Below are 230686 nucleotides of genomic sequence, written 5' to 3'. Positions count from 1 at the left end.
TCGCGCAGGGTGAGCAGTTGCTGCAGCCTGTCGGCATCCTCGGCCCAATCCTGCATGGCGGTGAGCAGGGGCTGCCACTGGCGGGCCACCGGCGCCAGCTCCTTGTGCTCCTCAAGCCAGGCGCCCCACTGCAGGTGCTGGGCCTTGAGCTGCTCCACCTGCTGGCGCTGCTGGCGCCAGCCCTGTTCCAGAGTGAGCTGCACCTCCCGCTCCTGCGACCCCTCCTGCTGGATCTTCTGCAGTTGCTGCTGCTTTTCCCGAATGCGGGTGTCGAGCTCCTGCGCCCGTTTGAGTTCAGGCTGCAGGGCGCCCCACTCGCGCTCGGCGGCGATCTTCTCCGCCAGCAGTTGCTGTTCGGTGAGGGCGCTCTGCTGAGTCTGCTCCTCCAGCTTGCCAAGTTCGGGACCAAGCTCGGCCAGCGCCTTCTCCTGCTGCTGCACCTCCAGGGTGAGGCGAGCCAGCTCGTCGTGATCGGCGCGGGCCACCTGGGCCTGCTCGGCGCGGGCGAACTCCTCCCGCTCGGGGGCGGCCGCAGCGTGGGCCACCTCCGCCGCGGCAAGGGCCGCCTCTCCCTCCTGACAGGCCTGCAACTGGGCGGCGATGCGGCCGTTGAGATCGCGCAAGTCCTGCATCAGCTGCTGTTGCTGCTGCTCGTGTTTGAGGCTGGTGGCAAGGCTTATCTGCTGGCTCACCCACTGCTCGCGGGTCGCCTCGTCCATCAACGCCACGTCACCGAGCCGCTGGCTGATGGCAGCCAGTTTCTGCTGCTCCTCCCGCGCCCGCTCATGGGTCTGGACCGAAATGGCGGAGTAGAGCTCGGTGCCGGTCATCCGTTCGAGCAGGGCCGAACGCTCGTCGGCGCTCGATTTGAGGAAGGCGGCAAACTCCCCCTGCGGCAGGATGACGGCGCGGCGAAACTGCTCCCAGGAGAGTCCTACCAGCTCGTCGATGCGATCCTGCAGCTCCCGCTTGCTGCCACTGAACACCTGGCCCGACGCCACGTCGGTCAGGCTGCGTTCCTGGGCCTGAAAGCGCCCCTCGGCACGGTTGCGGGCCCGGCGCACCGCCCAGCGGGCCAGCCAGATGCGGCCGTCGCAGCCGCGAAACTGCACCTCGGCAAAACCGCTGGCGTGACCGCGGCTGAGGATGCCGCGCACGTCGTTGGCCTTGAGCTTCTCCTCGTCATCCATGCGGCCCACTTCGGCGACGTTCTTGCGATTGGCGATAAAGCGCGGCATCTCGTCGTAGAGTACCAGACAGATGGCATCGAGCAGGGTACTCTTGCCCGCGCCGGTATTGCCGGTGATGGCAAACAGGCCGGCGGCCCCCAGGGCGCCACCGGCAAAATCGATGGTGAATTGACCGGTCAGGCTGGCCAGATTCTCCCCTGACAGCGACAAGATTTTCATTGGCTGGACTCCTTCACCTGCTCCAGGATCTCTTCAAACGACGCCACTAGCTCGGCCTCCGGCTCCCCGTCGAACTGACGCTGATAGCAGAGGCGAAACACCTCGGTGGGGGAAAGTTCATCGAGCCGGCGCTGGCCGGCACCATCCGCCAGCCCCTGGCCCGAGCCTTGATAACTGGTCGTGATGCGGGCAAGGCGCACCGGCTTGTCGCCGATGGCGGCCAGTACGCGCTCGCGGATGCGGGCCTCGGGTTTGGGCAGCAGCAGCCGCACCTCGAGGAAGGGCTGCGCCTGCTGCGGACAAGCGGGCAGCGCCAGCGCCTCGATGGCCTTGAGCGCCTCGTCGAGGCCGCTCTGGGGCAGGCGGATCATCTCCACCGCCCGGGGCACCGGGATCCGCTCAAGGCGGGCCAGCTTGCCCCCCTCAAACGTCACCTCCAGCACCTGATGGTTGTAATTCGCCTCGGCCAGCGAGAGCGGCAGCGGCGAGCCGCTGTAGTGCACCCCCTCGGCCGGGCTCTGGGCCAGGTGCAGGTGACCCAGCGCCGTGTAGTCGGCGGCGGCAAACAGTTCGGCAGGCAGGGCATGCTGGTTGCCGCCGAGCACTCGCCGCTCGGAGAGCTCAGAGAGCTGGCCCGCCGCCAGATAGGCGTGGCCCATGGCGATGAGGGCCTGATCCGGATGGCAGCGCGCCCGCCCCTCGCTCAGCACCGCTTCATAGACCTGGCGCACCCCTTCGATGAGTCTGTCCTGCCCCTCGCTGAGCCCTTCCGGGCGCAGATCGCTGCTGCGCAGAAACGGCACGGCGGCGCACCAGGCGGCCACCTCGCCGTTCTTGCCTCGCAGCGGCACCAGCAGGCGCTCGGTCTCGAGGTGCCCCTCGTCGTCCCGACTGATGCTGCCCACCAGATGCAGGTCGAAGGCGCGCAGCAGCTCGTGGGGGGCATCCAGCTTGGAGGGGGAGTCGTGGTTGCCGCCGATGAGCACCATCTCCAGTGCCGGGTGCTCGGCCCGCAGACGTGCCAGGAAGCGGTAGAGCTGCTGCCAGGCACTGGCGGGAGGGTTGGCGGTGTCGAACAGATCGCCCGCCACCAGCAGGGCGTCGATGTCGCGGGTCTTGATGGTGTCGGCCAGCCAGTCGAGGAAGGCGTCGTGTTCGAAGCGGCGGTCGTGGCCGTGAAGCTGATGACCGAGGTGCCAGTCGGCGGTGTGCAGGATCTTCATGGAAAACGGCTCGATAAGGAGAAGAGAGCGGGGGCGAGGGCGCCCCGGGATGGAGACAAGATGAGGATGGTGCCCCCCGTTTTCAACCGGGGCAGCCCCAGACGTCAGATTCAGACGGCTTGGTAATGCATCTGGTACTGAAGATGACCGGTGAGGGGATCGGGCACCTCCCCCCCGATTTCAAAGCCGTGGCGGCGGTAGAAACGCACCGCTGGCTCGTTCTCCACGAAGACTCGGGTATGCAGCTCGGCACATCTGGATCTGGCTTCCTGCAACAGGGCGTGCCCCACCCCCCGCCCCTGCCGGTCGGGGCGCACGAAGAGTGCAGCCAGGTAATCATCCACCAGCGCCATGAAGCCGAGCAGGTCCCCTCGCTCCTCGAACACCCAGATGCGGGCATGATCGAGGTAGCGGGTACGCAGCTCCTCCTGAGCCTGCCACCAGCAGGAGGCATCGACGAAATCGTGGGCCTGCAGGGAGGCCAGGAGCCAGATTTCGACGATCTCTTCCATGTCTTCCGGCCGACTCTGTCTCAACATGGTCGCCTCCTTGTCAGCAATGTGAACACTCGCAGTCTAGGGGAGTTGGGCCCGCTCCCAGGGGATCAAGGTGGGGCCCTGTGAGGTCGATCGCCCTTTATTTAGCGAGAATGATTGGCTGATCACAAAGCGCCTCTCTAGTACAATGCCCGCCGGACAATCTAGAGACCGAGGACGCCATGTGGTTTAAAAACCTGCAGATTTACCGCTTTACCCGCCCCTTCGACCTGACCGTTGAGCAGCTGGAAACCCAGCTGGAAGCCTGCGCCTTCACCCCGTGCGGCAGCCAGGACATCTCCCGGTTCGGGTGGGTCAAGCCCCTTGGCAAATTCGGCTCCACCCTGACCCACGCCGCCTCTGGCCACATCCTGCTGTGCGCTCGCAAGGAAGAGAAGATGCTGCCCGGCACCGTGGTCAAGGAGATGCTGGCGGAGAAGGTAGAGGCCATTGAATTCGAGCAGGGTCGCGCCCTCAAGAAGAAAGAGAAGGAGGCGCTGAAAGAGGAGATCATGCACACCCTGCTGCCCCGCGCCTTCAGCCGCACCAGCCAGACCTTCGCCTGGATAAACCCTGCCGACAACCTGATGGTGGTGGATGCAGGCTCCGCCAAGAAGGCGGACGATCTGCTGGCGCTCTTGCGCAAATCCATCGGCTCCCTGCCGGTAGTGCCGGTGGCCCTCAAGAACCCGCCCGAGATCACCATGACCGAGTGGCTCAACGAGGGCAACCTGCCCGCCGCCTTCACCCTGGAGGACGAAGCCGAGCTGCGCAGCGCCATGGAGCACGGCGGCATCATCCGCTGCAAGCAGCAGGATCTGATGAGCGAGGAGATCAAGAATCACCTGGCCAACGACAAGCTGGTGACCAAGCTGGCCCTCAACTGGGGCGAAACCCTGAGCTTCGTGCTGGGGGACGATCTCTCCATCAAGCGCCTCAAGTTCAGCGAAGAGCTGCGCGAGCAGAACGACGACGTCACCAGTGAAGATCCCGCCGCCCGCCTGGACGCCGACTTCGCCCTGGTCACCGCCGAGCTCTCCCAGTTCATCCCGGCCCTGTTTGCCGCCCTGGGCGGTGAAGAGCAGTCCATCTAAGCAAATTGGCTCAGCCTGATTGCAAAAAACCGCCTTCACGGCGGTTTTTTCATGTCTTCGGGCATTGTCGCCACGGGCTGGACGCCTCTGGAGTAGCGCCGCCGCCCTCCCGCCGCGCAATACCCTGACCCCATAGGTTACGGCAGCATGGCGCACTGCCCCGGCAGCATGACACCTCGCTAGAGTGCCCCCCTTTCCTGCAACAGTCGATGAAGTCGCTGCGCCAGGGTGCGGTAACCCTCGGCATTGAAATGCACCGCATCGGACTTCAGGGCCGGGTCTCGCAGCAACTCACCGATGCTGTCGTTGTCCAGCACCAGTCCGTACTGCTCTGCCAGCTCCTCGTAGAGGGGAGCACCATCGGCAAACAGGGATTTTCGGGGCGCCCCGACAAGCAGGATCTGGGCCCCGCTCCCCTGCACCGCCTCTATCATGGCAGCGAGATTGGCCTTGAGGGCCGCCTCCCCGCTGCCACGCAGGATGTCGTTGCCCCCCTCCAGCAGGATGACCAGAGCGGGTCTGTGCCGGGCCAGCAACCCGGGCAGGCGGGCCCTGCCGGCCTGGCTCAGCTCTCCGGACACCCCGCCATTGACCACGGGATGGCCGCTCAGGTTCGCCAGCACGCTGGGGTAGCTCTGGGACGGGCTCACCCCGCGCCCCTCGGTCAGACTGTCCCCGAACGCGAGCAGGGTCTCCCCCTGGGCCAGCGGTCTGAAGGTCGGCTCCCCGCAGGCCGTCAGCAACAGGCAGAGCAGCCCCGCCATGCAAGGTTTCGCCAGCGTCCCCCGGTGTGTCATGAGCGTCTCCTTGATAGTTTTGTAACCATATGAGTATTAAGACAAACTTTTAATCAAGCTCCAAGTGTGACACATTTCGGCAGGTGAACAAGAAACCGACAAGGAGCCTGTCATGTCCCTCAAACCCCTCGGCCTGCTGGTCGCCCTCGGCCTGCTTGGCGGCTGCGCCTCCCAGGACGGCTTTCACTATGTCCCTCCTCCCCAGACCCTGATCGCCCCGGAGGCGGCCAGCGGCTGGATTGACAAACCGGGCTGGCAGGGCCGTGACTTCATGGTGGCGGCAGCCAACCCGCTGGCGGTGGACGCGGGCTACCAGATCATCAAGGCGGGGGGCAGCGCCGTCGATGCAGCCATCGCCGTCCAACTGGTGCTGACTCTGGTGGAGCCCCAATCCTCGGGCATCGGTGGCGGCTCCCTCATGCTGGTGTGGGACGGCAAGCAGGTGGCGGCGGTGGATGGCCGGGAAACAGCCCCCGCCGCTGCCACCGATCAGCTCTTCATGAAGGAGGGCAAACCCATGGCCTTCTATGAGGGGGTGGTGGGCGGGCGCTCCGTCGGCGCCCCCGGCACGGTGCGTGCCCTGGCCCTGGCGCACGAGCGCTATGGCAAGCTGCCCTGGGCCACGCTGTTCGAACCCGCCATCACCCTCGCGGAACAAGGGTTCGTGATAAGCCCCCGCCTCGCCACCCTGCTGGCAAAAGATCCCTATCTGGCCGGGGATCCGGACGCCCGTGCCTACTTCTATCAGGCGGACGGTACTCCCAAGACGGCAGGTACCCGGCTCACCAACCCAGCCCTGGCCAGGGTGCTGCGTACCCTGGCAAGCGATGGCCCCGACGCCTTCTATCACGGCCCGCTGGCCGAGGCCATGGTGGCCAAGGTGCACGCCCACCCGACCAACCCCGGGGTGCTGAGCGCCGCCGATCTCGCCAGCTACCGGGCCAAGCTGCGGGACGGGCTCTGCTTTGACTATCGCCAGAGCGAGATCTGCGGCTTCCCGACCCCCTCCTCCGGCACCATCGCCCTTGGCCAGATTTTCGGCATGCTGGAGAGCCGGGACATGGCCGCCCTCAAACCGGTACAGGGGGAGCAGGGTCAACTGGCCGCCTCCAGCGAGGCCATTCACCTCTACAGCGAGGCGGCACGCCTCGCCTTCGCCGATCGCAACCAGTACGTGGCCGACGTCGTCGACGTGCCGGTGACAGGCCTGCTGGACAAGGGCTATCTGGCGCAGCGGGGACACCTTATCGGCAACCGCTCCATGGGCGTCGCCCAGCCCGGCAACCCGCCCCGGGCGCTGGCCAGGGGCCGGGACGCCACCCCGGAGCTGCCCTCCACCAGCCACATCTCCATCGTGGACAAGAGCGGCATGGCGGTGGCCATGACCAGCTCCATCGAGGATGGCTTCGGCTCGCGGCTGATGGTCAACGGCTACCTGCTGAACAACCAGCTCACCGACTTCTCCTTCACCTCGGTGGACGCCGCCGGCCTGCCGGTGGCAAACCGGGTGGAGCCCGGCAAGCGCCCCCGCTCCTCCATGTCGCCCCTGCTGGTGTTTGACAAGGCAAGCGGCGAGCTCGAGATGAGCCTGGGCTCCCCGGGAGGCTCGGCCATCATCAACTACGTGGGCAAGGCGCTGCTCGGCACCCAGGATTGGGGGCTCGACCTGCAGCAGGCCATCAACCTGCCCAATTTCGGCAGTCGCAACGGCCCCACCGAGCTGGAGCAGGGGCGCACGCCCGACGCCGTGGTTCAGGGGCTCAAGGCCAGAGGGCACGAGGTCCTGCTTAACGAGCAGACCTCCGGGCTGCAGGGCGTCCAGCGCCATGCCGGCGGCTGGCTGGGAGCCGCAGACCCCAGACGTGAGGGGGTCGCCAGGGGAGAGTGATGCCCCTTCAGCACCCTCGTTCACCATGGAGGAGGCCTGCCTCCTCCATGCCGTGTGCTCATAGGTGTTCTCCCTTGCCTCCCAATATCATCATCGATTGATTATTCCTGCCAATTTTTCTTTAACCGCACACTCTTTTCACCCAATCGCAATGCATTAAAGATGCTTTTCATCAAAATCAACGAAAAAACTGGAACAGTGTTGCTCATGGCATATAAATGCATTACTTTTCAATAGAAACGGCATCTGTTGCCCTCAAGATTTCCCCTTGATACGGCCAACTTCTGTCTCTTTCGCCCCCTGCTCATTGACAGCTGCCCTCTTCGCCTTCGGGTGATCTGGTAGCCCCTGACTGCCATTAGCGAGGTGACGACATGGACCACTCACTCCCCCTTATCACCACCCTGGTAGGCGGCCTCGTGCTAGCCTACCTCTTCGGCATGCTGGCAAGCCGCCTGCGCATCTCCCCCATGGTGGGCTACCTCGCGGCCGGCGTGGTATGCGGCCCCTTTACGCCGGGCTATGTCGCCGATCTGCGGCTCGCCCCCGAGCTGGCCGAAATCGGCGTCATCCTGCTGATGTTTGGTGTCGGCCTGCACTTTTCCGTGAAAGACCTGCTGTCGGTGAAACACATCGCCATCCCGGGAGCCATCGTCCAGATAACCCTTGCGACCCTGCTCGGCCTTGGCCTCTCCCAACTGCTCGACTGGACCGTGACCGCCGGCCTGGTGTTTGGCCTGGCCCTCTCCACCGCCAGTACCGTGGTGCTGCTGCGCGCCCTGGAGAGTCGCGGCCAGCTCGACACCAACGAGGGACGCATCGCCATCGGCTGGCTCATCGTGGAGGATCTGGTGATGGTGCTGGCCCTGGTACTGCTCCCCATCCTCGCCAACCTGCAGCAGGGGGGCGAGGCTCTAACCCCGGCCCAGGTGATGGCGGATATCGGCCTGACCCTGGCCAAGGTGGCTGCCTTCATCGCCCTGATGGTCATCGGCGGACGCCGCCTCATCCCCTGGCTGCTGGCCCGCACCGCCGCCACCGGCTCCCGCGAGCTGTTCACCCTGGCCGTCCTCTCCTGTTCCCTTGGCATCGCTTTTGGCGCCGTCAAGCTGTTTGGCGTCTCCTTTGCCCTCGGCGCCTTCTTCGCCGGCGTCGTGATGAACAGCTCCCATCTGAGCCACAAGGCGGCCAACGACACCCTGCCCCTGCAGGACGCCTTTGCCGTGCTCTTCTTCGTCTCCGTGGGCATGCTGTTCGACCCCGTCATCCTGCTGCGCGAGCCCTTGGCCGTGCTGGCCACCCTGTTCGTCATCGTGATCGGCAAATCCGTGGCCGCCTTCGCCATCGTGCGGCTCTTTGGCCACAGCCAGCGCACGGCGCTGACCATCTCCGCCAGCCTGGCCCAGGTGGGTGAGTTCTCCTTCATCCTGATGGGTCTCGGGGTCATGCTCGAACTGGTCCCCGGGGTCGCCCGGGATCTGGTGCTGGTCGGCGCCTGTTTCTCCATCGTGCTCAATCCACTGGTCTTCAACCAGGTAGAGCGTTGGCTGAGGCGCCATCCCGAGCCACGCACCGATGAGTCACCTCACCTCTGCCCCTTGCAGGGCCATGTGGTGGTAGTGGGCGCCGACGAGATAGGTCAGCACCTCATCTGGCAGTTGCATGAACAAGGCAGGGAGATGGTGGTGATCGACACCGATGAGCGACTGCTGGCCCCCTGGCGCGCCATGGGGATCACCTGTCTGGCGGGCCATCCCATCCAGCAGGATCTGCTGACGGCGGCGCTGCCCAACGCCAGCTGGCTGCTGATCACCCTGGATGACAGCCTGCTGGCCGGTGAGATAGCCATCAGGGCGCAGGAATACGGCGCCCTGATGCGCATCGCCGCCTGTGCCCACCAGCACGAGGAGGTGCATCATCTGCGCGTGCGCGGCGTGCATCAGGTAGTCAAGAGCGAGGAGGAGGCTGCGCGGCGACTCTGTCACCTCGCCATGGAGATGGCCTGAAGCTCATCGGAAGTCACGAGTCCCCACGACGGGGCCAGACAAGAAGCCCGGGCCTGCTGCCCGGGCTTTTTGCATGACGGGGCGATACGGCCGTCCCCTCACAGCAGATCGTGCTTGTCCAGCAGGCGATAGAGGGTGGCCCGGGAGATGTCGAGCGTGCGGGCCACCTCCTCGAGCTGATCGGGGAAGCGGGCCAGCGTCCGTTGCAAGGCCTGACGCTCCGCCGCTTCGCGCACCGCCTTGAGCGAGCCGTCGAGCAGCAGGCTGTCCATGTTGGTCAGCTCCATGTCATCGGCTTCGATGAAGGGGCCGCTGCACATGACCACCGCCCGCTGCACCCGGTTGCGCAGCTCCCTCACATTCCCCGGCCAGCCATAGGACTGCATGGCCTGGCGCGCCTTGCGGGTGAAGCTGAGCACCCGCCCGCCCCGCACTTCCGCCAGAATGTCATCGGCAAGGAGCTGGATGTCTTCCGCCCGCTCGCACAAGGCCGGGGTGCGCAGGCGCACCACGTTGAGCCGGTAGTAGAGATCCATGCGAAAGCCGCCGCTGGCCACCGCCTGCTCCACATCGATATTGGTGGCCGCGATGATCCGCACATCCACACGACGCGACAGGTGGCTGCCCACCGCCTCTATGCACTGCTCCTGCAAGAAGCGCAGCAGGGTTGCCTGATCCTCCAGCGGCAGCTCCCCTATCTCGTCGAGAAACAGGGTGCCGCCATCGGCGGCCTCTATCTTGCCTATCTTGTGGTGCTGTGCCCCGGTGAAGGCCCCCTTGACGTGGCCGAACAGCTCGGACTGGATGAGCTGATGGGGCATGGCCCCGCAATTGACCGCCACGAAGGGGCTCTCCTCCCCGAACGTGCTGTAGTGCAGCTCCCGGGCCACCAGCTCCTTGCCCGTACCGCTCGGTCCCGTCACCAGTACGGGCAGGCGGCAATGCTGCAACCGCACGATCTGGTCGCGCAACTGGCGGATGGGGGTGCTCTCCCCCTGGATGAAACGCAGCTGGGGTTGCAGTCGGGGGCGGTGTCGCCGGATGAGGCGCGCCATCCCCAGGGCATGTCCCAGGCTGTGGGAGAGCCTGTCTCTGTCCAGGGGAAAGGTGTGAAAATCATGAAAACAGGCTGCCAGCAAATTGCGAAGGGCTTCGCTGGCGAGACAGTCCCGCTGGATGAGGCCGATCCACAAGGCGCCGGAGTGCTGCGCTATCAGGTTGTAGAGGGCTTCGTGCTGCTGATGCTCGATCACCACCAGCACCAGGGGATAGTCCTTTTCCTGCAGTTTTTTCTCTGCCACCACCAGGGAGCTTGCCTGCTCCACCTGCCACTCGCCTTGTTCCAGCAGGCTTTCCAGTACGGCACATGAATTGATGAGCAACAATGCCGTTTCTGTCATAGGGACAACTCCTTGTTATCACCACTGCACGAGGGAGTCTGACGCTGACGACTTATCCAGATAACTCCCTTTATCATCAAATGGCGCCGTTTAATATGGCCAGACGATGATAACTATAAACCATCCCGCCTTTAGACTGATGGCACCACAATATTGAGACGGCAAAAATATCGGTGAGAAAAAATAAATCCTTTGATAAATAAGTGCTTACTTGGCGACATAATATGTCGCTCTCAACATTGAGACATAAAAACAATCATATCAAATAAAAAACAGTTAAAAATCAAAGCATTGCCAATTGGCATGGTCGTTGCTCTCTCCAATAAGCCCTCCTGGCAGATGGAGACAGAACATGAAGACATATATTGCATTGGCAACATTTCCTTTTCTGGCATTTGCCACCCCCTCATTGGCACAAAACCGGGTCGATCTCGGTGCTCAGGCATTGAGCAATATTCGTGGTTCCATGGGCGTCAATATGGTTGCCGGTAATAACAACCAGCAAGGCAATCTTGCCGCCATCGCCATTTCGGGTCCGGCCGTCATTCAATTTGGCCAGCTGAATCAATCCACCACCAATCTGAACGGCAGCCAGAGCGTCGCCATCCTGGGCTCGGCCCTGAGCCAGAACCGGGGACTGGTCGGCATCAATCAGGGGGCGGGTGAGGGCAACCAGCAACTGAACGCCTTCGCCCTGTCCCTCGATGACAGCGGCCTGGGTGTCGTGACCGACATCAATCTCAGCTCCAGTGTCGCGAAGACCCCAGGGGGAAAGCCCCCCGCCAACACCACTACCAGCATCTATCTGGATGACACCGCCCTCACGGGCAGCAAGGGGGTCATTCAGGTGAACCAGGTCACGGGACAGGGAAACCAGTCAGTCAACATGGTTTCCCTGCCCCTGGCTGGCGCAGTAACGGCATCCCCATGATGCCGCAGGGATAGGAAGCCAGGCCCGGGGGTATCAGCCGATGGGCATATCTTCCGCTGAAAGTTCAATGGAGAGACTCATTATGCGTGGACTTATTTATAGCTCATTAGCCGCCGCGGTCATCATGGCCATGTCGGGCACTGCATCCGCCGATTACCGCGGTGACAGAGATGAGACAGGGGCAACCTTGACCAAGAAGGTCAAGGCAGAAGTCGATGTGGAATACGAAGGCAGGGTCAATGTCGGCGGCTACATCAACGTCAACAAACTCGGCATGGCCGTCGTGGACAACCAGCAGTCCAGTTCCATGATAGGCACCGCCAATACAAGAACGGAGAACACGAGCAAGATCGACGGCTCGTTCAAGGGTGCATCCGGTAACATCGGCGCCAACGTCGCAGCCGGTGACTCCAACGTACAGGGCAACAGCGCTTCCCTGGCCGCCTATGACGAGGTCGATGCCGAGTTCATCATGGGTCGTGGTCAACAACAACACAGCGCCCCTGGCGGATCGTCGGATGCCGAGGTCTTCTCCACCCAGAGCGCCAGCAACAACTGGACGACCAATCACGGCCATCAGAACAAGGCCGGTGTGGGCGATGGGGCCTTCAAGGATGCCGCAGGCAACATCGGGGTCAACGTGACCTCGGGCTCGGGTAACGTCCAGGCCAACAACATGGCAGCCTCCGTGTCCACCGGCAACATGGCCGTGGCCACCGTGGCCAACAGCCAGAGCGTCTCCAAGAACATGACCGAAAACCAAAGCCTGAGCGCAACCAAGACGGTTGACAAGGCAGGTGTGTTCCTCGGTCTCAAGGCTTGGGGCGATTACGAGGGGGGCGGTACCGGTCATGATGTCAAGAAAGGACATGGCCACGACAATGACAACGACAGGTACGGCAACAACAACCCGAAAGATGATGGCAAGTTCGAGTTCAAGGAAGAGGGTGACATCAAGCTCAGTGGGTACGCCGTCGGGTATATTCCCGTGGTCAACACCTACACCAGCCGCGAAACCTTCAACCGGGCAACCATCGATGGCGGCGCCTTCAACGGTGCCGTGGGCAACATCGGGGTGAACGTCTCCTCGGGGACCAACAACCTGCAAGCGAACAATCTCTCGCTGGCCGCAGGGTTTGCCAAGTAAGTCGATGCGAGGGGGCCCTGTGCCCCCTTTTTCCCTGACACTGGAGGTCTGAATGCGCTGGCTGTTGCTGTTGCTGTGCTGTCCTGCCGTCTGGGCGGGCTCGGTGCCACTGGGGGAGCATCTCCCGGCGCTGGGGGATCTCAACAAACCGGTGCAGAGCATTCTGGAGCGTCGGTACGCCAACATCGAGCGCCAACATACGGATTTCAGCTGCGGGGCCGCCGCCGTCGCCACCATCTTGCGCTACGCCTACGGCCATGCAACCAATGAACGCTGGGTCATGGATGGCATGCTTGCCATGGCAGACCCGGAGCAGGTCAAGCATTACGGCTTCTCCATGCTCGACATGAAGCAGTACCTGCAAATGCTCGGCATGCGGGTCAGAGGGTATCGACTGGGCGATGAAAAACTGCGCCAGGTGAGGGTGCCCACCATCGTCCTGCTCAACATTCGCGGCTATCAGCACTTTGCCGTGCTGCGGGCCATCGATCGCCACGATCGCGTCTATCTGGCAGACCCGGCCCTCGGCAACCGGGTGATCACCTTCAAGGAGTTCAAGGAGAGCTGGAACGGCATCCTCCTCGCCGTCATCGGCGCGGGCTATCGTCCCGATGCCCCCCTTGCCAACCCCTCTCCCCCGCTCTCTGTCAGAGGCAAGGATGGGCTCTTCGCCCCGGTCAATGAAACATCCCTGCTGGAATTCGGTTTTCAGCACAAAGAGCTAATGTGAGGTCATCATGAATACCCGACCCGCCCTATGCCTCCTCTGCAGCCTGGGTGGCATCGCCTCTCCGCTGCTGGCAGCACCGGACCCGCTGGCCCATCTGTCAGACCACTTTGCGCCCGAACTGGCGGACGGGGAGCTGGCCCACCTGCGCGGCCGCTATGTCAGCAGCCATGGCATCAGCTACTTCGGCATCGAGTTCATCTCGTCACTGACCACGGCCCAGGCCCAGCAGACGGCGGCCATGAACCTGGCGCTGAGCATTGTGCAAAACAAACCCAAGCTGGATGTGCGCGTCAAGGATGAGGTCAAGCCCGCGGCCACGCCCGCCAAGGAGGCCCAGGTGCAGGGGGCCGGGCTGGTGCAGGTCGTTCAACTGGAGGGGAGCGGCAACAGCTCGGTCAACCAGGCCGGTATTGAACTGACCACCCCCACCATGACGGGACACCTGGTTCAGGCGGGCAGCTACGAGCACCAGGGCGATCTTGGTACCGCCACCTATCGGGTCTCGGGGAATTATGCCGGCTTGCAACTACACTCTTCCGACGGCCGGGTCCTGCTGGAGCAGAGCCTGCGCGGTACCGACTTCAGCCGGGGGCTGCTGCAGTTCAACAAGGTCAGGGGGGACGGTTTGCAGACGCTCAATCAGACCCGCATCTGGTTTTCGCGCTGAGAGCAGGTGAGTTCCCGGGACTGAACTATAAGAAAGGATGATAAACAACAAGGACGTATCCCGATGAAACAGTCTCGCATGCTGTTGATTGCCCTCGCCCCCTTCGCCTGCTGGGGGGCCACGGCCGAGGAGGAGGCCCTGCAACAACAGCTGGATCTCCTGCGCCAGCAACTGATCCAGCAAAACCAGGCCCTTCATCAGCTCCAGGCCCGCCTGGAGGCCGTCAAGGCCGCCGGTGCCACGACGGCAACCACCGGGGTCGGAGCCGGGGCCGCCGTCGCCTCCACCCAGCAGGATGCCTCAAGGCGCACGCCGGAAGTCGGCCGCAGTACCGAAGACCTGATGATCGAACAGCACAATGTGTTCGACCGCGCCCTGACCGTCGATGTGGGCCTCTCCTACCAGCACTACAACCGCAAGGATCTCGCCCTGCGCGGCTTCCTCGCCCTGGACGCCATCTTCCTTGGCGAAATCAACCTGGATCGGGTTCGCTCCGATCAGTGGACGGCGGATGTCATCACCCGCTACACCCTCAACGATCGCTGGCAACTGGAGCTGGCCCTCCCCTACATGTTCCGCAACACCAACTACCAGAGCACCGGCAAGGAGAACTCCAGCCGCGACTTCGAGGAGCAGAGCGTCAGCGATGGCGGTCTGGGGGATCTCAGCCTCGCCATCTACTACAGGGTCATGGCAGAGAGCGAGGATTGGCCGGATCTGGTGTGGAACTTCCGGGCCAAGGCGCCGACCGGCAAGGATCCTTACGGCATCGAGATCAACACCTCGGAATCGGGCAACCTGGTGACCCCCAAGGAGCTCGCCACCGGCAACGGGCTCTGGCAGCTCTCCACCGGCTTCTCCCTGGTCAAGACCATGGATCCCGCCATCCTGTTTGCCAGCCTCAACTATGGTCACAGCCTCAAGCAGGACTTTGACGATATCTCCTACCAGCCCGGCAACCAGCCCGGCAGCATCCAGCTGGGGGACTGGTATGAATATGGCCTGGGGGTCGCATTCGCCCTCAACGAACGCTTCAGCCTCTCCTTCAACATCAACCAGCGCGTCACCATGGAGTCCGAGCAAGGGTCCGAAGGCTTTGCCATGGAGAAGGTCACCGGCTCCGATGCCAACGCCGCCAGCTTTGGCATGGGGTCGACCTGGGCCATTACCGACAACCTCTCCATGGCGGTCAACTGGTCTGCCGGGCTCACCACGGACGCACCGGACTACACCATCGGGATCCGCTTCCCCTACCGCTTCTAGCCCCGTCAGGACCCCGGCAGGTTGACGGCAAAAAAACGAGGGAGGCATAACGCCTCCCTCTTCTTGTTGCCGCCAGCCTGCCTGGCGGGCCATCGGTGACATCACACCCCCAGGCGATCGCGCAGGGTGTACCAGGCGGCGCCGGCGGCGGTGAAGGGGATGCGCAGCAGGCGGCCACCCGGGAAGGGGTAGTGCGGCAGCCTGGCGAACGCATCGAAGCGCTCCGCCTGACCGCTCAGCACCTCGGAGAGCAGCTTGCCCGCCAGATGGGTACAGGTGACGCCGTGGCCGCTGTAGCCCTGCATGTAGTAGATGTTGTGACCGATGCGGCCAAACTGCGGCAGGCGCGACAGGGTGAGCAGGAAGTTGCCGGTCCAGGTGTACTCCACCTTGACGTCTTTGAGCTGGGGGAAGGTCTTGCGCATCTTGGGGATGATCAGCCGCTCGATGTCCGCCGGATCCCGCGCCCCGTAGACCACGCCGCCGCCATAGATGAGCCGGTGATCGCCGGAGGTGCGGTAGTAGTCGAGCAGGTAGTTGCAATCCTCCAGACAGTAGTTTTGCGGCAGCAGTGAGCGGGCCCGCTCCTCTCCCAGCACCTCGGTGGCGATCACCTGGGTGCCGCAAGGCATGCTCTTGCCGGCGAGCTCGGGCACCAGATTGCCGAGGTAGGCGTTGCCGGCCACCACGATAAAGCGTGCCTTCACCGCCCCTTTGGCGGTCTTGACCAACGCCGGCTGACCCGGAGTAATGCTGGTGACGGCGGACTGCTCGAAGATAAGCCCCCCCTGCATGCGGATGGCTTCCGCCTCCCCCAGCGCCAGATTGAGAGGGTGAATATGGCCGCCGCTCTTGTCCAGCAGGGCGCCGACGTAGCGATCGCTCGCGACCACCTCGCGCACTCCCTTGGCATCGAGCAGCTCCAGCTGGTCGTTGCCCCACTTCTCCCAGCGCGCCTTCTGCGCCTTGAGCTCGTGCAGCTGCTTCTCGGTCTCGGCGGCAAAGACCCCGCCCTCCTGCAGATCGCACTGGATGTTGTAGCGTTTGATCCGCTCGCGGATGATCTGGCCCCCCTCAAACAACATGGAGCCGAGCAGCCTGGCCTGATCCGGCGGGCAGTTCGCTTCGATGGTGTCGATGTCGCGGCTGTAGGAGTTGACGATCTGGCCGCCGTTGCGGCCGCTGGCGCCAAAGCCGACCCTGGCCGCCTCCAGCACCACCACCTTGTACCCCTTCTCCACCAGATGCAGCGCACTGGAGAGGCCGGTGTAGCCTGCGCCGATGACGCAGACGTCGCACTCCAGCTGCTCGGTGAGCGTGGGATAGGGCGCGTGTTTGTTGGCACTGGCTGCGTAGTAACTGTTTACATGTTCGGTCATGATCCCTGTTTCCTTACCGGTTCGTTTCCAACACAACGGGTTGTTCACATTAAAAGCTGGCCGGGGTGTGGGCGCTGACGATGCGGCAGACCTGCCCCGAAGGATTGCTGAAACTGTGGGGCTCGCCGGTGTCGATGACATAGCTGTCCCCGGCGCACAGTTCATAGGTCTGGCCAGCCAAGGTCAGCAGCACCGACCCTTCCAGCACGGTGCCCACCTCCTCCCCCTGATGCTTCACCACGCCGCCGGTGTCGGTGCCGGGGGCATAGGTCTCCAGCATGAAGCCGAGCTGGCGCCGATTGTTGCCGTTGTGCACCAGCTTCATGGAGACCCCCTGGCTGCCGAGCTCGATGAGCTGCTCCGCCTTGATCACCACGCTGGGCGTGCTCGCCACCTCCTCTTCGGCGAAGAAGCGCGACAACGGCAGCTCGTAGACGCTCAGCAGCTTTTGCAGGGAGGCCACCGAGGGGCTCACCTTGTTCTGCTCTATCATGCAGATGGCGCCGTGGGTCAGGCCGCTCAGTTCCGCCACCCGGCGCTGGGAGAGCCCGAGCTCCCTGCGGATCCGGGCGAGCCGCTCCCCCATGTTTCTCTCGTGCTCCGCCAGGGGGTTGTCCGTCATGGTCCGCCACCGGACCTCGCCACGGGATTGCTCCATCGCCCATCTCCTTCCATGGTCATTCGAATACCTGGGGCCAACTGGTCAATATAGTGAGTCAGGCACGTCAGCCCCGTTCACTATCCTGCACAACCCAGAGCGTTCATTATTTTGCACACTCTGCGCAATAAAAACCGCTACAATCGCGCTCACAGCCCCATTTCTAGCATGTGACGCCCCGTTCACTCAAATATATTTAACACTTGAAAAACATTTCGGCTCATTTTATGGTCGTTACGTGCTTATTATTCTATACGGCGGTGCCCACATAAACGCACCACCCAGACCCACTATCGAGGCCCCTTACTTATGTCAGCATCACAACCAGCTCTCTCCCTGATCAAATCCCTGGCCTATGTCGACGGCCGCTGGTGCGAGTCCCTGGGCGGGCGCCGGTTCGAGGTCCTGAACCCGGCCACCGGCCAGGTCATCACCCAGGTGCCCGACATGGACGGGGAGGATACCCGCCTCGCCATCGCGGCCGCCCACGCGGCGCAACCCGCCTGGGCGGCCCTCACCGCCAAGGAGCGCAGCAGCAAACTCTACGCCTGGTTCGAGCGCATCATGGCCAACCAGGAGGAACTCGCCCGCATCATGACCTGCGAGCAGGGCAAGCCGCTGGCGGAAGCCAAAGGAGAGGTGGCCTACGGCGCCAGCTTCATCCAGTGGTTCGCGGAAGAGGGCAAGCGTGCCTATGGCCGCACCATCCCCGGCTTCTCCGCCGATCGGCGCCTGGCCACCATCAAGCAGCCGGTGGGGGTCGTGGCCGCCATCACCCCCTGGAACTTCCCCATCGCCATGATCACCCGCAAGGCGGGTCCGGCGCTGGCCGCCGGTTGCACCATCGTCATCAAGCCCGCCGCCGAAACGCCACTCTGCGCCCTGGCGCTGGCGGTACTGGCGGAGCAGGCGGGCATTCCCGCCGGGGTCATCAACATCGTCACCTCCCATCAGGCGAGCGCGGTGGGCAACGAGCTGTGCAGCAACCCCGTGGTGCGCAAGCTCTCCTTCACCGGCTCCACCCGCATCGGCAAACTGCTGATGCGCCAGTGCGCCGACACCATGAAGCGCCTCTCCCTGGAGCTTGGCGGCAACGCCCCCTTCATCGTCTTTGACGACGCCGACCTCGACGCCGCCGTGGCCGGGGCCCTGGCGTCCAAATACCGCAACGCCGGCCAGACCTGCGTCTGCGCCAACCGCATCCTGGTGCAGGCCAGCGTCTATGACGCCTTCGCCGAGAAGCTCGCCGCCGCGGTCAAGGCCTTCAAGGTGGGAGACGGCATGGGCGAGGGCGTCCAGATCGGGCCCCTCATCAACCCGGCCGCCGCCAGCAAGGTGGCCGAGCTGGTGCAGCAATCGGTCGCCGCCGGTGCCCGGGTGCTGGTGGGGGGCGACGCCCACCCCGCCGGTCCCCTCTTCTATCACCCCACCATCCTGACCGGGGTCACCCGGGGCAACCCCATTCTGGACGAGGAGATCTTCGGGCCCGTCGCGCCTCTGGTGCGCTTCGAGACGGAAGCCGAGGCCATTGCGCTTGCCAACGACACCCCCTATGGCCTGGCCGCCTACTTCTATGGCCGCGACATCGCCCGGGTGTGGCGGGTGGCCGAGGGGCTCGAATACGGCATGGTGGGGATCAACGAGGGGATCATCTCCACCGAACTGGCCCCCTTTGGCGGGATCAAGGAGTCGGGGCTGGGCCGGGAAGGGGCAGCCGAAGGGCTGGAGGAGTACCTGGAGACCAAATACCTCTGCTTTGGCGGCATTCGCTGAGGGAAATAAAAGGGCAATCGCATCGTTAAAACAGATGCGTTATGACGCAGCCCATCGTTTTTACAGATAGAAAGAGAGGGGCGCCGGTCACGACCGAGCGCCTTGTGGGCCCTGAGGGCACGCCCGGGGCCCCCTTTTGCGAACAGGCCGCCCTGCCCGAGGGCAGTTGGCGGCACACATATGGCCAGATGGCACAGGAACAGCGGGGGCCCATGCCCCTCAGGGAGGAAAGATGAGTCATTCAAGCAACAACCAGCAGTGGCAGGCCCGCCGCGAAGCGGCCGTGGTCCAGGGGGTCGGCACCCTGCTGCCGGTCTTCATCGACCGGGCGCACAACGCCGAGCTGTGGGACGTGGAGGGCAACCGCTACATCGACTTTGCCTCCGGCATCGCCGTGCTCAACACCGGCCACAACCACCCCAAGGTGGTGGCGGCGGTGCGCGAGCAGCTCGAGAAGTTCAGCCACACCTGCTTCCAGGTCACCCCCTACTCCGGCTATATCGAGCTGGCGGAAAAATTGAATGCCCTGGTGCCCGGCCCCACCCCCAAGCGCACCCTCTTCCTCTCCACCGGCGCCGAGGCGGTGGAGAACGCCATCAAGATCGCCCGCGCCCACACCGGTCGTAGCGGCACCATCGCCTTCAAGGGGGGCTTCCACGGCCGCACCATGATGGGCATGGCCCTCACCGGCAAGGTGGTGCCCTACAAGACCGGCTTCGGCCCCTTCCCGGGGGAGGTCTATCACCTCCCCTTCCCCGCCGATTACCTGGGAGTGAGTGAAGACGATGCCCTGGCCGCGCTGGATCTCTGCTTCAGCGCCGACATCGAACCCACCCGGGTGGCCGCCATCATCATCGAGCCGGTGCAGGGGGAAGGGGGCTTCTACCCCGCCTCCGCCAGCTTCATGCAGCGCCTGCGCCAGGTGTGCGACCAGCACGGCATCCTGCTCATCTGCGACGAGATCCAGACCGGTTTCTGTCGCACCGGCAAGACCTTCGCCACCGAATACAGCGGTGTCGAACCCGACATCATGACGCTGGCCAAGAGCCTGGCCGGCGGCTTCCCGCTCTCTGCCGTGGTGGGCAAGAGCGAGGTGATGAACGCCGCCAAGCCCGGTGGCCTGGGGGGCACCTATGCGGGCTCCCCCATCGCCTGCGCCGCCGCCCTGGCAGTGCTGGAGGTGATCGAGGAGGAGCGCCTGAACCAGAAGGCCCTGGCCCAGGGGGAGCAGATCAAGGCACGCCTGCACCAGCTGGCGACACGGTTTGACTGCATCGGCAACATCCGTGGCCCCGGCGCCATGGTGGCCATGGAGCTGGTGAAGGAGGGGGATGCCGAAAGACCGGACCCGGATCTCACCAAGCGGCTGGTGGCCGAGGCGGGCAAGCGGGGGCTGGTGCTGCTGGCCTGCGGCGTGCGTGGCAACGTGATCCGTTTCCTCGCTCCCCTGACAGCCCCGGCAGCCATCGTCGACGAGGGGCTCGACCTGCTGGAGCAGGCCCTGTCCGCCTCCCTGGCCTGATCCGGAAGACCGCGTTCGCCCACGTGCAAAAAAATGCGTTTTTGCTCCCTTGATATGCTTGTCAAGGGGGCATCACGAATGCACAATGCGCCGCCGTATTCAAGGACCGTCCGCTCATCGGAGCCCGGTTCTTTTTTTGCGCCAAACAAATCCATAACGAGGCCGGAACAGACCGGAAATGATAACGAGGTGGCACGCCATCTCACGACACCCGCTTCTTAGTGAGGAACTCCATGGGGCATATCATCGCTTTCCTGCCGGCCCGCGCCGGTCTGCGCCATCCGTCCGCATCCCGGACTGGCGCCCCCACCGTGCAGGATGACCTCACCGTCAGCCTGATCCCGTCAGCCAGCCTGCGGGGGATCGCCTGATGCACCCGCACCCCGCCGGTCTGAAAAAAAGCCTGAAACTCTGGCACGTGGTCATCATGGGGCTGGCCTATCTCACCCCCATGGCGGTGTTCGACACCTTCGGCATCGTCACCGAGATCACCGAAGGCCATGTGCCGACCGCCTACCTGCTCGCCCTCATCGGCATGCTGTTCACCGCCATGAGCTACGGCCACCTGGTGCGCAAGTTCCCCTCGGCAGGCTCCGCCTACACCTATGCCCAGAAGGTGTTCCACCCCTATGTGGGTTTCATGGTGGGCTGGGTCTCCCTGCTCGACTACATGTTCATGCCCATGATCAACATGCTGCTGGCCAAGATCTACATGGAGGCCCTCTTCCCCGGCGTGGCCCCCTGGACCTACATCCTGGCCCTGGCCGCCGTCATGACCTTCCTGAACCTGCGGGGCATCAAGCTGGTGGCGAACTTCAACAGCCTGATCGTCATCATGCAGTTCAGCATCATCGCCGTCTTCATCGGCCTCATCGCCTGGGGCGTGAGCCACGGCGAGGGGCTCGGCACGGTGGCGAGCAGCCGCCCCTTCTTCTCCGAGCAGATGCACATCAATCCCCTGCTGACCGGCGCCTCCATCCTCTGCCTGTCGTTCCTCGGGTTTGACGCCATCACCACCCTGTCGGAGGAGACCCCGAACGCGGATCGGGTGATCCCCCGGGCCATCGTGCTCACCGCCCTCATCGGCGGCGTGCTCTTCATCTCCGTCTCCTACTTCCTGCAGCTCTTCTTCCCGGACATCTCCCGCTTCCAGCAGCCGGATGCGGTGCTGCCGGAGATCGCCCTCTATGTGGGCGGCAAGCTGTTCCAGGCGGTGGTGCTGGTCTGCACCACGGTGGCGGTGCTCGCCTCGGGGCTCGCCTCCCACGCCGGGGTATCGCGCCTGCTCTACGTGATGGGCCGGGATCGCGCCCTGCCGAGCCGCGTCTTCGGCTACATCCACCCCACCTGGCAGACCCCGGCTCTCAACGTGCTGCTGGTGGGCATGCTGGCCCTCTCGGCGGTGGTCTTCGATCTGGAGATGGCGCTGGCACTCATCAACTTCGGCGCCCTGGTGGCCTTCACCTTCGTCAACCTGGCGGTGATTGCCCACTTCTATCTCAGACTGGGTCACAACAAGACCCTGAAGGATCACCTGCTGTTCCTCGCCCTGCCCCTGTGCGGCGCCGCCTGCATCGGGGTGCTCTGGCTCAACCTGGAGCCCGCCTCCTTCGAGCTGGGGCTGATCTGGGCCGCCCTCGGCGCCATCTACCTGCTGCTGCGCCTCACCGTGTTCCGGGTCCGCCTCGGCCGCCCCGAGCAGGACGCCTCCTGAGCAAAACCGGCGCCCCCAGGGCGCCGGTTTCACATGGCGGCAAAGCAGGACCCCGTCTGATGACAAGGTTGTCATCGACTTTCCGGCAGCGGTGGCGAAGTGATCGCTCACGGGGGGAACAAATTCCCCGCTGGCGGCCTTTTTCGCTTGTCTCCTCCCCCCCCTGAGGGCACAATACGGCGCCCCTTGAGAGCCGATGTTTCAACAACATCGGTTCTTTGCTTTTCTGGGGCACACCACCATTCACCAAGAGGCCGGCCATGTGCCGGAATTGATACCCAGATTGCCAAGCAATCTCCTGACGTTGTGAGGAAAAACATGGGGCATTTCACTGCTTTCCTGCCGGTCCCCGCCGGCGTGCGCCACGCATCTGTGCCACAGATGGGCGCCCCCTGTGTCCAGCGACGCGTTTCCGCGTCCCTGATCCCGTCCCATCTCGCCCACGGGGCCTGTGCAGAGGAGAAAGCGTGATGGCCGGTGCCAAGCTGCTCAAGACCCTCACCCTGTTCCAGGTCGTGGTGATGGGTCTGGCTTACCTCACGCCCATGGCGGTATTCGATACCTTCGCCATCGTCGGTGACATCACGGATGGTCGCGTGGCCACCGCCTACCTGCTGGCGCTCGGCGGCATCCTGCTGACCGCGTTCAGCTACGGCCACCTGGTGCGCCGCTTCCCGTCCGCAGGCTCCGCCTACACCTATGCCCAGAAGGTGTTCCACCCCTATGTGGGCTTCATGGTGGGCTGGTCTTCCCTGCTGGACTACATGTTCATGCCGATGATCAACATCCTGCTGGCCAAGATCTACCTGACCGCCATGTTCCCCACCGTGGAGCCCTGGATCTTCATCTTCGGTCTGGTGACCGTGATGACCTTCCTGAACCTGCGCGGCATCAAGCTGGTGGCGAACCTCAACGGCTTCATCGTCTTCATCCAGATCGCCATCATCGTCACCTTCCTCGGCCTCATCGCCTGGGGCCTGAGTCACGGTGAAGGGGCCGGCACCCTGATGAGCAGCCGTCCGTTCCATGTGGAGTCTGCCAGCATGCTGCCGCTGTTCACCGGCGCCACCATCCTCTGCTTCTCGTTCCTGGGCTTCGACGGCCTGAGCTCCCTCTCCGAAGAGACCCCGAATGCCGGCAAGGTGATCCCCCGCGCCATCGTGCTGACGGCCCTCATCGGCGGCATCATCTTCGTCACCGTCTCCTACAGCCTGCAGCTCTTCTTCCCGGATCTGGCCCGCTTCAAGGAGCCGGACGCCGTGCTGCCGGAGATCGCCCTCTACGTAGGTGGCACCCTGTTCCAGAGCGTGGTGCTGGTGTGCACCACCGCGGCCGTGCTCGCTTCCGGCATGGCGGCCCACGCCGGCGTGTCGCGCATCCTCTACGTGATGGGTCGCGATCGCATGATCCCGGAGCGGGTGTTCGGCTATATCCACCCCACCTGGCGCACCCCGGCCATCAACGTGCTGCTGGTGGGGGCCCTGGCCCTCTCCGCGGTCTCCTTCGATCTGGACATGGCCCTGGCCCTGGTGAACTTCGGCGCCCTGGTGGCCTTCACCTTCGTCAACCTCTCGGTGATCGGCCAATTCTGGGTCCGCGAGAAGCGCAACAAGAGCCTCAAGGAGCACCTGCTGTTCCTGGTGCTGCCGCTGCTGGGGGCCGCCACCATCGGCGCCCTCTGGATCAACCTGGAGCAGAGCTCCCTGGAGCTTGGCCTCATCTGGGCGGGGATCGGGGTCACCTACCTCTTCCTGCGCCTCGCCGTGTTCCGCATCCCCTTCCGTCAGTACGAGGAAGCGGCCGACGGCCAGTAAGCCATCTCGATCGCAAGATGCAAAGAGGGGAGCCCACGGGCTCCCCTCTCTTGTTTGCACGACGCATCGCCTTCTGCCGGGTTTCCCCTCAGTAGGTGCCCGTCTTGCGCAGCACGGCGCGGCCCGCCGCCTTGGCGGGATCGTCCACCACGTTCTCGACTCGCTGCTGGGTGTTCTTCGCCTTGTTGTAGGTCTCGCCCACACCGGCAGCCTCGGCGGCCTTGCGCTTGGCGTAGTCACCGGGATTGTCCACCGCATTCTCGACCCGCTGCTGGGTGTTCTTGGCCTTGTAGTAGGCGTCATCCACGCCGGTGGCTTGGGCCGCCTTGCGCTTGGCATAGCCAGCGGGATCGTTGACCGCGTTGTCCACACGCTGTTTGGCGCTCTGCGCGGAGCAATGGCTGTTGACCCCGGTCGCGCTGTTGACGGCCGAGCCGATCGCCACGTCTTTGGAGCTGCAATCGGAGGGCAGCACGGCGGCATGAGAGGAGAGAGAGGCCATCGCCAGGGGCAGGAGAAGAAGGGACCAATGTTTCATGACAGACTCGCAATTACTGATTAAATGACGAGGCAGTCTACTCCCATTGACTGAGTGGCGGCACAGGATCCACCAGTGGATGGCACCCCGTCCGTCAGTTTCTAACGCATCCCTACATTCGACAGACCAATTCACTTAAAACAACAAAACAATCAGAATTAATCACTACACTCCCATCTGGCCCGCCAATCCCGAGCCCCCTGTCACCAAAGCATCATAAAAGTGTCACTTTGTCATATTTCTGTCATAGAGCACTGCTGTAATGCGCCCGTCCAATTCAACGCAGACGTCCCAAGAGGCACCATGCAAAGCAAACCGTCATCCCCGCAGACCCGCGCTACCGGCCCCCTGTTCAACTGGCTAGCGGTGATCACCTTTGTTTACCTGATCCTGGTCGCCGTCGGGGCCGTCTCACACGGCTTTAAAGGGTTCTCCGGCGGCGCCGAGGGCGCGGCCCAGATCTTCGCCTTCGCTAACAACCCCTTCGTCGCGCTGCTGCTCGGCATCCTGGCCACCGCCCTGGTGCAATCCTCCAGTACCGTCACCTCGGTGATCGTCGGCCTGGTGGCGGGCGGCCTGCCCATGAGCATGGCCATCCCCATGGTGATGGGGGCCAACCTCGGTACCACCATCACCAACACCATCGTCTCCTTGGGGCACATCCGGGACAGAGGCGAGTTTCGCCGCGCCTTCGCCGCCGCCACCGTGCACGACTTCTTCAACCTGCTGGCCGTCTTCATCTTCCTGCCCCTGGAATTGATGTTCGGTCTGCTGCAAAAGAGTGCCGAGTGGCTGTCCGGTCTGCTGCTGGGCTCCGCCGACATGTCCATGAAGGGGATGGATTTCATGAAGCCCCTCATCTCCCCCTCCCTGGATCTCATCGACAGCGCCGTCGCCTTCCTGCCGGGCAAGGGCCCCGCCATCGCCACCATCGTCATCGGCATTCTGCTCATCCTGTTCTGCGTCACCGCCCTCGGCAAGGTGCTGCAACGGGTCATGGTGGGTCGTGCCAAGGAGCTGCTGCACAAGGCCCTGGGCCGTGGTCCCCTGACCGGCATCGCCTCCGGCACCCTGGTGACCGTCATGGTACAGTCCTCCTCCACCACCACCAGCCTGATGATCCCGCTGGCGGGCGGCGGCGTGTTCAACACCCGTCAGCTCTACCCCTTCACCCTGGGGGCCAACATCGGCACCACCATCACGGCCCTGCTGGCGGCCACCGCCATCAGCGGCGCCGGCGCCCAGCTGGCCTTGACCATCGCCTTCGTGCATGTGCTGTTCAACGTCTTCGCCGTGGCGCTCATCTATGGCGTGCCCTTCCTGCGGGAATTGCCCATCAAGGCCGCCGAAACCCTGGCCCGGGTCGGCAGCGAGAACAAGCTGCTGGCGCTGGGTTACGTGGCCGGGCTTTTCTTCGCCCTGCCCGCCCTGATGATGGTGGCCGTCAAGTAAATCCGAACCGGGGGCATCATGCCCCCGGTGCCTTGCCCGTCCGGTCACATCCTCCGGCATCCCCCCTCGCCCTCCCTCCCCGGCTGGGATAAGATGCCCCTTCATTGCACTCTGATTTCAAGGAACAGGAAAACCCGATGAAATTCATTCTGATAGCCCTTCTTATCGCCGGCGCCGCCTACTACTTCTACTCCAGCAGCAACAACCGGAAGCTGGCGGAAGAGAACGTGCGCAAGGGGGCCGAGTTCCTCGCCAGCAACCAGGAAAAACCCCTGGTGACCACCACCGCCTCCGGCCTGCAGTACGAAGTGCTGACCCCGGGCACCGGCACCGTTCACCCCACCGCCACCAGCAAGGTAAAGGTGCACTACGAGGGCAAGCTGCTGGACGGCACTGTGTTCGACAGCTCCGTCGCCCGTGGCGAACCCATCGAGTTCGGCCTCAACCAGGTGATCAAGGGTTGGACCGAAGGGGTGCAACTGATGGTGGAAGGGGAGAAGACCCGCTTCTACATCCCCGCCAACCTGGCCTATGGCGATCGCGCCGCCGGCAAGATCCCGCCGGGCTCAGTCCTCATCTTCGACGTGGAGCTGCTGGGCATTCAATAAACCCGCACGGGGCCTGCGTTGAGCTTGGAGGTGGCGCTGCGGGGCATCCCGTCAGAGGCCACGTCCGATGGACCCTGATCACAACGCCGGCGCACTGCGCCGGCGTTGTCGTTTCTGCCCCGGTCTCCCTCGCCCTGATGCCAGACTATCAACCAAAAGTGAAGGGTGCTTATCCATAAAGCCTGATTGTTAACCCATCAATAGGGGCAGATAATGACCACATCGTCAGCGGCATGTCGCCCTGGCCTCGGGTTGTCGGTGCGCCGCGCATCGGCACAACGCATATGGAGTCTGTCATGTCTATCGCCCCTGTCTGGTTCATCTCCCACGGCGCCCCGGATCTGGTCCTGCGCGATCAGCCCGCGACCCGGTTCCTGAAGCAACTGCGCCTCGAGGGTGCCAGAGGGCTGGTGGTAATCTCGGCACACTGGTTCAGCCGAAGCGAGCTGCAGATCAACGTCGAGCCCAACCCGGCCCTGATGTACGACTTCTACGGCTTCCCCGAGCCCCTCTACCAGATCCGCTGGCCCGCGACGAGCCCGCAATGGTTGCAGGAAGCGGTGAGCGATCAGCTGCTGCTGGCCGGCCTGCCCGCCACCCCGGTGCGCCGCGAGCTGGATCACGGAGTCTGGTCCCCCCTCTCCCTGATGGATCCGGACAGTGAACTCCCCCTGGTGCAGATCGCCATCCCGGCCAGCTTCACCCCGGCCCAGCTGTGGCAACTGGGGGAGGCATTGCAGGGGCTGCGCGAGCAAGGGATCGGCATCCTCGCCTCCGGCGCCATCACCCACAACCTCCGTGCCCTCGGGCCGGACGGCTCGCCGGTTCCCCAGTGGGCCAGTCAGTTTGCCCGCTGGCTGGAGCAGACCATGGCAGAGGGAGACAGGGGGGCGCTGGAAGATTACCGGGCCCGGGCGCCGGGCGCGGTGGAATCCCATCCCCATGACGATCACCTGCGCCCCCTGTTTGTGGCGCTCGGCGCGGCGGGGGCCGACAGACCGCGAAAGCTGCACGAGAGCTGGGATTACGGCAGCCTCTACATGGGGGCCTACCAGTTCGGTTGAGGGCGGGGCGGCCAGGCCGCCCTGCTTGCCGTGCTGCCGCCGACGCGCGTGGCGAAATTGCGGACTCGTTATAGCCATTTTCCGGTAGAATGGCCGCCATTGGATGAGGCTTGGCAGGGATGGCTGTCGCGTCGGGTGGCTAGATGAACCTATATCGAACACTGATCCTGCTCTGTCTGCTCTGCCTTCAACCTGTGCAGGCCCTGACCCTGCACAGCCGCTACGATCCCGCCCCGCTGCCTCCCCGCTGGTCGGAGGCGGAGCTCGGATGGCTGCGCCAGCAGTCCCAACTGCGGGTCGGCATCCTGCAAGAGGACTACCGCCCCTTCACCATGATCGCTCGCCAGCGCGTCGAGGGGCTCAGTGCCGACTACATCGACCTGCTGGCCCGGATGCTGGACAAACCCGTTGCCCTGAGCGCCTTCCCCGACAAGGCGCACCTGCTCCGTGCCCTGGCACGGGGGGAGATACACCTCGCCAGCCTCGGCAATCTCACCCTGGCGGACAGTGACACCCGGGCGATCCGCCTGAGCACCCCCTATTTCAGCAGCCCCCTCGTCTTCTCCGTGCCCAGACGTTATCGGGGGGCACTGCTCACACCGGGACAGCGGGTGGCCGCCGTCGGGGATCAGATAGACAGGGCGCGCTTTGGCCGCTACTACCCCACTCTCACCCTGGTGACCTATCCCTCCAACATGGAGGCGTTCGATGCGGTCTTCTTCGGCCGCGACGACATCCTGCTGGGGGATGCCCACGCCACCCACTACCTCAACAGCGAGCGCTTCGACAACCTTCGCCAGCGGGGCGAGGCCCCGCCCGAGCTGGCGCCTGCCGAGTTCCGCTTTGCCGTCCCGGCCACCGAGCCCGCCCTGCTCAGCCTGGTCAACCGGGGGCTGGCGGCCATCGACGACCGGGCGCGCAACACCCTCTTCACCCAGTGGAACGGGCCCATCCGCGACATGAACGAGCGAAGCGCCGATCTCTATGATGCCGCCGAGCGGGCCTGGATGCGGCAAGCGCCCCCCATCAGGGTGTGGCTGATGGACAACCTCTACCCCTATGGCGCCCTGGATCATGACGGCCAGCTGGTCGGCATGACGGTGGACATGCTGGACAAGATCCGCACACGTACCGGCCTCACCTTCGAGTTCGTGCGGGCAGACTCCGAGCGCCAGTTGGCAAAAGCCATGCAGTCAGGCGCCATTGACCTCATCGGCGCCATCTCCCAGCAGGTGGCCGAACACTACGGGCTGCGCACCTCGGTGCCCTACGCCACCGACAACATCTATGTGATCCTCACCCGCCAGGAGGAACAAGGGATCGACACCATCCGGCGTCTGGCGGGCAAGACGGTGGCGATGACGCGCCATGTGCCCCTCGCACAGAGACTGGAGGGCAGCCGCATCACCCAGGTGGAGAGTGCAGCAGAAGCGATGGAGGTGCTCGCCCAGGGACGGGTGGATGCCGCCATCGTGCCCCTCTATTTTGCCCGCCATGCGCTGGACAATGATCCCCAGAGCCCCCTGCGCATCGCCGGCCCCGCCGATGACGAGCCGATCCGGATGGGGTTTGCCAGCCTGCCCGGACAGGGGATGCTGATGGGGATCCTCGACAAGACCATCCTCGCCATCCCCCCCAACGAGCTCGCCATGATGAGTTACGAGTGGCGCAACCGCAAACTGCCGGTGCCCGGCTTCATGGATCGCCACGCCCACATCGTCTACCTGGTGTTCGTGGGGCTCCTCACCCTGGCGCTGGTGCTGCTCTATCGCAACCGCATGTTCAAGCGGATGGCCAGCGCCGAGCAGGCTTCCCGCCAGCAACTGGAGGCCCATGTCAGGTTCATCCGGGCACTGGGGGAGAGCCTGCCCCACCCCATCGTCGTGCGGGACAAGAGCGGCAAGGTGCTGCTGTGCAACAGCAAATACCTCACCCAGCTCGGCGCCGAGCCAAAGGCCATCCTGGGTCAGCCCTTCGCCCAGGGGCTGTCAGGGGTGCTCGATGCAGACAACATCGCCGTGCTGGAGCAGGACTTTGCCAGGGTATTGCAGGAGGGGCAGCCCATCTTTGCGGATCGCCTCTTCCATCACAGGGGAACCCAGAGCGACATCTATCACTGGATGGTGCCCTATTTCGACGGGGAGGGGGCCATCAGCGGGGTGATCGACGGCTGGATAGACATCACGGACCGCAAGCGGCTGGAAGAGGCGCTGCGCGAGGCCAAACAGCAGGCCGACAGCGCCAGCCGCGCCAAGAGCGACTTCCTCGCCACCATGAGCCACGAGATCCGCACCCCCATGAACGCCATCCTCGGCATGCTGGAGCTGGCCACCGAGGATCCCGCTCTCAGCCGTCACAGCGGCGAGCTGCTGCGCATCGCCGCCGACTCCGCCAACGGCCTGCTGGCTCTGCTGGGGGACAGCCTGGATATCGCCTCCATAGAGGCAGGCCAGATGACCCTGACGCCCACCCCCTGCGATCTCGCGCCCCTGCTCTCGTCCGTCACCCGGGTCTTTGCGGGCATGGCCGAGCAGAAGGGACTGATCTATGAGGTCAAGCTGCCCGACACCCCCATGCCAAGGGTGCTGATCGATCCCCTTCGCCTGCGCCAGATCCTCTTCAATCTCATCGGCAACGCCATCAAGTTCACCGAGCAGGGCCGGGTCGCCATCACCGCCACCCTGACCGGGGGCGAGCAGCCTCCTGTGCTGCACCTCATCATCACCGACACCGGAGCCGGCATTCCCGCGGACAAGCTGCCCAGGCTCTTCACCCCCTTCTATCGCGCCCACGGCCAGGGCCAGTTCCCCGGCAGCGGGCTGGGCCTCAATATCGCCCGCATCCTGTGTCAGATGATGGGGGGGGAGATAGCCGTTCACAGTCAGGTCGGCGAAGGCACCCGCCTCGAGATAAGGCTGCCCCTCACGCTCGCCCAGCAACCCCCCGCCCCGATCACGGCAATCCCGGCGCCCCAGCCCCAGCCCCACCAGGCTCAACCCCTCCCCCATCGGCTGCATATCCTGGTGGTCGATGACAATCACGCCAACCAGATCCTGCTGCGCCAGCAGCTCAAGCATCTGGGACACGACGTCAGTGTACGCAGCAATGGCCTGGAGGCCCTGCGCGCCCTCGCCAGCCACCCCTTCGATCTGGTCATCACCGACTGCCAGATGCCGGTGATGGACGGCTTCGAGCTGACCCGCAACCTGCGTGCCCTTGGCCATGACCTGCCCGTCTGGGGCTTCACCGCCCATGCCCAGCCTCGCGAGCGGGAGCTTTGCCTCGCCGCCGGCATGAACGACTGTCTGTTCAAGCCCATCGGCCTCGCCCGTCTGCGCGCGGCGCTGGCCACCCTGGGGCCAGCGCCCTGAATACCGCCAGCCCTTCCTCCCGTCATGTCGCACGGGCGCGGCTGAGAGTGCGACTGAGAGTGCGACTGAGAGTGCGGCATAAAGGGTCGCCCACAGAAACAAGAGACAAGAGACAACGTGGACCAGCCATGGATACAAGGCCGGTGGCGGTTCGAGCCCGATATAAAAAACCGACACCAGGGTGTCGGTTTTTTATATCGGGAGGTGCGCCCTGCCTTCCTGTCACGCCAGTCTGGCGCCGGGTGAAGCGGGCGTCACGGGGAGGATCAGTAGAAGATCCGCTCCCCTCGCTCGCTCATCTTGAGCCAGACCGGCTTGGTGCTGGTCTTGTTCCAGATGCGGTGCAGGTAGCTGTAGAAACGGGCGCGATCCCGGCGAAACAGCATCACCGGGAAGGCGAGCAGACCCGCCATCAGGACGAAGATGCGGCGAAGGATTATCTGAGTCAGGGAGAAGGGATGAAACATGATGTAACGCCTCACTGGTAAGACCACTGAACAAAGATTACGCCAATCATTGTAGGATTACTACACCGACAGCGCCATTTTTTGATAAAAAATGGGGCTAAAAGCCTAAAAATGAAACCGGGTTACATTCTTTAACTAAAAAACAACAAAGGTGGCAAAACGCGGCCCCTGTTCCAGAGTTAACGAGGACTGGACCAGAACGGGGGAACACAGGATGAAACTTGCAGATGCGGCGCTGCTGGGGGCATTGGGCGTGCTCGCCTGGAGCCAGTGGCAGGAGTGGCGGCTCAATCGTGACGATGCCATCGACATCCCCTATCACGGGGTCCCCACCGCCAGCCTGTGGCAATGCGGTCTGCTGATAAAGGAGATGGCCGCACTGGCAGAACAGAGGGGCGAAGAGAGGTCCGGATCCAGGGGCGAGGCATTGGCCGAGATGGATCAGCATCTGCACAAGACGTGGCAACGGGAGGGTTGTTCACGGCTGACTGACATGCAATGAAGCATCATCCTGGGCCGCCATGGCGGATGGACAACGTCAGTGACGTGGAAAACAGGGAGAAGATGGAGGCACGTTCCGGAGTCGAACCGGACTAAACGGATTTGCAATCCGCTGCATAACCGCTTTGCTAACGCGCCATGCTGACAAGGCATTGCCTTGAGAGTGATGTCCATGGTTGGTGCCATGGAGCATTGGAGCGGGAAACGAGACTCGAACTCGCGACCCCGACCTTGGCAAGGTCGTGCTCTACCAACTGAGCTATTCCCGCATGACTGCTTGCGTGCCAGTTGCCTGACAACGAGGCGCATTATACGTACCCCGAGCCCGGGCACAACCCTTTTTTCTCACTTTGAGCCCTTTCCCGTGCTGTTTGCTCACCCTTTAGACGCCTTGGTCGAAAATCCCCCCGCTCCCTGTGACCCGACGAGCGAATTTAAGATAAAGCCATTGAAATAGTTAGCCTTTAGTCAGAAACTCATCGCGCTTAGTAACTGGATTCTCAATTGAAAATCATGCGATGAAATGGAACTTCAGGCCTCGGGGGCTCAGACCGCAGCTGATGCTGGCTTTTTTCATGTTGGGCCTGGTGCCCTTCCTGGTCGTCACCCTGTTTTTCCTCTACAGCCACGGCAAGGATCTCACCACCCAGACCTCCAACCATCTGGTCTCGGTGCGCAACATCAAGAAAAACCAGCTGCAAGACTACTTCGGCAACCTCAAGGAGCAGATCATCAACTTCTCCCAGCAGGACTTTGCCGGCAACAGTATCGGTCGCTTCTACGGTTTCACCGGTGCCTTCGAGAAGCTCGGCACCACGCCGCAGGAGGCCCGTGCCCGCGCCCAGGCCCGCTATGTGCCGGGCTCCTGGGACAAGCTGCAACAACCTGACAGTCAGGTGGAGATAGAGCCCTCCATCAGCGCCCTCATCCTGGCAGACGAGATGTATGGCCGCGTCCACCAGCGCTTCCATCGCGGCTACGCCGACATGGTGCGCAAATCCAACTACAGCGACATCTTCCTGGTCGACCTCAACGGTGACGTGGTCTACTCGGTCACCAAGCAGGCCAACTTCGCCACCAACCTGCTCTCGGGCCCCTACCAGTCCAGCGGTCTTGGCAACACCTTCGCCAAGATCAAGCGCCGCCTCGATGGCGGCCAGAAGCCCCAGCAGATCTTCGAGTTCACCGATTTTGGCCGCAACGAGCTGACCGGCCAGGTGGTCGCCTACCTCGCCGCTCCCGTGATGCAGTACGACTATGTGCGCGGCGTGGTCATCTTCGAGCTGCTGCCGGACAAGCTCAACCAGATCATGGCGGAGCGGGAGGGGCTCGGCGCAACCGGCGAGACCATTCTCATCGGCCCGGACAAGCGGATGCGCGCCAACGCCTGGCTCGCCCCCGAATTCAGCGTGGAGAACAGCTTCAGCCCCGACTTCCGACCGCTGCAGACCCCCCTCATCATCAAGGCCCTCTCCGGGGAGCAGGGGGTCGGCCCCTTCCTCTCCTACCACGATGACGAGGTGCTGGCCGCCTATACCCAGGTGAAGGTGTTCGATACCGAGTGGGCCTTCATCGCCGAGATCTCCACCAGCGAGGCCTATGCCCCCATCCGCCAGCTCGAGACCCTGGTGATCCTGCTGGGGGCTGGCTCACTGCTGCTGCTGATCCTCTTCTCCCGCTGGCTCTCCCACTCCATCACGGCGCCCCTGCGATCCCTCACCGCCGCCGCCGAACAGGTGGCTGACGGCGCCCTGGATCACCCCATCACCATCCCCCGCACCGACGACGACATCGACCGGCTGGCACAGGCGTTTCGCCACATGCAGCGCTCGGTGAAGGACAAGATCGAGCTCATCGAACGCCAGACCCAGGAGCTGCAACAGCAGGTCAAGCTGACCCACAAGCAGAACCTCAGCCTGCAACAGGCGGACAAGCTCAAAGACGAGCTCCTGGCCAACACCTCCCACGAGCTGCGCACCCCCATCCACGGCATCAAGGGGATGGCCGAGTCCATGCTCGCCAGCCAGCAGGACCTGACCGAAGGGCAGCAGAAACAGCTCGGCCTCATCATCAAGAGCGCCGACGGTCTGGCGCGCCTCGTGGACGACTTGCTCGACTACCACCAGATGCGCTACGGCCAGCTGGAGATCCACCCCCAGCCGGTCTCCTCCAAGGGGGTCATCCGGCTGGTGCTGGATCTCTGCCAGCACCTCGTGCAAGCCAAGCCCCTCACCCTGGTGGACAAGAGCCCCGCCGAGCTGCCCCCTGTGCTGGCGGACGAGCAGCGCCTCGAGCAGGTGCTCTACAACCTGGTGGGCAACGCCATCAAGTACACCCCCCAGGGCAAGGTGGTGCTGAGCGCTTTGGTGGAGGGCAACTTCCTGCGCATCAAGGTGACCGACACCGGCATCGGCATCGCCAGGGACCACCTGGAGCACATCTTCGAGCCCCTGGTGCAGATGAGCCCGGAAGTGAGCAAGCAGGGAGCGGGCCTCGGTCTCTCCATCACCCGCCAGCTGGTGCACCTGATGGGGGGGGAGCTGTTCGTGGAAAGCGAGCCGAGCGTCGGCTCCACCTTCGCCTTCACCCTGCCGCTGGCCAGCGGCAAGGCGGGCAGTCTGACCCTCGACAGCCGCCAGATAGAGCACCAGCTGGTACGCCAGCAGCCCGTCATCCTGCCGGACTGGGAGAGCGAGGATCTGCCCCCCCCGCCGCAAGATGCCCCCGTCATCCTGGTGGTGGATGACGAGCCCATCAATTTGCACATACTGCGCCACCTGCTGCAGCCCTGCGGTTATCGCATCCTGCCCAGCAGCGACGGCCACGACGCCCTGACCAAGCTGGCTCAGGAGCCGGTGGATCTCATCCTGCTTGATGTGATGATGCCCACCCTCTCGGGCTTCGACGTCTGCCGCCGTCTGCGCCAGCAGCACCCCAAGGAGAAGCTGCCGGTGCTGCTGCTCACCGCCCTCAACCAGCCCAAGGAGATTGAAGAGGGTTTCAACGCCGGGGCCAACGACTATCTGGTGAAACCCTTCTGCAAGGAGGAGCTGTTCGCCCGGGTGAGGGCCCTGCTGGAGGCCAGCGCCGGGCGCGCCTCCCTGGTGGAGAACCGCCTGCTCAAACAGGAGATAGAGCACCGTCTGCTGCTCCAGGAGCAACTGCACCAGGATCAGGAGCGGCTCCTCGCCCTGCTTGGCGAGGGAGCCGACCCCATGGTCTTCCTCGATGAGCAAGGAGGGGTGCTGTTTGCCTCCCGGGCCCTGGCGCGCCTGCTGGGTCAGGAGCCGGAAGCCATGGAGGGGCAGATGCTGGACGAGTGGCTGGCCGCCCCGCTGGCAAGCCAGTGGCCCGACATGACCGCGCAGCCGGAGCGGGAGCTGGACTTCCTAGTGGCGGGCCAGCGAGACACCCTCAACGCCCGCGCCCTGCCCATCAACCTGGGGGGGCAGCACGCCTATGCGCTGACCCTTGGCACCGAACCGCGCCAGGACGACAATCGCATGGCTGCACTGGAGAACGCCCTCAAGAGCCTCTCTCGCCAGGCCATCATCGAGGATGGCCAGTTGCTGGGGGAACTGAGCCGGCTGGGAGGGGAGTTCAGGTCGCTGGCCGACGATCTCATTCGCCAGCAGGATGACGAACCTCTGCGCCGCGCCCTGGTGGACACCATGCGTCTCACCCTGGAGACCTGGCAGCAGAGCACCGGCAAGGGCAAGATAGTGCTGGCGGAGAAGAGCAAGCTGTGGCGGGTCTACATGGACCGCTCCAGTCCCCAGACCCGCACCCTCGACAAGTACCTGAACCTCGACACCCTGCCCAAGGCACCGCGCTGGAAGACGGTGGTGGCCAGCGCCGAGTACGTGCTCAAGCACTGCGCCCTGAACGAGGTGCAGCACCAGAGTCTGCACCAGAGCACCCAGCGCCTTCGCCAGCTCGCCAGCCGCAAGGCATGAGTCTCCAACCCGCAGCCACGTTGCTCTGATGATGGCTGCGGGATAGAAAACCAAGCACCAATGGCCAGTCTGGACACATCGACTCGCAGGCTTTCTGCACCTCTCAGGGGGATCGCGATGGCTGAGCTCGCGGGGTCGGCCAGATGACCCTGCAGGTGCGGGCCCATGCCCCATCACCAGGTTGGTGATGACCCCGGGAGACCTGTCTGGGCCGGCAAGTGGCTAATCAGGTGAATGGACATTCGAGCGAATGAGGTGAGACTTCGCGACCCCGTGACCATCGGCCCCAAATCGGAAAAGACATTGGGAGATGGCTGAGCCGGGGGATGGACAGAGATGAGATAGAAATGACAAACCCGCGACGGACGCGGGCTTGAGGGGAATAAATGGCGGAGAGACAGGGATTCGAACCCTGGGTGGCATTGCTGCCACAATTGATTTCGAGTCAATCCCGTTCGGCCACTCCGGCATCTCTCCACGGGCACTCATATTGACCCAACCCTAGCCGGGAAATCAATGTAAATCTCGTTGCAGATCAGACGACTGGCGATAAAACCGCCATCCGGCGATCCCGCCCCTCCCAACGCCAGTGACTTTCACCCGGCAGCGCCTCCTCGCTCACTGTCTCCACCCTGTACCCGGTTCCGGGCGGGTGAATACGGCGAGCCTGATGGGCCAGTGACACCCTGTGACGCGCTCGCCACCGCCCTCCCGGCAGTCATGGTGCCGGACTGGTAATCCCCGCGGGATTCGTTGACAATCTCTGCTCATTTTTTGGAAGGGAACCCGTCCCTCGCCCCAGCCGATAGGAACAACCATGTTCAACACTCGTATCGTCTCACTGCTGCTGGCCGCCGCCAGCCTCTGGGCCGCACCTGTCTGGTCCAACACCTATCCCCTGCCGCCAGCGGACAGCCGTCTCATCGGCGCCCTGGAAGATTACATCGTACAGCCTGGCGATCATCTGGAACTGATCGGCAAGCATACCCGGACAGGCTTTCTGGCACTGCTCGAAGCCAATCCCGGCGTAGACCCCTATCTGCCCACCCCGGGCACCCGGCTCACTCTGCCGACCCAGATGCTGCTGCCCGACGTGCCGCGAGAAGGCATCGTCATCAACCTGCCTGAACTTCGCCTCTACTACTTCCCCAAGGGCAAGCAGGAGGTGATGGTGCTGCCCATCGGGATCGGTGACATCGGCCGCGAGACGCCGGAGATGACCACCACCGTCATTGCGAAAAATCCCAACCCGACCTGGGTGCCCGGCCCCATGGTCCGCAAGTCCTGGCTGGAGCAGAAGGGGATCGATCTGCCCGCCGTGGTCCCCCCCGGCCCCGACAATCCCCTCGGCAAGTTCGCCATGCGTCTTGGCTATGGCAACAAGGACTACCTCATCCACGGCACCAACAAGGATTTCGGGGTCGGTCTGCGAGTCAGCGCGGGTTGTATCCGGCTGCGCCCGGATGACATCGAAACCCTGTTTGGTCTTGTTCCCGTCGGCACCCCGGTCCGGGTCATCAACCAGCCGGTCAAGATGGCGGTGGAACCCGACGGTCGTCGCTGGCTGGAGGTACACTCCCCCGTCTCTCGCACCGAAGCGGAGATGGCACAAGGGGCGCCGCTGGTGCTCTCCCCCGAAGCCGAGCAGTTCATCGCTGCCCCCGACATCGACAGTGCCCGGGTGACCGCCCTGCTCGAGCGCAAGAGCGGGCTGCCCAAACCCGTGAGCGGCTGAAGGCCTGACCATCATGAACAGAATCAGTCATGTGGTTTGCCTGTTGCTTCTGCTGCCTGGCTCCGCGGCGATGGCGGACATCCTCTGGATGCACAACGGCGATCGAGTGAGCGGGACCATAGAGGAGATCACGGACGAGCAGATCCGCATCAAGCCCGCCTACAGTCAGGCCATGACGGTCCCGCGCCGCGCCATCAAACGATGGCGTCTGGACAAGCAGGAAAAACCCAAGCCGCTCACCAAGACGGGGATCCCCCTGCTGGACTCTCCTGACGAGGCCAATGCCTGGCTGCTGACAGGGAACGGGGATCTCAACATCAAGCTCAAGGAGAACACCAAGAAGACCAACAACGTCAATCTCAAGGTCTCCACCGAGTTTGCCAATCTGGACTGGCGTTACAGCCTGGATGGCGAGTACATCTACGAAACGGCGAACAACATCACCGACAGCCACGAATACAAGCTCAAACCCAAGCTCGACTTTTTCTTCGACGATCACTGGTTCCTGCGCTCTTCCGTCGACATCGATTACAACATGATCGATGCCGGCTATCTGGAGATTGACTATGCCTCCGGCCCCGGCTACCGCTTCTGGAATGACAGGCAACGCCGGCTGGAGCTCATTACCCAGCTCGGTCTGGAGCGGGCCTATTTCAGGCCGGAGGTGTGGAGCAATTCCGACCTGTTTGACGACAGGATCATCAATTACCCCTTCGTCAGCCTGGGTTGGGACTACCGGCAGCCCTGGACCCTCTGGGAAGAAAAATTCGAGCTGTTTGGCAAGGGCAGTTATGAAAAATTCGTCGATCAACCCTCCCCCTACCTGACCAGAAAACAGTCCGTCAGCGGCAGCCTGGGCCTCAGGTACTATTTCAACGATCACCTGCGCCTCTCCTGGTCAAGCGAACTGGATTGGGACGATGCCTGGCTCGACTACCATGGCCTGAACATGGATGTGAGCGAGAAGGAGTGGCGTCACCTCATCACCCTGGGGGCGAGTTTCTGACCCGCCAGAAACGACACAGGCCCACCGAAGTGGGCCTGTGTTCATGGACGCAAGACGAGCGCGTCAGAAATAGATCCGGGTGACCGACTCGATGACGCAGCCAGGGCGACGGATCCCCTCGATCTCTATCTTGATCTCCTTGAGGAGCTCGATGCCTCCCTTGATGGGCGTGACACGCGACAGCTTGGTACGTGCACGGATGTTGCTGTCCACCTTGATAGGATAAGGGAAGCGGACCTGTTCCAGGCCGAAATTCACCACCATGCGAGCGGTCGGGAACTCCGGCGTGCTCTCGTCCACCGAACCGGTCAACTGGGGCAGCAGGGCCAGAGTCAGGAAGCCGTGGGCAATGGTGGTCTTGAAGGGAGACTCGGCTGCCGCACGCTCGGGATCGGTGTGGATCCACTGATGATCGCCGGTCACGGTCGCGAACTGGTTGATCAACGCCTGGGTGACCTGCAACCACTCACCTACATGGGTCTCTTCACCGATGCGGGTCTGCAACTCGGCATAGAGTGCCGCCGCTTCGCCTTCGAGCTCCACCACGGGATCCTGCGCCAGGGCAGGCTGGCCATTCGCGACCTGGGTGACTCTGGCAGCCTCTTGCTGGCGGGCATCCTGTGACTCCCCCTGCAGATCCAGCACTCTTCCCAGCAAGGGGTGAAGGTGTGCCTTTTGCTGAAACTCACGCCAGTAGTCGCGGATCGCCGGAGAGAGCCAATCCTTGAGCTCAAAGGGGTGTTGCGCCAGAATTTCGCGCTTGTGCTTCAGAAAATCGACAACTTTCATTTACCGATCCCTATTCGATTCAAAGCCTGTAAAGAGGTCTAACCAGTCCTATTTTATGAAAGTTTCATCAGCAAGTACAAAAAAATCTCGGCGTACACCTGTACCAGGCGCGAAAGTGGTCACTAACATGCGAGCAAACACGGGCAGGAAAACGATTGAATGGAAGGCTGCAAACGAATCAACATCTGATCTGAAAAAGAGACAGGGCCCGTGTCGCCACTGATCCCCGTCCTCGATCATCTCCCCTGGGCTGTCCACCAGGTCTTGCGCTGCCCATCGTCCAGGAAACTCCAGGCGAGGATCCGGCTCACCTTGTTGCCTTGCGCCATGTCGAGCACGCAAACCTCCCGCGCCCCCACCCGAGCCAGCGCCTTTCGTGCGGCAGGCAGATTTTCCTTTTTCGACACCAGCGAGCTGAACCAGAGGCATTGGCTGGCAAACTCCTTGCTCTGCTCTATCATGGCCGCCAGAAACGCCGCCTCGCCCCCCTCGCACCAGAGCTCGGCCTTCTGACCGCCGAAATTGAGCACGGGCGCCCCGGCCACTGCCTGGCCCTTGCCCAGGTTGCGCAGCTTGCGCTCCGTCCCCTTGCTCGCTTCCGCCAGAGAAGCATGAAACGGCGGATTGCACAGAGTCAGGGCAAAATGCTCCTTCGGCCCCAGGATCCCGCGAAAGACATGCTTGGGGTTACCCTGATGACGGCATGTGATCTGGTTGCCCAACCCATTGCTGGTGGCCAGCAGGGTCGCCGCCTTCACCGACACAGGATCGATGTCTGAGCCCACGAAGCGCCAGCCATACTCCCGGGCGCCCAGCAAGGGATAGATGCAGTTGGCCCCGACACCGACATCCAGCACTCGAACCTGCTTGCCCGTCGGTACGCATCCCGCGCTCTCGGCCAGCAGATCCGCGGCTCGATGCAGGTAGTCTACCCGGCCCGGAATGGGCGGGCAGAGATAGCCGGGGGGCAGATCCCAATGCGCAATGCCATAGTGCAGTGCCAGCAATGCCCGGTTGAGCGTCTTGACGGCGGCCGGATCGGCAAAGTCCAGGGTTCGGGTGCCGTGCTCGTTGGTGAACACGAAAGGCGTCAACGCCGGGGTACGCTGGCAGAGCGCGTCGAAGTCGTAGGGTGCCTGATGGCGATTGCGCGGGTGCAATCCGGTTTTCTGCTGGGGTGTCATGCTGGACCTGCCGAGGATCAAGGGGGCCACACTATAGAGAGTCGACCAGGGAAAGTCTAAACGAGGGTCATAAAAAACCGGGCCCTGAGGGCCCGGTTCAAGTGAGGTTGGAAAAACAGTCCGTACTGCGAGCCGTTTGTCCAGCCTGACTCAGATGTCTATCCGGCGTGCCTGCCAGAATTTGCTGCGCCAGTAACTGCTGTCGAGCTTGGAGCGTGTCACCCCGGCGCGGGTGGAGGCATGAATGAATTCGCCATTGCCGACATAGATGCCCACGTGATTGAGGCGGCGGTTGATCTTGAAGAAGACCAGGTCTCCTTCGACCAGATCCTGTTTGGAAACCCGGGTGCCTTCATGGACCTGGGAGCGGGTATCGCGGGGTAATTCGATGCCGACGGCATTGCGGAACACTTCACGGGCGAAGGCGGAGCAATCGATGCCTCGCTGGCTGCTTCCTCCCATCCGGTAAGGAACGCCGCGCCACTCTTTGTATACGGTCAGGATTTCGTTGACGTCAGGGGTTGGTGAAACTTCGGGTTCAATCACGGGTTCCATCATGGAAACCTCGATCTTGCTCGCGACCTCGGGTTGGGGTGCCGATGCACAACCCACCATTCCGAGCGCGACCAGCAGTAGCATCAGGTGGCGCAATCCTTTATCCCCGCAAAAAGAGTGAAACTTGTTAAAATGCAGCCCGAAAGGGCAATTTATAAGGCAACAGCACCCGACTATATCCAAGAATTCTATCGAGGCAAGCGAAAATCCCAATCGACCTCACATTTTTGCAAGGAAATGCTCTGTTTAGCGCAATTTATGTGATCATGCCCAAACAATATACAATCTTGAAAGCATCGGTTTTGAGCGCATCAAACGGACTGTTATCGCTATTTCACCCCCATTTTTAAGTGAAATATTATGCTATCTGCGGATCTCTATTTGTTAAATACGGCAAGCGTTGATGCAGACCTGGTGATCAGGTTGGCATCCGAACTCGCCCCGGATGAACGCCGTCACTGGCACGAGATCCACCAGGCGGGTCGCCAGCATGAGTACCTGCTCGGCCGGGTGCTGCTGCGCCGCCTGCTGGCCGAGCGACTCCATTGCCGTGCCGATGCCCTGACTTTTGGCATCGGTGCGCATGGCAAACCGACACTGCTCAGTCATTGCTGGCAGTTCAACCTCAGCCACAGCGGAGAGTGGCTGGTGATCGCCCTCTGTGAGGAGGGCCCCCTCGGGGTGGACATCGAGATGGGCTTGCGTCACCGCCCCATACTGCCGCTGGCCAAACGCTTCTATGCGCCAAGCGAATACCAATGGTTGAACACCCAGCCCCGAGAGGAGCAACATTCGGCCTTCTATCGACTATGGTCTCGCAAAGAAGCTGTGCTCAAGGCGCATGGCGACGGCATTGCCGCCGGACTCGACAAGATCAGCTTCCTTCCGGAGCAGGCATGGCAGCTCAATAATCACCTCGACAATCGCCACTATGAAATCCGTGACTGGCCCACGGGCAGCGGATGGCTCAGCCTGGCTGCCCCGACCCGCCGGGTCGATGCCCATCTGCTGGACGCACGCTTGAATTCCACCCCGCTGGACCCCATGTTGATCCACACCATTTTTCGAGAGTCAGCCTCATGATCGTCGACATCACTCCCCAGAACTTCCACGCAGAATTGCTCGATGCGTCCATGAAAAAGCCGGTCGTCATCTATTTCCACGCGCCCCAGATGCCGGAGTGCCAGGCCATGACCCCGCAAGTGGAAGCGCTGGTCGGCCCGGCCAATGCGGCGGTGACCCTTGCCAAAGTCGACATGAACGACCCCCAGCTGCAACCTCTGGCCAGCCAGCTTGCCTTGCGCGCACTGCCAGCGCTGGTGCTGTTCCATCAGGGGCGCCCGGATGAACAGGCCATTCTGGAAGGGCCGCAGGATGAAGCCACATTGCGCCAATATTTCGCCGCCTTTGCCCCCAAAGAGGAGGAGTTACTGCTCGATCAGGCAAAGCAGGCGCTGGAGAACGGGCAAGCCAATGTGGCGCACACCCATCTTGGCCAGGCCCATCGCCTCGCCCCCGAGCGTCACGACATCACGCTCTGGCTGATACAGGCCGCGCTGGATCTCAATCTCCTCGACGAGGCGCAGAGCCTGCTTTCGACCATCCCCATGGTGGCACAGGATGATCATTACCAGACCCTAAGCTCCCGCCTCTCGCTGGCGCTGCAGGCCAGCGACAGTCCTGAGCTACGCGCCCTGGAGCTGCGCCACGCTGAACAGCCGGATGACCATGCCCTCGCCCAGGAGCTGGCGGTGCTTTACAGCCAAGTTGGTAGACAGGAGGAGGCATTGGCCCTGTTGTTCACCATCCTCAAACGTGATCTCGCCTTTGGCGATGCCAAGAAGATCTATCTCGATGTGCTGGCAACCATGGGTGCGCACCCTGCAGCGCAGAGTTATCGTCGCAAGCTCTACAGCCTGCTCTATTGAGCGACAGGAAAATCAGATGAGGGGATGCCGATTCGTCGGCATTGCCTTGTCAGGCGGATATTAGCGGGAAAAAAAGCGGGTATTTGACGAATTTCAGGCAAAAAAAATGGCGCATTGAAATGCGCCATTTTTTCGCATGGATTACTTCTTGTAGGAAGTAGCCATGTTGTCGATGCGCTGGTTAGCACGCATAGCTTCTTGCTTGGCTTCTGCAACATCAGCAGCGATCTTGGACTGATCAGCACGAACAGCGCTAACATCTTGAGCCAGTTGGTCAACTTTGTTAGACAGATTCTGAACGGAAGTTTCCAGTTCGCTGGTGTTTGCACAACCGCCCAGCAGAGCGGACAGACCAACAACACCTACCAACAACATTTTTTTCATTTTTAAAAGCTCCCTTTAACTCGCCAGACGTTTAGCAAGCGGCGTGATTATGGCACAAAAAAATCATAGTTTGGATAGGCCTCATCACAGATAAATGCGTTAAAACCCTCATTTTTTTTTAGTTGCACACTTTCCGTACAAACTTTAAGCAAAAATGAGTGTCCCTGGATGAGGTTCGCACAAAGCGTAACCAAAATTTGGGCTTATTACAATTTCGTATGAGGCTCAGGCTGAACGTTCTGACAGCAATTGACGATATTGCACCAGATCTTCGATGGTCAGGACCGGCATCCGGTGCTGGCGACCGAAGGCCACCAGGTCCGGCAACCTGGCCATGGAGCCATCTTCCTTGGTCAACTCGCACAATACTCCGTAAGGTTTGAGCCCGGCGAGCTGCATCAGATCGACGGTCGCTTCGGTGTGACCACGGCGGGTCAGTACCCCACCCGTACGGGCGCGCAGCGGGAAGACATGGCCGGGTCGATGCAAATCGGAGGGCCGGGCGCCGTCGGCGATGGCCGCGCGGATGGTGGTGATGCGATCGGCGGCGGAGACCCCGGTGGTCACCCCCTGCGCCGCTTCAATCGTCACGGTGAAGGCAGTCTGATAGTGGCTGGAGTTGGCCTCCACCATCATCGGCAGCTCGAGCTGGCGAACCCGCTCGTCGGTCAGACAGAGGCAGACGATGCCGGAGCACTCGCGGATCATCATGGCCATCTGCTCGTTGGTCATGGTTTCTGCGGCAAAGATGAGATCGCCTTCGTTCTCGCGATCTTCATCATCGGCCACCAGCACACCCTGACCGGCACGCAGGGCGGCCAGCGCGGCTTCGACGCGAGCAATGGGATCACCGAATTCACTGAGTAGAGACTGATTCATGGTAAGACTCCTAAAAAAGACAAGGACCAGAATCAGGGCATGGAAAGGCAGACAGAAGTAGCCATGCGGCGGCCAACCCGGCAGGGTCTGGCCAGCAATATCTGTCTTATCCTCTTTCATCCGGACTATGACCGTCGGCTCCGGCATCTCACCGGATCTGCTGACCCCGTCCCGGATGAATGCCGGGTCGGGCGCTCGCGGGCTCCCCGAGTCACATCGGGATACCGCCGGTGGGGAATTTCGCCCCGCCCTGAGAATAAGCGCAGACAGCCTAAAGAAAAAAGACGCAGGATGCCAGCCAAAAACCCATCAAAGACAAACCGGGAGCTGGCTGCACTGCAATTTTCGCGCGAGCACCACCCGATACACGGCGCGCTGTCCTTTCTGATTTCGTTTGTGGCATAGTGCCAGCAAAAACGCGCGCGCCCGCGCAGACCGGGTGCCAACATCACAAACGGAATCATGACAGAGATGGAAAAGAAAATACTGCTGACCGATTGCCCCGACGCCAAGGGTCTCATCGCCAAGATCACCAACATCTGCTACAAGCACCAGCTCAACATCAACAAGAACGACGAGTTCGTGGATCACGAAAACGGCCGCTTCTTCATGCGCACCGAGCTGGAAGGGCGCTTCAACGACGAGACCCTGCTGGCCGACCTCGACGATGCCCTGCCTGCCGGCGCCCAGCGTCGTCTCGTCAAGGCGGGCAAGAAGCGCATCGTCATCCTGGTGACCAAGGAGACTCACTGCCTCGGCGACATCCTGATGAAAAACTATGCCGGCGCCCTGGACATGGACATCGTCGCGGTCATCGGCAACTACGACACCCTCGCCGAGCTGACCGGCAAGTTCGACATCCCCTTCCACTGCGTGAGCCACGAGGATCTGAGCCGCACCGAGCATGAGGAGCAAGTGCGCACGCTCATCGATGGCTACCAGCCGGATTACGTCATCCTGGCCAAATACATGCGTGTGCTGACCCCAAGCTTCGTCGAAGCCTATCCGCGCAAGATCATCAATATCCACCACTCCTTCCTGCCTGCCTTCATCGGCGCCCGCCCCTATCGTCAGGCCTTCGACCGCGGGGTCAAGCTGATTGGTGCCACCGCCCACTTCGTCACCGACGATCTGGATGAAGGCCCCATCGTCGAGCAAGACGTGATCCACGTCGATCACACCTTCAGTGCCGATGACATGGCCAAGGCCGGACGCGACGTGGAGAAATCCGTGCTGAGCCGGGCGCTGGAACTGGTGCTGAACGAGCGGGTCTTCGTCTACGGCAACAAGACCGTCGTGTTCAAGTAAGCGGCTGCGCGCCCCCAGAAAAAAGGCTCCCGAGGGAGCCTTTTTCATTGCGCGGCACTCACGGGTGCAGCGGCAGACCATTGACGGTCACGACCCCTTTGTCGAGCTTGAGCTCGGCCTGAAGCTGTGACTCCTGCGCCTTCAGATATCCCATGGCAGTGAATTGCTCCAGCATGGGGGCCAACTGGGGAACGGCCTGGCCCAGCTTCTCCCCAAGGTGGGCATGAAGCAGACCGGAGAGTGCCTGCATCCCCTCCTCGCTGCCCATCAACTGTGCCAGGGTGGTGGGCGCCAGTTTGGCCTCCCCTTGCAGGCTGACAGGCTCACCGTTCAATCGCGCACTCAGATCCGCCAGTTCCAGCGTGGCCCCTCTCTGGAGCATCTTGTCCAGCGCTTCCTGGATGGCCGCTTCGTCCACCCGTTTGCTGCTGGCCTCTTGCAGCGTCTGATACCCCTCGAGATCCAGCCCCTTGAGGGAGAGATCCAGATTTCCCTGGGTCAGCGCGAGCCGGTCTTCCTCGCTCTCCATGTTGAGGGTCGCCACCTTCATCTGATAGCGAGTGGAGAGCGTCTGAAGATCGTCCCCCGCCAGCTCGGTGGCCGTGGTCAGCCCCTCCAGCGTGATCTTGACGTTCCCCGGCTGGGTCAGGGAGAAGGCCGTGAGGGTCGCATCGCTGCGGGGAGAGAGCCAGAGCCCGCTGATCTCGGCCATGTCGGCACTGCCCTTGAGATCCGCCAAGGCCAGATCTGTCTTGCTCTGGGCATCGTGGACCGTCATCCCCAACCAGTGGGCGGTGAGATGGCCATTGCCGTCGAGATCCCCGCGATAGTCGCCGTTCAAGGGCAGGAAGGTGAACTCGTTGAGCCCCTCCTTGACCTTGAAGTCGCTCACCCAGAAGCGGGAGCTGTTGCTCATGGTCCAGAGGCTGCTCGCCGATTCTGCCCCCAGTTGCCACTGCTGCATCCCCAGGGAGGTCAGAATGGGCGCCAGCGTGCCCTGTGCGGTATCAAGCTGGAGGTGACTCTTGATATAGAGCGGCAACAGGCGGCTGTTGAACGCGAACTGCATCTCGATGGGTTCGCTTCCCGCCAGTTGGGGATCAAAACTCGCCAGCGTCTGGGGCGGCACCACCACCTTGAGTACGCCGTCGCGGGTAAACAGATTCTCCGTCTCTGGGCTCCAGGTGACTTCGATCCCGCTCTCCTGCTGCGCCCTGGCGATCTGCTCGGCCAGGATCCGGTCGAACGTATTGCCCGTGTACCAGCAGGCGCCAAGCCCTCCCACCACCAACACGGCTCCGACGGCCAAGGCCACTTTTTTCTTCATCAGTTCTGTTTCTCCACAATGGTTCAATGGCGGGTGCATGGGCGCACTCTACGGGGAGGATGGGCATCAACACAAGCCAGACAACGGCTTGGGGTCCACGCTCTGGCTGTCACAGCAGGGGGCTGAACAGGTAGAAGATGTTCTCAAGCAATTTTTTGTACCAGGGGCGGGCACGCCACCTGGTCAGTGACATGGGGGTCGCCTCCAGCATGTAGCCCTGCACCAGCTGGTTCATCTCGGCGACAAACACCGGGTTGTCGATGAGCAGGGTGATCTCGAAATTGAGCCAGAGACTGCGCCGGTCGAGGTTGACCGTGCCCACCAGGGCGAAATCATCGTCCACCAGCACGCTCTTGGTGTGTAGCAGTCCGGCATCATAGCGGTATATCTCCACTCCTGCCGCCAGCAGATCCTCCATGAAGGAGTTGCTGGCGTGGTTGGCCATCAGGGAGTCGTTGCGCGCAGGCAGAACTAACTGCACCAGCACGCCGCGGGCCGCCGCCGAAGAGAGGGCCGCAGCCAGCGGATCGTCCGGCACGAAATAGGGGGTGGTCAGCACCAGATGGTGACGAGCCTGGTAGATGGCGAGCAGCAGGCTCTGCTGGATACAGTCACCACCGACGAAGGGGCCGGAGGGAATGAGCTGGGCCCGATAGTTGGTCTGTGGCCAGGCTTCCGGCTCATGTTGCAGACTGTCGAGCAGCCGCTCGCCGGTCTCCATCTCCCAGTCCCAAACGAAGGTGGACCACATCAACGGCACCACGGGGCCCTGCACCCGGATCATGATGTCGACCCACTGGCCGACCCCGGCATCCTGCTTGAAGAAACGGGGATCCACCATGTTCATGGAGCCGGTGTAACCAACCTTGTCATCGATCACCACCAGCTTGCGGTGCATGCGCAAGTCCTGGCGCTGAAACGGGATGCGCCAGGCGCCGACCGGCAACACTTCCACGACTTTAACGCCGGCGGCGCGCAAGGTTTTGGGCCAGGAGGAGCGGAAGAAGGTCTTGCTGCCGATGGAGTCGAGCAAGACACGACAATCCACGCCGCGTGCCGCCACCTCCATCAACGCCTCGCACACCTCGTCCACATCCCCGCCGGGGTGCCAGATGTAGAACTCCAGATAACAGGATTGGGAGGAGCCCCGGATGTCGCGCACTATCTCCTCTACGATGCTCTTGGGCTTGTGCAGCAGGGTCATCCGGTTGCCCGAGAGCATGGGCATGGCCAAGCGCCCCTGGATCAGATCGTGGAGCGGGCGTGCCTTGCTGCCCACCTCGCAGCAGTGCTGGGGGAAGAGGCGCGCGAGCTGGCGGATCCAGATGGCGTAAGGACGGTACATGGCCTGGGCCCGCTCCGCCCGCTTGCGACCGAGGCGTATCTCGCCAAACAGCACGTAGAAACCGACCCCGGCGAAGGGGATGGCATAGATGAGGGCCAACCAGGCGAGGGATACCCCGATGGGACGTCGCTTCATCACCACCCGCAGGGAGATCCCTGCCACGATCACGGTGTGAAACAACAGCAACAACCAGCCGAGAAAGCGGGAAAACAGCAACTGAATGTCGTATTCCAGACCGTCGAGCAAGGCGACTCCTTGGTGTATTGGACAGATGGCACGGGCAGACCCCACAGGGTCGGGATGGTATGCTATGGGGCACACCCATTCTATCAGGTCGTTAGCATGATCCTGCAATCTATGCTGCTGAGTCTGGCCATGCTAGGTCAAGGCTCATATGACATCAATGAGCAGCAGATAAATCAGTACCTGCAGTCCCAGGTGCAAGTGGACAAACAGCTGGAATTGCCCGGCATCATCAAGGCCCATGTGCAACTCGAGCAGAGCGATGTGCAGATTGGTCGCCAGAGCCCGGATACCGCCAGGGTGTTTGGCAAAGGCAAGTTGAAAATCGCGCTCCCGGATCAGACCGAGTACGACGCGCGCCTCAACATGACCTATGAGGCGAGGCCCCGCTACGACAAGGCCAGGAGTGCGCTCTTCCTCGACAACATGAAGCTCATCGATTACAAACTGGAGCCTGCCGCGGCGGAACAGAAGTTTGGTTTCATGCTGAGGATGCTGCTGCAGAGCATGGAGAAACGGCTGGAGACCCAGCCTGTCTACAAGCTGGATGACAAGGATCCCAATCAGGCCTGGCTCAAGGAAAATCTGCTGGGGCTGGAGCTGTCACCAGGCAAGATCCACCTGCTGACCAAACCCCAATAAGACGTCAGTTGAAAACAGGCGCCTTCGCCTGACGCACCAGCAGCTCGATCTGGTAACCCTGTTCGTGCTGCTGGTGATAGAGAGAGTGGAGGGGCCCGTCGAGTTCATGCAGGGGAAGGTGGTCAAATCCCGCCTTGAGGTAGAAGGGTTTCTCGAACGGCAGGGCGTGACAGATCACGGGCTTGTCGGAAAGATCGCGGCAGGCATGCTGCAGCAAGCGGGACCCTAGCCCCAGGGACTGGTAGTGAGGGAGCAGACGAAAGCCGCACAAGTGGTAATAATCCTGTTCATCGCGCAGGCGCACCGCCCCCACCAGCCAGTGCGCGTCACGGACCACAAAAATCCGTTCTGCCAAATCCGGCACATAGTGGGAAAACGTCGTCTCGTAATAGTCTCTGATGAGGGAAAGATCCGCATCACAGTACTCTTCGAATCTGAGCTCCATCGCTCGCCTGCTTGTCATGCCCATTTCGCTCTGGCCATACCGGCCCTCTCCTGCTCGCTCGCTGGCTCCACGAAGAGATCAGACCAGAGTGGAGCAACAGCAAGATAACACGCCTTTAACTTACAAAAAAGCCAATAACTCGATGGAAAAGACGAGGTTGCGATCATCCGCCCCTTGACGCCATGAGCCGCGCCCCTTGTCCTGAGTGAGCACTCAGGTGGGACGTCCCTCTGCCATCACATTTCCAGCCTCCCCTGTTCACGGGCACTTGTTCTGCGCCATCCCGAATGCTTTACTCAACGTGGCTAACGAGGCTTAAGGAGCAAGCCGTTGAAAGCATGGATATTGCTGGGCATGATGCCGCTGTTTTCCCACGCAGCCCCGGCTCAGATACCGCCGCCGGCAGAGGTGGTGATCCTGACCCCGGAGACGGCTGTCTCCTCCCCGGTTCCCACGCCGCGTACCGTGGCGCTCACCACGGCGCCGCTCCCCTCCCCTGAACCCGCCAAGCCTGCAAGCCGTCAGATCCAGGTCTACAAGTCGGTACAAAAGAACGGGGTCATACGCTATTCCGACATGATGCCGGAGCAGGGTCACTACGAACTGCTGCTGTTCAACGACTGCTATGCCTGCGATCCGGCGTCCAAGGTCAACTGGCACACGACAGGCCTCTTCCTCTATGACTACGCCAGCACCATACAGGCGGCAGCCAAGACTTATCAGGTCGAGCCTGCCCTCATCCGGGCGCTGATCCATGCCGAGTCCGCCTTCAATCCCCTGGCCGTCTCCCGCAAGGGCGCCATGGGACTGACCCAGCTGATGCCCGCCACGGCGCGCGAGCTCGGGGTCGGCAACGCCCTGCTGGCGGAGCAGAACATCTTTGGCGGGGTGAAATACCTGGCGGGTCTGCTCAAGCAGTATGACGGCAATGTGGCCCTGGCCACCGCCGCCTACAATGCAGGCGCCGGTGCGGTGCAAAAACACGGCGGCATACCGCCCTATGCCGAAACCCGGGCCTATGTGGAACGAGTCAAGCTGCTGCATCAGCGCTACAAAGAGATGCTGAACGCCAAAGGGTTGTAGGACCGGTACGGTACAAGCACGGCGGCATCCCTCATTGGCCGAAACCCGGGCCTATGTGGAACGGGTCAAGCTGCTGTATCAGCGCTACAAGGAGATGCTGAGCGCCAAGGGGCTGTAGGACCGGTACAGTACAAGCACGGCGGCATCCCTCATTGGCCGAAACCCGGGCCTATGTGGAACGGGTCAAGCTGCTGCATCAGCGCTACAAAGAGATGCTGAACGCCAAGGGACTGTGATCATGCCGTACCCTATCGTTGGCATGGCGCCCTGCCCGGTATTCCTTCAGGCATAAAAAAACACGCCCGGGGGCGTGTCGATACCACACGTTAACTAGCAACACATCACTCTTTCGTGGCGATCACACGATAGGCCAATGCACCCAGAATGGCACCGACAATGGGGGCAACCCAGAACAGCCAGAGCTGGCCCACGGCCCAGTCACCGACAAAAAGCGCCACGCCAGTGCTGCGCGCCGGGTTGACCGAGGTGTTGGTCACCGGGATGCTGATGAGGTGGATGAGGGTCAGGCACAGACCGATGGCGATGGGAGCAAACCCGGCCGGTGCACGGCTGTCGGTGGCGCCCATGATGACGAACAGGAAGAAACCGGTCATCACCACTTCACACACCAGTGCGGCCAGCAGGCTGTAACCGCCGGGGGAATGCTCGCCATAGCCGTTGGAAGCAAAGCCGGCGCTCACATCAAAACCCGCCTGTCCGCTGGCAATGACATAGAGCACGCCACCAGCCACGATCCCGCCAAGCACCTGGGCCACGATGTAGGGCAGCACGTTGGAGGCCGGGAAGCGACCACCAGCCCAGAGCCCGACTGTCACGGCCGGGTTCAGGTGGCAACCCGAGATATGACCGATGGCATAGGCCATGGTCAGCACAGTCAGGCCGAACGCCAGGGCGACGCCCAGCAGGCCGATCCCCACATTGGGGAAGGCGGCAGCCAGCACGGCGCTCCCGCAGCCCCCCAGCACCAGCCAGAAGGTTCCCATAAATTCAGCAGCAAAAGGTTTCACTCTTGTCTCTCCCATGATGACTAACACGCGAACCTGAAAGGCTCATACGGACACTGTTATTGAACAGGCGCCATATTATGGGAGTGTGGCGGAGCAAGACGAAACCGACCCGATTCATCGCGGATATGTGATTAATGTCACAAGTTATTGATAAAGTAGAAAGATATTCCCCCGCCCGGAGCACTTCTCCATGGGAGTCCCATCGAGGGACGCGACAGATTGTGACCCGACCAGCGATTTTGCCAGCAGCTCCCCGCGCTCCCCTGCCAACACCAGAAGCCTTCCCCCGGGGATCAGCGATAACGGCCGCGCACCGATCCGCTGGCCCGCCCGGCCATGCGAATGAGGCTCTGACGGGTGTGGAAGTGGCAGAGCGCCACCCCGAGGGCATCCGCCGCATCCGCCTGGGGGGTGGCAGAGAGCTTGAGCAGGTGAGTCACCATGTGCTGCACCTGCTCCTTGGCGGCGCCACCGGTGCCCACCACCGCCTGCTTGATCTGGGTGGCCGAGTACTCGCTCACCGGCAGCAGGGCATTGACCGCCGCGACGATGGCACTTCCCCTGGCCTGGCCGAGCTTCAGGGCCGAGTCCGCGTTGCGCGCCATGAAGACCCGCTCGATGGCGAACTCGTCCGGCTTGAACTGGGTAATGATCTCGCTCACTCCGTCATAGACCTGCTTCAGGCGAGACGGCAGCTCCCCCAGATCGGTGCGGATGCAGCCCGATCCCAGATATTCCGCCTTGCCCGCGACGATGCGAATGACCCCGTAGCCGGTGATGCGCGAACCGGGATCGATCCCCAGAATGATGCTCATGAACGGAATACCCCGCCCACTGCGGTCAGCCATCTCATCTTCGACACCTTCTTCATTGCGATCTCTTGCCCTGCAGCTCTTGATGGCCGCCAAGATAACAAACCCGCCTTCGCTTGGCTCGCTCGCTGGCACCTTTCCCGGCTGACTGCGCAAGGAGCCACCATCTCATACAGTGCTCTGCCGCTTCTCTGGCCAGTGATGCCTGTTGGTGTCACCCAGCCCCTTGCCTCCGGGTCATCCCTTTGCCAGGGCGACGAGGCGCTCCGCCAGTCGATGGCTTTTCAGGTAGCTCTCGACCAGCGCCCCGTCTGCCCGCCCGACGTCAATCTGCCCATACCAGTGCTCGAGCATGGCGACAAAGCCTCGGCTCGCCAGCACGGGCTGCCAGTCGCCCGGTGCCAGGGTCTGCACTGTGTTATCTCGCGCAAGCAGGCCACGGGTGCAGTTCTCGATATGCAACGAGAGGTTGTCGCCATAGGCATCGATGCGCTCCTCGGTCATGCCGGCGCTGCGATTCATGCTGCCGCTCACCGCCATCTGCCCGCTCTGCCAGGCGACGCTCACCCCGGCCAGCAGCTCGGGCTGCTCACTGCTGCGTCGCAGCACCGCATGCAGCTCCCCGTCCGGCTCGCCGCCATAACAGCAGAGACTGTCGAGCACATGGATACAGTCGTCGAACAGAAACTGGCGAGGCACCCCTGGCAGGGCGTGCCTGTGCTTTTGCCAATGGAGCTCGGTCAGCGGCTGGCCACGTGCGGCGGCCATGGCGGGCAGATAGCGACGGTTGAAGCCGACAAATAGCGGGCAGTCCCTGGCGATGGCGAGATTGGCGAGCGCCTCCACCTCTCCTGCGTTGTCACACAGCGGCTTGTCCACAAAGGTGGGAATGCCGGCACGCAGGCACAGCTCCGCCAGTTTGCCGTGCACGGCGGTGGCAGCGTGGATCATCACCGCATCAGGTCGGCTCGCCAGCAGCGCATCGACCTCGGTAAAACACTCGCCAATCCGGTACTGGCGCGCCAGTTTGCCGAGCACCGAGGGACTCCGGGTACAGAGCAGCGGGGTGACTCGCTCGTCACTGGCAAGCAGCGGCAGATAGGCCTTCCGGGCGATATCGCCAAGACCAATCAGGGCAATGCGCATGGGCACTCCTCTCAAGGGGATAATCAGATAACTGCCTGCACGATCTCAGGATTTCCCTCGCAGATCCAGCCTTGGCGCCATCTCGCTCCAGGTGCCTTCTGATGCAATGCGGCATCGCCCCGCGACACCCTGGCCACCTTCCTCCATCGAAGCGCCCCCCGGCGGCGCGGCGCTTGAGCGGTAAACCGCGATAGCAAAACAGGCAGGGCGACAACTGTCGCCCTGCCTGTTACACCCGCACACACCGCCGCACTCGGGCGATTGGCGCTCTTCTCACGTCGAGTTACTCTGCCGATCCGGCCTGCTCTTTGGCATCCCGCCACTTGCCAATCCTGGCGCCCAGCTCGGCGCAAAGCATGGCGCTGACCATGGCACCTATCATCCGGGTCATATCCGACATCTCTGTTGCAACCGGAAGCAGGGGCACGATCAGGTTAAAGGCGATGAGCCCCATCACCAGCCCGAGCCCGCTGCCTACCTTCTCTCTTCGGGATCGCGTTGTTATCGCCATCTGATTGCTCCTGACTTGAACGTTCCACGTGACTCGCCCTTGCCAACGTATCCAGCAAGATAACAAAGCCTTCCTTCATTTGGGACAGCCATCTTTGTGTAGCCATCTTTGTGTACGAATTGTTCCATTGGAGGAACCATTTAAGATCCATCTGTTTCACTGCTGCAAAAAATACTTGCTCAAGCAACACCCACGGTGTCGCAGCGTTGTGAAAAAGGGCCTGATAACAAAGGGCCGATAGCCCCTCTTCCCCAACCCGCCTTATCAGCGCCTTATCAGGAGACCGCCTTATTAGGCCTTATCAGGACAGCCATCTTTTGGAGAAAGCCTTCATCCAGCGCCCAGCACAACTCGTCATCCAGCATTTGCGATGGTATTTGTGGAACTCGGGGGGATTAAAGAGAATGTCTTGGCATCGATGACGCCAATTCATGGCGCCTTATCAGGACAGCCACCTTTTGGAGAAAGCCTTCATCCAGCGCCCAGCACAACTCGTCATCCAGCATTTGCGATGGCATTTGTGAAACTCGGGGGATTAAAGAGAATGTCTTGGCATCGATGACGCCAATTCAGATGCGATCACACAGGCGGGGTGCTGGCGCGATACCGGACGTTGCTATGACACAAGTATTCATCACTCAAAGGGATGGTTGATGACACCGTCGCTGGCCACAGTGCCAGGCAAACTGCTGACAACACCTTATCAGGACAGCCATCTTTTAGAGAAAGCCCTCATCCAGCGCCCAGCACAACTCGTCATCCAGCATGTGCGATGGCATTTGTGAAACTCGGGGGATTAAAAAGAATGTCTTGGCATCGATGACGCCAATTCAGATGCGATCACACCGGTGATGAGCTGGCGCTATACCGGACGTTGTTATGACACAAATATTCATCACTCAAAGGGATGGTTGATGACACCGTCGCTGGCCACAGTGCCAGGCAAACTGCTGACAATGCTCTTTGTCACCCACCACTCTGATACCCTGGCGCCGAAACAGCGTCACTTGCTTGAGCCAGCGCACCTCGTCTAACCCCAGCCGCGCCAGGATGGGGGCAAGACAAACTGGGATATGGCCCCGTTTGTCCACTCGGATGGCGCGACCTGTCCAGTCCACCAGCATCAGGTAATCCGCAAAGGTATATGGCAGGCTATCGGGTCGCGCGTCGTGCGCGAATGGCAACAGCAACGGCGGCAATGGGGCGGCGGACTGCTCGCCATCGAGACGCTGCTTGAGGCTGGTGTAATCGCTCTGTTCAGGCCGATCGGACAATCCCGCTCGTATAGGGTTCAGGTCAACGTAAGTCATGCAGGCCAGCAGGGCTGATTCGGTGAGCAAGGCCTGGCTCTTGAAGCGCCCTTCCCAGAAATGGCCCTTGCAACCATCTTCCCGATTGGCCTGCCGAGCCAGGTTTTCGTTGAGCAACCGCACAAACCAGCTGATGGAATGTAACCGCTCCCGCCACTGTCCTATCAGTTGTTGCACCACAGCGAGTTCGGGCTCAATCAGGGATTCCCCCTGATACCAGCGTCGTACCAGCAGCGGCCACTGGAATAGCGCCGCCCAACGCTCGGCCACCTCTCGCTCGCTCCAATTGGCAGCGGTATCCGGCTCGACCTTGAGCACCAGGTGATAGTGATTGCTCATCACCGCATAGGCACACACACCGATGGCAAACAGTCGCGACAATTGGCCCAACTTGTCCACTACCCACTGGCGCCGATGCTCGTAACTCTGGCCGGAGTGGGCATCTTCCCCGCACAGAAACGCCCGCCGCACACAGCGACTGACCACATGGTAGTAAGGCGTATCCTGCAAACTGATTTGACGTGAACGGGCAATGGTCATGGCTCACCCCCTGGGCAGTGACACCTCAAGCCAAGTACAGGGCTACGCCGCTATCAAAAAGGTGGGTGTCCCAGATTTAGTGACGTTACTCCCCATACAGAAAGGTGGGTGTCCTAGATTTTGTCCTAGATTTTGATATTCTGTTAAAATAATAGGGCAGACATCTCACAAAATATCACTTTGTATATATATGTAGTTGATAGGGGTTGGTTATGAGGGTAAATAAACTACATTTAGGGGCTAGAGTTTCATTATTCATAGTTTCTTATCTCCCTCTATTTTTTATAATGTGTTTCGTACAAATCTATAGCTATAGAGATTACCTAAATTGGAAAGGTATAAACACAGAATCAGTAATTATATTTCTAAAGTATTTTGGAGCAGTAAGTGTTTTGATCTCCTTTTCATTTCTCGGAATTATAGGGCTGGTAATTTTCTTAAAAAATGTGAAGCGGCGCTGTCAAACCAGTGGCAGAACAGTCCGAATTCTTGACATTGAGAATAAAAACAATGAATCAATAAGCTATTTGTTCACATACATAATACCATTTGTTTTCCAAGATTTATCTACACTATCCAATGTCATCCCAATAGCAATATTATTAACAGTAACTGCTTTAATATACATTAATTCAAGTATGATTCTTATAAACCCTACAATAAGTATCTGCTATACGCTATATCAAATATCTTATTTAGATTTAGAAAGTGAAAAGAAGCGTAGTGGAATGATTTTGACTAGATCAAAATACTTAGAAGAAGATGATCTTTTAGACATTGAAGATGTCGGACCTAAACTTTTTTACGCTGAGCCACAAAGGGAATAGAAATGTTAAAACTGGAAGAACTATTGGAATATGCCGAACAATTGAAAGATGATAAAAGAGCTAAAGTCTCTTTATATTTTGTAACAAGGCACCTCAAGGTTGGCATGAGTAAAGTCGCAAAAGTTACAGACAAATACGACTTTAAAGCCATCAAAGCCCCCATAGCCCCTGATATCTCTAGTTTCTTTAAAGTTACACTATCAAACCAGATTATATCTCATGCATCGAAAGATGATATCGAGATGAAAAAATACACTGTGATTGATGATGATATAGATAATAAAATCTATTCCTATGCAATGCACAATGCCCTCTCATTCTCGAAAGTCATAAATGAAGATATCAAGAGTGACAGACCAAAAGTGCTTACTTCTTTATCTGAAATCCAAGATGATTTGTGGGCCTACTGCATCAAATTACAAAAAGGTTCAGAGCTTACATATTCATTTAGAAAAATCAGCAAAGGAAAAGTGACAACAAATGAGCCTCAAAATGTAACTCAACGTATATTTGCTCTTTTTGATAAATCAGATAAAGAACTAAGAACATTTGATGGCAGTGCAGTCAATTTTGATGACAAAATAGACTGCATATACATAAATGAACAATTTTATGTATTTCATAAAAAGAGTTTTGAGTCTATTGTCGGTCTGGAGGCTGAATTTACAGAGGCTGCTCAGAAAACCTTAAATACAATCAAGGAATTTAACCTAGTCGAAGGACTAGACATAATAGAACAAGCGATTCTTCACAAGCCATCATTGAGGAAAACTCTCGCTCATATTGCAGAGAAGGGTAACCATACAACCCTTGATAAAAACGAAGTCCAGTCAATGAATGATGTCTTGAAAATGTTTCAAGATGAAGAATTTATCATTAATGGCGATGGCAAAATTGTCATCCAAAATGAAAAACAAGGTCGTGACTTCCTCAAACTTATGAATGATTATTATAAACAAGGGATGACCACAAAGAAATATTATGGGACAGATAGTGGCAATTTAATAAACCCCGTCAAAAAATAATTTTCGGGGTGATCAGGTTTGAATATTTTCATCTTATAAAAATAAATCTGTATAATGTTATCTAAATTTAAAAAAGGCGACCATCTGGTCGCCTTTATTATTTCTATCGCCTTCCAATCAGCAAACTCACCGAGCCGGTCGCTTGGCACCATTCCCTTTGGCCGCAGGCTTGCCACCCTGCGTAGCGGGTTTGGCGCCCGGCTTGGCTGAACCCGCGCGGGTCGGGGTTTTACCCTTATGGGCGGGTTTTCCGGCAGGTTTGCTTTTACCTGCATTCTGGCCAGCACTCTTGCCTTCGCCCTGTGCGGCCGGTTTGCCATTAGCCGCGCCTTTATGCAGCTGGGAACCCACCGGCTTGCCGCCTGTGCCATTGCCACGCTGATGCGTGATGGCGCTATGGCGAGTCAGGGCGGGCTTGAGGCCCTTGTTGCGGCTGCGCTCGGCCTTGGCTTCGCCACGGCCTTCCGGCGGCACCAGGCAGTCGGGGCCGTTGCCGATCAGGTGGCCCTTGCCCATCTCCAGCAGGGCTTCGCGGATCATCGGCCAGCCGGCCGGATCGTGATAGCGCAGCAGCGCCTTGTGCAGGCGACGACGGCGCTCCCCTTTCACCACGAACACGTCCCCGCCCTGGCGGCTCACCTTGTTGAGGGGGTTTTTCTCGGTGTAATACATGGTGGTGGCGTTGGCGAGCGGCGACGGGTAGAAGTTCTGCACCTGATCGAGCTTGAAGCGGTTTGCTTTAATCCAGAGCGCCATGTTCACCATGTCTTCATCCGTGGTGCCCGGGTGGGCGGATATGAAGTAGGGGATCAGGTACTGCTGCTTGCCCGCCTCTTTGGAGTACTTGTCAAACAGCTCCTTGAAGCTGTAGTAGCTGCCCATGCCCGGCTTCATCATCTTGGAGAGCGGGCCCTCCTCGGTGTGTTCCGGCGCGATCTTGAGGTAGCCGCCGACGTGGTACTTGGCCAGCTCCTTGATATAGCGCGGATCTTCCACCGCGATGTCGTAACGCACCCCGGAGGCGATCAGGATCTTCTTGATGCCCTTGAGGTCACGCGCCTTGCGATAGAGGTTGATGGTCGGGCTGTGGTCGGTATCCATGTGCGGGCAGATGGTCGGCCAGACGCAGGAGGCACGGCGACAGGTCTGCTCGGCCTTGGGGCTTTTGCAGCGGAGCTTATACATGTTGGCGGTGGGGCCGCCCAGATCCGAGATGACGCCGGTAAAGCCCGGCACCTTGTCGCGGATCTCTTCGATTTCTTTGAGGATCGACTCTTCCGAGCGGCTCTGGATGATGCGCCCCTCGTGCTCGGTGATGGAGCAGAAGGAGCAGCCACCGAAGCAGCCACGCATGATGTTGACCGAGGTCTTGATCATGTCGTAGGCCGGGATCTTCTCCTTGCCATAGGCCGGGTGCGGCACTCGCTGGTACGGCAGGCCGAACACCCCGTCCATCTCGTCGGTTTCGAGCGGGAAGGCGGGCGGGTTGACCCAGATGATGCGATCGCCGTGGGCCTGCGACAGCGCGCGGGCGCAGCCGGGGTTGGTCTCGTGGTGGAGGATGCGCGACGCATGGGCGTAGAGCACCTTGTCCTCCTTCACCCGCTCGAACGCCGGCAGCTTGACATAGGTCTTCTCCCACGGCTTTTGCTTGGGCGGCTGCACCAGGATGGGCTTGGCCTCCTGCTCCACCGGCGCGGTACCCTCGTCATCGCTGCATGGCGCCCCTTCCATATAGGGGTTGGGGATGGGATCGATGCGGCCAATCTGGTCGAGCTTGCTCGAATCCACCCCGCGCCAGCCCGGCAGTGGCTCCTTGCGGATCACGGCGGTGCCGCGAATGTCCTGCATGGTCTCGATGGTCTCGCCGCCTGCGATGCGGTGAGCCACTTCAACCAGGGGGCGCTCGGCGTTGCCGTAGATGAGGATGTCGGCCTTGGCGTCGATGAGGATGGAGCGACGGATGGTCTCGGACCAGTAGTCGTAGTGGGCGATACGGCGCAGGGATGCCTCGATGCCGCCGATGACCACCGGCACCTCTTTATAGGCCTCTTTGCAGCGCTGGGTGTAGACCAGGGTGGCGCGATCCGGCCGCTTGCCGCCCACATCCCCCGGGGTGTAGGCATCGTCGTGACGCAGCTTCTTGTCGGCGGTGTAGCGGTTGATCATGGAGTCCATGTTGCCCGCCGTCACCCCGTAGAAGAGGTTGGGCTTGCCCAGGCGCATGAAGTCATCTTTCGATGACCAGTCCGGCTGGGCGATGATGCCGACCCGAAAACCCTGGGATTCGAGCATGCGGCCGATCACCGCCATGCCGAAGCTTGGGTGATCCACGTAGGCGTCGCCTGTCACCAGCACGATGTCGCAGCTGTCCCAGCCGAGCTTGTCCATCTCCGCGCGGGACATGGGCAGGAAGGGCGCCGTGCCGTAGCACTCGGCCCAGTAACGGGGATAGGAGAAGAGGTTGGTAACCGGCTGCATTTTGACCACCTGGAACAATTCGGGTCGCGCATTATACCGGCAGAGCCAGGCGGGGGCGACGGCTTTTTGCCCCTACAGAACGCGAGGGGAAGGGGCGCCTTCGAGCGGGCGCGACAGCTCGGCGTGACAAGCTCAGATCTCATCAGCAAACAGGGCGCCCATTGGCGCCCTGCTTGCTGTTATCCGGGTCGGCACGCTATGCCGCCGGTTTGTCCCGCCCCTCGGGGGCCACCGCCCCCGGCACCGGGGAGGGACTGGCCGGGGTTGCCGTGGCCAGTACCTCGTCCACCAGTCGGTCCCGCGCCCCCGTCATCCCCGCGCGTCTGGCGATCAGGTGATAGATGGCGGGCACCACCAGCAGGGTCACCAGGGTCGCCAAGGACAAGCCGAAGAAGACCACGGTCCCCACGGCCATCCGGCTCTCGTACCCCGCCCCCATGGAGAGCATCAGGGGCACGGCGCCGATGATGGCGGTGAGCGAGGTCATCAAGATGGGGCGCAGGCGGCGCACCGACCCCTTGATGATCGCCTCCTCGAACCCTTCACCCCGCTGGCGCAGCTGGTTGATGAACTCCACGATGAGGATACCGTTCTTGGTCACCATGCCGATGAGCATGATCATGCCTATCTGGCTGTAGATGCTGAGCTCCTGCCCCGTGAGCCAGAGGCCGAGCAGGCCGCCGAAGATGCCGAGCGGCACCGTCATCATCACCACCGCCGGGGTCAGCAGGCTCTCGAACTGGGCCACCAGCACCAGATAGACCACCAGCAGGGCCAGGCCGAACACCAGTGCCATCTCCCCCTGGTTGTCGCGATAGTCCTTGGACTCGCCGGCATAATCCACCGACATGCCGGTGGGCAGGTGATCTGCGGCCCAGCCATCCAGGAAGTCGAGCGCCTCCCCCAGGGTGTGGCCGGGGGCCACGTCCGCGGTGAGGGTGACCGCCTTCTGGCGCTGGTAGTGGTTGAGGCGCTGGGGACTCGCCACCTGGGTGACGGTCGCCAGGGTGGAGAGGCTCACCATCTCGCCGCTCGCGGCTTTCAAATAGATGCGGCTGATGTCGGAGATGCCGTTGAACTGGGTCTGGTTGGCGCGCAGGTAGACATCATACTCTTCGCCCCTGTCCACATAGGTGGTCTGGCTGACGCCACCGAGCAGGGCCTGCAGGGAGCTTGCGATGGTGGAGACCGGAATGCCGAGCTGGGTGGCTCGCTCCCGCTCTATGGTCACCTGCAGCTCCGGGGTCTTCTCGGCATAGTCGAGATCCGGGCTCTGCATCAGCCCGCTCTGGGCCGCCGCCTCCTTGAGCGCCAGCCCCTGCTGGTTGAGCTCGCCGTAATCGGAGCCTTGCAGCACGAACTGCACCGCCGCGGTGGAGCCGCCTCTGAACCCCGGCTGGAAGGTGCGGATCATCACGTCGGGGATGCCGGCGAGGCGACCGCTCAGGGAGCGGCCAAACTCGGTGGCCGTTTCGTCCCGCACCGCCCAGTCACTGAGCTGGATGATGGCCATGCCGGTCTGATCGCCGCCGCGCCCGAAGGCCGGGGTGCTGAAGCTCATGGCCTGCACCACCCCCTTGCCGAGCAGCGGCAGGATGGCGGCCTCCACCTGCTGCATGTTGCGCTTCATCCGCTCGATGCTGGTGCCCTCCGCCCCTTTCACGAACACATAGAGCACGCCCCTGTCCTCGGTCGGGGTAAGGCTCGCGGGCAGCTTGCCAAAGAGGGCGCCAATGCCGCCAAGGCAGAGCAGCAACACCAGGGGCATCCAGACGGCGCGGCGCAGCACGGCCCCCAGCACGCGGCGATAACGCTCCTCCACCCAGCCAAGTCCCTTGTCCAGGGTGGCGGTCAGGGCGTTGGGCTTGTCCACGGCACGCATCAGCCAGGAGCCCATGGCCGGGGTCAGGGTGAGCGCCACCAGGGAGGAGAAGAGCACGGCCAAGGAGAGCAGGATGGCGAACTCGGTGAAGAGGCGCCCCACCATGCCGTCCATGAAGGCGATGGGCACGAACACCATCACCAGCACGGCGGTGGTGGCGATGACGGCAAAGCCCACCTCCCGGGTGCCGTGCCAGGCCGCCATCAAGGGGGACTCGCCCCGTTGCAGGTGGTGGTGGATGTTCTCCACCACCACGATGGCGTCATCCACCACCAGGCCGATGGCGAGGATGAGGGCCAGCAAGGTGATGAGATTGATGGAAAAGCCCAGATACCAGGCACCGATGAAGGCCGAAATCAGGGAGACGGGCACCGTGATGGCGGGGATGAGCGTGGTGCGCCCCTGCCCGAGGAAGAGATAGAGCACGGCGACTACCAGCAGAGCGCAGATGGCGAGTGTCTCGTATACCTCGTCGATGGCCTGCTTGATGAAGATGGTGGAGTCGTAGTCGACCTCAAGGGTGGCCCCCTCCGGCAGGAAGCGCTGCATCTCCACGAGCTTCTTCTCGATGCCCTGGGCCACCGCCAGGGGGTTGGCTGTGGATTGAGCGACGATGCCAATCCCCAGGCTCTCGCGGCCGTTGCGCTGATAGGCGCTGTCTTCGTTCTTGGCCCCCACCTCCACATCCGCAATGTCCGCCAGATAGATGCTCTGACCATTGGTGGCGGTTTTGACCGGCAGGGTGCGAAAATCTTCCGCACTGTGATAGAGCCGTGCGATCTGCACCGCCATGGTCATGGTGTTGTTGCGGATCTCGCCGCCCGGCAGCTCGATGTTCTCCCGCTTGAGGGCATCCTGCACGTCGGCCACCGTGATGCCGCGGGCCGCCATGTCGGCGGGGCGCAGCCGCACGTACATCACCTGGGTCAGGTCCCCGGAGAGAGACACCTCGCTCACTCCATCCACCAGGCTCAAGGGGTCCACCAGCATGCGATTGGCGTAATCCGTCATGGCGGTACGGTCCATCTGGGTGCTGCTGAAGTTGAGCCAGATGGCCACATCCCCGTTGCCGTTGTCCTTGGTCACCATGGGCTCGTCCGCCCCGTCTGGCAGCTTGGGTCTGGCCCGGGAGATGGCGTCACGCACGTCGGAGGTGCCCTCCAGCATGTTCCAGCCGAGCTTGAACTCCACCGTGATGGAGGAGCGCCCCTTGCGGGTCACCGAGTTGATGTTCTTGATGCCGCTGATGCCGGAGAGCTGATCCTCGATGGGCTTGGTGACCTGGCTCTCCATCACCTCGGGGGCCGCTCCCTCATAGGTGGTGGTGATGGAAACGGACGGGGTCTGCACATCCGGCATCTCCCGCACGGTGAGTTTGCTGAAGGCCACCAGGCCGAACACGGTGAGCAGGGCGCTGATGACCACCGCCACCAGGGGACGGCGTACTGAGATATCGGAGAGCCACATCAGCCTTTCACCTCGCCCAGATCACGTACCTGGGCGCCGTCTCGCAGATTGACCAGCCCCTCCACCGCGATGCGATCGCCGACGTTCAACCCCTTGAGCACCCAGACGGCCTCGCCATGGGTGTCGCCAAGCTCCACCGGCACCCGCTTCACCCGTCCGTCCGCCTCCAGGCGATAGACGAAGCGCTGCTCGCCGGCGTACTCCACCGACTGGGCGGGGATCAGGGTCATCTTCTGGGGTGGCAGAGAGAGATCCACGTTCATCAGCATGCCGGGACGCAGCTGGCCACCGGTGTTGGGCAGGATGACACGCGCCTTGATGTTCTGGGTGTCGCTGGAGATCCGGCTGTCGAGGGTCTCCAGCACGCCGGAAAAGGATTGATCCGGCCAGGCCGAGCTGGTTGCCGTCACCGCCATGCCGGGGCGCAGCAGGGAGAGGTAGCGCTCGGGCACCGCCAGATCGAGCCGCAGTTTTGCCAGCTCGTCCAGATGCAAGAGCACGTCGCCGCTGTTGACCAGGGCTCCTTCGCTGAGATCGATGAGGCTGACGGTGCCGTCGAAGGGGGCGGCCAGGGTGCGCAGGGAGAGCTCGTAACGGGCCGCATCGACCCGGGCCTGGGCCTGGGCAACAGTCGCCTCCTGCCCCTCCAGCTCCGAGGTGGTGACGGCGCCTCGCGCCACCAGCTTGCGCATGTCCCGCAGCTTGCGAGCCTCGTCGCGCACGCTGGCGCTCTGCTCGGCCAGCTCCGCCTGCTGCTTGCCCGCATCCAGGGCGATCAGGGTCTGCCCCTGTTTGACCTGCTGGCCGGAGCTCACCGCGATGGTGGCAATGCGGCCGGTCACCTCGGGACTGATGGCCACGGAGCGATTGGCCGCAAGCTTGCTCACCAGCTTGATGGAGGGCTCGGCCAGGCTCTGCCTGACGGTTTCGGCCCTGATATTGATCTCTCTTGGTGCAGGCTTGCTGGCGGGTTCAGCCTGCCGCAGATGCCAGGCGCCCGCCGCCAGCAATAGAAGAAGAGGGAAAAGCCACAGCCACACGCGCGTTTTCATCACAAGATCCATGCAGTCAAAGAGAGAGGAAGAAGAGATAGCTTCATCAAGGATGGCACCATGTTACCCCCTGACTATGCCGTGACTATGTATAAATGTGACAAAACGTAACAGTCCGGTGAGAAGATCATCAAAAACGCATCTTGTCGGCACGCGCGTCAGGGTTCTGCCTTACACTGATGCCGACTCTCGCCATCTTCCGGTACGCCCATGTCCATTCCCTCCCCCGCCTTTGCCAGATACCGATTGCAGTGGCTGCTGCTGGGCCTCGGCCTGCTGCTGTTGCTGCTCGCCCTGCAACATGCGTTTCGCCAGGTTACCGAGATCAACAAGCGTGACACCATCAACGCCGCGACCCAGCTCAGCAGCCAGCACCAGCGGATGGAGACCTTCCTTGAGGCCATGCGCGGCCAGGCGGAGGAGCGCCTGCGCAGCAATCCCCAGTCCGTGCTCTCTCGCCAGCTCTATCAGGCGCTGCAATCCGACGGGGAGCACGGCATCAACCTGGATCGCATCCCCGTCGATCTGCCCCCCGCCCTCATCGGCAACCTGACCGGGCAGGGCCCGCTGCCCCACGACGGCAGCGAGCGGCAAGCCAGAATACATCTCGCCCTCAGCCTCTCCCCCTTGCTCGCCACCGCCAGCAAGCTGCTGGACAGGGACGTGGCCTGGATCTACTTCACCGGTACGGACAATTTCATCTACCTCTATCCCTGGGTGCCATCCAGCCAGTTTCGCTTCGATCCCGTGATTTACAGCAAGGCCTACTGGCAGGAGGCGATGGCCAGGTATCCCCACCTGGAGCACGCCATGCTCTCGCGCCCCTACCAGGATTTTGCCGGACGAGGGCAGATGATCACCCTCTCCCAGCCCATTACCCAGGGAGGCCAGATCATTGGCCTGCTCAGCATCGACATCCAGACCGTCACGCTGGCGCAGACCCTGCACCGCCTCGCCCCCCGGATTGGTACCCTGTTCCTGCTCAACGCCCATCAGCAGATCCTCGCCAGCAGCCAGTCCGGAACCGCGCCGCCCCCGGTCAGGACGGCGCAGTCAGCGGAATATGAGTGGCAACAGGGCGCCTTGCAGCTCGTCTATCCCATCCCGGAGACACCGCTCTCCCTCATCCATCGCATCCCGCTGCTGCCTCTGCTGCAGACGCTGTTGTGGCAATCGGCAACGGCGCTCATCACCATTCTCTGTCTGGTGGTGGCGACCGTCTCCAGCCTGCGTGCCCAGCGCCTCAACCGGCGTCTCAACTACCTGTCGCGCCACGATGCCCTGACCGGCGCCTTCAACCGCCACTACTTCGATGCCTTCGAACACCGCCAGGCCCTGGCAGGCCGCCAACGCATCGGCGCCATCATGTTTGACTGCGATCACTTCAAACAGGTCAACGACCGTTTCGGCCACGGGGTGGGCGATCAGGTCCTCATCCGTCTGGTGCAGCTCTGCCAATCCTTGCTGACACGGGAGTGCCACCTGATCCGCTGGGGCGGCGAGGAGTTCCTGCTGCTCGTCGCCGATGAAGCGATCCCTCTGGCCCCCTTGGCCGAGCGGCTTCGCCTGTGCATAGCAGAGCATCCCTGGAGCGCGATTGCGGCCGAGCTGAAGGTGACCGTCAGCCTGGGCCACTGTCGCCAATCACCAGCCATCTCCTTGCAGGAGGTGATCCGCCGCGCCGATATCGCCCTCTATCAGGCCAAGGCCAACGGCCGCAATCGCAGCGAAGCGTGGCGGGATGACGGACAGGAGAAGCCGGAGTAAGCTGGACTCCCACTTCATGTCAGGAGACGCAACTGTGTCACGAAAACCCCGTCTGGGATTGGCCCTGGGTAGCGGTGCGGCCCGAGGATGGGCCCACATCGGCATCATCCGTGCCCTGGAGCGACTGGGCGTCAAGCCGGATCTGGTGGCTGGCTGCTCCATCGGCAGCTTTGTCGGCGCCGCCTATGCCGCAGGTGAACTGGACAAGCTGGAGAGCTGGGTGCGCGGCTTCAGCCGCCTGCAGGTGATGGGACTGCTCGATCCTGCCCTCTCCGGCGGCCTGTTTCGCGGTGACAAGGTGTTTGGCATCGCCGCCGGCCATCTGGGGGATCCCGCCATCGAAAGCCTGCCGCTGCCCTTTGCCTGCGTCGCCACCGAACTCGATACCGGTCGCGAGATCTGGTTGCAGGAAGGGCCGCTTCGCCAGTGTGTGCGCGCCTCCTGCGGTATGCCCGGCCTACTCACCCCGACCCGGGTGGAGGATCGCTGGCTGGTGGACGGGGCCGTGGTCAACCCGGTCCCCATCTCCCTGGCCCGCGCCATGGGAGCCGAGGTGGTGATCGCCGTCAACCTCAACACCGACATGCACCAGCCCTGGACCGACGAACCGGACGAGCCCGTGCAGGGGGGGCTGCTCAGCCAGTGGTTGAACCGGGGCGAGCGCGAACCCAGTACCCCCGGCATGTGGGGGGTGATGACGGGCTCCATCAACATCATGCAGGAGCGCATCACCCGTGCCCGGATGGCCGGGGATCCCCCCGAGATCCAGCTCTGCCCGCGCCTTGGCAACCTCTCCATCATGGATTTCCACCGCGCGAGCGACGCCATCAACGAGGGGGAAGCCTGTGTCGAGCGCAACCTGGAGCAGCTCAAGGAGGAGCTGTCACGACTCTGCCTGATATGAAGGCATATCGGGGTAAAAGACAAAAAGAGCGCCAATAGGCGCTTTTTTGTTTCGGGTTACGCGGCTCAGAACAGCCCCAGCCCCTTGAGCATCACTACCAGGATCAGCAGCGGCGACACATAGCGGATGATGAAAAACAGGGGGCTGAGGATGGGCAGCGCCAGCTTGCCTCCATTGGTCAGCGCCGTCGTCATCCGCTCGAATCCCCATACCCAGCCCACAAAGAGGCAGAGGAAGATGCCGCCAAGGGGCATCAGCACGTTGGAAGAGACGAAGTCGAACAGATCGAAGAAGGTTTTCCCGCCAACCTGCACATCCGCCAGCGTGCTGCTCGAGAGCGCACAGGTCGAGCCGACCGCCCCCAGCACCAGCAGGTTGATCAGGGTCGCCCTTGTGCGGCTCATGTGAAAGCGCTCGGAGAGCACCGAGACCGGCACCTCCAGGATGGAGAGCATGGCCCCGGTGGCTGCGATGGCGGAGAGCACGAAAAAGAGCACCATGAAGAGGTGTCCAAACGGGATGCTGGCAAACACCGCGGGTATGGTGATGAACAGCAGGGAGGGGCCTGCGCTCGGCTCGAAGCCAAAGGCAAACACCGCCGGGAAGATGGCGATCCCCGCCAGCATGGAGACGAAGAGATCCGCGCACATCACCCGTACCGTGGTGAGAGGGATGTGCTGATCGTCCCGAAAGTAGCTGCCATAGGTCATCATGCAGCCCATCCCGATGGAGAGCTTGAAGAACGCCAGCCCCATGGCCGTCAGCACGACGCCTGCGGTCACCTTGGAGAAATCCGGCGAGAACAGGAAATGCAGTCCTTCGCTCGCTCCGGGCAGAGTCAGGCTGCGCACGCCTATCACCAGCAGCAGGATGAAGAGCAGTGGCATCAACCGCTTGGTGACCGCTTCGATCCCCCTGGAGACCCCCATTAGCAAGATCCCCCCCATCAGGGCCAGCACCAGCCACTGCCAGAGCAGACTCTGCAAGGGATCCGTGATGAGTGAATTGAAGGCAGCACCCGTGACGGCGGGATCGGTGGAGAGGATCTCGCCGCTGGCCGCCTTGAAGATGTAGGCAAACACCCAGGCCGCCACCTCGGAGTAGAACGACATGATGAGGAAGGCCGCGCTCACCCCCATGGCGGCGATCAGCCACCAGGGTTGCCCCTTCGGAGCCAGCTTGATGAGCCCGCTGACCGCATCCGTCCTGGCCTCGCGCCCCAGCATGATCTCGGAGATCATCACCGGCAATCCCACCAGCAGGGTGGCGACGACATAGACCAGCAGAAAACCGGCGCCACCGTTCTCACCGGTCAGATAGGGAAACTTCCAGATATTGCCGAGCCCGACGGCAGACCCCAGGGTCGCGGCCAGCACGCCAAAGGTGCTGGTAAACCCATCTCTGGCTTTGGTAATGGATTGGCTCATCGTTGTCTCGCTGTGTGGATCACCGCCTGAATTAAAAGGGTCGGAGTGTTCCGTGGATTAATCCAGCCCGACAAGATGATTTAGTGAAAATCGCCGTTGACCGCACACAACCCATTATTTAATTAAATAATCATCCATTTTGACAAATAAAAAATGCCGCCTCGAGGGCGGCATTTTTATCAAGGTTGAACTGAATCAAGCCTTGGCAATATCGTCCGGACCGATCTGGCCGATTTCGGCGACTTTCTTGTCAGCCAGCAGCCAGAGGGTGAACTTGTGCAGATCGGGGTGGTGGGCCAGTGCAACCAGGAAGGCGCCTCCGACTTCACGGTAACCCAGTTCATAGTTCTTCAGGGTGGTTGGGGGGACGCCCAGCAGATCGGCAAACTTGGGACGGCTCAGGCCTACCGCTTCGCGGATCTGACGGATCTTCTTGCCAACAGTTACGATATTTGAATTCATGTGTTCCATACTCCGTTCGGCGGATTGACTCCACCTTTATTTTTCGCGACGACTCGTAGTCAAGTGTATCAGTTTTGAACGGACTCGTTATGGTCGAGCCTCTATCTATAATCAGCGTCTTTCGACGACAACCCTTCACAAACCTCGGGGATGGTAATCGCTGCGTCGCCTCAGGTAAACAGTCTCGAAAAGAAACCTTTCTTGTTGCCCGGCCATCCCTCGTATAATTCGCCGGTTATTTCCAAGAGAGTCATCAACATGGCATTTCCCGGCATCATTTCCCGTCTTCATTCCGACCCGGACTCCCTCCCCCGTCAGCTCGCCCAGGGTCTGCAGACCCGGGCCGAAGCGTTCTGGCTGCCCATGGCCATGCAGGGGGACGCCGCCACCGTGCTGGCGGCCCTCCCGGACAGCTGCAGCCTCTATCTTGAAGGCCAGGCGACGCTTCCCCTGCGCAGCCACGACGGCGTCGTGGCAGAAAACGGCACCCTGGCACTGGGTAATGGTCACACGATGACGCTGGCCAGGGAGAAAGGCGATGGCGGCATCGTGCCGGAAGAAAGCCTCGCCGAGATGGCCCAATGGCTGGAAGCAGGTCATCGGCACTTCATCTGCTCCACTGCCGTCCAGCCCGTGGCGCGGGCCATCCTCAACATCTGGCCTCTCGATCCCTACCTCGCCCGTCACTTCTTGCTCAGTTTCACACCCTTGCAGTGCGAAGCAACTGAGGCGGACTATCTTGCTGTCCTCTCGGTCAGGGCGGGTGACGCCACCCCGCGGCACGCTTGGGCTGAGGCTTATATGAAGCTTGAGAAGAAACTGCATCGCGCCTACTTGGATCACTAATAAATCCCAAGAAACAGCCAGTTATCCCTACGACACAATTTGCCCCATCCCTTATCTGTGAGCTTGATCATGTTTTGAAATGGGCATAAAGTGCGCCACGTCATCGGAATGACGTCGGCTGTTCGTGGCGGAGTATGCATTGTCGACAGTGCAACCCGCACACTTGTGCACCCAGATACGTGCCTCCTGGATGGATCTAGGATCCCTGTTCGCACCAACGTCGTTGGTCGACAGAGCCAGCAGCTTACATAAATTACAAAGTGCGAAGCACGTGAACAACGTGCCATCTCAACGAGGATTATTTTATGATGAAAATGGCTCCTTCCCTGATCGCCATCGCTATGGCCACCATGGGTGCAACTGCAGCTCACGCCGCTGACGACATCTACTTCGGCGCCGGTGTTGGTGCAACTCACTTCAACGGTCTGAACAAGATCGAAGGCGTGAACGTTGGCGAAGAAGATGCGGCTGCTGCCAATGCCTTCGTTGGTTACAACTTCAACGAATACTTCGGTTCCGAGCTGGGCTACCAGTACACCGGCCGTGGCAACACCGACGGCAACCGTTACGAGAGCCAGGGTGCCACCCTGTCCGGTATCGCTCGTCTGCCGCTGGGCAACGATTTCTCCCTGTTCGGTGAAGCTGGCGCCTACTGGGGCCACACCGACGGTCTGGGCACCAGCGATACCAAAGTATCCCCGCTGGCCGGTGCCGGTGTGACCTACAAGGTCAACGACGCGCTGGATCTGCAAGCTCGCTACCGCTACATGTGGGACGTGGCTGACCTGCACGCCGACAACGTACGCTACAAGTCCAACCAGAGCGTTGCGACCCTGGAAGCCGTTTACCACCCGTTCCGTACTTCCTACGTAGCGCCTGCTCCGGCCCCGGTTGTTGAAGAAGCACCGGCCCCGGCTCCGCAAATCGTTGAGAAGAACTTCGCCCTGAACTCCGACGTGCTGTTCGCCTTTGGCAAAGACAGCCTGAAGGCCGAAGGCGTGCAAGCCCTGAACGCTCTGTACCAGCAAATCGTTGAGTTCCAGCCGAAAGACGGCAACGCCGTTGTTGTTGGTTACACCGACCGTATCGGTTCCGACGCTTACAACCAGAAGCTGTCTGAAGCTCGTGCCCGCACCGTTGCCAACTTCCTGGTCAGCAAGGGTATGGCTGCCAGCAAGGTTGCCATCGAAGGTCGCGGCGAAGCCAACCCGGTCACCGGCACCAAGTGTGACGGCGTCAAGGCCAAGGCTCAGCTGATCTCCTGCCTGGCTCCGGACCGTCGCGTAGAAGTTCGTGTATCCGGCGTACAAGAAGTTCAAAAGTAATCTGACTTCGCTCAGGCAACGTAAAAAAGGGGATGCCACGGCATCCCCTTTTGCTGTCTCTCTCCTCCCCCCAGCGACACTCTCTGTCTCACCTTTCTCCCCTTTACCCCCGTATTGCGGCCCCGCGACACCGGTGTCGGCGCTGCATATCTGTGCAGAAACTTGATCACGCTGATTCAAAAGAATACAGTAGCAACGCTTGTAAGACATTGGATGAACTATTAAAAGTGCTCAGTGCCCGGTTAGTTGTCCATGGAGAAACAGCTTCATGAGAATCCAGGTTTCCATCCATTTTTTATTCAAGCCGTCCGTGATCCGCTCACGGTGTCGCACATGAAGTGTCATCTGCGACCGGTATAACAAAGAGTGCGCAGTACGCCCATAGCACGGCAACTCAACGAGGATAAAACGATGAAAATGAAAATGGCACCAACCCTGATTGCTCTGGCCATTGCAGCCATGGGAACCACCACCGCTCAGGCGGCCGACGACTGGTACACGGGTATGGGTGCAGGTTGGGCCTATGGCCACGACCTGGATACCTTCGGCCAGGATGCAGACAAGGACGCCACCGCGCTCTCCCTGTTCGGCGGTTACAACTTCACCGAGAACTTTGCCGCCGAGCTCGGCTATCTCTATGCCGGCAAAGCTGGCGTCGATGGCGTCGACTTCAAAACCCAGGGTGCCACCCTGTCCGGTATCGCACGCCTGCCCATGAATGACATCTTCTCCGTCTTCGCCGAAGGGGGTGCCTACTTCAACCACGTCAACGGCAACGGCCAGAGCGACAACGGCACCTCGCCGCTGGCGGGTCTGGGTCTGACTGCCAAGCTCTCCGACCTTATCGACCTGCAGGCCCGCTACCGCTACATGTGGGATCTGGGTGACGATCAGAAAACCTGGAAAACCGACATGAGCGTCGCCACCCTGGAACTGGTGATGCACCCGAACCGCACCACCTATGTGGCACCGGCCCCGGCACCGGCTCCCGAGCCGGTTCCCGAGCCCGTCATGGTCGACAAGAACTTCTCCCTGAGCTCGGACGTGCTGTTTGCCTTTGGCAAATCCACCCTGAAGCCGGAAGGGGCTGCTGCGCTCAACACCCTGTATCAGCAGATCGTCGACGTCCAGCCGAAAGATGGCAGCGCCGTGGTGGTGGGTTACACCGACCGCATCGGCTCCGATGCCTACAACCTGAAGCTGTCTGAAGCCCGTGCCCGCACCGTGGCCGACTTCCTGGTTGGCAAGGGTCTGCCGGCTGGCAAGGTATCCATCGAAGGTCGTGGTGAAGCCAACCCGGTCACCGGTACCCAGTGTGACGGCATCAAGGCCAAGGCTCAGCTGATCGCCTGCCTGGCACCGGATCGCCGCGTCGAAGTGCGCGTCACCGGCGTACAGGAAGTGCAGCAATAAGGGGACAACCACCTGTTGCAAAAAGGGGCCATTCCGGCCCCTTTTTTAATGCCCGGACGGCACCGCCAGCGCGGGCAGCCCACCTGCCTGTCTCACCGATTTTCCATACAGATGCGTCACTTAAATGGTTAATGCGCTCACATCGCCTATACATAATGTTGGCTATACATAGCAAAGGGCTGGGAGCCCTATAACACCCAACATCGACGAGGATACGCGATGAACATAAGACTGAAACCTGTGTGGATTGCATTGGCATTGGCGACGAGTGCCGCCCAGGCGGCACCTGTTCACGACTGGTATGTGGGGGCTGGGGGTGGCTGGGCCTTTGCCCATGACATCGATGATTTCAGCCAGGGTGTCGGCAAGGACGCGACCGCCATCAACGCCTTTGTCGGCTACAACTACAACGAGAATCTGGGGGCAGAGCTCGGTTACCTCTCCACCGGTGACTGGGATATCGCCGGCCAGGACTTCAACAGCAAGGGGGCCACCCTGTCGGTCATTGGCCGTTTGCCCCTGGGGGACATCTTCTCTGTCTTTGCCGAAGGGGGCGGTTATCTCTATCACGTCGACTCCGTCAACGGGGGGGATGACAATCTGGCTCCCCTGGCGGGTCTGGGCCTGACCGCCAGACTGAGCGACTGGTTAGACATCCAGACCCGCTACCGCTACATGGTGCGAGTCGGGGACGATCCTGACAACGACAAGGTGGGCAGCGGCACCAAACGCTGGGTCAGCGACATCAGTACCGCCACCATCGAGCTGGTGCTTCACCCCAATCGCACCGTCGCCGCAGTGCCGGTGGCCGCGCCTCTGGTCGTGGCACCGCCGCCCCCGGCTCCCGAGCCGGTGGATCAGACCTTCAACCTGAGTTCGGATGTGCTGTTTGCCTTTGGCAAGGCGGAGCTCAAACCGGAGGGGATGCAGGCACTCGACGCCCTCTACCAGCAGATCGTCGACGTCAAACCCAAGGATGGCAGCGCCGTGGTGATGGGCTACACCGACCGCATCGGCTCGGATGCCAACAACCAGGCACTGTCGGAGGCCCGTGCAAGCACGGTCGCCAACTTCCTGATTGGCAAGGGGCTGCCCGCCGACAAGGTGAGCATCCAGGGCAACGGCGAGAGCAACCCGGTCACCGGCACCCAGTGTGATGCCATCAAGGCCAGGGCCGCCCTCATCGACTGCCTGGCCCCGGATCGCCGGGTCGAAATCCGGGTCACCGGCGTCAGCAATCCTGCCGAGCCCGCCCCCGCCGAGCAACCGGCACAATAACCTCCTCTTCCTTCACAGCCGTGCACAAAAAAGGGATGCCGAGGCATCCCTTCTGCATGTCTGTCCCCTTGGGCTCAGAAGGAAGTACGACGATAGCGGCGGTACTCGGGGCGCCAGAAGTTCGCCTCGATGGCCTGATCGATCACATCATCGGGGGTCTGCACCGCCTTGCCCTGCAACATGGCGGTCTTGGCCACCATCTTGGCGATGTAGCGGGAGACCTGATGGATGTCCGCCAGATCCGGCAGCAAGGAGCCCTCTTCCCCCTTCACCAGGGGTGAACAATCCGCCAGGGCACGGCTGGCCGACATCAGCATGGCATCGGTCACCCGGTTGGCACCGGAGGCGATCACCCCAAGGCCGATCCCCGGGAAGATGAAGGAGTTGTTGCACTGGGCGATGACGTAGCGCTTGCCCTTGTACTCCACCGGTGCGAACGGGCTGCCGGTGGCGACCAGCACCTGGCCGTCGGTCCAGCGAATGAGATCCGCCGGGGTGGCTTCCACCCGGGAAGTGGGGTTGGAGAGCGGGAAGATGATGGGACGGGCACAGTGCTTGTGCATGGTCTTGACCACCTCTTCGGTAAACAGACCCGGCTGGCCGGAGACCCCGATCAGGATGTCCGGGCGACCGTGCTCCATCACCTCCAGCAGGGAGATGTTGTCCCCCACCGGCCACTCCTTGATCCGCTCGACCGGCTGGGAGAGCTTGCGCTGGAAGTCGAGCTGGTTGGGGATCTTGTCGGTGATGAGACCGAATCGGTCCACCATGAAGACCCGGCCCCGCGCCTCGGCATCGGTCAGCCCTTCGGCCTTCATCTGCGCCACGATCTGCTCGGCGATGCCGCACCCGGCACTGCCCGCCCCGAGGAAGGCGACCCGCTTCTCGGAGAGCTTGGCACCGGAGGCCTTGCAGGCGGCGATGAGGCTGCCCAGGGTCACCGCGGCGGTCCCCTGAATGTCATCGTTGAAGCAGCACAGCTCATCCTTGTAGCGGTTGAGCAGCGGGGTGGCATTGCCCTGGGCGAAATCCTCGAACTGCAGCAGGATGTCCGGCCAGCGGCGCTTGACCGCCTGGATGAAGGCATCGACGAACTCGTCGTACTCTTCGCCGGAGATGCGCGGATGGCGCCACCCCATGTAGAAGGGGTCGTTCAGCAACTGCTGGTTGTTGGTGCCCACATCCAGCACCACCGGCAGGCAGTAGGCCGGGGAGATGCCGCCACAGGCGGTGTAGAGGGAGAGCTTGCCGATGGGAATGCCCATGCCGCCGATGCCCTGATCCCCGAGGCCCAGGATGCGTTCGCCATCGGTGACCACGATCACCTTGACGTTCTGCTTGGTGGCGTTTTGCAGCATGTCATCGATCCTGTCCTTGTCCGGATAGGAGATGAAGAGGCCACGGGCACGACGATAGATGTTGGAGAACTCCTCGCACGCCTTGCCGACCGTCGGGGTGTAGATGACCGGCAGCATTTCGGTGAGGTGGTTGTTCAGCAGGCGGTAGAAGAGCGTTTCGTTGGTATCCTGGATGTTGCGCAAATAGATGTGCTTGTCCATGTCGTTGCCAAACGCCATGAACTGGCGATAGGCACGCTCTGCCTGCTCTTCGATGGTTTCGATGTTCTGGGGCAGCAGACCCTCCAGATTGAAGCTGCTGCGTTCTTCGCTGGTGAAGGCGCTGCCCTTGTTGAGCAACGGCGTCTCCAGCAGGGCTGGACCTGCGTAGGGAATGTAGAGGGGACGTTTCTGATTATTATCTTCAAACATGGATCTGTACCTTGACTGTGTGGCCCGTCGATCCTATGGGCTTGAGCCAACAATTTCAAAGGGTTTGCACCTCCCTTGCGAAAGGTTTGCGACCCAGTCGACGAAAGGCCCCCGGAGTCTGACCCGTCAGGCGGCGAAAACGGTTGGCAAAGTTGGCGCCGTCGCTGTATCCGACCCGGGCCGCCAGCTCGGCCAGCGGCCAGTTGGTGTAGAGCAGCAACTGGCGCGCCTTGTTCATGCGAAGCCCGGTGAGCCAGGCCATGGGGCCCATGCCGAACACCTGCTGGCAGAGCCGGTGCAGATGGGGCACCGAGCAGGCCATCTGGTCGGCCAGCTGGGCCACGCTCCAGGGCTCGTCCAGACGTGCCTCCACCCGCCGAAACAGCGCCTGAAGCCGCAGCTCCGGCGTGCCGCGCACCTCCCCCTGCAGGGTCCGCTCCAAGAGCGCCAGCAGCAGGCTCAGCAGCTGGGGCTGGAGTGGCGAACGTATTCCCTCCCCCTGCATCAGGCTGAGCAGATGGTAGAGCTGCTCCCCCTCCTCCCCCTGCCAGATGCGATGGCCAAGCCGGTGCAGATGCTGCCAGCGCGGCACGTCGTCCAGCAGGATCCAGCTGGTATGCCAGGCTTCCCCCACCAGCCTGAGGCCCCCCGGCACGGCGGCCGGGAGAAAGACCAGGGCTCCCGCCGGGATGGGCTGCTCCCCGCCATCGGTGAGCAGGGCGCCCCCCTCGTCATGGCTCACCATCAGGATGTGAAACTCCGGTCGGTTGCGGCGGATAAGGTAGTGCTCCCGTATCGTCGAGAGGCCGGTCAGGAAGACGCCCGCCTCCCCAAGCAGGGGCAGCCCTTCGCGTCCCAGCATCCGCTCTTCGCAGGCCGGGGCGATTTCCAGACACTCGCTGATAAATGGCATAGCACCTCAACAGGATAGTTTTGCACAAGAAAGCCGAGAGGGGCTCACAGTGAAGCCTCCCGATATCACCCCTATCATACCCACGACAAACCCTGATTTTTACCAACCCGGTTAACATAAATGAATTATTGGCAAGCGATTTTAAAACAAACCACCGATCGCGAGTTCATGACGCGACTGTGGCGACTGGCCCTGCCGGTTTCGCTGCAATCCATGATGTTCTCCCTGCTCGGCCTCATCGACATCATGATGGTGAGCCAGCTCGGCACCACGGCTGTGGCGGCGGTCGGCTTGGGCAACCGGGTCTTCTTCTTCAATCTGCTGGTGATAGCGGGGCTCTCGGGCGGGGTCTCAGTGTTGGCAGCACAATATTTCGGCCGTGGCGAGATGGCCGGGGTGCGACGCTCCCTGGCCCTGGCCCTGGTGGGCGCCCTGGCGGTGAGCCTGCCCTTTGCCCTCGTCTATGTGCTCTCACCGGGCAGCGTGCTCGGGTTTGCCAGCCAGGAGCCCGCGCTGCGCGCGCTGGCCGACGAGTTCCTGATGATCACCGGCGCCACCATCCTCTGCACCGCCGTGGTGGTGCCCCTGGAGTCGGCCCTGCGCTCGGTGGGCAATGCCGCGGCGCCGACCCGCATCGGCATCATCGCCATCATCGCCAACGTCATCCTCAACTATGCCCTCATCTTCGGCCATTTCGGCGCCGAGGCCATGGGAGTAGCCGGTTCCGCCTGGGGCACTACCCTTTCGCGCCTGCTGCAGACCGCGCTGCTGCTTGCCTATGTGTGGCGTGCCGAGCCCCGTCTCATCCCGCGCAAGCAAGACTGGCTCGCCGCCTTCAGGCGCAAGGAGGTGGTGCGCTTCACCCTGATCGCCCTGCCGCTGTTGCTGCACGACGGGCTCTGGGCCTTCGGCATGCTGCTCTACGGCTTCCTCTACGCGCACCTCGGCACCGACGCCCTGGCCATCATGACCACCCTCGGCACGCTGGAGAGCATCCTCATCTCCCTCTTCTTCGGGCTGGCGGTGGCCTGCTCCACCCTGCTCGGCCACCGGCTCGGGGCCGAGGAGTATGACGAGGCCTGGCAGCACTCCCAGCTCTTCCTGCTGCTGGCACCCGTCGGCGCCCTGCTGGTGGGGACCGCCGTCTGGCTGATGCAGGGCAGCCTGCTGCAATGGGTCGGCAACCTGCCGGGCGAGCTGATGACTGAGGCCGGCCAGGTGCTCGCCATCATGTGTCTGGGCATGCTGCTCAAGGTGTTCAACATGGTAGGAATCGTCGGGGTGCTGCGCTCGGGGGGGGACGTCAACTACAGCATCTTCATCGACATCGTCGGCATGTGGTGCATCGGCCTGCCGCTGGCCTGGGTGGCGGTCAGCCTGCTGGGCTGGCCCCTCTCCTGGGTGGTGGCCGTGGTCCTGCTGGAGGAGCTCTCCAAGGTGCTGCTGGTGCAGCGCCGCATTCGCCAGCGGCGCTGGCTGCGCAATCTGGTGCTGGGATAAGGGAAGAGCGCAAAGCGGGAAAATGCGGGGTCATATCAATGACAGAAAATCCCGCTTTGCAGTATGCTGACCCCCTCTTCAATCAGAGGCGGGGTGCGCCGGCCATGCCGACCCTTGTGCCCCTGCCCAGTAGTCGTTTAAGGAGACGAGCATGCAACCACAAAAAGAGCGGATCACCGAGACTGCCCTGCTGGAGATGGCCAACAAGATCATTCGTGAACACGAGGACTTCATCCACGGCATGCGCGCCGACTCGGTGGAGCAGAAGGGGGACATTCTGGTGTTCAAGGGGGAGTTCTTCCTGGCAGAGGACGGCACCCCGACCGGCAAGACCATGGCGGTGTTCAACATGTTCAAGCTGCTGGCCCAGCAGCTCTCCGGCAAATACACCCTGGCCTGACGCCTGCCCCGTCATCACCGGATGCCGCCCTCAGGCGGCATCCGTTTTTGTGCGCCCTGCATCGCCCGCGGGTTTCCCTGCCTCGGCCACCACGCAGTTGCGACCCGCCATCTTGGCCATGTAGAGGCACTCGTCCGCCCGGTTGAGCAGATCCTCCACCCCCTCGCCACGCTGGGCCAGGGTCAGACCGATGCTCACCGTCACCTCCAGCAGTTCGTCGGAGGTGGGGCTTTTCACCAACCTCGCCTCCACCGCGACCCGCAGCCGCTCCGCCACCCGCTTGGCCTGTGCCAGATCCGTGCAACCGGGCAAGAGGATGGCAAACTCCTCCCCGCCGTAACGCCCGAGCACCATGCCGGGCTCCAGCTGCTCCGACAGGGTGGCCGCCACCTCCTTGAGCACCGCATCTCCCGCCAGATGGCCGAAGGTGTCGTTGATGCGCTTGAAGCGGTCCAGATCCAGCAGCAGCACCGCGAAGGGAGCCTGTTTGCGGATCATGGCGGCCCTCGCCTTCTCGAGCTGCTTCATCAGCAGGCGGCGGTTCATCATGCCGGTCAGTTCGTCCGTGGTGGATTCCCGATAGAGTTGCAGCAGCATGTTGAGCTGGCCGCACTGCACCCAGGCGCTGGCGATGGCAAAGAGCCCCAGCAGCCAGACCTGATTGAGGGTCTGCACGCTCCAGAGAGGCTGGCCCACCAGCAACCAGTTGCCCGCCAGCATGGTGGCCAGAATGCCCCCCGCCAGTTGCAGGCTGAGGGAGAGGGGAATGGGGAAGATGGCGAACAGGCTGATGAGCAGATAGGGGAAGGCCATGTAGCCCGCCTGCATCTCCTGATCCGCGCCGAAGCTGTGCAGGCAGATGAGGGAGAAGAGCATCATCACCGCCATCAGGTAGCCCAGCGCCAGCTTCATGCGCTCGCGCTTGAAGTGGATGAGATAGGAGAGGGGGATGAGGGGCGAGAGGGCCAGCAGGCAGAAGATCCTGACCTGGAACAGCGCCTCGAACTGGATGGCTGGCAGGGTCAACCAGTCCACCAGAGCCCAGCTCGGGAGCCCCGCCATCAGCAGACAGGTGAGCAGCCGCAGCCGCACCGTCATGAAGCCCATCCGGGTCAGGGTAAAATCTTCGGAGTGGGCGCGGGCACTCCAGAACTCCGACAGCTTCAGCATCCAGAGTCTCCATCTTCGAACCGAGGGCTCATTCTACACCGTCCCCATCCTGATGCATCAGCCTCCCTCCCCTTTGTGAGGGATCGGTCTCACACAAACCGGCGGATCTTAATCGCCACAGGAAAACGTTTCAACCCATCAGGAAATAAACGAGTTTGCGCTCAATTAGCGCTGGAAAGCGCGATGCCAATCACTAAAATAGCGCCCAATTTTCTCCCCTCCCCCTACACATTCGAGGTATTTATGGAACAGGCTGCCGCCCCAAGCGCCATCCGAGAGGCCCATCCCCCCAGGCGAGCCCACAGCGAACTGGTCTACGGCATCGAGGATGTCCCACCCCTCCCCCAGACCCTGTTCGCCGCCCTGCAGCATATGCTCGCCATGTTTGTCGCCATCATCACCCCGCCCCTCATCATCGCCAATGCCCTCGGCCTCCCCGCCGACGACACCCGCTACATCGTCTCCATGTCCCTGGTCATGTCCGGCATCGCCTCCTTCATCCAGACCCGCCGTTTCGGCCCCCTCGGTTCCGGCCTGCTCTCGGTACAGGGCACCAGCTTCAACTTCCTCGGTCCCATCATCGCCTCCGGCCTCGCCCTCAAGCAGGCGGCCATGCCCACCGACGCTCTGCTGGGCACCCTGTTCGGCACCATGCTGGCAGCGGCCCTCACCATCGTCGTCATGAGCCGCTTCCTGCACCTGGTCAAACGGATCATCACCCCGCTGGTGACCGGCATCGTGGTATTGCTCATCGGCCTGACCCTCATCAAGGTAGGGCTCATTAGCATGGGGGGCGGCTACGGCGCCCTGGCGGACGGCAGCTTCGCCAGCCACACCAACCTCTTTCTCTCCCTGCTGGTGCTCGGCCTCATCGTGCTGATGCAGCGCAGTCGCAACCCCTGGCTGCGCCTCTCCGCCATCATGATCGCCATGCTGGCGGGCTATGCGGTGGCGCTGCTGCTGGGCAAGGTGGCTGCCCCCACCTTCGACGGCCCGCTGCTGATGGTGCCTGTTCCGCTGCACTACGGGCTCGGCTTTGACTGGCAGCTGTTCGTGCCGCTCGCCATCATCTTCGTGGTGACGGCGCTGGAAGCCATCGGCGACATGACCGCCACCTCCGACATCTCCGGCGAGCCGCTGGAAGGGCCGGTCTACATGGCGCGGATCAAGGGGGGCGTCCTGGCCGACGGCGCCAACTCCATGCTGGCGGCGGTCTTCTCCACCTTCCCCATGTCCACCTTCGCCCAGAACAACGGCGTCATCCAGCTGACCGGGGTGGCCAGCCGCCATGTCGGCCTCTTCATCGCCGCCATGCTGGCCCTGCTCGGCCTGTTCCCGGCGGTGGCGAGCCTGGTGCAACAAATACCTGAACCCGTGCTCGGCGGCGCCACCATCGTCATGTTCGGCACCATCGCCGCCGCCGGGGTGCGCATCATCTCCCGGGAGGAGCTGGACCGCCGCGCCCTGATGATCCTGGCGGTGTCGCTCGCCATGGGCCTCGGAGTGGCACAGGTGCCCGAGGTGCTGCAACACCTGCCGGAGCTGGCCAGGAGCGTGCTCTCCTACGGCGTCGCCACCGGCGGCCTCACCGCCATCCTGCTCAATCTGCTGCTGCCCAGGCGCGCCGCCGCACAGGCCTGACACTCCGCCATCCTTGCACCAAAGCCCCGCCACGCGGGGCTTTACCTTGTTTGCCCCCGCGCGTACTGTGCTTGGCAGCCTCTGCCAAAGGATGCCTTTCATGCCTTATACCCTGCTGCCCCCGCCGCTCGCCCACCAGACACCCGACCAGATCCTGGCCGAGGAGCAGCGCTGGCTGCGGGAGTGCGCCGGTGACGGCGAGCCCAGAGCCCTCCTCTGGCAGGGCCCCCAATGCCTCATCGTCACCCGCAAGGACACCCGTTTGCCCCGCTACCAGGCCGCCTGCGAGCAGCTTGCTGCCGAGGGCTGGCCGGTGTTCGTGCGCGACAGCGGCGGCACCGCCGTGCCCCACGGCGCCGGCATCCTCAACCTCTCCCTCATGCTGCCCCGCACCACCCAGGATCTGGCCCATTACTACCGGCTGCTGGGGGCGCCCCTGCTCGCCCTGCTGGAGGAGTACGGTCTTGCTGGCAGCTACGACTTCGTGCCCGGCTCGTTTTGCGACGGCCAGTACAACCTGGTGATCGGGGGGCGCAAGGTGACCGGCACCGCCCAACGCTGGCTGGCGCCGGGCCGGGATCACGACGGCGCCGTGCTGGCCCAGGCCATGCTGCTGGTGGCGGGGGATGTGGACGAGGGCACCCGGATGGCGAGCCGCTTCTACGAACTGGCCGGGGGAGAGCTGCGCTTTGCTCCGGGCACCTCCACCACCCTGGCCCACGCCATTGGCTGGCAGGGGGATGAGGCGGCCCTGGTGAGCCGGGTGAGCGAAGCGCTGGCGCAGCGGCTTACCGGAGATATTCCCTCCCCCTGACCCCCTGACCCCCTGGGGGCAACAAGCGCCGCCCTTCATTGCGTAAAATGCAAAAAAGCCACGATGAGCGTCGTGGCTTTTGCGTATTTCGCACAGATATTGTCAGAGGATCCGGGATCAAGCCCCGGGTTTTGCCATCCCAGCCCGGATCCCGGTTGACGCCATGGACAGGGGCCCGGCGACAGGGCACCCCGCAGGCCCGCTTCTCATCAGGCCGTCTGCGGCTCGGGCTCGGATTCCGTATCCCGGTCCCGACTGAAGTAGGCACGGGTCTCGGCAATCACCACGTGGCGCAGGCCGATGAGGCCGATGAGGTTGGGCACCGCCATCAGGCCGTTGACGATGTCGGCCAAGAGCCAGATCAGGTCCAGATGGAGGAAGGCACCGCTCGCCACCAGCACCAGATAGATGAGGCGGTAGGGTTTGATCGCCTTCACCCCGAACAGGTACTCGGTGCAGCGCTCGCCGTAGTAATTCCAGCCAAGGATGGTGGTAAAGGCGAAGAACAGGAGGCCGATGCTCACCAGATACTGGCCCACATGGGCATCCAGCCCCTGGGCAAAGGCCAGGCTGGTCATGGCCGCACCGCTCGCATCGCCGCTCCACACCCCGGTCACCACCAGCGTCAGGCCGGTCATGGTGCAGATGATGAGGGTGTCGATGAAGGTGCCGGTCATGGAGACCAGCCCCTGCTCCACGCAGGAATCGGTCTTGGCCGCCGCCGCCGCGATGGGGGCCGAGCCCAGCCCCGACTCGTTGGAGAAGACCCCGCGCGCCACCCCGGACTGGATCGCCAGCATGATGCCGGCGCCGACGAAGCCGCCGGTGGCCGCATGGCCGGTGAAGGCGCTCCCGATCACCAGGGCGATCGCCTCCGGCAGAGCACTGGCATTGTTCACCAGCACGCCCAGACAGGCGACGATGTAGAAGATGGCCATGAAAGGCACCACCTTGCTCGACACGCTGGAGATGGACTGGATGCCCCCCAGGGTCACCAGCGCCACGATCAGGGTCAGCACCACGGCGGTCACTTCACGGGGTACCGAGAAGGAGAGGCTCATGGCATCACTGATGGCATTGACCTGGGGGAAGGTACCGATGCCGAAGAAGGCGACGCCGATGCCGAACAGGGCAAACAGCTTGGCGAGCGGCCTGGAGCCGAGCCCCTTCTCCAGATAGTACATGGGGCCACCCGCCATCTGGCCGTTGGCGTCCTGCTGGCGATATTTCACCGCCAGCAGGCACTCGGCATACTTGGTGGCCATGCCGAACAGGGCGGCCATCCACATCCAGAACAGGGCGCCGGGGCCCCCCAGCTTGATGGCGGTGGCGACCCCGACGATGTTGCCGGTGCCGATGGTGGCGGAGAGGGCGGTGCACAGGGCGCCGAAGCTGGAGACATCCCCCTGCTTGCCCTGCCCCTGATCGCGGCCAAAGACCAGCTTGAGGGCCAGCGGCAAACGCACGATCTGAAGCAGACCCAATCGCCAGGTGAGATAGATACCGGTCCCGACCAGCAGGATCAGCAGGGGGGGACCCCAGATAAAGCTATCGATGGCGGCGAGCGCCGATTGAATTGATGACATGCATCCTCCTTAAAAAACAACGATTAAGGAGGAGAAGGATGATCTTCCCATAGGTGTCGCGATCGGCCAGAGGCGATCGGATGCGGGCCAAAACGTGTTCACACTCTTGCTGCGAGGCCGTGATCAAGGCTCATGCGCTGCTCGAAAGCCTCATGTATTTACATACACTCCGGTTCCTGCGCTGCTCTTTACCTTGCTGACGACCTCTCGTGACAGACCGTGAACAGTTTCAAGCTCAGGTACAACCATCCCATCCCCTCTGTCCTTTTGCCTGAGAGTTTCCGGCGCCAGATTGCGATGCAATCACGGTGCCTTGCTCCTTCGGCGCCCGATTCAACGGGTCTCTCCAGAGTATCGTCCAGTAGCAGTCCACACCGGTTGCCCGGTACCTGAAAGATTCACTTCTTCGGTGGATGGTTGCCCATCGCTCTCCTGCTACCTTCATCCGAACTAGTTTGGATCAGGAAGCGGGCATGGTAATCCAAAAAATGTGAGCTGTCTCGCACTCCCTGGCCCCGGCGCCCCCTTTTTACCTGGCCGCAACCCCCGGGTCTGATGTTATTAGTTCGTTAACTATCAACAGCTTATCAAGCTCCCTTAGGGGGTGCTCCCCATCACGGCCCTGATCGCTTCCCGTATCAAGAGCCTGTTTCGTCTCGACCAGAAAAACTTGCCGACATATCCAATCAAAATGCTTGCACACAAACTCAATAAGCCGATAATCCCGCGCATAACTAAGCACTTTGCAAGGGAGTTATGCAATGTGCCTGGTGGGTCCCTCCGGACCGCTCGCCTGAGCCGGCCGTCGCCGGTTCAATCGCATATGGCTTGGGCATATCACGCCCCCTAAGGACTATCAAAAGAGAATGAACGAGACCCTGGTCGCACAAGATTACCGTCAGTTGGTTGAACAATTCGGCTCCCCCCTGCTGCTGCTCGACAAGGCAGCCGTCCGCAAACAGTATCGGGCCCTGGCGGCCGCCCTGCCCGATGTGCGCTTGCATTATGCACTCAAGCCCCTGCCCCACGAGGCGGTGGTCTCTGTCTTGAAGGAAGAGGGGGCCTGTTTCGATCTGGCCACCAATGGCGAAGTGGATCTGGTGCGCAGCCAAGGGGTTCGCCCGGGACGCTGCATCCATACCCATCCCATCAAGCGTGACAGCGACATCCGTTATGCCCTGGAATTCGGCTGCACCGTGTTTGTCTATGACAACCCGCTGGAGCTGGAAAAGTTCCTGCCCTACAAGGATGAAGTGAAACTGCTGCTGCGGGTCAGCTTCCCGAACCCCGAGACCAAGGTCGATCTTTCCAAGAAGTTCGGCTGTACCCCGGAGCAGGCACTGCCGTTGCTGCAACTGGCCCAGGCCAAGGGGATCAAGGTGATGGGGCTGTCGTTCCACGTCGGCTCCCAGGTGCCCCACGCCCGTCGCCACGTGCAGGCCATCGACGCCTGCCGCGAGATCATGGAGCAGGCCTGGGAGCTCGGGCTCAAGCCCTGGGTACTGGACATCGGCGGCGGCTTCCCGGTGGACTATGACGGCGGCGAGTTCGACATCGACGGTTTCTGCGCCCCGATCCGCGAAGCCCTGGCCAAGCTGCCCGCCACGGTGCAGAAGATTGCCGAGCCGGGCCGCTTCATCAGCGCGCCGGCCATGACCTCGGTTTCCAGCGTGATGGGCAAGGCCCACCGCGGCGACAAGATCTGGTACTACCTGGATGACGGTCTCTACGGCAGCTACAACGGCCAGCTCTACGACCACGTTACCTACCCGGTGAGCACGCCCTATGCCCACGGCGAACTGCACAATGCGGTGCTCTCCGGCCCCACCTGCGACAGCGTGGACGTCATCCGCGACAGCATCATGCTGCCGGATCTCGAGATCGGCGAGCTGGTGGTGGGTCGGGTGATGGGGGCCTACACCTGGGCCTCCGCGTCCACCTTCAACTTCTTCCCCAAGGCGAGCATCCTGATCCTGGACAGCGCCCAGAAGCAGAAGCTGGTTGCCGTAGCCTGAGACCAGGCCCCGCGCACAAAAAAGAGGGGACGCCGCGGCGTCCCCTCTTTCATTTCATCACCAGACTAGATGAACTGGCTCGTCAGCAGCCAGCCGGTGTAGGCGACGAAGCAGGCGAGCAGCACGCCCCCCTCCAGCCGGTTGATGCGCCCCTGCCCCTTGCGGCCCAGACACATCACCAGCAGCAACAGGGTCAGCCCCATCATGATGCTCCAGTCGCGGGAAAGCACTTCGGGCGCCACCTCGAGCGGGTGGATGCCAGCGGCGATGCCCACCACGGCCAGGGTGTTGAACAGGTTGGAACCCAGCACGTTGCCAAGGGCCAGATCGTGCTCGTTCTTGCGGATAGCGATGAGGGACGATGCCAGCTCCGGCAGGGAGGTCCCCACCGCAACTATGGTCAGGCCAATCACCAGATCGCTGATGCCAAAGCCCTGGGCGATGGTCACCGCCCCCCACACCAGCAGACGGGAAGCCCCGATCAGCAGCACCAGACCAATGATGAGCCAGAGGATGGCGCTCTTGAGAGACATCCCCTCGGAGACGATGTCCTCCTCGGTATCTGTATCCAGCGCATCCCCCTTGCCGTTCATGCCGGCCCAGATGGACCAGCCCATCAGCACTGCGAACACGGCCCCCAGAATGGCGGCATCCATCCGGCCCAGATTGCCATCGATGAGCAGGGCGCCGGAGAGCAGGGTGATGCCGAGCAGGATGGGGATCTCCTTGCGCACCACCTGGGAGGCGACGGCGATGGGGCTGATCAGGGCGGTCAGACCCAGGATCAGGGCAATATTGGTGATGTTGGAGCCATAGGCATTGCCGAGCGCGAGCCCGGGATTGCCCTGGGAGGCCGCCAGCGCGGAGACCACCATCTCGGGGGCCGAGGTACCAAAACCGATGATCACCATGCCGATCAGCAGCGGCGGCATACCGGCGTAACGGGCGGTGGCGGCGGCGCCGTCCACGAACTTGTCGGCACTCCAGACCAGCAACGCCAGTCCGACAATCAGGGCAACAAAAGCCAGGGTCATATTGTTCTATCTCATCCACGGCAAACACGAGAGCCAGGCAAGTTGCCTGGCTCCATCCAAACGCGGCCTCAGTGTAACGGGGCCGCTTGCTATTTCAAGGTGTAATCAAACACCGATTAATCTTTCACAGCGCCGCCAGCAGGTTCTGGGCATCCGACACCTCGAACTTGCCTGGCGCCTCCACGAAGAGCCGCTCCACCACACCATCGTTGGCGATGAGGGCGAAACGCTGGGCCCGCACGCCGCCGAAGGCCCCGGTCTCCTTGGCCAGACCCAGTGCCCGGGTCCAGCTGCCGTCACCGTCCGCCATCATGGTGATGGCAGAGGCGTTCTGGGCCTCTTGCCACGCCTTCATCACGAAGGCGTCGTTGACCGACAGACAGCACAGTTCCACCCCCTTGGCCCTGAACTGATCGGCCAGGACCACGTAGCCCGGCAGGTGAGCGTTGGAGCAGGTGGGGGTGAAGGCGCCGGGCACCGCAAAGAGCACCACCCGCTTGTCGGCAAACAGGGCCTGGGTATCCTTCACCTGCTTGCCCTCGGCGGTGATAAAGGTAAATTCCCCTGCGGGCAGGGATTGACCGACCGTGATCATGATGACGCATCCTTCTGTGGTTCAAAGAGGCCCAGTCTACCCCATTCCACCAGAAGGCGAAGGGGTCCATCGAGCAGCAACCAAGCGATCGGGGAGCGAACGCCTGTCGCCCCTATTTCTGGCCTGATGGCAGGCGCCTTGCCTGCCAGGTGGCGATGGCGAGCAGGGAGTCAGGCGTGAACTCGCCCGCCCGATCGGCTATCTCGCCCAGGCTCATCCAGTGCACCTCACTCACCTCTTCGGCCTGCAGTTGCAGCGGCCCCTGATAGTGACAGCTGAACAAGCCGCCCCAGACCCGGTAGCGGCTGCCGCTCGCCTCCCCTTCGGCATAAAAGGTGCCGTAATCCTGCAGGGGCACGTCGCGGATCCCCAGCTCCTCGGCCAGCTCACGCCGGGCGGAAAGGGCCATGGCCTCCCCCGTGGTCACCACGCCACCGGCGCAGGCATCCAGCATGCCGGGGCAAAAATCCTTGCTCGGGGTGCGCCGCTGCACCAGGATGCGCTCAGCCTCATCCAGCACCAGGATGTAGCTGGCACGATGACGCAGGTTTTCCTGACGCACCCTGGCACGCTCAGCCACACCGATCACCCTGTCCTGCTCGTCTACTATGTCCACCCACTCCACGTGCGGCACCTTTGTCATGTCTGCAATGGCCGCAGTATATCGGGCCCCGGACCCGGACTCTCACTACTTTTTCAACGCCGGAGCTGCACGCCAGCCGATCACAAGACAGATTCATACAAATCTTTATCAAGTGTCACATCAGTGTCACGGTCCGTCGGCATAGTGTGCCCTGTCCAAACAACAGGGTCTCTTGCCATGAAGGTGTTCAAGCAGTGGTCTCCCCGTCGAATTGCTCGCTATATCAAGAGCTTCCATCATGGAAGTTTCATGGTTGAAGCACTGGGGCGGTTTGAGTTTCAAGGGGGGATCATCGATGTGAAGCCGTTGAGCTGTCATCAGGCGCTGAGCCTGGCCCGGCAGATCAACCTGGCCGTGCGCGATCTGCGCACCACCACCCTGTTGCCGGGCTGACATACTCCTTTCTGTCTGTCGTCGACTTCCATGTACACATTTGCCCGCCGCTCATTCGAGCGTGCGGGCTGTTTTTCTGAAGGTTGTGCCCTGCCTCAGTGCTGCAGGATCTGGGAGAGGAAGAGCTTGGTCCGATCGGACTGGGGGTTGTCAAAGAACTGATCCGGCACGTTCTCTTCGATGATTTGCCCCCGGTCCATGAAGATCACCCTGTCCGCCACCTGCTTGGCAAACCCCATCTCGTGGGTGACGCAGAGCATGGTCATCCCCTCGTGGGCCAGCTCCACCATCACATCCAGCACCTCCCGCACCATCTCGGGATCCAGCGCCGAGGTTGGCTCGTCAAACAGCATGACCTGGGGATTCATGCACAGACTGCGGGCGATGGCGACCCGCTGCTGCTGGCCACCGGAGAGCTGCCCCGGATACTTGAGCGCCTGTTCGGGGATCCGCACCCGGCGCAGGAAGTTCATGGCGATCTCCTCGGCCTCCTTGCGCGGCAACTGCTTGACCCAGATGGGCGCCAGGCAACAGTTCTCCAGCACGGTCAGATGGGGGAAGAGGTTGAAGTGCTGGAACACCATGCCCACCTCCCGGCGCACCGTCTCGATGTTCTTGAGATCCGAGGTCAGGGCCGTGCCCTTGACTAGGATGTCCCCGCTCTGGTGCTCTTCCAGCCGGTTGATGCAGCGGATCATGGTGGACTTGCCAGACCCCGATGGTCCGCAGATGACGATCTTCTCCCCTCTGCCCACCTGCAGGTTGATGTTGCGCAGCACGTGAAACTCACCGTACCACTTGTTGACCTCTTTCAGTTCGACAACTGCGTCCGTTTTCATATCAGAACGACTCCTAATGCTTGTGGCCCGTGTTGAGTTTGCGCTCCAGATAGATGGAGTAGCGGGACATGCCAAAACAGAACATCCAGAAGATCATGGCGATAAAGACATAAGCTTCGGTGGAATACCCCAGCCAGGCCGGATCCGCCAGGGCCACCTTGGAGATGGCCAGCAGATCGAACAGCCCGATGATCAGCACCAGGCTGGTGTCCTTGAACAGGGAAATAAAGGTGTTCACCAGGGAAGGAATGGTGATCTTGAGGGCCTGGGGCATGATGATGAGGCCCATCACCTTCCAGTAGGAGAGCCCCAGGGCATCCCCCGCCTCATATTGCCCCTTGGGGATCGCCTGCAGCCCCCCTCTCACCACCTCGGCCACATAGGCCGCCTGGAACAGGATGATGCCGATGAGCGCCCGCAGCAGCTTGTCGAGCTCCACCTCGGTACTCATGAACAGTGGCAGCATGACGGACGCCATGAAGAGCACAGTAATGAGCGGCACCGCCCGCCAGAACTCGATGTAGACGGTACAGAGGCTGGAGATGACCGGCATGTGGGAGCGGCGCCCCAGTGCCAGCAGGATGCCGAACGGCAGTGCGACCACTATGCCCACCACCGCCAGCACCAGGGTGAGCATCAGCCCGCCCCAGCGGTTCGTTTCCACCACCTCCAGCCCCGCTCCCCCATGGATGAGGAAGAAGGCGATGACAGGGAACACCAGCAGGGTGAAGAGCGCCAGCCACCCCTTGCGCGGGGTCTTTGGCCAGATGAGCAAGGCCAGCAGCGCCGCCAGACCGGCGAAGGTCAGGTTGATGCGCCAGTACTGATCGGCCGGGTAGAAGCCATAGAGATACTGCCCCAGCCGGCTCTCGATGAAGATCCAGCAGGCACCGCCCTGGACGCAAGCCTCGCGACTGCTCCCCTGCCAGGTGGCCGAGAACAGCGCCCAGTCCAGTGCAGACCAGATGATTGGCAGCAACAGATAGGCCAGCACCAAGGTCAGCAGGCCGTTCCACCAGTTGGGGAAGAGGTTCTGCCTGATCCAGGCGAGCGGCCCCCGACGGTGGTTGGGAGGCGGCAGCGCCTCCTGCAATTCATTCACGAACATGACAGCTCCCTAGCGCTCAACCAGCGTCATTCTGCGGTTGTAGATGTTCATCAGCACCGAGGTGGTGATACTGATGACGAGATAGACCCCCATGGTCATGGCGATGACCTCGATGGCCTGCCCTGTCTGGTTGAGAGTCGTCCCCATGAACACCGAGACCAGATCCGGATAGCCGATGGCGGTCGCCAGGGAGGAGTTCTTGGTGAGGTTCAGATACTGGCTGGTCAAGGGAGGAATGATGACCCGCATGGCCTGGGGAATGATCACCAGCCGCAGCGTCTTGGTGGGCGAGAGCCCGAGGGCGGAAGCCGCCTCAGTCTGACCCTTGCTGATGGCCAGGATGCCGGATCGCACTATCTCGGCGATGAAGGCCGCCGTATAGATGGTGAGCGCCAGCAAGAGGGCCGCGAGCTCCGGCAGCACCGTCAGCCCCCCCCGGAAGTTGAACCCTTGCAGCGCAGGCACGCTCCAGCTAAGCGGGCTGCCCGCCAGCAGGAAGGTGATCCCCGGGAGCAGCATGACCAGGGCGGCCACACAGCGCCAGAACGGGAAGATCCTGCCGGTCAGGGCCTGACGGCGGCGAGCCCAGCGGCCCAGCCCCCAGCTCAGCAGCACCGCCAGCACCAGTGCCCAGAGCACGTAGCCGAATCCCTCTTCGAACAGGGGCTTGGGCAGATAGAAGCCCCGCACGTTGAGGAAGGCGAGCCCGCCTATATCCACGCTCTGACGCGGGGAAGGCAGGGTACGCAGCACCGAGAAGTACCAGAAGAAGATCTGCAGCAGCAGCGGGATGTTGCGAAACGTCTCTATGTAGACGGCCGCTATCTTGGCCACCAGCCAGTTGCGCGACAGGCGCGCGACCCCGAGTACGAATCCGAGCAGGGTGGCAAACAGGATGCCGAGCACGGAGACCAGCAGGGTGTTGAGCAGGCCCACCACGAAGGTGCGACCGAAGGTATAGGTCTCGTCGTAGGGGATGAGGCTCTGCAAGATGCCGAAACCGGCCGTGTTGCCCAGAAAATCAAAGCCTGTGGTGATGCCACGGGTGGCCAGATTGGTCAGGGCATTGTTGACGATGTAGAACAGAAACCCGATAACCGCCGCGATGGCCAGGCACTGGAAGAGCAGCGCCCGCACCTTGGCGTCATACCACCAGCGGCCCTGTTCTTTCCTATGGTTTGATGCGTGTAACGCCATGAGGATGACTCCGACAAAGCCAGGGAAAACATGGGGGGCCAGGCCCCCCGGTGACTGTCGACTCAGCGGATGGGTGGCGCGTACATCAGACCGCCCTTGTTCCAGAGGGCATTGATGCCGCGATCAATCTTGAGGGGGGAGCCGGCACCGACGTTGCGATCGAAGGATTCACCGTAGTTGCCGACCTGTTTGACGATGTTGTAGGCCCATTTGTCATCCAGCCCCAGCACAGTCCCTTTGGGCTCTTCCAGCCCCAGCAGGCGACGGATGTCAGGGTTGGTGGACTTGAGCATCTCGTCCACGTTGGCAGAGGTGACTCCGGCCTCCTCGGCATTGAGCATGGCGTTGAGGCTCCAGCGCACCACCTTGAACCACTGATCGTCACCCTGACGCACAGCTGGGCCCAGCGGCTCCTTGGAGATGACCTCCGGCAGCACCACGGCTTCCTCTGGCTTGGTGAGCTTGATCTTGAGGGCATAGAGCTGGGACTGATCCGAGGTCAGCACGTCACAGCGGCCAGCTTCGAAGCCCTTGACGGTCTGATCCGAGGTATCGAACACCACTGGGGTGTACTTCATGCCGCCATTGGCGCGGAAATAGTCGGCCAGGTTGAGCTCGGTAGTGGTACCGGACTGGATACAGACGGCGGCACCGTCAAGCTCCTTGGCGCTCTTGACCCCGAGGGACTGCTTGACCAGGAACCCCTGCCCGTCGTAGTAGTTCACCCCGGCGAACGTGAGGCCCAGCGACCCATCCCGGGTCAGGGTCCAGGTGGTGTTGCGCGAGAGCAGATCCACCTCCCCGGACTGCAGGGCGGTAAAGCGCTCCTTGGCGGTGAGGGAGACATACTTGACCTTGCTGGCATCCCCCAGCACGGCGGCGGCCACGGCGCGGCACACGTCCACGTCGAGCCCGGTCCAGGTTCCCTTGGCATCCGGGTTGGAGAACCCGGGCAGGCCGTCACCGACCCCGCACTGCACGAATCCCTTCTTCTTGACGGCATCCAGCGTACCGTCCGCCCACGCATTGGCTGCCATCAGCGACAGCGCCATCACCATACCTGCCTTGTGTATCTGCTTCATGTCACTCTTCCCTGTGGTTTGATTCGAACAGGCATCAAAATCTAGCGAGATGCCATCGTTTCCCTGCTTTTTGGCAGCTTATCCAGCCGCAGAAAAACCTGTCAATCGGTGCAATCCGGCCCAACCATGGTGCAACAGAACAAAATATCTAAACGGGGGAATATGCACTCTCAGAATCAAAAGTAGACCCTTATTTGCCAAATAGCCTGCTGCTTAAAACCCTTCTTGGCATGAGGATTATTTTTCGAAAATAAATCGGCCGCACCGCATTGGGGCAGCCATTTCTGCTGACAACTGACTCATCAGATTCGGTTTTATACCAAAAGCACCAGAGTGAGGCAGCATGACCCCATATGGAAAAATGGCAATAACAGGCAGGGAAAAGCAAATAAACAGGAGCTAAAAGGCAGGGAAATGGCGACCTCATCTCCCGCAGGCTGGGCTTCATAAGACCAGGAGGTCATCCTCCCCGTGGACCATCCGCAATGTCGGTGATGACGCCGTTTTCTACGGTGACAAACTGCATGAATTCCCGCTTGCCGAAGTTGTAGGTCCAGCGCTCGGCATACTTGACCGTCACTCTCGCCCCGAAGCCGTTCTCCTCGAAGCGGGTGAGATCTTCCTTGAGCATCGGCTGGCCGCAGCGAACCAGCAGCTCTGCCGTGGTGTCTCCCTCGGTCAGCAAGGCGTTCTTGCAACGCAGGGTACCTGCCTGCACAGGCAAGGCCGCCACCAGCAACAACCACAGAACAGGTTTCATTTTGCACTCCATTTGAACAGCATGGCGCCCAGCGAGATGCACACCAGGGCGAACACCATGACCTGACCCAGAGGGCCTGCCACCTCCTGCCATCCCGCCCCTTCCAGCATCACGGCGCGGGCTGCTTCGATGATCTGGCTGAGGGGCAGCCTGGCCGCAAGCTGCTGCAGCCAGGCGGGCGCGCCTTCCAGCGAGAACCAGACACCGGATAAAAACATCATGGGCAAGCTGATGAGATTGAGCAAACCGCTCGCCAGCTCCTCGTTCTGCAGGCGAGCGGCGATGAGCAGGCCAAGGGAGGCCATGGCCGTTCCTCCCGCCAGAGCGATCACCAGCAGCAGCCACCCCGACCCGATGAGGGGCACATCCAGCAGCCAGTAGGCCGCGCAGAAGACCAGCAGGCTCACCACCAGGGTGATCAGCACCCGTGACAGCAACTGGGCGAAGAGAAACTCCAGCGCGCCGAGCGGCGTGGCTCGCAGCCGTTTCAGCACCCCGTTCTTGCGATAACACACGATGACAAACCCGACCCCGAACAGGCCGGAGAACATCAGGTTCATGCCGATCACCCCGGGCAGCAGCCAGTCGCCGTAGCGGATGGCGCGCCCGCTCAGGGACTCTCTTTGCAAGGGCTCCTGCACCGCCTGGCGCAGCAGATACTCGGCCATGGCCCCCTGAGGGGCGTCCGGGTTTATCCAGTAACGCCCCCCGGCGGGTGAGAGCAGCAGGTCCAGCTGATGGTGACGGACCTTGAGCTGGCCTCTCGACGCCTCGTCATAGGGGATGATCTTGAGCAGCGGCACGGCGCGCAGCGGGGCATAGGTTGCGGGCAGTTCCCCCACCACCCCGATCTGCACCAGCGGTTTGGGCGGGCCGGAGAAGATGAGGGAGAAGCCGATGACCAGCAGGAGCGGGAAAAGCAGGTTCCACACCAGGGCCGCGCGATCGCGTACGAACTCGAGGGTGCGGGCATAGAAGAGCGCCCCGATGCGCTTGAGGGATCCCTTCATCGTCCACTCCCGGGATTACATGTCGGCAAGGCGTACCACAGCCCGGAGGCCACGGTCAGACAGAACTCGGTCATCCCTCTCATGCGCCGCTCCGCAGGCTGTGGCCGGTCAGGTTCAGGAAGAGATCTTCCAGATTGGGGGAGCGCACCTGCATGCCGGTGAGCGGCACACCAAGATCCAGCAAGGCTGGCAACAGGGTCGCCACGTCGGGGCAACAGAGCTCCACCTGATCGCCGACCGGACGCAGGGGATAACCGAGCCCAGCCAGGGCCGGGTGACCCCCAAGACGCACCAGTACGCCGTCGAAGTGTTGAGCCAGCAGGGCAGCCGGCGTATCCAGACTGAGCAGGTGGCCGTGATCGACGATGGCAATCAGATCGCACAGCTGCTGCGCTTCGTCCATATAGTGGGTGGTGAGCACCACCGTCTTGCCCTGGGCCTTGATCGCCTCTATTCGCTGCCAGAAGTGGTGGCGCGCCTGGGGATCCAGTCCTGTAGTGGGCTCATCCAGAAACAGCAGTTCGGGATCCCCGAGCAGGGCCAGGGCCAGCAGCAGGCGCTGACGCTGGCCCCCCGAGAGCTTGCGACTGTCCCTGTCGATGAACTCGCCCAAGGCGCACAGATCGATGAGCAGCTCCCGTGGCAAGGGATTGGGGTAGAGGCTGGCGAACAGACGCAGGGTATCGCGCACCGTCAGGAAATCCTGTAGCGCCGTGTGCTGGAACTGGATGCCGATGCGGGAGCGATAATCCGGGCCGCGCGGGGCGCCGTGAAACAGGATCCGGCCGCTGTCCGGGGTGAGGATCCCCTCCAGCAGCTCGATGGTCGTGGTCTTGCCCGCCCCGTTAGGGCCGAGCAGGCCGAAACAACTGCCGGCGGGAATGGCAAAGCTGAGCCCGTCCACCGCCTTGACGCCGGGGAAGTGCTTGACGAGATCGACGACCTCGATGATGGCTGCCATGGCGTGTCTCCCTCACATGGCCGGAATGGACGACGCTCTGACTATATCCAAATCCCCGCCGAAGGCACATGGCCCGTTTGGGCGGCCCAAAAACAAACGGCGACCCCAGGGTCGCCGTTTGCATCACACCAGCCGGATCACAGGATGTCCAGCAGCTCCACTTCGAATACCAGAGCGGAGTACGGCGGGATGGAGCCGGCGCCACGGGCACCGTAGGCCAGATCCTGCGGAATGTAGAGCTTCCACTTGGAGCCAACCGGCATCATCTGCAGCGCTTCCACCCAACCGGCGATCACGCCGGTCACCGGGAACTCGGCCGGTTGGCCGCGCGCAACGGAGCTGTCGAACACGCCACCGTGGGTGAAGGTACCGTGGTAGTGCACGCGCACGGACTGACCGGCAACCGGCACGGCGCCATTGCCTTCGACCATGACTTCATATTGCAGACCGGAGTCGGTGGTCTTCACTTCGGCGCGCTTGGCGTTGTCGGCCAGGAAGGCTTCGCCTTCGGCGGCAGCGGCCTTGGCGGCTGCTTCCTGCTCTTCCTGCATGCGGGCGGTGATGACCTGGAAGGCATCGTTGATATCGTCACGGCTGACCGCGAACTCCAGGCCGTTCAGGGCATCTGCCAGACCTTGTTGCAGGGCCGGGATATCCAGACCGGCGAAGGCTTGCTGAGCCAGTTGGTCGCCCATGTTGCGGCCGATGCCGTAGCTGGCCTTCTGTTCGATAGAGTCGTATTGGGACATTGAGAGGTTGCTCCGGGTCCTGATGGTAAAAGAGACGGGATGATAACAGACTTTTTTGCACCGTGCTGCCAAGACGCCCCTCAATTGACCGCCGGTGGGAGACGCCTCACATCGGCCCCCTCATCCCCGCCCCTTCTCCCGCAAGGGGAGAAGGGAGCAAAACAGAGCACCATGCCGCCGCACGGCCTGTATCAGGCCCTGTCCAGCAACGCCCGCACCGCCGCCACCTTGGCGCCGTCGGTGATGTTGACCCGGCCATCGTCAGAGGTGCCCATGTTCACACCATGGGGCACCATGCCGCCGCGCCAGCCCATGCCGGACATGTGCACTTCATTGACGCCGGTGAATTCGATGATGGTGCGCACGTTGTCGGCGTTGACCCCGGCCCCCGGCATCAGGCTGGCCCGTCCCGCCAGCGCCTGGTGCATGGCCTGCAGGGTTTCGAGCCCCGCCAGCGCGGTCGGCGCATGGCCGGAGCTCAGAATGCGCTCGCAACCCGCTGCGACGATCGTCTCGAGATCCAGCCGCCAGTCGGAGGAGAGATCGATGGCCCGGTGGAAGGTGACGCCGAGCGGCCCCGCCGCCTCGACCAGTTGCCGGAGCTTGCCTTCGGGTACCCGTCCATCTTCATCCAGCAGACCGACCACCACCCCTTGCAGGCCGGCGGCACGAGCGGCCGCGATATCCAAGAGCATCATCTCGAACTCGCCGTCGTTGAAGCAAAAATCTCCGGCGCGTGGACGGATCATGGCGTACACCGGCACAGTGGCGTGGCGGGCAGCCAGCTGCATAAAGCCATAGGAGGGAGTGAGGCCACCCAGCCCCAGCGCAGAGCAGAGCTCGATGCGATCGGCGCCGGCCGCCTGGGCGGTGAACAGGGATTCGAGGTTGTCGATACAGATTTCAAGACGGGTCATGATGACTCCTTGTTCGGGGAGATCAGACCCTCTGTCCGATCTCACAGATTGAGCAGGGCTGCACCGCGCACACCGCCGGCTCCACCGAAGCGGGCCTCGCGGATCGCCGGCAGGGCGACACCGGGCAGCAGGTGGCCGGGCAGACGTTTGGGCAACTCCTCATAGAGGGCTGGCAGGGCGCTCAGGCCGCCCCCCAGCACCACCACATCGGGATCAATCACCGAGATGGCGGTGGCGAGGCCAGCGGCGATGATCTCGAGCCAGCAGTCGATGGTCGAGAGGGCCGCCGCCTCACGGGCATCGGCACGGGCGACGATCTGGTGGCCGCTCACCCGTTCCCCATGAACATGGTGGTATAGCCGCTCCAGGCCCGTACCCGACGCATAGGTTTCGAAACAGACCAGGCGCCCGCAGCCACAGCGAGGACGGGGCAAATCCGGGTATTTCATCAGGATGGTGGCGGGCAGCGGGTAGTGACCTATCTCCCCCGCCAGCCAGTTGCGCCCCTGGATGAGCTTGCCCGCCAGATAGACGGCGCCGCCGATGCCGGTACCTATGGTGACGCCGAGGGCGCTGCCAGCACCGTCTGCGGCCCCCTGATGCACTTCCGACCAGAGGAAACAGTTGGCGTCATTGTCGACCTTGACCGGTCGGCCCAGCAGCTCGGCCAGATCCGCCCCCAGATGGCGGCCATGGATGGCGGGCAGGTTGGCCGCCACTATGCTCCCGTCGAGGCGATTGAGGATCCCCGGAAACCCGATGCCGACGGCCCCTTTCACCCCGAAGCGCGCATCCGCCGCCTCGACCCGCTCGCGGATCAGCTGCTGCAACCCTTCGTAATCATTGCCGGGAGTGCTCATGCGCTCCTCGTGACAGAGATTCAAGGCGCCGTCATACACAGCGAACGCTATCTTGGTGCCGCCAATGTCAAATCCGTAGTACATGCCACACTCCCTTGCGGTGGACCCGGCCACCTCAGTCTGTCCAGATGGGGCACATTGTATTAATTCGCAAAAAAAATAAAGTGACCGAGGGCGAAAAACGGGAGCCAGCTCAAAGCAAACGGAACATTTGTCGCTGTTGGCAAGGTTGTCCGAGGCTCATCAGGGTGCGCTCCTGACCGTCGAACATGAAGCCGCGGCGCAGGTAGAATCCCTCGCCGATGTGATTGCCATCCAGCAGCCAGAGCCTGACGCACTCGCAACCGGCCCGGCGCATCTGCACCGCCACCGCCTGCCACAGCCGTTTGCCATGACCCTGACGCCAGTGATCGGGATGAAGGTAGAGCGCCCGGATCCGCGCCGTCATCAAGCCTTCCTCCAAAGAGGGCTGCCAGTAGAGCAGGCCGATGACCACGTCGTCCTGGCAGACCAGCATGGGAACGGGGCCGGGCTCGGCGAGCCGGTGTCGCCAGATCTGCAGGTGGTCGGTCACCGCCAGCTGGGCCAGCATGTCGGCCCCCAGCACCTCCCCGTAGGCTGCCAGCCAGCTCGCCCGCTGCATCACCGTCATGGCGGCGGCATCGGCGGGACGCGCCAGGCGCAGGCTTACGCCTTGCACTGGGGAACCAGCCCTGATGCTTTCGCCTGCTGGTACAGGGGCTGCACTTCGGCCTGCTGGGCCTGCAGGTTGGCGATCCGGCTCTGGTCGCTGGGGTGGGTGGAGAGCAGCTGGGGCGGTGCCTTGCCACCGGAGGCGGCGCTCATGTTCTGCCACAGGGTGACGGCTTCGGCCGGGTTGAACCCGGCGCGGGCCATCAGCTCGAGGCCGAGCCGGTCCGCCTCGCTCTCCTGGGTTCTGCCATAAGGCAGGGCTATCCCCACCTGGACCCCGAGGCCCAGGGCGGCCATGGTGGCAGCGCCCCCGAGGCTGTCGCTGCTGCCGATGGCGGCGTCAGCCACCGCCAGCCCGATACCGGTCAGCTGATCCCGGGAGAGACGCTCGTTGGAGTGCTGGGCCAGCACGTGGGTCAGCTCGTGACCGATGACGGTGGCGAGCTGGTCCTGATTCTTGGCGACTTTCAGCAGGCCGCTGTACACGCCTATCTTGCCGCCGGGCAGGGCGAAGGCGTTGATCTCCTTGGAGTCGAACACCACCACCTCCCAGCTGGTGATGCCATAGCTGGCAGGCACCTGGGCGGTCACCGCCTTGGCCACGCAGCCCACATAGGCATTCATCCTGGCATCCGTGCTCACCTTCTCCTGCTGCTTCATCTGGGTGAAGGAATCGGCCCCCAGCTGGTTCATCTGCTGGGGGGAGAAAAGCAGCATCTGGTTGCGACCGGTCGGTGACTGGGCGCAGCCGGCCAGCAGGGCGCTGCACAAGGCCGTCAGGGCCAGTCTGGAGAGGGAAGATGCGCGCATGAGAGGGTCCTTTGCCGTGAAGTTGCCCTATTCTCGGAAATGCCGCCGCCCGGCGCAAGCCGGGCGCTGCGCCCTGCGACCAAAAAGATCCTGGGGCGCACCAATGAAAACGAGCCCGCATGGGGCTCGTTTTTCTGCAAGGGCTCGTTCTGTTACATGATGCCCAGCTTCTTCAGGTCGGCCTGAACCACCTTGGCCGGGACCGGCACATAGCCGTCCTTGGCAACGATGGTCTGGCCCGCCTTGGAGAGCATCATCTTCACAAACTCCTGCTCCATCGGGGAGAGCGGCTTGTTCGGATGCTTGTTCACGTAGACGTACAGGAAGCGCGACAGCGGGTACTTGCCGGTGATGGCGTTGTCGGAGCTCGCCTCGATGAAGGTCTTGCCATCCTTGGAGAGCGGAACGGCGCGCACGCCGGAGGTGACGTAGCCGATACCGGAGTAGCCGATGCCGTTCAGGGAGGAGGAGACGGACTGTACCACGGAGGCGGAGCCCGGCTGCTCGTTCACGCCGCTCTTGAAGTCACCGTTGCACAGGGCGTGTTCCTTGAAGTAACCGTAGGTACCGGACACGGAGTTGCGACCGAACAGTTGCAGATCCTTGCCGGACCAGCTGCCGTCCAGACCCAGATCAGACCACTTGGTGGCCGCCTTGGCTTCGCCGCACTTGAGGGTGCTGGAGAAGATGGCGTCGATCTGCGACATGGTCAGCCCCTTGATGGGGTTGTCCTTGTTGACGAACACGGCCAGGGCATCGACGGCGACGCGGATGGCGGTCGGCTTGTAGCCGTAGCGCTTCTCGAATGCCTCCTCTTCACCGGCCTTCATGGCGCGGCTCATGGGGCCAAACTGGGCGACGCCCTCGGTCAGGGCAGTCGGTGCGGTGGAAGAACCGGCGGCCTGGATCTGCACGTTGACGTTGGGATACATGCGCTTAAATTCTTCGGCCCACAGGGTCATCATGTTGGCCAGGGTGTCCGAGCCGACAGAGGACAGGTTGCCCGAGATGCCGCTGGTCGGTGTGTATTCCGGCAGGTCTTTATCCACACCGGCAGCCAGAGCGCTGACAGAAAACAGGGTTGCTGCGGTGAATCCGATGACACCAGCCAGTTTGTTGAGTTTCATCCAATCTCTCCAAGTCCAAGGTTGCAGAAGGCAATCGTCAGGTTGACGTCTAAACGTGGTTGACACCCGATCGCAATGATCCGTGGGCCAGCACCACTCCTTCTCCAGTGTTACAGAAGGTCCGTTCTTTAAGACGGCGCCAGTATCTGGCCTGGCAGTGACAAATTTATGGAATTTATATGACACTTTGATGACATGGGCCGGGAATGGCCCGGATGAAAAAAGGGCTGCGATGCAGCCCTTCTCTCGTTGCTAACACATTGACACAAAATATTATTTCACCAGCACCATGCGGGCGGGAATGAGAAAGCTGAAGCGGCTGCCCGCACCGACCCGGCTCTCGATATCGAGATGGGCATCGTGATGACTCAGGGCGTGCTTGACGATGGCAAGGCCGAGCCCGGACCCTCCGGTGTGGCGCGAGCGGGCCTTGTCGACCCGATAAAACCGCTCGGTGAGCCGCGCCAGATGCTCGGGGGGGATCCCCTCCCCCTCATCCTGCACCGCAAACAGCGCCATGCTCCCCTGCTTGCGCCACTCCACGGTGATCTTGCGCCCCGCCGGGGTGTAGTGGATGGCGTTGTAGACCAGGTTGGAGACGGCGCTGCGCAGTTGATCCTGATCCCCGCGCACCAGCAGATTGGGCTGAACCATGAAGACGATCTCGTGGGCCCGCTCGCCGGAGAGCGCCCGCGCCTCCTGCTCCAGCAGCCCCAGCATGGCGGGCATGTCCACCAGATGGGAGAGATCCACGGTGGGCGCCGCCTCGATGCGCGACAGGGTGAGCAGCTGGTTAACCAGATTGTCCATGCGGATCGTCTGCTCCATCATCACCTTGTGCGCCTTGGCCCACATGGCGGGGGGCGGCGGCTCTTCGGTCATCTCCAGATACCCCTTGAGCACGGTGAGGGGGGTGCGCAACTCGTGGGAGACGTTGGAGACGAAGTGCTTGCGGGTCTTCTCCAGGCTGCGCAGCCGGGTCACGTCCCGCACCACCAGCATGGCCTGATCCTCGGCATAGGGCATGATGCGAAATTCGAGGAACTTCTCCTCGTTGATGGGGGAGTGCATCTCGAACGGCTCGTCATACTGCCCCTTGCCCAGATAGGCGACGAAGGCGGGGTGACGGATCAGGTTGCCGATGTGCTGGCCGGCATCCTCGGGCCAGCGAAAGCCGAGCAGTTGCTCCGCCAGCCGGTTGCACCAGAGGATGCTGCCGTCGGTACGAAACACCACGGCCGCATCGGGCAGCGCCTCCGCCCCTTCCCGAAAGCGGCGGATGAGGCCCGCCAGCTCCCGGCGCCGGGCCCGGTGACGCTGCTGCAACTTGTAGATGCCGTTGAAGATGTGCTCCCAACTGCCGCTGCCGTGGGGCGGCACCAGGCTGCGATCGTGCCACAGCCAGTCCGACAGCCGCTTCTGGAAGCGGTAGTGCCAGACCAGGTGCACCACAGTGGCCACCAGCAGGCAGAGAACGAGATGATCGATTAACCAACCTACCAAGACGAAGGGGCTGTAGAAGAACGCCATTCGCCACAACTGTCGCCGCCAGGCGTAAGGTTGCAACATTAAGATCTCCTAGAGACAGCAAAGAGCCGGGTCCAATGCCCGCCGGCAGGCGCTGGCGGCACTGGCCCTGACCTAGAGACGGGTCGAGAAGCGGTAGCCGGCCCCGCGCACCGTCTGGATCAATCTGTCGTGCCCCGTCTCTTCGATGGCCTTGCGCAGGCGGCGAATGTGTACGTCTACCGTCCTGTCCTCGACATACACGTTGGTACCCCAGACGTTGTTGAGCAACTGCTCGCGGCTGTAGACCCGCTCGGGGTGGGTCATGAAGAAGTGCAGCAGCTTGAATTCGGTCGGCCCCATGTCGAGGGCCTTCTCCTCGGCACTGACCCGGTGGGAAACGGGATCCAGCTTGAGCCCCTGCACCTCGATCACCTCGTCCACCGAGGTGGGAGAGACACGGCGCATCACGGCGTGCAGGCGGGCGGTGAGCTCCTTGGGGGAGAAGGGCTTGGTGATGTAGTCGTCGGCACCGGCCTCGAGCCCGCGCACCTTGTCCTCTTCCTCGCCCCGGGCGGTCAGCATCACCACCGGGATCTGGCGAGTCATCTCATCCTGCTTGAGCTGCTTGAGGAACTGGATACCGCTGCCGCCTGGCATCATCCAGTCCAGCACGATGAGTTCGGGGTAGGGTTCGCGCACCTTTGCCAGTCCATCGGCGTAATCTTCTGCTTCTACTGTTTCATATCCCTTCTGCTCAAGCACGAAGCAGAGCATTTCGCGGATCGGTGCCTCGTCCTCGACCACCAGAATTCGCTTAGCCATATCCCTTCTCTCTCCTCTGTGAAGATGGGTGCGCCAATTATTAGAACTTTCTGTGACACTTTTATGACTTTATGACGGGCGGGATGATAAACGTTTTCAGATTCAGTTGGCAGCAGCGAGTTGCAGCAGGTCCCAGCGATTGCCACTGATGTCCTCGAACACCACCACGGTGCCGTAGGGTTCGAGGCGCGGCTGTTCACAAAAATGAACGCCATAGGCCTGCATCCGCTCGTAATCGCCCCAGAAGTCGTCGGTCTCGAGGAACAGGAAGACCCGACCGCCCCCCTGGCGACCGATGGCGGCGCGCTGCTCCTCGTTGGCCGCGCGGGCCAGCAGCAGGGCGGAGCCGGGAGCCCCCTTGGGAGCGACCCGCACCCAGCGTTTGCCCGGTTTGCCCGGCTCGTCGAGGGGGGTGTCTTCCAGTAGCTCGAAGCCCATTCCCCGGGTGAAGAAGGCGATGGCCTCGTCGTAATCCGCCACCAGCAGCGTCAGGGCGCCAATGTGTTGTGCCATGGCATCTCTCCTCGGATAAATGATGGGGCGCATGATAGCCCCGCCCGGCCATGGGCTCCAGCGCCGGATCAGTCGGGCGCCACCTCCACCCGGTTGCGACCATTCTGCTTGGCCTGATAGAGCGCCTCGTCGGCCCGCTTGAGCGCCTGCTCCAGGCTATCCTTGCGCCGCTCGGCCACCCCGAAGGAGGCGGTGATCCCGAGCCCCAGCGGCCAGTGCCTGTACCCCTCCAGCGCCCCTCTCAGCCGCTCCGCCAGGGCGGCGGCCCGTCCCTCGTCGTAATGGAGGCAGACCAGCACGAACTCCTCCCCGCCCCAGCGCACCAGTCGGCACAGGCTGTCGCAATGGCGCAGCAGCTCGCTCACCATGTGCTTGAGCACCTCGTCCCCCACCGGGTGGCCGTGACCGTCGTTGACCCCCTTGAAGTGATCGATGTCGATATAGATGAAGGAGAGCGGCATCTCGCCGAGCTCCCCGAGCAGCTTTTCGCCGCCGAGCCGATTGAGGGCCCCGGTCAGGGGATCGTAACGGGCCTCCTCCTCGGTACGCCGGTTCTGCTCGCACAGGCTCGCACTCAGGGCTTCAGCCGCGAGGCGCGCCTCCCTGGCCTTGCGCAGCCGATCCCCGAACATCAGGTTCTGGACCAGGAAGAGCAGCACGCCGTAGACAAGCCACCCCAGCAGCAGATAGCGATAGAAGTCCCCCGGCTTGCACCAGCGGCCATAGAACTCCAGCCGCTCGAGCCGCAACCGGTACTCCCCCGGCAGCATCTTGTCATCGGAGGCGATCTCGATGGCATAGACATGGTGCAGATCCGGCCCCTGCTGGACCAGCGGAATGTCGTACTGCTGCACCCACCAGGAGCTGGGGGCAAAGACGTTCAGGGGTACATCCTGCTCACGGCCAAAATCCCTGGCGGTGAAGAGCACTTCGTTGAACTTGTGGGAACTCTCGTCTTCCCGCGTCGAGTAGACGGGATCGTAGTTGCGCAGATAAAGGCGCCAGGCCTGTACCCCCTGCCCTTCTACATCCAGCCTCACCCGCACCCCGGTGAAGCCGGAGAGATCCAGCCCCTGCTCGGGGTCGGTCAGGGTCAGAACCAGCTCGCAGAAAGGATAGGCATATTGGCTTCGCAGGGTGCACTGGATGGCGGGTCTGTCGCCCCCCTGACTCAGGGTGGCGACGGAGGAGCCCTTGTGGGCCCTGTCATCCTGGGCACGCACGGACAAACCGGCCTGGCTCAGGATGTCGAGCCGCCGCTCGGGTCCGAATTCGAATAACACCATGGCCAGCAGGCTCGCCGCCAGCAGGCACCAGAACAACAGCGTCGTCATGCGGGGATAGGAAGGGATCATCGGTATCACACCTGAAAAAGGGCTTTTACCCTACACCTTGAAGCGCCGGACCGCGCTGATCCAGATCCAAGGTTATTACACGCGCCGCACCGGGCGCAGACGAGTGCCGACTAGCCGGCACGGGCCCCATGGGGCGCAAGCGGCATCGGCCAGCAGCCGGAAGAGAGGCGGGGGGCCTCGTCGGTCGTAAGATGGATCATTGCGCACTCCCTGCGATGGAAACATAACGAAAAAACGTCCTTGCCACCGCAGTCTACACAAGCGCTGGACGGCGCGACACCCATTACCCCTCCTCCCGCAGCGCCCGATAGAGGGTGGTGCGACTGATGCCAAGACGGCGCGCCGCCTCGCTTACGTTGCCGCCGCACTCTGCCAGGGTCTGCTGCACCCGCTGCCGGCTCTGCTCGCGCAGGGTATTCCCTCCCAAAGGTGAGCTCGCTCCCCCCGCCACGGCGGGCAGATGCAGATGGGCAGGTTCAATCCAGCCCTGCCCCTCTGCCAGTACACAGGCCACCTCCAGCGCCTGTTTGAGCTGGCGCACGTTGCCGGGCAGTGGGTGGGCCAGCAACCGCTGCTCCGCCTCCCGGCTCAGTTGCAGTGCCGGGTCCATCTGGGCGAGCAGGTTCAGGATCAGCCCCTGACGCTCGGGCACCGACCAGGCCCGCAGGGGGGCCAGTTGCTGGCGCCAGCCACAGATGCGGTAGTAGAGATCTTCGCGAAAGGTGCCGGCCGCCACCATGGCCGCCAGATCCCGATGACTGGCGCTGACCAGCCAGAAATCCACCGCCTCGGGTCTGTGGCTGCCCACCGGGGTGACGACGCGCTCCTGCAACACCCGCAGCAGCCGGGTCTGGGCCTGGAGCGGCAGCTCGCCAATTTCATCCAGCATCAGGATGCCGCCGTGGGCGGCGCGCAGATAGCCCTGGCTGCCCTGGCTGCGGGCACCGCTGAAGGCCCCCCCCACGTAGCCGAACAGCTCGGCCTCCACCAGCTCCGCCGGCAGGGCGCCGCAGTTGACGCACACCAGAGGCCGCTCCCGACGGCTCGATCTGGCGTGCAGGGTGCGCACCAGGTGCTCCTTGCCGCTGCCGGTCTCCCCCTCGATGAGCAATGAGATGCCCCGCTCCAGCATCTTGAGCGGCACCTGCTGCGCCTGCGATCCCCCCTCCTCAACCGCGCTCGGCAGGGGGAGCCTGGCGGCGCGCTCCCCCGCCTCCGGCACCAGCCGCAGGCCGCGGCGCTCGCGCAGCAACTGCTGACCGTCGAAGGGGTGCTGGCCGAGCCAGAGCCGACCGGCCCGGTTGGCCCCGAGCAGCTCGCCCCCCTCCCCCAGCAGCAGGCGGGCAGACCAGAGGCTCTGGGGATCGAGATCCACCAGCCAGCCCGGCTGGCGGGCCAGCAGGGCGTTTTCCAGGGTCATGGCCAGGAGACGCACGGTGCCCAGCATGTCGCCGCCGTGGTGGGCCGCATCGGTGGAGATGTCGAGCACGCCGAGCAGTTGCCCGTCCGGCCCGAGCAGGGGACAGGCGCTGCAACTGAGAAAGCTGTGCTGGGCGAAGAAGTGCTGCGCCCCCAGCACCTGCACCTCGCTCTGCTCGGCCAGCGCGGTGCCGATGGCGTTGGTGCCCTTGCTCGCCTCCCCCCAGCGGGCGCCGCTGCGCAAAAAAATGCGATCCGCATGGCGGGCAAACCGGTCGTCTCCGCTCACCGCAAGGATGGCCCCCTCGCCGTCACACAGCAGCAGACGACAGGGTCTGCCCGCCAGCAACTGGCCAAAGAGCGGCAGCACGAAGCGCTGGAAGCAGGCGATGAGCGTCCTGTGCTGCTCCTGGCGAGCCGACAGCTCCCCCTGGGGCAGCAAGTCCAGCTCGGCGCTCTGCTGGCGGCTCAGCCCCTGATGCAGGCAGCGCTCCCAGGAGCGCTGGATTGGGCTGGCACCGGATTGAGGCAACTCGCTCATCACACCTCCTTCTACACACTCGCGAATAGGGCCGCCTTGGGGAAGCGCCTTCATCACGTCTCCTGTTCACAAACGGCACAGTGTCACACCCGATGTTCCGAAACGGCACAGTTCGGGGGCCGTCCAGGGGGGCACTGGTTAACCAAGATACCCCTTGGCACCCCGTTTGATAACGTTTTTGCAACCTTTTTGTGTAGAGCGCCGCCCGCTGGCACGCCCCTTGCGATGACAGGAAGCAACCGGACTGCCCGCCAGGCCGGTCAGGACCACACACACATAAGGATGATGAGATGATTTATACCGCTCCCGGTCAGGCAGGTGCCCTGGTCAGCTTCAAATCCCGTTATGACAACTTCATCGGTGGCGACTGGGTGGCGCCGCGCGCCGGCCGCTATTTCGAGAACATCTCGCCGGTGGATGGCCGGGTGTTCTGCGAGGTGGCCCGCTCCGACGCCGCCGACATCGAGCTCGCCCTGGACGCGGCCCACAAGGCGTTCGCCAGCTGGAGCAAGACCAGCGTCACCGAGCGCAGCAATCTGCTGCTGCGCATCGCCGATCGCATCGAACAGAACATTGAGCGGCTTGCCGTCGCCGAGACCTGGGAGAACGGCAAGGCGGTGCGCGAGACCCTGGCCGCCGACCTGCCCCTGGTGGTGGATCACTTCCGCTACTTCGCCGGCTGCATCCGCGCCCAGGAGGGCTCCGCCGCCGAGCTGGACCAGAACACCGTCAGCTACCACTTCAAGGAGCCCATCGGCGTGGTCGGCCAGATCATCCCGTGGAACTTCCCCCTGCTGATGGCCGCCTGGAAGCTGGCCCCGGTACTGGCGGCCGGCTGCTGCAGCGTGCTCAAGCCCGCCGAGCAGACCCCGGTCACCATCATGCTGATGATGGATCTCATCAAGGACATCCTGCCCCCCGGCGTGGTCAACGTGGTCAACGGCTTCGGCGCCGAGGCGGGCCAGGCGCTCGCCACCAGCAACCGGATCCAGAAGCTGGCGTTTACCGGCTCCACCGAGGTGGGCGCCCATATCCTGCGCTGCGCCGCCGACAAGCTGATCCCCTCCACCGTGGAGCTCGGTGGCAAGTCCCCCAACATCTACTTCGCCGACGTGATGCAGCATGAGAGCAGCTACATCGACAAGGCGGTGGAAGGGATGCTGATGACCTTCTTCAACCAGGGCGAGGTGTGTACCTGCCCATCCCGCGCCCTGGTGCAGGCCAGCATCTATGACGACTTCATGGACCGGGTGCTGGCCCGCGCCCGCACCATAGTGCAGGGCAACCCCCTCGACACCACGACCCAGGTGGGGGCCCAGGCGTCCCGCGAGCAGTTCGACAAGATCCTGAGCTACATGGAGATCGGCCGCGGCGAAGGGGCAAAAATGCTGCTGGGCGGCGGCCCGGCCAAGGTGAGCGGGCTGGAGGGGGGCTTCTACATCCAGCCCACCATCTTCTCGGGCCAGAACAAGATGCGGGTGTTCCAGGAGGAGATCTTCGGGCCGGCCCTCGGGGTCACCACCTTCAAGGACGAGGCGGATGCCCTGGCCATTGCCAACGACACCCAGTACGGGCTGGGGGCGGGCCTGTGGACCCGGGACAGCAATCTGGCCTGGCGCATGGGGCGCGGCATCCAGGCCGGCCGGGTCTGGGTCAACTGCTACCACGCCTACCCGGCCCACGCGGCCTTTGGCGGCTACAAGAAGTCGGGGATCGGTCGCGAGACCCACAAGATGATGCTGGACCACTACCAGAACACCAAGAACCTGCTGGTGAGCCACGACATCAACCCCCTCGGCTTCTTCTAAGCCCATCCCCTGATCCACAAGGGCGCCTGCGGGCGCCCTTTTTCATGCGGTTCAGGCCACGGGTTGGCCCAGTTGCTGGCGATAGCGCTGGGGGGCGCAGCCCTGTTCCCGCTGGAACATGGCGATGAAAGCCGAGGTGGAGGCGTAACCGAGGCGCCAGGCGATCTCCTGCACCGGCATCTCGCCCCGCAGCCAGTCCAGCGCCTTCACCAGCCGCAGCCGGGTGCGCCACTGGCCGAGGCTCATGCCAAGCTCCTTCTGGCAGCGCCGCGCCAGGGTGCGCTCCGTGGTGTGCAGCACCCTGGCCCACTCCACCAGCGTGCGGTTGTCCTCCGGCGCTGCCTGCAATGCCGCCAGCAAGGGGGCCAGCAGGCGATCCCGGCTCTGGGGCAGGTAGCTCGGCTGGCAACGGGTGCGGGCCAGCTTCTCGATGAAGAGCTCACCCTGACGGGCATCCCACTCATCCTCCATGTGGCCGACCCGGCGCTGGGTGAAATCCTCCAGCAGGGCTCGAAGCAAGGGGGTGAGCGCCAGCAGCTGGGGTTCCCGTGGCAGGCGCGGCGCCAGGGCGTGGCTCACGTAGATGGAGGTGTAATCCAGGGTCTGCTCGTTGAAGGCGGTGTGGGGCAGGTCCGCCGGCACCCAGATGAGGTAGTCCGGAGGCGCCACCAGCCGCTCTCCCCCCACCTCCACCACCATGACCCCCAGGCTGATGAGGCTGAGCTGACCCCAGGGGTGGGCGTGCTCGGCGCAGGCGTTGCCCCCCTGGATCTGGCTGTAGCGAAAGTAGAGGGGGTTGGGGTCGGCCAGCAGGCGATCCTGCTCGGCCAGGGTGAGGGTGCCCATGCAGATTGTCCCAAAGCGGTTATGACATGTCTTATTTACGCTACTTACCTCGTTCAAGACAAGGCTAGACTCTCCCCATCGTACCAAGGAGTGCCTATGCCTTTTCTCTTCCCCCTGCTCGCCATCCTGATCTGGGCCGCCAATACCGTGGTCTCCAAGGCCGCCGCCGGCGTGCTGGATCCCGCCGCCATCTCCTTCTATCGCTGGGTGATCGCCGCCCTCGCGCTCTCCCCCTTCTGCCTGCCGCAGCTCTGGCACCGCCGGGCCGACATCCGCCCCTGGCTCGGCAAGCTGCTGGTGCTCTCCCTGCTCGGCATGGTGCTCTACCAGTGCCTCGCCTACTACGCCGCCCACAGCACCTCGGCCACCAACATGGGGGTCATCGGCTCCCTGCTGCCCCTGCTCACCCTGCTCATCGGGGCCTGCTGCTTTGGCCAGAAGCCGGGCAAGCAGGCGCTGCTCGGCATGAGCCTCTCCCTGTTCGGGGTGCTCTGGCTGCTGGGTCAGGGCAACCCCCTGGCACTGCTGCACAGCGGCATCAACCCCGGCGACGGCATGATGCTGCTGGGGGCGGCCAGCTATGCCCTCTATGGCCTCTTGATCCGCCGCTGGCAACTGCCGTTCGGCCCCTGGCTCAACCTCTACCTGCAGATCCTGCTGGCGGTGCTGCTGCTCATCCCGGTGGCCCTCTCTGCCGACTCCCTGGCCATTCCCGCCCAGGGCTGGAGCATGGTGCTGTTCGCCGGCCTCGCCTCCTCCATCTTCGCCGCCTACTGCTGGATGCGCGGCCTCGCCACCCTGGGGGCGGAGCGCACCTCGGTCTTCATGAACCTGATGCCCCTGTGCACGGCCCTCATCGCCGTCATCACCCTGGGGGAGCCCATCCACGGCTATCACCTGCTGGGGGGCGGCCTCATCCTGACCGGGGTCATGCTCTCCCAGCTCAAGCCGAGGGTACGCCGTCCTCTGCCGGAAGGGGCATAAGCCATCGCCGTGGCAGCATAAAGAAGGGAGCCTCGGCTCCCTTTGTCATTTTCTCGCCCAGGTGGTGCCCTCAACGGAGCGAGCAGGCCAACCCGGGGCGGGCTGAGTGCGAGCCGCTCATGCGTTCACCCCCTTCATCCCCTCGGCGGTATAGCGCTCCCCCGCCACCGGCAGGGTCCGGATGGCCTGTCCCAGGGCCCCGAGCTCTGCTGGGGAGAGGCGCAGCGAGAGGGCGCCGAGGTTATCCTCAAGGTGGGTCAGGCGCCGGGTGCCGGGGATGGGCACTATCCCCTCCCATTGCGCCAGCAACCAGGCCAGGGCTATCTGCGCCGCCGTGCACCCCTTCTGCCGGGCCAGGGCCATGACCGCCTGCACCAGGGTGCGGTTGGTGGCGAGGTTTTCCCCCTGAAACCGCGGCAGACCGGCCCGAAAATCCCCCTCCTCGAACACCGCCTCCTGCTGGTAACGCCCGGTCAGAAACCCGCGCCCCAGGGGGGAGTAGGCCACCAGACCAATCCCCAGCTCCCGGCAGGCGGGCAGCACCGCCGCCTCCACCTCCCGCGTCCAGAGGGAGTATTCGGTCTGCACCACCGCCACCGGGTGCACGGCATGGGCGCGCCTCAGGGTGGCTTCGCTCACCTCGCACAGACCGATGCGGGCTATCTTGCCCTCCTGCACCAGTTGCGCCAGCCCGGCCATGGTCTCCTCGACGGGATGGGCCGGATCGAGGCGGTGCACATAGTAGAGATCGATCTGCTCGATGCCGAGGCGGCGCAGGGAACCCTCGCAGCTCTGGCGTGCATAGGGGGCGCTGTTGTCGAGGGTACGCCTGTACTCCCCGTGCTGGCGCACGATGCCAAACTTGGTGGCGACCTTCACCTGCCCCCGCCGGGTCGCGAGAAAACGCCCGATCAGCGCCTCGTTGTGGTGGGGGCCGTACATGTCGGCGGTGTCGAGCAGGTCGATGCCCCGCTCCACCGCCTCCGCCAGCACCCGCAAGGACGTCTCATCGTCCCGCGGCCCGTAGAATTCGCTCATCCCCATGCAGCCCAGCCCCAGGGCAGAGACCTGCAGATTGGCTCCCAGTGTTCGTCGTTGCATCGCATTTTCTCCCTGACAAGTTGCAGGGGAGTATGGTCTTCCGAAAATGAATGAGATATAGAGATAACTGGCAACCTATCTTCCGATTATGGAAATACTATGCACGATCCCCTGCTCTGGGACGACGCCCGCGTCTTCCTGGCCATCACCCGCAGCGGCACCCTGAGCGGTGCCGCCCACGCCCTGCGCATGGGGGTGGCCACCGTCTCCCGGCGCCTGGACAGGCTGGAGGCGGCCCTCGGCCTGCCCCTGTTCAGCCGCCACCAGCAGGGCTATCGCCTGACCGACGACGGGGAGGCCCTGCTTGAGCGAGCCGAGGCGCTGGAACATGCGGGACTGGCCTTTGGCGAGGCGGGGCAGTTGCAGGGCCAGGTGGCCGGCACAGTGCGTCTCGCCACCGCCGAGAATCTGGCCAATCCCCTTATCATCCCCTCCCTGCCGACGCTCTTTGCCCAGCACCCCGAGCTGAGGGTGGATCTGGTCACCGGGGTGCAGACGGTGAACCTGCACCGGCGCGATGCCGATCTCGCGGTGCGCATGGTCAAGCCCGATGCCGGCCACCTCACCCTGCGGCGCCTGGGCACCCTGGGCTTTGGCCTCTACGGGACCGGCGCCTACCTGGATGCCCGCAGCCCCGGGGTGGATGCCGCCAGCTTCGATCAGGATGACTTCATCGGCTGGAACGAAACCCAGAGCCACCTGCCCGCCGCCAGATGGATGACCCGCATGCTGCGCGGCCGCCCCTGTCGGGTGGAGACCGGCACCCTGGCGGCCCAGCTCGCCGCCGCCCAGGCCGGTCTGGGGCTCGCGGTACTGCCCCACTACCTCGCCCGCCAGACGGATCTGGTCTGCCTGCTGCCGGAGCTCGGGGTGGATCAGCCCATCTGGCTGGTGCTCCACAGCGATCTCGCCCACTCCCGGCGGGTGCGGGCCGTGGCGGATCACCTCATCGCCCTGTTCGAGCGCGCCCGCACCGCCCTGCACCCCTTCTCGGGCGACCCCAGATAGAGGGGCCGGGTCGCATCGGGGCGAAACAAAAGGGAGCTCAAAGGCTCCCTTTTATCTGCGCGGCCTGCGCAGCATGGTGTGCGCGGCCTCTTCGGCGTTGTGCCTGCGGCGGGGTCACGACTCCCGGCGCCAGTGGTAACGCCGCTCCGGGCGGCCACGCTGGCCGTAGTTGAGCTCCACGTCCAGCCGATCTTCTGACTCCAGAAACTCCAGGTAACGGCGGGCCGTAGTGCGACTCAGGGAGAGGCGCAGGGCCACGGTGTCGGTGGAGAAGGTGTTGTCCGGCTCCCCCGCCAGCAGGTCCAGCACCTGGCGCAGGGTGATGGCGTCGATCCCCTTGGGGGTTTCCCGCGCCTCCCGCCCCTGGTTGCGCGCCTTGCCCATCAGGCGGTCCAGATCGCTCTGGGCCAACTCCCCCGGCTCGCACAGGCGGCGATGGAGGACCAGGATCTCCTCCAGGCTCTGCTGGATGCGAAACAGCCGCAGCGGCTTGATGACGTAGTCCTGGACTCCCAGGTTGAGGGCCTGCTGTATGGTCTCCACGTCGCAGGAGGCGGTCACCATCATCACCATCACCTCCCGGTTGTGGCTGCGCAGCCGGCTCACCCACTCCAGGCCCGAGCCATCGGGCAGGGAGATGTCGACCATCAGCAAGCGGGGCTCGCTCCCCGCCATCAGGCGATCCGCCTCGGCCAGGGTGCCGGCCCGCCCCATCAGGGAGAACCCGGCCGTGGAGGAGACCAGCTCCCCCAACATGGCGCCTATCCGCTCGTCATCCTCGATAATCAGCGTGAAGATTGGCTTCATGACTTACACCAATTGGTTTTTATTCAAATAGATACCGAACAGGGTCGTCTGCTCGGCGGTGCGGCGCCATTCTATCACGCCCCCCCGCCTGGCCACCGTCTTCTTGACCAGGAAGAGGCCGACCCCGTGATCCCCGGTCTGGCGGCTGACACCGTAGTCGAACAGGTGATCCGCCAGCGCCTCGTCCACCCCCTCGCCACTGTCCTCCACCTCGATCACCAGCCGCCGCCCCAGATCATCGAGGGAGAGCAGCACCCTGGGCGCGGCGTGCTCGCGGTTCCCCCAGGCGGCGCGAATGCCGTTGTCCAGCAGGTTGCCGATGCAGGTGATGAGATCCGCCGACACCTCGGCCGGATACTCCCCGAGGGCCGACCCCGCATCCAGCACCAGCTCCACCCCCAGCTCCCGCGCCCGGCTGAACTTGCCGAGGATGAGCCCGGCCACCGGCTTGTTCTCGATGACCCGCAGCAGATCCTGCAACATGTTCTGGCAGGCTTCGTTCTCCTGCTGGATGAGGTCTACCGCCTGATCCACGTGGCCGAGTTGGAGCAGACCGGAGAGGCTGCTGAGCTTGTTGGCGAATTCATGGGTCTGGATGCGCAGCATCTCGCCGTACTGGCGCAGGTGGGTCACCTGCATGCCCAGGCTGCCGGTGCCGTCTGGCCGGCTGAAGATGAGCATGCGCCCCGGCTCGCGACCGCTGAGCTCCTGCCAGTGGCCGACGAAGTCATCCCCCTGCACGGTGAACCTGACCGCCCCCCCTTGCTGCAACGTGGGCACGAGGCCGGGGGCCAGCTCCGCCAGGGAGCGGCCCAGCAGGGCGTGGCGCCCGGTGCCGGGCAGTCGCAACTGGTAGAAGGCGGCGCTGTTGAGCATGGTGATCCTGTGCTGGTTGTCCAGGGCCACTATCCCCTCCGAGATCCCCTCCAGCACCAGATCCTGCTGGGCGAAGCGATTGGCGATGGTCTCCGGCTCCAGATCCAGCAGGGTGCGCCGCAGCAGGTGCTGCACCCAGAGCGCCAGCAGCAGGCCGCACCCCAGCACCGCCGCGATGGCGCCGACCAGCAGGGCGATCCGCTCCTGATAGGTGCCCTCCACGGTGCGCATCAGATAACCCACCGCCACCGCGCCGATGGCCTGGCCATCGGGCCCCACCACGGGCGCGAAGCAGCGGATGGCGGGGCCCAGGGTGCCCACGTCCCGGGAGCAGTAGCTCTCGCGCGACTGGAGTGCAGGCCAGATGTCCTCCCCCCGGAAGGTCTGGCCCACCAGCTCGGGCGAGGGGTGGCTCAGGCGCCTGGCATGTTCGTCGGTCACCACCATGTAGGCGGCATCGGTGCGGCTGCAGATCCCCTGCACATAATCCCGCAGCCCGGGATCGCTCCCCTTCTCCAGGGCCTGGACCACCCGGCTGTCCGCCGCCAGCACCCGGGCCAGATCGCTCCCCTTCTCCTTCAGGTTGTTCTCCAGCAGGTGGCGCATGAAGAGGGCGAGCAGACAGCCCAGGATCAGGATCAGCAGCAGTGACAAGCCAAGCGAGAGGGTGACTAGCTGGTGGCGCAGTTTCATCGTTCAACCTTGCAGCGGACGGGGAAGCCCAGGGTGAGGGTGTCCCCCGGCCGGGTCAATGGCCAGCCTGGCGCACCTCAAAGGTGGCCACTCTAACGCCTCCTCCGGCCGTTGTCGGTTAGCTGGCCCGCAAAGCCATATAAAAACTTAAACACCACGGCCCGGGCAAAAAACCTGAACGTGAGCTGTATCACACTATTTACTTAGCCTGCGAAATAAATATAATGCTTCGCAAGCTAAGTAATTGAGGTGCCCGTCATGAAAAAGGATCTGGAGATGTTGCGAGAACTCTCCCTCGCCGAGCAGCTGGGGCGATTGCACCGGCTCTGGCGCACCGTGGCCGATCTCGAGCTGGCACCTCTGGGGCTCACCCATCCCCGCTGGACCGCCCTGTGGAAACTCAGCCGCCTCGGCGGCCACCTCAGCCAGAAGACCCTGGCCGAGGCCCTGGAGATAGAGCTCCCCTCCCTGATGCGGACCCTGGGTCAGCTCGAGGAGCAGGGGCTGATCGAGCGCCATTGTTGCAGCCAGGACAAGCGGGCCCGCATCGTCACCCTGACCCCGGCGGGCAAGGCGCTGCTCGATCAGATCGAGGGCCGCATCATCGCCGTGCGCCGGGAACTGCTCACCGGCATCAGCCAGCAGGAGCTGGCCCAGTTTGAAGACATTGTGCACCGCATCTCCGCCAACGCCCTCGGCAAGATAGCCGCACAGCATGAAGAGAGAGAATAAGATGACACCGGATCAACAATTCAAGCGCTGGATAAAGTGGGCCATCGTCTGCTTCGTCCTGGTGTTTGGCTACTTTCTGCTGGCCGACATCAAGATGCCCCTGACCCCTCAGGCCATGGCCACCCGGGTCGTCACCCGGATGGCCCCCCAGGTCAGCGGCAAGGTGGTCGAAGTCGCCGTCGCCAACAACCAGCACGTCAAGCAGGGGGATCTGCTGTTCGCCCTCGACCCGGAGCCCTTCCAGCTCGCCGTGGATCAGGCCAGGCTCGCCCTGGATCAGGCCAGGCAGCAGAACCGCCAGCTGGACGCGACCCTGACCGCCTATGAGGCGGAGTACAGCTCGCTGCGCACCCAGGCCGACCAGAAACAGCGGGAAGCGGCGCGCATCGACGCCCTCTACCGCCGTCACATGGTCTCTGAACAGCAGAAAGATGACGCCGACAGCGCCGCCCGCACCGCCCGTGCCAACCTGCTCGGCAGCCAGGCCCGGGTAGAGCAGGCCCGCGTCAACCGCGGCTTGCCAGGGGAAGACAACCTGCTGCTGCGCCAGGCCCGCAACCGCCTCGCCCAGGCCGAGCTCAACCTCGCCTACAGCCGGGTTCATGCGAGCCAGGACGGCATCATCACCAACCTGCAGCTCAAGCCTGGCAGCGTGGCCAATGCAGGCTCCCCCCTGCTGGCCCTGGTCTCCGAGCAGGTGGACGTGATCGCCGATTTTCGCGAGAAGAGCCTGCGCCACGTCAGCGCCGGCAGTCAGGCCCTCGTCGCCTTCGACGGCGAGCCCGGTCGTCTCTATCCTGCCCGCGTCGCCAGCCTGGATGCCGGGGTCAGCGCCGGCCAGTTTGACGCCAACGGCCAGCTTGCGAACCCCGTCGAGTCCGATCGCTGGGTGCGCGATGCCCAGCGCCTGCGCCTGCACCTGACCCTGGAGCAACTGCCCGCCCACCTGCCGGCCGGGGCCCGCGCCACGGTGCAGTTGCTGCCGGACAACACCCTGACCGGGCTGCTGGCCCGCGGCCAGATCCGTCTGCTCAGCCTGCTGCACTACATCTATTGAGATGACGACCATGAACCTGTGGCACAGACCCCTCACCCCCAACGAACTGCGCCAGTGTCTGCGCATCGCCTTTGGCTGTACCCTGGGGTTTGTGCTGTGCAAGATCTTCGGCTGGAGCAACGGGGTCTTCTTCACCGTCACCCCGGTGCTGCTGCTCGGCCTGGTGCCGGTGATGAACGGTCACGCCGCCCGCCAGCTCATCGCCTCCGCCGCCATGTGCGGTCTGGAAGTGGGGCTGCTCGGCGGCCTGTTCGGCGGCCACCCGGGGCTCATGACCCCCCTGGTCTTTTTGCTCTTCCTCTACCGTTTCGCCGCCATGTCCCGGGGCAGCCTGTTCCTGTTCGGTGCCAACGGGGTGCTGAGCCTCAGCATCATGCTGCACTTTGCCAGCTACCCCGGGATTGATCTGAACGACCTCATCTTCAGCAACCTCTGGGCCAGCGTCCTGTCGGTGCTCATCGCCTATCTGATGACGGCCCTCATTCCGGACGTGGAGGAGCGACCCAGGCCGGCCCCCTCCCCCAAGGCGCCGCACCGGATGCGCCACGAAGCCCTGCTGGGGGCGTCCATCGCGACCCTCTCGTTCCTGGTGTTCCAGATCTTCGATCTGCGCGACTCCATGTCCGCCCAGGCCACCACCCTGCTGCTGCTCTTCCCCATGCACTGGAACGGCGCCCTGGACTATGCCCGCAAGCGGGCCATGGGCACCCTGCTGGGGGTGAGTTTCGGCATCCTGGGGCAGCTGGTGCTCTATGACTGGTCCGGCTTGCTGCTGCTGGTGACCCCGGTGCTCTGGCTCGGCGCCATGCTGTTCAGCTATGCCCATGTGAAGGAGGCGAGCGGCTCCGGAGTCGGTTTCGGTGCCCTCACCACCCTCGGCATCCTGTTCGGCCAGTACCTGACCCCGGGCAACGACCTGGTGTTCAGCGCCCTCTATCGGGTGAGCAGCATCCTCTTTGCCATCGTGGTCACCCTGCTCGCCTGCTACCTCATCCACCGGCTGCTCAATCGCTTCGAGGCGACACGGTTCGGCCACTGACCCTTTTCTGCAGCCATTGGACGGCTCCCTTTCGCCCCGCTTGCCTGCCGGGGCGTTTTTTTGCCTGCCCCACGGACCGGAGGGAGACGGACGCATCCCGACGCAGGGCTCCCGCCACGAGGTTGCAGTTGTGCCTCATCCTGTTAGGCTCAAGGCCATATGACACCGTTGTGAGGATCAAACATGAAACACGCCAAGCTCTTTCTACTGGGGGCGGGCGCCATCACCCTGCTCGGCGGCTGCGATCTGGGCAGCGGCAAGCTGGGAGTGACCGGCGGCGATCCCGTCACCTATCTGTGTGAACAGAACCAGAAAGTGCAGGTTCGCTACTTCTCCCTCTCGGACGAGAGCCTGAACTTCGTCAAGCTCTCCCTCCCCGATGGCAAGGATTACACCCTGCCCCAGGCGGTTTCCGCCTCCGGCGCCCGCTATACCGACGATCACGAGGTGGTCTGGTGGAACAAGGGCAAGGAGGGGTTCGTCGAGATGCGTGATGACGCCGGGGAGTGGCAGAGCCGCTACAACGACTGCAAGGAGCAGTGATCCGCGCCGTCATGGCACAGAGCCCACACGAAACACCCCGGCCTGGCCGGGGTGTTTGTCATTTCACTTCCACTTCGAATCGGGCCACAACCCGAGCCGGAATGGCTTGCTGATTCTGCTCCGATGGCCGGTAGCGCAGCTGCGCCAGCCCGGAGATGGCGATGAGATCCAGCACGCCGGGCGGCTGGGACTCCAGTACCTCTGGGCTGAACAACGTGCCATTGGAATCGATGAGGTAGCGAAGGGTCACATACCCCTTGACCGGCCTCTTCGCCGGCAGCCCCCCGACCGGGTTAAAACTGATGGCATCCCCCACCAGCACCCAGTATTCGGGCAGCGTTTCCCAGGTGACATCCACCGGAGGCTGATTCAGCTTGGCGGTGGGGCTGGCACAGCCCCCGAGCAGGGCCAGGGCGGCCCACAGCAACAACCCTTTCACTCGCACTCGACATTCCCTCTTCGTTGTATCGCTCGACTCCATGAGCGACGCGCCAGTGTCAGGCAAAGGGGCTCATTCGGGAAGTCCCCATCTGGCAGGCAAAAAAAAGCCAACCCCGGAGGGTTGGCCTTGTGATCTCTCACGGCTCAGGCACGCTTGTCGCTTACCACCAGCCAGAGGGCATGAACCATGCCGGGCAGACCGCCCAGCAGGGTCAGCACTATGTTGATGAGGAAATGGAGGCTGAAGCCTACCTGGATAAAGGCGCAGACCGGGGGGAGAAAGATGGCCAGCAGGATCTTGAGCAGATTGTTCATCGGGATTCCTCGTGTAAACAGCGCTTGGGGTTGGCCTAACCATAAACACCCAAGGCCTCAACTGCAAACCAGACAGGGGATCCGCTCTCCTCCTTTCCGCCAGGCGTTGAGGTCATGAACCATCTGGTTGCTGCTGCCGCGCCAGAGCAGACCGGGATCCGCCAGGGCCTTCTCGAACCTGCCATCCACCAGCACGTCCAGCAAGGCCACCAGCTCCCGCTGGGCCGGGCTGAGATCGGCCAGCAGATAGCCGGTCCAGCACCAGATGTCCTTGCCGGGGCACTCGGCCCGCACCCGCTTCACCAGCGCCAGCACATGCGGCACGTTGGCGGGGTGGAGCGGATCGCCGCCGGAGAGCGACAGTCCGCGCCGCTTGATGCGGCTGTCGTTGAGATCGTGAATGATGCGATCGCTCATCGCCTCATCGAACGGCTTGCCCCCATCGAGCCGCCAGGTGCTCTGGTTGTAGCAGCCGGGGCACTGGTGCTCGCAACCCGACACGAACAGGGTGGCGCGGGTGCCGGGGCCGTTGATCACATCGACCGGGTAGTACTGGTGGTAGTGCATTCGAGTTCTCTGGGTTAACGGCCAACCCCCTCCCAACCTCCCCCTTCGAAAGGGGGAGGAGCTTCTTTTTTGCCCCCTCCCCTGCCAAGGGGAGGGCTGGGGTGGGGTCTGCTCGCTTACATATGCTTGACGCGGCGCTTCACCTCTTCCTGCTTGCCCGCGTTGAAGGGGCGCGCATCCGGGCTGCCGAGATAGCCGCACACCCGGCGGGTCACCGACACCTTGGCCGGGTCGTGGTTGCCGCAACGCGGGCAGGTGAAGCCCTTGGAGGTGCACTCGAACTCGCCGGTGAAGCCGCAGTCGTAGCACTCGTCGATGGGGGTGTTGGTGCCGTAATAGGGCACCTTGTCATAGCTGTAGTCCCAAACGTTCTCCAGCGCCTCCAGGTTGTGCTGGATGTTGGGGTACTCGCCGTAGCAGATGAAGCCGCCGCTGGCGATGGGCGGATAGGGCGCCTCGAAGTCCAGCTTGTCGTAGGGGTTCACCTGCTTCTCCACGTCCAGGTGGAAGCTGTTGGTGTAGTAGCCCTTGTCGGTCACCCCGGCCACCACGCCAAACTCCTTGGCATCGATGCGGCAAAAACGGGTGCAGAGGTTCTCGCTCGGGGTGGAGTAGAGGCTGAAGCCGTAGCCGGTCTCCTCCTTCCACTCGTCGGTGGCCGCCTTGAGCCGCGCGATGATGGCGATGGCCTTCTGGCGCAGGGTCTCGCTGTCGAACAGGTGGACGCCGGTGCCATAGAGGGCGTTGATGGTCTCGTGTACCCCGATGTAACCCAGCGAAATGGAGGCGCGGCCATGTTTGAAGATCTCGCTGATGTTGTCATCGGCCTTGAGGCGCACCCCGCAGGCCCCCTCCATGTAGAGGATGGGAGCGACCCGGGCCTTGACCCCGTCCAGGCGCTTGATGCGGTACATGAGCGCTGTCTTGGCCACCCGCAGGGCGGCGTCCAGCTTGTCCCAGAAGTCCGCTTCATCGCGGGATTTCAGGGCAATGCGCGGCAGGTTGAGGCTCACGACCCCCAAGTTGTTGCGCCCCTCGTGGAGCAGCTCGCCATTCTCTTCGTAGGCACCGAGGAAGGAGCGGCACCCCATGGGGGTCTTGAAGGAGCCGGTCACCTTGACCACCTGGTCGTGGTTGAGGATGTCCGGGTACATCCGCTTGGAGGCGCACTCCAGCGCCAGCTGCTTGATGTCGTAGTTGGGATCCCCCTGCTTGTGGTTCAGGCCATCCTTGATGGCGAACACCAGTTTCGGGAAGACGGCGGTCTTCCTGTTCTTGCCAAGGCCGGCGATGCGGTTGCCAAGGATGGCACGCTGGATGAGGCGCGATTCCCAGCTGTCCCCCAGGCCAAAGCCGAAGGTGACGAACGGCGTCTGACCGTTGGCGGTGTGCAGGGTATTGACCTCGTATTCGAGGGACTGGAAGGCGTCGTGGCACTCCTTCTCGGTGCGGGCCATGGCATAGGCATCCACGTCCCTGATCCCCCACTCTTCGGCCACCTCCCGATGCTTGTGCCAGCTGATGGTCACATAGGGTGCCAGCACTTCGTCGATGCGGTTGATGGTGGTGCCGCCATAGATGTGGCTCGCCACCTGGGCGATGATCTGGGCGGTCACCGCGGTGGCGGTGCTGATGGATTTGGGAGTGTCTATCTCCGCGTTGCCCATCTTGAAGCCGTGGGTCAGCATCCCCTGCAGATCGATCAGCATGCAGTTGAACATGGGGAAGAAGGGGGAGTAGTCGAGATCGTGGAAGTGCAGGTCGCCGCTCTCGTGGGCCTGCACCACGTCACGGGGCAGCATGTGACTGATGGCGTAATGCTTGGCGACGATGCCCGCCAGCAGGTCACGCTGGGTCGGGATCACCTTGGAGTCCTTGTTGGCGTTCTCGTTGAGCAGGGCCGCGTTGGTCTGCTCCACCAGGCCGCGGATCTCCTGGGCCAGACGACCCCGGGCCTCGCGGGCCTGATCCCGGTCGTGACGGTATTCGATGTAGGCACGGGCGATGGCCTTGTCGTCGGAGGCCATCAGGTGGTTCTCGACCCGGTTCTGGATCTCGTGGATGTCTACCTCCCCTCGCCCCTCCAGCTCCTGGCTGACGGCGGCGGCAATGCGCTCTGCCAGCGCCGGACTGGCCTGATTGACCGCGGCCGCCGCCCGGCTGACCGCATCGCGGATCAGTTGGCCATTGAATGGTGCACGACATCCATCGCGTTTGATCACTACCGGTTTCATCGATTTTCCCCGTATTGAAAGACCTGGTGGCCACCCTCGGCTCACCCTCGTTGAGTCCCCTTCTCCACGCCCGTCCCCGGCGCAAACAAGGTCAGCCAAGGCTTGAAACACCTGGGCTGACACTGAGAGGGCGACCACTTATGCACAGCTTTGTAACACTATATATGGGTGTTTTTTTTATGCTTACCCCTATATGTGGGGTCTATTAGGCACCAAAGCGGTACCCTGTTTCTTGATCCAGAACAGGTTTTGGAAGGAGTGGGGCAGTTCACGACCAGCGCCAAAAGGCGCTCTTTTTGCTCACCCCAGACGGGATGCGGGCTCCCGCCCGGCAGGGGATAAAAAGAGAGGGGCACGCCTTCCGACAACAATTGACCGAGGCGCCAGAGAGCGGGAGAGCACATACTGGGGAACAGTCTGTCCCTTGCGGAAAACACACGTGACCAAGGTCTTGCTCCTGCTCTCCCTCCTCCCCCTCCCGCTGCTGGCCGCCGATATCCTGGTGATCAGCAGCTATCACCAGAGCAACCAGTGGGATCAGAGCTACAGTGCCGGCCTCGAGCAGCACCTCGAGCAGGCGCATCACCTCGGCTATCTCTATCTGGACACCAAGCGCCAGCCCGGCCAGACCCGTGACGAACTGCTCACCAAGGGAATGGCCGCCTACCGGGCCCACCAGCCGGCGCTGGTGATCCTGGGGGATGACAACGCCATCAACGCCCTCGCCCGACCCATCGCCGCCCGGGGAACGCCCGTGGTGTTTCTCGGGATGAACGAGAATCCGCGCCCCAAGGGGCTGGTCGGCCACCCCCTGATCACCGGCGTACTGGAACGCCCCCTGCTCAAACGCAGCATCAGCGAGATGAGTCAGTTGATGGGAGGGCTGGAGCGTGCCCTGGTACTGTTTGACGAAAGCGAGGTGTCCCGCACCGCCGTCGCCCACGAGTTCAAGGGGCGAGGCGAGCTGACGATCGGCCAGACCCGGGTCAGCAGCCGCCAGTTCACCGACTATGGACACTGGCAGGAGGCAGTGCTCGCCAGTCGGAAAAACGGCTATCAGGCGCTCTTCATCGGCCTCTACCACACTCTCACCGACGCTCAGGGCCAGCATGTAAGCGAGCAACAGGTGCTGGCATGGACCAGCGCCAACAGCCCGGTGCCACTGTTCTGCTTCTGGGCCTTTGCGGTGGGCAGGGGAGCCGCCATCGGCGGTCTGGTGCTCGACGGCCACAGCCAGGGAGAGAGAGCCGCCGAACTGGCCAATGCCATCCTCTCGGGCACGGCGCCCGGCGCCCTCTCCCCCCGCGCCGCATCCCGCGGGGAATATCTGTTCAGCAAGAGCGAACTGGCACGCTGGCACCTGACGGCTCCCGATGCCTGGCAGGACAAGGTGAGCTACGTCGAGTGAGCCCACCAACGACAAACCCGGCCAGTGGGCCGGGTTTGTCTGCTCAAACGTGCATCCTCAGGGCTGAATGGCCGCCTGCAACTCGGCTTCGGTCCAGATGGTGATCCCCAGCTCCTGGGCCTTGGCGAGCTTGGAGCCTGCCGCCTCCCCCGCCACCAGCACGTCGGTCTTGGCCGACACGGAGCCCGCCACCTTGGCCCCCAGCGCCTGCAGCGCCGCCTTGGCGTCGTTGCGGGACAAGGCGGTGAGGGTGCCGGTCAGCACGAAGGTCTTGCCGGCAAAGGGCTGATCGCTTATCTCTTTCTTCTCGATGGCCGGCCAGTGGATACCGGCGGCCAGCAGGGCGTCGAGCACCTCGATGTTGTGGGGCTGGCGCAGGAAGTAGTAGACGTGCTTGGCCACTATGTCTCCCACGTCAGACACTTCCAGCAACTGCTCCACCGAGGCGGCGCGCAGGGCATCCAGGGTGAGGAAGTGGTTGGCGAGGTTCAAGGCGGTCGCCTCCCCTACTTCGCGGATCCCCAGGGCAAACAGGAAGCGGGGCAGGGTGGTGCTGCGGGCGGCATCGATGGCGGCCACCAGGTTGAGGGCCGATTTTTGCCCCATCCGATCGAGCCCGGCCAGCTGGATGGCGTTGAGGCTGAACAGGTCCGCCGGGGTCTTCACCAGCCCCTTGTCCACCAGTTGCTCCACTATCTTGTCGCCAAGGCCATCCACATCCATGGCGCGACGCGCCGCGAAGTGCTTGATGGCGGCCGCCCGCTGGGCCTCGCAGAAGAGACCGCCGGAACAGCGGGCCACGGCCTCCCCTTCCAGCCGCTCCACCGCCGAGCCGCACACCGGGCACTCGGTCGGGAAGAGGATCGCGCGGGCATCCGCCGGGCGCTGCGCCTCCACCACAGCCACGACCTGGGGGATCACATCCCCGGCACGGCGCACGATCACGGTGTCGCCGATCATCACGCCAAGGCGCGCGATCTCGTCCGCATTGTGCAAGGTGGCGTTGGACACGGTGACGCCGCCGACAAACACCGGCTTGAGCTTGGCCACCGGGGTGATGGCACCGGTGCGGCCCACCTGGAACTCGACGTTCTCAAGCGCCGTCATCTCCTCTTCTGCCGGGAACTTGTGGGCAGTGGCCCAGCGCGGCGCGCGGGCAACGAAACCGAGCTCCCCTTGCAGGGCGATGTCATCCACCTTGTAGACCACGCCGTCGATCTCGTAGGGGAGATCCCCACGGCGCGCCAGAATGTCGTCGTGAAACGCCTGACAGCCGGCGGCACCCTCTTTGAGCTTCACCTCGGGGCTGAGCGGCAGACCCCAGGCCTTGAGCTGATTGAGGCGACCGAAGTGGGAATCCCCCAGCTCGTCGCCACCGACTCCCACGCCGTAGGCATAGAAGCTGAGGGGGCGGCTGGCGGTGATGCGTGAATCGAGCTGGCGCAGGCTGCCGGCAGCGGCGTTGCGCGGGTTGACGAACACCTTCTCCCCCGCCGCCAGCGCATCGCGGTTCATCGCCTCGAACCCCGCCTTGGGCATGAAGACCTCCCCACGCACCTCCAGCCGCGCCGGCCACCCCTGGCCGCGCAGGGTCAGGGGAATGGCCTTGATGGTGCGCACGTTCTCGGTGATCTCCTCCCCCGTGGTGCCGTCCCCGCGAGTGGCGGCCTGTACCAGCTGGCCATCCACGTAGAGCAGGCTCACCGCCAGACCGTCGAGCTTGGGCTCGCAACAGAAGGTGAAAGTCACCTCCCGCTTGAGGCGATCACCCATGCGTTGCTCGAACGCCTGCAACTCCTCGCTGCTGAAGACGTTGTCCAGACTCAGCATGGGGATCTCGTGGCGTACCTGCTTGAAGGCGGTCAGCGGCTGGCCCCCCACCCGCACGCTCGGCGAGGCCGAGGTTTTCAGCTCGGGATGCTCGGCCTCCAGCGCGATGAGCTCGCGCATCAGGCGATCGTATTCGGCGTCCGGCACCGTGGGGTTGTCCAGCACATAGTACTGATGGCCGTACTCGGTCAGCAGCTCACACAGTTGACGGTGGCGGGAGAGGATATCGCTCATGAAAAAGTCTCGAAGTGTGATGGAACATTCAGTCTGGGGCAGAAACAAAAATGCGGCACCGGGGTACCGCACTTTTCATTGTTCAAGCCCCATGGCGCATCAGTCGCGGCTGGCCTCGTAGGCCGCCAGCTCGTGACGGTAGCGGGCGATGTCGTCGTCGCTGAGGGGACTGCGCGAGGCGTCGGTCAGCATGGCATCGAGATCGCTCGCCAGCTGATCCGCGGCCTGCAACATGTGCTCGAAGGCGAAGGCGGCATTGCTGCGAAGGGGCAGTTGCATGAAGAGGGACACACCCGGGGTGCTGAACTGCTCCATGCGATAGGGGTTGAAGGTACCCGGCTTGACCATGTTGATCATGGAGAAGAGCACTTCACCCTTGCCGCCCAGATCTTCGTGACGGTGGAAGATGTCCATCTCGCCAAACTTGAAGCCCAGCGCCAGCAGGGAAGAGAGCAGGGTCGCACCTTGCAGATCGTGGCCGGGACGGGCCATCAGGTTGATGACATAGACATCCTGCCAGATCTTCTCGACCGGGGCCGGAGCGGGTTCTGGCTCGGCTGCGTGAACCGGCTCTTCATAGGCTGGCTCGTCATCGTAAGCGGGCTCTTCATAAGCCGGCTGGGCGTAGCGGGGAGCCTGCTGGGCAACCGGTGCCGGCTCGCGTGCACCGAAGGTCGGCGCCTGGGCATAGGCCGGCTCCACCAGCGGCTCTTCGTCCAGCGGCTGCATCATGGGCTCGCGCTGCGGACGGGAACGGTGTACCGGGGTACGGCGGATCACCTGTGCAGGTTTGCGCACCGGCGCGGCAGGGGCCTCTTCAACAGGGGCGGCAACCGGCTCGTCATAGTCCTCTTCTTCCTCATACACAGGCTGAGGGGGGACAGGGCGAGCGGCAGGCTTGCGCACCACGGGAGGCGGCAGATCGGCGTCGTCATCTTCATCATCGAAGGCGGGAACGGGGGCGACACGGCGGGGTTCGGGCTGACGGGCCTCGTCGCTGCGCAGTTTGGGCTCGGCACGACGGCCACCGCTCACCACACGCACCTGACCGATGCCATCGCTGTCGAAGGCGTCGTTGTCACGCTCACGGGACTTGGACTCCATCCGACCCAGGGGTTTCTCCTTGATCGGTGCCTGACGATTCTTTCTGTTGCTCCACAACCCGTGAATGAGCAATGCCGCGATGGCAATACCGCCCAGGGCAACCAAGATGTAACGCAATTCCTGCATTAGCTGCTTCTCTTTCTAGTTTTGCTCAGCCAAAGCGACGGCTTCACCGATATCGACCGACACTATGCGCGAAACCCCGGGCTCTTGCATCGTGACGCCAACCAGCTGCTCGGCCATCTCCATGGAGACCTTATTATGACTGATGTAAACGAACTGTACTGTGCTCGACATCTCTTTGACAAGAGAACAGAAGCGACCGACGTTCACTTCATCGAGCGGTGCATCCACCTCATCCAGCAGACAAAATGGTGCTGGATTGAGTCTGAAGATGGCAAAAACCAGCGCAAGGGCGGTTAGCGCCTTCTCCCCCCCGGAAAGCAGGGCAATGGTAGCATTCTTCTTGCCCGGAGGTCTTGCCATGATGCTCACTCCGGCCTCCAAAAGATCATCCGAGGTCAGCTCAAGCCAGGCACTGCCCCCCCCGAACACTTTTGGGAACAGGGATTTTAAATCTTCATTGACCTTATCGAAAGTGTCGCGGAAGCGTATTTGTGTTTCTTTATCAATTCTTTTAATGGCTTGGCTCAAGGTGTCGAGGGCCTGCTCCAGATCCTGGCACTGATTTTCCAGGTAGCTTGAACGGGTTTTCGCCTCCTCATACTCCTCCAGTGCCGCCAGGTTGATGGCGCCAAGCGCCTCCACCTGCGCCTCCAGCGTCTGGATCTCCTGGCGCAGCTTGCCGCGATCAGCGGCAATCAGCACAGCCTGATCGAGGTCCACCAGGCGAATGCCCAGCTCTTCGAACTGCTCGTGCAATCCCTGCCTGCGCGTCAGGTTGCGCTCGCGCTCGAGCCGCAAAGTCGCCAGCTTCTCCTGAATTTTCACCAGCTGCTTGTGATCTGCGCTTCTGGCCTGCTCCAGCTCGGTCAGCTGACGATCCAGCTCTGCGAGCCGTTGGTGACAGGCCAGTTGCTGCGCCTCAAGATTGCGCTGCTCGACCAGCAGGGGCGACAGATCCTGACTCGGAGCGGCCCCTGGCTCCTTGAGTTCCGCCAGCTCCAGGCCGAGACGGGCCAGCTCCTGCTCGCGCAGCGTGATGAGCTGGCGCTGGTTCTGCTGCTCCAGTTGCAACCGCTGGCAGGCCGCCTGCTGCTGCTCCCGGCGAAGGCGCGCCTCTTCCAGCGCCCGCTCCGCCCCGCTTACCTGCTCCTGGGCGAGCAGCAGCGCCTCGGCGAGTACCTCCCCCTGCTCCTGCAGCTCGCCAAGGGCCGCTTCATCCTGCTCAAGCCGCTCCCCGGCCGACGCCAGCCGCTGCGCCTCCTCAGCCTGCTCCTTATCGAGCCGGGCCAGCTCTTCCCCCAGCTGGCCCAGGCGCTGCAAGCGCTCCTGGCGCTGCCCCTCGCGCAGACTCCAGGCTTCGCGCAGTTGTTGCCACCGCTGCTCCTGCTCGCGCAGGGTGCGCTGAGCCAGCTCATGCGCTCCATGCTGCTGGGCCCGCGCTGCATCGGCGGCGACAAGCTGCTCGTCGAGTCTGTGCAGCGCCTCCCGGCCCGCGGCTAGCTCGGTGTGCAGCCGCTCACGCTCACCGAGCAGCGCCAGGGTACCGAGGGCCATGCCCTCCCCCAGATCCGCCCAGTTGGGGCCGAACCAGTCGCCGGCGGGAGTGAGCAGCGACTCACCGGCAGAGAGGCTGTGCAGGCGGGACAGCGCCTCCTCCCTGCTCTCTGCCAGCCAGATGGCATTGAGGAAAGCCGGAATGTACTCGCCCCCCAGTTGCGCCGCCAGGGTATCGGCCCTGGCTGGCTGGGCCGGGCCAATCCAGAGTCCAGGTTGCGCCAGGTTGCACTCGTCCGCCGGGATTGCGGTGAGCCAGCGGCCGAGCACCTTGTCCAGCCCCCGGGCCCACTCGGGGGGCACCTGCAACCGATCCGCCAGGGTCGCGCCCGCCATCTGCTCCCCCAGGATCTGATCCAGGGTGGCGAGGCGCGCCTCCAGCTCGCGCAGCAGGCCCTGCTGGCGACCCTGCTCTGCCTTGAGTGCTTCATGGCGGGCCACGCCGGCCTGCCACGCCGCATCGGCTTCCTCATGGCGGGCGCGGGAGAGCGAGAGTTCCGCCGCCAGGGCATCGAGGGCCGGTTGCAGGTTCTCCCCCTCCCCGCCAAGGGGCCCGGCCTGTTCGTCTTCCAGCTTGAGGCGGGCAAGCCGGGTCTTGGCCTGCAGCTCCTGCAGGCCGTTCACCTCGGCGCGGGTCTGGTTGAGCCGCCCCTGCAACTGGCCCAGCTGCTGCTGCCACTGCTGCTGACGCTGGCGCGCCTGCTCGAGCCGATCGCCCGCTGCCGCCCGCACGCTCTGCTGGTCGGTAAGCAACTGCTCACACTGCTCGAGGCGCGCCGACGCCACCTCCCCCTGCAACGTGCTGTCGCTCAGCTGTTCCAGTTGGCCGGCCAGCTGGGCCTTGAGGCCGTCGATACGCTCGCCGAGGGACTGCCGCCTCGCCTGCCAGTCGCGGCCCAGCTCGCTCTGGTGCAGTTGCTGCTGCTCGAGGCGGGCGATGGCTTGCCCGCCGAGGAAAATCTGCTGCTGGCGGCTCGCCTGCTCGGCCTGCGCCTCCTGGCGGGCCACCGACAGAGTGACGTGACGCCCCTCGTCGGCGGTGCGCTTGGCATCGAGTGCCGCCAGCGCCTGCTCGGTCTGGGCCAGTTCGGTCTTGGCTTCGCCAAGACGTGTCTCCAGCGCCCACAGTTCCGAGCCGATCAGCTCCGCACGAGCGGCACGTGATCGACTCTTGAGCTGCTTGTAGCGCTCGGCGGTCTCGGCCTGGGCCTTGAGATGCTCGAGGCGTGAGCCCAGTTCGCCGCGGATATCGCCAAGGCGCTCCAGGTTCTCCTGGGTATGGCGGATACGCTGCTCGGTCTCCCGGCGCCGCTCCTTGTAGCGGGAGACCCCGGCGGCCTCTTCCATGAACAGCTTGAGATCGGCGGGGCGGGACTCCACCAGCCGGCTGACGGTGCCCTGTTCGATGATGGCGTAACTGCGGGGCCCAAGGCCGGTGCCGAGGAAGAGGTCGGTCACATCCTTGCGGCGGCACTTCTGGCCGTTGATCTGGTAGTGGTTGGAGCCGTCGCGTAGCACTTCGCGGCGCACCGAGATCTCGGTAAAGCGGCCGAACTCGCCGGGTACCCGGTTGTGGGGATTGTCGAACACCAGCTCCACCGAGGCGCGGCCATGGGCGCTGCGGTTGATGGAGCCGTTGAAGATGACGTCGGTCATGTTCTCGCCGCGCAGATGGCGGGCGGAGCTCTCCCCCAGCACCCAGCGCACGGCGTCGATGACGTTGGATTTGCCGCAGCCGTTGGGGCCCACCACGGCGGTCATGTCGGCGTTGAGTTCGATGCGGGTCGGCTCGACAAACGACTTGAAACCGGCGAGTTTGATCAATTTCAGACGCATGGCGGCCTATGTGGGTAACGAAATAAAGAGGAGGCGGGCAGGCGACTTTACCAAATCAAAGGCTTGTTTGTAATATGCTGGCACTTTCCCCATTCACTGATGGAGCTCACATGAGCCAATCACCCCACATGGTCAAAGATTCGGTCAGCGGTGCAGACTACTTCCTGCGCGGCTTCTCGCTCATCCGCCAGCCCGGCATCCGCACCTTCGTGCTGATCCCCCTGCTGGTCAACTTCGTGCTCTTTGCCGGTGCCTTCTACGCCCTGTTGCTACAACTGGACGGCCTGTTCGCCTGGCTGCACCAGCAGATCCCGAGCTGGCTCTCCTGGCTTGATTACCTGCTCTGGCCCATCGCCCTCATCACCATACTGGTGGTCTTCTCCTTCATCTTCAGCTCGGTGGCCAACTGGATAGCCGCCCCTTTCAACGGCCTGCTGGCAGAGAAGGTGGAACAGATCCTCACCGGTGAAGCCATGAATGACACCGGCATGCTGGATGTGGTGAAAGATGTGCCCCGTACCTTCGGCCGCGAATGGACCAAGCTGAAATACTATCTGCCCAAGGCCATCGGCTGCCTGATCCTCTTCCTGATCCCGGTAGTGGGCCAGACCCTGGCACCCGTGCTCTGGTTCCTGCTCAGCGCCTGGATGATGGCGATCCAGTATGTCGATTATCCGTTCGACAACCACAAGATCGGCTTCATCACCATGCGCGACGCCCTCAAGCAACGTCGTGGCAAGTGCCTGAGCTTCGGCGCACTGGTGACCCTCTTCTCCGCCATCCCGGTGGTGAATCTCTTCGTGATGCCGGTGGCCATCTGTGGCGCCACCGCCATGTGGGTAGACCAATACCGCAGCGAGCAACTTGGACGCTGAACCGCGTCATCATGATCAAAAGAGGGGGCGAAAGCCCCCTTTTCATTACTTAATCTAATGCATAACCAAGATAGCTTGTCGCCCCAGCGCAGGGTTGTTAGGATGCGGGCCTTTCTCGCACCCTGGGATATCTCATGTTACATGCACTCTTCTTGCTCGGCCTGGTGGCCGAAGGGATGACTGGCGCGCTGGCAGCGGGTCGGCGACGGATGGATCTGTTTGGCGTCGTGATCATCGCCTCGGCGACGGCCATCGGTGGCGGTACCATTCGGGATGTGCTGCTGGGCCACTATCCCCTGCTCTGGGTCGAGCACCCCGAATACGTGCTGCTGGTGGCGGGCGCCGCCATGGCCGGGGTCATCTCGGCCCCGCTGATGCGCTACCTTGGCAAGCTGTTCCTGGCGCTCGATGCCCTGGGGCTCGTGGTCTTCTCCATCTTCGGGGCTGCCCGGGCGCTCGAGATGGGCCACGGGGCCGGCATCGCCTGCATCATGGCCGTGGTGACCGGCGTGTTCGGGGGGGTGCTGCGGGACTTGCTGTGCCAGCGTATCCCGCTGGTGTTCAAGCGCGAGCTCTATGCCGCCGTCTCGCTGATCACCGCCGCGCTCTACTGCTTTGCGCTGCACCATGGGCTGCCCAACGACTGGGCCGCTTTCGGTGCCATCGGCATCGGCTTCGTGCTGCGGCTCCTGGCGGTACGCTTCAAGTGGGGACTGCCCACCTTCAACTATCAGTATGCCACCCATTGAACACGCCAGTTCCTGGCCATATCGCACGGATAACGAGCAACAAAAAAGCGCCATACGGCGCTTTTTTGTTGGGCATCGGCAAGAGAGTAAAGGGTCAGTTGATCCCTTCCGAGCTGAAAAAGGTCGCCTTGTCGGCGATGAAACGCACCTTGATGTTCTTGCCTTCCCCTCCCCAGACACAGCTCGTGGTGCCGAGAGCATCGTCGCAACGCTCGGCCTTGCCGAGGATGGCACTCGCTTCGGCATAGCTCATCCCGACTTTCAGCTTGTCGTAGCTCTCGCGGTTGAGCTTGCCGCAACCAGTCAACAACAGGGCGATGAGCCCCCCGATCACAATCTGCTTCATCTTTCTCTCCTCTGGCTGGAGTCCAGAGCCTAGCAGCTTGGTCCCCCTCAATGCCAGCGGCAAAAAGACACAATCGGCACTCAAACTTTGAGGAAATCCCGACTCACCAGCTGCGAACGGGGCCTGTATCCAGGTGCACGAAGTTGTCGGAAGGGTAATAACCCACACCGCCCACCTTGAGGTTCAGGGCGGCCTTGCGCAGGTGTGCCAGCTGCACGCCGGGGATGCGCACGTCAACCGCCTGCCCCAGGGTGTGGTAGCTGTGCTTGGCGACGCCGCGACTCTTGCGCCGCTTCTGCTGATTGGTGGCCGGGGAGCGATAACCCGAGATGAGCTGGATTTCGCCGTGGCGTCCCAGCTTGTGTTGCAGCAGAAAGAGCTGATCGAACAGCTTTCTGTCGATGTTGAACACTTCGTTGCGACGGTAGTCACGGAAAATATGGTTGAGCTCCGCCAGCCCGTCGCTCAGATAGTGGCCATCTTCCCAATAACTGGCGCGTACCCGCTCGCCGGTATTGAGGTTGAAGAAACTCAGTTCCCGTCCCGAAGTGCTGCGGCTCGCCAGCGCAGGGAACGACAGCAGGCTGGTCCCCATCAGGCAACCCGCCCCCAGCAGCAGACGGCGTCGGCTTATCTCTTGTCCCAGCATCCGTTGTCCGTCCATCTCATGGTGAAGTCACACAGGTGAATGAATTTGATACAAGGGCCGAAACTACCTGCCAGAAAAAGCGCTGTCAAACCCCATTCACCCATGAAAAAGCCCGGCACGGGCCGGGCTTTTCACTCTGTGGCGAGGATCACAGCAAGCGGCTTTGATAGCTGACTCTGTCGAATCCGTAGATATCGTTGCGCAGTTGCTGACGTCCCTCTTCATCAATCCAGCTGCTCCAGTAGACGGTAAACACCGGGATAGGGTTGCTCAGGGGCAGCCACTTGGTCTGGGTCTCTTTCAGGATGCTGGCCACCTTGTCCGGCTGATAGCGGGAGTCCGCCAGCAGCAGCTCCGCCAGATCGTCGGCGTGTTCCACCCGGATGCAACCCGAGCTGAAGGCACGGGCCCCCTGCTCGAACAGCGCCTTGCGCGGGGTGGAGTGGAGATAGATGGCATCGTTGTTGGGCAGATAGAACTTGTAGCGACCCAGGGCATTGTGATCCCCCGGCTTTTGCCGCAACCGGTAAGGGAAACCGGAGGCCAGCGCATGGTGCCAGCCATCTTCGCTGAACTGCACCGGATTGCCCTCGCCGTCGATCACCTCGAACTGTTCGCGATCCAGGTAGGCAGGATCGCGCCCGAGCTTGGGCAGAATGTCCTTGCTCAGGATGGAGCGCGGCACGTGCCAGGCCGGGTTCAGCACGATGGAGCGGATCTCGCTGGCGAGGATGGGGGTGGCCCGCTGCTCCTTGCCGACGATGACCCGACTGGTGAAGACCTCGCTGCCAGACTCCACCACGCTCAGGCGGTAGTCCGGAATGTTGACCAGCACATAGCGACCGGCAAGGTGATCCACCAGATCACGGCGCCACAGGTTGCGTACCAGCAGGCTGGCGCGCACCTCGGGGCCGGTATTGAGCCAGCTGCGGGTCTGACGGCCGATGATGCCGTCGGCCGTCAGGCCGTGGCGGCGCTGGAACTCCTTGATGGCCTGTTCGGTCTCGGGATCGTAGAGGCTGTCCTGGTGAGTCGGGGCACTGTCCCCCAGTTCGTTCAGGATGGAGCGGATCTGGCCGAGCTCGGTCGAGCTCTCCCCGGCCCGCAGGGTCGGCATGGAGAGGGTGGGCCAGTGCTTGGCCATGGGCATGGCCAGCAGCTTGCGCACTTCTTCGCGCACGGCGTCGTATTCCGCCACCTGTGGCCTGAGTTGCCTGACCTGCTCCAGCAGATTGTCTCCCTGGGGGGCATGGGCCAGGGGGCGGTTCAGATCCAGCTTGAGGGTCTGCATCTGTTCGCGCGCGACCAGATCCATCCCTCGCCAGGCCTGCTGGAACCGGGCCAGCTTGCCAAAGGCCTCATCGTAGAGGGCACCGCGTCGATCCGCCGGGGTCTTTTGCAACTGCTGCCAGAGGCGGTAGAAATCCGGATGCAGCTGGGCCAGCACCGCTTCCTGCAACTGCTGTTCAAGCTCATGACGAGCCTGCTCGGCCACCTCGTTCTGATACCAGTCATGCTGAATGCTGGGACTGGCCACTACCGCCTGTTCCGTGCTGGCATGAACCATGCTGGCCGGCCAGCAGCCCAGCCAGATGAGATTCGCCAATGCCAACCAATACTTCTTACCCATGCTTCTTACCACGCTTGCCTCAAATCGGTTCATTTCGGCCTGTCAGGCGCGACGGTCAGGTCCCCATGATGCGTGAATGCTGGCGACTTTGCTAGCGGACGGAGGTGTAACGACGCCAGATGAGTTCCTGCTCCCCGCTGTCACCGACGGCCACTATCGCCTCGTTGAACCGCTCCACGAATTCCCCGGACAGGGTCTTCTTGCTCAACATGAAAAAGGTGGGCGTCTCATGGATCGCCATGGTGTGGGGGACGACCGCATCCGACAGCCCCTCTCTTTTCAGACCCCAGGGCGTGGCCAGACTATCCCCGAGAAAACCGTCTATCCGCCCAAGCAGCAGCTTGCGATAGTTTTGCACATCGTTGACCTCGCTCACCTGGTTGCGGTATCGCTGCAGAACCTTGGTGATTTCCGGGCCGTAATAGTAGTCCCTGGTCACACCGAGGCGATGCCCGTGGGCCAGCCAGCTCGCCAGATCCGACTCCTCACCGGTACCGGATTTGCGTACCCAGAGCGATGTCCGGCCCGGGTTGTAGGGGATGGAGAACCAGGCATAACGCGCCCTGTCATCAGCAAAGTACGCCTCCATCACGATATCCAGCCGACCCCGCTCAAGATCGTGCAACCCCCGCTTCCAGGGACGCTCCACATAGACCAGACGACAACCCAGCCGATTCGACACGGCATTGAGGTAGTCGACCGCAAATCCACGCAGTTCCCGACGTGCTCCCTCTTGCTGGTAATAGTGGTATGGGGGCCAGTCATCGAAACCGACGCGAAGGGGGGAGGAGCAGAACGATTGCGCCCACAACGGTTGGAGGGGCAGACAGCAGAGCACACACAGAGAGAAGAGTCTCATGGGTCATCCTTGACGACGGGACAGGCCATCTTAATTCTGCCCGGGTGAAATGGCGACAGATCCTGCCACAACAAAGCACAATATCAGCCGTTTGCCTGATGCGCCCCAGGTGGCGGCAGACAGGTTGGCGCCGAAAAAGCCACAATCAAGAAGAGGAAGCAAACGACCCCAAAGCCCCTTGGTAAGCAGGGTGATTGAGGGTTAATATGTGAGCAAATATATTTTTGTGATCCACTATGCTTTTTTTGCAATTGGATTAGCATATGCGCGAAATCTGCCTATCAATCTGTCGGGCGTCGAGTGAGTAATATGACCTACAAAAAGTTCGGTTTTCTGGCTGCCATCCTGGCACTGAGCGGTTTCTACCTTTATACCCTCTATCTGGCCGCTCACCCCAACGTGAGCCTGGCTTACAAGCTCTATTACCTGGAAGGCAAGACCCGTTTCTGGGAGCACAACTCCAGCATGACCTACCAGCCCGGCAACGAACTCAACCTGACCAAGCCAAGCCGCTTCCTCTCAAGCGAAGGCTGGGCCAAGAAGCCCAGCGAGCAAGGCACCGAGCTGAGCGGTCAGGGCGGTCTCTATTTCGTGCTGCCCAAGCAGCAGGCCCAGCCGGAGCAGCTCACCATCCAGGCCAGGATCAACAGCCCTCAGGCTGGCGCCCTGCTTAAGGTGGCGCTGGGTCATGATTTCACCACCACGGTCAAGCTGGCCAAGGCGGGCATCAACGAGATCCGCCTCAGCCTGCCGGGCGACTCCCTGACCGCCGATCCCAAGCGTCCCAACTTCCTGGCGCTCTCCGCCCCGACACCGCTCAACGTCCAGTCCGTGCGGCTGACCGTGGCTCAGTGAAGCGCAATGCCCCAAGTATCTGTTCCGTAAAATAATTCTTTCAATAAGGAAGTTCCCATGTCCCGTGCCGATTTTCGACTCTCTCTGGTCGTTCCCGTTTACAACGAGGAAGAGAGCATAGACGCCTTCATCAGCGCGATAGATACCGAACTGGCCCCGCTCAAAGACCAGCTTGAAATCGTGTTCGTCAACGATGGCAGCCGTGACCGCACCCGTGAGGTGGTCGAGCAGGCCATCGCCCGGGATCCCCGTGTGACCCTGGTCAACCTGGCCCGCAACTTCGGCAAGGAAGCGGCCATGACCGCCGGCCTGCACCAGGCCCAGGGCGACGCCATCGTCCCCATGGACGTGGACCTGCAGGATCCCCCCTCTCTCATTCTGGAGTTCGTCAAGCTGTGGCAGACCGGCGACTATGACACCGTCTACGGCATCCGTGTGGATCGCAGCGCCGACACCCCGATGAAACGCCTCACCGCCGGTGGCTTCTACCGCTTCTTCAACGCCCTCTCCACCAGCACCAAGCTGCCGGAGAACGCCGGTGACTTCCGCCTCATCGATCGCAAGGTGGTCGAGGCTATCAAGCAGTTGCCGGAGCGCAACCGCTTCATGAAGGGGCTGTTCGCCTGGGCCGGTTTTCGCGCCGTCGGCGTTCCCTACGAGCGCCCGGCCCGCCATGCCGGCGAAACCAAGTTCAACTACTGGAAGCTGTGGAACTTCGCCCTTGACGGCCTGATGAGCTTCTCCAGCTGGCCGCTGCGGGTGTGGAGCTACATCGGGGTCGGTGTCTCCTTCATCGCCTTCCTCTATATCCTCAAGATCATCACCCAGGTGCTCTTCTTCGGCATCGACGTACCCGGTTACGCCTCCCTGATGTCGGTCATGCTGTTCCTCGGCGGCATCCAGCTGCTGTCGCTGGGCATCATCGGCGAGTACATCGGCCGCATGTTCGTCGAGGTGAAACAGCGCCCCGTCTACCTCATCGAAGGGGTCTACGGCCAGTACGCCAAGCAGGATGAAGAGCAGAAGCAGGAAGTGCCCACCGCCAGCAAGAAGAGCGCTGGCAAGAAGGCCGCCGCGAAAGCCGCTGATGATCAGCAGGAGCAGGCGTCTCAATGATCTCCCGCGAGGAATTCTGGCGGCTGGTTCGCTTCGGTTTTGTCGGCGGGGGGGCCACCCTCGTCGATCTGGGTACCTCCATCGCCCTGTTTCATACCTGGCCGGCCATCTCCGAGCACCTGGTCACGACCCTGGCCTTTGCCGTGGCGTTCTGGTTCTCGTTCTTCGGCCATCGCTACATCACCTTCCAGAAACAGGGTGCCGCCAGCAAGTTCCTGCTGGTTGCCCTCTTCTCTCTGGCGGTGCGTAACCTCATCTTGAGCGGTTTGCTGTTTGCCGGTCTCTCCGGCCTGTTGCCGGTGGTGATCGCCACCCTGACCGTCACCGTGCTCACCTACGTTCTCTCCCGTATCTGGGTTTTTGCCTGATGAATGATATGACCAATACCGCCCCGTCAACCGGGGCTGCACTCCCCTATCGCCCGTCACTGCGCATCAGCGGCCGCGACTGGCTGATGATCGTCGCCGCCTTCGTGCTGAGCCGGGTGGCGCTCTATGGCATGGGCTATTTCGGCGTCCAGCTCTATGGCGCCACCGACATCGGGCCGCTGCAAGCCTACTGCCAGTTCGACTGCGTCTGGTTCCAGCGCATCATCGAGAATGGCTACGACCTCTATCCACGCTGGTTGAGCAAGGGCAATGCGGCGAACTGGGCCTTCATGCCCCTCTATCCCATGCTGGCCGGCGGTCTCTCCAGCCTGTTTGACATGGAGAGCCTCATCGGCCTGATGCTGGTGGCCAACATCGCCTTCTTCATTAGCTTGCCCCTGATGCTGCTGGTGCTGCGTCAGCTCAAGCTGGGGGACGACACCGCCCGCTTCGGGGTCTGGCTGCTGGCCTTCTCCCCCTTCTCCGCCTATTTCGTCTCCGGCTATACCGAGCCCATGTTCATGGCGCTGATGCTGGGAATGTTCCTGTTCGCCTACCGCGAACAGTGGCTCATGGTCGCCTTCCTCGGCATCTTCATCTCCGCCACCCGCAACCTGGGGGTGATGATGGTGTTCCCGGTGCTGATCCTGGCCCTGCAAGCCTACGGCTGGCGCGAGTTCTTCCGCTTCACCGAGCGGGCCTTCAAGGTGGTGTTCACCCTCTGGCTCATTCCCCTCGGCCTCTTCTCCTACATGGTCTATCTCTATCACCTCACCGGGGATGCCCTGGCCTTCAAGCACATCCAGGTGGCCTGGGGCCGCTATATGGACAGCCCCCTGGACTGGTGGCTGAGCGGCTTCGAGCTGGGGGGGCGCAAGGCCTATCTCTCCATCATGGTGATCTTCGGCTGGTGCCTGAATGGCTACCTGTTCAGCCAGAAACGCTGGGCCGAAGCGACCCTGATGTTCATCTGCTGCACCATCCCCCTGATGACCGGCCTCAACGCCATGCCCCGCTACATGTTCGGCCTCTATCCGACTCTGCTGGCCATCGTGCTGCTGGCCCATCGCTGGCCTGCCATCCGCCCTGCGGTGCTCTGCATCAGCGGCATGGTTGCCTCCTTCATCGCGGTGGCCTTCGTCAACTTCAAGTTCTTCACCGTGTGACGCCACCCCGAATGCCTACAAGCCGGTCAACTGACCGGCTTTTTTCATGGCCGCGACACCCGGTTCACACTTTTCCATTCTTGAAAACGTAACCATTTGAACTGACGTCACAAATCGGTATTTTACCGGTCCAAGCCTGCCCCAGCGCGCCCTAGAATGAGTGCCTCAACGGACCCTGCTCCTCACACTCTGCTCAAGGAATGGCTTATGCGTCTCTCTTCGCGCCCCGCTCTTCGCCTATCACCCCTGTGGCTGGCCGTGCTCGCCACACCGCTGTTCATCGGTCAGGCGATGGCCGCCCCCGAGGTCTATCTCCATGTGGATGGCAAACCGGTAGCCGAGGCGCTGACGCTGGACAAGGGCACCGTCACCCTGACCCACAGACTGGACAAGGGGAGCCACCAGATCCGCATCAGCGATGCGGGCAACAGCTGCGGCACCAGCTTCGGGCCAACCGAGGCCAAGCCCCTTCCCTTCGGCACCGCCCAGCCCATGGACAAGTGCAACAAGGGGACAGACTTCAATCTGAGGGTGATGCTGGCGGGGGACTACGAGTTCACCTTCAACCCCGATACCCCCAGCCTCAAGGTGTTGCGGGCAACCAAAAAGAGCGAGTTCAAACGCCAGCCCCCGGAAGAGCCCTGCATCAGCTGGGATGGCGGCCCGGTCACGACATCACTCAAGGGCGTCTGGCCCGACGGCACCCGGTTGCGGGATGCCTACTCGGGACAGGAAGCCGTGGTCAAGGGCGGCAAGATCACCCTGACACCGAGCAAGGAGAGCGGCGGCCTGCTGCTGCTCGAGCCGGTCAAGGCCGCCAAGCCTGCTCCCTTCAGCTGGGATCAGGCGAGCGTCTATTTTCTGCTGACCGACCGCTTCCACAACGGCGATCCCGCCAATGATCACAGCTTCGGTCGTCAGAAGGATGGTCAGGACGAAGTGGCCACCTGGCATGGCGGTGACTTCAAGGGGCTGACCGAGAAGCTCGACTACATCAAGCAACTCGGCATCAACGCCATCTGGATCACCCCCATGGTGGAACAGGTCCATGGCTTCATCGGCGGTGGCGAACAGGGGAACTTCCCCTTCTACGCCTACCACGGCTACTGGGCGCTCGACTTCACCAAAATCGACCCCAACTACGGCGACGAAGAGAGCCTGAAAACCCTAGTGGACGAGGCCCACAAGCGCGGCATGCGGATCATCCTCGACGTGGTGATGAACCACGCAGGCTACGCCACCCTCGCCGACTTGCAGGATCTGGGGCTCACCGATCTCACCCAGAACACCGGCAAGCTGCCGAGTCGCTGGAACGAATGGCGCCCGAGCGGCGGCCTCAACTGGCATGGCTACAACCAGTTCATCGACTACCAGTCATCCCACTGGGACAAGTGGTGGGGCCCTGACTGGGTGCGGGCCGGCCTGCCCGGCTACCCGCAACCCGGCACCGACGACGTCACCGGCTCGGTGGCGGGACTGCCGGACTTCCTGACCGAATCCACCAGATCGGTGGGGCTGCCACCGCTGCTCGCTGCCAAAAAAGACACCAGGGCCAAGGCCCTGCCCAACGCCACCGTGAGCGATTACCTCATTGCCTGGCACACCGACTGGGTGCGCCGCTTCGGCATCGACGGCTTCCGTGCCGACACCGTCAAGCACCTGGAGCCCGCGGTCTGGGCCAGGCTCAAGCAGGCGGGCACCGACGCGCTCAAGGAGTGGAAGGCCGCCAACCCTGGCAAGGCCCTCGATGACCTTCCCTTCTACATGGTGGGCGAGGTGTGGGATCACGGGGTCGCCAAGGACTTCTGGTACCAGCACGGCTTCGATTCCCTGATCAACTTCGACTACCAGCGTGAATTCGCCCTGCCCCAGGCCCAGTGCATGGCGGGGGCAGAGCCCACCTATGCGAGCTACGCCAGCCGCATCAACCAGGATCCCGAGTTCAACGTGCTGAGCTACATCAGCTCCCACGACACCAAGCTCTTCTTCGGCGACTACCAGGACGTGGCGCTGCAACGGCGGGTGGCCAACAGCTTCATGCTGCTGCCGGGGGGCATCCAGATCTACTATGGCGACGAGTCCGGCCGGGGGCTGGCCAAGGATGGCGGCGTGTTCGATCAGAGTGTGCGCTCGGACATGAACTGGCAGGAGCTGGCGAGTGGCGAGAAGGCGGAGCTGGTCAAGCACTGGCAACGGCTCGGCCAGTTCCGTGCCGCCCACCCTGCCATCGCGGCGGGCAGCCACAAGAAGATTTCCGATGCCCCCTACGGCTTCGTGCGGGAGAAAGGAGAAGACAAAGTGGTCGTGGTCTTCGCAGGTCGGCAGAAATAGCGACCTGGCCTGAATAAAAAGGGGAGCCGATGGCTCCCCTTTTTTGTCTTGCCGACGCCCGCATCAATCAGACTGGCGGGCCGCCTTTGGCCACTGCAACCTCGCCCTGAGCAGGGTTTCCTGCCACAGGGGCCAGGCCAGCAAGGCCTGCTGATAGGCGCCAGCCTGACCGGGCAGCGAAATGCCATAGCTTGCCAGTCGATAGGCCATCACCGCATAGAAGGCATCCAGAATGCTCGCCTCGTCGAAATAGAAGGGCCCCCGCGCCTGGGACCAGAGGGTCTGCAACCGGGCCAGCTCGTCGATGACCTCCACCGGCGGTTCACTCTGGGTGGGCGCCCCCAGGAAGAAGGGCAGCAGGGTGCGGATCTGGCGAAAACCGGCGTGCAGCTCGGCGCACAGGCTGCGGGCCAGTGCCCGTTCGGCCTTGTCCACCGGATAAAGGTGACGCTCCGGGCAGCACTCGTGGAGATATTCGGCGATGGCCAGAGAGTCGTGAATACGCAGCTCACCGTCGTCGAGCCAGGGCACCAGGCCGGCGGGGGCCGTGCGCTTGAGCCGTTGCAGCTCCTTGGCATCTTCCAGATCGAAGACCTGCTCCTGCCACTTGAGCCCGCTCATGGCCAGCACCAGCGCCGTTCTCATTGCCCAGGTGGAGCCCGTGCCCACCGTCAAAACCAGGGATCCCATCGATTGCCTCCTGCATGGGTTGTTTACTGGCCATCCCGCCGGCCCCGTGGCACGACATCCGATGACCACCTCACATTTGCGTACTGGCGGGTTTGACCCACTTGGGTAGCAGTGCTAGTTTGATTTTTCAAAACAATCGGTTAGCAACAATGTGAGCTATGGACAGCCAATTTACCATCGTCATCGCAGATGACCACCCCCTGTTTCGGGGCGCCCTCTATCAAGCGGTGCACATGGCCATCGACGACGCCAGATTGCTGGAGGCTGACTCCATCGACAGCCTTAGCCACCTGCTCGATGAACATCCCGACGTCGACCTGCTGCTGCTGGATCTCAAGATGCCGGGGGCCAACGGCTTCGAGGGGCTGGCCTATCTGCGCGGACATCACCCGGATCTCCCCATCGTCGTGGTCTCGGCCTCCGAGGATCCCGCCATCATCCAGCAGGTGCTGCGCCTGGGCGCGCTCGGCTTCATTCCCAAGTCCGTCCCCATGAAAGAGCTGGTCAGCGCCCTCAATACGGTGATCGGGGGGGACAACTGGGTGCCGGAAGGCATCTCCCTCCATCCCGAGCCCAGCGAAGGGCCCGATTTCGCCACCAAGCTGGCCAGCCTCACCCCCCAGCAATACAAGGTGCTCATCATGTTGCGGGATGGCAGCCTCAACAAACAGATCGCCTGGGAGCTCAACGTCTCCGAGGCGACCATCAAGGCCCATATCACCGCGATTTTCCGCAAACTCGGGGTCAAGAACCGCACCCAGGCGGTCATCGCCCTCCAGCAGATGGATATCAAGGACAGTTGAGCCCCTTGCCACCATCAGAGCCCATATCACTCCGCCTTCCGCAAACTTGGGGTCAAAAACCCCACCCAGGCGGTCATCGCCCTCCAGCAGATGGATATCAAGGACAGTTGAGCCCCTTGCCACCATCAGAGCCCATATCACTCCGCCTTCCGCAAACTCGGGGTCAAGCACCGCACCCAGGCAGTCATCGCCCTGCAGCAAATGGGCATCAAGGACGACTGAGCTCGTCCCCGGCTGGCTCGTAACAAGCCAGCCACAACCGCCTCCCAGAAGACTCTCTGGTCCCCCGCGGCAGCCGGAAACGGCCTCCCTGCACCATTTGCGGCTCGACAATTAGCACGGTCGTACTTTATGCTGCCAGCCCAGAGAGAGGAGAGCCGGATGAGCAAGGGACGTCTGACCCGCGACACCATTTTGCAGACTGCATTCGAGCAGGCGAGCCAGCAGGGGCTGGAGAGCCTCACCATAGGCTCCCTCGCAACGGCCTGCGAGATGTCAAAAAGCGGTCTGTTCGCCCACTTCCAGTCCCGCGACAACCTCCAAATCGCCGTGCTCACCCATTCCGCCGAGGTATTTCGGGAGCGGGTGATCCAACCGGTGCGCCAACAGGGGTACGCCACCCAGCAGGAGAAACTGCTCGCCCTGTTGCAGGCCTGGCTGGCTTGGAACCAGAGTTTTGCCGGCCGCTGCATGTTCCTCGATGCCTGGACCTCCGCCCAGGAGGGTGAGGTCCAGCAGGCAGCACGCGAGCTGGTCCGTTTCTGGCTCGACTACCTGGCACGCCAGGTAGTGCAGGGGCAGGCCAGAGGGGAGTGGCGCAGCGATCTCGACCCCTGGCGCGCCGTCTATCGGCTCTATGGCCTCTATCTCGGGGATCAGGTGTTCCATGCCCTGGGGCTCAGCGAGGATCCGGCCCGCCACTTCTGGCCGGAGGTCACCGCTCTGCTGGCCAGCTGGCGCTGACCCGACGGGCTCTTCTTTTTAAAAAGTCGCAAAAAAGCACGACCGTTCGCACACAAAAGACACAGGATGACCATGAGCAGCAAGATCTACTTCAACACACGCCGCTTCAGCCCGAGCAAGTTGCTGCTGGGCCTCGGCACCCGCCTGCATCACGTGCTCGCGCCCACCCACGCCAAGCGCACCGCCAGCAAGCTGCTGCTCACCCCGCAGCGGGCGACCCGGGACGTCGCAGCCCCAGCTGGCCTGGTCGAGCAGGCCATCCACACCAGTGAAGGGACCCTGATGAGCTACCGGCTCGGGCAGGGGCCGGTCTGGCTGTTGATGCACGGCTGGTCAGGCAGTGCCAGCCAGTTCTATCCGCTGATGAGCCACATCGCCGCCCAGGGCTATACGGCCCTCGCCTACGATCACCCCGCCCACGGCCGGAGCGAAGGGAACAGGGGTCACCTGCCCCGCTTCGTGCGCGCTTTCGACGAGATCCTCGAGCGGGTCGGCCCCGTCCAGGGCGTCATCACCCACAGCATGGGGGGCGCCGTCACCCTCAGCAGCCGTCACCCTGCCATGGATGCGCTGCCGCTGCTGCTCATCTCCCCGGTGCTCGACTACGTGCCCCAGCTCTACGGCATGGTGGCGCGCTCCGGCTACTCCATCCGGCTGTTCGATGCGGTGGTCAAGGAGATAGAACACGAATACCAGCACCCGCTCAGCACGGTTGACCCCCTTGGCCGGCTCGCCCGGCGCAGCGGCGCCGCCCTCATCGTGCACGATGAGGAAGACCGCTTCGCTCCCCATGGCGACTCCCTGCGCGCGGCCCAGGATGGCCGCACCCGGCTGGTGAGCACCCGGGGTCTCGGCCATGGCCGTATTCTGGCAAGCCCTCCAGCCTTCGCCGCCTTCGATCAACTGAGCCAGACCCCCTTGGCAAACTGAAAATGAAACGGGCCGCAAAAATTGAGCGTGCGGCCCATTTTTATCCGGTATACAACGTCTTATAGTTGAATTGCGCGGTGGCAACCCGCCCTGGCGATCACGATAAGGCGCACCCTCATGGCCAGACCCAATACTGCTCTTCTGCTGACTGGTGGTGGTGCCCGCGCCGCCTATCAGGTCGGCGTACTCAAGGCGGTGGCCGAACTCTACCCCCGCAACATCGGCATCCCCTTCCCCATTCTGTGCGGCACCTCGGCGGGGGCTCTCAACATCACGGCGCTGGCGTGCTACGCCTCCTGTTTCCATCTGGGGGTGCGCAAGCTGGAGTGGGTCTGGCGACGTTTCGAGACCCACCACATCTTCGACTTCCACCCTTGCCAACTGCTGTGGCGCACCCTCTATCAGGGCTCGGCCGGCCTCATCACCCCCCAGAGCAACCGCGCCTTTCACCTGTTTGACAACGCCCCCCTGCGCCGTCTGCTGGATCAGCTCATCGACTATCACCGCATCGATGACAACATCCTCTACGGCAGCCTGGAGGCCATCGCCATCACGGCCTCCGACTACGATGACGGCCTCTCCACCACCTTCTTCCAGGGGCGGGCCGAACATCAGCCCTGGGAGCGCGCCAGACGACGTGGCCTGCGTACCCTGCTCACCTCGGATCATCTGCTGGCCTCGTCGGCGCTGCCCTTCGTCTTTCCCGCCACCCCCATCGGCGATCGCGTCTACGGGGATGGATCCATCCACCAGCTGAGTCCGCTCAGCCCCGCCATCCACCTGGGAGCGGAGCGGATCCTGCTGGTGACCCTGGACTCCCCTCACAGGGAGAACCCGACTCCCCGCCAGGGGCACCTGACCAGCTCCAACATCGCGAGCCATCTGCTCAACACCGTCTTCTCCGACACCCTCAATTCGGATCTGGAGCGGCTCGGGCGCATCAACCAGACCCTTTCCCTCATTCCGGCACGGGAGCGCAGTCGGCTGAAACTGCGCCAGGTGGAGACCTGCGTGATCCGCCCCAGCCAGGATCTCGACCTCATCGCCCTCGAATACCTCCCACGGTTGCCGACCCAGCTGCGCCGTCTGCTGCGAGTGCTCGGGGTCAACGGCGAAGAGAGCAGCAGCCTGGCCAGCTTCCTGATGTTTGATCCCGGCTATTGCCAGCGGCTCATCAAGCTGGGATACCAGGACGCGCTGGATCACCGCCAGCGCATCGAGGCCTTCCTCGACCTGCCGGGCAGCGGGAAGCAGGAGCAGTTTCGCGAAGAGGCCTGAGGGGCCTTATCCCATGGGAAGGAGATCCTAGCGTCCCTCCAGCAGGCGCTGCTCGGCCTGTTCCATGGCCACGGCCGTGCCGAAAAGCACCAGGGTATCTCCCGCCGCCAGCACCAGCTCGCGCCTGGGATCCAGGCTGCGCTCCCCGCGATGAATCGCCTTGATGCGCACCTCTCCCAGGGCGAGATCCCGTACCCTGTGTCCCACCGCCCAGGCCTGGTCGTGCAGCAGCACGGGATGCAGCCGCTCGAGCAGTTGATCCGTCTCCAGATTGCCCGCACTCTTGCCGCCCCAGTAGAAACCGTGCAGAAAGCGATACTGGCTGCTGCGCTCGTGCTCCATGCGCCGGATCACCCGGCCGATGGGAATGTCGCAGTTGAGCAGCAGGTGGGAGACCAGCATCAGGGCTCCCTCCTGGGATTCGGGGATCACCTCGAAGGCGCCGGCCTTCTTGTAGTGTTCAAGGAAGCTGTCATCCCGGGTGCGTACCAGCACCTTGATCTCCCCCGCCAGCTCCCGGATCAGCGTCAGCATGGCATCGACCCGCTTGCGATCGTCGAAGGTGATGATCACCAGCCGCGCCCGCAGCAGACCGGCCGCCAGCAGGATGTCGCGCCGACTGGCATCGCCGAACGCCACCTGCTCCCCCGCCAGCTTGGCCTCGCTCACCCGCTCGGGATCGAGATCCAGGGCCAGGAAGGGGATCTCTTCGAGCTTGAGAAAGCGGGCACAGGTTTGGCCGGTACGTCCGAACCCGGCGATGATGACGTGCTGGTGTTTGCTCAGGCCCGACTGGGCCACCTCGGCGCGAGAGAGCAGGGCACTGTCGGTGAGGGAGTGGGCAAGTCCCAGCGCCCGCAACACCAGCCAGGGGGTGAGGGCGATGGAGATGACACCGATGCCGATCAGCAGAGAGACCAGCTGGTGATCCAGCAAGCCGTGATGACTCGCCAGCGCCAGCAGCACAAAACCGAACTCCCCGACCTGGCTCAACATGATGCCGGCGGCCATGGCGTCGCGCTTGCGCTCCCCCATCAGGCGGCCCGCCAGCAATATGAGCAGCGACTTGCACAGGATGAGCCCCGTCACACAGGCCAACACCTGCCACCAGGCGCCCGCCACCAGCGCCCAGTCCATGGTCATGCCGATGGTAATGAAGAAGAGTCCCATCAACACGTCGCGAAACGGCTTGATGTCCACTTCGAGCTGATGACGATAGTGGGACTCCCCCAGCATCATGCCCGCCAGAAAGGCACCTAGCGCCATGGAGAGCCCCATCCACTGGGTCAGGGAGGCCGCCAGCAATGCCACCAGCAGGGCACTCAGTACGAAGAGTTCATCTGAACGTGCGCGCGCCACCTCGAAAAACAGCATGGGCAGCAGCCACTTCCCCACCGCCAGCAGCACGGAGAGCGCAAACAACCCCTTGAGGGAGGCCCAGGCGACCTCCGCCAGCAGGGCGCTGCCCTGCACCTCGGGCTGGGCCAGGATGGGGATCATCACCAGCAGGGGCACCACGGCAAGATCCTGGAACAGCAGCACGCTCACCCCGAGCTGGGCTCGCCGGGTATGGAGCTGCTTGAGCTCGCCGAGCTGCTTGATCACCACGGCGGTGGAGGAGAGCGCCAGGGTGCCTGACACCACCAGCGCCTGGGCCAGGCTCAGCCCCCACCACCAGCCGAGCCCGAAAAACAGCAGTGAGGTGAGCAGCACCTGCAGGCTGCCGACCCCCAGCACCAGCTTGCGCATGGCGAGCAGACGCGGCAGGGAGAACTCGAGCCCGAGGGAGAACATCAGGAACACGATGCCAAGCTCCCCTATGGTCTGCATCATGGCCTGACCCGTGACGATGGCCACGCCATGGGGGCCGAGCAGCATGCCGGCAAACAGATAGGCAAGGATCACCGGCTGGCCGAGGCGCCGGAAAATGGCCACCAGCACAACGGCGAAGATCAGCAGGATCAACACATCGGTGTACACCCATCCCTCTCCTTCATCTGCCCGGCACTCTCTTCCCTGCAAGCACAGCGCCCGCTCCCCATATGGCACGCCACTCGCTCAGCGGCAGGGATTTCCCCTCCCGTTTCATCCCGTTAAGCCTAGCCAGCCCCCTTGTTTTTCATCGGACATATTTTAGGCACAGGGCTTGCAAGAGCCTGCGCAATGAATGGAGAGGTGTAAGGGCTGTAACGTGGAAAACACATCGTCATTGAACGGCTTCGGACATGGCATAGAGCAGTGGGTACAGCAGATGGAGCGGCTTGCGCCCTTGACCGGGCAGGACCGCTATCAGCAGATAGAGCAGTTGCTGGGGCAACGGGATCTTGACGCCCTGCTGGCAATCTTTGCCGAGCGGGTGGCAAACATTGTCCGGATCCACTCGCTCCAGTTCGACTGTGGCCAGCCCCACCCCCTCATCTCGCACCCGCCCCAGGCCAGGCTGACCCTGCATGCCTATCGCTTCGAGCTGCGGGGACGACACGAGCAGTTGCTCGGCCAGTTGCACTACGAGCTGGAGCACCCTCTGAGCGACGGCCAGAGGCGGTTGCTTGAGCAATATCATCAGCTGTTCAGCCTCCCCCTGCCCCTCTACTTGCGGCTGGATCGGCTGGAGCAGCAGGTGCGGCTCGACCACCTGACCGGGCTTGGCAATCGCGCCTACTTCGATGAGGCCATCGGCCGGGCGGTGGAGCAACACAGCCGGGAACCCCACGGCCTGGTGCTGGTGCTGCTGGATCTCGACAGATTCAAGCAGGTCAATGACACCTGGGGCCACCCGGTGGGCGACCTGGTGCTAAGCCGCTTCGCCCAGTTGCTGCAGGGGTGCATTCGCGGGACGGATCAGGCGTTTCGCCTCGGCGGGGACGAGTTTGCCCTGCTGCTGCAACCCGCGGACCCCGAGGCCTGGCGCCCGGTCTGGCTGCGGTTGCAACATGTGCTCCACAGCCACAAGGAGCTCAGCGCCTTCTCGGTGGGGTGCAGCCTGGGAGCCGCCAGCTGGCAGTCGGGCATGGATGTGCAGCGCCTCTACGAGACGGCCGATACTCATCTTTACGCCCGCAAGAAAGCCGGGGGCTCCGGCCTGCCCGAATAGGGCATCACCCTTCCCCTCCCGGCCCCCTGTCACTCTGCGATGTCAATCCGCATCCGGGGTGACGGGGGGCCGCCACTCCCACGCCACCCCCTTTTCTGGCGCCAGAAATCCGTCGCAGACAAAGAGCCCGGCCACCAGTGCCACCTGTTCACCGTAGTAGAGGATGGGAATGCGCCCCCGCTGCCAGGAGGGCACCCCGTACTCTTGCAGCAGCTTCTTGAGCCGCCGGCTGCCCACCCGCCCCACCGGTTTCAGCATGACGCCCGGGGCGACCTGAAAACGCACCGAGAGCGGCTCGTCCCCCCTCGGTGTCCGCAACCCTTCGCCATCCGTTCTCCAGAGCCTGAACTGCCCAAGCCCGTCCGGCAGAGTGAGCGTCTCTTCCATCCCGATGGGCAGCACCTCCTCGCGGGGGGCGAGATCCGGCGCCACCAGGTACAAGCGCCCCTGATAGCGGCGGCACGCCAACCCTTGCAGGCTCAGCCTGGGGTTGGCGTCATCGCGCGCCAGCGCCACCTCCTGCCACAGCAGGCCCAGCAGCTCGCGGGAGGGCATCTCTCCCCCCTGACGGCGGATCCAGTGGCGCAGCAGGTTGTTGCGCCGCACGGGGGAGAGGGAGAGGAGTCCGTCAATGCGCAGCCCTTCTCCCTCACCCACCGCCTGCCAGTCCGCCTCGGCCAGCTCGCTGATAAGCGCCTCCTGCTCGGCGCACAGGGCCATGGTGCGCGCCGTCGTCCGGGCCATGGCGGGCCAGCGGTCCTTGAGCAGGGGAATAATCTGCTGGCGCAGGAAGTTGCGGTCATAGCTCGGGTCCTCGTTGCTCTCATCCTCTACCCAGCCATAAGGAAGTGACTGCGCGGCTTGCGCCAGCTCGGCCCGGCTCATGTCGAGCAAGGGGCGCAACAGATGGCCTGCGGCAAAAGGCTGGCTCGCCACCATACCCGCCAGCCCGCGCAGACCGGCACCCCGCTTGAGCGCCAGCAGCAGGGTCTCCAGCTGATCGTCCTGATGGTGAGCGGTGAGCAGCCACTCCCCCTCCCCCAGGTGGGCGGCGAGTCGCTCATAACGCGCCGCCCGCGCCTGGGCCTCCAGGCTCTCCCCGTTGCCTCGACAGAGCTGCACCCGCTCCACGATGAGGGGCACCGCCAGTTGCCGGCACACCCCTTCGCAGTGAGCCACCCAGTGGTCGGCATGTGGGCTCAGGCCGTGATGAACGTGCAGGGCGTTCAGGGCGAGGCCGTGGGCGCGTGCAAAACGGGCCGCCAGCACCAGCAAGACGGTGGAGTCGAGCCCGCCGCTGAAAGCCACCAGCAGACCGCGGGAACCTTCCGGCGCGGGCAGGGTCTGACAAAAACGAGAATAAATACGAGAAATCATAGGCTTCCCCAATACGACCAGGCCGATCTTAGCAGAGTCGGGCTTATCAAGCGCTAACCCGGCTGCTAGAGTGAATCGCTCCCTGCGTGGGCAAGGAAGCCATATAACCCGAATTGGAATAAAACCATAATGAACAACAAGAAACACATCCTGGCCACCCTCGTCGGGCTGGCCCTGCTGGCCGGTTGCAGTCAGGCACCGAGCCAACCGGACAAACACTCCGGCCTTGCGCTGGCCAACATGGACACCAGCGTCAAGCCTGGTGACGACTTCTTCCGCTACGTGAACGGCCACTGGCTCGCCACGGCCAAGATCCCCGATGACAGGCCCGCCGACGGCGCCTTCTACCTGCTGCGGGACAAATCCCTGGCGGACGTGCGGGTGCTGGTGGAGGGGCTGGATGGCAAAGCCGCCGCCGGCACCCCGGCCCAGCAGATCCACGACCTCTACCAGAGCTATCTGGATCAGGATACCCGCAACGCCAAGGGCACCACGCCCCTGCTGCCGATGCTGAGCGAGATAGAGCAGATCAGCACACCGCAGGATCTCGCCCGGGCCTTCGCCCAGAGCGCCCGCACCGGTGGCGGCTCCCCCTTCGGTTTCTGGATTGACGCCGACGCCAAGGCCCCTGACAGCTATGCCGTCTACCTCTACCAGGCCGGCCTCGGCCTGCCGGATCGGGACTACTACCTCAAGCGCGACCCCAACAGCCAGGCGCTGCTGCACAAGTACGAGCAGCACATCGCCGCCATGCTGGCCCGCTTCGGTGAGACGGATGCCCAGGGCAAGGCGAAACGCATCCTGGCCCTCGAGACCAGGCTCGCCCAGATCCAGTGGGACAACGTGGCCCTGCGAGACAGAGAGAAGAACTACAACAAGGGCCCGGTGAGCGAGCTGGGGCGCCTCGCCCCCGCCATCGACTGGGACGCCTACCTGGCCCAGGCCGGCCTTGCGGGGCAGCAGAGCCTGGTCATCGGCCAGCCCACCTATCTCTCGGCTCTGAACGAGGTGATGCAGCAGACCCCGGTCGCTGACTGGCAGGCCTACCTCAAGTGGCAGCTCATCACCGATTACGCCCCCTACCTCGACAGCCAGACCGATGCCCAGAATTTTGCCTTCTTCGGCACCGCTCTTAGCGGCACGCCCAAGCAGCGCGCCCCCTGGGAGCGGGCCCTTGGGGTGCTGGACAACAATCTTGGGGAGGCGGTGGGCAAGCTCTATGTCGAGCGCTACTTCCCGCCAGCGGCCAAGGCCCGCATGGAGCAGCTGGTGGAGAACCTGCGCACCGCCTACGGCCAGAGCATCCAGGAGCTGGACTGGATGTCCCCGGCCACCAAGACCCAGGCCCTCGAGAAGCTCGCCAAGTTCAGACCCAAGATCGGCTACCCGGACAAGTGGAAGGACTACAGCGCCATCACCATTCGCCCCGACGATCTGGTGGGCAACCTGCAGCGGGCCCGCGCCTTCGAATACGCCGACAACCTGGCTCGCCTCGGCAAGCCGGTCGATCGGGACGAGTGGCACATGTCACCCCAGACGGTGAACGCCTACTACAACCCGAGCAACAACGAGATCGTCTTCCCGGCCGCCATTTTGCAGCCCCCCTTCTTCGACATGACGGCGGACGATGCGGTCAACTACGGCGCCATCGGCGGGGTGATCGGCCACGAGATGGGCCACGGTTTTGATGATCAGGGGGCCAAATCCGACGGTGACGGCGTGATGCGCGACTGGTGGACGCCGGCGGATCTCAAGGAGTTTCGCTTCCGCACCAGCCGGCTGGTGGCCCAGTACAACCGCTTCGAGCCCATCAAGGGCCAGTACGTCAACGGCCAGTTTACCCTGGGGGAGAACATCGGCGATCTCGGCGGCCTCACCATCGCCCACAAGGCCTACCTGCTCTCCCTGGATGGCAAGGAGGCCCCGGTGCTGGACGGTTTTACCGGCGAGCAACGCTTCTTCCTCGGCTGGGCCCAGGTGTGGAAGGGCATGTATCGCCCCGAGCTGATGCAGATGCTGCTCGCCTCGGATCCCCACTCGCCGCCGGAATACCGGGTCAACGGCGTGGTACCGAACATCCCCGCCTTCTACGAGGCGTTCAAGATCCAGCCCGGCGACAAGCTCTATCTGGACCCGGCCAAACGGGTCAAGATATGGTGATGACAACCCGGGCAGGGGGCGGCCGACCAGCGGCCCCCTGCCCGCTTCCGACGTGGCAGGGAAGCGTCCCCTGCCCGTCACAGACACACAAGCAGCAACAAGGGTCCTCTCCATGAAAGCCTTATTCCTTACTCTCGGCCTGCTCACCCTGCCCCTCGCCAGCCAGGCGGCGGACGGCTTCTTCAAACAGCTGACACTCCCCTCCGGCCAGGTGGTGACCGTCAGCGAAGGGCGCGGCGAGCCTGCCTCCACCGGCAGCTACGACGTGCGCCTCTACTCCGGTGCCAACCCGCAGTTTCCGCTGGATCAGTTCATCGACGGCAAGGTGCTGCCGCGCGATGGCAGTATCAAGGAGATCAAGTTGCTGGATCTCAACGGCGACAAGCAGCCTGAAGTCATCGTCGTGGTGGAGAGCGCCGGCAGCGGCAGCTACCTGAGCGCCGACGCCCTCACCATCAATCCCCAGGAGGGGCTGGAGAGCTTCAACCACGTGGAGGGGCTGGCCCCCAGTGACAATGTGATTGAGGCCCTCAAGACCCCCCGCGACTGACCCCCCACGCCCCGTATCACGGGGCGTTTTTTTACCCCGCGCCTCCCGATGCGGTGCCCACGGCCCCCCACAGGGCGGATGGACGACTGTTTTTTTCTGTGCCTATAATCGCCGCACCCTGCCATAACGAAACACAAGGAGGTAAAAAATGGTTATCCAAGCGTGTCCGATGTTCTCGGCTCGCCTGTTCGGCACATTCAAGTGCTCTTGCCTGCATACCATCGCGCTGCGATAGCGGGTTCGAGCAAAGCCGACTCCCTTCCATACCGAGACCTTTCTCGACTCTGCCGTTGTCGCCAGCGCTCCTGATGACAGGGATTTCCCATCCCGCGATTTAAGAGAGCAAGAGCATGACAACCCTGATGAGTACCCATTCCCTGCAGATGAGTGCGGGGCACCTTCCCTTATTTGACCATCTCGAACTCGGCATTCGCACAGGCGACCGGCTCGGCCTGATTGGCGCCAACGGCTGCGGCAAGAGCACATTGCTCGCGCTGCTGGCGGGCGAGCGCACGCCCCAGGCCGGCCGGGTCGTGCAGGCCGCCGCCTGCCGCTGCGAGTTCGTGGCCCAGCAACTGCCCGCCGGGCTTTCCACCCTCAGCACCCGCGCCGTGCTGCTGGATGCACTGGGCAACGACCCCGCCGCCGAATGGCAGGTGGACAAGCTGCTGGCCGAACTGCAGCTGGAGGCCCAGGCCACGTTGCCGGTCAGTGCACTGAGCGGTGGCCAGCACAGCCGGCTGCAGATAGGCCGCGCCCTGCTGCGCCAACCCAACCTGCTGCTGCTCGATGAGCCCAGCAACCACCTGGACTTGCCCGCCTTGCTCTGGCTCGAGCAGTTTCTGCTGGGCTGGCGCGGCGCCTTCGTGCTGGTTTCCCACGACGCTCGCCTGCTGGACCGCGTCACGGCTCAGACCCTGATCCTGCGAGACGGCCAGTTGCACCGCTTCGCCCTGCCCTGCAGCCAGGCCAGGGTGGCGCTGGCTGCCGAGGATGAGCAGGCCCGCCTGCGCCGGGCGGACGAGCAAAAGGAGATAGACCGCCTGAGCGCCAGCAGCAAGCGCCTCGCCATCTGGGGGCGGGAGCATGACAACGAGAAGCTGGTGCGCCAGGCCAAGTCCATGGAAAAACGCATCGCCCGCCTGCAGGAGGAGCAGAGCCAGGTGGCGGCGCTGGCCCCCTGGCGGCTCGAGCTGCGCGGAGTGAGCCTGCCCGCCGACACCCTGCTGCGATTGGAGGCCCTCGACGTATCGCCGGCACCGGCACTGCCGCCGCTGCTGCGTGCCGAGGGACTCTGGCTGCGGGCCGGGGACAGGGTCGCCCTGCTCGGTGCCAACGGCACCGGCAAGTCCTCCCTGCTGCGCCAGTGCTGGCGCGAACTGACAGACCTGAGTCCGCAGGCGGGCTGGTACTGCCACCCCGGCGCGAGCATCGCCTATTACGATCAGTCCCTGCAGCAGCTGGCTGACGACGCCACCCTGAGCGACGCGCTGTACCCCCTGGCCCCTCTGCCTGAGGTGACGCGGCGACAGGCGCTGATCCGGGCAGGCTTCCCCTATGCCCGCCACGGCCAGCAGGTGCACACCCTGAGCGGGGGCGAGCGGGCACGGTTGCTGTTCCTCGCCCTGTCCCTCGGCAGCCACCACATGCTCTGGCTCGACGAGCCCACCAATCACCTGGATCTGGCGGGCAAGGAGGAGCTGGCCGACGCCATTGTGGCCTTCCCCGGGGGCGTGCTGCTGGTCTCCCACGACCGGGAGCTGATCGAGCGCAGCTGCAACCGCTTCTGGCTGATAAAGGACGGGCGCATCCAGGAGGCTCACAGTGCCGCGCGGGCCTACGCCGAGCTGCTGGGCGATGCCCCCTTGCCGCAGGCGGGCAGCCCGGCTCGCTCAGGTGACCCGCAGACCGCGGCCGCCACGGGGGATGACGAAGAGGCGCTGCTGGCGCGCTGGTATGAGCTCGATGCCCTGCTCGCCGCCGATCTGGCCCGCAAGCCCAGGCACCAGACCCCGCGCCTGCAGCAGCAGTGGCGTGACGAGCTGGCGCGCCTTGCCGAGCGCCTCGGCTTTGCCTGACGCCAGCCCGGATCATCCATCTCTTGTTACGCAACACACGCGGCCAGCCACGGCTGGCCGCAAGGAGTCATTATGACATCAGCACCACCCCACATCAGGCTGGATCCCGTCACCGACACCGACCTGCCTCACATCTATCGCGGCCTCTCCGATCCCCGGGTCGTCGCCTACTACGGCGTCAGCTACGACAGCCTGGCGGCATGCCGGGCACAGATGGATTGGTATGCCGAGCTGACCCGCACCGGCCGTGGCGCCTGGCACCTCATTCGCGACCGTCACACGGGCGAACCGCTGGGGGCCATCGGCTACAACGATGCCGACCCGACTCACCGGTGTGCCGAGCTGGGCTACTGGCTCTATCCCGAACACTGGGGCAAGGGGGTGATGAGCGCGGCGCTGCAACTCTGGCTACCGCTCACTTACCGCACCACCGACCTGCACCGGCTTATGGCGGTGGTGGAGGAGCCCAACCACCCCTCCGCCCGCCTGCTGGAGCGGGCCGGTTTTCACTACGAGGGAACGGCGCGGGAGTGCGAGCGCAAGGGGGATGGCTTCATCTCCCTGCGCCACTACGCCATCTTGCGCAGCGACCTGCCCGCCAGCCTGTGACCCGCAACCAAAAGCCCCGCACTGCGGGGCTTTTTTCGGGAGTTACTTGATGGCGCAGACACCCTCATCGGACGCCGAGCGGCGGCGTCTGCGCCGCCACAGGGAGAAGCCGCCATACCCCAGGCTCAGCACGACGGCATAGAGCACCTGGGTGGCGAGGGCCAGCAGCACCAGGGTGCAGAGCAGCACGCTGAGGCCCGCCAGCCCCTTGCCGGTCCCCGACAACAAGCGCCAGCCGGCCGCCATGCAGAGCAGATAGACCAGCACGAAGTTGCCATTGGCGTAGCGGATCAGCGCATCGAGGGGCAGACGCAGCCAGAGGATCAAGGTGATGGAGACGAAACAGATGGCGAGCACCCAGGCAAGGGCATGCAGGGGAGCGCCCCGGGCCGAGAGGCGAGAGAGGGAGACCGGCAGTTTGCCCTCCCGCGCCATGCTCCAGATAAGGCGCGCAAAACCTTGCAGGTAGATGTTGATGCTGGCGAAGCAGGAGAGATAGCCCAGCACCGCCACCAGCCACTTGGCGGTGGGGCCGAACAACAGGGAGAGCAGGGCCGGAATGGCGGTGGCATTGGTCGCCTCGTCCCCGTAGAGGCCATATTTGAGCACCACCAGCGAGTGCACCCAGTAGATGAGCCCCGCCAGCAGCACGCCCCCCAGCAGGGCAAGGGGGTAGTCCCGCTCTGGCCGCTTGAACTCCTCCCCCATGTGGGCGAAAGCCTCGAGCCCCACGAAACACCAGAACATCACCGCCAGCGCCGAGCCCATGGCGGGCCACTCGCTCGCCGTTGGCAGAGGCTGGGCGGCATCGCGCCAGCTGAGATCCCCCTTGACCCAGATAAGCAGGGTGAGCCCCAGAATGGCCAGGGCGATCAGCAGTTGCAGGTTGCCGGAGGAGCGCGCTCCCCGCAGCCCCAGCAGAAAGACCCCGAGCAGGGTGAGCAGCTGGATGCCCCAGAGGGTCCACTCCCCCATGTCGAACAGGGCGTGCCAGAAACCGGCGGCGATGGTGAGGGCGGCAGGCAGGCCCACCGGCAGCACCGCCAGAAACAGGAAAGCGGAGAAGCGCTCGGCGCCGTTGCCAAAGGCGAGGCCAATCAAATGGGGGGCGCCACCCGCGTGGGGATAACGCCGCCCGAGGCGGGCGAAGGTAAAGGCGATGGGCAGCACCAGGGCAATCAGCAGCAACCAGGCCCAGAGCGACGCCCCTCCCGCCAGCGAGGCGGCGGTGGCCGGTACCACGAAGATCCCGGTACCGAGCAGGGAGGTGGCGAGCAGCCCCATCCCCTGCCAGAGCCCGAGATCCTTTTTCAACCCAGACATATCCTGTTGTCCCGTCTAGAAAAACATCCCGCCATGTTAGGCCGCCACCACCGCTTTGTTAAGCATTTGTGCCCATAAAAAAACCGCCCCGGGGGGCGGCTTTCTCACAGGGATGAACGCTGTCATCAGGCAATCAGCTTGTAGATGATACCGGACATGGCGATGAGGCCGATGAGGGTGACGAAGCCGTTGCTGAGGTTGCCGGCATATTTGCGCATGGCCGGTACCTTGGCGATGGCGTACATCGGCATCAGGAAGAGCAGCATGGCGATGATGGGGCCGCCCAGATCTTCAATCATGCCGAGGATGCTCGGGTTGATGGTGGCCACGGCCCAGGTGGTCAGGATCATGAAGACCGCGGTCACCTTGTTCAGCTGCTTGACGTCGACGTTCTTGCCCTTCTCGCGCAGGGACTTGGCCATCAGGCCGTTCATGCCCTCTTGCGCACCCAGGTAGTGACCCAGGAAGGACTTGCTGATGGCAACCATGGCGATGAGCGGTGCCACGGTGGCGATCACCGGGTTGTCGAAGTGGTTGGCCAGGTAGGAGAGGATGGAGATGTTCTGCTCCTTGGCCGCCGCCAGGTCAGCCGGGGAGAGGCTCAGCACGCAGCTGAACACGAAGAACATCACTGTCATCACCATCATGACGTGGGCGCCCAGCAGGATGTTGCTGCACTTCTTCTCGGCGTTGGCGCCGTAGCGGCCTTTGTTGTCCACCGCGAAGGAGGAGATGATCGGGGAGTGGTTGAAGGAGAACACCATCACCGGGATGGCCAGCCACAGGGTCTTGATGAAGTCGCCGTTGAAGGCCTCACCCAGCGCCGGGGCTTCGGTGATGATGGCACCGTTCCAGTGCGGGATCAGGTAGACCGCCAGGCCCATCAGGGTGACCACGAACGGGAAGACCAGCACGCTCATCGCCTTGACGATGACCTGGCCGCCCAGGCGAACGATCGCCATCAGACCCAGGATCAGCACCAGGGAGAGGATGGCACGGGGAGGTGCCGTCATGCCCAGCTGGTGCACCATCAGGCTCTCGACGGTGTTGGTAATGGCCACGGAGTACATCAGCAGGATGGGGTAGATGGCGAAGAAGTAGAGCAGGGTGATGAACTTGCCTGCGGTCTTGCCGAAGTGCTCTTCCACCACCTCGGTGATGTCGCCGTCACGGGTGGAGCCGGACAGCACGAAGCGGGTCAATCCACGGTGGGCGAAGAAGGTCAGCGGCAGGGCCAGGATCAGCATGGCGACCAGCGGCCACAGGCCACCGACACCGGCATTGATCGGCAGGAAGAGGACACCGGCGCCGATGGCGGTACCGTACAGACCCAGCATCCAGACCACGTCGGCCTTGTTGATGCCACGGGAGGAGGCTTTGCTCAAGCTGCCTTCAATTGCAATGTTCATGTCAGACATAGGGGTGTTCCTGTCATCAAGGAAAGTGGGATCTTAACTTGTCAGTGGGCCTGGGCCCGGTTCCTTTCCCTGGAACTCCAGCTATTCGTCCTGTTTGTTCCTCCGCCCCGGCCATCCGGCCGCCACTCCCTGTGGCAACCTGATTGCAACAAACACGGGCGGGGAGTCGTAATACAGAGGGGATCGTGCTCGCTCGTTAACAACGGGATAACGCTCACCTCATCCGATGAGATGACTCTAGTTAAAAGGCACTATTAATCACAGCGTTTTTTTGAATTAATCAACCAAAGTTTGATTGGAATCGCCTTTCCGTCGCTTCAGATCACACTTGAATCGCCATATTGCGATTTTTTTTTAACATATAAACTTTTTGGTGTGATCCACCTCACCTTGAGATGCGCAACAATTTTGTCACAACCCCCTCATTGCCCCCCGATTGTCTCCCGTCGCCCCATGGCGTACCCTTTGTGTCCGCCCCTTTTCTGCGTACCGACCATGACCCTCTCCCGCACCGATCTCGCCGAGCTGGCCGTGTTTGCCGCCGTCGCCCGTCACCGCAGTTTCAGCAAGGCCGCCCTCGAGCTCGGGGTCTCCGCCTCGGCCCTGAGTCATGCCCTCAAAGGGCTGGAGAGTCGCCTGGCCGTCAGGCTGCTCAATCGCAGCACCCGGGCCGTGGTGCCGACCGAGGCGGGCGAACGGCTGCTGGCCCAGGTACTGCCGACCCTGGGGCAACTGGAGGCGGCGCTGGCGGAGCTGACGCGCCACGCGGGCGAACCCGTGGGCAGGCTCAGGCTCTGTGCCCCCCGAGCCGCCATCCAGGAAGTGCTGGCCCCGGTGCTCATCGACTATCTGGTGCGCTACCCGCGCATGCAGGTGGAGGTGGAGGAGCTGGAGCTGATGCCCCGCCTCATCGAGGATGGCTACGACGCCGCCCTCTTCTACGGCGACCTGCTGCCCCAGGAGATGATCTCGGTTCCCCTGGGCCCGCAGCAGCGCTATCTGGTGGTGGGCTCCCCCGACTATCTGGCACGGCGTGGCACCCCTCGCCACCCCTCGGATCTGCGCCAGCACGACTGCATCGGTTATCGGCTCACGCCCCATCACCACTATCGCTGGGCCTTTGCCGCCGAGGGGGAGCTGCTGGAGATCGAAGTGACGGGCCCGCTCACCACCAGCACGCCTGCGCTCTACCTGGGGGCGGCCGAGGCGGGGCTCGGGCTCGCCTACTGCCATGAAGGGGAGGTGTTCGACGCCCTGGCATCGGGGCGGCTGGTGAGCGTGCTGGATGACTGGAGCCCCAGCTTTGCCGGGTTCAACCTCTTCTATCCGGGCCGGCACCAGCTGGGGCAAGGGCTGCGAGCCCTGATCGACATGCTGAAGGAGTATCACAGGATCCGCTGATTGATGAAATACATTCAGCAATTCATCAAATGAAAGCCTGATTATCAATTAATCCATAAGAAACTAGACTGTCTGCTCGATTCCGGCCCTTTTCCCGAGTACAGATATGTCCGCCTACTTCCGCCTGCGTCAACGGGCCATGGCCCGCCGTTTCTGGGGCTATGCCCTCCCCTCCGTCATGGCCATGCTGGTCTCCGGCGCCTACTACCTGGTGGACGGCATCTTCGTCGGCCACTACGTGGGGGCCGCCGGCCTTGCCGGTATCAACCTGGTCTATCCGGTCATCATGGTGCTCATCGGCCTCGCCGCCATGATCGCCATGGGGGCCGCCACCGCCATCTCCTTCCAGCAGGGCGCCAGGAACCTCGCTCTGGCCCGCCAGGCTCTGGTCAGCGCCCTCTGGCTGCTGCTGATCCTGGGCACGGTAGCGCCGCTGCTGCTGCACCACTGGCACACCGATATCCTGCAGGCCCTGGGAATGGCCCCCGGCACCGACACCTGGCAGCAGGCCAGCGACTACCTCACCTGGATTGGCGGTGGCACCCTGCTGCTCGCCAGCAACCTGGCGGTGCCCTACCTGCTTCGCAACGACGGCCGCCCTCGCCTCGCCATGGTACTGGTGAGCGGCGGCGCCCTCCTCAACATCCTGCTCAACTACATCATGGTGGGCCGGCTCGGGCTCGGCCTCACCGGCACGGCCCAGGCCACCCTCCTCTCGGAGGCCATGGTCAGCCTGCTCGGCCTGGGGTACTTCTTCACCCGCCACGCCCGGTTGCGGCTGACCTGGCGCCAGCTGGTGCCCCGCTTCCCGGCCATGCCCGGCCTGCTCTTCACCGGGCTGCCGAGCCTCATCGCCCAGTTCAATCTGGGGCTGCTGTTGCTGCTGCACAACAGCCAGCTCATGGTGCACGGCACGGTCAAGGATCTGGCGGGCTTCACCGTGGCGGGGTACACGGAGGCGGTCTTCATCGTCATCCTGCAGGGACTGGCGTTTGGCATCCAGCCCCTGGTGAGCCAGGCAGCCGGGGCCGGGCGCCATCGCGACCTCCAGTTCCTGATGGCGATGGGGCTCAAGATCACCCTGGTCTATGGCCTGGGGGTCTGGCTGATTGTCCAGCTGCTGCCGCAGCCGGTCGCCATGCTCTACACCGGGGATCAGGACGCAGAGCTGCTCGCCGCCGCCATCAGCAGCCTGACCCTCAACCTCGCTGCCCTGCCCCTGGAGGGGATCGTCATGTTCGGCATCGTGCTGTTGCAGGCCATGGCCCGCACCCGCCAGGCCCTCGTCATCTCCGTGGCCAAGACGGTGCTGCTGCTGCCCCTCATCTTCCTGCTGCCCCTCTGGTGGGGGCGCGACGGGGTCTTGATGGCCCAGCCCGCCACCGTGCTGCTGCTGACGCCCCCCCTGTGCTGGCAGCTGTGGCGGGAGTGGCGGGCCCTGAGCCCTGCCGGAGGGCGTGCTTCCGCCCCCATGCACCGGGCGTTGACCGCCCCCTGAGGCCCGCCCCGGCGTCCCCCCACAAACGTCGCCCATAAAAAAAGTCCCCGCATGCGGGGACTTTTTATTGGAAGCGGCAGATCAGCAGTAGCCGTAACCCAGCAGGCGCTGGTAGCGCAGCTCCAGCAGTTGCTCGCTGTCGAGGGGGCGCAGGGCATCCAGATCCTGCTTGATGCGCGCTTTCAGGAGCTTGGCCATCTTCTCCACGTCGCGGTGGGCACCGCCGAGGGGCTCCTCGACGATGTTGTCGATGAGCTTCAGCTCCTTCAGGCGCTGGGCGGTGATGCCCATGGCATCCGCCGCCACCGAGGCCTTCTCGGCGCTCTTCCAGAGGATGGAGGCGCACCCTTCCGGGGAGATGACGGAGTAGGTGGAGTACTGCAGCATGTTGACGCGATCGCCTACACCGATGGCGAGAGCGCCGCCGGAGCCGCCTTCACCGATCACGGTGCAGACCACCGGCACGGTCAGGCCGGCCATGACTTTCAGGTTGCGGGCGATGGCTTCGGACTGGCCACGCTCCTCGGCACCCACGCCGGGGTAGGCACCCGGGGTGTCGATGAAGGTGATGATCGGCATCTTGAAGCGCTCGGCCATCTCCATCAGGCGCAGGGCCTTGCGGTACCCTTCCGGACGCGGCATGCCGAAGTTGCGCTTGATCTTCTCCTTGGTCTCGCGACCCTTCTGGTGACCGATGATCATCACGGGCTCGCCGTCGAGACGGGCGATGCCGCCGACGATGGCCTTGTCATCGGCATAGGCGCGATCCCCGGCCAGCTCGTCGAAATCGGTGAAGATCTGCTCGATGTAGTCGAGGGTGTAGGGGCGCTGGGGATGACGTGCCATCTGGGATACCTGCCAGGCACCCAGATCGCCGAAGATCTTCTTGGTCAGCTCTTCGTTTTTCTTCTCCAGCCGGCGAATGTCTTCGCTGAGATCCACGGCACTGTTGTGCTCGCTCACATGGCGCAGTTCATCGATCTGTGCCTGCAACTCGGCGATCGGCTGTTCAAAATCCAGAAAAAGACTCATAGGGACAATAGATCCTCTAATCAAAAACCAATTCAACCCGCTCTCGTCCAAGCAGGACTCGCAAGTCATCTATCAGTTGATCGGTGGGCGTCACCCGCCACTCGGTACCGAGCGTCAATCGTACCCGGGAACCGGGGCGACGATAGTTTACCTGAACCGGACAGACTCCGGCACGGGCGGGCTCCAAAATCTCGCACAAACGCGGGAAAAAGCGCTCGTCAATGCGTTGTTCATCGAGGGAGATGCGGATTGCCCTGGCAAAACGCTCCCTCGCATCGTTGATATCCAGCAACTCGCGGGCCGACATTTTAAGGCCACCGGAGAAGTCATCAAAGCTGACCTGTCCAGAAACCACTAAAATACGGTCTTTTTGCATCAATTCTTCGTATTTTTCCAGCGCTTCACTGAAAAGGGTCACATCCAGACGGCCGGATCTGTCGTCCAGGGTGAAGATCCCCATCTTGTTGCCGCGCTTGGTCACCATGCTGCGCGCCGCGATCACCAACCCCGCCGCCGTGGTCACCGTATCCCGGGAGGTGGGATGCAGATCGCACAGTCGGCCCGAGGTGTAGCGCCGCAGCTCGCTGCTGTACTGGTTGATGGGGTGACCGGTGAGGTAGAGCCCGAGGGTCTCGCGTTCCCCTTCCAGCCACACCTTGTCGGGCCAGTGCGGCACGTTGGCGAACGCCTTCTTGACGTCGTCGATCTCTTCGGTGAGCACACCGAACATGTCGACCTGCCCCACCGCCTGGGCCTTGGCGTGCTGCTCGGCGGCGCGCATCGCCTCCTCCAGGGTCGCCATCAGGGCGGCGCGGTGGGGGCCGAGCCTGTCCATGGCGCCGGAGAGGATGAGCTTCTCCATCACCCGCTTGTTGAGCTTCTTGATGTCGACCCGGTTGCAGAAATCGAACAGGTCGCGGAACGGACCGTCCCGATCCCGCGCGTCCAGGATCGCCTCGATGGGCCCTTCCCCTACCCCCTTCACCGCGCCGATGCCGTAGACGATGTGGCCGTCCTCGTTGACGCTGAAGCGGTAGCGACCGGTGTTGACGTCCGGCGGGATCACGGTCAGCCCCATGCGCTGACACTCGTCCACCAGGGTCACTATCTTGTCGGTGTTGTCCATATCGGCGGTCATCACCGCCGCCATGAACTCCGCCGGGAAATGGGTCTTGAGCCAGAGGGTCTGGTAGGAGACCAGCGCATAGGCAGCGGAGTGGGACTTGTTGAAGCCGTAGCCCGCAAACTTCTCCACCAGATCGAAGATCTTCATCGCCAGTTCGCCGTCGACGCCGTTCTTGACCGCCCCCTCCTCGAAGCCCGCCCGCTGCTTGGCCATCTCTTCGGGTTTTTTCTTGCCCATGGCCCGACGCAGCATGTCCGCGCCACCCAGGGTATACCCCGCCAGGGTCTGGGCGATCTGCATCACCTGCTCCTGGTAGAGGATGATGCCGTAGGTGGGCTCGAGTATGGGTTTGAGGCTCTCGTGCTGCCACTTCTCGTCCGGGTAGGAGATGGCCTCCTTGCCGTGCTTGCGCTCGATGAAGTTGTCCACCATGCCCGATTGGAGCGGGCCCGGACGGAACAGGGCCACCAGCGCGATCATGTCTTCGAAGCAGTCGGGCTGCAGCCGCTTGATGAGGTCCTTCATGCCGCGGGATTCGAGCTGGAACACCGCCGTGGTCTCGAAGCGCTGCAAGAGGGCGAACGACTTCTTGTCATCGATGGGGATGGCGGCGATGTCCACCGGCGGCTTGCCCTCTTTGGCAAGACGGGGGTTTATCATGCCAAGGGCCCAATCGATGATGGTGAGCGTTCGCAGCCCCAGGAAGTCGAACTTCACCAGGCCCGCGTACTCCACGTCGTTCTTGTCGAACTGGGTGACCGGGTGATGCCCCTCGTCGTCGCAATAGAGCGGCGCGAAGTCGGTGATCTTGGTGGGCGCGATCACCACGCCACCGGCGTGCTTGCCGGCGTTGCGCACCACCCCTTCCAGGCGGCGCGCCATGTCGATAAGGTCCTTGACCTCTTCGTCCTGCTCGTAGAGCTCGGGCAGCTTGGGCTCGGCTTCGAACGCCTTGGCCAGGGTCATGCCGGGGTCGGGCGGGATCAGCTTGGAGATGCGATCGACAAAGCCGTAGGCGTGGCCCAGCACCCGGCCGACGTCCCTCACCACCGCCTTGGCTGCCATGCTGCCGAAGGTGATGATCTGGGATACCGCCTCCCGGCCATACATCTCGGAGACGTGATCGATCACCTCGTCGCGCCTGTCCATACAGAAGTCGACGTCGAAGTCGGGCATGGAGACCCGCTCGGGGTTCAGGAAACGTTCGAACAGCAGGTCAAATTCCAGCGGATCGAGATCGGTGATCTTGAGGGCGTAGGCCACCAGCGACCCCGCCCCCGAGCCCCGGCCCGGACCAACGGGGATGCCGTTGTCCTTGGACCACTGGATAAACTCCATCACGATGAGGAAGTAACCCGGGAAGCCCATCTGGTTGATCACTTTGAGCTCGATGTCGAGACGCTCGTCATACTCGGGACGACGCTCGGCCCGCACCGCCGGATCCGGGAACAGGAATTCGAGCCGCTCCTCCAGTCCTTCCTTCGACTTCATGACCAGGAAGTCCTCGGTGGTCATGTCGCCGGTGGGGAAATTGGGCAGGAAATACTCGCCAAGGCGCACCGTCACGTTACAGCGCTTGGCGATCTCCACCGTGTTTTCCAGGGCTTCCGGGATGTCGGCAAACAGCTCCGCCATCTCCTCCTGACTGCGCAGGTACTGCTGGGGGCTGTAGCGGCGCGGTCGGCGCTTGTCCATCAGGGTGTAGCCGTCGTGGATGGCGACCCGGATCTCGTGGGCATCGAAGTCATCGGCGGTGAGGAACACCACCTCGTTGGTGGCCACTACCGGCAGTTCGAACTCGGTGGCAATGGCCACCGCCATGTGCAGGTAAACCTCTTCATCGGGGCGGCCGGTACGCAGCAGCTCCAGGTAGTAGGCATCCGGGAAGTGGGTCTGGTAGAAGGCGAGGCAATGCTCCACCATCTGGCGGTTGCCCTTGAGCAGGAACTTGCCCACATCCCCCTCGCGCCCGCCGGAAAGGACGATCACCCCCTTGGCATGTTCGCCAAGCCAGGCCTTGTCGATGACGGGGCGCCCCTGCACATGACCGCGCTGATAGCCGCGGGAGATGAGCAGGGTGATGTTCTGGTAGCCGTCGTTGTCCATGGCGAGCAGGGTGAGGCGGAACTGCTCGTCCCCAAGCTCGTCGCTCTGCACCCAGAAATCCGCCCCGACCAGGGGCTTGATCCCCTTGCCGTGGGCAGAGCCGTAGAAGCGCACCAGGCCGCACATGTTCATCTGGTCCGTCAGGGCCAGGGCCGGCATGTTGTTGGCGGCGGCAGCGGAGACGATGGGACCGATCTTCTGCAGGCCGTCGACCATGGAGAAGTCGGAGTGCACCCTCAGGTGGATGAAACGGGGATCAGCCATGGTCACGCCCTCTCATTGCGCAAGCAGAAATCGTTCAGACAGATCGGCATCGGTTATTCGATCCCCAGGGCGCGGCGCACCGGCTTGAAGCTCTGACGGTATTCGGGCAGCGGGCCCCGTTCGGCCAGAATGGCGAGGTGCTCCGCCGTCGGGTAGCCCTTGTGGCGGGCGAAACCGTACTCGGGATGGCGGCTGTCCAGCTCGGTCATCTCGGCGTCCCGGGTCACCTTGGCGAGGATGGAGGCGGCGCTGATGGCGACCACCAGGCTGTCACCCTTGACCACGGCGCGGGCCTCCATCGGCAATCTGGGGCAACGGTTGCCGTCGATGAAGACCAGCTCGGGCGTCACCTTGAGCCCCGCCACGGCGCGCTGCATCGCCAGCATGGTGGCGTGCAGGATGTTGAGCTCGTCGATTTCCGCCGGGCTGGCGCGGCCGATGGCATAGGCCAGCGCCTTCTCTTTGATCTCGCCAAACAGGGCGAGCCGCTTCTTCTCGGAGAGCTTCTTGGAATCGGCGAGGCCAAGGATGGGATTGGCAGGATCCAGGATCACCGCGGCGGTGACCACGTCACCCACCAGGGGGCCGCGACCCACTTCGTCCACCCCGGCAATCAGCTTGTCTTCGGGAATATCGATCGTCATCTCATAGCCTTGAATCAAAACCGGCCCCGCAGGGCCAGTATCAGCACAACATCACGCCTGACACACAGGCAGAGCCCACTAGCGTTCCAGCAGCGCGGCAACCGCTTCCGCTGCCTGCACATCCGCATTGCAGCGGATCTTCTCGTGCAACCGGGTGAAGGTGGCGATGAGCTCGCTGTTGTCATGGTCCAGCAGCTTGCTCACCTCTTCCACCAGGTTGGCTGGGGTGCACTCGTGCTGGATGAGCTCGGGCACCAGCATCTTGTCCGCCAGCAGGTTCGGTAGGGAGACATAATCCGTCTTCACCAGCCACTGGGCCAGCAAGTAGCTGAAGGGTTTGAGCTTGTAACCGACCACCATGGGCTTTTTCACCAGCATGGCCTCGAGGGCCGCGGTGCCGGAGGCGAGCATCACCACGTCGGCGGCAATCATGGCCTCGCGGCCCTGGCCGTCCAGCAGCACCATGTCGAGCTCCGGGGCCACCTCGGCCTTGATGGCGAGGAACTGCTCGCGCCGTTTCTGGTTGACCAGAGGCACGATGAAACCGAGATCCGGGTTGTGCACCGTCAGGTGCTTGCACGCCTCGAGGAAGACCGGCGCCATGAAGCCCACTTCCGCCGTGCGGCTCCCCGGCAGCACCGCCAGCCAGCGACGGGCGGGATCGATGCCGAGGGCCTCGCGCACCGCCCCTTGATCCGGCACCAGCGGGATGTCGTCTGCCATGGTGTGGCCAACGAAGCGACAGGGGGCATCGAAACGGTCGTAGAAGGCTTTCTCGAACGGCAGGAAGGCGAGCACCATGTCGGTGGCGGCCTTGATCTTGTGAATGCGGCCCTGACGCCAGGCCCAGACGGAGGGGCTGACATAGTGGACCGTCTTGATACCGGCGCGGCGCAGTTTCAGCTCCACCCCGATATTGAAATCCGGTGCATCCACACCGACGAAGATGTCGGGGGGATTGGCGATGAAGTGGCGCAGCAGTTCGCGGCGCACCTGGAGGATGCGGGGCAGACGGCCCAGCACCTCGGTGATGCCCATGACGGAGAGCTCCTCCATCTCGAACAGCGCCTTCACGCCGAGAGCCTGCATCCGCGGCCCGGCGATCCCTTCGAACTGCGCATCCGGGTAGCGGGCTTGCAGTTCGCGCACCAGCCCTGCGGCCAGGATGTCGCCGGAGGTCTCTCCGGCGACGATGCCGATGCGAATGGGATCAGGCACGGATGATCCCGCGCTCGTTGTCCTTGAGGAAATCCACATAGAGCTGGATGGCCGGTTCGCTCTGGGCCATCTCGCTCAGCACGGGCAACACCTCTTCAATGGTCTTGCCGGAGCGGAAGATCTCCTTGTAGGCGCGCTTGACGGCAGAGATCGCCTCGGCGCTGAAGCCACGACGACGCAGGCCTTCGGAGTTGACCCCGAACGGCTTGGCGTAGTTGCCGGCGGCCATCACGTAGGGCGGCACGTCCTTGTTCAGGGCAGCGCAGCCGCCGACGAAGGCGTGGGAGCCGACGCGGCCGAACTGGTGAATGGCAGACAGACCGCCGAAGATCACGAAGTCACCGATGTGCACATGGCCCGCCAGGGTGGCGTTGTTGGCGAAGATGCAGTTGTCACCGATGATGCAGTCGTGGGCCACGTGAACGTTGACCATGAACAGGTTGCCGCTACCCACCTTGGTCAGGCTCTGGTCCTGGGTGGTACCGCGGTGCACGGTGCAGTTCTCGCGAAACACGTTGTTGTCGCCGATCTCGAGGAAGGTGCGCTCGCCGGCGTACTTCTTGTCCTGGCAATCCTCACCGATGGAGGTGTGCTGGAAGATCTTGTTGCCGCGACCGATCTTGGTCGGGCCCTTGATCACCACGTGGGAGCTCACCCAGGTGTTGTCACCGATTTCCACCTCGGCACCGATGACGGTGAAGGGGCCGATTTCAACCCCTTTGCCGATGACGGCAGACTCATGGACGATGGCGGTGTCGTGGATGATGGCAGTCTGATCGATCACGGTTATACCTCGCGCTTGGCGCACATCAGTTCGGCAGTACAGACCACTTCACCGTCGACGGTGGCGACACCGGTGAACTTGGCGATGCCGCGACGCTCCTTCAGGAACTCCACATCCAGCACCAGCTGATCGCCGGGGCCCACCGGGCGCTTGAAGCGGGCATTGTCGATGGAGGCAAAGTAGTAGAGCTCGTTGGGTGACGGCTTGCCCACCATGGTGAAGGCCAGGATACCGGTGGCCTGGGCCATGGCTTCCAGGATCAGCACGCCGGGGAAGACCGGCTTGGCCGGGAAGTGGCCCTGGAAGATCGGCTCGTTGAACGAGACGTTCTTGATGGCGCGCAGGGTCTTGCGCTCATCGCTGATCTCGTAGTTTTCCACCTTGTCCACCATCAGGAACGGATAACGGTGGGGCAGCAGATCCATGATTTCCTGGATGCCCAGGCTCTTCTTTTCAGTAGTCAAAACAGTACCCTATACCAATCGTGATTATTCTTGATCCAGCTTTTTCTCAAGCTTGCTCAACCGCTTGTGCATCTCTTCGATACGCATCACCCGGGCGGCGGTCTTGCGCCACTCTTTATTGGTTTGCAGGGGGATGCCGGAAGAGTAGATACCGGGCTCGGTGATGGGACGCATCACCATGGCCATGCCGGTGACGGTGGCCTGGTCGCAGATCTCCATGTGCCCGTTAAAGACGGAGGCACCACCAATGATACAGTATTTGCCGACCTTGAGACTACCGGCCATCACGGTGGAGCCCGCCACGGCAGTGCCGTAGCCGATCTCGACGTTGTGGGCGATCTGGCACTGGTTGTCGATGATGACGTTGTCAGCGATGCGGGTATCTTCCAGCGCACCGCGGTCGATGGTGGTGCAGGCACCGATCTCGACCCGGTTGCCGATGGTCACGCCACCGAGCTGGGGGATCTTGATCCACTCGCCGCGCTCGTTGGCATAACCGAAACCGTCTGCCCCAATCACGGTGCCGGCCTGTACCAGACAGTCCGTGCCCAGGGTCACGTTGTGATAGAGGGTAACGTTGGCCCACAACCGGGAGCGCGCTCCCAGTCGGGTATCCTTGCCAACGAAACAGCCCGGGCCGATGTGCACATCGTCACCCAGCACGACGCCGGATTCGATCACCGCATTGGCCCCGATGGCCACTCTCTCGCCCAGTTGCACGTCCGCCGCGATAACGGCGCTCGGATGGATATCCATGGCCGGCTGCGGGGTGGTGTCCAGCAGTTGGGCAACCCGTGCAAAGCCCACGTAGGGGTCCTTGAGCACCAGGGCGTTGGTGGGGCAAAACGGCAGGTCTGCCTCGGTAATGAGCACGGCAGTGGCCTTGCTCTGCTCCAGAAAATGCCGGTACTTCTTGTTGGACAGGAAGGCTATCTCCCCCTCCCCGGCTTTTTCCAGTGTCGCGACCTTGCGAATTTCCCGGGTCCCATCCCCATGGACCTCGGCCCCCAGTTGCTGGGCCAGCTGTGCGAGAGTGAATGCCATCAATTAGTTGCTCTTGCTAACCTGAGAAATAACCTGGCCGGAGATGTCCAGCTTGCTGGCTGCATACGGGGCGGCGTTGCGCTCCAGCACCAGATCGTAGCCATTGCTCTTGGCGATGGCGTCGATGGCAGCCTGCACCTTGGTCAGGATCTTGTTGCGCTCTTCGGACTGACGGCGACCGTTGTCCTGTTCAAACGCCTGACGCTTCTGGTTGAATTCCATTTGCAGCTTGGCCAGCTTCTCCTGGCTCTGCTTCTTCTGTTCGGCGCTCATGAAGGCTTCGTCCTTCTTGAACTTCTCGACCAGTGCCTGACCGTCGGACTCCAGCTTTTGCAGTTCACGCATGCGCGGCTCGAACTCGCCCTTCAGCTTCTTGGCAACGGCTTCACGCTGGGGCAGCTTTTGGAAGACTTCGCCCATGTCGACCACGGCAATCTTGGTCTCAGCGAAGGCAGAACCCATGCCGGCAGCCATCAGTGCAAAGCTCAAACCAGCTACTTTCAACGCTTTATTCACACTTACTCCTTGGTCCCTCGGTCGAGGGCTACCTGATTTACCTGATTGTGCAAGCGATCCACGAGATCGTCTTGTTACCTGGTGAGGCACGCAAACGCGCGACCCATCATGCTTCCCCCCGCCATGGCGGGGGGGCGTCCGCTCCCCTTAGAAGGTACGGCCGATGTTGAAGGAGAAGACTTCGGTGTCGTCCCCTTCGTATTTCTTGATTGGTCTTGCCAGCACGAACACCAGCGGGCCCATGGGAGAGAGCCACTGCAGCGACAGACCGGTCGACATCCGGATGTTGCTCGGGTCGGAGTAGTCCATCAGATAGTTGCAACCACTGAAGCAACGGTTCTGATACTGGCTGTAGTCGAAGTGGGTATCCCACACGGAACCGGCGTCGATGAAGAAGCTGGTCCGCAGCTGGGGCTGATAGGTCTCGGAGGCAAAGGGCGTCGGCACGATCATTTCCACCGAGGCCACCGCCAGGGCGTTGCCCCCGACCGAGCTGTCGGTGCCCTGGATCACGTCGTTGCCGCCCAGGTTGTAGTAGTAGAGCGCCTTCGGACCCACGGTGTTGCTCTTGAAGCCACGCAGGGTGTCGAAGCCACCGGCGTAGTAGTTCTCGAAGAACGGCAGGACGTGCTCGTAGTCGCCATTGCTGCCGTAGCCGTCGCCGTAGGAGGCGCGGGCCTTGGCCAGCATGACCCACTTGTGGTCGGCATCAAACGGGAAGTAGTGAGCATCTTCGGCGTTGAGCTTGAAGTACTGCAGATCCATGCCGGGCACCGTCACCTTGGCGTTCACCCGCTGGCGGTCACCGGAGGTCGGGAACTGACCCTTGTTGAGGGTGGAGCGGGTCCAGCCGGCGGTGACGTCCACGGTGTTGAACACCATGCGGTTGTCGCCATCCAGATTGCCGTTGTAGACCTTCCAGAACTCGTCCACCTGTACATAGGGGTTGGGCTGGGAGAGCTTGTTGTTCTCGTAGCCCAGGCTGAAGTCGAGACGGTTGTTCTCGTTGACCGGGAAGCCGCTGGAGAGACGGAAACCGACGGTGGTGTTCTCGTAGTCCACGATGTTGGCGTCGGCCGCACTGAACTTGTTGTAGTAGAGACGGCCGCCCAGGCTCACCCCGTCCACGGTGAAGTAGGGGTCGTTATAGCTCAGGTCGACGCTCTTGGAGTAGTCGTTGGTGCTGGCGTTGATGCCGATCTTCTTGCCGGTCCCCATGAAGTTGTCCTGCTGCAGACCCGCCTGCAGGCTCAGACCCGACTCGGTGCCATAGCCGATACCGGCGTTGATGGACCCCGCCGGCTGTTCCTTGACCTTGAAGTCCAGATCGACCTGGTCATCGCTGCCCGGCACCCGCTTGGTGTCCACTTCCGCGGTCTCGAAGAAGCCTAGGCGGTTGAGACGGGTCTTGGACTGCTCGACGTTGTCGGAGGAGAGCCAGGTGCCCTCCATCTGGCGCATCTCGCGACGCAGCACTTCGTCCTTGGTGGTGACGTTGCCGCTGAAGTTGATGTTGCGCACATAGACCCGGGGACCCGGCTCCACGTTGACGATGAGCTCCACTTCCTTGGTCTGGTCGTTGATCTGGGGGAAGGTGACCACTTTCGGATAGGCGTAGCCGTAACGGCCGAGGAACTTGGAGAGCACCTCTTCGGTATGGGTTACCTGGCTGGCGGAGTAGACGCTGCCCGCCTCGATGGGGATGAGGCCCTTCATTTCGCCGCCGCGGTCGATGAGGTCGCCCTTGAGCTGGATGCCGGAAACCTTGTACTGCTCCCCTTCCTTGACGTTGAGGGTGACATAGACCCCCTTCTTGTCCGGGGTCATGGAGACCTGGGTGGACTCCTGGGTGAAGCGGATGTAGCCGCGGTCCATGTAGTAGGAGCGCAGCACTTCGATGTCACCGGCCAGCTTCTGCTTCTGGTAGCGCTGATCGCCGGTGAAGTTCCACCAGGGCACGTCGTCCTTGAGGGAGAGCTGGGCCAGCAGCTTCTCTTCCGGGAAGACGTTGTTGCCAACGATGTTGATCTGCTGGATCTTGGCCGCTTCCCCTTCCACGAAGGTGAACTTGAGGTCGACCCGGTTGCGCGGCAGCGGGGTGACGATGGCCTTGACCTTGGCGGAGTACTTGCCCACGCCGTAGTAGAAATCTTCCAGCCCTTTCTCGAGGGAGCTCAGCACGGTGCGATCCAGCGGATCACCCACGCGGATCCCGGAGGATTCCAGGCTCTGGGTCAGTTGCTCTTCCTTGATGTCCTTGTTGCCGGAGAACTCGATGCTGGAGATGGTCGGGCGCTCCTTGACCACCACTTGCAGCACCTGACCGTCGCGATAGACCTTGACGTCCTCGAAGTTGCCGGAGGCATAGAGCTTCTTGATGGCGTTCGCCAGGGACACGGAGTCGACGGAATCACCGACCCGCACCGGCAGATTCAACAGGGCGGCACCCAGGGTCACCCGCTGCAGGCCCTCGACCTGAATGTCTTGCACCACAAAAGAGGCCGGGGCAGCCTGAGCCAGGAAGCTGGCCCCCAGCAGGCAACTCAACACCAATGCTTTTTTAACAGCCATTTTGTTCTTATGTGTCCTTGTTGATGCTCTGGCCTCAGAGGCGAGCGAAATCATTAAACAGCGCAATGCCCATCAGTAACATCAGAATGGCGGCGCCTATCCTGAACCCAACTTCCTGAATTTTTTCCGATACCGGCTTGCCGGTGATCGCCTCGATGAGGAAATAGACCAGATGGCCACCATCAAGCACCGGCAGGGGGAACAGGTTGATGATCCCCAGGTTGACGCTGATGAGCGCCAGGAATCCGAGGAAATAGACCAACCCGTAATCGGCGCTGCTGCCGGCCCCCTTGGCGATGGAGATGGGGCCGCTCAGGTTGTCCAAAGAGACGATGCCACCGATCAGCTTGCCTATCATGTCGAAGGTCAGGGTGATCAGGCTCCAGGTCTTCTGGACCCCATGCCACAGGGCTTGCAAAGGCCCATACTGTAACAGAGTTCGATACTCATCCGGTAATGGAACCAGTTGCGGCGACAAGCCCACAAAACCGACCAGTTGGCCCTTCACTTTCTTCCCGTCCGGGGTCAGGGTCAGGGTCATCTCGCTGCCCCCGCGCTCCACCGTCACCTGCAGCGGCTGCGCCGGTGACTGCTGGACACGCTCGACAAACTGGGCCCATTCGGTGATGGCTTCTCCATCGACCCCCTTGATGCGATCCCCTATCTGAAGGCCGGCCTTCTCGCTGGCGCTCGACGGCACCACGGCCTCCACCACGGGCAGCACCTTGCCACCGAGGGGCACTATCCCGAGGCTGCCAATGGGAGACTCCTTGTCGGGGTCGAATTTCCAGCCTGCCAGCTGCAGGGTCTTGTCCACTGCATAGCTGGTGTTGGCCGCCTTGAGCTTGAGCTGGACCGAGTCATCGCCAAGGTGGCTGATGAGGGCGTAGGTGACGCTCTCCCAGTCACCGGTCTCCTCGCCGCCGACGCCGACGATCTCCATGCCTGGCAGGATGCCGGCCTCTGCCACGATGGAGGCGGGACGCACCTCGCCCACCACGGGTTTGACGCTCGGCACCCCTATCATGAACATCAGCCAGAAGGCGAACAGGGCGAACACGAAGTTCGCCATGGGGCCGGCCGCGACGATGGCCATCCGGGCCCAGACGCTCTTGTGGTTGAAGGCCTGCGCCTCCTCCCCCGGCTTGAGTTCGTCGACCCGGCCATCCAGCATCTTGACGTAACCGCCAAGGGGGATCAGGGCCAGCACGTATTCGGTGCCATCCTTGCCAAGGCGACGCCAGATGGCCTTGCCAAAGCCGATGGAGAAGCGCTCCACCTTGACGCCGCAACGACGAGCCACCCAGAAGTGGCCAAATTCATGCACCGCCACCAGCAGCCCGAGGGCCACGATGAAGGCGCCGATATTCCACAGAAGCCCGCCCATCAGCCGCGTACCTCGCGGTCATGTCCAGTCCTGCGCTCGAGAGCATGGAGAGGGGCTGGCTGCCACCACAGTCCGTTCATACGGCAAGCTCCTTTATCAGTTGCTGGGCACGGGCTCGGGCCGTACCGTCCAGGGCGATGAGATCCGCCAGAGAGCCGGCAGCACTGCTGCCCAGCTCGGCCATGACGGATTCGTTGACTCTGGCAATATCCATAAATCCGATCCGCTCTGCAAGAAAAGCCGCGACGGCCTCCTCGTTGGCGGCATTGAGGGAGGTGGTCGCCCCCTGCCCTTGCTGGCACGCGCTCATGGCCAGTGCCAGACAGGGATAGCGCTCATAGTCGGGCCGGATAAAGCTGAACTCTCCGACACTGAAGAAATCCAAAGGTTCCACACCGGACTCGATCCGTTCCGGATAAGCCAGAGCGTGGGCAATGGGGGTGCACATGTCCGGGTTGCCGAGCTGGGCCAGTACGGAGCCATCCTTGTACTGCACCATGGAGTGAATGACGGACTGGGGGTGGATCACCACCTGGATCTGCTCGGGGGCCGCATTGAACAGCCAGCGCGCCTCGATGTACTCCAGCCCCTTGTTCATCATGGTGGCGGAGTCCACCGAGATCTTGGCCCCCATGGACCAGTTGGGATGGGCAATGGCTTGCGCCGGGGTGACATGGTGCAGTTTACCCACATCGGCATAGCGGAAAGGTCCGCCGGAGCCGGTCAGCAGGATCTTGCTGATCCCCGCCCCGGCCAGATCGCAGAAACCGGGCTGGCGCTGCACGTCGACCGGCAGGCACTGGAAGATGGCGTTGTGTTCGCTGTCGATGGGGAGCAGCTCGGCGCCGTGCTCGCGCACCGCCTCCATGAAGAAGGCGCCGGACATCACCAGCGCCTCCTTGTTGGCCAGCAGAATGCGCTTGCCGGCGCGCACGGCAGCCATGGTGGGTGCCAGACCCGCCGCACCGACAATGGCCGCCATCACGCTGTGGGCATCGGGGTGAGCAGCCACGTCGCACAGGGCTGCCTGACCGGACAACACCCGGGTGGTGCTGCCGTGAGCCTTGAGCCGACCCGCCAGATCACTGGCGGCGCCTTCGTCCACCATGACAGCGAACCGGGGGGAGAATTCGAGACAGTCGCGCAGCATGGCGTCCACGCTGCGGGCAGCGGTCAGCGCCAGCACCTGCCAGCGCCCGGGGTTGTGGCGCAGTACCTTGAGGGTGCTCTGACCGATGGAGCCTGACGCTCCCAGGATCACCAGGTTTTGCATCAAGACTCCTGATTGGGTAACAGACTGATGGAGCGGGACGCTCCCGGGATCATCAGTGCGCGAAACATCAAAACTCCGGACCGAGCAACAGGTAGCTGAGCAGGAAGACGGGCAGCGCCGCCGTCAGGCTGTCGATGCGATCGAGAATGCCCCCATGGCCCGGCAACAGGGTGCCGGAATCCTTGATGCCGGCTTCCCGCTTGAACATGCTCTCGGCCAGATCGCCGAGCACGGAGGCCAGCACCGCCAGCAGGGAACAGAGCAGCACGGTGCCCATCTTGGCAGGCACGAAGCCCATGAACCAGGTCACGCCGATGGCCAGCAGGCTGGCGGTAAACAGCCCACCCAGCATGCCTTCGATGGTTTTACCCGGGCTCACGGCCGGTGCCAGCTTGTGTTTGCCGAACGCCTTGCCGAAAAAATACGCGCCAGAATCTGCCGCCCAGACCAGCCCCATCACGAACAGCAGGATCCAGGCCCCCATCATGGGGTCGTGGTAGAAGTTGTAGCCGCGAATGGCCACCAGGGACCAGAAGAAGGGAACCAGGGTCACCAGACCGAACAGGGATTTGAGCCAGATGGATTCACGCCACAGCCTGGCGCTTTGCGGGTAGCGCAGCACCAGCAGCAGCCCCAGCAGCCACCAGCTGACGGCGGTCCAGAGCACGCCCATCACCAGCGGATGCAGTTGGGGGATCCAGAGTTGCTCCACGGGCACCCAGAACAGGCTGGCCCCCAGCAGCAGACAGAAAACCAGCGGCAACCACTGTTGCGGCTGGGCAGTGACGAAGGCACTCCACTCACGGCTGGCCAGCAGAAAGACCAGGGCGGCGAGCAGGGCAAAGAATTTCAACGGCAGAAAAAACAGTGCCCCCAACACCAGGGGTACTAACAGTAATGCGGTAATAATTCGTTGTTTTAGCAAAAGAAACCTCTCTCTTGGGAGCGGGGTTTAGCCGGTCTGTTGCGCGGCGATCAATTCCCGGATCTGTTCACCCGTACACCCGAAGCGACGCTCGCGAGCAACGAAGGAGGCAACTGCCCCACTGAACTCGGCCTCGTCAAAATCGGGCCACAGGACCGGGGTAAAATAGAGTTCGGCATAGGCGAGCTGCCAAAGGACAAAGTTGCTGATGCGATGATCCCCGCCGGTGCGGATCAACAGATCCACGGGGGGCAGATCAGCCATGCAGACATGACGACCCAATGCCGCCTCATCGACCGCCTCGGCATCCAGTTCACCCGCCGCCACGGCCCGTGCCAGGGTCCGGGCCGCCTGGGCGATGTCCCACTGACCGCCATAGTTGGCGGCGATATTGAGGGTCAATCCCTGATTGTTGGCGGTCAGGGCCTCGGCCTTGGCGATCTTGGCCTGCAGCCGCTCGCTGAAGCGGGCAGTGTCGCCAATCACCCGAAGGCGAATGCCGTTGCTGTGCAACTTGCTCACCTCGCGACCCAGCACCGTCATGAACAACTCCATCAGGGCGTTTACTTCCCCTTCCGGACGGCGCCAGTTCTCGCTGGAAAACGCAAACAGGGTCAGCGCCTCCATCTTGGCACGAGCGGCAAAGGCCACGGCCTCACGCACGGATTTCACGCCCGCCTTGTGCCCGGAAACCCGCATCTTGCCGCGGTTCTGGGCCCAGCGACCATTGCCATCCATGATGATGGCGACGTGACGGGGCAAGGACGAGCTGGCGCTATCGCCTAGCGCTGCCAAAAGCGACATTCATTTCTCCCACAAAGACAAAAGCGCCGTGCAGGGGCACTACACGGCGCTCGTAATATACCTGTCGGAGGCTTAGATTTCCATTAGCTCCTTTTCCTTCACAACCAGGGCGTCATCCACCAGCTTGATGAAGGTATCGGTCAGCTTCTGGATCTCTTCCTGGGCGCGACGGTCGTCGTCTTCGGAGATCTCTTTCTCTTTCAGCAGGGCTTTCAGATCGGCGTTGGCATCGCGACGGATGTTGCGAATGGCAACCCGGGCACCTTCGGCTTCGGCACGGACGATCTTGGTCAGATCACGGCGACGCTCTTCGGTCAGCGGCGGCAGCGGCACGCGCAGAGTCTGGCCGTTGCTGGACGGGTTCAGGCCCAGATCGGAGGTCAGGATGGCTTTTTCCACCGCCTGGATCATGGAGCGATCGAAGATGGAGATGGAGAGAGTACGGGCATCTTCTGCCACCACGTTGGCCAACTGCTTCAGAGGAGTGGCAGCACCGTAATACTCCACCTGGATGCCGTCGAGCAGGCTCGGGTGAGCACGGCCGGTACGGATCTTGGACATCTGGGTCTTCAGCGACTCTACGCTTTTGCCCATGCGGTCCTTGGCGTCGTTTTTAATCTCGTTGATCACAGTGGTTTTCCTTTTGGCGAACGAGCCGACAGGCGGCTCGTATCTATCTTGTTGACTGGCGTAATGGACAAGCGAGCCTGGGGCTCACACTTGCCTTACTTGCTGGCCTGGTGGATCAGGGTACCTTCCGGCTCACCCATGATCACGCGGCGCAGCGCGCCCGGTTTGTTCATGTTGAACACCCGGATCGGCAGATCGTGGTCGCGGGCCAGGGTAAAAGCAGCAAGATCCATCACTTTGAGTTCTTTTTCAAGAACTTCATCATAACTCAGTTCCTGATAGAGCACGGCATCCGGGTTCTTGACCGGGTCATCGGTGAACACGCCATCGACCTTGGTGGCTTTCAGCACGACGTCGGCTTCGATCTCGATACCGCGCAGGCAGGCTGCCGAGTCGGTGGTAAAGAAGGGGTTGCCGGTACCGGCAGAGAAGATCACCACCTTGCCGGCGCGCAGCTGGCTGATGGCTTCGGCCCAGCTGTAGGAGTCGCAGACCCCTTGCAGGGAGATGGCCGACATCAGGCGGGCATTCACATAAGCACGATGCAGGGCATCACGCATGGCCAGGCCGTTCATGACGGTCGCCAGCATGCCCATGTGGTCACCCACCACGCGATTCATGCCTGCCTTGGCAAGGCCGGCACCACGGAACAGGTTGCCGCCACCGATGACCAGACCGACCTGAACACCCAGCTCAACCAGCTCTTTGATCTCTTGGGCCATCCGTTCCAGCACCGCCGGATCAATGCCGAAACCCTCGGATCCTTGCAGGGCTTCACCACTCAACTTCAGAAGAACACGTCTGTATGCAGGCTTGGGATTGGTACTCATGTCACTGATTCCTGGTCATATAAAGACCGCGACATAAGTCGCGGTCTGGGGAAACGGAAAAACCGGTTCGATTAGGCCTTCTGAGCGGCCGCGATCTGGGCTGCTACTTCAGCAGCGAAGTCGGTCTCTTGCTTCTCGATGCCTTCGCCCACTTCGAAACGGGTGAAGGAAACAACGTCCGCGCCTTCTTTCTTCAGCAGCTCGGCAACGGTCATGGAAGGATCTTTCACGAACGGTTGACCAGTCAGGGAAACCTCACCGGTGAACTTCTTCATGCGGCCTTCAACCATCTTCTCGGCGATCTCTTTCGGCTTGCCGGAGTTGATGGCGATGTCGATCTGGATTTCGCGCTCTTTGGCAACGACTTCGGCAGACACGTCTTCCGGTTTGACGAATTGCGGGCTGTTGGCAGCAACGTGCATGGCCAGATCTTTGGCCAGCTCGTCGGTACCGCCAACCAGCTTGGTGATAACACCGATGCGGGAGCCGTGAACGTAGGTGCCCAGGTTGTCACCTTCAACCAGCATCACGCGACGCAGGTTCATGTTCTCACCGATCTTGGCGATCAGGTTGGTGATGGTCAGCTCGACGGACTCGCCGTTGCCGAAATCGGCGGCTTTCAGCGCGTCAACGTCAGCGATTTTCTGGGTAGCAGCGATCTCGACGATCTTCTGACCCATGGCCAGGAAACCGGCATCCTTGGAAACGAAGTCAGTCTCGCAGTTCAGCTCGATCATGACGGCAACGTTGCCTTCGGTACGGGCGAAGATCACACCTTCAGCGGCGATACGGCCAGCTTTCTTGGCGGCCTTGGCCTGACCGGATTTACGCATGTTCTCGATAGCCAGCTCGATATCACCGTTGGCTTCTTCCAGCGCTTTTTTGCAATCCATCATGCCAGCGGCGGTGCGCTCGCGCAGTTCTTTTACCAGGGCGGCAGAAATGTTTGCCATGTCCAGTATCCTCGGTCTTGAATTGACAAGAAACAGGGGCCACAAGGGCCCCTGCTAACCAATTACATCAGCTTGGTTAATAAGGGCTTTTCAGTCCTTATCAATTACTCAGCTTCAACGAAGCCATCTTGTTCGGCTTGAACAACGATGTCCTGCTCGCGGGCTTCCAGAACGGTGTCAGCAGCAGCGTTCAGGTACAGCTGTACGGCACGGATAGCGTCGTCGTTACCCGGGATGACATAGTCAACGCCGTCCGGGTTGGAGTTGGTATCAACGATGGAAACTACCGGGATACCCAGGTTGTTGGCTTCTTTGATAGCGATGTGCTCGTGGTCGGCATCGACAACGAACAGAACGTCAGGCAGGCCGCCCATGTTCTTGATACCACCCAGGCTCTTCTCCAGCTTTTCCATTTCGCGAGTACGCATCAGCGCCTCTTTCTTGGTCAGCTTGTCGAAGGTACCGTCTTCGCTCTGGGTTTCCAGATCTTTCAGGCGCTTGATGGACTGACGAACGGTTTTCCAGTTGGTCAGCATGCCGCCCAGCCAGCGGTGGTTAACATAGAACTGGTCGCAACGCTCAGCGGCTTCTTTGACGGCTTCAGACGCGGCACGCTTGGTACCTACGAACAGTACCTTGCCTTTCTTGGCAGCTACGGAGCTGATGAAGTTCATGGCATCGTCAAACATCGGAACGGTTTTTTCCAGGTTGATGATGTGAACTTTGCTGCGGGCGCCGAAGATGTAGGACTTCATTTTCGGGTTCCAGTAACGAGTCTGGTGACCGAAGTGAACGCCGGCTTGCAGCATGTCGCGCATAGAAACTTTAGCCATTTTATACCTCTGTATTGGGGTTAGGCCTCCACACATCCCATATAACCGACCCGTTAAGGCACCCCGGCATATGTGTCGATGTGTGTGTGTTGTTGAGTAAGGGTGATGGCATGAGGACACGAGTTCCCCATTCCGGCGCGCTTTATACCATAACTTTGGTCATGACACCACCAGCCCGGGTGCTAAAAATGGATCCCGGACCATGGTGCGACCGCCTGATGACGTTGCGATGACGATCACACTGGAAGTAAACGGGGGTTGGGGATAAAATTTCGCCCTGATTGCAAACGCATCTATTTTTCATTACCTGGTTGTTGGGCATCGGCAGGATGCGCAATCAGGCCCCAAGAGAGATCCCATGTCCATTAAAATCAAGACACCGGAAGAGATTGAGAAAATGCGTGTCGCCGGCCAGCTGGCCGCCGACGTGCTGGTCATGATCGCCCCCCACGTCAAGGCGGGCGTCACCACAGACGAACTGAATACCCTCTGCCACGACTACATCGTCGACGTGCAACAGGCCATCCCCGCGCCGCTCAATTACCACGGCTTCCCCAAGTCCATCTGTACTTCAGTGAACGATGTCATCTGCCATGGCATCCCGAACCACAAGAAACTGCGGGAAGGGGACATCATCAATCTGGATATCACCGTCATCAAGGATGGTTATCACGGCGATACCTCCGCCATGTTCATCGTGGGCCAGACCACCCCCCTGCGTCGCCAGCTCTGCAAGGTGGCCCAGGATAGCCTCTATGCCGCCATCAAGCGGGTGCGCCCGGGCATGTGCATCACCGAGATCGGCGCCGTCATCCAGCCCATCGTCGAGCAGGCAGGCTTCTCCGTGGTACGCGACTACTGCGGCCATGGCATCGGTGCCGAGTTCCACGAAGAGCCGCAGATCCTCCACTACCGCAACGGCGGCAAGCTGGAGCTGAAAGCGGGCATGTGCTTCACCATCGAGCCCATGGTCAACAGCAAGAAGTACCACTGCAAGGTCAATCCGAAGGATGGCTGGACCGTGACCACCAAGGACGGCGGCGACTCCGCCCAGTGGGAGCACACCCTGCTGGTGACCGAGGATGGCTGCGAGGTCCTGACCCTGCGTCCCGACGACACTATCGAGCGTTTTATCCGCCACGTTTGACATTCAACCCCGGCCGCGCGCCGGGGTTGCTCTTTACCCGGCCCGACCGAGAGTGTGACATGCCATGGATGCCAGCCTGCTTTCTCCCCATCTGCTCCCAGACGATCAGCTCACCCGTGACAACTGCAAGGAGTACCTGAGCCGCTTTCTCGCCTGGCTGCACGAGCGCTTCGACGCCGGTGACAACATCATCGAACTGGTCGCCACCCGCTCCGAATACATGGACGCGCTGCTGACCAGGCTCTGGCACAAGTTCGGCTTCGACAGGACCGAGCTCACCCTGATCGCGGTAGGCGGCTATGGCCGCGGCGAACTCCATCCCCACTCCGATATCGACCTGCTGATCCTCTACGAAGGAGATGAACTGGACGAGGTGCTGGGGCTTCGCATCGGCGAGTTCATCACCCTCTTGTGGGATCTCAAGCTGGAAGTGGGGCAGTCGGTGCGCAACGTGGCCGAGTGCATCGAGCAGGGCCGCAACGACATCACGGTTGCCACCAACCTCATCGAGGCCCGTTACATCACGGGTCGCCTGGCGGGATTCGAGCAGTTGCAGGCGGCCACCCAGCCCCAGCACTTCTGGCCGAGCGAAGCCTTCTTTCGTGCCAAACGCGAAGAGCAGGCCCTGCGCCACCAGCAGTTTCTCGGCACCGCCTACAAGCTGGAGCCGGATCTCAAGAACAATCCCGGGGGCCTTCGCGACATCCAGACCCTGGCCTGGGTCGCCCGCCGCCACTTCGGCGCCACCACACTGTTCGAGATGACCAGCCACGGTTTTCTCAACCGGGCCGAGTACCGGGAGCTGCTCGACTGTCAGAACTTCCTGTGGAAGGTGCGCTTCGCCCTGCACATGGCCATCAACAAGGGGGATAACCGTCTCTTGTTCGACCGCCAGCGCACCGTGGCCCAGATGCTGGGGTTCGAGGGGGAAGGTAACGGCCCGGTCGAGCAGATGATGAAGCGTTTCTACCAGACGGTGCGGCGGGTGGCCGAGCTCAACGAGATGCTGCTGCAACTCTTTGACGAGGCCATTCTCGGCAACACCGCCATGGACGTGCGCCGCATCAGCGACGAATTCCAGCTGCGCGGCCGCCTCATCGATGCGGTGGACTCCGAGCTGTTCGGCCGGGATCCTGCCGCCATCCTGCGACTCTTCTACCAGATAGCCCAGCACCCGGAGATTGCCGGCATCCACTCCGCCACCTTGCGCCAGTTGCGCGAGGCCAGACGCACCCTCAACTGCTGGCTGCAAGATCTACCCGAGTGCCGCCGTCTCTTCATGGCGCTCCTGCGCCACCCCAACGGCATCGGCCAGCCCCTTACTTTGATGCACAAGTACGGGATCCTCGCGGCCTACCTGCCCCAGTGGAACCTCATCGTCGGTCAGATGCAGTTCGACATGTTCCACGCCTACACGGTGGACGAGCACACCCATCGGCTGCTGCAGAACATCCATCGCTTCCCGAATCCGGCCAGCCGCCAGACTCACCCGCTCTGCCACGAGGTGTTCACCCAGTTGCGCAAGCCCGAGCTGCTCAGCATCGCCGCCCTCTTCCACGACATCGCCAAGGGCAGGCGCGGCGATCATTCCGAACTCGGGGCCGTGGATGCGCTGGAGTTCTGCCAGTTGCACGGGCTGGATCGCTATGAGAGCCGACTGGTCGCCTGGCTGGTGCGCCACCATCTGCTGATGTCGGTCACCGCCCAGCGCCGCGACATCTACGACCCGGATGTGGTCACCGACTTCGCCCAGAAGGTGCGGGATGAATTGCACCTCGACCTGCTCTATTGCCTGACCGTGGCCGACATCTGTGCCACCAACGACAGTCTGTGGAACGACTGGAAGGGCACCCTGCTGCGCGAACTCTACTTCGCCACCCAGAAGGCCCTGCGCCAGGGGTTGGAAAACCCGCCGGACATGCGCCTCAAGATCCGTGAAAATCAGCGCCAGGCCAGGCAGATCCTGACCCAGCGCGAGGTGCCACAGGAGGCGGTCACCGCCCTCTGGAACGACTTCAAGGCCGATTACTTCCTGCGCCACAGCCCGGAGCAGATCGCCTGGCACTGCCGCAAGATCATCGCCCACGGTGACAACCCGGCCCCCCTGGTGCTCATCGGCAAGCATCCCATACGGGGCGGTAGCGAGGTGTTCATCTATTGTCGCGATACCCCCAACCTCTTTGCCACCGTGGCCTCGGCACTGGATCAGAAGAACCTCAGCATCCACGACGCCCAGATCATGAATTCGCGCAACGACTATGTGCTCGATACCTTCATCGTGCTGGAGCCAAACGGCGAGCCCATCAGCCCCAATCGTACCGCCACCATCAAGAAGGCGCTGGAGAAAGCCCTTCAGGAGCCGGGCAAGCTGGTGCTGCGCAGCAAACCCCTGTCCAGACGCCACCGCCAGTTCAGCGTGCCGACCAGGGTGGTCTTCCTGCCTCACAAGGGGGAAAACCGCCACACCCTGCTGGAGCTGACAGCCCTGGACACTCCAGGCCTGCTGGCCCGTATCGGTGCCGTGTTCCAGCAGTGCGGCCTCTCCCTCCATGCCGCCAAGATCACCACCATCGGTGAGCGGGTGGAGGACTTCTTCAGCCTCACCACCCTGGCCGGAGAGCCGCTGAACCCGGAGGAGCAGCAAGCCCTCGAGGAGAGGCTGGTCAATCAGCTCAACCCCCAGGAACCGCTTGGCGAGAGTGCCTGACACACTCGGATGAAGCCTCGAAAGAGGCTTTTTGACGTATTGATTCCTCAATCAGAACAAATGGTTGGACCACTCAAGTACAATAAATCGCCCTGATTCTGAAGAAATCGGCGAGAGCCCTTAAAAACGATTGGAAAAGTGTGATACAACAAACAGAATTTTATAAAGGAAACCTGTCATGACCCAGTTGCAACAGACCATCGAAGCGGCCTTCGAGCGCCGCGACTCCATCACCCCCGGCTCCGTCGATGCCGCCACCAAGGCCGCCATTCTGGAAGCCATCGACCTGCTGGACTCCGGCAAAGCCCGGGTTGCCGAGAAGATTGCCGGCGAGTGGGTCGTCCACCAGTGGCTGAAGAAGGCCGTGCTGCTCTCCTTCCGCATCAACGACAACGGCATCATCAAGGGCGACGATGCCCAGTACTACGACAAGGTTCCCCTGAAGTTCTCCAACTACACCGAAGAGCAGTTCAAGGCTGCCGGTGTACGCGTCGTGCCGCCCGCGACCGCGCGCAAAGGCTCCTTCATCGCCCCGAACACAGTGCTGATGCCCTCCTACGTCAACATCGGCGCCTTCGTCGATGAAGGCACCATGGTCGACACCTGGGCCACCGTGGGCTCCTGCGCCCAGATCGGCAAGAACGTGCACCTCTCCGGCGGCGTCGGCATCGGCGGCGTACTGGAGCCACTGCAGGCCAACCCGACCATCATCGAAGACAACTGCTTCATCGGTGCCCGTTCCGAGGTGGTGGAAGGGGTGATCGTGGAAGAGGGCTCCGTCATCTCCATGGGGGTCTTCATCGGCCAATCCACCCGCATCTATGACCGTGAAACCGGCGAGATCCACTACGGCCGCGTCCCGGCCGGCTCGGTGGTCGTCTCCGGCTCCCTGCCCTCCAAGTGCGGCAAGTACAGCCTCTACGCCGCCGTCATCGTCAAGAAGGTGGATGCCAAGACCCGCGCCAAGGTCGGCATCAACGCCCTGCTGCGCTCCATCGACGAGTAATCCACGCCGATGTCATCAAGGGCACCTCTGGTGCCCTTTTTCATGCCCGCTCTCATGGGTGGGCGCCAACTCCCCCCTGCCCCACCATCGCTGCACATCCCCACGAGGTGATACCGCTTATGGCCGTGCTGACAAGGCGTTCACCCCTCCCCCTTTGCTCATTGATTAAAGAAGACCTTTTTGACACCAATTTGAATTTGGCGCGCCTGTCACAGGCAAGGCATCCGGACTCGGGTAAGATAGAGGGGTCAGGATCGTTTCAAACCAAGGAAGCCCGATGTACGAGAATCTCAAGAGCCTGGGGATCCAGGAACCCACCTCGGTGGACAGCTACACCCTGCGCCAGGAAGCCAACCACGACATCCTCAAGATCTATTTCAAGAAGCAGAAGGGTGAATTCTTCGCCAAGAGCGTCAAATTCAAATACCCCCGCCAGCGCAAGACCATGCTGGTCGACTCGGGGACCCATGAGTACAAAGATGTCACCGAGATCAACGCCAACCTCAAATACGTGGTGGATGAGCTGGACAATCTGACCCAGGGCGGCCAGCCTTCCGCCGATCCGGACATCAAGCAGAAAATACTGCGCGACTTGCGTCATCTGGAAAAAGTGGTGCAGAACAAGATCAGCGAGATAGAACGGGATCTCGAAAAGCTTTAAGCCGGTCTGATGCAGCAAAGGCGCCCAGGGGCGCCTTTTTCATTGGGTCACACCATGCTGGCGCCGTCAGGAAAGCCCCCGCACATGTCCCGCCACCAAACGCAACCCAGCAAAAAGGGAGGCTTGCGCCTCCCTTTTCGGAACTCGGATATTGGAGCGACAATCAGTTGCTCTTCATCCAGATGTCCATTTCAGTTTTCAGGTTGTCGGACTTGGTGCCGAAGATGGCTTGTACACCGGAACCCGCCACCACCACACCGGCGGCCCCCAGCTTCTTCAGACCAGCCTGGTCAACCTTGGCCACATCCTTCACACCGACACGCAGACGGGTGATGCAGGCGTCCAGAGAGGCGATGTTCTCTTTGCCACCGAAGGCGGAGACCAGTGCAGCAGACATCTCGTCCTTGCTTTGACCGGCAGAGGACTCTTGGGCAGCTTCGTCTTCACGACCCGGGGTTTTCAGGTTCATGGCACGGATGACCACGGTGAAGACCACGTAGTAGATGACCGCGTAGACCAGACCCAGACCCACCAGCAGCAGCATGTTGTCGGCACGCGGAGATTGCACCACGAAGTCGATGAAGCCGTTGGAGAAGGTGTGACCGTGAACGACACCCAGCATGTTGGTCAGCACGTATGCCAGACCGGCCAGCAGGGCGTGGATGGCGTACAGAACCGGGGCCACGAACAGGAAGGAGAATTCGATAGGCTCAGTGATACCGGTCAGGAAGGAGGTCAGGGCAGCAGAAGCCATGATACCTACGATCTTGGCGCGGTTTTCCGGCTTGGCGGAGTGCGCAATGGCGAATGCAGCAGCAGGCAGACCGAACATCTTGAACAGGTAGCCACCCGCCAGCTGACCGAAGCCGTTGCCGGCAGCACGGGAAGCGTCATCAGCAGTCAGGAAACAGGTCATGATGCCGTGTACGGTTTCACCGGCGGCGTTGACGCAAGTACCAGCCTGATAGAAGAACGGCACGTTCCAGATGTGGTGCAGACCGAACGGGATCAGGGAGCGCTCAACCACGCCGTAGATACCGAAGGCCAGGACCGGGTTCTGGTTGGCAGCCCAGTCGGAGAAGGCACCGATGGCACCACCAATCGGCGGCCAGATGAAGGAGAGCACGACACCCAGACCGATGGAAACAAAACCGGTGATGATGGGCACGGCACGCTTGCCAGCGAAGAAGCCAAGGTACTCTGGCAGCTGGATCTTGTAGAAGCGGTTGAACGCCCAGGCAGCCACGCCACCGGCGAGGATACCACCCAGCACACCGGTATCGATCTTCTCGACACCCATCACAGGCGCCATCACGGTCAGGGTAGCGGTCATGATGCCGTAGCCGACGATGGCGGACAGGCCGGACACACCGTCGTTATTGGTGAAGCCAAGGGCGACGCCCACGGCGAACAGCAGAGCCATCTGGCCGAATACGGAACCACCGGCCTGCTCCATCAGTTGGGAGACGATTTCCGGCAACCAGCTGAAGTGGGCAGCCCCCACCCCCAGCAGAATACCTGCAACGGGCAAGACCGATACGGGCAGCATCAGCGCCTTACCGACCTTTTGCAGATTAGAGAAAGCATTTTTTAACATGTGTGCGCTCCTGAATGGATTTTTTTCCGACAACGACTCAGGGCAGTTTATTGATGACGATGTGCTTCATCCGTCACTGCGCCAAATGCGTTTTCCGGGTTGCTTATTTTGACCAGCAGAATATAACCCAGCGGGGGTGGAAATGCCTCTGTCGGAAACAAGGGAATAATAAATTTGGAGGAGAGATCACAAGATAATAAATAAGCAGAGAGGGGACTATCTTGAATATTATTTCGTATTGTTATAGCTTCGCCGCAAAAAGAAATAAACCACTTCAAAATAAATCACAAAGAAACCAAATAATACCCAACGATACTCACTGTAACTGAATGTAACTTATTGCGGATTTATATTATCCAGTCTACCGATTAAAAAGGCCTCCAACAAGGGAGGCCTCCAATAAATATCGATTTTAATAAACCGAGATATTTAGTTCTTCTGTGAACGTTTCACTGCATCAATAAAGACCGATTTCGCCTTGGTTGAACCGGCACGCTCGGCTTCAATCACGAGTTGCATCGCCTTGTCGATGTCACCGGCCTTCACTGCTTTCTCGATCTGGGCGTTGTAGAAGCTCTCGGTCTCGCTCAGCATGGCGGGAGCCGGTTTGCTCGGCGCTGCGGCAACGGCTGCCGTGGTAGCCGTCGCAGCCACCGCAGTGGTAGCAGGCTTGGCCTGGCTCATCGCCACCTTGTCGGCGTATTCAGGCTTGAACACGGCTTCCAGGCCTTGTCCCTTGGCCATGTCCGTGACCTTGATCTGTACCAGACCCCAGGGCGAATGGGGGATCACGGGGTCCTTGATATCCGGCTCGACCGTGCCGTTGGCACGGGCAAAGGCCTTGGCGGGGTGCAAGATGGTGGTGCTGCCCGCCGTCTCGTTGGCCGGCGCATAGACCACCATATAGGTTTCAGTGGCGGGATTGCCCGGCATGCTGCGGTCCACAAACACACGCCCCTCAATCCTGTCGTTGTCGAGCAGGTGGGCTGGTTGATAGGCAAAGACCGACTCACCCAGCACGCGAGTCACCTTGAACTGGGCATCCAGCATGATCACCTTGGGAACCAGGACCGTCTTGCTGACCTGGGAGGCCAGGGTGATGGCCAGATTGCCGGTATTGGCCGGCAGACGATAAGCGGCAAAATAGCTCATGCCCTCGTCAAACTGATAACTGGGCTGCTTGCCGTCGATGGCCAGCAGCGTCTCGCCTTCCGGCAGGGAGACATAATTGAATTCGTTGAACCCTGTGCAACAACTGGTTGCCTGGGAGAGCGCCTGCTTGGCCTGATCGGCATTACTCAGAATGGAGGCGTGCTCCTGCACGGGCACCACCATGCTACCGGAACAACCGGCCAGCAGCGCGGTAACCATGGCCGCGATAGACATCTTTACCAGTTTCATTCTTCTTATCTCCATAACCCGGTTGCCACATCATGCGAAACAAAACTGCCCCCATAAGGGGGCAGTGACTAACTTAACTGAAGATATTGCTTACCACCAGGCTTCTGCTTGTACGCCAACCTGATAGGTGTCTTTGGAGGTGTTGCCTTCAAACACTTCCTTGTCTTCATCATTCGCCAGATAGGAAGCGAATACACGGATTTCCGGACGGGCCCAGAAGCTGGAGCCGGCAGACCAGGCCTGAGCCAGGGTCAGCTTGTAGCCAGCATCCTTGTCATCGGCAGCGCCATTGTTATAGCTGGTCTTGTCCTTGAAGTAACCGCCTTCGAAGATGGTCTTGTTGAAGTCATCCCACTTGTACATCGGGCGAACTACGACAGACATGGTTTCGGTCTTGTCGTTGGTATCCCACATCTCGTTGCCTACCCCGTATACCAGCTGGTGACCCATCTCCCAGGAGTTGCCCATCGGGATGACGCCCCAGTTGATGATACGGTAGCCATCGGCACCGGCTTTGGCTTCGGCACCGTACCAGGAGCCATCACCGTAGTAGGCCATGGTCTTGGAGTAGCCTTCGGTACCGTACTGCAGTACGGTCTTGTTGAAGCCACCGAAGATGCCTTGGGTCAGTTCGGCGGTCAGCATGACGCCGTTCTTCATGTTGTCGTTCTTCAGATCTTTCTGGGCGTCGGTCTCATTGACCAGGGCATACATGGCGCCCACTTCCAGAGAGCCGTCCTGCCACAGCGGGATGCCGGCATAACGCACGTCCAGGGTGTTGACGTTCAGATCTTCGTTCTTCTGGTAAACCGGATCACCGTTGCCATCTACACCGGTCTGGGTGTACTGACCGAAGACATCACCCGCGCTGCGGTCGTTGCGGACCCAGGCCAGGGAGAGCTTGCCAGGACCAGCCTGGATGCCTTCGATACCGGCACCGGCACCGGAGATGTTCCAGTAGTAGAAGTCAGAGATGTGGATGTCGTGACGTTGGTAGTAACGCTTACCGGCCCACAGAGTGGCTTCCGGCGCGAAGCCCAGCAGCCCCTTGGCTTGCACGTTGAACTGACGCAGGGCGAAGTCGGAGTCGCCGTTGCACTGCTTGGCATCGAAGTTACAGACGGTGCCAGTACCTTCCCAGTCGTTGGAGCCGTTGGACGCCATGGCGAACATGGAGTCTACGTAGAAAGTCTTGCCATCTTTGTTGAAGACTTCCTGACCCAGCTGGACTTCGCCGTAGGTATCATTTTCGTTACCCAGACGACCAACCTTGTTGACGTTGTATTTGACCATGTCCCCGTCACCGGAAACACCGACACCTGAACGGAAGTAGCCGTGGAAATCAACGGCGAAGGCGGCTTGGGAAGCCAGGGCTGCGGTTACTGCTGCAGCGATCGGGAGCCACTTTGCTTTCATTTTCATTTTCCTTATTCCCGCTGAGAGGAGTGTGATCCTGATATTCAAGTTCTTATCACCGGAAAAACGTTTTGGTGATAACCGAGGTCGATTATATGTACCCAAATTCCCTGCAAACATGAGCTGATTCACAAAACGATGACAAATCGCACGCCGCTAACAACCACAGCAACAACAGCTCATTAAACTTAAGCTTGTTGGCCAAAGTCTCCAGTGGCGAGCAAAAACAAGAAAACAAACACCAAAGAAAGCGCTTTCAAATATTAATTCGCGACGAGAGTTAAGTGATAAATCCGTGTCGCAGTAGCAAAAACATGACTGAAATCGCTTTCAATGCGGAACTTTTAATTTTTCAATTTGTCGTGGGTGATGATGAATATGGCCAACCGGTTATCATCATTGGCGAGAAAAATAACCGGACGAAAGAGAGGATATATTTGGAGGCTGAGGCGTGACGCCCCAAAAATAAAACACCCCCGTCAGCACACTCACGGAGGTGAATTTATTCTCGGAGAGAAGGGTCTGGCTACAGTCTATTTTCCCAGGTTTTCAACCAGGCAAGCGCTGCCACTTCAGGCTCATCTTCTACCGTCGCATCGATTTCCAGGCGCACAACCAGTGGCTCGGCAGCCAGCTCCTGCAACAGAGCATCCAGCGTTCGCCCCGCTCCGCAGAAGTGTTCATAGCTGCTGTCTCCCATGGCGATGAGGGCATAGCGCCATCCCTTCATATAAGGAGCACGATCGGCCAGGGCACTGGCAAAGGGCTGCAAATTGGGCGGTATATCCCCCTGCCCCGTGGTGGCGGTCACGATGAGCAGAAAGCGGGAGGCATCGATGTCGGTCAGCGCCGCGTCATCGAAGATCTGGCAAACATGGCCATTGGCTTGCAGGTGGTCACAGAGGGTCTCGGCCACCAGCATGGCAGAACCGTAGACGGTGCCGACCAGGATATCGATCTCGGCCATCAGCGACTCCTCAGGGACAGATATTGGACCCGGCAAGACCGGGATGGGTAGGAAGAGCCCCCCTGAACAGGCGGGGGGCACGCGATTGCGCAGGCGATATCTCGTTGAGCCATAAGTCATTCCTCTGACGTACCTGGGCTACAGCATGCCACAGCCCGGTCAGAGGTAACAGATGGAAAGAGGCTCAGGCGCCGTAGTCTTGCTCGCTGGCAGGCCAGCCCAGACGGGCGAACAGACCCAGCACCTCGGGGCCCAGGGGCGCCTGGATCCGCATCGGCACCTTGAGCACCGGATGCTCGAAGCTCAGACGGTGCGCGATCAACAGCAGGCGGTCGCACCCGTAGTGCTCGCGAAAGAAGCGGTTGTGCCGGCCATCCCCGTGGGTGGTATCACCAACGATGGGGTGGAACAGGTGATCCAGATGGCGGCGCAGCTGGTGCTTGCGCCCCGTCTTGGGAAAGAGGCGGACCAGGCTGTAGCGACTGGTGGGATGCTTCTTGGAGACGGCGAAGGGCAGCTCGACCTGATGCAGACGACGAAACGCGGTCACAGCCTCCTGGGCGGGGCGATCCGGGTCGCTGAAGGCATCGGCAATCTTGTCCAGCTGCTCCTTGAGCGGATAGTCGATGAGCCCCTCTTCGGGGGCCCATCCCCGCACCAGTGCCAGGTACTCCTTGTGGACCTGACGGGCAGCAAAGGCCTCGGTCAGGGTGCGGGCCACGGCAGGATCGAGAGCAAACAGCAGCACACCCGAAGTGGGCCTGTCCAGTCGGTGCACGGGGTAGACATGACGACCCCCGATCAGATCCCGGGTCATCTGCATGGCGAAACGGGTCTCGGCCTTGTCGAGCCAACTGCGGTGCACCAGGAGACCGGACGGTTTGTTCACCGCCACCAGCCAGTCATCCTGATAGAGCAGAGTCGGCTGCAAGGCATCCGCTGTCCGGGTCTGCTCGTCCATCATTGTTCGACCACTTTGCCGGAGAGCAGCAGATCGAAACGGGCGATCAGACGAAGCAGGGCCTCGACCTCCGCCAGCTCCTCTTTATAGACCTCACTCGCCATGGGATAGAGGGAGACGCTGGTCGGCAGCGGCGCCTGCAGCAGCACCAGCTGCTCCATGCGCGGGATCAGCACGAACTGCAGCCACTGATCGAAACTCAGGGTATCGACACAGAACGGCAGCTCGCTTGCCAGCGCCTCGCTCCCCGGATGGTCGGCTTGCCAGCGTTCCAGACGTTGCAACTCGGCAGTCAGCTCTCCCAGCAGACCGGCAACCAGCAGATATTGATTCATCTCGCTCACTTCCTCATCGCGGGCCCGGTCTGCGACGGGGCCCCACTCAATACGGCCATCAAAAAGGGGCGCTACTATACACCGACCCCGCAATGGCTGCCATGTTGCCGTCACCTTCATACCCTGCATCACCGCCTCTGGCTATCTGGTGCAGCCCCCTTATAATCGCCCGCATTATCTTCAAGCGGGATCTCTTCATGTCTTCCATCAACACCCTGACCGAGTTTCTGACCCAGGCCGATACCCAGTTTCAGCTGTTCGATCTGGGCCGCCAGGTGCGCCCGCTCCCCAGCGACCTCTTCGTGCGCATCGAGCAGCAGCAGGAGCCCTACCCCTGGCCGTTGCAGCAGCACGCCTGGCTCGGCGTGCACTTCTTCCAGCCCACCGAATCCAGGCACTACCTCTGGTTCCTCAAGTTCGCCCTCGATGAGCGCGGCCTGCTCATCTCCAGCGGCCCCAAGCATTTCATGGATCAGGTGGTAGAGACTCTGGGCTACAAGCTCACCGGTGAACTGGACGAAGAGAAGGCCCAGCGTCTGGCGGACAACCCCTACACCTTCCGTCCGGCCGAGGCCAAGATGGCCAGTGTGCACGCCAAGCTGGCCCGCCAGCTGGAACAAGCCCCTTCCGCTTACTACGAGGCCCTCTGCCACTATCTGGCGGCGCCGGGGGAAGAGGGGTGGCAGGCCCTGGGACTGCAAGGGTTTGCAGATCTCGCTGAGCGGCTGCAGGTTGAACGCAACCTGGCACTGGTCTGCAAGGCCTTGCCCATGCTGCCGCAGGCCCCTCTTTACGCCCTGTGCCAGAGCCTGGAGAACGCCCCCCTGCCTCCTGCCCTGCAAGGCGCATTGCTGGAGCGCATCGGCAAGGAGCAGGAGTGCGCCGAGCCTGACCCCGAAACCCTGGCCTATCTGTGCCGGGCACTGGCCTCCTGCCCGGGCAACGGACTGCGCACCAACAAGCTGCTGACCCTGCTGCAAACCCGGCCAAGTCCCTCCCTGCTCCTCGCCATCGCTGGCCGCCTCTGGCCCGATCTGAAACACCCCGAACTGCTCGGCCTGTTTCTGGAGCAGCTCGCCCTGCAACCCACCCAGTTCTTCAACCAGGTATTTGCCGAGCTCGTCACGCTACCGGCCTTGCGCAATGATATGCTGGCAAAACTGCGTGACCCCGAACGCAGCGAGGCCCTGGGTCTGGCCATCGGTCGCCTGTTCGCTGCCACCTAGGCCCGGCACGACGGCCCTGTTGCCTGGGGTGAACAGGGCCCCACACACATCACAGAAGGAACCCGCTGATGGGAGAAATGCTTGGGATCTTGCTGCTCGGCCTCGTTGGCTGGGCCTTCTGGCAACAGCGCCGCCAGGCGGAGCTGGCCTGGCAATACATGCGCCGCTACTGCCAGCACCATGACCTGCAACTGCTGTCGCTGGCGCGGACACACCGCGCCCTGGGGCACAAGCCCCTGCGCCTGCTCACCTACTACCAGTTCGAGTTCTCCAGCGACGGAGAGAGCCATTATCAGGGACAGCTCTGCATGCAGGGGCTGCATGTCGCCGGTGTCGAGCTGCCACCCCATCGTCTCCCCTCCTAGATTTGAGAGCACGGGGGCTGGCTATACTCTTCCACAGCCCCCTTCCAAGGAGTACCAACATGGAATTGCTCACCCATGACATGGCCGCCCTGTTTGCCCAGCTGGGGCTGGCCAGTGACGACATCAGCCAGCAGCGTTTTATCCGCGACCATCCCATCGATCGCCATACCCAGTTGCCCGACGCGCCGTTCTGGACTCCTTCCCAGGCAGGCTTTCTGCGCGATGCCCTCAGCCACGACGCCGACTGGGCGGAAGCCATCGACCAGCTGGATGTGATGCTGCGCCAGGGGACCTGATCCCCGCACTCCCGGCGGCCAGCGTTGGGTAGACGCGGAGCCGCCAATCCCCTCCCTCTCGCCACCCACGCCCTTCGCTCCGCTTTCCTGATGGACAGGCTTTGATTAAGCTCTGTGCCACTATCCACCCGCAGCAAGACGGCCGTGCAGGAGCCAAGATGTCAGCCCAAGAGATCATCCAGATAGCCAACGAACTCAGTGCCAGGGGGATCACCCCCTCTACCGCCATGGTCAAGGCCCGCCTCAGCCATCCCGTGCCCATGGCCGAGCTGCTCAAGGTGTTGAGCCAGTGGAAGCAACAACCCCAGCCCGCGGCGACAGCGCCCGCCCCCGCCAGTGCCCCCGAGGCGTCCCCCTTGGCCACGGAAAGCGTCACTCTTCAGCAACTGAGTGAACAGCTCGCCCGGCTGGAGCAGAAGGTCGATCGCCTCACCGCTCTGCTGCTCAACCAGAAGCCGGATTGACCCGTCGCCATGCATATCCTCGAACTCACCTTTGAGTGCTACCGCGATACGTCCCTCGGGGAGGCCGAACGGGCCATCGTCCACTACCTCGACATGCTGCGCTATCAGGGTCAGATCCTGGGGCGGGAGTTTCCCACCAGCATGCACGAAGGCTATTTCGTCAGCCGGGTGGTCTGCCCGGAGCAGGACAGCCTGCACCCTGACAACCAGAGCGAACTGGTCGCCCTTGCCGAGCAAGGTCTGCACCAGGCGGGCCTGCTCGCCCCCAAACTCCACCTGCAAGGGGCGGATCTGCTCTCGGATAGCACGGACCCGTGCGCAGAGCAGGGAGAGCGTCCCAGCTGGATGCTGCTCTACACCAGCTTCCTGCACAGTTGCTCTCCCCTGCGCTGTGGCGATCACTTCGCCCCCATCCCGCTCTATCGGCTGCCCGCCGTCGCCAACGGTGACCACAAGCAGATCATCAAGTGGCAGGAAGATTGGGAAGCCTGCGATCAGTTGCAGATGAACGGCTCCATCGCCGAACACGCCGCCCTGCACGAAATCGGCGAGGTGGGCAGCCGCCTTCATCGCCGGGGCAGCGATCTCGCCAGACGGCTGGAGGTCCTGAGCGGCATTCCCACCTATTACTATCTCTACCGGGTAGGTGGCCTGAGCGCTACCGAAGAGCGGGCTCGCCCCTGCCCTGGCTGTGGTGGCCCATGGGCGCTGGCCGCCCCCCTGCACGAGATCTTCGACTTCAGGTGCGAGCCTTGCAGGCTGGTCTCCAACCTCTCCTGGGACTTCAAGGAGTAGGTGCCCACCGCGCACAATGGCGCATTAAAAAGAGAGGGCCTTGCCAGGTGGCAAGGCCCTCTCTTTTGGGGCATCACTGGGGCAAGGTTTCCAGTCGCGCCAGAAAGGCCGGCAACGAGGGAGCCAGCGTCAGGCGCCGTCCGGTGTCCAGCCACTCCAGCCACACCTGGCCGCTCTCGTTATCGAGGGAGACCAGCGTCATCTCGTTGCGGGTCGTGGCAATGAAGAGTGAAGGGGATCGCTTCAACTTGCGCAGCATCAGCAGGTGGCCGATGAGGTTCTCCTTGAGCAGATCCAGATCGGCGTCGTTCCACGGCAGGATGAGTTCGATGCGCAGCCCCTTGAAAGAGCAGGGCAGAGGGCGGCTGAACCAGTGACCAAACAGGGCGATGGCGCTGGGATGCAGGGTCAGCTCCAGGGCGTTCGCCATGGCCGTGAAGTCGGCTGCCTGCTCCCGCTGGAACGGACGCCAGGCTACCCGACCCTCCCTGGGTTCATCCAGCTCGCAAGGAGAGCGCCAGTCGGCCTCCCAGTCGCACAGGGGCAGCCCCCGCCTTCCTTCGCCATCGCGCTGCCAGCGTAAAAAGAACTGCTCCAGGGCAGACAGGACTTGATCCGACATCGATATTCCCCACAATAGCGGCCTCTGATGGCCGCAAGTACCTGATCGAAAAATCGGGCCATTGCACCATCAAACCCCTTATCAGACAAGCGTGAGCAAACCAGCATGAGCAAACAAGAGAGATACGCCGGCGCCAGTGCGCTGCAAGGCCTGAGCCTGGGGCAGCAGTCCGCCTACATCAGCCAGTACACCCCGAGTCTGCTGCAGCCCGTGCCACGCAGCCTGAACCGCGACGATCTTGGCCTGAGAGGTGAACTGCCGTTCCAGGGGTGCGACGTCTGGACCCTGTATGAACTCTCCTGGCTCAATGCCAAAGGCAAGCCCGTGGTTGCCATCGGGGAGGTCTTTGTGCCGGCCACCAGCCCGAATCTCATCGAGTCCAAGTCGTTCAAGCTTTACCTGAACTCCTTCAACCAGACCCGCTGCGACTCCCTGGAGGCGGTGCAGGCGCTGCTGGTTCAGGACCTGAGTGGCTGCGCTGGTGCCCCGGTGAGCGTCACCCTCTTCACCCTCGACCAGGCCCCCCACCAGATAGCCCAGCTGCCCGGTGAGTGCATCGACAGCCTGGATATCGAGGTGGACGGCTACGAGTTTGACGAAACCCTGCTGCAAGGGGCCGCCGGTCGCGAGATCGTGGAGGAGACCCTGCACAGCCACCTGCTCAAGTCCAACTGCCTGGTGACCAGCCAGCCGGACTGGGGATCCGTGGTGATCCACTATCGCGGCCCGCGCCTCGACCGGGAGAAGCTGTTGCGCTACCTCATCTCGTTCCGCCAGCACAACGAGTTCCACGAGCAGTGCATCGAGCGCATCTTTACCGATCTCAAGCACTTCTGCGCCCCGGAACAACTGACCGTCCATGCCCGTTACACCCGCCGCGGCGGCCTGGACATCAACCCCTTCCGCAGCGACTGGGAGCCGGTTCCGGCGAACCTGCGCCTCATTCGCCAGTAATCACCGGCGCCGCCATCCTGCGGGCTGCGGCCCGCTGCGCATCACCTCAGTAAACTCTGGACGGGCGGGGGTGGGCTTGGATAACATGCCTGCACCTCCGTGCCGTTCTTAATCCAATGAATCAACTGTTTTTTCTGGCAATGATGATGTCCTCCCTGTCGGCTCCTGATCTGGATCTGGCCAAGGAGCAGTTGTCCATCGACCTGCAGCAGGCCCAGACCCTGGTGCTGACCGATCCCGCCAGATGTGCCCAGATTGCCACCTCCTTCCTCGAACGCACGGCCAACAATCCCAAGCAGATCATCAGCAACCGTCAGGAGTACGGCTATCGCGAGCCGATGCTGAACTACGGTACCGCCACCCAGACCACGGGCGCCTATCTGCTCAAGGGGGAGTGTCTGCAGCAGCTAGGGCAGTTCGCCCCGGCACAGGAGTCCTTTGAGCAGGGCATCGCCATGGCCGAGAAAGAGCAGCAGTTCGAGCTGCAGGCCCATGGGCTCTATCTGCTGGTTCGAAGCCGCAACCTGCAACAGCATACCCATGGCGCCGCGGCCCCCCTGCTCGACAAACTCGACAAACTGCTGGCCAATCCCGACCTCAAGGAGAGCCAGTTGCAGGTCTACAGCCGCTTGCTGCGCGTCAACGCCAGCATAGAGGAGCGGCAATTCGATCTCGCCAAACAGCAGCTGGCCGAGACCCGCAAATGGGCGGATCACGCCAAACAGCCTCTGGCCAGGGCCTGGACCAGCGCCGTGGGCGGGGATCTCTATCAGGCTCTGGGTCAGCCCCAGCTTGCACTGGGGGAGTACATCGAAGCACAACAGCAAGCCAAGCCCCTGCAGGATCCCCTCTTCCTCGGCCTGCTCTCGAACCAGATGGTCAGCCTCTATCAGGAAGAGCAGGAGCCACAAAAAGCGCTGCAATACGCCAGCGAGGCGGCCAACTATTTTCATGCTCTCGGCAATCCTTCCATGCTGAGCGACGCCCTGATCGTGCTCGCCCGCCTCAACCGCGATCAGGGCGAGATGAACATGGCGCTGGTCTATTTCTTCAATGCCCTCGACCTGCTGGATGAGAGCAGCAACCGTACCCGCATCGCCCATCTCAAGTTCGAGATAGGCAAGACCTACCTGCAGACCGGCAACCTCAACCTGGCGCGAAACTACCTGAACGCCGCACGCCAGTCCCATGAGCTGGGGGATGACAAGGAGTCGCTCATCGACACCCTGCTGTTGCTGGGAGAGCTGCACCTCAAGCAGCAGGAGGCGGGCATCGCCATCCTGCAGTTGGAGAACGCTCTCACCCTGGCCAACCGGATTGGGGACATCCGGCGCCAATTCGAGATCTTCCGCCTGCTCTCCGTCGCCTATGAGCAGAAGGGTTACCTCCAGCAGGCCCTGGAGAGCTACAAGAATTACCACCAGCGCAGCGAACTGGTTCGCCAGCAGCAGCTAGCGCTGGAGCAGGAGGCGGTGCGCGACAACTACGCCCAGGTGGAGCGAGTGCAACAGGTCAAGGAGCTGGAACAGCAACTCGACGCCAGCCAGCACCAGCAGGAGCGATACCTCTGGACCAGCGTCAGCACCGGGCTGCTGCTGGCACTCTTCATCTATCTGTTCTTCACCCTCTGGCTGAAACTGCGGGTCGCGCGCCTTCATGCCAAACAGCTGGGAGAAGCCCTGCTGGTAGAGCCGCGCAGCGGCCTGGCCAACTGGCAGCGACTGATGAGTCGCTGGCCGCGGGAGATGGCCAAGCGCCAGCAAAAATCCGAGCGCTGGTACCTGAGCGAACGCCCCACCAGCGAATTTGACGACAAGCTGCACTACCTGCTGTTCCGGGTTCCCTTCCTGATCAACAGCCTGGAGCAGCACGGCTATCAGGTCAGCCGCGAGATAGAGCAGGCCTTCGGCCGCTACGTCAACGAACTGACCCCGCAGGATGGCCGCATCTACGACCTGCGCGAAGGCCACCTGCTCTATGTGGTGCCCCAGCGCCACGTGGCCCAGTTGCATCAGCTGGCCCAGACCCTGCTCGACACCCTGGCAGCCTTCCCCTGCGAGCACCCGCTGGACAGGCGCATCAGCCTCGGCATCGTCAGTCATCCCTTCCTGCCCAAGGCGGCCATGGCCCTCGATCACCACGGCCTGTTCGATCTCTGCTACCTGGCCCTCTCGGGTGCCATTCAGCTCAGCGAAAAATGCCAGCAGAGCGTCTGGCTTGAGCTGGCTGCCATCGATTGCCAGCAGGCCGCATTTTTTAACGGAGATGTGTGGCAATGCTGCTTGATGGCAATTGACAAGGGACTGGTAAAAGTAAATTCTTCTCATGAAAAGCAATGGGTTAACTGGCTTGCGCTTTCACGGACGAAGGTTGCGGACAATCCGTGACAAAAAGGTACTCAACGGGGTCTTTGATTGGCTTTCTGTTGCTGGACGAAACAAAAACGATAATGACAACAGGGCGACCTGAAGAATGAATGATATGGCTGCCGTAACAGGACAACTGGCAAGACTCAGGGAATCCCTCCAGCAGAAACAGCAGGAGCTTGACGGCATGGCGAGCTTCTCCGATGCCGAACGCACCCGCAGTATCCAGTTCATCGGCAAGCTGATGCAAGCCTGTCGCGGCCACGATCGCGAGCTCGACAACCGGCTCGCCAAGCTCAAGCAGAAACTTGAAGGCAACCCTCCGCTCACCTCCATCGATGCCGATCTGATCGCCATCGAGAAGCTGTTGCAGCAGCACAGCCACACCATGGAAGAGTCCATCAGCCTGACCCGGGCAGCCATTGATCTCGGCAGCAAACAGCTCAAAACCATCAAAGGGTTTCCGGAAGATACCCGCCGCGCCCTCAAGGAGTTTCTCGCCAGCCCGGAGAGTTACGGCATCGGCGATCACCAGAAGAAGGTGATCCGGCTGCTGGAGTTCTACCAGCAGGCGATCAAGATCCAGCTGCTGCCGCGCAAGCCGCTGATCCCCCCTTCGGCGGAGATCCCCACCGAGCTCTCCAGCCCGGCCCCTACCGACTCCTTTGACGTCAAGGCACATGCCCAGATTTCAGACGAGTTGCAGCGTCTCATCACCGAGCTCGACTTTGCCGGCGCCGTGGGCGAGAGCCTCGCAGACATCCGCCGCCAGTTGCTCGGGGGCATCACCCCTGCCCTGCTGGCCGAAGTCTGCCTGCAGATCATCGAACTCATCATCGAGGGTACCCGGGAAGAGCGCAAAGCCTCCCAGGCGTTTCTCAGCACCCTGAACGAGAGTCTCTCCTCGGTCCATTACAGCTTTACCGAATCCCTGGATGAAGGGCGGGCGCTGCAAAATGCCGCCCATCTCAGCGGACAGGCGCTGGAGCGGGAACTCGCCGCCATCGATCGCGCCATGGCAGCCCATGACTCGCCACAAATACTCAGGGGCGCCATTTCTGGGCATCTGGACACCATCCGCCGGCTGCAGCAGGAGCGGGAGGAGATGGCCAACCGCGAGCGCCACCTGCTCACCCACCTCTCCAACATGGAAGCCAAGCTCAGGTTGATGAAGGACGAGACCGCCGAGTACAAGAAGCGGCTCACCATCCAGAAACACAAGCTCTTCCTCGACAGCCTGACCCAGGTACACAACCGGGCGGCCCTGGACGAGCGGCTCGAGCTCGAATACAAACGCTGGTTACGCTATGGCACCCCCCTGTGCCTGGCCATCATCGACATCGACCACTTCAAGCACATCAATGACAACTACGGCCACATGGCCGGCGACAAGGCATTGAAGGTGGTTGCCAAGGCCCTGCAGAACGCCTTGCGCGACACCGACTTCATCGCCCGCTTTGGCGGTGAGGAGTTCGTGGTCCTGCTGCCGAACATCAATCCGGACAAGTACCAGAAGCCGCTGGAGAACCTGCGTCAGACCATCAAGAGCATCCCGTTCCGCTTTCGCGATGCCAGGGTCGAGATCACCATCTCCATCGGTGCCACCCTGTTTCGGACCGGCGACCATACCACGGATGCGTTCGAGCGCGCCGACAAGGCGCTCTACAGTTCCAAGCACTCCGGCCGGGATCAGGTCAATCTCGCCTGAATCCGCTTTGAGGGGCGGCTAAAAAAGCGGCAAACGCACAGTCCCCCTATTCCCCTGCCCACCCCCTTGCCTCTACTATCGAACCCGAGGGATGCCAAAGCATCCCGTTTTCTCCCCAGGGAAAGCACAACGATAACAAGCGAGTGAAAGGGGAAATTATGATTACACACATCAATCCCGTGGGCAGCATGGACCTGCTGTCCCAGCTCGAGGTGGATCGCCTCAAGCAGACGGCCTCCAGCGATATCTATCAACTGTTTCGCAACTGCTCGCTGGCGGTCCTCAACTCCGGCAGCCATACCGACAGTTCCAAAGAGATACTGGAACGTTTCAAATCCTTCGATATTCACGTGATCCGGCGCGAGCGCGGGGTCAAGCTCGAGCTGTTCAACGCCCCCGAGCACGCCTTCGTCGACGGCGAGATCATCCGCGGCATCCAGGAGCACCTGTTCTCCGTGCTGCGGGACATTCTCTATGTGTCGACCCAGCTCGAGTCCAATCGTCTGGTCAACCTGACCAGCTCCACCCATATCTCCAACGTGGTGTTCGCCATCCTGCGCAACGCCAAGGCGATCCTGCCCGGCGCCGATCCCAACCTGGTGGTCTGCTGGGGCGGCCACTCCATCAACGAGGTGGAATACCAGTACACCCGGGCAGTGGGTAGCGAGCTGGGTCTGCGCGAGCTCAACATCTGTACCGGTTGCGGTCCGGGTGCCATGGAGGGCCCCATGAAGGGGGCCGCCGTCGGCCACGCCAAGCAGCGGGTGCGCAACGGCCGTTACATCGGTCTCACCGAGCCTTCCATCATCGCCGCCGAACCGCCGAACCCCATCGTCAACGAGCTGGTGATCCTGCCGGACATCGAGAAGCGGCTGGAAGCCTTCGTGCGTCTGGGTCACGGCATCATCATCTTCCCGGGCGGGGTCGGCACTGCCGAGGAGCTGCTCTACCTGCTCGGCATCATGATGCACCCGGCCAACGATCGCCAACCCATCCCCATCGTGCTGACCGGCCCGAAAGAGAGCGCCGACTACTTCCGCGCCATCGACGACTTCGTCAAGGCAACCCTGGGGGAAGCCGCCACCAGTCTCTACCGGATCATCATCGGCGATGCGCCCGAGGTGGCCCGCGTGATGAAGGAGGCGATGCCGAAGATCCGCGAATACCGCAAGTCGGTGGGAGATGCCTACTCCTTCAACTGGTCCCTGCGGATCGAGCCCGAGTTCCAGCTGCCGTTCGAGCCGGATCACGCCAGCATGGCCAGCCTGGATCTGCATCGCAACCAGCCGCCCCAGCTGCTGGCAGCCAACCTGCGCCGCGCCTTCTCCGGCATCGTCGCAGGCAACGTCAAGGAAGGGGGCATCAGGGCCATCGAGAAGAAGGGTCCCTTCAAGCTGCACGGCGACAAGGAGCTGATGCACCTGATGGACAGGTTGCTGGAAAGCTTCGTCAAGCAGCAGCGCATGAAGCTGCCGGGCAGCCAGTACGTTCCCTGCTACGAGATAGTCAAATAGTCGGGACATCACAATGCACCGCACCGGAGGGGCCCATGGGCCCCTCTTTCATTGACTGGTCTTCTACGGGGTTAGCAGGAGACGCCACCATTGTTACAATGGCCTCCCCCGACGCCCGGAGTGCCCCATGCCACACCTGCTCATCATCGATGCCCTCAACCTCATCCGCCGACTGCACGCGGTGCAGAGCCAGCAGGGACTGACCCCGGCCCAGGCCCTGCTCGCCACCCGTGCCAACCTCATCAACACCTGCAAGAAGCTCCTGGCGGCCAGCGAGCCGACCCACGCCATCGCGGTCTTTGACGGTGAGATCCACAGCTGGCGCAAGACGCTCTATCCCCCCTACAAGGAGGGCCGCACCCCCATGCCGGATGAGCTGAGAGAAGGGCTTGCCGACCTGCAGGACGCCTTCTGGGAGTGCGGTGTGGATGCCCTGCTCTCCCAGACCGACGAGGCGGACGATCTCATCGCCACCCTGGCAAGCGGCATTGCCCAGCACGGCGCCAGCGCCACCATCATCTCCACCGACAAGGGGTTCTGCCAGCTCATCTGCCCGCAGATCCGGGTGCGGGATTACTTCAACAAACGCTGGCTGGATGCCGCCTTCGTCCAGCAGCAGTACGGCGTTACACCGACCCAGCTTGTGGACTTCTGGGCCCTGACCGGTATCGGCGGCTCCAACATCAAGGGGGTGCCCGGCATCGGCCCCAAGACCGCCACCCAGTTGCTGCAGCAATACGGGGACCTGGCTGCCATGCTGGAGGCCTGTGAGCGGGAGGAGGCCACCAGACCCCTGCTCAAGCTGCGCCAGCACCGGGAAGAGGCCCTGCTGGCCCAACGCCTGGTCCGGCTGCAGCACGATATCCCGCTCGGATTCAACCTGCGGGAGATCCGCTACCCTCCCATCCCTGATGCCGGGGCGTGATCCCCAGCACACCATTTCCCAAGACAGGCCGTACCTGTTGACATAAATGGGTAAAATGTAAAGAAACATGGAGGATGTGGTGCAAAAATGGTATAAAGCCGACGAATCCTCCCCCTCTGTTCCCTAGAAGTGGATACGCCTCATGTCAAAAAGAAAGATTACCGTCATCCCGGGCGACGGCATCGGCCCCAGCATCATCGAATCCGCCATCCAGATCCTGACCCACGCGGGTTGTGACTTCGACTACGAATACGCAGACGCCGGTCTGGTAGCCCTGGAAAAACATGGCGAGCTGCTGCCCCAGGCCACCCTCGATCTGATCGAGAAGAACAAGGTCAGCCTGAAAGGCCCGCTCACCACTCCGGTCGGCGGCGGCTTTACCTCCATCAACGTCTCCCTGCGCAAGAAGTTCAATCTCTACGCCAACGTGCGCCCCGTCCTCTCCTTCAAGGGCACCAAGAGCCGTTACGACAACATCGACATCATCACGGTGCGCGAGAACACCGAAGGCATGTACTCCGGTGCCGGCCAGAAGCGCAGCGATGACAACCAGAGCGCCGAGGCGATGAGCATCATCACCCGGGAAGGGGCCGAGCGCATCGTCACCTTCGCCTTCGAGCTGGCGCGCCAGGAAGGACGCAAGAAGGTCACCATCATCCACAAGGCCAACATCCTCAAGTCCACCTCCGGCCTGTTCCTGGAAGTGGCCCGTCAGGTCGCGGCCCGCTACCCGGACATCCAGAACGAGGAGATGATCGTCGACGCCGCCTGCATGAACCTGGTGATGTACCCGGAGCGCTTCGATGTGATGGTCACCACCAACCTGTTCGGCGACATTCTCTCGGATCTCTGTGCCGGTCTGGTGGGGGGGCTGGGCATGGCGCCGGGCGCCAACATCGGTGAAGGGGCCGCCATCTTCGAAGCGGTACACGGCTCTGCGCCGGACATCGCCGGCAAGAACATCGCCAACCCCACCTCGGTGATCCTCGCCTCCATCCAGATGCTGGAATATCTCGGCATGCAGGACAAGGCGGAGCGCATTCGCGAGGCCGTGCGGGCGACCATCGAGTCCGGTGATCGGGTGACCCGTGACCTGGGGGGCACAGCGTCCACCAGCGAATTCACCCAGGCCATCATCGACCGTCTATAAATGGAATCCAACCATATGATTTTAAAAGGGAGCTTCGGCTCCCTTTGTTTTATGCCAACGCCTCCCTACCTCCCTCGCCAGATGAATACTATGTTGATATGAGGGATAAGGAGATCCACCATGCGTGCTACTTTCATCTTGCTGATTGTCAGCAGCAGTGCCCCGGCATTAGACAGGCCAGTCGACAATGCCTGGTTGACGCCGCCTCCCCAGCACGAGGCGCCAGCCAAGCAGACCTGGCAATCCACCCTGGATACCAACGATCTGCTCAAACAGCCCAAGCCGCTCTCTCTGGGGGTGGATATCACCACCGACAGCAACGGCAATCGGCAGGTCACCCCCTATCAGAAGCTGAACCTCACGGCAGAGAAGAGCGTCAGCCTCTCCTTCGAAAAGCAAAAGCCCAAGATCAAGTTCAACGCTGGCGGCATCAACACCTCGGTCAAGCTTCGCGGGGATGGCGTCAAGATGCAGTTCAACCCCAGTGACAAGACCATTCCCCTGCAAATTGAGCTGAAGATCACCGACGATGAGTCCATGATGCGTCTGGACTACCGATTCTGATGACCCAGACACAAAAAAACCGGACGTCGCCGTCCGGTTTTTTCATGCCCTGTTCCCGATGCTGCTTCAGGACTTGGGTGCCAGCTTGGAGACCCAGAACTTGTTGTAGACGTGCACCGTGATCTCTTCGCGATCGTGATAGAGCTGTTTGGCCTGAATGATGAAGCCGCCGTCGATCTCCGCCAGCAGTCCGCGCAGCACCTCGATGTTGTGCACCGCCTCGGCGTAGCGCTTCTTCATCGGCAGCTTGAGGTTGAACATGGCTTCCTGACAGTCGTTCTCCCTGAACCAGTCGGCCACCATGTGGGTCACTCGCGCCGGCTTGTCCACCATGTCGCACACCAGCCAGTAGGTATTCTTCTTGCTCGGCCGCCACACGAAACCATCGTCACGGATATGCTTCACCTGACCTGTGTCCATCAGGGATTGGGCCATCATGCCGTTGTCCACCGCCGTCACCATCATGCCGCGACGCACCAGCTGATAGGTCCAGCCACCCGGGCAGGCGCCAAGATCCACGGCCTTCAGGCCGGAGCACAGGCGCAAGTCCCACTCTTCCTTCGGCACGAAGACGTAGAACGCCTCTTCCAGCTTGAGGCTGGAGCGGCTCGGGGCATCGGCCGGGAAGCGCAGGCGCGGGATCCCCATGTGGAAGGCGGAGTTGTTGAAGGAGTAGGAGTACCCCAGCATCAGGTGGTCATTGGCCAGGAAGAAGGCGTGGAACACGGGACGGTTCGGGGTCTCCTTCTTGGTCAGGATCTCGTTGCTGCGCAGCGCCTGGCGAAGCGGCACGGTGAACTTGCGGCAGAAGGCGGAGAGCTCCTTCGCCTCGTTGGTGTCGGCCGTCTCCACCCGCAGATCCCCGCAGATGGCGTAGCCACTCGCCGCCTCCAGGATGGGAGAGACCCGATCGCTTATTTCCAGATCTTTCAGCTCGTGGGTCACCACCAGCATCTGGCGAATGAAGATGAGCTCGCGGAACGGCAGCTTGCGCGCCAGCAGATCGGCCTGCTCCTCGTCATACAACTCGAAGATCACATAGCCGCTGTCGTCCTTGACCCGGGCAAAGCCGTAGCACTGCATGTTGCCGGCACGCTCGGTGATCTCTGCCGCCGCCTCTTTCTCAAAACCCGGGCGGCAATAAAGCAGCAGATTATTCATTCTTTCCTCCAAGACGACAGCCGGCCCACATCAGAGCCGCCCATCCCAACATAAAACAGAGGCCACCGGCCGGGGTGATGAGCCCCAGCCCCTTGCTGCCAAGCAGCACCATGGCGTAAATACTGCCGGAGAATCCCAGGATCCCCAGCACAAAGACGGCGCCCGCGAAGGTGATCACCTTGCCGCGCACGCCGCACAACCCCAGCACCAGTAGGGCCAGGGCGTGGAAAAACTGGTATTGCACGGCGGTGTTGAACGCCGCCAGCAACGAAGGAGCGATGCCGGTCGCCGCCAGCCCGTGAGCGCCGTAGGCCCCGAGCATGGTGGCCGTCAGGCCGAAGAAGCCCGCCAGCACCAGCCAATGTCGTTGGATCTGCATCTTCTCTCCTTGCACGCTTCTTCTCTCGACCCGCTCGAGATGGTCAGGAGCGGCCCACCGCCGCGATAAAACCCTTGATCCGCTCCGCGGCCAGGCGCAGGTTCTCCTGCTCGCTCATGCCGCTCGCCTTTCTCGGTTTGAAACCATGATCCCCGTCGGTTAGCCAGTGGACCGATACGGCGGGTGAGAAGGGGAAATTGGCCAGCTCGGCGCGGGAACCGAAGGTATCGCGCTCCCCCTGCAGCAGCAGTGTGGGCGTCGTGATCTGCTTGAGCACCTCGCCCCGCCATGCGTCGGGCTTGGCCGGGGGGTGGAAAGGATACCCGAGAACGATCAATCCTGCAGCATCCATCTCGTCGCCCCCCTCGCAAAACAGCTCGGCCGCCATCCTCCCCCCCATGGACTTGCCCGCCAGAAACAGCCGGGGATGGGCAAACTGACGCACCATCTCGCGCCAGTGAGCCAGCAGCACGGGTTGTCTGTCCGGCGGCCTGCGCTTGCCGTCCTGAGCTCGTTTGGTCATATAGGGGAAGTTGAAGCGCACCACCTCGATATCCGGCCCCGCCAGCAGTCGCGACAACTCGGCCAAGAAGCTGTGCTCCATGCCCGCCCCCGCGCCGTGGGCCAGCAGAATGCGAACGGGGGCGTCACTCGCCCCCTCTCTTGTCAGGTCAGTCACCAGGTCAACTCCTCAGGCATCGGCAAGGCGGGCACGCCTGCGGGCCTCTTCCTGCTCCACCAGTTCCAGCATCCAGTCACGGAAGGCCACTATCTTGCCCTGATCGGACTGCTGCTCCTGACACACCAGATAGAAAGCGTTCTTGCTCACCAGCACCTGCTCGAACGGGCAGATGAGACGACCCGCCTCTATCTCCGGCTGGGCCAGCACGCTGTGGCCGAGCGCCACCCCCTGACCGTGGATCGCCGCCTGGATCACCATGGTGGAGTGGCTGAAGATGGGCCCCTGATTGACATTGGGGGCATCGATGTCGAGCTGGCGGAACCAGGCCTTCCAGTCGCGCCGGGAGGTGTCGTGCAGCAGGGTGTGACGGGTCAGATCGTCCGGGGTGCGCAGCGGCTTGGGGCCGGTCAGCAACAGGGGCGAGCAGACCGGGATCAGGTACTCGGTGTGCAGCTTGTCCGAACGAAGACCCGGCCAGTTGCCGCGGCCGTAGTAGATGGCCACGTCCACATCGTCGGTCAGCGACCCCTCGTCCATGTCCACCGCCTTGATCCGCACATCGATGTCCGGGTGGCGTTCGCTGAACTTGACCAGGCGGGGCACCAGCCACTGGATGGCGAAGCTCGGCTGCAGGGAGACGGTGAGCGCCCCCTTGGCGCTGCGGGCCAGCAGCTTGTCGGTCGCCTCGGAGATGGAGGCAAAGATGTCCTTGATATCGAGGAAGTAGCTCTGCCCCTCCTCGGTCAATAGCAGGGAGCGATTCTTGCGGCGAAACAGCTTGATGCCGAGATACTCCTCCAGCGCCTTGATCTGGTGGCTGATGGCTGCCTGGGTCACGAACAGCTCTTCTGCTGCGCGGGTAAAGCTCAAGTGACGAGCCGCGGCTTCAAACGCTTTCAGTGCATTGAGCGGAGGTAAACGACGAGACATGGAATCGGCCGACGATGAATTTTTCTAATGGGGCGCATTATAAATTGTCGGTTGCGGGTCGACCAGTGAATAAACATAATTCGCCACGCAATTCGTTGTCATATGGCTCACACCTTCTCTTCCATGTTGGTTTACATGTGGTTTTTGTGAGTGAGTCGACAGTGATTGTGGTGTTGTGTTTCTTCCTCTGCGGGAAGAAGGGCTAAATCAGGTCGATTTAACCCAGTCTGTCATCTGAATGTGTTTGGCGCCATCCGGTTGGATGGCGCCTTTTTTCTTATCCTCCCCTACACCCGGAACTGGCCCACCAGTTGCTGCTGCTTGTCCGCCAGTTGCGACAGCTCGCGCCCGTTGTCGGCGGAAGTCGCCGCTTCCGCCCGAATGGTATGGCTCACATCGCGAATGTTGCTGACGTTGCGATTGATCTCGTCCGCCACGCCGCTCTGCTCCTGCGCGGCCCTCGCGATCTGCTCATTCATCTGGTGGATGGTGCCGACAGCCTGGATGATCTGCTCCAGCACGCTGACCGACTGCTCCACCTTGGTGAGGGTCAGATCCGCCTGGTGATGACCGGTCAGGATCGCCTTCACCACCGCCTCCGTCCCCGACTGCAACTGGCCGATGAGGTTCTGGATCTCGACGATGGCGTTCTGGGTTCGGCCCGCCAGGTTGCGCACCTCGTCGGCGACCACCGCAAAACCGCGCCCCTGCTCACCGGCTCGGGCCGCCTCGATGGCCGCGTTCAAGGCCAGCAGGTTGGTCTGCTCGGCAATCCCCTGGATCACCACCAGGATGTCGTTGATGTTGTCGCTGTTGGCGGAGAGGTGCTCCACCACTGGTTTGGCATCGCTTATCACCGTCATCAGTCTGGACATGGCCTCCTGGGTCTGCGCCACCACGGACTTGCCCTCCTGGGCCGCCGTGTCGGCTTCATCGGCCGCCGCCACCGCCGCATTGGCATTGCCGGCGACCTGCAGGGCGGTAGCGCTCAACTCTTCAAACGCGGTCGCCACCAGATCCACCTCCTGATACTGGGACTGCATGCCGGCGCTGGTACGGGCTGCCCCTTGCGCCGCCAGGGCCGCACTGGCCCGGGTGCCCGCAACGGTGTCGATCACCTGGCTGATGGTGGATTGCAGCTTGTCCAGGAACTTGTTGAACCACTTGGCCAGCTCGCCTATCTCGTCATCCCTGCGCAGATCGATGCGCTGGGTGAGATCCCCCTCCCCGCTGGCGATGTCCTTGAGGCGTGCCACCACGGCGCGGATGGGCGCCACGATGCGCTGGGCCATCAGCCAGATGCAGAGCAGAGCGAGCGCCGAAATCCCGCCACCTATCGTGAGCTGGGTGGCCACGCTGCGCTGGGCCTGCTCCTCAAGCTCCCCTTGCAGTTGCAGGGCCGAGGCGAGCACCACGGCGCGGGGCAGCTCGATATAGATGCCCCACTTGCGATCCGTACCGCGCATGCTGACCGGCACGAAGGTCTGCAACAGTGCGCCATCCGGGCTCCAGCGCGTCACCACATCTCCCTTGGTCAGCCACCCCTTGAGATCCTGCGCAAGCCCTTGCTGCTCCAGCAGATTGCCAAGGGCGACCGGGAACCCTTCCACGCCGGCCACCCGCCCTTCACTGCTGAGCAGGAGCACCTTGCCCTGCCCCTTGTAGAGGGTCCGGCCCATCTCTTCCACCAGGCTCTGCAGGGTCCCCAGGGAGATGTCGACCCCCACCATGCCAAGCAGGGAGCCCTGGTCCAGCAACGGCACGGTCACCGAGGTCATCAACACCTGCTGGGTCCCCACCTCGTCCACATAGGGTTCGAGCAGACAGAGCGCCTTGCTGCGGATGCTGCAACTGTACCAGTCGTTCTCAAGGCCGCCGTGTCCGGAGGGCTTGTCGTTGGCCAGCATCGCCTCGTCCATCACCTCCAGACTGACCTTGCCGTCGACCCTAGCCCAATAGCTGGAAAAACGCCCCTTGTCGTTGGCGCCAAGCGCCGTCGACCCCTGATAGTTGTCATCCTCCCCGTCGAGCTGGTTGGGTTCGAATACCGCATAGACACCGAGCAGGTTCGCTGACGACTCCGCCGCATCCTGCAACTGTTGGTTGACGGCATTGCGCAGCGCCTCGGAGTGAACGAAGTTGTCGGCAGCGTTCTTGCGCTGGAACAGAATGCCCTCGGCAAGCAGGGTCGCCCTGAAGTAAGCCTCATCGAGGTAGCTGGTCACCCGGGCTGCCTGGGTCGCCCCCATGGCCTGCATCCAGTTTTCTGCCGCGTGCTGCCCCTCCAAGGTGGTGGAGGTTAGCACCTGCTCCTGCATGCGGGCCGCGTTGAAAAGAGAAGAAGCCACCAGCGCGACGGCACTGGCCAGCAGACAGCAACCGGCGATCAGGGTGATCCGTCCCTGAACAGAAAGAGAACTCATGCCACTATTTCCTAACGTCTACAGATGTGAACACTGTATCGGTTTTGGATACAAAAACTTAACTAAATCAGCAGAAATCCAGGCTTAATTGATTGATTTCACCCTCTCCGGGCAAACCAACGACCAGACCGAGCAGGCGAATGGGCTTTCCTTGAGCCCGTTGCAGTCCCTCGTGCAGCAGATCGTGGAAGCGGGCCGCCTGATAACTCCCCTTGCGATAAACGGTGGTCTGGTGAAAATCGGCAAACTTCAGCTTGATCCCCTGCCCCATCAGCATCTCCGCAGAGCAGGCCTTGGCAAAACGCTGCTCCAGCTCGGGAATGAGCCGGCTGAGCACCTGCCAGCAGGCGTCCTCGTCCAGCACATCGCTGGCGAGCGTCGTCTCTACGCCGATGCTCTTGCGCACCCGCCTGGCCTGCACCGGCTGATCGTCATGCCCCCAGATGCGGCCGGCCAGCATCTCCCCGAGCTTGCCGAAACGGGCGATCAGCTCCTCGTTGCCGAGCTGACGGGCATCTTCGCACGAATACATCCCGAGGGACTCCAGCCGCTCTGCCGTCTTGCGGCCGATGCCGGGCAACTTGCCAAGGGGGAGCTGACGCACGAACTCGTCCACCTCCTGGGGGCGGATGACGAACAGGCCATCAGGCTTGCGCTGCTCGGAGGCGAGCTTGGCCAGAAACTTGTTCGGCGCCACACCGGCCGAGGCAGTCAGCCCAAGCTCGGCGCTGATGGCGGCGCGGATCTCCGCCGCCATCAGGGTGGCGCTGCCACCGCAGCGGGGACTCTGGGTCACGTCGAGATAGGCTTCATCGAGGGAGAGCGGCTCCACCTGCTCGGTGTAGCGTAGGAAGATGGCGCGCAACTGGCGCGAAGTTTCTTTGTAGACGGCCATCCGCCCGGGGATCAGCACCAATGGCGGACAGAGCTTTCTGGCCAGGGCGCTCGGCATGGCGGAGCGCACTCCGAAGCGGCGCGCCACGTAGTTGCAGGTGGAGATGACCCCGCGTCGGTCGGCGGCGCCACCAATGGCGAGGGGCACCTCCCTGAGGGCCGGGTTGTCCCGCATCTCCACCGCGGCGAAGAAGCAGTCCATGTCGATGTGAATGATCTTGCGCATGGCCGTGTCTGTTGCTGTGTCGACCGCCTCCCGAACAGATCATAGGGATAGACCCTGGGCATCCGGCGAGGAGACATGTCGAACGCCAAAAATACTGTATGGATAACCAGTTGGACGTTCCATGCTACCCCACCCCTGTCATTTCTGCCAGTCTGCACGCGGGCGCGGCGGCATAGACTCTCAAGGCCACATCCACACGAGACTCAAGGAGGAGAAGCATGAGCATCATCCGGGCGGGGCTCTGCCTGCTGCTGTTGCCGCTAGCCACCATGGCCAAGGATCACCCGACAGCCGAATGCAGCTGGCTGTACAAGCGCATCGAGATACTGGAAACCGCCATCAGGCAGGGGGATGAACTGGGCACCAGGGAGGAGCTGGCAAAGCGAAAGAAAGAGTTCAAGGCAAAGGCATGCAGCCAATATGACTACTGACCCCATGCCACATAAAAAAACGAGCCGACCCAGGGGTCGGCTCGTTTCGTTGCAAGGCTGCCTTCAGAGCGATATCCACCGTTAGATGATGCGGTTGTCCACCAGCATCTTGCGACGGGCCTCTTCTTTGGCCATCTTCTTCTTGCGGTTGTCACAAGGCTCGGGGCAGTCGCACTCCTTCTCGATCCCGATGGAACCCAGGCCGCCACAGGAGCCGGAGATGGACTTGCGCTGGAAAATGTAGCCGATGGCCATGGCCACCACGACCATCAGAAACACCCCGAAGGTGATCAGAAAGATCTGCATGTAGTTACCCCTTACTTCTTGACCAGATATGGTTTGAAGGCATCCGAATAGGCCTCTTCGAACCCGTCATCCGTCTTGGTGATGGTGAAGATGGCCAGCCCCCGTTCCTTGGCATAGGCCAGGCTCTTCTCCGGCCCCATGACCATGAACACGGTCGCCAACCCGTCTGCAGTCATGCAGGAGGGGTGGATGACGGTCACCGACACCAGGCGGTGCTGGATGGGCTTGCCCGTCAGCGGATCCATGGTGTGGGAGAAGCGCTTGCCGTCCAGCTCGTAATAGTTGCGGTACTCGCCCGAGGTGGCCACCCCGTTGTCACCGGGCAGGATCACCTCCTGTACGGAACCGGCATTGACGGTCGGCTTCTCGATGGCGACACGCCAGGGATGCCCCTTGCCGTTGACGCCGTTGATGCGCAGCTCGCCGCCGATCTCCACCAGATAGTTGCGCGCCCCCTGGGACTCCAGGTACTCGGCCACCTTGTCCACGCCAAACCCCTTGGCAATGGCAGAGAGATCCACGTAGAGGTCCGGGATGTCCTTTTGCAGGGTATCGGCATCGGCAGAGGTTATCACATGCAGATTGCCAAGGCCCGTCTTCTGCCGGGTCTGGGCGATCAGCTCGTCGGACGGCACCTTGGTCGGTCTGGCATCCGGCCCAAAGCCCCACAGATTGACCAGAGGACCGACGGTGACGTCCAGCGCCCCGCGGCTCTCGCGGCCAATGTGAATGGCCTCGGTCACCACCCGCGCGGTATCGCGGGAAACCACCACAGGGGTATTGCTCTTGTGCTGGTTGAAGCGTGACAGCTCGGAATCCGGGCGATAGGTCGACATCTGATCGTTGACCCGCTCCAGCAAGACGTCGACCTCGGCTTGCAGCCTGGCGGCATCTTGAACGGCGCTATCTGCCACCTTGATGGAGTAGTAGGTACCCATGGTGCTGCCGGTGATGTGGATCTCCGGCTTGGATTGGACCGTTTCCTGACCGCACCCAGTCAAGAAAAAGGCTAGCCCGAAGGCTAGCCAGGTCTTTACAACGCTGTGCATGGATTAACCACCGAAGTCATCCAGCAGGATGTTCTCGTCTTCAACACCGAGGTTTTTCAGCATGTTGATGACGGCGGCGTTCATCACGGGAGGCCCGCACATGTAGAACTCGCAATCCTCAGGCGCCTCGTGGTTCTTGAGGTAGTTCTCGAACAACACGTTGTGGATGAAGCCGGTGTAGCCATCCCAGTTGTCTTCCGGTTGCGGATCGGACAGGGCGACGTGCCACTGGAAGTTGTCGTTCTCGGCCTGCAGCATGTCGAAGTCTTCGACATAGAACATCTCGCGCTTGGAACGGGCACCGTACCAGAAGCTCATCTTGCGCTTGGTCTTCAGACGGCGCAGCTGGTCGAAGATGTGGGAGCGCATCGGCGCCATACCCGCACCACCACCGACGAACACCATTTCGGCGTCGGTGTCCTTGGCGAAGAACTCGCCGAACGGACCGGAGATGGTCACCTTGTCACCGGCCTTCAGGCTGAAGATGTAGGAAGACATCTGGCCGGGAGGGGCAGTCCAGTTGCTGGGCGGCGGGGTTGCGATCCGCACGTTCAGCATGATGATGCCGAACTCTTCCGGATAGTTCGCCATGGAGTAGGCACGGATGATCGGCTCGTTGACCTTGGACTCCAGCTCGAAGATCTTGAAGCGATCCCAGTCGCCACGATACTCCTCGGGAATATCGAAGTTCTTGTACTGCACGTGGTGGGCAGGCGCTTCGATCTGGATATAACCACCGGCGCGGAACGGCACGCTCTCGCCATCGGGGATCTGCAGCTTGAGCTCCTTGATGAAGGTGGCCTTGTTGTCATTGGAGATGACGGTACAGTCCCACTTCTTCACGCCGAAGATCTCTTCCGGCAGCTCGATGTCCATGTCGGAACGGACGGTGACCTGACAGGCCAGACGCTCGCCATGACGGGCTTCGCCCTTGCTGATGTGATCCAGCTCGGTCGGCAGGATGTCGCCGCCGCCGGATTTCACACGCACCTTGCACTGACCACAGGAGCCACCGCCACCACAGGCGGAGGAGACGAAGATACCACTGCCGGCGAGCACGCCAAGCAGCTTGCCACCCGCCGGGCTGGTCACAGCCTTGGCCGGGTCGCCGTTGATGCTGATTGTCACGTCACCGGCGGTCACCAGCTTGGACTTGGCGAACAGAATGACTGCCACCAAGGCCAGCAGGATCACGGTGAACATGACCACACCCAGAATAATTTCCATCTATATTTCCTTTCCGATTACAGGGAAATACCAGAGAAGGACATGAAGCCCAGCGCCATCAGACCCGCGGTGATGAAGGTGATGCCAAGGCCACGCAGGCCTTCGGGAACATCGGAATATTTCATCTTCTCGCGGATCCCTGCCATCGCGACGATGGCCAGCATCCAGCCTGCACCCGAACCCACGCCATAGACCACGGACTCAACGAAGTTGTAGTCACGCTGCACCATGAAGGAGACACCACCGAAGATGGCGCAGTTCACGGTGATGAGCGGCAGGAAGATACCGAGGGCGTTGTAGAGGGCCGGGAAGTACTTGTCCAGCGCCATCTCCAGGATCTGCACCAGGGCCGCGATCACCCCGATGAAGGTGATGAAGCTCAGGAAACTCAGATCCAGACCGGATACCAGGGCACCGTCTTTGAGCACGTAGTTGTAGATCAGGTTGTTGGCCGGGACGGCAACGGTCTGAACCACGATAACGGCAATCCCCAGGCCCATGGCGGTCTTGACCTTCTTGGACACCGCCAGGAAGGTACACATCCCCAGGAAGAAGGAGAGCGCCAGGTTCTCGATGAAGATCGAGCGAATCAACAGACTGATATAGTGTTCCATACCTTAATCCTTCGCCTCCACCTGCTTGGGATCCTTGGTGCGCACGCCCCAGATGATCAGACCAATGATGAAGAACGCACTCGGCGGCAGCAGCAGCAGGCCGTTGGGCACATACCAGCCACCATTGTTCACCAGCGGCAGCAGCTCGATGCCGAACCAGGTGCCGGAACCCAGGATCTCGCGCACGGTGGCCACGGTCAGCAGCACGGCGCCATAACCCAGACCGTTGCCAATACCGTCCAGGAAGGAGGGCAGCGGGGCACTCTTCATGGCGTAGGCTTCGGCACGACCCATCACGATACAGTTGGTGATGATGAGGCCGACGAACACCGACAGCTGCTTGGAGATGTCGTAGGCATACGCCTTGAGCACCTGGTCAACCACGATAACCAGCGAGGCAATCACCGCCATCTGGGCGATGATCCGCACGCTGTTCGGGATCTGGTTGCGGATCAGAGAGATGAACAGGTTGGAGAAGGCGGTGACCGCGGTAACGGCCAGCGTCATCACGAACGCCGTCTTCATCTGGCTGGTAACGGCCAGCGCGGAACAGACACCCAGCACCTGCAGTGCGATGGGGTTGTTGCCGAGCACAGGCGTCAACAGCAACTTTTTCATTTCGCTCTTGTCAGCCATTGTTGATTTCTCCTGCACGTACCTTGGCCAGGAAGGGACCGAAGCCCTTGGGGCCCATCCAGAAGTCGAAGGTGTGCTGTACACCATTACCGGTCAGGGTTGCACCAGACAGGCCGTCGATTTCATGCTCGGAACCAGCCGGAGCATGGCCCTTGATCACCCGCAGCGCAGGCTGACCGTTCTGGTCGAACAGCTTCTTGCCGACGAACAGCTCGCGCCAGGCCGGGTTCTCGATCTCGCCACCCAGACCCGGGGTTTCACCATGGTCATAGTAGGTGATGCCCTTGATGGTCTGACCGTCGGCCGCGACCGCTACGAAGGCATACATGGTGGACCACAGACCCTGGCCGTAGATCGGCAGGATGATGTTGTCCACCTTGCCTTCGGCATCTTTCGCGAAGAACACGGGAACCAGCTTGGAGATTTGACGCAGGCCGGCCTTGTCGTCGGCCGGGGCCAGACGGATGCTCTTGGCCGGATCCTTGGCGGCAACCTTGGTGTCGAAGTTGTCGGCGTCGCCGTCAACGAACTCACCAGTGGTCAGATCCACCAGACGCGCTTCAATCTTGTCGCCATAGAGCTGGGCCAGGTCACGCTTGGCCACGGCGCTGATGTCGACGCCGGCGACGGACAGGATGTTGCTTTGCTTGTCCAGTGCCTTGTTTTCCAGCTGGGCCGGACGCAGACCCACGGCAGCCACGGAGACCACGATGGAGCAGACCAGACACAGACCGGTCACTACGGCGAGGGTGCCGGTAGTAGAGTCTTTATTAAACGCCACGTGCGATCCTCCGCTTGATGTTCGCCTGCGCCACGAAATGATCAAACAAGGGGGCAAACAGGTTGGCGAACAGAATGGCCAGCATCATGCCTTCCGGGAATGCAGGGTTCACTACCCGGATCAGCACCACCATCACGCCGATCAGGGCGCCATACCACCACTTGCCCTTGTTGGTGAAGGCAGCGGAGACGGGGTCGGTCGCCATGAAGGCCATGCCGAACGCGAAGCCACCCAACACCAGGTGCCAGTGCCACGGCATGCTGAACATGGGGTTGGTATCGGAACCGATGACGTTGAACAGCAGGGAGGTCGCGACCATGCCGACCATGACGCCGGCGATGATGCGCCAGGAGGCGATGCGCATGTAGACGATCATGGCTGCGCCGATGAGGATCATCAGGGTGGAAACTTCACCGATGGAACCGGGCAGGTTGCCAAGGAAGGCATCCATCCAGCTGATGGCTTCACCGGTGGCACCGTTGATCAGCGCCATCTGGCCGCCCTGGGCCCACTGGCTCAGTGCGGTTGCGCCGGAGAAGCCGTCAACGGCAACCCAGACCGCATCACCGGAGATTTGACCCGGGTAGGCGAAGAACAGGAAGGCACGACCCGCCAACGCCGGGTTCAGGAAGTTTTTGCCGGTGCCACCGAACACTTCCTTGGCCAGCACCACACCGAAGGTGATACCCAGGGCAGCTTGCCACAGGGGCAGCTCGGGCGGCACGATCAGGGCGAACAGGATGGAGGTCACGAAGAAGCCTTCGTTGATCTCGTGCTTGCGCACCATGGCGAACAACACTTCCCAGAAACCACCGACGATGAAGACGGTGATGTAGATCGGGAAGAAGTGCGCCGCACCGATCAGCATCTTGCTGCCGATGCCGGCGACGGCCGGATCCAGCGAGGCACCGAACAGGGTGGCCAGGGCGTATTGCCAGGAATCGGCACCGGCCGCGCTGCCCATGTGGGCGATGGCGGCGATGGACTGGTTGCCGACGTTGTACATGCCCCAGAACATGGCCGGGAACACGGCCAGCCACACCATGATCATCATGCGCTTCAGATCGATCGCATCACGGACGTGGGCGGCATTGCGGGTCACGGAACCCGGGGTATAAAACAGGGTGTACGCCGCTTCGAACAGGGCATAGTACTTGGCGTACTTGCCACCCGGCTCGAAGTGATGTTCCATATTTTCAAGAAGTTGCTTGAAACTCATCGCTTAACCTTCCAGTTCGATCTTGGTCAGGCACTCACGCAAGACGGGGCCGTACTCTGTCTTGCCGGGGCAGACGAAGGTACAGAGCGCCAAATCTTCCTCATCCAGCTCCAGGCAGCCGAGCGCCTGCGCGCTGTCGGTGTCACCGGAGATCAGATCCCGCAGCAGCAGGGTCGGCAGGATGTCGAGCGGCATCACACGCTCATAGTTGCCGATAGGCACCATGGAGCGATCACTACCGTTGGTGGTGGTAGTGAAGTTGATGAGTTTGCCCTTCATCAGGTGAGAGAGGGTGGTACGGGTGATGGAGAACTTGTTGGCACTGGGTTTGACCCAGCCCATGAACTCTTTCTCACGGCCTTCGCCCAGCACGCTCACCTGGTTGTGGAAGCGACCCAGATAGTCATGGACCCCTTCGGCCTTGGCACCGCTCAGCAGGGAACCGGAGATGATGCGGTTTTCGTCCGCACGCAGCTCGTTGTTGGTCAGCTGGCTGAGGCTGGCACCCAGACGGGTACGCAGCAGACGCGGCTTGATGACGTTCGGGCCAGCCAGGGAGATCACCTTGTCGGTGAAGATCTGGCCGGTGGTGAACAGCTTGCCGTAAGCGATCACGTCCTGATAGTTGATGTGCCACTGCACCTTGTTGGCACCGACCGGATCCAGGAAGTGGATGTGGGTGCCCGGCAGACCGGCGGGATGCGGACCGACGAACACGGCTTCCTTGACCTGGGCCAGGGAGGAGTGCGGCAGGCTGGCTTCGCCCTTGCAGACGTGGACGGTACCATCGGTCAGGCGGGTCAGCACGGCCAGACCGTCGAGGAAGGCCTGGGCCTGTTCCTTGATGATCAGCTCCGCACTGGCGGCCAGCGGGTTGGTGTCCATGGCGGTGACGAAGATGGCGCGCGGGGTGGAACCCACGGCCGGCACCTTGCTGAACGGGCGGGTACGCAGCGCGGTCCATTGGCCTGATGCGACCAGGATCTCCTGCACCTTGCTACGCTCGAGCTGTGCCAGCTCGGCGGAGGCAAAATGCTCAAAGGTCACCTGCTCGTCGGACCCATCGATGTCGATGACGACGGACTGGAGAACACGCTTGGCACCACGGTTGATCTCAGAAACCACACCGGTGGCAGGGGCCGTGAATTTAACGCCGGGATTCTTCTTATCTTCGAAGAGCTCCTGACCTTTAATGACGCGATCACCTACTTTGACAAACATAGTAGGACGCATCCCCACGAACTCTTCGCCGAGTGTAGCAACACGGGTGATGGCCGGGCCATCGTAGATTACTTGCTCCGGAGCACCCAGCACGGGGATGTCCAGTCCTCTTTTAATTGTAATCATACTCACTTGCACTACCGTTAAGGGAAGACAGGTTGGTTAGCGCCGAGAAATACATCACGACGAGTTGTTGAATGAGCCCGTCAACATCGCGGAAAGCTGTCGAAGAAATAAACAAATCAGCAACATACAGGATCATTCAAAAGCGCCTGAGTTTACCACCTTAGGCGAGTTAGCCGCCACGCCAAATGGGGAAAATCCCCGCCCTATCACAAAATTAACCTTCACTGAATATTTCGCGCACGTCCTTGCAAGCCGTGGTTTTAAAGGACTTTTCGCAAAACTAACCATATAGAGGTATTTTTCAGGCGTAAGGAAAAGGATTAGAAAAAATAATGCTACACCCCTCATCCCTGGCGGCACACCATTCGTGATAGCGCTGTTAATGGCCCGAGGAAGGCACCATCAGAAGGTCCAACGGCTCACGCAAAGGGGGATTTGCTGACGCAACCCGGCGTCTTTGGCGCCTGCTCCCTGGCCTGCCACTCGGATTCGGTATAGGTATGCAGCGCCAATGCATGAATGGCTCCCGCCAGCTCGTCGGCCAGCACCCCGTTCACCTGACGATGGCGACCCAGCAAACGCTGTCCCTCAAACGCCTGGCTCACCACGATTACCTTGAAGTGGCTTTCGGAGCCCGGTGCCACCCTGTGCATGTAGCTTTCATTGATCACTTCCAGGTGGCTCGGGGAGAGCGCGGCGGCCAGCTTGGCCTCTATCTGTTGTTGCATGCTCACGGTAAGGACTCCTCGTTGAATATCTGGCCATTGTAGCCAGGGTTGTGCGCCCGATGCATCAGGTACGAAGGATCCGCTCGCTCTCGCCGCACCGGACTGGTGAATTTCTCCGCCGCCGCTAGAATAGCGCCACTTTCACCGCTGCCGGGCAACACGGGGCAGACGGTCGCCATTCATCAATCACACGTTGGACTCTTGCCTATGCAAACCCTGCTCGACACGGCCCACTGCCGCCTGACCCTGTATCGTTACCCACGGCAGAGCCAGGACCCCCTGCAGGCCTGGGATGCGGCGGACGAGTATCTGATAAGCCACCTTGCCGAATCGCAGCAGGCACCTGACGGCCCCGTCATCATCATGAACGACGGCTTCGGCGCCCTGGCCGGCTACCTGCATGCCCACGCCCCCGTCTGCGTGACCGACTCCCACATCAGCGAGCGGGCCACCCTGGCCAATCTGGCGGAAAACGGGCTGGATCCCCACGCCATCACCCTGCAGGATGCCCTGGCCCCCCTGCCCGATGCCCCCGCCCTGGTGGTGATCAAGGTCTCCAAGTATCAGGCGCTGCTGGAGCAGCAACTGCTTGCCCTGCGCGGGGTCGTGACCCCTGCGACCCGCATCATTGCTGCCGGCAAGGCCAAGGACATCCACACCTCCACCCTCAAGCTGTTCGAGAAGTATCTGGGGGAGACCCGCACCTCGCTCGCCTGGAAGAAGGCACGCCTCATTCATTGCACCCCGGCCGCCGAGCGCCCGTCCCTGACCAGTCCCTTCCCGACCGTCTGGCCGCTGGAAGGCACCGACATGCTCATCCACAACCATGCCAACGTGTTCTCGCGCACGAGCCTGGATATCGGCGCCCGCTTCATGCTGGACAACCTGCCCATCCACAGTGCCCGCAGAGTGATCGATCTGGGATGTGGCAATGGCGTGCTCGGGCTCTCCCTGCTCGCGCGGGACAGCGAGGTGGAGGTGACCTTCATCGACGAATCCCGGATGGCGGTGGCGTCCGCACGGCTCAACGTCGAGCACAACCTGCCCGATGCCCTGCCCCGTGCCCACTTCATGGTCAACAACTGTCTCGATGACGTTCCCGTCGGGGCAGCGGACAGGATCCTCTGCAATCCCCCCTTCCATCAGTTGCAGGCGATCACCGATCACATCGCCTGGCAGATGTTCAGCGATGCCCACCGGGTGTTGCCTCGGGGGGGCGAACTCTGGATAGTAGGCAACCGTCATCTGGACTATCACAACAAACTCAAGCGCCTGTTTGGCAACGCACAAGTCGTTGCGTCGAACAGCAAATTCGTTATTTTGAAAGCCATCAAACGCTAAAGATAAAGCTAAAGGAAACCCATGATGAAAAAGTCACTCTTGCTGCTGGCCGCTCTGGTATTGGGCGGTTGTGCTACTCACTGGCCCGAGAGCGCCCTGCTCAACCCGCAAGTCATCCCCTCCAACCAGCAGTACTACTCCGGCAACCGCATCACCATGGAAGGGGTGGACAAACGTGAAGCCGCCTATGTTTTCTCCATCAAGAAAAAAGAGAAGGCCCCTGTGCTGGTGAACAGCAGTCAGCCTCTCAACAGCCTGCTGGCTGAAAAACTGGCGGAAGGGCTGCGCAGCCAGGGCCTGGAAGTGGGCAACAGCGGCACCACCAACCTGACGCTGGCCATCTCCACTGCCGCCGTCACCGTGGAAGAGAAGACCTTCACCTATGTCACCAAGTCCCGCGTCAGCCTGCAGGTGATTGCCGACTTCCAGGGCAGCAAGCTGACCAAGCAGTTCAACATGTCCTCCAGCAAGGAGGGCCCGGGCGAACCGAGCATGGCCGATCTGGAATCCACTCTGAACCAGCAGCTGGGCAGCGTGCTGCAGCAGATCATGGCCGACGAGGCACTGCGCGGTTATCTCAAGGGCCAGCCGAGCTGAGCGAGGACATATAAATGAAGAAACTCTGGTTACTGGTCACCCTGATCGCCCCCCTGGCTTTTGCCGGTCAAAAAGTCCAGATGGAGACCAACCATGGCACCATCGTCGTGGAGCTGGCCCCCAAACAGGCGCCCCAGACCGTGAAGAACTTCCTGCGCTACGTGGCAGACGGCAGCTATGACGGTAGCCTGTTCCACCGGGTGATCCAGAACTTCGTGGTGCAGGGTGGGGGCTACAACCAGCAGTTCCAGCCCCTGCCGACCTTCGATCCCGTGGTCAACGAGTCCAGAGGCGGCCTGCCCAACAAGCGCGGCACCATCGCCATGGCCCGCACCCAGGCGGTCGACAGCGCCACTCGCCAGTTCTATTTCAATCTGGTGGACAACGACAACCTCAACGCCAATGCCGGCGCCGGTTACACCGTGTTCGGCCAGGTCGTGAAGGGGATGGAGGTGCTGGACAAACTGGCCCAGGTCCAGACCGGCTACAGCTCCATCCTGCGTGCCAACGACGTCCCCACCAGCCCCATCATCCTGAAGAAAGTGGTGCTGCTCGCGGACAAATAACGCGGCCCGGATCACATTCCACCGCGTCCCTGAACGGGTCACCAATCTCTTTTTCTATACTCTGCTCCCCGATGTGTGCCACGCATCGGGGAGCAGAACCAGAAGGAGGAGCCGGTGACCTGTCATGATTACATAACCCAACACGCCGGCCCGCTGGCCCAGGCGGTTCGCCATTTTCTGGCACGCAAGATTCCCTATCAACAGCTGGAAGACTTGAGTTGGCAGCTCCTCTCCCATTGGCAGGCGCTCTGCGTGATCCCCATGGACAAAGCCCCCGCCAACGAGCAGGAAGGGGTGTTCTGGCATCTGCTTCACAGCCTGCACCTGTGGGATGAGCAGCGCCTCCTCTGTGATGACGCCCTGCGTCTGCAACTCATGGCATGCGCCAATTTTCTCGCCGACGGGGGCCCCTGCCCGCACCACTGCATCGGCTCGCGCCCCTGAAACCTGCCGCCCGCCACTCGGCTTGCCTTGGCTACGCCTGCCGAACCTGACAAAATGACCCCCTTTTCCCAGAGGAGTCAGGCTGTTGAACAATCTCCGCCCGCCCAGTCACACACCGGGCCGCGCCACCCGCTGGCGAGATGCCCTCGCCGTCTATCTGGAAGCGCGGGTACTCATCCTGTTTGCCATGGGATTCTCCTCCGGCCTGCCTTTGCTGCTGGTCTTTGGCACCCTCTCGTTCTGGCTGCGCGAGGCGGATGTCAGCCTGACCGACATCGGCTACATGAGCTGGGTAGCGCTGGCCTACGGTTTCAAGTGGCTGTGGTCGCCCCTGGTGGATCGGCTGCCCCTGCCCCTGCTGTCACGGCTGCTTGGGCGGCGACGCAGCTGGATGCTGTTCTCCCAGGTGCTGATCGCCCTCTCCCTGGTGGGGATGGCCTATTGCGATCCCAAGACCCAGCTCGCCCAGCTGGCCCTCTTCGCCCTGCTGGTTGCCTTCTCCTCTGCCACCCAGGACATCGTCATCGACGCCTATCGCATCGAATCTGCTCCCGAGCGGCTGCAGGCGGCCATGGCCGCTTCCTATATGACGGGGTATCGACTCGCCATGATCATGGCGGGAGCGGGGGCACTGGCGCTGGCGGCCTGGCTCGGCAGCAACAGCGGCTATGACTATCGCGGCTGGCAGCTCACCTATCTGCTGATGGGAGGGCTGATGTCTCTTGGCATCCTCACCACCCTGATGAGCCACGAGCCGCAGATCGATCTCAAGAGTCAGGACGAGCAGCAGATGGCGCGCAAGGCCACCCTGCTGGCACGGGGTTGGTCACCCACGCTGGCCGGGCTGGGGGCCTGGACCTACGAGGCCATCTGGTGTCCCTTCGCCGACTTCTTCCGCCGCTATGGCTCCTCGGCCCTGCTGATCCTGGGGCTTATCGCCTGCTATCGCATCTCGGACGTGGTGATGGGGGTGATGTCCAACAGCTTCTATGTGGATCTGCAGTTCAGCAAGACGGAAGTGGCCACCATCACCAAGGTCTATGGCGTCATCATGACGCTGGTGGGGGCCGCGCTCGGGGGCGTGCTGGTGATGCGCTTTGGCACCCTGCGCATCCTGTTCCTCGGCGCCGTGCTGACCGCCAGCACCAACCTGCTGTTCGCTCTCCTCAACGAAGTGGGCCACAACCTGGAGCTGCTGACTCTGATCATCTCGCTGGACAACCTCAGCGCCGGCATCGCCACGGCTGCGTTTGTAACCTATCTATCGAGCCTCACCAACGTCGCCTTCTCCGCCACCCAGTACGCCCTGTTCAGCTCCATCATGCTATTGCTGCCCAAGTTGCTGGCGGGGTTTTCCGGTCGCGTGGTGGAGCAGATCGGCTACAGCCACTTCTTCATCGGCACCAGTCTGCTCGGCATTCCGGTGATGATCCTGATCATCATGGTTGCCAAACGAGGCAGAGCCTTGTCACCACAAACGCACAAATAGCAAGCGTTTGCGCATTTTAGGGGGTGATTAGATTCACAAATCCTGACAAAGTTCCCTGGTGCTTGTTTATCCGCTGAATTTATTTGGCTAGAATCCCTTCCGCTCCTTGTGGGCAGGCTACGGAAAACCTCAACTAACGCACAAGAGACCAATAAAATGGCCAAATTTACCAAGACTCTGATCGCTGCCGGTCTGCTGGCTGCCTCCGCCACTCCGGCCTTCGCTGCCGACTACAGCGGCGACATCCACAAGAACGACTACAAGTGGTTCCAGTTCAACGTGATGCACACCATCGACCAGCTGCCCTACGCAGAGTCCGAAGGTGGTTACAACGATACCTACTTCGAAATGGAGTTTGGTGGCCGTTCCGGTATCTTCGATCTGTACGGTTACGTCGACGTATTCGACATCTTCCAGAACCGTCACGACGACAAGCACAACCAGGACAACCTGTTCATCAAATTTGCACCGCGCATCTCCATCGATGCCATGACCGGCAAAGATCTCTCCTTCGGCCCGGTGCAGGAAGTCTACATCGCCAACCTGATCAACGTCGGTGGTCCGGATGGTCTGTTTGAAGCCATGACCGGTCTGGGGGCAGACGTCATGGTGCCCTGGTTCGGCAAAATGGGCATGAACCTGTATGCCCGTCACGTCAATGAAGGCGGTGGCGAGCAGGGCTGGAACGGCTATCAGTTCTCCATGAACTGGTTCAAGCCTTTCTACACCTTCTCCAACGGCAGCTTCGTAGCCTATCAGGGTTACCTGGATCACCTGTTTGATGCCAAGGACACTTCCACCGACGGTACCGCCATGTTCAACGGCCTGTACTGGCACTCCGACCGCTACGCCGTCGGTTACGGTCTGAAGTACTTCAACGACATCTACGGCATCCAGAACGGTTCCTACGGTCTGAAGACCACTGGTTTCGGCCACTACTTCTCCGTGACCTACAAGTTCTAATCGAACTCGTCACACGGACACAAAAAACCGGAGCAGCTGCTCCGGTTTTTTTTATGCCCTCATGCTGGCAGTGGGGGGAGAGCCGCGCCCTCCCCGTTCGCCATCAATCGCGGAAGTTCTGGAACTGCATCGGCTGGCCCAGTTCGGCGCCACGCACCAGCGCCATGGTCTCTTGCAGATCGTCGCGCTTCTTGCCGGTGACCCGCACCTCGTCGCCCTGGATGGCGGCCTGCACCTTGATCTTGGAATCCTTGATGAGCTTCACCAGCTTCTTGGCCACTTCCTTGTCGATCCCCTGCTTGAACTTCACGGTCAGGTGGAAACGCTTGCCGGAGTGGACGCTGTCACCCACATCCATGGAACTGTTCTCGATCTGGCGCTTGAGCAGGGCGCCGCGCAGGATCTCGACCATCTGCTTGAGCTGGAAATCGGCATCGGCTTCCAGCTTCACTTCTTCCTTGTTCAATTCGAAGCTGGCTTCCACACCACGAAAATCGAAACGGGTCGCCAGTTCACGGTTGGCGTTATCAACGGCGTTCAACACCTCGTTCATTTTGACTTCAGAGACAATATCGAATGACGGCATAGCCGGGCTCCTCATGCTGTACTTCAGGTTGTGCTGACAGGTGGGCAAATCTACCAGAAAACGGGCAAAATTGCTGATTTCGATGGGATTGCTCTGCTAGAATCCCCTGCGCACAGGAATGGTGAGACCCGTTAGAACCCGTTCAGGAGCAGTCGCGAGAGGTCCGACACTCGGTGAAGTGCAGCCCAGGCACCCGTATGGTCATGCATACATGAGGCTCCCTGGCTGCGCATGAGCCTTGAGCACGACCCGGCAACCAGCTCATACCGGTTCCAGGTATTCACCAAGCGACATCTTCCCTTATCCCGGGTTGGCGGTTGACAGGATGGCAGCCCTTCCCATGATCGAGCCTCTTCATGCCAAGCGGATTACGCGACAACAACCTGAAAACACGCCGTCACCCTGTCTCTCCCGAGTGGACCTTGCTGGGCTGCGGCGCCCTGGGCGGCGTCTTCGCCTCCCTGTTGACCCAAAGCGGCCAAGCAACCCGCCTCCTGCTGCGCGAGCGCCATCGTGCCACCTTGCACCCCGGCGTCGACTTTACCTCCCTTGAGGGGCATACCCAGCTCCTGGCCATCGAACGCGCCTTCATCGACAAGCCGGGCAGCATCAAACGCCTGCTGGTGATGACCAAAGCGGGGCAGGTGATATCGGCCCTCACTCCTCTGGTCGGGCAACTGGCGGCAGGAGTGCCCATCGTGCTGCTGCACAACGGCATGGGGATCGCCGATCAGGTGGTCGCACTCTTCCCCGACAATCCGGTGATCGCCGGCGTCACCAGCCATGGCGCCATGCAGAGCGGCCACTTCGTGTTCCGCCACACCGGCAAGGGGGAGACCTGGCTGGGCCCAATCAACGAAGCGGCCCGTGCCCATGCCCACCTCGCCGACGAGCTGGCCAGCGCCCTGGGTCAGGCCGGTTGGGATGAGCAGATCCTGACACGCCAGTGGCAGAAACTCGCCGTCAACTGCGCCATCAATCCCCTCACCGCGCTCTACAAGCTCAAGAACGGCGAATTGGCCGGTCCGCGTTTTGCCGATGCCCTGCAGCAAATCTGCGTGGAAGTGGCTGATGTCATGCGGGCAGAAGGTCAGCCTACCGGCAGCGAAGAGCTGTTGCGCCGTGTCATGATGGTGGTGGAGCTCACCGCCGACAATTACTCTTCCATGTATCAGGACATGGAACAGGGCCGCGAGACCGAGATCGAAGCCATCACCGGCTTCCTGCTGGGCAAGGCCGCCCTTCACGGTATCGCGGTGCCGGTCAATCAGGGCCTCTATCAGGCCGTCAAAGAGAAGCGCTGAGCAGAGCAGCTGGCAAGCAAGGAGTGCAGGATGAGCGTACTGGTACTGGTGGCCCCCGGGTCGGAAGAGATAGAGACGGTTGCCATCGTCGATACCCTGGTTCGGGGTGGCATCGATGTGGTGCTGGCCTCCTGCTGCCCCACTGGAGCGCGCCAGATCCGAGCCTCTCGCGGGGTGCAACTGGTGGCGGATTGCCATCTCGACGAGCTGACCACCCGTGACTTCGATGCCATGGTCGTACCGGGCGGTCTGCCCGGCAGCGAAGTGATCCGCGACACCCCCCTCGCCATCGACCTGCTACGGGAGCAGGCAGGCCTCGGCCGCTGGCGCGCCGCCATCTGCGCCGCACCCGCCGTGGTACTGCACCATCACGGCTTGCTGGGGGATGCGAGCACCACCTGCCATCCGGGCTTTCAGGCCCGTCTGCCCGCGACACAATTGAGCACGGCGCGGGTCGTGACCGATGAAGCCCATCGCCTGATCACCAGCCAGGGCCCGGGTACCGCCATCGAGTTCGCCCTTGAGATAGTACGGGTACTGCGAGGTGACGAGGCCGCCCGCGCGGTCGCAGGCCCCATGGTGCTGCCCCCCTCACTATCGCCATAACCACATCGGGCACTCCTATGAAAGCGGCAGAGCCCCCTTGCTTGGTCTATGTTGGCTGCTCTTGTGCTAGATAAAACAATCCGGGCTTCCCCGGCCTGGCACCGGCTGTTAACATGCGCCCCTTATGCCTGTTATGTGCTCTGGGGTGGCCGTCACGCCGCCCTGACCCTGCCCTGTGCGGCCTCTGCCGCCTGACTCCGGTTATGCCGACCGGCCGGTTTACCCGACCATCAACAGCCAGTCCAATCCTGTGATCCCCGCCATTCCCCCTGATTTGCGGGCCTGTGGCCAGGGATCCTCAACGAGCGAGAAAATCCCCATGCTGGAACGTGCAAGACAAGAGTGGTTCTCCAACATACGGGGCGATCTGCTGTCAGGCATCGTCGTCGCCCTGGCGCTGATCCCGGAGGCCATCGCCTTCTCCATCATTGCGGGCGTCGACCCCAAGGTCGGCCTCTATGCCTCCTTCTGCATCGCCGTGGTCATCGCCTTCGTCGGCGGTCGTCCCGGCATGATTTCCGCCGCCACCGGCGCCATGGCGCTCCTGATGGTGACCCTGGTCAAGGAACATGGCCTGCAGTATCTGCTGGCGGCCACCCTGCTCACCGGCCTCTTCCAGATAGCGGCGGGCTACCTCAGGCTCGGCAGCCTGATGCGATTCGTCTCCCGCTCCGTGGTGACCGGCTTCGTCAACGCCCTGGCCATCCTTATCTTCATGGCCCAGCTGCCCGAACTCACCAACGTCACCTGGCAGGTCTATGCCATGACCGCGGCCGGGCTTGGCATCATCTATCTGTTCCCGCTTGTTCCCGTGGTGGGCAAACTGCTCCCCTCCCCCCTGCTGTGCATCGTCGTCCTGACGGCGGTGGCCATCACCCTGGGCATCGACATCCGTACCGTGGGCGACATGGGCGAGCTGCCCGATACCCTGCCGGTCTTCCTCTGGCCCGACGTGCCCCTCAATCTGGAGACCCTGTCCATCATCTTCCCCTATTCAGCGGGGCTGGCGGTGGTGGGACTGCTCGAGTCCATGATGACGGCAGCCATCGTCGACGAGATGACCGACACCCCAAGCGATCGCAACCGCGAGTGCAAGGGTCAGGGGATCGCCAACATAGGCGCCGGTCTGCTGGGAGGCATGGCGGGGTGCGCCATGATTGGCCAGTCCGTCATCAACATCAAATCCGGTGGCCGCGGCCGCCTCTCCACCTTCGTGGCGGGGACCCTGCTCATCCTGATGGTGGTCTTCATGGATGAGTGGATCCGTCAGATCCCCATGGCCGCCCTGGTGGCCGTGATGATCATGGTCTCCATCGGCACGTTTTCCTGGGAGTCGGTACGCAACCTGAAGAGCCACCCCCTCTCCACCAACCTGGTGATGGTGACCACTGTCGCCGTGGTGGTCGCGACCCACAACCTGGCACTCGGGGTCTTCGTGGGGGTGCTGCTCGCCTCTCTCTTCTTCGCCCACAAGGTTGCCCGCGTCATGGTGGTCAAGAGCGACAGCGAGCGCAGCGGCGCCGTGCGTACCTATCTGGTGCGGGGCCAGGTCTTCTTTGCCAGCGCCGAGCAGTTCCTGGCCAGTTTCGATTTCAGGGAGGAAGTGGAGAAGGTGGTCATCGACCTGATGCACGCCCACTTCTGGGACATCACCGCCATCACGGCCCTCGACAAGGTGGTCATCAAGTTCCGCCGCGAGGGGAAAGAGGTGGCGGTCATCGGCCTGAACGACGCCAGTGCCACCCTGGTCGATCGCTTTGCCATCCACGACAAACGCCAGGAGGGAGAGCCCCTGCTGGCCGAGCATTGATCCCGGCGCCCCATGAGGGCGCTGCCTGCAAGCCATAAAAAAAGGCGCTGTCCCAATTATGTGTTGGAAGGCTAATCTGGAAGTAGGTCATCACCGCAAGGACCTTCATCATGGATACGCCAGCCTTC

Annotated in this window: 204 protein-coding genes, 3 tRNA genes, 3 pseudogenes and 2 riboswitches (1 of these 212 cut by a window edge); of the genes and pseudogenes, 95 read left to right on the top strand and 115 right to left on the bottom strand. The window is 62.2% G+C overall.

Going from position 1 to position 230686, the window contains the following annotated elements; all coding sequences use genetic code 11:
• The 3 genes from AB5Y68_RS18005 to AB5Y68_RS17995 form a co-directional block, all read right to left on the bottom strand.
• Positions 1-1409 carry the 5' end (the start) of an AAA family ATPase gene (locus tag AB5Y68_RS18005; RefSeq protein ID WP_368207438.1) on the bottom strand. Its footprint begins 2347 nt before the window's first position, so 1409 of the gene's 3756 nt are visible here — the first part of the coding sequence; it begins with the start codon at positions 1407-1409; its stop codon lies beyond the left edge, outside the window.
• The gene (locus tag AB5Y68_RS18000; protein ID WP_368207436.1) at positions 1406-2632 is read right to left on the bottom strand and encodes an exonuclease SbcCD subunit D C-terminal domain-containing protein; all 1227 of its coding nucleotides are present in this window, start codon (positions 2630-2632) and stop codon (positions 1406-1408) included. Before AB5Y68_RS18000 ends, AB5Y68_RS18005 begins: the two co-directional genes overlap by 4 nt.
• 110 nt (positions 2633-2742) lie before the next feature.
• Positions 2743-3171, bottom strand: a complete 429-nt coding sequence (locus AB5Y68_RS17995) for a GNAT family N-acetyltransferase (RefSeq protein ID WP_010673565.1) — start codon at positions 3169-3171, stop codon at positions 2743-2745.
• 179 nt (positions 3172-3350) lie between these two features.
• On the opposite strand from AB5Y68_RS17995, the gene rdgC reads away from it, so the two are divergent.
• Positions 3351-4262, top strand: coding sequence for a recombination-associated protein RdgC (gene rdgC, locus AB5Y68_RS17990; RefSeq protein ID WP_010673564.1), 912 nt, complete (start codon positions 3351-3353; stop codon positions 4260-4262).
• Between the two features lie 179 nt (positions 4263-4441).
• On the opposite strand, the gene AB5Y68_RS17985 is transcribed toward rdgC, so the two are convergent.
• Positions 4442-5059: a GDSL-type esterase/lipase family protein gene (locus AB5Y68_RS17985; protein ID WP_039039340.1), complete on the bottom strand. Its 618-nt coding sequence runs from the start codon at positions 5057-5059 to the stop codon at positions 4442-4444.
• Positions 5060-5171: 112 nt separating this feature from the next.
• Between AB5Y68_RS17985 and AB5Y68_RS17980 the strand changes: the two genes are divergently transcribed.
• A complete protein-coding gene (locus tag AB5Y68_RS17980; protein ID WP_039039339.1) occupies positions 5172-6947 on the top strand; it encodes a gamma-glutamyltransferase family protein in 1776 nt (591 codons plus the stop codon).
• Between the two features lie 374 nt (positions 6948-7321).
• On the top strand, positions 7322-8953 hold the full coding sequence (ybaL, locus tag AB5Y68_RS17975; RefSeq protein WP_039039338.1) for a YbaL family putative K(+) efflux transporter: 1632 nt from the start codon (positions 7322-7324) through the stop codon (positions 8951-8953).
• Between the two features lie 98 nt (positions 8954-9051).
• Here the strand turns inward: ybaL and AB5Y68_RS17970 are convergent, their stop codons facing one another.
• Positions 9052-10353, bottom strand: a complete 1302-nt coding sequence (locus AB5Y68_RS17970) for a sigma-54 dependent transcriptional regulator (protein WP_039039337.1) — start codon at positions 10351-10353, stop codon at positions 9052-9054.
• Between the two features lie 352 nt (positions 10354-10705).
• On the opposite strand from AB5Y68_RS17970, the gene AB5Y68_RS17965 reads away from it, so the two are divergent.
• The 5 genes from AB5Y68_RS17965 (at position 10706) to AB5Y68_RS17945 (ending at position 15091) form a co-directional block, all read left to right on the top strand.
• Complete coding sequence (locus AB5Y68_RS17965) at positions 10706-11284, top strand: hypothetical protein (RefSeq protein ID WP_223302574.1); 579 nt, start codon at positions 10706-10708, stop codon at positions 11282-11284.
• Positions 11285-11471: 187 nt separating this feature from the next.
• Positions 11472-12431, top strand: coding sequence for a hypothetical protein (locus AB5Y68_RS17960; protein ID WP_052258802.1), 960 nt, complete (start codon positions 11472-11474; stop codon positions 12429-12431).
• A gap of 52 nt (positions 12432-12483) precedes the next feature.
• Positions 12484-13161 carry a C39 family peptidase gene (locus AB5Y68_RS17955; protein WP_039039335.1) on the top strand — a complete coding sequence of 226 codons (678 nt, stop codon included), beginning with the start codon at positions 12484-12486 and terminating at the stop codon, positions 13159-13161.
• A 7-nt stretch (positions 13162-13168) separates the two neighbouring features.
• Positions 13169-13828: a hypothetical protein gene (locus AB5Y68_RS17950; protein WP_039039334.1), complete on the top strand. Its 660-nt coding sequence runs from the start codon at positions 13169-13171 to the stop codon at positions 13826-13828.
• A gap of 63 nt (positions 13829-13891) precedes the next feature.
• Positions 13892-15091, top strand: a complete 1200-nt coding sequence (locus AB5Y68_RS17945) for a transporter (RefSeq protein WP_039039333.1) — start codon at positions 13892-13894, stop codon at positions 15089-15091.
• 101 nt (positions 15092-15192) lie between these two features.
• Here AB5Y68_RS17945 and AB5Y68_RS17940 read toward each other — a convergent pair whose 3' ends face one another.
• Together AB5Y68_RS17940 and puuR are read right to left on the bottom strand one after the other, a co-directional pair.
• On the bottom strand, positions 15193-16470 hold the full coding sequence (locus AB5Y68_RS17940; RefSeq protein WP_039039332.1) for an FAD-binding oxidoreductase: 1278 nt from the start codon (positions 16468-16470) through the stop codon (positions 15193-15195).
• 49 nt (positions 16471-16519) lie between these two features.
• Positions 16520-17128, bottom strand: coding sequence for an HTH-type transcriptional regulator PuuR (puuR, locus tag AB5Y68_RS17935; protein WP_029314011.1), 609 nt, complete (start codon positions 17126-17128; stop codon positions 16520-16522).
• Positions 17129-17437: 309 nt separating this feature from the next.
• Here puuR and AB5Y68_RS17930 point away from each other — a divergent pair, with 309 nt between their 5' ends.
• From AB5Y68_RS17930 to AB5Y68_RS17910, 5 genes are all read left to right on the top strand, one after another.
• Positions 17438-18901 (top strand): NAD-dependent succinate-semialdehyde dehydrogenase, encoded by a 1464-nt coding sequence (locus tag AB5Y68_RS17930; RefSeq protein ID WP_010673552.1) that lies wholly within the window; start codon positions 17438-17440, stop codon positions 18899-18901.
• A gap of 232 nt (positions 18902-19133) precedes the next feature.
• Complete coding sequence (gene gabT / locus AB5Y68_RS17925) at positions 19134-20423, top strand: 4-aminobutyrate--2-oxoglutarate transaminase (protein ID WP_039039330.1); 1290 nt, start codon at positions 19134-19136, stop codon at positions 20421-20423.
• A 233-nt stretch (positions 20424-20656) separates the two neighbouring features.
• Complete coding sequence (locus AB5Y68_RS17920) at positions 20657-20794, top strand: hypothetical protein (RefSeq protein ID WP_164882979.1); 138 nt, start codon at positions 20657-20659, stop codon at positions 20792-20794.
• A complete protein-coding gene (locus tag AB5Y68_RS17915; protein ID WP_039039329.1) occupies positions 20794-22137 on the top strand; it encodes an APC family permease in 1344 nt (447 codons plus the stop codon). The genes AB5Y68_RS17920 and AB5Y68_RS17915 overlap by 1 nt, the downstream gene beginning before the upstream one ends.
• A gap of 470 nt (positions 22138-22607) precedes the next feature.
• On the top strand, positions 22608-23951 hold the full coding sequence (locus AB5Y68_RS17910) for an APC family permease (protein ID WP_039039328.1): 1344 nt from the start codon (positions 22608-22610) through the stop codon (positions 23949-23951).
• Between the two features lie 88 nt (positions 23952-24039).
• Here the strand turns inward: AB5Y68_RS17910 and AB5Y68_RS17905 are convergent, their stop codons facing one another.
• Positions 24040-24489 (bottom strand): hypothetical protein, encoded by a 450-nt coding sequence (locus tag AB5Y68_RS17905; RefSeq protein ID WP_127464653.1) that lies wholly within the window; start codon positions 24487-24489, stop codon positions 24040-24042.
• A gap of 303 nt (positions 24490-24792) precedes the next feature.
• Between AB5Y68_RS17905 and AB5Y68_RS17900 the strand changes: the two genes are divergently transcribed.
• The 4 genes from AB5Y68_RS17900 to AB5Y68_RS17885 all read left to right on the top strand — a co-directional run bounded on the left by AB5Y68_RS17900 (position 24793) and on the right by AB5Y68_RS17885 (position 30984).
• Positions 24793-25941 carry a Na/Pi symporter gene (locus AB5Y68_RS17900; RefSeq protein ID WP_039039326.1) on the top strand — a complete coding sequence of 383 codons (1149 nt, stop codon included), beginning with the start codon at positions 24793-24795 and terminating at the stop codon, positions 25939-25941.
• Positions 25942-26078: 137 nt separating this feature from the next.
• A complete protein-coding gene (locus AB5Y68_RS17895) occupies positions 26079-26549 on the top strand; it encodes an FKBP-type peptidyl-prolyl cis-trans isomerase (RefSeq protein WP_010673545.1) in 471 nt (156 codons plus the stop codon).
• 296 nt (positions 26550-26845) lie between these two features.
• The gene (locus tag AB5Y68_RS17890; RefSeq protein WP_039039325.1) at positions 26846-27613 is read left to right on the top strand and encodes a class III extradiol ring-cleavage dioxygenase; all 768 of its coding nucleotides are present in this window, start codon (positions 26846-26848) and stop codon (positions 27611-27613) included.
• A gap of 143 nt (positions 27614-27756) precedes the next feature.
• Entirely contained in the window at positions 27757-30984 is a 3228-nt protein-coding gene (locus AB5Y68_RS17885; protein ID WP_039039324.1) for a transporter substrate-binding domain-containing protein, read from the top strand.
• Positions 30985-31250: 266 nt separating this feature from the next.
• Here the strand turns inward: AB5Y68_RS17885 and AB5Y68_RS17880 are convergent, their stop codons facing one another.
• Positions 31251-31451, bottom strand: a complete 201-nt coding sequence (locus AB5Y68_RS17880) for a YbfA family protein (RefSeq protein ID WP_039039323.1) — start codon at positions 31449-31451, stop codon at positions 31251-31253.
• Between the two features lie 214 nt (positions 31452-31665).
• On the opposite strand from AB5Y68_RS17880, the gene AB5Y68_RS17875 reads away from it, so the two are divergent.
• Positions 31666-31953: a hypothetical protein gene (locus tag AB5Y68_RS17875; protein ID WP_039039322.1), complete on the top strand. Its 288-nt coding sequence runs from the start codon at positions 31666-31668 to the stop codon at positions 31951-31953.
• Positions 31954-32016: 63 nt separating this feature from the next.
• Here the strand turns inward: AB5Y68_RS17875 and AB5Y68_RS17870 are convergent.
• Together AB5Y68_RS17870 and AB5Y68_RS17865 are read right to left on the bottom strand one after the other, a co-directional pair.
• A tRNA-Cys gene (locus AB5Y68_RS17870) sits at positions 32017-32090 on the bottom strand.
• Positions 32091-32145: 55 nt separating this feature from the next.
• Positions 32146-32221 (bottom strand) — tRNA-Gly (locus AB5Y68_RS17865).
• 249 nt (positions 32222-32470) lie between these two features.
• On the opposite strand from AB5Y68_RS17865, the gene AB5Y68_RS17860 reads away from it, so the two are divergent.
• Positions 32471-35908, top strand: a complete 3438-nt coding sequence (locus AB5Y68_RS17860; RefSeq protein ID WP_010673541.1) for an ATP-binding protein — start codon at positions 32471-32473, stop codon at positions 35906-35908.
• 387 nt (positions 35909-36295) lie between these two features.
• Here AB5Y68_RS17860 and AB5Y68_RS17855 read toward each other — a convergent pair.
• Positions 36296-36385, bottom strand: a tRNA-Ser gene (locus AB5Y68_RS17855).
• Between the two features lie 340 nt (positions 36386-36725).
• Between AB5Y68_RS17855 and AB5Y68_RS17850 the strand changes: the two genes are divergently transcribed.
• Complete coding sequence (locus tag AB5Y68_RS17850) at positions 36726-37643, top strand: L,D-transpeptidase family protein (RefSeq protein ID WP_368207432.1); 918 nt, start codon at positions 36726-36728, stop codon at positions 37641-37643.
• A gap of 22 nt (positions 37644-37665) precedes the next feature.
• On the top strand, positions 37666-38649 hold the full coding sequence (locus AB5Y68_RS17845; protein ID WP_200886015.1) for a DUF481 domain-containing protein: 984 nt from the start codon (positions 37666-37668) through the stop codon (positions 38647-38649).
• 63 nt (positions 38650-38712) lie between these two features.
• On the opposite strand, the gene AB5Y68_RS17840 is transcribed toward AB5Y68_RS17845, so the two are convergent.
• From AB5Y68_RS17840 to AB5Y68_RS17830, 3 genes are all read right to left on the bottom strand, one after another.
• Positions 38713-39438, bottom strand: a complete 726-nt coding sequence (locus AB5Y68_RS17840; RefSeq protein ID WP_010673529.1) for a MaoC family dehydratase — start codon at positions 39436-39438, stop codon at positions 38713-38715.
• A gap of 236 nt (positions 39439-39674) precedes the next feature.
• Positions 39675-40622 (bottom strand): 23S rRNA (adenine(1618)-N(6))-methyltransferase RlmF, encoded by a 948-nt coding sequence (rlmF, locus tag AB5Y68_RS17835; RefSeq protein WP_039039381.1) that lies wholly within the window; start codon positions 40620-40622, stop codon positions 39675-39677.
• Between the two features lie 150 nt (positions 40623-40772).
• Entirely contained in the window at positions 40773-41261 is a 489-nt protein-coding gene (locus AB5Y68_RS17830) for a C40 family peptidase (protein ID WP_039039319.1), read from the bottom strand.
• A 276-nt stretch (positions 41262-41537) separates the two neighbouring features.
• On the opposite strand from AB5Y68_RS17830, the gene AB5Y68_RS17825 reads away from it, so the two are divergent.
• The gene (locus AB5Y68_RS17825) at positions 41538-42260 is read left to right on the top strand and encodes a 4'-phosphopantetheinyl transferase superfamily protein (RefSeq protein ID WP_039039318.1); all 723 of its coding nucleotides are present in this window, start codon (positions 41538-41540) and stop codon (positions 42258-42260) included.
• The gene (locus AB5Y68_RS17820) at positions 42257-43105 is read left to right on the top strand and encodes a tetratricopeptide repeat protein (protein ID WP_039039317.1); all 849 of its coding nucleotides are present in this window, start codon (positions 42257-42259) and stop codon (positions 43103-43105) included. Before AB5Y68_RS17825 ends, AB5Y68_RS17820 begins: the two co-directional genes overlap by 4 nt.
• Positions 43106-43246: 141 nt before the next feature.
• Here the strand turns inward: AB5Y68_RS17820 and AB5Y68_RS17815 are convergent, their stop codons facing one another.
• Positions 43247-43489 (bottom strand): Lpp/OprI family alanine-zipper lipoprotein, encoded by a 243-nt coding sequence (locus tag AB5Y68_RS17815; protein ID WP_010634682.1) that lies wholly within the window; start codon positions 43487-43489, stop codon positions 43247-43249.
• 225 nt (positions 43490-43714) lie between these two features.
• On the bottom strand, positions 43715-44368 hold the full coding sequence (gene ribB, locus AB5Y68_RS17810; RefSeq protein WP_010673523.1) for a 3,4-dihydroxy-2-butanone-4-phosphate synthase: 654 nt from the start codon (positions 44366-44368) through the stop codon (positions 43715-43717).
• Positions 44369-44472: 104 nt separating this feature from the next.
• Positions 44473-44630, bottom strand: a riboswitch (FMN riboswitch).
• 209 nt (positions 44631-44839) lie between these two features.
• Between ribB and purU the strand changes: the two genes are divergently transcribed.
• The gene (gene purU / locus AB5Y68_RS17805; RefSeq protein WP_029313992.1) at positions 44840-45676 is read left to right on the top strand and encodes a formyltetrahydrofolate deformylase; all 837 of its coding nucleotides are present in this window, start codon (positions 44840-44842) and stop codon (positions 45674-45676) included.
• Between the two features lie 58 nt (positions 45677-45734).
• Here purU and AB5Y68_RS17800 read toward each other — a convergent pair whose 3' ends face one another.
• Positions 45735-47003, bottom strand: a complete 1269-nt coding sequence (locus tag AB5Y68_RS17800) for a DUF945 family protein (RefSeq protein ID WP_368207429.1) — start codon at positions 47001-47003, stop codon at positions 45735-45737.
• A 109-nt stretch (positions 47004-47112) separates the two neighbouring features.
• On the bottom strand, positions 47113-48594 hold the full coding sequence (cls, locus tag AB5Y68_RS17795; RefSeq protein WP_010673520.1) for a cardiolipin synthase: 1482 nt from the start codon (positions 48592-48594) through the stop codon (positions 47113-47115).
• A gap of 96 nt (positions 48595-48690) precedes the next feature.
• On the opposite strand from cls, the gene AB5Y68_RS17790 reads away from it, so the two are divergent.
• Entirely contained in the window at positions 48691-49233 is a 543-nt protein-coding gene (locus AB5Y68_RS17790; protein ID WP_029313991.1) for a DUF1439 domain-containing protein, read from the top strand.
• Between the two features lie 4 nt (positions 49234-49237).
• Here AB5Y68_RS17790 and AB5Y68_RS17785 read toward each other — a convergent pair whose 3' ends face one another.
• A complete protein-coding gene (locus AB5Y68_RS17785; protein ID WP_029313989.1) occupies positions 49238-49696 on the bottom strand; it encodes a GNAT family N-acetyltransferase in 459 nt (152 codons plus the stop codon).
• Positions 49697-50020: 324 nt separating this feature from the next.
• On the opposite strand from AB5Y68_RS17785, the gene AB5Y68_RS17780 reads away from it, so the two are divergent.
• From AB5Y68_RS17780 to AB5Y68_RS17770, 3 genes and pseudogenes are all read left to right on the top strand, one after another.
• Positions 50021-50761 (top strand): lytic transglycosylase domain-containing protein, encoded by a 741-nt coding sequence (locus tag AB5Y68_RS17780; protein ID WP_368207469.1) that lies wholly within the window; start codon positions 50021-50023, stop codon positions 50759-50761.
• A 14-nt stretch (positions 50762-50775) separates the two neighbouring features.
• A pseudogene (locus tag AB5Y68_RS17775) lies at positions 50776-50879 on the top strand (lytic transglycosylase domain-containing protein); the annotation flags it as partial.
• A 14-nt stretch (positions 50880-50893) separates the two neighbouring features.
• Positions 50894-50997 (top strand): annotated as a pseudogene (locus AB5Y68_RS17770) (lytic transglycosylase domain-containing protein); the annotation flags it as partial.
• Positions 50998-51102: 105 nt separating this feature from the next.
• Here the strand turns inward: AB5Y68_RS17770 and aqpZ are convergent.
• The 5 genes from aqpZ to AB5Y68_RS17745 form a co-directional block, all read right to left on the bottom strand.
• Positions 51103-51789, bottom strand: coding sequence for an aquaporin Z (gene aqpZ, locus AB5Y68_RS17765; RefSeq protein WP_010673516.1), 687 nt, complete (start codon positions 51787-51789; stop codon positions 51103-51105).
• Positions 51790-52082: 293 nt separating this feature from the next.
• Positions 52083-52604, bottom strand: a complete 522-nt coding sequence (ruvC, locus tag AB5Y68_RS17760) for a crossover junction endodeoxyribonuclease RuvC (RefSeq protein ID WP_010673515.1) — start codon at positions 52602-52604, stop codon at positions 52083-52085.
• Between the two features lie 234 nt (positions 52605-52838).
• Positions 52839-53747, bottom strand: coding sequence for a Gfo/Idh/MocA family protein (locus AB5Y68_RS17755; protein WP_368207427.1), 909 nt, complete (start codon positions 53745-53747; stop codon positions 52839-52841).
• Between the two features lie 283 nt (positions 53748-54030).
• Entirely contained in the window at positions 54031-54258 is a 228-nt protein-coding gene (locus AB5Y68_RS17750) for a hypothetical protein (RefSeq protein ID WP_010673513.1), read from the bottom strand.
• 899 nt (positions 54259-55157) lie between these two features.
• Positions 55158-56108 carry a transposase gene (locus tag AB5Y68_RS17745; protein ID WP_368207425.1) on the bottom strand — a complete coding sequence of 317 codons (951 nt, stop codon included), beginning with the start codon at positions 56106-56108 and terminating at the stop codon, positions 55158-55160.
• 829 nt (positions 56109-56937) lie between these two features.
• Between AB5Y68_RS17745 and AB5Y68_RS17740 the strand changes: the two genes are divergently transcribed.
• Positions 56938-57960, top strand: a complete 1023-nt coding sequence (locus tag AB5Y68_RS17740) for a Kiwa anti-phage protein KwaB-like domain-containing protein (protein WP_039039310.1) — start codon at positions 56938-56940, stop codon at positions 57958-57960.
• Positions 57961-58086: 126 nt separating this feature from the next.
• Here AB5Y68_RS17740 and AB5Y68_RS17735 read toward each other — a convergent pair whose 3' ends face one another.
• The 3 genes from AB5Y68_RS17735 to AB5Y68_RS17725 form a co-directional block, all read right to left on the bottom strand.
• Positions 58087-60441: a YgiQ family radical SAM protein gene (locus AB5Y68_RS17735; protein ID WP_368207423.1), complete on the bottom strand. Its 2355-nt coding sequence runs from the start codon at positions 60439-60441 to the stop codon at positions 58087-58089.
• A 196-nt stretch (positions 60442-60637) separates the two neighbouring features.
• A complete protein-coding gene (locus tag AB5Y68_RS17730; RefSeq protein WP_042864225.1) occupies positions 60638-63790 on the bottom strand; it encodes an efflux RND transporter permease subunit in 3153 nt (1050 codons plus the stop codon).
• Positions 63790-64842, bottom strand: a complete 1053-nt coding sequence (locus AB5Y68_RS17725) for an efflux RND transporter periplasmic adaptor subunit (protein ID WP_039039307.1) — start codon at positions 64840-64842, stop codon at positions 63790-63792. Before AB5Y68_RS17725 ends, AB5Y68_RS17730 begins: the two co-directional genes overlap by 1 nt.
• A 210-nt stretch (positions 64843-65052) precedes the next feature.
• On the opposite strand from AB5Y68_RS17725, the gene AB5Y68_RS17720 reads away from it, so the two are divergent.
• Both AB5Y68_RS17720 and rssA read left to right on the top strand, forming a co-directional pair.
• Entirely contained in the window at positions 65053-66609 is a 1557-nt protein-coding gene (locus AB5Y68_RS17720; RefSeq protein WP_039039306.1) for a sensor domain-containing diguanylate cyclase, read from the top strand.
• Between the two features lie 34 nt (positions 66610-66643).
• The gene (rssA, locus tag AB5Y68_RS17715; RefSeq protein ID WP_029313973.1) at positions 66644-67513 is read left to right on the top strand and encodes a patatin-like phospholipase RssA; all 870 of its coding nucleotides are present in this window, start codon (positions 66644-66646) and stop codon (positions 67511-67513) included.
• A 65-nt stretch (positions 67514-67578) separates the two neighbouring features.
• Here rssA and AB5Y68_RS17710 read toward each other — a convergent pair whose 3' ends face one another.
• Both AB5Y68_RS17710 and AB5Y68_RS17705 read right to left on the bottom strand, forming a co-directional pair.
• Positions 67579-68940 carry a sodium-dependent transporter gene (locus AB5Y68_RS17710; RefSeq protein ID WP_039039305.1) on the bottom strand — a complete coding sequence of 454 codons (1362 nt, stop codon included), beginning with the start codon at positions 68938-68940 and terminating at the stop codon, positions 67579-67581.
• 195 nt (positions 68941-69135) lie between these two features.
• A complete protein-coding gene (locus AB5Y68_RS17705; protein WP_010673503.1) occupies positions 69136-69402 on the bottom strand; it encodes a DNA-binding transcriptional regulator in 267 nt (88 codons plus the stop codon).
• A gap of 258 nt (positions 69403-69660) precedes the next feature.
• Here AB5Y68_RS17705 and AB5Y68_RS17700 point away from each other — a divergent pair, with 258 nt between their 5' ends.
• The 4 genes from AB5Y68_RS17700 (at position 69661) to AB5Y68_RS17685 (ending at position 74264) form a co-directional block, all read left to right on the top strand.
• Positions 69661-70248 carry a hypothetical protein gene (locus tag AB5Y68_RS17700; RefSeq protein WP_039039304.1) on the top strand — a complete coding sequence of 196 codons (588 nt, stop codon included), beginning with the start codon at positions 69661-69663 and terminating at the stop codon, positions 70246-70248.
• Positions 70249-70553: 305 nt separating this feature from the next.
• On the top strand, positions 70554-71573 hold the full coding sequence (gene ompA, locus AB5Y68_RS17695; RefSeq protein ID WP_010673501.1) for a porin OmpA: 1020 nt from the start codon (positions 70554-70556) through the stop codon (positions 71571-71573).
• Positions 71574-71984: 411 nt separating this feature from the next.
• Positions 71985-72986, top strand: coding sequence for a porin OmpA (gene ompA, locus AB5Y68_RS17690; RefSeq protein WP_039039303.1), 1002 nt, complete (start codon positions 71985-71987; stop codon positions 72984-72986).
• Between the two features lie 219 nt (positions 72987-73205).
• Positions 73206-74264, top strand: a complete 1059-nt coding sequence (locus AB5Y68_RS17685; RefSeq protein ID WP_039039302.1) for an OmpA family protein — start codon at positions 73206-73208, stop codon at positions 74262-74264.
• A gap of 74 nt (positions 74265-74338) precedes the next feature.
• On the opposite strand, the gene AB5Y68_RS17680 is transcribed toward AB5Y68_RS17685, so the two are convergent.
• Positions 74339-76033 carry an NAD-dependent malic enzyme gene (locus tag AB5Y68_RS17680; protein WP_039039301.1) on the bottom strand — a complete coding sequence of 565 codons (1695 nt, stop codon included), beginning with the start codon at positions 76031-76033 and terminating at the stop codon, positions 74339-74341.
• A gap of 55 nt (positions 76034-76088) precedes the next feature.
• Complete coding sequence (locus AB5Y68_RS17675) at positions 76089-76946, bottom strand: AraC family transcriptional regulator (protein WP_039039300.1); 858 nt, start codon at positions 76944-76946, stop codon at positions 76089-76091.
• Positions 76947-77066: 120 nt separating this feature from the next.
• On the opposite strand from AB5Y68_RS17675, the gene AB5Y68_RS17670 reads away from it, so the two are divergent.
• Both AB5Y68_RS17670 and AB5Y68_RS17665 read left to right on the top strand, forming a co-directional pair.
• Complete coding sequence (locus AB5Y68_RS17670) at positions 77067-78446, top strand: MATE family efflux transporter (protein ID WP_039039299.1); 1380 nt, start codon at positions 77067-77069, stop codon at positions 78444-78446.
• A 151-nt stretch (positions 78447-78597) separates the two neighbouring features.
• Positions 78598-78846, top strand: a complete 249-nt coding sequence (locus AB5Y68_RS17665; protein ID WP_010673495.1) for a YciN family protein — start codon at positions 78598-78600, stop codon at positions 78844-78846.
• Between the two features lie 30 nt (positions 78847-78876).
• Here AB5Y68_RS17665 and AB5Y68_RS17660 read toward each other — a convergent pair whose 3' ends face one another.
• Positions 78877-80016: a diguanylate cyclase gene (locus AB5Y68_RS17660; RefSeq protein ID WP_010673494.1), complete on the bottom strand. Its 1140-nt coding sequence runs from the start codon at positions 80014-80016 to the stop codon at positions 78877-78879.
• A gap of 243 nt (positions 80017-80259) precedes the next feature.
• On the opposite strand from AB5Y68_RS17660, the gene AB5Y68_RS17655 reads away from it, so the two are divergent.
• Together AB5Y68_RS17655 and AB5Y68_RS17650 are read left to right on the top strand one after the other, a co-directional pair.
• Complete coding sequence (locus tag AB5Y68_RS17655; RefSeq protein ID WP_039039298.1) at positions 80260-81657, top strand: nucleobase:cation symporter-2 family protein; 1398 nt, start codon at positions 80260-80262, stop codon at positions 81655-81657.
• A gap of 100 nt (positions 81658-81757) precedes the next feature.
• A complete protein-coding gene (locus tag AB5Y68_RS17650; protein WP_039039297.1) occupies positions 81758-82471 on the top strand; it encodes a protein ligase in 714 nt (237 codons plus the stop codon).
• A 209-nt stretch (positions 82472-82680) separates the two neighbouring features.
• Here AB5Y68_RS17650 and AB5Y68_RS17645 read toward each other — a convergent pair whose 3' ends face one another.
• Positions 82681-84057 carry a sodium:alanine symporter family protein gene (locus AB5Y68_RS17645; protein ID WP_039039296.1) on the bottom strand — a complete coding sequence of 459 codons (1377 nt, stop codon included), beginning with the start codon at positions 84055-84057 and terminating at the stop codon, positions 82681-82683.
• A 249-nt stretch (positions 84058-84306) separates the two neighbouring features.
• A riboswitch (glycine riboswitch) is annotated at positions 84307-84417 on the bottom strand.
• A 506-nt stretch (positions 84418-84923) separates the two neighbouring features.
• Here AB5Y68_RS17645 and AB5Y68_RS17640 point away from each other — a divergent pair.
• Positions 84924-86072, top strand: coding sequence for a type III PLP-dependent enzyme (locus AB5Y68_RS17640; protein ID WP_010673490.1), 1149 nt, complete (start codon positions 84924-84926; stop codon positions 86070-86072).
• 65 nt (positions 86073-86137) lie between these two features.
• Here the strand turns inward: AB5Y68_RS17640 and AB5Y68_RS17635 are convergent, their stop codons facing one another.
• The 3 genes from AB5Y68_RS17635 to yfcD form a co-directional block, all read right to left on the bottom strand.
• Complete coding sequence (locus tag AB5Y68_RS17635) at positions 86138-87106, bottom strand: calcium/sodium antiporter (RefSeq protein ID WP_039039295.1); 969 nt, start codon at positions 87104-87106, stop codon at positions 86138-86140.
• Positions 87107-87230: 124 nt separating this feature from the next.
• Positions 87231-87701, bottom strand: coding sequence for a peroxiredoxin (locus AB5Y68_RS17630; RefSeq protein WP_039039294.1), 471 nt, complete (start codon positions 87699-87701; stop codon positions 87231-87233).
• 112 nt (positions 87702-87813) lie between these two features.
• Positions 87814-88344, bottom strand: coding sequence for an NUDIX hydrolase YfcD (gene yfcD / locus AB5Y68_RS17625; protein WP_080769921.1), 531 nt, complete (start codon positions 88342-88344; stop codon positions 87814-87816).
• A 177-nt stretch (positions 88345-88521) separates the two neighbouring features.
• Here yfcD and AB5Y68_RS17620 point away from each other — a divergent pair, with 177 nt between their 5' ends.
• Complete coding sequence (locus AB5Y68_RS17620) at positions 88522-88737, top strand: DUF1107 family protein (RefSeq protein WP_010673486.1); 216 nt, start codon at positions 88522-88524, stop codon at positions 88735-88737.
• Between the two features lie 95 nt (positions 88738-88832).
• Here the strand turns inward: AB5Y68_RS17620 and AB5Y68_RS17615 are convergent, their stop codons facing one another.
• The 18 genes from AB5Y68_RS17615 to AB5Y68_RS17530 all read right to left on the bottom strand — a co-directional run bounded on the left by AB5Y68_RS17615 (position 88833) and on the right by AB5Y68_RS17530 (position 107009).
• Positions 88833-89576 carry an amino acid ABC transporter ATP-binding protein gene (locus tag AB5Y68_RS17615; RefSeq protein ID WP_010673485.1) on the bottom strand — a complete coding sequence of 248 codons (744 nt, stop codon included), beginning with the start codon at positions 89574-89576 and terminating at the stop codon, positions 88833-88835.
• Positions 89577-89589: 13 nt separating this feature from the next.
• Entirely contained in the window at positions 89590-90684 is a 1095-nt protein-coding gene (locus AB5Y68_RS17610) for an amino acid ABC transporter permease (RefSeq protein WP_167825427.1), read from the bottom strand.
• Positions 90685-90693: 9 nt separating this feature from the next.
• Positions 90694-91881, bottom strand: a complete 1188-nt coding sequence (locus tag AB5Y68_RS17605) for an amino acid ABC transporter permease (RefSeq protein WP_324038270.1) — start codon at positions 91879-91881, stop codon at positions 90694-90696.
• Between the two features lie 62 nt (positions 91882-91943).
• Positions 91944-92963, bottom strand: coding sequence for an amino acid ABC transporter substrate-binding protein (locus AB5Y68_RS17600; RefSeq protein ID WP_010673482.1), 1020 nt, complete (start codon positions 92961-92963; stop codon positions 91944-91946).
• 460 nt (positions 92964-93423) lie between these two features.
• Complete coding sequence (locus AB5Y68_RS17595; RefSeq protein ID WP_029313965.1) at positions 93424-93735, bottom strand: DUF2845 domain-containing protein; 312 nt, start codon at positions 93733-93735, stop codon at positions 93424-93426.
• Positions 93720-94733, bottom strand: coding sequence for an ABC transporter permease (locus AB5Y68_RS17590; protein WP_368207418.1), 1014 nt, complete (start codon positions 94731-94733; stop codon positions 93720-93722). Before AB5Y68_RS17590 ends, AB5Y68_RS17595 begins: the two co-directional genes overlap by 16 nt.
• A 79-nt stretch (positions 94734-94812) precedes the next feature.
• Positions 94813-95694, bottom strand: coding sequence for an ABC transporter ATP-binding protein (locus AB5Y68_RS17585; protein ID WP_045523520.1), 882 nt, complete (start codon positions 95692-95694; stop codon positions 94813-94815).
• A 137-nt stretch (positions 95695-95831) separates the two neighbouring features.
• Positions 95832-96443, bottom strand: coding sequence for an FKBP-type peptidyl-prolyl cis-trans isomerase (locus tag AB5Y68_RS17580; protein WP_010673478.1), 612 nt, complete (start codon positions 96441-96443; stop codon positions 95832-95834).
• Positions 96444-96634: 191 nt separating this feature from the next.
• Positions 96635-97360: a copper homeostasis protein CutC gene (locus tag AB5Y68_RS17575; RefSeq protein ID WP_043152365.1), complete on the bottom strand. Its 726-nt coding sequence runs from the start codon at positions 97358-97360 to the stop codon at positions 96635-96637.
• Positions 97361-97401: 41 nt separating this feature from the next.
• Positions 97402-98304, bottom strand: coding sequence for an ROK family protein (locus tag AB5Y68_RS17570; RefSeq protein ID WP_045523530.1), 903 nt, complete (start codon positions 98302-98304; stop codon positions 97402-97404).
• Between the two features lie 109 nt (positions 98305-98413).
• Positions 98414-98920, bottom strand: a complete 507-nt coding sequence (locus AB5Y68_RS17565; protein WP_039039287.1) for a GNAT family N-acetyltransferase — start codon at positions 98918-98920, stop codon at positions 98414-98416.
• Positions 98908-99723, bottom strand: a complete 816-nt coding sequence (locus AB5Y68_RS17560; RefSeq protein ID WP_010673474.1) for a M48 family metallopeptidase — start codon at positions 99721-99723, stop codon at positions 98908-98910. The genes AB5Y68_RS17565 and AB5Y68_RS17560 overlap by 13 nt, the downstream gene beginning before the upstream one ends.
• 152 nt (positions 99724-99875) lie before the next feature.
• Positions 99876-100850, bottom strand: a complete 975-nt coding sequence (locus AB5Y68_RS17555; RefSeq protein ID WP_039039286.1) for a PstS family phosphate ABC transporter substrate-binding protein — start codon at positions 100848-100850, stop codon at positions 99876-99878.
• Between the two features lie 273 nt (positions 100851-101123).
• On the bottom strand, positions 101124-102419 hold the full coding sequence (phoR, locus tag AB5Y68_RS17550) for a phosphate regulon sensor histidine kinase PhoR (RefSeq protein WP_010673472.1): 1296 nt from the start codon (positions 102417-102419) through the stop codon (positions 101124-101126).
• 72 nt (positions 102420-102491) lie between these two features.
• A complete protein-coding gene (gene phoB / locus AB5Y68_RS17545) occupies positions 102492-103181 on the bottom strand; it encodes a phosphate regulon transcriptional regulator PhoB (RefSeq protein ID WP_010673471.1) in 690 nt (229 codons plus the stop codon).
• Positions 103182-103283: 102 nt separating this feature from the next.
• Positions 103284-103694 carry a VOC family protein gene (locus AB5Y68_RS17540; protein ID WP_010673470.1) on the bottom strand — a complete coding sequence of 137 codons (411 nt, stop codon included), beginning with the start codon at positions 103692-103694 and terminating at the stop codon, positions 103284-103286.
• A gap of 68 nt (positions 103695-103762) precedes the next feature.
• Positions 103763-105049 carry a diguanylate cyclase gene (locus tag AB5Y68_RS17535; RefSeq protein ID WP_039039285.1) on the bottom strand — a complete coding sequence of 429 codons (1287 nt, stop codon included), beginning with the start codon at positions 105047-105049 and terminating at the stop codon, positions 103763-103765.
• Positions 105050-105332: 283 nt separating this feature from the next.
• Positions 105333-107009, bottom strand: a complete 1677-nt coding sequence (locus AB5Y68_RS17530; RefSeq protein WP_039039284.1) for a sigma-54-dependent Fis family transcriptional regulator — start codon at positions 107007-107009, stop codon at positions 105333-105335.
• A gap of 290 nt (positions 107010-107299) precedes the next feature.
• On the opposite strand from AB5Y68_RS17530, the gene AB5Y68_RS17525 reads away from it, so the two are divergent.
• Positions 107300-108817 carry an aldehyde dehydrogenase family protein gene (locus AB5Y68_RS17525; RefSeq protein ID WP_039039283.1) on the top strand — a complete coding sequence of 506 codons (1518 nt, stop codon included), beginning with the start codon at positions 107300-107302 and terminating at the stop codon, positions 108815-108817.
• Positions 108818-108868: 51 nt separating this feature from the next.
• On the opposite strand, the gene AB5Y68_RS17520 is transcribed toward AB5Y68_RS17525, so the two are convergent.
• Positions 108869-109663: a helix-turn-helix transcriptional regulator gene (locus tag AB5Y68_RS17520; protein WP_041214713.1), complete on the bottom strand. Its 795-nt coding sequence runs from the start codon at positions 109661-109663 to the stop codon at positions 108869-108871.
• 96 nt (positions 109664-109759) lie between these two features.
• On the opposite strand from AB5Y68_RS17520, the gene AB5Y68_RS17515 reads away from it, so the two are divergent.
• Entirely contained in the window at positions 109760-110647 is an 888-nt protein-coding gene (locus AB5Y68_RS17515) for a DMT family transporter (protein ID WP_323908122.1), read from the top strand.
• A 117-nt stretch (positions 110648-110764) separates the two neighbouring features.
• On the opposite strand, the gene AB5Y68_RS17510 is transcribed toward AB5Y68_RS17515, so the two are convergent.
• Positions 110765-111748 carry an aldo/keto reductase gene (locus AB5Y68_RS17510; protein WP_201934820.1) on the bottom strand — a complete coding sequence of 328 codons (984 nt, stop codon included), beginning with the start codon at positions 111746-111748 and terminating at the stop codon, positions 110765-110767.
• Positions 111749-111847: 99 nt separating this feature from the next.
• On the opposite strand from AB5Y68_RS17510, the gene AB5Y68_RS17505 reads away from it, so the two are divergent.
• On the top strand, positions 111848-112756 hold the full coding sequence (locus AB5Y68_RS17505; protein WP_266142286.1) for a LysR family transcriptional regulator: 909 nt from the start codon (positions 111848-111850) through the stop codon (positions 112754-112756).
• Positions 112757-112870: 114 nt separating this feature from the next.
• On the opposite strand, the gene AB5Y68_RS17500 is transcribed toward AB5Y68_RS17505, so the two are convergent.
• Both AB5Y68_RS17500 and AB5Y68_RS17495 read right to left on the bottom strand, forming a co-directional pair.
• Positions 112871-113563, bottom strand: a complete 693-nt coding sequence (locus AB5Y68_RS17500) for a response regulator (RefSeq protein ID WP_039039279.1) — start codon at positions 113561-113563, stop codon at positions 112871-112873.
• Between the two features lie 3 nt (positions 113564-113566).
• Positions 113567-115132, bottom strand: a complete 1566-nt coding sequence (locus AB5Y68_RS17495; protein WP_041213369.1) for a sensor histidine kinase — start codon at positions 115130-115132, stop codon at positions 113567-113569.
• Between the two features lie 258 nt (positions 115133-115390).
• Between AB5Y68_RS17495 and slyA the strand changes: the two genes are divergently transcribed.
• The 4 genes from slyA (at position 115391) to AB5Y68_RS17475 (ending at position 118503) form a co-directional block, all read left to right on the top strand.
• Positions 115391-115864: a transcriptional regulator SlyA gene (gene slyA, locus AB5Y68_RS17490; RefSeq protein ID WP_010673459.1), complete on the top strand. Its 474-nt coding sequence runs from the start codon at positions 115391-115393 to the stop codon at positions 115862-115864.
• Position 115865: 1 nt separating this feature from the next.
• A complete protein-coding gene (locus AB5Y68_RS17485) occupies positions 115866-116921 on the top strand; it encodes an HlyD family secretion protein (RefSeq protein WP_010673458.1) in 1056 nt (351 codons plus the stop codon).
• A 10-nt stretch (positions 116922-116931) separates the two neighbouring features.
• Positions 116932-117960 (top strand): DUF2955 domain-containing protein, encoded by a 1029-nt coding sequence (locus AB5Y68_RS17480; RefSeq protein ID WP_010673457.1) that lies wholly within the window; start codon positions 116932-116934, stop codon positions 117958-117960.
• A gap of 183 nt (positions 117961-118143) precedes the next feature.
• Complete coding sequence (locus AB5Y68_RS17475; RefSeq protein ID WP_010673456.1) at positions 118144-118503, top strand: MliC family protein; 360 nt, start codon at positions 118144-118146, stop codon at positions 118501-118503.
• Positions 118504-118561: 58 nt separating this feature from the next.
• Here AB5Y68_RS17475 and AB5Y68_RS17470 read toward each other — a convergent pair whose 3' ends face one another.
• The 4 genes from AB5Y68_RS17470 to nrdD form a co-directional block, all read right to left on the bottom strand.
• Positions 118562-118948, bottom strand: coding sequence for an energy transducer TonB (locus AB5Y68_RS17470; protein WP_039039277.1), 387 nt, complete (start codon positions 118946-118948; stop codon positions 118562-118564).
• Between the two features lie 140 nt (positions 118949-119088).
• Entirely contained in the window at positions 119089-119259 is a 171-nt protein-coding gene (locus tag AB5Y68_RS17465) for a YqaE/Pmp3 family membrane protein (protein ID WP_010673454.1), read from the bottom strand.
• Between the two features lie 57 nt (positions 119260-119316).
• Complete coding sequence (gene nrdG / locus AB5Y68_RS17460) at positions 119317-119826, bottom strand: anaerobic ribonucleoside-triphosphate reductase-activating protein (RefSeq protein WP_010673453.1); 510 nt, start codon at positions 119824-119826, stop codon at positions 119317-119319.
• Between the two features lie 116 nt (positions 119827-119942).
• Complete coding sequence (gene nrdD, locus AB5Y68_RS17455) at positions 119943-122060, bottom strand: anaerobic ribonucleoside-triphosphate reductase (RefSeq protein ID WP_039039276.1); 2118 nt, start codon at positions 122058-122060, stop codon at positions 119943-119945.
• Between the two features lie 439 nt (positions 122061-122499).
• Between nrdD and AB5Y68_RS17450 the strand changes: the two genes are divergently transcribed.
• Positions 122500-123468 (top strand): ABC transporter substrate-binding protein, encoded by a 969-nt coding sequence (locus AB5Y68_RS17450; protein WP_368207412.1) that lies wholly within the window; start codon positions 122500-122502, stop codon positions 123466-123468.
• Positions 123469-123525: 57 nt separating this feature from the next.
• Here AB5Y68_RS17450 and ligA read toward each other — a convergent pair whose 3' ends face one another.
• The 3 genes from ligA to AB5Y68_RS17435 form a co-directional block, all read right to left on the bottom strand.
• Positions 123526-125532, bottom strand: coding sequence for an NAD-dependent DNA ligase LigA (gene ligA / locus AB5Y68_RS17445; RefSeq protein ID WP_039039274.1), 2007 nt, complete (start codon positions 125530-125532; stop codon positions 123526-123528).
• Positions 125533-125631: 99 nt separating this feature from the next.
• Positions 125632-126762: a cell division protein ZipA gene (gene zipA, locus AB5Y68_RS17440; protein ID WP_039039273.1), complete on the bottom strand. Its 1131-nt coding sequence runs from the start codon at positions 126760-126762 to the stop codon at positions 125632-125634.
• 15 nt (positions 126763-126777) lie between these two features.
• A complete protein-coding gene (locus AB5Y68_RS17435; protein ID WP_039039272.1) occupies positions 126778-130152 on the bottom strand; it encodes an AAA family ATPase in 3375 nt (1124 codons plus the stop codon).
• A 110-nt stretch (positions 130153-130262) separates the two neighbouring features.
• On the opposite strand from AB5Y68_RS17435, the gene cysZ reads away from it, so the two are divergent.
• Entirely contained in the window at positions 130263-131027 is a 765-nt protein-coding gene (gene cysZ, locus AB5Y68_RS17430; RefSeq protein ID WP_010673447.1) for a sulfate transporter CysZ, read from the top strand.
• A 134-nt stretch (positions 131028-131161) separates the two neighbouring features.
• On the top strand, positions 131162-131776 hold the full coding sequence (locus AB5Y68_RS17425; RefSeq protein ID WP_010673446.1) for a trimeric intracellular cation channel family protein: 615 nt from the start codon (positions 131162-131164) through the stop codon (positions 131774-131776).
• Between the two features lie 94 nt (positions 131777-131870).
• On the opposite strand, the gene AB5Y68_RS17420 is transcribed toward AB5Y68_RS17425, so the two are convergent.
• The 4 genes from AB5Y68_RS17420 to AB5Y68_RS17405 all read right to left on the bottom strand — a co-directional run bounded on the left by AB5Y68_RS17420 (position 131871) and on the right by AB5Y68_RS17405 (position 135260).
• A complete protein-coding gene (locus AB5Y68_RS17420; protein WP_010673445.1) occupies positions 131871-132122 on the bottom strand; it encodes a hypothetical protein in 252 nt (83 codons plus the stop codon).
• A 103-nt stretch (positions 132123-132225) separates the two neighbouring features.
• The gene (locus AB5Y68_RS17415; protein ID WP_039039271.1) at positions 132226-132771 is read right to left on the bottom strand and encodes a DUF882 domain-containing protein; all 546 of its coding nucleotides are present in this window, start codon (positions 132769-132771) and stop codon (positions 132226-132228) included.
• Positions 132772-132919: 148 nt separating this feature from the next.
• Entirely contained in the window at positions 132920-134401 is a 1482-nt protein-coding gene (locus AB5Y68_RS17410) for a murein L,D-transpeptidase (protein WP_039039270.1), read from the bottom strand.
• Between the two features lie 91 nt (positions 134402-134492).
• The gene (locus AB5Y68_RS17405; protein ID WP_039039269.1) at positions 134493-135260 is read right to left on the bottom strand and encodes an ABC transporter substrate-binding protein; all 768 of its coding nucleotides are present in this window, start codon (positions 135258-135260) and stop codon (positions 134493-134495) included.
• Between the two features lie 309 nt (positions 135261-135569).
• On the opposite strand from AB5Y68_RS17405, the gene AB5Y68_RS17400 reads away from it, so the two are divergent.
• From AB5Y68_RS17400 to AB5Y68_RS17380, 5 genes are all read left to right on the top strand, one after another.
• Positions 135570-136115, top strand: a complete 546-nt coding sequence (locus tag AB5Y68_RS17400; protein WP_010673441.1) for a hypothetical protein — start codon at positions 135570-135572, stop codon at positions 136113-136115.
• 57 nt (positions 136116-136172) lie between these two features.
• On the top strand, positions 136173-137231 hold the full coding sequence (locus AB5Y68_RS17395) for a glycosyltransferase family 2 protein (protein ID WP_039039268.1): 1059 nt from the start codon (positions 136173-136175) through the stop codon (positions 137229-137231).
• Complete coding sequence (locus tag AB5Y68_RS17390; RefSeq protein WP_010673439.1) at positions 137228-137599, top strand: GtrA family protein; 372 nt, start codon at positions 137228-137230, stop codon at positions 137597-137599. The genes AB5Y68_RS17395 and AB5Y68_RS17390 overlap by 4 nt, the downstream gene beginning before the upstream one ends.
• Positions 137599-138765 carry a membrane protein gene (locus AB5Y68_RS17385; protein WP_029313951.1) on the top strand — a complete coding sequence of 389 codons (1167 nt, stop codon included), beginning with the start codon at positions 137599-137601 and terminating at the stop codon, positions 138763-138765. Before AB5Y68_RS17390 ends, AB5Y68_RS17385 begins: the two co-directional genes overlap by 1 nt.
• Positions 138766-138972: 207 nt before the next feature.
• The gene (locus tag AB5Y68_RS17380) at positions 138973-141096 is read left to right on the top strand and encodes an alpha-amylase (protein ID WP_039039267.1); all 2124 of its coding nucleotides are present in this window, start codon (positions 138973-138975) and stop codon (positions 141094-141096) included.
• A gap of 63 nt (positions 141097-141159) precedes the next feature.
• Here AB5Y68_RS17380 and AB5Y68_RS17375 read toward each other — a convergent pair whose 3' ends face one another.
• Entirely contained in the window at positions 141160-141786 is a 627-nt protein-coding gene (locus AB5Y68_RS17375; protein WP_010673436.1) for a glutathione S-transferase, read from the bottom strand.
• 158 nt (positions 141787-141944) lie between these two features.
• On the opposite strand from AB5Y68_RS17375, the gene AB5Y68_RS17370 reads away from it, so the two are divergent.
• From AB5Y68_RS17370 to AB5Y68_RS17350, 5 genes and pseudogenes are all read left to right on the top strand, one after another.
• Complete coding sequence (locus AB5Y68_RS17370) at positions 141945-142589, top strand: response regulator transcription factor (RefSeq protein WP_010673435.1); 645 nt, start codon at positions 141945-141947, stop codon at positions 142587-142589.
• 30 nt (positions 142590-142619) lie between these two features.
• Positions 142620-142700, top strand: a pseudogene (locus AB5Y68_RS17365) (DNA-binding response regulator); the annotation flags it as partial.
• Between the two features lie 270 nt (positions 142701-142970).
• Positions 142971-143552 carry a TetR/AcrR family transcriptional regulator gene (locus AB5Y68_RS17360; RefSeq protein ID WP_039039448.1) on the top strand — a complete coding sequence of 194 codons (582 nt, stop codon included), beginning with the start codon at positions 142971-142973 and terminating at the stop codon, positions 143550-143552.
• A 72-nt stretch (positions 143553-143624) separates the two neighbouring features.
• Positions 143625-144482 carry an alpha/beta hydrolase gene (locus AB5Y68_RS17355; protein ID WP_039039447.1) on the top strand — a complete coding sequence of 286 codons (858 nt, stop codon included), beginning with the start codon at positions 143625-143627 and terminating at the stop codon, positions 144480-144482.
• A 117-nt stretch (positions 144483-144599) separates the two neighbouring features.
• Complete coding sequence (locus AB5Y68_RS17350) at positions 144600-145760, top strand: patatin-like phospholipase family protein (RefSeq protein WP_039039446.1); 1161 nt, start codon at positions 144600-144602, stop codon at positions 145758-145760.
• A 27-nt stretch (positions 145761-145787) separates the two neighbouring features.
• Here the strand turns inward: AB5Y68_RS17350 and AB5Y68_RS17345 are convergent, their stop codons facing one another.
• Positions 145788-147740, bottom strand: coding sequence for a monovalent cation:proton antiporter family protein (locus tag AB5Y68_RS17345; protein ID WP_039039445.1), 1953 nt, complete (start codon positions 147738-147740; stop codon positions 145788-145790).
• A 187-nt stretch (positions 147741-147927) separates the two neighbouring features.
• Here AB5Y68_RS17345 and AB5Y68_RS17340 point away from each other — a divergent pair, with 187 nt between their 5' ends.
• Complete coding sequence (locus AB5Y68_RS17340; protein ID WP_039039444.1) at positions 147928-148854, top strand: GGDEF domain-containing protein; 927 nt, start codon at positions 147928-147930, stop codon at positions 148852-148854.
• Positions 148855-148896: 42 nt separating this feature from the next.
• Here AB5Y68_RS17340 and tilS read toward each other — a convergent pair whose 3' ends face one another.
• The gene (gene tilS, locus AB5Y68_RS17335) at positions 148897-150231 is read right to left on the bottom strand and encodes a tRNA lysidine(34) synthetase TilS (protein WP_039039443.1); all 1335 of its coding nucleotides are present in this window, start codon (positions 150229-150231) and stop codon (positions 148897-148899) included.
• Positions 150232-150360: 129 nt separating this feature from the next.
• Between tilS and AB5Y68_RS17330 the strand changes: the two genes are divergently transcribed.
• The 4 genes from AB5Y68_RS17330 to AB5Y68_RS17315 all read left to right on the top strand — a co-directional run bounded on the left by AB5Y68_RS17330 (position 150361) and on the right by AB5Y68_RS17315 (position 155628).
• Positions 150361-152391, top strand: coding sequence for a M13 family metallopeptidase (locus tag AB5Y68_RS17330; protein WP_039039442.1), 2031 nt, complete (start codon positions 150361-150363; stop codon positions 152389-152391).
• Between the two features lie 112 nt (positions 152392-152503).
• Entirely contained in the window at positions 152504-152941 is a 438-nt protein-coding gene (locus AB5Y68_RS17325) for a PliI family lysozyme inhibitor of I-type lysozyme (protein ID WP_039039441.1), read from the top strand.
• A 350-nt stretch (positions 152942-153291) separates the two neighbouring features.
• Positions 153292-155019 carry an ABC-F family ATP-binding cassette domain-containing protein gene (locus AB5Y68_RS17320; RefSeq protein WP_039039440.1) on the top strand — a complete coding sequence of 576 codons (1728 nt, stop codon included), beginning with the start codon at positions 153292-153294 and terminating at the stop codon, positions 155017-155019.
• 72 nt (positions 155020-155091) lie between these two features.
• Positions 155092-155628, top strand: coding sequence for a GNAT family N-acetyltransferase (locus AB5Y68_RS17315; protein ID WP_039039439.1), 537 nt, complete (start codon positions 155092-155094; stop codon positions 155626-155628).
• 42 nt (positions 155629-155670) lie between these two features.
• Here AB5Y68_RS17315 and yjeH read toward each other — a convergent pair whose 3' ends face one another.
• On the bottom strand, positions 155671-156951 hold the full coding sequence (yjeH, locus tag AB5Y68_RS17310) for an L-methionine/branched-chain amino acid transporter (protein WP_039039438.1): 1281 nt from the start codon (positions 156949-156951) through the stop codon (positions 155671-155673).
• 125 nt (positions 156952-157076) lie between these two features.
• Complete coding sequence (locus AB5Y68_RS17305) at positions 157077-158369, bottom strand: HAAAP family serine/threonine permease (protein WP_368207406.1); 1293 nt, start codon at positions 158367-158369, stop codon at positions 157077-157079.
• Between the two features lie 495 nt (positions 158370-158864).
• Between AB5Y68_RS17305 and AB5Y68_RS17300 the strand changes: the two genes are divergently transcribed.
• A complete protein-coding gene (locus tag AB5Y68_RS17300; protein ID WP_039039436.1) occupies positions 158865-159770 on the top strand; it encodes a LysR family transcriptional regulator in 906 nt (301 codons plus the stop codon).
• A gap of 106 nt (positions 159771-159876) precedes the next feature.
• Positions 159877-161268, top strand: a complete 1392-nt coding sequence (locus AB5Y68_RS17295) for an MATE family efflux transporter (RefSeq protein ID WP_039039435.1) — start codon at positions 159877-159879, stop codon at positions 161266-161268.
• An 81-nt stretch (positions 161269-161349) separates the two neighbouring features.
• Here the strand turns inward: AB5Y68_RS17295 and accA are convergent, their stop codons facing one another.
• The 17 genes from accA to rpsB form a co-directional block, all read right to left on the bottom strand.
• Positions 161350-162300, bottom strand: coding sequence for an acetyl-CoA carboxylase carboxyl transferase subunit alpha (gene accA, locus AB5Y68_RS17290; protein WP_039039434.1), 951 nt, complete (start codon positions 162298-162300; stop codon positions 161350-161352).
• 16 nt (positions 162301-162316) lie between these two features.
• A complete protein-coding gene (dnaE, locus tag AB5Y68_RS17285; RefSeq protein WP_039039451.1) occupies positions 162317-165796 on the bottom strand; it encodes a DNA polymerase III subunit alpha in 3480 nt (1159 codons plus the stop codon).
• Between the two features lie 53 nt (positions 165797-165849).
• Entirely contained in the window at positions 165850-166440 is a 591-nt protein-coding gene (gene rnhB, locus AB5Y68_RS17280; RefSeq protein ID WP_368207403.1) for a ribonuclease HII, read from the bottom strand.
• A 78-nt stretch (positions 166441-166518) separates the two neighbouring features.
• The gene (gene lpxB / locus AB5Y68_RS17275; RefSeq protein WP_039039432.1) at positions 166519-167658 is read right to left on the bottom strand and encodes a lipid-A-disaccharide synthase; all 1140 of its coding nucleotides are present in this window, start codon (positions 167656-167658) and stop codon (positions 166519-166521) included.
• Positions 167651-168442, bottom strand: a complete 792-nt coding sequence (gene lpxA, locus AB5Y68_RS17270) for an acyl-ACP--UDP-N-acetylglucosamine O-acyltransferase (RefSeq protein WP_010673415.1) — start codon at positions 168440-168442, stop codon at positions 167651-167653. Before lpxA ends, lpxB begins: the two co-directional genes overlap by 8 nt.
• Positions 168443-168444: 2 nt before the next feature.
• The gene (gene fabZ, locus AB5Y68_RS17265; RefSeq protein WP_010673414.1) at positions 168445-168906 is read right to left on the bottom strand and encodes a 3-hydroxyacyl-ACP dehydratase FabZ; all 462 of its coding nucleotides are present in this window, start codon (positions 168904-168906) and stop codon (positions 168445-168447) included.
• 24 nt (positions 168907-168930) lie between these two features.
• Positions 168931-169950: a UDP-3-O-(3-hydroxymyristoyl)glucosamine N-acyltransferase gene (gene lpxD, locus AB5Y68_RS17260; RefSeq protein ID WP_368207401.1), complete on the bottom strand. Its 1020-nt coding sequence runs from the start codon at positions 169948-169950 to the stop codon at positions 168931-168933.
• Positions 169951-169953: 3 nt separating this feature from the next.
• A complete protein-coding gene (locus AB5Y68_RS17255; protein ID WP_029313943.1) occupies positions 169954-170466 on the bottom strand; it encodes an OmpH family outer membrane protein in 513 nt (170 codons plus the stop codon).
• Positions 170467-170613: 147 nt separating this feature from the next.
• On the bottom strand, positions 170614-173037 hold the full coding sequence (gene bamA, locus AB5Y68_RS17250; protein ID WP_039039431.1) for an outer membrane protein assembly factor BamA: 2424 nt from the start codon (positions 173035-173037) through the stop codon (positions 170614-170616).
• A gap of 34 nt (positions 173038-173071) precedes the next feature.
• Positions 173072-174424, bottom strand: a complete 1353-nt coding sequence (gene rseP, locus AB5Y68_RS17245; RefSeq protein ID WP_039039430.1) for a sigma E protease regulator RseP — start codon at positions 174422-174424, stop codon at positions 173072-173074.
• 76 nt (positions 174425-174500) lie between these two features.
• Positions 174501-175697, bottom strand: a complete 1197-nt coding sequence (ispC, locus tag AB5Y68_RS17240; protein WP_039039429.1) for a 1-deoxy-D-xylulose-5-phosphate reductoisomerase — start codon at positions 175695-175697, stop codon at positions 174501-174503.
• Between the two features lie 67 nt (positions 175698-175764).
• Positions 175765-176622, bottom strand: coding sequence for a phosphatidate cytidylyltransferase (locus AB5Y68_RS17235; RefSeq protein ID WP_039039428.1), 858 nt, complete (start codon positions 176620-176622; stop codon positions 175765-175767).
• 27 nt (positions 176623-176649) lie between these two features.
• The gene (uppS, locus tag AB5Y68_RS17230; protein WP_039039427.1) at positions 176650-177426 is read right to left on the bottom strand and encodes a polyprenyl diphosphate synthase; all 777 of its coding nucleotides are present in this window, start codon (positions 177424-177426) and stop codon (positions 176650-176652) included.
• A 72-nt stretch (positions 177427-177498) separates the two neighbouring features.
• Complete coding sequence (frr, locus tag AB5Y68_RS17225; RefSeq protein ID WP_010673406.1) at positions 177499-178056, bottom strand: ribosome recycling factor; 558 nt, start codon at positions 178054-178056, stop codon at positions 177499-177501.
• Between the two features lie 95 nt (positions 178057-178151).
• Entirely contained in the window at positions 178152-178886 is a 735-nt protein-coding gene (pyrH, locus tag AB5Y68_RS17220; protein WP_010673405.1) for a UMP kinase, read from the bottom strand.
• A gap of 71 nt (positions 178887-178957) precedes the next feature.
• Positions 178958-179839, bottom strand: a complete 882-nt coding sequence (gene tsf / locus AB5Y68_RS17215) for a translation elongation factor Ts (RefSeq protein WP_010673404.1) — start codon at positions 179837-179839, stop codon at positions 178958-178960.
• Between the two features lie 104 nt (positions 179840-179943).
• Entirely contained in the window at positions 179944-180672 is a 729-nt protein-coding gene (gene rpsB, locus AB5Y68_RS17210) for a 30S ribosomal protein S2 (protein ID WP_010673403.1), read from the bottom strand.
• A gap of 358 nt (positions 180673-181030) precedes the next feature.
• Here rpsB and map point away from each other — a divergent pair, with 358 nt between their 5' ends.
• The 4 genes from map to AB5Y68_RS17190 all read left to right on the top strand — a co-directional run bounded on the left by map (position 181031) and on the right by AB5Y68_RS17190 (position 186193).
• Entirely contained in the window at positions 181031-181819 is a 789-nt protein-coding gene (gene map, locus AB5Y68_RS17205; protein WP_010673402.1) for a type I methionyl aminopeptidase, read from the top strand.
• Positions 181820-181883: 64 nt separating this feature from the next.
• Positions 181884-184526 carry a bifunctional uridylyltransferase/uridylyl-removing protein GlnD gene (glnD, locus tag AB5Y68_RS17200; protein ID WP_010673401.1) on the top strand — a complete coding sequence of 881 codons (2643 nt, stop codon included), beginning with the start codon at positions 181884-181886 and terminating at the stop codon, positions 184524-184526.
• 178 nt (positions 184527-184704) lie between these two features.
• The gene (gene dapD / locus AB5Y68_RS17195; RefSeq protein ID WP_010673400.1) at positions 184705-185532 is read left to right on the top strand and encodes a 2,3,4,5-tetrahydropyridine-2,6-dicarboxylate N-succinyltransferase; all 828 of its coding nucleotides are present in this window, start codon (positions 184705-184707) and stop codon (positions 185530-185532) included.
• A gap of 277 nt (positions 185533-185809) precedes the next feature.
• Positions 185810-186193 carry a DUF3461 family protein gene (locus tag AB5Y68_RS17190; RefSeq protein WP_039039426.1) on the top strand — a complete coding sequence of 128 codons (384 nt, stop codon included), beginning with the start codon at positions 185810-185812 and terminating at the stop codon, positions 186191-186193.
• A 163-nt stretch (positions 186194-186356) separates the two neighbouring features.
• On the opposite strand, the gene ptsG is transcribed toward AB5Y68_RS17190, so the two are convergent.
• From ptsG to AB5Y68_RS17175, 3 genes are all read right to left on the bottom strand, one after another.
• Positions 186357-187790 (bottom strand): PTS glucose transporter subunit IIBC, encoded by a 1434-nt coding sequence (gene ptsG / locus AB5Y68_RS17185; protein WP_010673398.1) that lies wholly within the window; start codon positions 187788-187790, stop codon positions 186357-186359.
• 429 nt (positions 187791-188219) lie between these two features.
• Positions 188220-189191, bottom strand: a complete 972-nt coding sequence (locus AB5Y68_RS17180) for a MalM family protein (RefSeq protein ID WP_368207398.1) — start codon at positions 189189-189191, stop codon at positions 188220-188222.
• 90 nt (positions 189192-189281) lie between these two features.
• The gene (locus AB5Y68_RS17175; RefSeq protein ID WP_039039424.1) at positions 189282-190607 is read right to left on the bottom strand and encodes a maltoporin; all 1326 of its coding nucleotides are present in this window, start codon (positions 190605-190607) and stop codon (positions 189282-189284) included.
• Between the two features lie 314 nt (positions 190608-190921).
• Here AB5Y68_RS17175 and AB5Y68_RS17170 point away from each other — a divergent pair, with 314 nt between their 5' ends.
• The gene (locus AB5Y68_RS17170) at positions 190922-191062 is read left to right on the top strand and encodes a hypothetical protein (RefSeq protein ID WP_154109896.1); all 141 of its coding nucleotides are present in this window, start codon (positions 190922-190924) and stop codon (positions 191060-191062) included.
• A 71-nt stretch (positions 191063-191133) separates the two neighbouring features.
• Here AB5Y68_RS17170 and AB5Y68_RS17165 read toward each other — a convergent pair whose 3' ends face one another.
• The 3 genes from AB5Y68_RS17165 to AB5Y68_RS17155 all read right to left on the bottom strand — a co-directional run bounded on the left by AB5Y68_RS17165 (position 191134) and on the right by AB5Y68_RS17155 (position 192870).
• Entirely contained in the window at positions 191134-191574 is a 441-nt protein-coding gene (locus AB5Y68_RS17165; RefSeq protein WP_039039423.1) for a flavodoxin, read from the bottom strand.
• 184 nt (positions 191575-191758) lie between these two features.
• Positions 191759-192538, bottom strand: a complete 780-nt coding sequence (truC, locus tag AB5Y68_RS17160) for a tRNA pseudouridine(65) synthase TruC (RefSeq protein WP_010673393.1) — start codon at positions 192536-192538, stop codon at positions 191759-191761.
• Entirely contained in the window at positions 192535-192870 is a 336-nt protein-coding gene (locus AB5Y68_RS17155; RefSeq protein ID WP_010673392.1) for a YqcC family protein, read from the bottom strand. The genes truC and AB5Y68_RS17155 overlap by 4 nt, the downstream gene beginning before the upstream one ends.
• A 197-nt stretch (positions 192871-193067) precedes the next feature.
• On the opposite strand from AB5Y68_RS17155, the gene AB5Y68_RS17150 reads away from it, so the two are divergent.
• The 5 genes from AB5Y68_RS17150 (at position 193068) to AB5Y68_RS17130 (ending at position 196016) form a co-directional block, all read left to right on the top strand.
• Positions 193068-194096 carry a DUF3549 family protein gene (locus AB5Y68_RS17150; protein WP_039039422.1) on the top strand — a complete coding sequence of 343 codons (1029 nt, stop codon included), beginning with the start codon at positions 193068-193070 and terminating at the stop codon, positions 194094-194096.
• 68 nt (positions 194097-194164) lie between these two features.
• Positions 194165-194461 (top strand): DUF3301 domain-containing protein, encoded by a 297-nt coding sequence (locus AB5Y68_RS17145; RefSeq protein ID WP_039039421.1) that lies wholly within the window; start codon positions 194165-194167, stop codon positions 194459-194461.
• Between the two features lie 59 nt (positions 194462-194520).
• Positions 194521-194757: a DUF2789 domain-containing protein gene (locus AB5Y68_RS17140; RefSeq protein ID WP_039039420.1), complete on the top strand. Its 237-nt coding sequence runs from the start codon at positions 194521-194523 to the stop codon at positions 194755-194757.
• A gap of 158 nt (positions 194758-194915) precedes the next feature.
• Positions 194916-195221: a hypothetical protein gene (locus AB5Y68_RS17135; protein WP_039039419.1), complete on the top strand. Its 306-nt coding sequence runs from the start codon at positions 194916-194918 to the stop codon at positions 195219-195221.
• Between the two features lie 9 nt (positions 195222-195230).
• Positions 195231-196016: a Zn-ribbon-containing protein gene (locus AB5Y68_RS17130; RefSeq protein ID WP_039039418.1), complete on the top strand. Its 786-nt coding sequence runs from the start codon at positions 195231-195233 to the stop codon at positions 196014-196016.
• A gap of 73 nt (positions 196017-196089) precedes the next feature.
• On the opposite strand, the gene syd is transcribed toward AB5Y68_RS17130, so the two are convergent.
• Complete coding sequence (gene syd, locus AB5Y68_RS17125; RefSeq protein ID WP_039040699.1) at positions 196090-196638, bottom strand: SecY-interacting protein; 549 nt, start codon at positions 196636-196638, stop codon at positions 196090-196092.
• A gap of 105 nt (positions 196639-196743) precedes the next feature.
• Here syd and queF point away from each other — a divergent pair, with 105 nt between their 5' ends.
• The 7 genes from queF (at position 196744) to AB5Y68_RS17090 (ending at position 205819) form a co-directional block, all read left to right on the top strand.
• A complete protein-coding gene (gene queF / locus AB5Y68_RS17120) occupies positions 196744-197592 on the top strand; it encodes an NADPH-dependent 7-cyano-7-deazaguanine reductase QueF (RefSeq protein ID WP_010673385.1) in 849 nt (282 codons plus the stop codon).
• Between the two features lie 116 nt (positions 197593-197708).
• Positions 197709-199979 (top strand): hypothetical protein, encoded by a 2271-nt coding sequence (locus AB5Y68_RS17115; protein ID WP_039040700.1) that lies wholly within the window; start codon positions 197709-197711, stop codon positions 199977-199979.
• Positions 199980-200064: 85 nt separating this feature from the next.
• Positions 200065-201666, top strand: coding sequence for a diguanylate cyclase (locus AB5Y68_RS17110; protein ID WP_039040701.1), 1602 nt, complete (start codon positions 200065-200067; stop codon positions 201664-201666).
• Between the two features lie 158 nt (positions 201667-201824).
• Positions 201825-203180 (top strand): nucleotide 5'-monophosphate nucleosidase PpnN, encoded by a 1356-nt coding sequence (gene ppnN / locus AB5Y68_RS17105; protein WP_010673382.1) that lies wholly within the window; start codon positions 201825-201827, stop codon positions 203178-203180.
• A gap of 127 nt (positions 203181-203307) precedes the next feature.
• Entirely contained in the window at positions 203308-204105 is a 798-nt protein-coding gene (xni, locus tag AB5Y68_RS17100) for a flap endonuclease Xni (protein ID WP_039040702.1), read from the top strand.
• A gap of 142 nt (positions 204106-204247) precedes the next feature.
• On the top strand, positions 204248-205255 hold the full coding sequence (locus tag AB5Y68_RS17095; RefSeq protein WP_010673380.1) for an isocitrate dehydrogenase: 1008 nt from the start codon (positions 204248-204250) through the stop codon (positions 205253-205255).
• A gap of 120 nt (positions 205256-205375) precedes the next feature.
• Positions 205376-205819 (top strand): hypothetical protein, encoded by a 444-nt coding sequence (locus AB5Y68_RS17090; protein ID WP_039040703.1) that lies wholly within the window; start codon positions 205376-205378, stop codon positions 205817-205819.
• Between the two features lie 66 nt (positions 205820-205885).
• Here the strand turns inward: AB5Y68_RS17090 and rlmM are convergent, their stop codons facing one another.
• The 6 genes from rlmM to dinB all read right to left on the bottom strand — a co-directional run bounded on the left by rlmM (position 205886) and on the right by dinB (position 212514).
• On the bottom strand, positions 205886-206980 hold the full coding sequence (gene rlmM, locus AB5Y68_RS17085; RefSeq protein WP_039040704.1) for a 23S rRNA (cytidine(2498)-2'-O)-methyltransferase RlmM: 1095 nt from the start codon (positions 206978-206980) through the stop codon (positions 205886-205888).
• Positions 206973-207359, bottom strand: a complete 387-nt coding sequence (locus tag AB5Y68_RS17080; RefSeq protein ID WP_010673377.1) for a DUF423 domain-containing protein — start codon at positions 207357-207359, stop codon at positions 206973-206975. The genes rlmM and AB5Y68_RS17080 overlap by 8 nt, the downstream gene beginning before the upstream one ends.
• A 43-nt stretch (positions 207360-207402) precedes the next feature.
• Positions 207403-208038, bottom strand: a complete 636-nt coding sequence (locus tag AB5Y68_RS17075) for an alpha/beta fold hydrolase (protein ID WP_039040705.1) — start codon at positions 208036-208038, stop codon at positions 207403-207405.
• Between the two features lie 12 nt (positions 208039-208050).
• A complete protein-coding gene (locus AB5Y68_RS17070) occupies positions 208051-208971 on the bottom strand; it encodes a transcriptional regulator GcvA (RefSeq protein ID WP_029313926.1) in 921 nt (306 codons plus the stop codon).
• 287 nt (positions 208972-209258) lie between these two features.
• A complete protein-coding gene (locus AB5Y68_RS17065; RefSeq protein WP_039040706.1) occupies positions 209259-211394 on the bottom strand; it encodes a methyl-accepting chemotaxis protein in 2136 nt (711 codons plus the stop codon).
• Positions 211395-211461: 67 nt separating this feature from the next.
• Positions 211462-212514: a DNA polymerase IV gene (dinB, locus tag AB5Y68_RS17060; protein ID WP_039040707.1), complete on the bottom strand. Its 1053-nt coding sequence runs from the start codon at positions 212512-212514 to the stop codon at positions 211462-211464.
• Between the two features lie 218 nt (positions 212515-212732).
• Here dinB and AB5Y68_RS17055 point away from each other — a divergent pair, with 218 nt between their 5' ends.
• A complete protein-coding gene (locus tag AB5Y68_RS17055; protein ID WP_039040708.1) occupies positions 212733-212945 on the top strand; it encodes a hypothetical protein in 213 nt (70 codons plus the stop codon).
• An 81-nt stretch (positions 212946-213026) separates the two neighbouring features.
• Here AB5Y68_RS17055 and nqrM read toward each other — a convergent pair whose 3' ends face one another.
• From nqrM to AB5Y68_RS17010, 9 genes are all read right to left on the bottom strand, one after another.
• Entirely contained in the window at positions 213027-213251 is a 225-nt protein-coding gene (nqrM, locus tag AB5Y68_RS17050) for a (Na+)-NQR maturation NqrM (RefSeq protein ID WP_010673371.1), read from the bottom strand.
• 11 nt (positions 213252-213262) lie between these two features.
• Positions 213263-214300 (bottom strand): FAD:protein FMN transferase, encoded by a 1038-nt coding sequence (locus AB5Y68_RS17045; protein ID WP_029313924.1) that lies wholly within the window; start codon positions 214298-214300, stop codon positions 213263-213265.
• A 3-nt stretch (positions 214301-214303) separates the two neighbouring features.
• Entirely contained in the window at positions 214304-215527 is a 1224-nt protein-coding gene (nqrF, locus tag AB5Y68_RS17040) for an NADH:ubiquinone reductase (Na(+)-transporting) subunit F (protein ID WP_010673369.1), read from the bottom strand.
• A 17-nt stretch (positions 215528-215544) separates the two neighbouring features.
• Positions 215545-216141 (bottom strand): NADH:ubiquinone reductase (Na(+)-transporting) subunit E, encoded by a 597-nt coding sequence (gene nqrE, locus AB5Y68_RS17035; protein WP_005303538.1) that lies wholly within the window; start codon positions 216139-216141, stop codon positions 215545-215547.
• Between the two features lie 3 nt (positions 216142-216144).
• Positions 216145-216777: an NADH:ubiquinone reductase (Na(+)-transporting) subunit D gene (locus AB5Y68_RS17030; protein ID WP_005303545.1), complete on the bottom strand. Its 633-nt coding sequence runs from the start codon at positions 216775-216777 to the stop codon at positions 216145-216147.
• Positions 216770-217558, bottom strand: a complete 789-nt coding sequence (locus tag AB5Y68_RS17025) for a Na(+)-translocating NADH-quinone reductase subunit C (RefSeq protein ID WP_039040709.1) — start codon at positions 217556-217558, stop codon at positions 216770-216772. The genes AB5Y68_RS17030 and AB5Y68_RS17025 overlap by 8 nt, the downstream gene beginning before the upstream one ends.
• The gene (locus tag AB5Y68_RS17020) at positions 217548-218777 is read right to left on the bottom strand and encodes an NADH:ubiquinone reductase (Na(+)-transporting) subunit B (RefSeq protein ID WP_010673367.1); all 1230 of its coding nucleotides are present in this window, start codon (positions 218775-218777) and stop codon (positions 217548-217550) included. The genes AB5Y68_RS17025 and AB5Y68_RS17020 overlap by 11 nt, the downstream gene beginning before the upstream one ends.
• A 3-nt stretch (positions 218778-218780) precedes the next feature.
• Positions 218781-220124, bottom strand: a complete 1344-nt coding sequence (locus AB5Y68_RS17015) for a Na(+)-translocating NADH-quinone reductase subunit A (protein WP_029313920.1) — start codon at positions 220122-220124, stop codon at positions 218781-218783.
• Between the two features lie 419 nt (positions 220125-220543).
• A complete protein-coding gene (locus AB5Y68_RS17010; protein WP_039040717.1) occupies positions 220544-220852 on the bottom strand; it encodes a BolA family transcriptional regulator in 309 nt (102 codons plus the stop codon).
• 207 nt (positions 220853-221059) lie between these two features.
• On the opposite strand from AB5Y68_RS17010, the gene AB5Y68_RS17005 reads away from it, so the two are divergent.
• The 6 genes from AB5Y68_RS17005 to AB5Y68_RS16980 all read left to right on the top strand — a co-directional run bounded on the left by AB5Y68_RS17005 (position 221060) and on the right by AB5Y68_RS16980 (position 226252).
• On the top strand, positions 221060-222193 hold the full coding sequence (locus AB5Y68_RS17005; protein ID WP_039040710.1) for a methyltransferase: 1134 nt from the start codon (positions 221060-221062) through the stop codon (positions 222191-222193).
• Positions 222194-222217: 24 nt separating this feature from the next.
• Positions 222218-222790, top strand: coding sequence for a YajG family lipoprotein (locus tag AB5Y68_RS17000; protein ID WP_039040711.1), 573 nt, complete (start codon positions 222218-222220; stop codon positions 222788-222790).
• 14 nt (positions 222791-222804) lie between these two features.
• Positions 222805-223356 (top strand): peptidylprolyl isomerase, encoded by a 552-nt coding sequence (locus tag AB5Y68_RS16995; protein ID WP_010673361.1) that lies wholly within the window; start codon positions 222805-222807, stop codon positions 223354-223356.
• 114 nt (positions 223357-223470) lie between these two features.
• Positions 223471-223800 (top strand): hypothetical protein, encoded by a 330-nt coding sequence (locus AB5Y68_RS16990; RefSeq protein ID WP_039040712.1) that lies wholly within the window; start codon positions 223471-223473, stop codon positions 223798-223800.
• 187 nt (positions 223801-223987) lie between these two features.
• Complete coding sequence (locus AB5Y68_RS16985) at positions 223988-225289, top strand: MFS transporter (protein WP_039040718.1); 1302 nt, start codon at positions 223988-223990, stop codon at positions 225287-225289.
• A gap of 156 nt (positions 225290-225445) precedes the next feature.
• Positions 225446-226252, top strand: coding sequence for an outer membrane protein OmpK (locus AB5Y68_RS16980; protein ID WP_039040713.1), 807 nt, complete (start codon positions 225446-225448; stop codon positions 226250-226252).
• 103 nt (positions 226253-226355) lie between these two features.
• Here the strand turns inward: AB5Y68_RS16980 and AB5Y68_RS16975 are convergent, their stop codons facing one another.
• Entirely contained in the window at positions 226356-226838 is a 483-nt protein-coding gene (locus AB5Y68_RS16975) for a YajQ family cyclic di-GMP-binding protein (RefSeq protein WP_010673357.1), read from the bottom strand.
• Between the two features lie 356 nt (positions 226839-227194).
• On the opposite strand from AB5Y68_RS16975, the gene AB5Y68_RS16970 reads away from it, so the two are divergent.
• From AB5Y68_RS16970 to AB5Y68_RS16960, 3 genes are all read left to right on the top strand, one after another.
• Entirely contained in the window at positions 227195-228142 is a 948-nt protein-coding gene (locus AB5Y68_RS16970; protein WP_039040714.1) for a ketopantoate reductase family protein, read from the top strand.
• A 30-nt stretch (positions 228143-228172) separates the two neighbouring features.
• A complete protein-coding gene (locus AB5Y68_RS16965; RefSeq protein ID WP_039040715.1) occupies positions 228173-228748 on the top strand; it encodes a DJ-1 family glyoxalase III in 576 nt (191 codons plus the stop codon).
• Between the two features lie 319 nt (positions 228749-229067).
• Positions 229068-230558 carry a SulP family inorganic anion transporter gene (locus tag AB5Y68_RS16960; RefSeq protein ID WP_039040716.1) on the top strand — a complete coding sequence of 497 codons (1491 nt, stop codon included), beginning with the start codon at positions 229068-229070 and terminating at the stop codon, positions 230556-230558.
• Positions 230559-230686 lie beyond the last annotated feature (128 nt).

It is taken from the genome of Aeromonas sp. R6-1, from assembly GCF_040908165.1.
Lineage (GTDB): Bacteria > Pseudomonadota > Gammaproteobacteria > Enterobacterales > Aeromonadaceae > Aeromonas > Aeromonas caviae.
Note: the sequence above shows the minus strand (reverse complement) of the source record. Positions and strands in the feature narration are given on the sequence as shown.

Bases quoted from the DNA above. Each gene is read 5' to 3' on its own strand.
- AB5Y68_RS17595 (WP_029313965.1), bottom strand. From the start codon at position 93,735: ATGGAGTGCAAAATGAAACCTGTTCTGTGGTTGTTGCTGGTGGCGGCC.
- AB5Y68_RS17840 (WP_010673529.1), bottom strand. From the start codon at position 39,438: ATGAAAGTTGTCGATTTTCTGAAGCACAAGCGCGAAATTCTGGCGCAA.
- AB5Y68_RS17685 (WP_039039302.1), top strand. From the start codon at position 73,206: ATGAACATAAGACTGAAACCTGTGTGGATTGCATTGGCATTGGCGACG.
- AB5Y68_RS17410 (WP_039039270.1), bottom strand. From the start codon at position 134,401: ATGGGTAAGAAGTATTGGTTGGCATTGGCGAATCTCATCTGGCTGGGC.
- uppS (WP_039039427.1), bottom strand. From the start codon at position 177,426: ATGTCGCTTTTGGCAGCGCTAGGCGATAGCGCCAGCTCGTCCTTGCCC.
- AB5Y68_RS17495 (WP_041213369.1), bottom strand. From the start codon at position 115,132: ATGAAACTGCGCCACCAGCTAGTCACCCTCTCGCTTGGCTTGTCACTG.
- AB5Y68_RS17635 (WP_039039295.1), bottom strand. From the start codon at position 87,106: ATGACCCTGGCTTTTGTTGCCCTGATTGTCGGACTGGCGTTGCTGGTC.
- dnaE (WP_039039451.1), bottom strand. From the start codon at position 165,796: ATGGCTGATCCCCGTTTCATCCACCTGAGGGTGCACTCCGACTTCTCC.
- AB5Y68_RS17905 (WP_127464653.1), bottom strand. From the start codon at position 24,489: ATGAAACATTGGTCCCTTCTTCTCCTGCCCCTGGCGATGGCCTCTCTC.
- AB5Y68_RS17600 (WP_010673482.1), bottom strand. From the start codon at position 92,963: ATGAAGCAGATACACAAGGCAGGTATGGTGATGGCGCTGTCGCTGATG.
- cysZ (WP_010673447.1), top strand. From the start codon at position 130,263: ATGAGCCAATCACCCCACATGGTCAAAGATTCGGTCAGCGGTGCAGAC.
- AB5Y68_RS17415 (WP_039039271.1), bottom strand. From the start codon at position 132,771: ATGCTGGGACAAGAGATAAGCCGACGCCGTCTGCTGCTGGGGGCGGGT.
- AB5Y68_RS17885 (WP_039039324.1), top strand. From the start codon at position 27,757: ATGAACCTATATCGAACACTGATCCTGCTCTGTCTGCTCTGCCTTCAA.
- AB5Y68_RS17735 (WP_368207423.1), bottom strand. From the start codon at position 60,441: ATGCAGCCGGTTACCAACCTCTTCTCCTATCCCCGTTACTGGGCCGAG.
- AB5Y68_RS17575 (WP_043152365.1), bottom strand. From the start codon at position 97,360: ATGACCCGTCTTGAAATCTGTATCGACAACCTCGAATCCCTGTTCACC.
- AB5Y68_RS17955 (WP_039039335.1), top strand. From the start codon at position 12,484: ATGCGCTGGCTGTTGCTGTTGCTGTGCTGTCCTGCCGTCTGGGCGGGC.
- AB5Y68_RS17930 (WP_010673552.1), top strand. From the start codon at position 17,438: ATGTCAGCATCACAACCAGCTCTCTCCCTGATCAAATCCCTGGCCTAT.
- AB5Y68_RS17815 (WP_010634682.1), bottom strand. From the start codon at position 43,489: ATGAAAAAAATGTTGTTGGTAGGTGTTGTTGGTCTGTCCGCTCTGCTG.
- AB5Y68_RS17590 (WP_368207418.1), bottom strand. From the start codon at position 94,733: ATGAAGGGATCCCTCAAGCGCATCGGGGCGCTCTTCTATGCCCGCACC.
- AB5Y68_RS17350 (WP_039039446.1), top strand. From the start codon at position 144,600: ATGGCCAGACCCAATACTGCTCTTCTGCTGACTGGTGGTGGTGCCCGC.
- AB5Y68_RS16975 (WP_010673357.1), bottom strand. From the start codon at position 226,838: ATGCCGTCATTCGATATTGTCTCTGAAGTCAAAATGAACGAGGTGTTG.
- AB5Y68_RS17355 (WP_039039447.1), top strand. From the start codon at position 143,625: ATGAGCAGCAAGATCTACTTCAACACACGCCGCTTCAGCCCGAGCAAG.
- AB5Y68_RS17890 (WP_039039325.1), top strand. From the start codon at position 26,846: ATGTCTATCGCCCCTGTCTGGTTCATCTCCCACGGCGCCCCGGATCTG.
- glnD (WP_010673401.1), top strand. From the start codon at position 181,884: ATGGATGCCAGCCTGCTTTCTCCCCATCTGCTCCCAGACGATCAGCTC.
- AB5Y68_RS17940 (WP_039039332.1), bottom strand. From the start codon at position 16,470: ATGACCGAACATGTAAACAGTTACTACGCAGCCAGTGCCAACAAACAC.
- AB5Y68_RS17895 (WP_010673545.1), top strand. From the start codon at position 26,079: ATGAAATTCATTCTGATAGCCCTTCTTATCGCCGGCGCCGCCTACTAC.
- AB5Y68_RS17580 (WP_010673478.1), bottom strand. From the start codon at position 96,443: ATGTCCCAATACGACTCTATCGAACAGAAGGCCAGCTACGGCATCGGC.
- AB5Y68_RS17665 (WP_010673495.1), top strand. From the start codon at position 78,598: ATGCAACCACAAAAAGAGCGGATCACCGAGACTGCCCTGCTGGAGATG.
- AB5Y68_RS17660 (WP_010673494.1), bottom strand. From the start codon at position 80,016: ATGCTGAAGCTGTCGGAGTTCTGGAGTGCCCGCGCCCACTCCGAAGAT.
- AB5Y68_RS17375 (WP_010673436.1), bottom strand. From the start codon at position 141,786: ATGGGATCCCTGGTTTTGACGGTGGGCACGGGCTCCACCTGGGCAATG.
- dinB (WP_039040707.1), bottom strand. From the start codon at position 212,514: ATGCGCAAGATCATTCACATCGACATGGACTGCTTCTTCGCCGCGGTG.
- AB5Y68_RS17330 (WP_039039442.1), top strand. From the start codon at position 150,361: ATGAACAACAAGAAACACATCCTGGCCACCCTCGTCGGGCTGGCCCTG.
- AB5Y68_RS17475 (WP_010673456.1), top strand. From the start codon at position 118,144: ATGAAACACGCCAAGCTCTTTCTACTGGGGGCGGGCGCCATCACCCTG.
- AB5Y68_RS17325 (WP_039039441.1), top strand. From the start codon at position 152,504: ATGAAAGCCTTATTCCTTACTCTCGGCCTGCTCACCCTGCCCCTCGCC.
- rseP (WP_039039430.1), bottom strand. From the start codon at position 174,424: ATGGGCGGGCTTCTGTGGAATATCGGCGCCTTCATCGTGGCCCTCGGG.
- AB5Y68_RS16965 (WP_039040715.1), top strand. From the start codon at position 228,173: ATGAGCGTACTGGTACTGGTGGCCCCCGGGTCGGAAGAGATAGAGACG.
- AB5Y68_RS17165 (WP_039039423.1), bottom strand. From the start codon at position 191,574: ATGGCCGAGATCGATATCCTGGTCGGCACCGTCTACGGTTCTGCCATG.
- AB5Y68_RS17380 (WP_039039267.1), top strand. From the start codon at position 138,973: ATGCGTCTCTCTTCGCGCCCCGCTCTTCGCCTATCACCCCTGTGGCTG.
- AB5Y68_RS17425 (WP_010673446.1), top strand. From the start codon at position 131,162: ATGTTACATGCACTCTTCTTGCTCGGCCTGGTGGCCGAAGGGATGACT.
- AB5Y68_RS17465 (WP_010673454.1), bottom strand. From the start codon at position 119,259: ATGAACAATCTGCTCAAGATCCTGCTGGCCATCTTTCTCCCCCCGGTC.
- yfcD (WP_080769921.1), bottom strand. From the start codon at position 88,344: ATGACAAAGGTGCCGCACGTGGAGTGGGTGGACATAGTAGACGAGCAG.
- AB5Y68_RS17950 (WP_039039334.1), top strand. From the start codon at position 13,169: ATGAATACCCGACCCGCCCTATGCCTCCTCTGCAGCCTGGGTGGCATC.
- AB5Y68_RS17825 (WP_039039318.1), top strand. From the start codon at position 41,538: ATGCTATCTGCGGATCTCTATTTGTTAAATACGGCAAGCGTTGATGCA.
- AB5Y68_RS16980 (WP_039040713.1), top strand. From the start codon at position 225,446: ATGGCCAAATTTACCAAGACTCTGATCGCTGCCGGTCTGCTGGCTGCC.
- AB5Y68_RS17800 (WP_368207429.1), bottom strand. From the start codon at position 47,003: ATGAAGAAAAAAGTGGCCTTGGCCGTCGGAGCCGTGTTGGTGGTGGGA.
- ruvC (WP_010673515.1), bottom strand. From the start codon at position 52,604: ATGAGCATCATTCTGGGGATCGATCCCGGTTCGCGCATCACCGGCTAC.
- AB5Y68_RS17010 (WP_039040717.1), bottom strand. From the start codon at position 220,852: ATGCAACAACAGATAGAGGCCAAGCTGGCCGCCGCGCTCTCCCCGAGC.
- AB5Y68_RS17005 (WP_039040710.1), top strand. From the start codon at position 221,060: ATGCAAACCCTGCTCGACACGGCCCACTGCCGCCTGACCCTGTATCGT.
- AB5Y68_RS17915 (WP_039039329.1), top strand. From the start codon at position 20,794: ATGCACCCGCACCCCGCCGGTCTGAAAAAAAGCCTGAAACTCTGGCAC.
- AB5Y68_RS18000 (WP_368207436.1), bottom strand. From the start codon at position 2,632: ATGAAGATCCTGCACACCGCCGACTGGCACCTCGGTCATCAGCTTCAC.
- AB5Y68_RS17400 (WP_010673441.1), top strand. From the start codon at position 135,570: ATGACCTACAAAAAGTTCGGTTTTCTGGCTGCCATCCTGGCACTGAGC.
- AB5Y68_RS17605 (WP_324038270.1), bottom strand. From the start codon at position 91,881: ATGGCGTTACACGCATCAAACCATAGGAAAGAACAGGGCCGCTGGTGG.
- AB5Y68_RS17030 (WP_005303545.1), bottom strand. From the start codon at position 216,777: ATGGCTGACAAGAGCGAAATGAAAAAGTTGCTGTTGACGCCTGTGCTC.
- ompA (WP_039039303.1), top strand. From the start codon at position 71,985: ATGAAAATGAAAATGGCACCAACCCTGATTGCTCTGGCCATTGCAGCC.
- nrdD (WP_039039276.1), bottom strand. From the start codon at position 122,060: ATGAAACCGGTAGTGATCAAACGCGATGGATGTCGTGCACCATTCAAT.
- ribB (WP_010673523.1), bottom strand. From the start codon at position 44,368: ATGAATCAGTCTCTACTCAGTGAATTCGGTGATCCCATTGCTCGCGTC.
- truC (WP_010673393.1), bottom strand. From the start codon at position 192,538: ATGATGGACGAGCAGACCCGGACAGCGGATGCCTTGCAGCCGACTCTG.
- AB5Y68_RS17630 (WP_039039294.1), bottom strand. From the start codon at position 87,701: ATGATCACGGTCGGTCAATCCCTGCCCGCAGGGGAATTTACCTTTATC.
- AB5Y68_RS17360 (WP_039039448.1), top strand. From the start codon at position 142,971: ATGAGCAAGGGACGTCTGACCCGCGACACCATTTTGCAGACTGCATTC.
- nqrE (WP_005303538.1), bottom strand. From the start codon at position 216,141: ATGGAACACTATATCAGTCTGTTGATTCGCTCGATCTTCATCGAGAAC.
- nqrM (WP_010673371.1), bottom strand. From the start codon at position 213,251: ATGCAGATCTTTCTGATCACCTTCGGGGTGTTTCTGATGGTCGTGGTG.
- AB5Y68_RS17610 (WP_167825427.1), bottom strand. From the start codon at position 90,684: ATGTTCGTGAATGAATTGCAGGAGGCGCTGCCGCCTCCCAACCACCGT.
- AB5Y68_RS17725 (WP_039039307.1), bottom strand. From the start codon at position 64,842: ATGAAAACGCGCGTGTGGCTGTGGCTTTTCCCTCTTCTTCTATTGCTG.
- AB5Y68_RS17090 (WP_039040703.1), top strand. From the start codon at position 205,376: ATGCGTGCTACTTTCATCTTGCTGATTGTCAGCAGCAGTGCCCCGGCA.
- slyA (WP_010673459.1), top strand. From the start codon at position 115,391: ATGAAAAAGGATCTGGAGATGTTGCGAGAACTCTCCCTCGCCGAGCAG.
- AB5Y68_RS17710 (WP_039039305.1), bottom strand. From the start codon at position 68,940: ATGAGCCAATCCATTACCAAAGCCAGAGATGGGTTTACCAGCACCTTT.
- AB5Y68_RS17045 (WP_029313924.1), bottom strand. From the start codon at position 214,300: ATGCACAGCGTTGTAAAGACCTGGCTAGCCTTCGGGCTAGCCTTTTTC.
- AB5Y68_RS17150 (WP_039039422.1), top strand. From the start codon at position 193,068: ATGTCTTCCATCAACACCCTGACCGAGTTTCTGACCCAGGCCGATACC.
- ppnN (WP_010673382.1), top strand. From the start codon at position 201,825: ATGATTACACACATCAATCCCGTGGGCAGCATGGACCTGCTGTCCCAG.
- purU (WP_029313992.1), top strand. From the start codon at position 44,840: ATGGAAAAGAAAATACTGCTGACCGATTGCCCCGACGCCAAGGGTCTC.
- AB5Y68_RS17080 (WP_010673377.1), bottom strand. From the start codon at position 207,359: ATGCAGATCCAACGACATTGGCTGGTGCTGGCGGGCTTCTTCGGCCTG.
- pyrH (WP_010673405.1), bottom strand. From the start codon at position 178,886: ATGAGTACCAATCCCAAGCCTGCATACAGACGTGTTCTTCTGAAGTTG.
- accA (WP_039039434.1), bottom strand. From the start codon at position 162,300: ATGAGTCTTTTTCTGGATTTTGAACAGCCGATCGCCGAGTTGCAGGCA.
- AB5Y68_RS17555 (WP_039039286.1), bottom strand. From the start codon at position 100,850: ATGAAACTCAACAAACTGGCTGGTGTCATCGGATTCACCGCAGCAACC.
- zipA (WP_039039273.1), bottom strand. From the start codon at position 126,762: ATGCAGGAATTGCGTTACATCTTGGTTGCCCTGGGCGGTATTGCCATC.
- AB5Y68_RS17980 (WP_039039339.1), top strand. From the start codon at position 5,172: ATGTCCCTCAAACCCCTCGGCCTGCTGGTCGCCCTCGGCCTGCTTGGC.
- ispC (WP_039039429.1), bottom strand. From the start codon at position 175,697: ATGCAAAACCTGGTGATCCTGGGAGCGTCAGGCTCCATCGGTCAGAGC.
- AB5Y68_RS17295 (WP_039039435.1), top strand. From the start codon at position 159,877: ATGTCCGCCTACTTCCGCCTGCGTCAACGGGCCATGGCCCGCCGTTTC.
- AB5Y68_RS16960 (WP_039040716.1), top strand. From the start codon at position 229,068: ATGCTGGAACGTGCAAGACAAGAGTGGTTCTCCAACATACGGGGCGAT.
- AB5Y68_RS17535 (WP_039039285.1), bottom strand. From the start codon at position 105,049: ATGATCCCTTCCTATCCCCGCATGACGACGCTGTTGTTCTGGTGCCTG.
- AB5Y68_RS17520 (WP_041214713.1), bottom strand. From the start codon at position 109,663: ATGGGCACCCTCACCCTGGCCGAGCAGGATCGCCTGCTGGCCGACCCC.
- gabT (WP_039039330.1), top strand. From the start codon at position 19,134: ATGAGTCATTCAAGCAACAACCAGCAGTGGCAGGCCCGCCGCGAAGCG.
- nqrF (WP_010673369.1), bottom strand. From the start codon at position 215,527: ATGGAAATTATTCTGGGTGTGGTCATGTTCACCGTGATCCTGCTGGCC.
- AB5Y68_RS17485 (WP_010673458.1), top strand. From the start codon at position 115,866: ATGACACCGGATCAACAATTCAAGCGCTGGATAAAGTGGGCCATCGTC.
- AB5Y68_RS17850 (WP_368207432.1), top strand. From the start codon at position 36,726: ATGTTCAACACTCGTATCGTCTCACTGCTGCTGGCCGCCGCCAGCCTC.
- xni (WP_039040702.1), top strand. From the start codon at position 203,308: ATGCCACACCTGCTCATCATCGATGCCCTCAACCTCATCCGCCGACTG.
- syd (WP_039040699.1), bottom strand. From the start codon at position 196,638: ATGTCGGATCAAGTCCTGTCTGCCCTGGAGCAGTTCTTTTTACGCTGG.
- AB5Y68_RS17830 (WP_039039319.1), bottom strand. From the start codon at position 41,261: ATGCTACTGCTGGTCGCGCTCGGAATGGTGGGTTGTGCATCGGCACCC.
- AB5Y68_RS17740 (WP_039039310.1), top strand. From the start codon at position 56,938: ATGTTAAAACTGGAAGAACTATTGGAATATGCCGAACAATTGAAAGAT.
- AB5Y68_RS17020 (WP_010673367.1), bottom strand. From the start codon at position 218,777: ATGAGTTTCAAGCAACTTCTTGAAAATATGGAACATCACTTCGAGCCG.
- AB5Y68_RS17540 (WP_010673470.1), bottom strand. From the start codon at position 103,694: ATGGCACAACACATTGGCGCCCTGACGCTGCTGGTGGCGGATTACGAC.
- AB5Y68_RS17615 (WP_010673485.1), bottom strand. From the start codon at position 89,576: ATGAAAACGGACGCAGTTGTCGAACTGAAAGAGGTCAACAAGTGGTAC.
- AB5Y68_RS17585 (WP_045523520.1), bottom strand. From the start codon at position 95,694: ATGGCAGCCATCATCGAGGTCGTCGATCTCGTCAAGCACTTCCCCGGC.
- AB5Y68_RS17790 (WP_029313991.1), top strand. From the start codon at position 48,691: ATGATCCTGCAATCTATGCTGCTGAGTCTGGCCATGCTAGGTCAAGGC.
- rlmF (WP_039039381.1), bottom strand. From the start codon at position 40,622: ATGACACCCCAGCAGAAAACCGGATTGCACCCGCGCAATCGCCATCAG.
- AB5Y68_RS17730 (WP_042864225.1), bottom strand. From the start codon at position 63,790: ATGTGGCTCTCCGATATCTCAGTACGCCGTCCCCTGGTGGCGGTGGTC.
- AB5Y68_RS17900 (WP_039039326.1), top strand. From the start codon at position 24,793: ATGCAAAGCAAACCGTCATCCCCGCAGACCCGCGCTACCGGCCCCCTG.
- rnhB (WP_368207403.1), bottom strand. From the start codon at position 166,440: ATGACGATCGATATTCCCGAAGACAAGCTGATTGCCGGGGTGGACGAA.
- AB5Y68_RS17065 (WP_039040706.1), bottom strand. From the start codon at position 211,394: ATGAGTTCTCTTTCTGTTCAGGGACGGATCACCCTGATCGCCGGTTGC.
- AB5Y68_RS17510 (WP_201934820.1), bottom strand. From the start codon at position 111,748: ATGCAACGACGAACACTGGGAGCCAATCTGCAGGTCTCTGCCCTGGGG.
- AB5Y68_RS17175 (WP_039039424.1), bottom strand. From the start codon at position 190,607: ATGAAAGCAAAGTGGCTCCCGATCGCTGCAGCAGTAACCGCAGCCCTG.
- AB5Y68_RS17560 (WP_010673474.1), bottom strand. From the start codon at position 99,723: ATGCGCGCATCTTCCCTCTCCAGACTGGCCCTGACGGCCTTGTGCAGC.
- tsf (WP_010673404.1), bottom strand. From the start codon at position 179,839: ATGGCAAACATTTCTGCCGCCCTGGTAAAAGAACTGCGCGAGCGCACC.
- AB5Y68_RS17070 (WP_029313926.1), bottom strand. From the start codon at position 208,971: ATGTCTCGTCGTTTACCTCCGCTCAATGCACTGAAAGCGTTTGAAGCC.
- AB5Y68_RS17705 (WP_010673503.1), bottom strand. From the start codon at position 69,402: ATGAATTCAAATATCGTAACTGTTGGCAAGAAGATCCGTCAGATCCGC.
- AB5Y68_RS17340 (WP_039039444.1), top strand. From the start codon at position 147,928: ATGGAGAGGTGTAAGGGCTGTAACGTGGAAAACACATCGTCATTGAAC.
- lpxD (WP_368207401.1), bottom strand. From the start codon at position 169,950: ATGGCATTCACTCTCGCACAGCTGGCCCAGCAACTGGGGGCCGAGGTC.
- map (WP_010673402.1), top strand. From the start codon at position 181,031: ATGTCCATTAAAATCAAGACACCGGAAGAGATTGAGAAAATGCGTGTC.
- AB5Y68_RS17130 (WP_039039418.1), top strand. From the start codon at position 195,231: ATGCATATCCTCGAACTCACCTTTGAGTGCTACCGCGATACGTCCCTC.
- AB5Y68_RS17390 (WP_010673439.1), top strand. From the start codon at position 137,228: ATGATCTCCCGCGAGGAATTCTGGCGGCTGGTTCGCTTCGGTTTTGTC.
- AB5Y68_RS17395 (WP_039039268.1), top strand. From the start codon at position 136,173: ATGTCCCGTGCCGATTTTCGACTCTCTCTGGTCGTTCCCGTTTACAAC.
- nrdG (WP_010673453.1), bottom strand. From the start codon at position 119,826: ATGCACTACCACCAGTACTACCCGGTCGATGTGATCAACGGCCCCGGC.
- phoB (WP_010673471.1), bottom strand. From the start codon at position 103,181: ATGGCTAAGCGAATTCTGGTGGTCGAGGACGAGGCACCGATCCGCGAA.
- AB5Y68_RS17680 (WP_039039301.1), bottom strand. From the start codon at position 76,033: ATGTTTGAAGATAATAATCAGAAACGTCCCCTCTACATTCCCTACGCA.
- AB5Y68_RS17670 (WP_039039299.1), top strand. From the start codon at position 77,067: ATGAATTATTGGCAAGCGATTTTAAAACAAACCACCGATCGCGAGTTC.
- AB5Y68_RS17995 (WP_010673565.1), bottom strand. From the start codon at position 3,171: ATGTTGAGACAGAGTCGGCCGGAAGACATGGAAGAGATCGTCGAAATC.
- tilS (WP_039039443.1), bottom strand. From the start codon at position 150,231: ATGATTTCTCGTATTTATTCTCGTTTTTGTCAGACCCTGCCCGCGCCG.
- AB5Y68_RS17480 (WP_010673457.1), top strand. From the start codon at position 116,932: ATGAACCTGTGGCACAGACCCCTCACCCCCAACGAACTGCGCCAGTGT.
- AB5Y68_RS17055 (WP_039040708.1), top strand. From the start codon at position 212,733: ATGAGCATCATCCGGGCGGGGCTCTGCCTGCTGCTGTTGCCGCTAGCC.
- AB5Y68_RS16970 (WP_039040714.1), top strand. From the start codon at position 227,195: ATGCCAAGCGGATTACGCGACAACAACCTGAAAACACGCCGTCACCCT.
- puuR (WP_029314011.1), bottom strand. From the start codon at position 17,128: ATGGAGCAATCCCGTGGCGAGGTCCGGTGGCGGACCATGACGGACAAC.
- AB5Y68_RS17720 (WP_039039306.1), top strand. From the start codon at position 65,053: ATGTCCATTCCCTCCCCCGCCTTTGCCAGATACCGATTGCAGTGGCTG.
- AB5Y68_RS17910 (WP_039039328.1), top strand. From the start codon at position 22,608: ATGGCCGGTGCCAAGCTGCTCAAGACCCTCACCCTGTTCCAGGTCGTG.
- AB5Y68_RS17505 (WP_266142286.1), top strand. From the start codon at position 111,848: ATGCACGATCCCCTGCTCTGGGACGACGCCCGCGTCTTCCTGGCCATC.
- AB5Y68_RS17875 (WP_039039322.1), top strand. From the start codon at position 31,666: ATGAAACTTGCAGATGCGGCGCTGCTGGGGGCATTGGGCGTGCTCGCC.
- AB5Y68_RS17675 (WP_039039300.1), bottom strand. From the start codon at position 76,946: ATGCCATTTATCAGCGAGTGTCTGGAAATCGCCCCGGCCTGCGAAGAG.
- AB5Y68_RS17965 (WP_223302574.1), top strand. From the start codon at position 10,706: ATGAAGACATATATTGCATTGGCAACATTTCCTTTTCTGGCATTTGCC.
- AB5Y68_RS17860 (WP_010673541.1), top strand. From the start codon at position 32,471: ATGAAATGGAACTTCAGGCCTCGGGGGCTCAGACCGCAGCTGATGCTG.
- AB5Y68_RS17115 (WP_039040700.1), top strand. From the start codon at position 197,709: ATGAATCAACTGTTTTTTCTGGCAATGATGATGTCCTCCCTGTCGGCT.
- AB5Y68_RS17985 (WP_039039340.1), bottom strand. From the start codon at position 5,059: ATGACACACCGGGGGACGCTGGCGAAACCTTGCATGGCGGGGCTGCTC.
- ligA (WP_039039274.1), bottom strand. From the start codon at position 125,532: ATGAGCGATATCCTCTCCCGCCACCGTCAACTGTGTGAGCTGCTGACC.
- AB5Y68_RS17015 (WP_029313920.1), bottom strand. From the start codon at position 220,124: ATGATTACAATTAAAAGAGGACTGGACATCCCCGTGCTGGGTGCTCCG.
- AB5Y68_RS17750 (WP_010673513.1), bottom strand. From the start codon at position 54,258: ATGGCGATAACAACGCGATCCCGAAGAGAGAAGGTAGGCAGCGGGCTC.
- yjeH (WP_039039438.1), bottom strand. From the start codon at position 156,951: ATGTCTGGGTTGAAAAAGGATCTCGGGCTCTGGCAGGGGATGGGGCTG.
- AB5Y68_RS17700 (WP_039039304.1), top strand. From the start codon at position 69,661: ATGGCATTTCCCGGCATCATTTCCCGTCTTCATTCCGACCCGGACTCC.
- AB5Y68_RS17315 (WP_039039439.1), top strand. From the start codon at position 155,092: ATGACATCAGCACCACCCCACATCAGGCTGGATCCCGTCACCGACACC.
- AB5Y68_RS17405 (WP_039039269.1), bottom strand. From the start codon at position 135,260: ATGAGACTCTTCTCTCTGTGTGTGCTCTGCTGTCTGCCCCTCCAACCG.
- AB5Y68_RS17640 (WP_010673490.1), top strand. From the start codon at position 84,924: ATGAACGAGACCCTGGTCGCACAAGATTACCGTCAGTTGGTTGAACAA.
- AB5Y68_RS17745 (WP_368207425.1), bottom strand. From the start codon at position 56,108: ATGACCATTGCCCGTTCACGTCAAATCAGTTTGCAGGATACGCCTTAC.
- AB5Y68_RS17515 (WP_323908122.1), top strand. From the start codon at position 109,760: ATGCCTTTTCTCTTCCCCCTGCTCGCCATCCTGATCTGGGCCGCCAAT.
- AB5Y68_RS17970 (WP_039039337.1), bottom strand. From the start codon at position 10,353: ATGACAGAAACGGCATTGTTGCTCATCAATTCATGTGCCGTACTGGAA.
- AB5Y68_RS17620 (WP_010673486.1), top strand. From the start codon at position 88,522: ATGAAGGTGTTCAAGCAGTGGTCTCCCCGTCGAATTGCTCGCTATATC.
- AB5Y68_RS17095 (WP_010673380.1), top strand. From the start codon at position 204,248: ATGTCAAAAAGAAAGATTACCGTCATCCCGGGCGACGGCATCGGCCCC.
- ybaL (WP_039039338.1), top strand. From the start codon at position 7,322: ATGGACCACTCACTCCCCCTTATCACCACCCTGGTAGGCGGCCTCGTG.
- AB5Y68_RS17140 (WP_039039420.1), top strand. From the start codon at position 194,521: ATGGAATTGCTCACCCATGACATGGCCGCCCTGTTTGCCCAGCTGGGG.
- AB5Y68_RS17170 (WP_154109896.1), top strand. From the start codon at position 190,922: ATGACTGAAATCGCTTTCAATGCGGAACTTTTAATTTTTCAATTTGTC.
- AB5Y68_RS17110 (WP_039040701.1), top strand. From the start codon at position 200,065: ATGAATGATATGGCTGCCGTAACAGGACAACTGGCAAGACTCAGGGAA.
- AB5Y68_RS17435 (WP_039039272.1), bottom strand. From the start codon at position 130,152: ATGCGTCTGAAATTGATCAAACTCGCCGGTTTCAAGTCGTTTGTCGAG.
- AB5Y68_RS17500 (WP_039039279.1), bottom strand. From the start codon at position 113,563: ATGAAGCCAATCTTCACGCTGATTATCGAGGATGACGAGCGGATAGGC.
- rlmM (WP_039040704.1), bottom strand. From the start codon at position 206,980: ATGAATAATCTGCTGCTTTATTGCCGCCCGGGTTTTGAGAAAGAGGCG.
- ptsG (WP_010673398.1), bottom strand. From the start codon at position 187,790: ATGTTAAAAAATGCTTTCTCTAATCTGCAAAAGGTCGGTAAGGCGCTG.
- AB5Y68_RS17370 (WP_010673435.1), top strand. From the start codon at position 141,945: ATGGACAGCCAATTTACCATCGTCATCGCAGATGACCACCCCCTGTTT.
- AB5Y68_RS17650 (WP_039039297.1), top strand. From the start codon at position 81,758: ATGCCTTATACCCTGCTGCCCCCGCCGCTCGCCCACCAGACACCCGAC.
- dapD (WP_010673400.1), top strand. From the start codon at position 184,705: ATGACCCAGTTGCAACAGACCATCGAAGCGGCCTTCGAGCGCCGCGAC.
- AB5Y68_RS17880 (WP_039039323.1), bottom strand. From the start codon at position 31,451: ATGTTTCATCCCTTCTCCCTGACTCAGATAATCCTTCGCCGCATCTTC.
- AB5Y68_RS17655 (WP_039039298.1), top strand. From the start codon at position 80,260: ATGGAACAGGCTGCCGCCCCAAGCGCCATCCGAGAGGCCCATCCCCCC.
- AB5Y68_RS17155 (WP_010673392.1), bottom strand. From the start codon at position 192,870: ATGAATCAATATCTGCTGGTTGCCGGTCTGCTGGGAGAGCTGACTGCC.
- rpsB (WP_010673403.1), bottom strand. From the start codon at position 180,672: ATGGCTAAAGTTTCTATGCGCGACATGCTGCAAGCCGGCGTTCACTTC.
- AB5Y68_RS17755 (WP_368207427.1), bottom strand. From the start codon at position 53,747: ATGCGCATTGCCCTGATTGGTCTTGGCGATATCGCCCGGAAGGCCTAT.
- AB5Y68_RS17570 (WP_045523530.1), bottom strand. From the start codon at position 98,304: ATGTACTACGGATTTGACATTGGCGGCACCAAGATAGCGTTCGCTGTG.
- AB5Y68_RS17145 (WP_039039421.1), top strand. From the start codon at position 194,165: ATGGGAGAAATGCTTGGGATCTTGCTGCTCGGCCTCGTTGGCTGGGCC.
- queF (WP_010673385.1), top strand. From the start codon at position 196,744: ATGAGCAAACAAGAGAGATACGCCGGCGCCAGTGCGCTGCAAGGCCTG.
- AB5Y68_RS17385 (WP_029313951.1), top strand. From the start codon at position 137,599: ATGAATGATATGACCAATACCGCCCCGTCAACCGGGGCTGCACTCCCC.
- ompA (WP_010673501.1), top strand. From the start codon at position 70,554: ATGATGAAAATGGCTCCTTCCCTGATCGCCATCGCTATGGCCACCATG.
- AB5Y68_RS17645 (WP_039039296.1), bottom strand. From the start codon at position 84,057: ATGTCATCAATTCAATCGGCGCTCGCCGCCATCGATAGCTTTATCTGG.
- rdgC (WP_010673564.1), top strand. From the start codon at position 3,351: ATGTGGTTTAAAAACCTGCAGATTTACCGCTTTACCCGCCCCTTCGAC.
- AB5Y68_RS17525 (WP_039039283.1), top strand. From the start codon at position 107,300: ATGATTTATACCGCTCCCGGTCAGGCAGGTGCCCTGGTCAGCTTCAAA.
- AB5Y68_RS17820 (WP_039039317.1), top strand. From the start codon at position 42,257: ATGATCGTCGACATCACTCCCCAGAACTTCCACGCAGAATTGCTCGAT.
- AB5Y68_RS17920 (WP_164882979.1), top strand. From the start codon at position 20,657: ATGGGGCATATCATCGCTTTCCTGCCGGCCCGCGCCGGTCTGCGCCAT.
- AB5Y68_RS17530 (WP_039039284.1), bottom strand. From the start codon at position 107,009: ATGAGCGAGTTGCCTCAATCCGGTGCCAGCCCAATCCAGCGCTCCTGG.
- AB5Y68_RS17300 (WP_039039436.1), top strand. From the start codon at position 158,865: ATGACCCTCTCCCGCACCGATCTCGCCGAGCTGGCCGTGTTTGCCGCC.
- AB5Y68_RS17785 (WP_029313989.1), bottom strand. From the start codon at position 49,696: ATGACAAGCAGGCGAGCGATGGAGCTCAGATTCGAAGAGTACTGTGAT.
- AB5Y68_RS17000 (WP_039040711.1), top strand. From the start codon at position 222,218: ATGAAAAAGTCACTCTTGCTGCTGGCCGCTCTGGTATTGGGCGGTTGT.
- AB5Y68_RS17180 (WP_368207398.1), bottom strand. From the start codon at position 189,191: ATGAAACTGGTAAAGATGTCTATCGCGGCCATGGTTACCGCGCTGCTG.
- bamA (WP_039039431.1), bottom strand. From the start codon at position 173,037: ATGGCTGTTAAAAAAGCATTGGTGTTGAGTTGCCTGCTGGGGGCCAGC.
- AB5Y68_RS16985 (WP_039040718.1), top strand. From the start codon at position 223,988: ATGGGATTCTCCTCCGGCCTGCCTTTGCTGCTGGTCTTTGGCACCCTC.
- AB5Y68_RS17305 (WP_368207406.1), bottom strand. From the start codon at position 158,369: ATGTCTGACATGAACATTGCAATTGAAGGCAGCTTGAGCAAAGCCTCC.
- AB5Y68_RS17420 (WP_010673445.1), bottom strand. From the start codon at position 132,122: ATGAAGCAGATTGTGATCGGGGGGCTCATCGCCCTGTTGTTGACTGGT.
- AB5Y68_RS17135 (WP_039039419.1), top strand. From the start codon at position 194,916: ATGTCAGCCCAAGAGATCATCCAGATAGCCAACGAACTCAGTGCCAGG.
- AB5Y68_RS16995 (WP_010673361.1), top strand. From the start codon at position 222,805: ATGAAGAAACTCTGGTTACTGGTCACCCTGATCGCCCCCCTGGCTTTT.
- AB5Y68_RS17945 (WP_039039333.1), top strand. From the start codon at position 13,892: ATGAAACAGTCTCGCATGCTGTTGATTGCCCTCGCCCCCTTCGCCTGC.
- phoR (WP_010673472.1), bottom strand. From the start codon at position 102,419: ATGTTGCAACCTTACGCCTGGCGGCGACAGTTGTGGCGAATGGCGTTC.
- AB5Y68_RS17320 (WP_039039440.1), top strand. From the start codon at position 153,292: ATGACAACCCTGATGAGTACCCATTCCCTGCAGATGAGTGCGGGGCAC.
- AB5Y68_RS17190 (WP_039039426.1), top strand. From the start codon at position 185,810: ATGTACGAGAATCTCAAGAGCCTGGGGATCCAGGAACCCACCTCGGTG.